The sequence below is a fragment of the Azospirillum soli genome, assembly GCF_017876165.1.
In the GTDB taxonomy this organism is placed as follows: domain Bacteria; phylum Pseudomonadota; class Alphaproteobacteria; order Azospirillales; family Azospirillaceae; genus Azospirillum; species Azospirillum soli.
Window position 1 is genome coordinate 164,102 of sequence record NZ_JAGINQ010000003.1, and the last position, 223,838, is coordinate 387,939.

Sequence of the window (223,838 nt, forward strand, 5' to 3'; positions counted from 1 at the left end):
CGCCGGGCGCACGTCGGTGGCCGAGACGATGGCGCCCAGCCGCTTGGCGGTGGCGATGGCCTGCAAGCCGGCGACGCCGACACCCATGATGAAGGCGCGCGCCGGCGGCACGGTGCCGGCGGCGGTCATCATCATCGGAAAGGCGCGGCCGTACTCAGAAGCGGCGTCCACGACGGCCTTGTAGCCGGCGAGGTTGGCTTGGCTCGACAGCACGTCCATGACCTGGGCGCGGGTGATGCGCGGCATGAACTCCATGGCGAAGGCGTTCACCCCGGCCGCCGCGTAGGCCTGCAGCGACTCGCGGGCGTTGTGCGGCTGGAGGATGCCGAAGAGCAGGGCGCCGCGCTTGATCAGCGCCAGCTCGTCCTCACCGCCCTCGGCGGCGGTCAGCGGGCGCTGCACCTTCAGCACGATGTCGGCGTCGGCCAGCGCCGAGGCCGCGTCGGGCGCGATGGTGGCGCCGGCCGCCGCGAACACCGCGTCCGGCAGGTTCGAGCCGAGGCCCGCACCGGTTTCCACGACCACGTCGAGGTTGAGGGCTTTCAACTTCTTGACCGTCTCCGGCGAGGCCGCGACGCGGTGCTCGCCCGCGCGGCGCTCCCTGGGTATGGCGACTTTCATTGCTTTTCTTCTCCCTGCCGCGAAGTGGCCGATTTCCGGGCAATCGGCATAGTCCATAGGCATGAATGCCGGATTTGTGACGCTTTGTGAAGCGGCACCTCGACGATGGTATTACCAGCGGAGTTGCTGCGTCGCAATAATTTGGATGCGCTTCCCGCCATGCGCGCACGCAGAGAGCAAGGTCGCTGCATTCTCAACAACACGCCATACCACTTTCTGGCAAGGCGGCGGCTGGCTGTGGCAACGGGTGCCGGGGGGCGGCTGCCCCCTTGCCATCGTCCCCGGCCATGGATATCGTCCCGCCCCGTTTCCGAATGTCCCTATTTGAGGTTACCTGATCATGTCCGACGTCGGCGGCATTGCGGCGGATCGCCTGAGGTCCTTCGTCGAGCGCATCGAGCGCCTCGAAGAGGAGAAGCGCGGCCTTCAGGAGGACGTCAAGGAAGTCTACGCCGAGGCCAAGGGCACCGGCTTCGACACCAAGATCATCCGCCAGATCATCCGCCTGCGGAAGATGGACAAGGCCGACCGCCAGGAACAAGAAGCGCTGCTGGACCTCTACAAGGAAGCCCTAGGGATGGTGGAATAAGCAGCCTTTTCAGGCCGCTTTCTCCACAACCGCATTCCGCCCGGCCAGCCGGGCCATGACGTTTCCGATCAATGACAGTCCGGCACCTCCCCCGAGCGACAGGATCGACTCGGGATGGAACTGCACGGCCGCGAGCGGCAGGCGGCGGTGTTCGACGGCCATCACCTGCCCGTCGTCCGTCTCCGCCGTCACCCGCAACTCATCCGGCAGCCGATCGCGCCGCGCCACCAGCGAGTGGTAGCGGCCCACGGTGAGGCGGTCCGGCAAACCGTCGAACATGCAGCCGCCGAGTATCCGCACGTCCGACGCCTTGCCATGGACCGGTTCCGGCAGCACGGACAGTTCGCCACCAAAGCGCTCCACCATGCCCTGAAGGCCGAGGCACACCCCGAACACCGGCACGCCGAGGTCCAGGGCGGCGTCGATGGTCCCGGACAGGTCGAAGTCCGCCGGGCGGCCGGGACCGGGCGACAGAACGACGAGGTCCGGCGGGTTGGACGCTAGCGCCGCGCGGGCGTGAGTGTGGCGCAGGGTCGTCACCGCCGCACCGGTCTGCCGCAGATAGTCGGCCAGCGTGTGCACGAAGCTGTCGTCGTGGTCCACCAGCAGCACGCGCTTGCCCTGCCCCGTCTTCGGAGCCGGCAAGGTCGTGGCGGGAGCCGGAAGCAAGCCCCGGATAGCGTCGCGGAAGGCGGCGGCCTTCAGGTGGCATTCGGCGTTCTCGGCGTCCGGGTCGCTATCGGACAGCAGCGTCGCGCCGGCGCGGACGAAGGCCACGCCGTCCTTCATGCGGATGGTGCGCAGCGTCAGCCCGGTGTCCATCCCGCCGTCGAATCCCAGCCGTCCGAAGGCCCCACCGTACCAGCGGCGCGGCGATTTCTCCGTATCCTCCAGGAACTGCATGGCCCAGCGCTTCGGCGCGCCAGTCACCGTGACCGCCCAGCTGTGGGTCAGGAAGGCGTCGAGCGCGTCGAATTCCGCCCGCAAGGTGCCCTCGACATGGTCAACCGTGTGAATCAGGCGGGAGTACAGCTCGATCAGCCGCCGGCCGATGACGCGGACGGAGCCGGGCTCGCACACCCGCGCCTTGTCGTTGCGGTCCACGTCGGTGCACATGGTCAGCTCCGCCGCGTCCTTGGCCGAGTTCAGCAGCCGCAGGATCTGCGAGGCGTCGCCCAGCGCGTCCGCCCCGCGCGCGACCGTGCCGGAGATCGGGCAGGTCTCGATGCGGCGGCCCTGCACGCGGACATACATCTCTGGGCTGGCGGCGACGAGGAATTCACCGAAACCGAGGTTGACGAGGGCCTCGTACGGCGCGGGGTTGGCTTGCCGCAGGCGGCGGAAGACGGTGGAGGGGCTGTCCGAGCACGGCTCGGCAAAGGTCTGGCCGGGCACCACCTCGAACAGGTCGCCGCGCCGGAAGGCGGCCTTGGCGGCCTCGACCACCCGTTGGTACTCGCCGGGGGCATGGTCCGCCTCGGCCGCCGCGTTGGTGTCCGGGCGGTAGGGATGGGCGCGGCCGGTGCGCGCCAGACCGGCGGTGGAGGCGTCACCGCAGGCGAACTCGTAGGAGAAGCGGCGGGCCACCCCGGCGGACGGGTCCACGGCGACCAAAGTGTCGGGGAGGTAGAGGACAAGGTCGCGCTGGTCGTCCGGACGCTCCAGCGTCAAGCGGATCGGCTCGAACTGAAAGGCAAGGTCGTAGGCGAAGGCGCCGTAGAGCCCCAGCAATGGATCGCCCAACACCAGATCGTCCGGGGCGGCGAAGAGGTCGAGCAGGACGCGCAGCACGGAGAAGACGGAGGGCTGGCGGCTGCGCTCCTCCTCGGCGAAGGAGTGGGTTGGTTTGCGGACCAGCACCGTGACGCGGGCGGGTGCGGTCTCGATTCCGGCCAGCGCCTCCATGCCGCGCAGGGCGGCGGCGATGGCGGGCAGCAGCACGCGACCCCGCGCGTTCAGGGCGTCGATGCGCACCGTGCGGCCGCGCGCGGTGATCGCCAGCGGCGGATCGGTGAAGCCCAGCGCGAAGCGGCGGTAGCGGCCCGGCGCCTCCACCCCGCTGCCCAGCACCAGGCCGCGCCGGGTGTCGAGCACGGCGATGATCGGGTCGAGCGCGGCGTCGGGGTCCAGCGCTTCGGCCGTGCGGGCGATGGTCAGGCCGCCGCGCGTGCGGTAACCGAGCGGGTCGAGGTGCTTGGGATCGGCGAGGAACATCTGGGGTCTCCTGTGACGGCGCACCCGGAGATCCCTGCTCGACACCCTGATTCCCGATATGGAAAAGGCCGCCCCGGAACCTCCGGGCGGCCTTTGATCGATGTGTGCGCTCACGCGCGTTGGCTGGCCGGCCCGGTTAGACGGGCCACCACCAACGACGGCTGAGGGTGAGCGACGGCGTGTTCATGACTGGAAGTTCGCCACAGCGGATGTGGGGTTGTCAAGCGGGCTCGCCGTGATAGGCGCGCAGCTCGCCCATAGCCTGCCGCAGGATCGACCAGGCGGCGGACAGCGACAGGCTGGCGATCACGGCGGCGACCAGGATGTCCGGCCAGCCCTGCCCCATCGCCCAGACGCCGCCCGCCGCCATAATGACCGCGATATTGGCCATCGCATCGTTGCGCGAGCACAGCCAGACCGAGCGCATGTTGGCGTCGCCGCGCCGGCTGGCGAACAGCAGCGCCGCGACCGAGACGTTGGCGGCCAGCGCCAGCAGCCCGACGAGACTCATCACCGGCGCGTCGGGCACGGTACCGGCGTAGGCATTCCAAGCGGTCGAGCCCACCACCCACAGCCCCATGGCGCCCAGCGACAAACCTTTCAGCAGGGCGGCGCGGGCGCGCCATTCCAGCGCCTTGCCCAGCACCCACAGGCTGACGCCGTAGTTGGCGGCGTCGGCCAGGAAATCCAGCGCGTCGGCGCGGAGCGCCATCGAGTCCGCGTCGATGCTGGCCGTCAGCTCGATCACGAACATGATCGCGTTGATCAGCAGGGCCATGCGCAGGATGCGGCGATAGTCGGCCTGCCGGCCGCCGCCACCCTTCCCGCCCACTCCGCAACCACCCCCGCAACAATCGCCGGCCATGCCGTTCATCTCCCTCGCTTTGCGACGCGCGCCCTACCCTACGGGCTTGGCGCGGAGGCGTCCACATCAATAAGGACTGTCTAATGTATGGGTGTCATGCCTTGCCGCCATGGGCCTTCGCACCACGCTCTTTGGACGAGGTTCCAAGCAACAAGGGAGGAAGGACATGACCACCGTTGCCGACGTTTTGAACCACAAGGGCCGCAGCGTCGTCTCCATCCTGCCGTCGGAATCGGTCGAAACGGCCGCACGCCTGCTGACCGACAAGCGCATCGGCGCCGTCGTGGTCCGTGACCGGCGCGGGAAGCTGATCGGGATCCTGTCCGAACGCGACATCGTCCGCGCGGTGGCCCTGCGCGGAGCGGACGCGATGGAACACACGGTCGAGGATCTGATGACCAAGACGGTCAAGACCTGCCGGCCCGCCGACACGATCAAGGAGGTGATGCAGATGATGACCCTGCGCCGCCACCGCCACGTACCGGTGTGCGACGATGCGGGCGACCTCGTCGGCGTCGTGTCCATCGGCGACGCGGTCAAGGCCCGCCTGGACGAGCAGGCCCACGAGGTGGCCGTGCTGAAGGATTTGGCGCTTACGCGGTAGCGCCCGGTGCCCCCTCCCACGCGGGAAACGTGGGAGGGGGCAACCGGTTACTTGTCCCTCTTCTGCCCGGTGTCCTTGCCCACGGTGACGGTCGTCTCGGGACCGCCGCCGGTGGAGGTCTGCGCGTCCGTGTAATCTCCGGTGGACTCGCCCATGCCCATTCCGGCTCGTCCGGGCAGCGGGCCGCCGTCGGCGGGGGATGCCGAACCGGGGGTGGGATGGCTCTCCACGGTCTGATCCTCGGCTTTGCGGTTGTCTCGTTCGGCCATGCGAGCCTCCTTCCTTCGCGCCTTTCCGACCACCAACACCCACTTTCGAACGGAGTTCCGGACAAGAATCCACACCCCGCACGGTGAAGGCGCAGCGCGGTTGCGACCCGGAATCGCGCTAACACGTCTCCACGCCCTGCAATGCGCGGAAGGGAGCCGAATATTTGACTTCAGCCCAGGAGCCCGAACCAGCCGGACCCCGCCCATGCCGCGACGCTACCCGAGCCAGCTCAAGATCCTCCTCGTCGATGACAACCCGCTGCTGCTGCGCGCCTTGAAGGACATGCTGAACCTTTGGGGCGTCGGTCAGGTCATCGCCGCCGCCGATGGGCAGGAAGCCAAGGAGCTGCTGCGGCGCGAGCCCTACGACCTGCTGGTCACCGACTGGGTGATGGAGCCGGTCGGCGGCGCGCAGCTGCTGAACTGGGTGCGGGAGTCGCCGGGAAGCCTGAACCCCGACCTGCCGATTATCGTGCTGACCGCCAACGCTGATCTGGCCACGGTCCGCGCCGCCTGGGACGCCGGGGCGGATTCCGTGCTGGCGAAGCCCGCGCCCGCCGCCACCATCGCCCGCCGGATCGAAACCGTGCTGGCGAACCCGCGCCGCAATCGGACCAAGACCGCCGGCCCGGAGCCGCGGCGACCGGAACACCCCTCCGCCGACCGGCCGGCCGCAGCCGCTAACCCCGCCCTGCCCAACGCGACGCCCCCCAACGCCACGCCCACCGGCGCTCCGTTGCGCCTGCCGCCGCCCGGCGTGCCGGTGCGCTCGGCCGATCCGAAGCGGGTGCGGCTGCTGCTGGCGCTTGATCGGTTGGAGGCGGCGCTGGACAAGCCCGACGCCATCGGGTCCCGCCTGCGGCACGCCGTGTCCGACCTTCAGATCGCCTCGCACGGCAACCACGGGGCGGCGGCCATCGTCGGTTCCCTGTCCACGTGCGTCACCTGGGTCGAGCCGGACGCCGAGGGCTTCGGCGAGGCGGTGCAGGCCCACGTCGCGGCGCTGCGCTGGATCGCGTCCTGCGACGAAGGGGGAGCCGACACGCTGATCGCCGTGCGCGCCCTGATCCGGTCCCTGCGCGCCACGGTGCGTTCGCTGACCCTGCGCGGCGCGGCCGATGCCGACATCTGGCCGGAGCCCGCGCCCACCCCCCAGCAGGGCGCATGGGGGAGCGACGGCACCCCCCTGCCTCCGGCCTGAAATCCTTCCCATATCGTTAGAGCGGGAACAGCGAGAGAGCGGGAATTTCCGCGCAGGCGGGGATTCCCGACGCTCCGTTTCCGGGCACCGCCGCCTTCCCGACCGTTCCTTGCTTTTTGCGAACGGGGCCGCGACGGGCGTTGCCGCATACGACAGCCTTGATTACCTTTTTGCCTAGCAAACAAAAATAACGACCAAAAAACACCGGCGCCCAAAAGCCGCGCCTACATGGGGAAGGAAAAAATGGCTCTCGCAACCGTGACTCTGGAGGACAAGTACGCGCTCGAACAGGGACGCGTGTACCTCACGGGCACCCAGGCACTGGTCCGCCTGCCGATGATGCAGCGCCAGCGCGACCTTGCGGCGGGTCTGAACACCGCGTGCTTCATCTCGGGCTATCGCGGCTCGCCGCTGGGCGGGCTCGACCAGAATCTGTGGAACGCGCGGAAGTTCCTGGAGAAGAACCACATCCAGTTCCAACCCGGCGTGAACGAGGAGTTGGGCGCCACCGCCGTCTGGGGCAGCCAGCAGGTCGGCATGTTCCCGGGCGCCAAGTACGACGGCGTCTTCGCCATGTGGTACGGCAAGGGGCCGGGCGTCGACCGCTCCGGCGACGTGTTCAAGCACGCCAACGGCGCCGGCACGGCGAAGAACGGCGGCGTGCTGGTGCTGACCGGCGACGACCACAACGCCAAGTCCTCCACCTTCCCGCACCAGTCCGAACACGCCTTCATGCACGCCATGATTCCGGTCCTGAACCCGGCCGGCGTGCAGGAGATCCTGGATTACGGCCTGATCGGCTGGGCGATGAGCCGCTATTCCGGCTGCTGGATCGCCATGAAGACCATCGCGGAGACGGTGGACAGCTCCGCGTCGGTGTACATCGACCCGCACCGCGTGCACCCCGTCATCCCGACCGATTTCCAGATGCCCATGGGCGGTCTGAACATCCGCTGGCCCGACCCGCCTCTGGAGCAGGAATACCGGCTGATGAAGCACAAGCTGTACGCCGCCCTGGCGTTCGCGCGTGCCAACAAGCTGGATCAGGTGGTGATGGCCTCGCCCCGGCCGCGCTTCGGCATCGTCACCACCGGCAAGTCCTATTTGGACGTCCGGCAGGCCTTCGACGAGCTGGGCATCACCGAGGAGATGGCGGCGGATTGGGGCATCACCGTCTACAAGGTCGCCATGCCCTGGCCGCTGGAGCGCGAGGGCGCCCGCCACTTCGCCGAGGGGCTGGAGGAGATCGTCGTCGTCGAGGAGAAGCGCGCGGTCATCGAGAACCAGCTGAAGGAACAGCTCTACAACTGGCACCCCGACGTGCGCCCGCGCGTCGTCGGCAAGTTCGACGAGAACAACGAGTGGATCCTCCCCTCCGCCGGTGAGCTGTCGCCGGCCCAGATCGCCGTGGTGATCGGCCGCCGTCTGGGGCGCTTCATCGACAACGAGAACCTGAAGCAGCGCGTCGCCTTCCTGGACGCCCAGGAGAAGCAGAAGGCCCACGTCGCCCGCGTCGTGCGCAAGCCGACCTTCTGCTCCGGCTGCCCGCACAACACCTCCACCCATGTGCCGGACGGCAGCCGCGCGCTCGGCGGCATCGGCTGCCACTACATGGCGACGTGGCTGGACCGCAAGACCGACACCTTCACCCAGATGGGCGGCGAAGGCGTGCCGTGGGTCGGCCAAGCCCCCTTCACCGAGGAAAAGCACATCTTCGCCAACCTCGGCGACGGCACCTACTACCACTCCGGCATCCTGGCGATCCGGCAGGCCATCTCGGCCAAGGCGAACATCACCTACAAGCTGCTGTTCAACGACGCGGTCGCCATGACCGGCGGCCAGCCGCTGGACGGCACCCTGACCGTGCATTCGCTGGCCCAGCAGCTGCGCGCCGAGGGCGTGCAGCGCATCGTCGTCGTCTCCGACGAGCCAGAGAAGTACGGGGTCGGCAGCGGCCTGCCCCAGTTCACCACCGTCGAGCACCGCGACGACCTGGACCGTGTCCAGAAGGAGATGCGCGAGGTCGGCGGCGTCAGCGTCCTGATCTACGACCAGACCTGCGCCACCGAGAAGCGCCGCCGCCGCAAGCGCGGCAAGATGGTGGACCCGGCCAAGCGCGTGGTCATCAACGAGCTGGTCTGCGAGGGCTGCGGTGACTGCTCCGTCAAGTCGTCCTGCGTGTCGGTCATCCCTCTGGAGACGGAGTTCGGCCGCAAGCGCCAGATCGACCAGTCGTCCTGCAACAAGGACTATTCCTGCACCAAGGGCTTCTGCCCCAGCTTCGTGACGGTCGAGGGCGGCCAGCTGCGCAAGCCCAAGCCCGCCGCCGCGAAGGGCGTCGAATCCAAGGATCTGCCCGCCCCCACCCTGCCCAGCCTCGACCGGCCGTGGAGCCTCTACGTCACCGGCGTCGGCGGCACCGGCGTGGTGACCATCGGCGCCCTGCTCGGCATGGCCGCGCACATCGAGGGCAAGGGCGTCGGCGTGCTGGACATGACCGGCCTCGCCCAGAAGGGCGGCGCCGTCACCAGCCACATCCGCATCGCCCCGAAGCCGGAGGACATCCACTCCGTCCGCATCGCCGCCGGCGGGGCCGACGCGGTGCTGGGCTGCGACCTGATCGTGGCGGCGGCCGGCGATGGCCTGTCGAAGATGACCCGTGGCCGCACCCGCGCGGTCATCAACACCCACGACACCATCACCGTGGACTTCCTGAAGAAGCCGGACTTCACGGTGCCGGTCCGCGACCTCGTCGCCGACATCCGCCGGGCCTGCGGCGACAAGGCGGTGGACGCCTTCGACGCCACCCGCCTCGCGACATTGCTGCTCGGCGACAGCATAGCGGCCAACCCCTTCCTGATGGGCTACGCCTGGCAGAAGGGCCTGATCCCGATCTCCGAGGATTCCATCCTCAAGGCGATCGAGCTGAACGGCGTTGCGGTCAAGATGAACACCGACGCCTTCCTGTGGGGCCGCCGCGCCGCCGTGGACCTCGTCGCCGTCGAGGAAGTCGCCACCCCGCCCAAGCCCCCCGGAGGCGACCTCTTCATCCTCGACCAGCGCCGCCCCTCCGCCACGCTGGACGAGGCCATCGAGCGCCGCACCCGCTTCCTGACCGACTATCAGGACCGCGCCTACGCCGCCCGCTACCATTCGCTGGTCGATTGGACCCGCCGCATGGAGGGCCAGCGCGCCCCCGGCTCCACCAAGCTGACCGAGGCGGTGGCCCACGGCTACTTCAAGCTACTCGCCTACAAGGACGAGTACGAGGTGGCCCGCCTCTACACCGACACCGGCTTCGTCGAGCAGGTCGGCCGCATGTTCGAAGGCGACTGGAAGCTGACCTTCCACATGGCCCCGCCCGTCCTGGGCGAGACCGGCGAGGACGGCGGCGAACCCAAGAAGAAGACCTTCGGCCCCTGGATGCTGAAGGCCCTGGCGCTGCTCAGCAAAGGCAAGCGCCTGCGCGGCACCCCGCTCGACCCCTTCGGCTGGCTTGCCGAACGTCGCATGGAACGCCGCCTGATCGTCGAGTACGAAACCACCATGGGCGAAGTCCTGCACGGCCTGACCCGCGAGAACCTCGCCACGGCCGTCGAGATCGCCCGCCTGCCCCTGGAGATGCGCGGCTACGGCCACGTGAAGAACCGCAACGTCGAAGCGGCCAAGGCGAAGGAGGCCAAGCTGCTGGAGACCTTCCGCCAGCCCGCCACCCCGCAGCCGATGGCGGCGGAGTAAGGGGTTTGGATTGAGGATGGGGGTGCGAGAGGCTTTGCCTCTCGCGCTCTCCACCAAGGGCCGATGTGGCCCTTGGATCCCGTTACTTTGAGTTATGCACTGAACGCATAAAGGCCGTTGAGCATCGTTGTGCAGATTGTGCACTGGGCGCACTCTGCACAATGGGCCGAACGGCCTTTTTTCTTTATATAACCAGAGCGTTATGCGGCAAAGTTCGTAAGCTTACATTGTGCATCCGTTGCGCGATAGCAAAGCTGAGGTCATGCGCATAACGCACACGTCCGTTAACCGGTGCAACATCATGCGACATATTTTCGAGTATGTTGCATTGGTTAACAGACGCACGTTGGGAGTTAATGGAAGGAATTTTAGCCTAGAGCAAACGCCAAGACAACGGCGCCAGTCAGGCCACTCATCGTCATTCCCGCGAAAGCGGGAATCCAGGCCGGGCAAGCGCCAAAACGGATTTCCTTTGGTCATGGACGCATCTTTTCCTGCCGTCATGCCCGGCCTTGAGCCGGGCATCCACGGCCACCTTGGAGCGTGCCCGTGCTGGCGTGGATGACCGGGTCAAGCCCGGTCATGACGATGGAAGAGCGTTCACAGCAAACGGAAATCCGCTTTAAGGCGCGAAGCTTTTTGGCTCCCCGCCTTCGCGGGGATGACGGGAATGGCAACGCAGTGGTGAAAGTTAGTCCAGGGTCCCAAGGGCCACATCGGCCCTTGGTGGGGAGCGCGAGGGGTAGCGCCCCTCGCTTTACCCTCAGCTGTCCTTCGGCTTCTGCGTGTCGCTGACCGGCTGGACGCCGTTTTGCTGCTGCTCCTGAGGCTGGTTCTGCTGGTCCTGCTGCGGAGGCGGGTCGCGGCGCGGGGGGCCGGCCTTGACGTCGTTGTAGACGGCTTCGGCGATGCCCAGCAGTTCTTCCTTGGACAGGCGGCCGGCCAGCGCGTAGGCAAGCGAGCCTTCGACCCAGTAGAAGGTCGCCACGTCGCCGTTCTGGGTGAAGCTGAACTTGGACGGATTGCCGGCCTGGGGGGCGCCGACGAACAGCGTGATCCGCTTGTTCTGGTCGTTGATGTACATGTACTGCGCGCCAGCACCGAGGTCGGTCGGGAGCGAGCGGCCGCCGATCAGACGGTAGCCGACCTTGCCGAGATCCGGGCCGAACACCTCGCGGCCCACGCGCTTGGACAGCCAGCTGTTCAGTTCGTCCTGATTGTCGGCGCCTAGCTCCACCTGAAAGCGTTCGTCGGAGGTGTAGAAGCGGTGGGCCTGCGAGGCTTCCTCGGCGAAGGTGGCAAGGCTCTGGCGCTGCTGCACGGCGGGCGAGTTGTTGACCGCACCTCGGCCCAGCCAGCCGCCGCCCGCACCCGCGACCACCAGCATCACGGCGGCGGCCATGCGGACCCACGGCTTGGCGTGCCAGGACGGGGCGTTGTCGTTGCCGGCGATGCGGCCGCGCAGCTTTTCGGTCAGGTCGTGCACCGGGTCGCTGGCGGGCTCGCGCAGGACGGGATCGAAGATCTCGTGCAGAAACGCCGCCTGGGCGCGGTAGTCCTCCGCCCGGCGCGCGGCTTCGGGATCGTCGGCCAGCCACCGTTCGACGACGAGCCGTCGCTCCGGCGCCAGCTGGCCGTCCACATAGGCGTGGAGTTCGTCGTCGGTTACACGATGCGCGTTCATCACTTCACCCGCCTGAGGGTCACGGAGCCCTCGTTCGACAGCTTCGCCCTGACCGCCTCGCGCGCCCGCGAGAGGCGCGACATGACGGTCCCGATCGGAACGCCGAGCATCTCGGCGACTTCCTCGTATTTCAGGCCCTCAAGCGCCACCAGCAGAAGCACCTTGCGCTGCTCCTCGGGCAGTTCGTCCACCGCGCGCATCATCTCGCGCAGTTCGACGCGCTCCTCCTGCCGAGCCGGGGAGACCAGCTTCGACTCGACCGCATCGACATCGACCTCGTCGGGTCGCGCGGCCTTGGAACGGACCTGATTGACGTGGACGTTGTGCAGAATCGTGAACAGCCACGCCCGCAGGTTCGTCCCCGCCTTGAAGGTGTCGGAGCGCGCCACCGCGCGCGTCAACGCCTCCTGCACCAGATCCTCGGCGTCCGCACGGTTGTTGCGCAGCAATGCTCGCGCGTAACGGCGCAGCGACGCGATGTGGACTTCCAGCTCGACCCCGAACTTGCTCAACCGCGCACCCGATCCGTTTCCGTTGGGCCGCGATTGGCCGCGGCTCTCCTTCAGGTAGGAAGACGCGGCGTTCCATCCAGGGCAAAGGGGCCGAGGAGGCCCGGTGCTGACTGGGTGAACGCGCGCCGCTCATCGTTTATTCCAGACTTTGATGGCCGTGCAGCAGAATTTTGGCGGAATCGCGGCACACGCAGCTTCAATGGCGAAAGGCGCTGGTTTATTTCGGGTGCGCAACGGAACAATTCGGAGCGAGGCCGCGCCGGTTGGGGTGGTTTTCCGGCTCTTTCGGGTGAAGGCTTGAACGTGGCAAATCGCCGCTGTGTGACATTATCGTGAGCGACCTCGCGGCAGTCTCGGCAAGAATGCGCACGCCTCGTCATGAAACGTCATTACGACACCATCGAGATCCTGATCACAGCCCGCCATCTGGAGGCGCAGGGCATCCGTCCGTCCGTGCGGATGCTGCGGCTGGCGTTGGGCGGCGGCAGCAACGCCGCGATCTCGCAGGCGCTGGCAGTCGCCGAGCTGACCCCACTGGAGGAACTGATTCGGCGGCGGCGCGAGAATCTGGATTTGGACCTTACCAACGCGCGACGCGCGCTCGCCGAACTGGAGGCGGAGCAGGCGCGGCTGGATGAGTTGGAAGACTCGTTGAAGGTCTTAGGAAAGCCGGAATTGGATTAGGAGTTTATTGTCCACAGATCAACACAGATCAACACAGATGAATTGATACACTGCACACTGACCGCTGCGAAGCTCCATAAAAATCTGTGTCCATCTGTGTTCATCTGTGGACAAAAAAGAAAAAACCCTTCCCCCGGCGGACCGAGGGAAGGGTTTCCTTTCAACCCCCGAACGCCTTACTCGGCGCCCTGGTGGGTCTTGGCGTAGCCGAGCGACTGAAGCGCCTCGGCGATCTCCGGCAGAATGCCCGGATCGTCGATGGTCGCCGGCATCTTGTAATCCTGGTTGTCGGCGATCTTCTGCATGGTGCCGCGCAGGATCTTGCCTGAGCGGGTCTTCGGCAGACGATCCACGACGACCGCGCGCTTGAAGTCGGCGACCGGGCCGATCTGCTCGCGCACCAGCTGGACGACTTCCTTGACGATTTCCTCGTGCGGGCGGGTCACGCCGGCCTTCAGGCACAGGAAGCCCAGCGGCACCTGGCCCTTCAGGTCGTCAGCGACGCCGATGACCGCGCATTCCGCCACGTCCTTGTGGCTGGACAGCACCTCTTCCATCGCGCCCGTAGACAGGCGATGGCCGGCCACGTTGATGATGTCGTCGGTGCGGGCCATGATGTAGACGTAGCCGTCGTCGTCGATGAAGCCCGCGTCACCGGTCTGGTAGTAGCCCGGATAGTCGGCGAGATAGGACTTCTTGTAGCGCTCGTCGGCGTTCCACAGCGTCGGCAGCGTGCCCGGGGGCAGCGGCAGCTTCACGCAGATGGCGCCGATGTCGCCGCGCGGCACTTCCTTGTTCTCGGCGTTCAGGATCTGCACATTCCAGCCCGGCATCGGGCGGGTGGCGGAGCCGTACTTGATCGGGAACAGGTGGACGCCCAGCGGGTTGCCGGAAATCGCCCAGCCGGTTTCGGTCTGCCACCAGTGGTCGATCACCGGAACCTTCAGATTGTCCTCGGCCCAATGCAGGGTGTCGGGGTCCGAGCGCTCGCCGGCCAGGAACAGGGCGCGGAAGTGCGACAGGTCGTACTTGGCCAGCAGCTTGGCGTCCGGATCCTCGCGCTTGATGGCGCGGAAGGCGGTCGGGGCGGTGAACAGCGTGCCGATCTTGTGCTGCTCGATCACGCGCCAGAAGGTGCCGGCGTCCGGCGTGCCGACCGGCTTGCCCTCGAACACCACGGTGGTGCAGCCGTGCAGCAGCGGGCCGTAGACGATGTAGGAGTGGCCGACCACCCAGCCCACGTCCGACGCGGCCCAGTACACCTCGCCCGGCTGGACGTTGTAGATGTTCTTCATCGTCCACTTCAGCGCCACGGCGTGGCCGCCGTTGTCGCGGATGACGCCCTTCGGCTGCCCCGTGGTGCCGGAGGTGTAGAGGATGTAGAGCGGGTCGGTCGCGGCGACCGGCACGCATTCGGTCGGCTCGGCCTTGGCGATGGCCTCGGCCCAATCGACGTCGCGGCCCTCGATCAGGGTCGCGGTCTCCTGCGGGCGCTGGAAGACGACGACGCGCTCCGGCTTGTGCTCGGCTTGCTCGATGGCGGCGTCGAGCATCGGCTTGTACTTGACGACGCGGTTCGGCTCGATGCCGCAGGAGGCGGAGACGATGACCTTCGGCTTGGAGTCGTTGATGCGGGTCGCCAGTTCATGCGGGGCGAAGCCGCCGAACACGACCGAATGGACGGCGCCGAGGCGCGCGCAGGCCAGCATGGCAACCAGCGACTGCGGGATCATCGGCATGTAGAGGATGACGCGGTCGCCCTTCTCCACGCCCTGGGCGCGCAGAACGCCGGCGAAGCGGGCGACCTGATCCAGGAATTCGCGGTAGGTGATGGTCTGGACCGTGCCGGTGACCGGGCTGTCGTAGATGATCGCGGCCTGATCGCCGCGCCCAGCCTCCACATGGCGGTCGACGGCGTTGTAGCAGGTGTTCAGGACACCGCCCTTGAACCAGCGGTAGAACGGCGCGTTGCTGTCGTCCAGGACCTTGTCCCAGCGCTTGATCCAGGTGATCTCCTCCGCGGCCTCACCCCAGAACCCCTCCGGGTCCGACAGCGAGCGTGCGTGGATCTGGTTGTAGAGGTCGGCTGAGCTCTGGCTCATGGGGCGTCCCTTTATATTTTGTTTGGTTCGCGATTCTCCGCAGCCGCGCAATGAACGGTCGCGCAGCGGGGCTCAATCTGCGCCAAACGTACCCCTGTTTGCAAACGGGATGAAGAAAGGTGCGGCGGGCTGTCGCACCCCATTCTTTGGGATTTTGCCTGAATCCTTGTTTTCGCACGATCGTGCGTTCTTGAAAAGAACGACCGTTCGTTTTGTTTTGGTCTTCAGGCGGCTACGGGCGCTCCCGACGCCCGCTCTAAAAGGCGGTCGAACGCGGTACGTGCGAGGCTCCCGGCGCGCGGGTCGCGCAGCAGGCGGCGGGCGGCGCAGTAGCTCAGCACGATCCCGCTCAGTTCGAAGGCGAACAGCGCCGGATCCTCCCGCTGCTCCTCCCGGCGGGCGAGCTGGACGACCCAGAACTCGTCCTCCAGGGCCTGCATCCAACGCTTCTGCCGCTTGGCGAGCGTGTCGCGCAGGGGGCCCGGCTGGTCGTCCAGCTCCACCGCCGCCATGGTGATCGGGCAGCCACCCGCCAAGTGATAGCCGTCCACCCACAGCAGCCAATTGTCGAACAGCGCGCGCAGGCGCGGCTCGCCCGCCGGTTCGGTCGAGGCGGTGTCCCAGACGACCGCGCGGAAACGGGACAGCATTTCGTCCAGAACGGCCGCCTGAAGCGCCTCCTTGGAGCCGAAATGGCCGAACAGGCCGCTTTTCGACATGCCGACGGTGGCGGCGAGATCGCCGATGGACAGCGCCATCAGCCCCTCGACGCTCGCGCGCTCCAGCGCCGTTTCGACGATCCGCTCGCGCGTGCGTTCACCCTTGCCCATGGCACACCTCCGTGAGGGGAAGGCTATGCCGGGCGGGTGCGCCGTTTCAACACGACCGTTCGTGCCTTTTCTTCAACGTCCCCTTGTCGCTGGCCTATCGGCGGCCGGGACGCTATGCATGCGGTCATGACCATCGACCCGCCGATCACCGGGATTCGCCCGATTCTGACCGTCGTCCAGCCGGACGGCGAACGGCTGATCGTGGCGCGGCTGACCAACCTGGGCGGGTCCAGCCAATCCAACCGCTTCGTGCTGCGCCGCGCCGACTTCCGCGCGCCGTGGGAGCAGCCGGAGAAGGGATACTTCGGCTATGCGGAGGTCGCCCGCGCGCTGGACGCCAACGGCTGGCGCGGCTGCAAGATCGAGGCGATGCCGACCACCGATCCGGAGGAAAAGCGCGCCCGCCTGCTGGCCCGCAAGAAGCTGCACCTGCAATGCGTGGATGCGGCGATCAAGCGGGTTCAGGACACGCCCGAGCCGTAAGGCTTTTTCCTGCGGGCCGAGGCGCTTATATCCCCTCCAACGACCGAACGGAGGGAATTGATGAGCCGCCTGCCCGACACCGCGCCCGACACCGCCTTGGCCGCAGCGGAAGGTCCCGACCTCGGCACCCTGCCCGCCTGGGACCTGAACGACCTCTACCCCGGCATGGAGTCGCGCGAGCTGAAGGCGGACCTCGACCGCATGGAAAGCGCGGCCAAGGAATTCCACGCCGCCTACGCCGGCAAGCTCGCCAGCCTCGACGGTGCCGCTTTCGCCAAGGCGATCCGCGAGTACGAGCGCATCGACGAGGTGCTGTCGCGCATCATGTCCTACGCCGGGCTGATCTATTCCGGCAACATGGTGGACCCGGCCATCGGCAAGTTCTACCAGTCCACCCAGGAGCGGGTGAACGGCATCTCCACCCACCTCGTCTTCTTCACGCTGGAGATCAACCGGCTGGACGAGACGGCGCTGGAGAGCACGCTGAAGGCGTCCACGGAACTGGCGCATTACGGCCCTTGGCTGCGCGACGTGCGGTTGTTCCGCGAGCACCAGCTGTCGGACGAGGTGGAGCGGCTGCTCCATGAAAAGCACGTCGTTGGCCGTGCCGCCTGGAACCGCCTGTTCGACGAGACCATCGCCGGCCTGCGCTTCCCCATCGGCGGCAAGGAGCTGACCTGCGCGGAGGCTCTGAACAAGCTGTCCGATCGCAACCAGACCGTCCGGCGCGAGGCCGGCGAGGTGGTCGGGCGCGTCCTGGGCGACAACATCCGGCTGTTCGCGCTGGTCACCAACACGCTGGCCAAGGACAAGGAGATCGAGGACAAGTGGCGCAACTACCCGCGCCCGACCTCGTCCCGCAATCTGTCCAACCGCGTCGAGGACGAGGTGGTGGACGCGCTGGTCAAGGCCGTCAAGGACGCCTACCCCGCCCTGTCCCACCGCTATTACACGATGAAGGCCAAGTGGTTCGGGCAGGACGCGCTGGACTATTGGGACCGCAACGCGCCGCTGCCGGAGGACGTTGACCGCACCATCCGCTGGGACGAGGCGCGCGATCTGGTGCTGGGCGCCTACGGGCGCTTCTCGCCGGAGCTGGCGGGGCTCGGCAAGCGCTTCTTCGACAACGCCTGGATCGACGCGCCGGTGCGCCCCGGCAAGGCGCCGGGCGCGTTCGCCCACCCGACCGTGCCGAGCGTGCACCCGTACCTGCTGGTCAACTACCAGGGCAAGACGCGCGACGTGATGACCCTGGCGCACGAGCTGGGGCACGGCGTGCACCAGATCCTGGCCGGCAAGCAGGGCCACCTGATGTCTGACACGCCGCTGACGCTGGCCGAGACGGCCTCGGTGTTCGGCGAGATGCTGACCTTCCGTTCCCTGCTCGACACGGAGACCGATCCGAAGCGCCGCAAGATCATGCTGGCGACCAAGGTCGAGGACATGCTGAACACGGTGGTCCGCCAGATCGCCTTCTTCGACTTCGAGCAGCGCGTCCACACGGAGCGGCGCGAGGGCGAGCTGACCGCCGAGCGGCTGGGCGAAATCTGGATGGCGGTGCAGACGGAAAGCCTGGGCCCGGCGCTGCGCTTCGACGAGGGATACCGGAACTACTGGTCCTACATCCCGCACTTCATCCACTCGCCCTTCTACGTGTACGCGTACGCGTTCGGCGACTGCCTCGTGAACTCCCTGTACGCGGTGTATCAGGACGCGGAGGACGGCTTCGCCGGCAAGTACATGGCGATGCTGTCGGCCGGCGGCACGCTGCGCCACAAGGAGCTGCTGGCCCCCTTCGGGCTGGACGCCACCGATCCAGCCTTCTGGCAGAAGGGTTTGGGGGTGATCCGGGGCTTTGTGGACGAGTTGGAACAGTCCGCTTGACGGACATCAAGAGTCCCTAGGCTGAAAGTGGGCATGGTGTCTCCAACGATCCAAACCGGAGCCACCATGTCCACGCTCTCAATTCCCGCCTGGAACGAATCCCTGGAAGTCGGCAACGCCATCATCGACGCCGACCACAAGGAAACCGTCGAACTGCTGGCCGAGGCCGCGCAGGCGTCCGACGCCGACCTCCCGGCCCATTTCCGCAAGTTCGCGCAGCATCTTCGCGACCACCTCGCCCGCGAGGAGGAGCTGATGCACAAGTACGGCTTCCCGCCCACCCCCATCCACGTCCACGAGCACAACCGCGTGCGGCTGGAACTGGAGGGCATCGAAAAGCGCATGGAAGCCGGCAATCTGATGCTGGTGCGCGGCTACCTGACCGAAGTCGTGCCGGAGTGGTTCATCAACCACAAGAACACCATGGACAGCGCCACCGCCGCCTGGATCCGCGCCCAAGGCGGCTGAACCTCCCTCTTGCCAGGATGGTGCCGCGCCCCCATTCCTTTCGAATCGCCCAGCCGAGGGGAGTGGGGTCATGCCGTCACCGGTGCGCGTGTTGGGATTCGCTGGCTCCCTGCGCAAAGCGTCCTTCAACCGGGGCCTGCTGCGCGCGGCCGCCGACGTCGTGCCGGACGGCATGAGCCTGGAGGTCTTCGACCTCGCCCCGATCCCGCTGTACAACGGCGATGTGGAGGCCGAGGGGCGGCCGGAGCCGGTCACCGAGTTCCGCGAGGCGATCCGCGCCGCCGACGCGCTGCTGATCGCCTGCCCGGAATACAACTACTCGATCCCCGGCGTGCTGAAGAACGCCATCGACTGGGCCTCGCGCGGGGCCCACCAGCCCTTCGCCGGAAAGCCGGTAGCCTTCATGGGGGCGGGAGGCGGATTGGGCACCGCGCGCTCGCAGTACCATCTGCGGCAGGTCTGCGTGTTTCTGGACCTGCACCCGCTGAACAAGCCCGAAGTCTTTGTTCCCCAGGCGTCGCAGAAATTCGACGCGGACGGCAATCTGACCGACGAGACGGTGCCGCCGAGGATCGCGAAGCTGCTGACCGCGCTGGGCGACTGGACACGCCGGCTGCGCGGGGAGTAGCGGAGGAACCAATGTCCGAATTATGGGGTGCGTACGTCCCCCGGATGCGGCTTTGATCTTCCTGTCCAAAACAGCTCTAATTGGGAAATTAAATTTCTTTCCATTGCGCAAGCCCGGCGCGGCTTTGCGCTTGACGCGACGAGACCGGAACGCAGCGCCGCGCCGGCACCAAGCCAACCTTTCCTTGGCGAAACCCTTCTCGGGAGGTGTCCGATGGGCGACTTCACGGTGCGCACCGCCGACCGGCGCGACGCGACCCTCACCCAACAGGCCGTCGATGACCTTGCGGGCCGGCTGCGGGGCTCCGTCCTAACCCCGGAATCCGCTGGCTATGAGGAGGCCCGCAAGATCTGGAACGCGATGATCGACCGGCGGCCCGGCCTGATCGTCCGTTGCGCCGGGGCTGCCGACGTCATGCAGGCCGTCCGCTTCGCGCGGGAGAACGGGTTGCTTGTCTCGGTGCGCGGCGGCGGGCACAACATCGCGGGCAACGCGCTGTGCGACGGCGGCGTGCTGATCGACCTGAGCGGCATGCGCTTTGTCCACATCGACCCGATGAATCGGACGGCGCGCGTCGCCCCCGGCGCCACGCTCGGCGACTTGGACCGGGAATCGCAAGCCTTCGGCCTCGCCGTGCCGGTCGGTATCAACTCGACCACGGGGATCGCCGGGCTGACGCTGGGCGGCGGCTTCGGCTGGCTGACGCGCAAATACGGGCTGACCGTGGACAATCTGCTGGCCGCCGACGTGGTGACCGCCGATGGCCGTTTCCTGCGCGCCGATCAGGACGAGAACGCCGACCTGTTCTGGGGCATCCGCGGCGGCGGAGGGAATTTCGGAGTCGTCACCTCCTTCACGTTCCAACTGCATCAGGTCGGGCCGACCGTGCTGGCCGGGCTGATCGTCCATCGGTTCGACCAAGCCGGCGACCTCATGCGCCGCTACCGGCAGGTCGCGGCGGCCATGCCGGACGAGGCGGCCTGCTGGGTTATCATGCGCAAGGCGCCGCCCCTGCCCTTCCTGCCGGCCGAGGTCCATGGGCGCGAGGTCATGGTGTTCGCCGTCTTCCACGCCGGCGACGAGGAGGCGGGCTGGAAGGCGCTGGAGCCCGTGCGGGCGCTGGGCCAGCCGTTGGGCGAGCATGTCGGCCCGATCCCCTACGCGGCGTGGCAGTCGGCCTTCGATCCGCTGTTGGCGCCGGGGGCGCGGAACTATTGGAAGTCGCACAACTTCACCCGGCTGGACGATGGGCTGATCGATCTGCTGGTCGAGCAGGCCGGGCGTTTGCCGTCCGAGCAGTGCGAGATCTTCGTCGGGCAGTTGGGCGGCGTGGCCAACCGCGTGCCGGCGGACGCCACCGCTTACCCCCACCGCGATGCGGAGTTCGTCATGAACGTGCATTCACGCTGGGCCAACCCGCCGGAGGACAACGCTTGCACCATGTGGGCACGTGACGTCTTCAACAAAGCGGCCCCCTATGCGACCGGGGGGGTCTATGTGAACTTCATCACCGACGACGAACAGCGCGTCCAGGCCGCCTACGGCGCGAACTACGAACGGCTGGCGGCGCTGAAGCGGAAATACGACCCGACCAACATGTTCTGCGTGAACCAGAACATCGCCCCGGCCGGTTGAGGATCCGCCGGTTTAGGATTGGCCGGTGACCGCCCGGCGGGGACTCGTCTTTTGGCGTCCGTGATCCCACCTATTCGGCATGCCAAACACGGATGAGAACACGCTGGGCGGCCGGATCGCGCGGTATGCGCGGGTCGGGACCGCCGTGGGGGGCCTTGCGGCCCGTTTTGCCGGTCAGCAGGTGCTGGGCATCCCCATGGAGCGGGAACGCCACGCGTCGGAACTGCGGCTGGCGCTGGGTGGCCTGAAGGGGCCGCTGATGAAGGTGGCGCAGCTGCTCTCCACCATCCCCGACGCCCTGCCGCGCGAGTATGTGCAGGAGCTGTCGCAGCTTCAGGCCGACGCGCCGTCGATGGGCTGGCCCTTCGTGAAGCGCCGCATGGCGAGCGAACTGGGACCCGTGTGGCACAAGCGCTTCAAGAGCTTCGAGCACAACGCCACCGCCGCCGCCTCGCTGGGCCAGGTGCACAAGGCGGTCGGGCTGGACGGGCGGGAACTCGCCTGCAAGCTCCAGTACCCGGACATGGCCTCGGCCGTGGAGGCGGACCTGCGCCAGCTCGGCATCATCTTCGCGATCTTCGAGCGGTCGGACAGCGCCATCTCGACCAAGCAGATCCAGGCGGAGATCGGCGCCCGCCTGCGCGAGGAGCTGGACTATGAGCGCGAGGCCAAGCACGCCCGCCTCTACCGCCGCATGCTGGCCGAGACACCCGGCGTTCATGTGCCGGAGGTGATTTCGGACCTCTCCACCAAGCGGCTGCTGACGCTGGAGTGGGTGGAAGGCCGCAAGATCCTGGACTTCGTCAAGGACCATCCCGACGCCCGCAACGAGCTGGCGATGAACATGTTCCGGGCCTGGTACGTGCCGCTGTACGGCTACGGCATCATCCACGGCGACCCGCATCTGGGGAACTACACGGTGCGGCCGGACCGGTCGATCAACCTGCTGGACTTCGGCTGCATCCGCGTCTTCCCCGCGCGTTTCGTGAAGGGCGTGATCGACCTGTACGACGCGCTGAAGACCGGCAACCAGGAGAAGGCGGTCGAAGCCTACCGCGTCTGGGGCTTCGGCAACCCGACAAAGGAGCTGGTGGAGGTTCTGAACATCTGGGCGCGCTTCGTCTACGCCCCGATCATGGACGACCGCTCGCGCCGGATCGAGGAGACCAACGCCACCCACTACGGCCGCGAGACGGCGGCCAAGGTGCACCAGGAGCTGCGCCGTCTGGGCGGCGTGGAGGTCCCGCGCGAGTTCGTCTTCATGGACCGCGCGGCCATCGGCCTGGGGTCGGTCTTCATGCATCTGGACGCCGAGGTGAACTGGTACCAGCTGTTCCAGGAGATGATCCGCGACTTCGACGTGGACGTGCTGCACGCCCGCCAGACGGCGGCGTTGCAGGCGCAAGGACTGCCGCTGCCCGAGTAACGTCCAATCTCGTAATGCTTTCCCTCGCCTTGGTGAATGGTCTATACGAGCGGCTTCCATGAAGACCGCCGATTTCGACTTCGACCTTCCGCCTGACCGGATCGCCGAGCATCCCGTCAAGCCGCGCGACGCCGCCCGTCTGCTGGACGTGGCGGAGCGTCTGCACGACCGCGTCGTGCGCGACCTGCCCGAGCTTTTGGGGCCCGGCGACCTGATGGTGGTGAACGACACGCGCGTCATCCCCGCCCGGCTGGAAGGCCGGCGCGGCGAGGTGCGCGTGGAGATCACGCTCCACAAGCGCGAGGGCGAGCGGGAGTGGGTGACCTTCGCCCGGCCCGGCAAGCGGCTGAAGCCCGGCGACGTGATCGCCATCGCCGAGGACTTCGCGGCGGAGGTCGTCGCCAAGGACGGCATGGAGGTGCGGCTGCGCTTCTCCGTCGGCGGGGCGGAGCTGATGGAGGCGCTGCACCGGCACGGCCGGATGCCCCTGCCCCCCTACATCCGGCGCGAGGCCGACGCGCAGGACGCCGAGGACTACCAGACCGTCTTCGCCAGCCGCGAAGGCGCGGTGGCGGCCCCCACGGCAGGGCTCCACTTCACGCCGGAGCTGCTGGCGGCGCTCGACGCGCGGGGCATCCGGCGCGTGCCGGTGACGCTGCACGTCGGGGCCGGGACCTTCCTGCCGGTGAAGGTGGACGACATCGCCGAGCATCGCATGCACAGCGAGTGGGGCGAGATATCGCCGGAAACGGCGGAGGCCATCAACGCCACCCACGCGGCGGGCGGGCGGATCGTCTCGGTCGGCACCACCGCTCTGCGCATCCTGGAGACGGCGGGGCGGGAGGACGGGACGCTGGCGCCCTTCAGCGGCGACACGGACATCTTCATCACCCCGGGATACCGCTTCAAGATCGTGGACCTTCTGTTGACCAACTTCCACCTGCCCCGCTCGACCCTGTTCATGCTGGTCTGCGCCTTTGCCGGCATGGACAGCATGAAGGCGGCCTACGCGCACGCCATCGCGGGGAATTATCGTTTCTTCAGCTACGGCGACGCGTCGCTGCTCCGGAGGGCTTCATGACCGGCCCCAACAATTTGGGATTGGGCTTCGATCTTCTGAAAACCGACGGCCGGGCCCGACGCGGACAGGTGAAAACCGCGCACGGCGTCATCAACACGCCGGCCTTCATGCCCGTGGGCACCGCCGCCACCGTCAAGGCGATGACGACCGACGCGGTGAAGTCCACGGGTGCGGAAATCCTGCTGGGCAACACCTACCACCTGATGCTGCGCCCGACCGCCGAGCGCGTGGCGCAGTTGGGCGGGCTGCACCGCTTCATGAACTGGGACAAGCCGATCCTGACGGACAGCGGCGGATTCCAGGTAATGTCGCTGTCGGACCTGCGCACCATGACCGAGGAGGGGGTGACCTTCAAAAGCCACCTCGACGGCAGCAAGCACCACCTGACGCCGGAACGCTCGATCCAGATCCAGCACATGCTGGACAGCAACATCACCATGTGCCTGGACGAGTGCACCCCCTTCCCCGCCACCGAGGCACAGGCCGCTTCCTCCATGCGGCTGTCGATGCGCTGGGCCAAGCGCAGCAAGGACGCCTTCGTGGAGCGGCCGGGCTATGGCCTGTTCGGCATCGTGCAGGGCGGCGTCTACGCGGACCTGCGGGCGGAGAGCGTGGCGGCCCTGACCGACATCGGCTTCGACGGCTACGCCATCGGCGGGCTGGCGGTCGGCGAGGGTCAGGAGACCATGTTCACGGTGCTGGACTTCACCGAGCCGCTGATGGTCAAGGACCGCCCGCGCTACCTGATGGGCGTCGGCCGGCCGAGCGACCTGATCGGAGCTGTGCGGCGCGGCGTCGATATGTTCGACTGCGTGATGCCGACGCGGTCGGGACGAACGGGTCAGGCCTTCGTGCGCCGGGGCACCATCAACATCCGCAACGCCCGCCACGCCCACGACGAGCGTCCGCTGGACGAGGAATGCGGCTGCCCCGCGTGCCGCAACCACAGCCGCGCCTATCTGCACCACCTGTTCAAGGCGGGTGAGATGCTGGGCCCGATGCTGTTGACGTGGCACAACCTGCATTACTATCAGGATCTGATGGCCGAGCTTCGACAGGCCATTGAGGGCGGCCGGTTCGAGGAGGTCGCGACGGCGCTGGAAGCCCGCCTGAACGAAGGCGACGTTCCGGCGACCGCCGATCCCCTGGCGAAGGCCGGAAAGGAATCCGCCAATGTCTGAAAACATCTACGCCAACCTCACGCAGCTGGGCGGCGCCACGGTGCAGCCCAAGACACCGGAAGAGGCGGTGCTGGAGCGCGTGCCGAACCCGAACCCCGGCGAGAACTACGTTGTGCGCTTCACGGCGCCGGAGTTCACCTCGCTCTGCCCCATTACCGGGCAGCCGGACTTCGCACATCTGGTCATCGATTACGTCCCCGGCGACTGGCTGGTGGAGAGCAAGTCGCTGAAGCTGTTCCTGACCAGCTTCCGCAACCACGGCGCCTTCCACGAGGCCTGCACGGTCGGCATCGGCAAGCGTCTGGTGGACGAGCTGAAGCCGGTGTGGCTGCGCATCGGCGGCTATTGGTACCCGCGCGGCGGCATCCCCATCGACGTGTTCTACGCGACCGGCGAGCCGCCTAAGGGCGTGTGGATCCCCTCGCAGGATGTCCAAACCTACCGTGGCCGAGGCTGATCCAGGCAAGATCCGGGACGCCATCCGCGACCGTGCCCTCTCCCTGGGCTTCGACGCGGTCGGCTTCGCGCGGGCGGAGCTGGGCGACGAAGCCCGCGAACGGCTGGCCGAGTTCCTGCGTGAGGGGCGGCACGGCGACATGGGCTGGATGGAGGAGAAGGCCGACCGCCGCGTCCACCCCCAGGCCCTGTGGCCGGAGGCGCGCACGGTCATCGCGCTCGGCACCAGCTACGCCCCTGCCGAGGATCCGCGCGCGCTGCTGGCGCATCCGGATCGCGGGATCGTGTCGGTCTACGCGAAGAACCGCGACTACCACGACCTTATCAAGGGCCGGCTGAAGACGCTCGGCCAGTGGATCGCGCACACGTTCAAGGCCGAACTGAAGGTCTTCGTGGACACCGCGCCCGTCATGGAAAAGCCGCTGGCCGCCAAGGCGGGGCTCGGCTGGCAGGGCAAGCACACCAACCTCGTCTCGCGCGAGCACGGCTCCTGGCTGTTCCTGGGCGAGGTCTACACGACGCTGGACCTGCCGCCGGACGAACCGGGTCGAGACCGCTGCGGCTCCTGCCGCCGCTGCCTGGACGCCTGCCCGACTTCGGCCTTTCCGGCGCCGAACCAGTTGGACGCGCGGCGCTGCATCTCCTACCTGACCATTGAGCACAAAGGGCCGATCCCGGAGGATTTGCGCCCGCTGATGGGCAACCGCATTTACGGCTGCGACGACTGTCTGGCCGCCTGCCCCTGGAACAAGTTCGCCCAGCGCAGCCGCGAGGCCGCCTTCTTGCCGAGGGCGGAACTGACCGCGCCCCGGCTGGCCGACTTGGCGCAGTTGGATGATGCCGGCTTCCGGCAGGTCTTCAGCGGCTCCCCCATCAAGCGGATCGGGCGGGATCGGTTCGTGCGGAACGTGCTGGTGGCCCTGGGTAACAGCGGCGACGCGCGCCACGCGCCGGTGGTCGAGGCGTTGCTGAACGACGCGAACGACGTGGTGCGTGACGCGGCGGAATGGGCGCTGGGGCGGTTGTGCCCCTCTCGCGAGACCGGAGAGGGCATCTAAGCCCCCTTCCCCCCTCCGGGCATCTCTGGCAAGACTCTTCCCAACAACGCCCGCAACGAGAGGCAAAGGGAGGCCCGCATGACCGACACCCGTCGCAACCCGTACGAACTCGACCTAGACCAGAACGCGGCCAACACGGTGCCGCTGACGCCGCTGTCGTTCCTGCGGCGCACCGCCGCCGTCTACCCGCAGCGCACCGCCATCATCCACGGCCCCGTGCGCCGGACCTGGGCGGAGACGTACGAGCGCTGCGTGCGGCTGGCCTCGGCGCTGAACAAGCGCGGCATCGGGCTGGGCGACACGGTCGCGGTCATGGCGCCGAACACGCCGGAAGCCTTCGAAGCGCATTTCGGCGTGCCGATGGTCGGCGCGGTCCTCAACGCGCTGAACATCCGCCTGGACGCCGAAGCGCTGGCCTTCATCCTGGAGCATGGCGAGGCCAAGGTCCTGCTGACCGACCGGGAGTTTTCGCCGGTCATCGCCAAGGCGCTGCAAACGCTCCCGGCGGAGCGCCGCCCCATCGTCATCGACATCGATGATCCACAAGCGAAGGGCGGCGAGCTGATCGGTGAGCAGACCTACGAGCAGTTCCTGGAGACGGGTGACCCGTCTTTCGACTGGCCGATGCCGGCGAACGAGTGGCAGGCCATCGCGCTGAACTACACCTCCGGCACCACGGGCAACCCGAAGGGCGTCGTGTACCACCACCGTGGCGCCTACCTGAACGCCATGGGCAACGTGGTCACCTGGGCCATGCCGCACCATCCCATCTATCTGTGGACTCTGCCGATGTTCCACTGCAACGGCTGGTGCTTCCCCTGGACGGTCACGGCGATGGCGGGCACCAACGTGTGCCTGCGCGCCATCACGGCGAAGGGCATCTACGACTCGCTGGCCGACCATGGCGTCACGCACATGTGCGGCGCCCCCATCATCATGGGCCTGATCGTCAACGCGCCCGACGACCAGAAGCGCGACCTTCCGCGCGGCATCAAGATGATGACCGCCGGCGCCGCCCCGCCCGCCGCCGTGATCGAGAAGATCGAGCGCCTGGGCTTCGAGGTCGCCCACGTCTACGGCCTGACCGAGGTCTACGGTCCCGTCACCATCTGCGCCTGGCATGAGCAGTGGGACGCCCTGCCGCTGGAGGAGCGCGCGACGCTGAAGGCCCGCCAGGGCGTCAACTACGCCACGTTGGAAGGCGTCATGGTGGCTGATCCCAACACGCTGCAGCCGGTGCGCAAGGACGGCCAGACGATGGGCGAGATCTTCATGCGCGGCAACACCGTCATGAAGGGCTACCTGAAGAACCCGCGCGCCACGCAGGAGGCCTTCTCCGGCGGCTGGTTCCACACCGGCGATCTCGGCGTCTGGCACCCGGACGGCTACATCGAGCTGAAGGACCGCTCGAAGGACATCATCATCTCCGGCGGCGAGAACATCTCGACCATCGAGGTCGAATCCGTCCTCTACAAGCACCCGCAGATCCTTGAGGCCGCCGTGGTCGCCCGCCCCGACGAGAAATGGGGCGAGACGCCCTGCGCCTTCGTCACGCTGAAGGACGGCGCCAACCTGACGGAGGCGGAGGTGATCGCCTATTGCCGCCAGCACCTCGCCCACTTCAAGTGCCCGAGGACGGTGGTCTTCACGCAGTTGCCGAAGACCTCCACCGGCAAGATCCAGAAGTTCGTGCTGCGCGAACAGGCCCGCGCCCTGAACGAGCAGCAGGCATGACCGCTGTAAATGGGGGCTTCGGCCCCCTGTTCCCCGGCGAAATGGACGCGGTCGCCCTGCTGGCCCGGCAGGGCTTCGGGCTGCCGCGCGAGCATTTCGACCGCGCCATCGCCGTCTTCGGGCCGGAGGTGATGCGCGCCTTCCGGGCGAACGGGCGCACCGTCGGCAGCGCGGCCGTCTGGGGCATGAACCAGTGGTTCGGCGGGCGGCCGGTGCCGGCCCAAGGCGTGGCAGTGGTCTCCGTCGATCCGGCGGAGCGCGGGCGGGGCCACGGCACGGCGCTGATCCGCAACGTGCTGGACGAGGCGCGCGCGGGCGGCGCGGCGCTGTCGGTGCTCTATCCGGCGACGTTGCCGCTCTACGCCAAGGCCGGCTATGGAAAGGCCGGCGTGTGGCTGAACTGGAGCGCGCCTCCGTCAGCGCTGGCGGTCCCCGTGCCCGGCGACGGCTTCATCACGCGCATCGATGCGTCGGACGCGGCTCCGCTGGCCGCCCTGCGGCGCACCGTGCTGGAGACCGCCAACGGCCTGCCGGAGCGGAACGAGGGGCTGTGGACCTTCGCGCTGAATCCCGACGGGGAGCCGACCGACGTCTACCTGCTGAACGGTCCGGCGGGACCGGAGGGCTACATCGCGGTCACCGCGCCCAAGGAACGGCGCATCACCGTGGCCGACCATTGCCTGCTGAGCCGCCGGGCGGCGCGACTCGCCCTGTCCTTCCTGGCCGGCTACCGGGCGCAGGTGGACCGGGTGGACTGGCGCGGCGGGCCGGACGATCCGCTGGCCCTATTGTCCGTGGAAACCGGCGTGCAAATCGATGCGCGGGAGGAATGGCTGCTGCGCGTCGTGAACATCGAAGCGGCGCTGACCCATCGCGGCTATCCGGCGGGGGTGAACGCGGAACTGACGCTGGACGTCACCGACCCGCTGTTCCCGGCCAACGCAGGGGCCTTCACCCTGACCGTTGCGGGCGGGCGCGGCATGGTTTCGCGGACGAAATCCCCAGGGTCCTTGCGGCTTTCGCTGAATGTCTCGACCTTGTCCACCCTCTACGGCGGGCACAAGGGGGCGGCTCTGCTGCGGCAGGTCGGTCTGCTGGAAGGGAATGACGAGGCCGTCGCCACCGCATCCCGCGTCTTCGCGGGGCCGAGCCCCTGGATGCCCGATCGCTTCTGACCCCCCGATCGCCAGGGTCCGCGTTCCGCTCGGGTGCGATAATCTGGTCATACCAAACGGGTTATTAACGGTTTATACTCTAATAAAAAATACGGCTATTCGCCTGACCAGCGGGGGGAGCCCGATTTCCATGACGATCGGTACGCGGATCGCACTCGGTTTTGCAACTGTCCTTCTGTTGACGGTGGCCGTGGCCTTCGTGGGCTGGAACAGCTTGCGCACCTACGCCGAGCGCGTCGATCTGGCGGCGCACACGGCCGAACTGGACGCGCGGCTGAAGACCGTGCGCATCGAGGAGGCGCGCTTCGTCACCGAACGCGACGCGCAGGCCGCCTCCAACGTTCCCGGCATGCTGGACGCGCTGCGCGCCGAGGCGCAGGACTCCAAGTCCGCGCTGGACGACGCCGGCAGCGTACGCCTTGTCGACGACATCCTGGCGGGCATCGACGGCTACCGCGCCGCCTTTGCCAACTTCGTCGCCCAGGACAAGGAAGCGCGCGCCCGCACCCAGAGCATGGAAACCCGCGCCAACGCGCTGAAGGACATCGCCACGAAGATCGGCGCGCAGCAGTCGGAGCGTTACGACCAGAATATGGTCAGCTTCAAGGACGCGGAAACCGCTGTCCGGCAGAGCCGCGACACCGCCGACCGCGCCGACCGCCTGATCGAGATGGTTCTGGAAGCCCGCCGCCTGCAGTCCGAATTCGTCCGCACCCGCGCCCAAGCCACGGTCGAGGCCACCTCCACCACCATCGCGGATTTGCTGACCACGGCCGAGGCCGTCGAAAAGGATCTCGCCGGCACCAACGACGAGGACCTGTCCAAGCAGATCGTCGCCTCCGCCCGCATCTACCGCACCGCGTTCGAGCAGGCCCGCGCCAGCGAGGCCGACGAGATCCCGCCCGCCCGAATCCAGATCCTCGACCGTCAGGCCCAGCAGATCCTGAAGCTCGCCCATGAGTTGCAGGAAAATCAGGTGGCTGTGTCCGCCGCCCTGCAGGAGGCCGCCAACTTCGCCCAGAGCGAGGTGAACGAGGCCATCCTGCTGCGCGGCATCGCCATGCGGCTGGTCCAGAGCGCGCAGGGCGCCATGCTGGGCCAGCGTGACTTCCTGCTGACCGGCGGCGCCGAGTCCCGGACCGCCGTGACCTCGGCGGTGAAGGAGACGCTGGACCTCGCCCGTCAGGCCGGCGCCGTGCTGGTGGACGCGGAGGGCCGCGCGCTCGTCGCGGCGGCCACCGAAGCGGCACAGGCCTTCGACCAGGAATTCGCGTCCCTCGTCACCACCACAGACAACCAGCGCGCAGCCTCCAAGGCCATGGCCACGGCGGCCGGGTCGGTCAGCGACCAGGTGGCGCAGCTGGTCTCCATCCAGCGCGACGACCGCGAGGATGGCCGGGCGCGCGCGGGCATGTTCATCGCCATCGGCGCCGCCGTGGCGCTGGCGCTGGGCGCCGTGGCGGCGTGGATCATCGACCGCGCGATCACCCACCCGCTGCACGCGATGACCGGCGCCATGGGCCGTCTGGCCGAGGGCGACCTGACCGTGGACATCCCCGGCGGCGACCGGAAGGACGAGCTGCGCGCCATCGCCGATGCGCTCAGCGTCTTCAAGGAAAACGCGCTGGAAATGCAGCGCATGGAGATGGAGCGGGAGGAGATGCGCCGGCAGATCGACGCCGACCGGCGCCGCACCATGAATGAGTTCGCCAACGGCTTCGAGCAGGCGGTGTCCGGCGTCGTCCAGTCGCTGACCGAATCCGCCAGCACGCTGGGCCGCGACGCGCAGGAGATGTCCTCCGACGCCGCCCTGACCACCGCGAAGTCGAGCGCCGTCGCCTCGGCATCCGAACAGGCGTCGAGCAACGTACAGACCGTCGCGGCGGCGGCGGAGGAGCTGTCCTCTTCCATCGCCGAGATCTCACGCCAGCTGAACGCCAGCTCGTCCGCCGCCGTGGGCGCCGCCGAGAAGGCCAACGAGACCAATGCCATCGTCGAAGGGCTGGCCGAGGCCGCCCAGCGCATCGGTCAGGTGGTGGACCTGATCGGCGAGATCGCCGAGCAGACCAATCTGCTGGCGCTGAACGCCACCATCGAGGCCGCCCGCGCCGGGGAGGCCGGCAAGGGCTTCGCCGTGGTGGCGACGGAGGTCAAGAACCTCGCCGGCCAGACCGCCAAGGCGACCGAGGAGATCTCGAACCAAGTGGCCGAGATGCAGGCCGCCACCGGTGGCGCGGTGAACGCGATCCGCACCATTTCCGAGGCGGTGACCACCATCAGCGGCACGGTGACCGACATCGCCCAGGCGATGGAACAGCAGGGCCTTGCCACCCGCGAGATCGCCGAAAACGTCCACAAGGCCGCCGAAGGCACGCAGGAGGTCATGCAGAACATCGCCGAGGTGACCTCGGCCGCCTGCAAGACCGGCGGTGCCGCCGACGCTGTGCTGGAAGCCAGCCGCACACTGGCCAAGCAGGCGGAGCATCTGCGCGGCGAGGTGCACGGCTTCCTGAACAAGGTGCGGTCGGCTTAGAGGTCGTACCCCCACCCTTCCCTCCTCCGCTTCGCAAGGGAGGGAGCTTAAATCCCCTCCCCTGCGAAGCGGGGGAGGGTTAGGGTGGGGGCAAGAGTCGCCCGTCCCGGTTGCTTTCCCACCGGCCATCTGTTAAGCCGCGCGCCGTGCCCCTCGGACGCGAGCCCTTATGTCCCTTCCCCTGTCGCGCCTCGACTCCTCCACGGCCCCACCCGACGTGATCCTGGCGGCCTTGGCCGGTTCGGCGGCGCTGCTGCTCGGGCCGCTGGTCGCCATCGCGCCGCGCGGGCTGCCGGTCTGGGCCATCCTCTTCACGGTCATTTCCATCGCCGGGCTGGCGCGGCGCAACGCGCTGGGGCGGATGCAGCGGGCCTTGCCCGGCACCGCCGTGGTGCTGCTCTTCCTGATTCTCGCCACCGTTTCCGTGCTGTGGAGCCCGTCGCCGCGCGCCGGGGTGACGGTGCTGGAGATCGCCTACATCGGGCTGGGCGCGCTGGCGGGCGGAGCCTGGGTGTCGTCGCTGCCCGCCGTCGAGGCGCGGCGGCTGGCCGGGCTGTTCCTGGCGGGCGTTTTCGCGGGCGTGGCCGTCTTCGCGGTCGAAGCCGCGACCGATTTCCCCCTGCACCGCTGGTGGAACACGGTGCCGGCCGACTTCCCCGTATCCGAGAGCAACGTGCCCAAGCGCACCGCCGTGCTGCTGAGCCTGCTGGTCTGGCCGGCGGCGATGGCGCTGGGCCGCGCCGGGCGGCGGGCCTTCGCGCTGTTGGTGCCCATTGGCTATGCGGCCGTGTGCCTGCTGCTGACCAGCCGGTCGGCCATGCTGGGCATCGCCATCGGCGTCGTCACCTTCGCCGTCGCGGCGTGGTCGCCCCGGCTGGTGCGCGGCGCGCTGGGGACGGCGCTGGCGGTGGCCTTCGTCGGCGTGATCCCGTTGGTCCTGACGCTCGACCGCGTGCTGGACCTGGACGCGGCGGAATGGCTGTTCCGCTCCGCCCAGCACCGCGTGGAGATCTGGGGCATGGCCGCCGACCGGGCGCTGACCACTCCGCTGTTCGGGCAGGGCATCGACGCCTCGCGCGCCCTGGCGCCCAATGGGGAGGTGTCGCGCTTCGGCGCCATCACCGACAGCTTGCTGCCGCTCCACCCGCACAACGCCTTCCTTCAGGTCTGGCTGGAGTTGGGCGCGTTCGGCGCGCTGCTGACTCTCGCGGCGTCGCTGCTGCTGCTGGCCGGAACGGCGCGGATGGAGCGGGAGGACCAGCCCTTCGCCTTGGCCCTGTTCGCGGCGGGTCTCGCCATGGTCAGCACCGCCTACGGCATCTGGCAGGCGTGGTGGATGGCGGGAATCCTGGCGTCCGGCCTGATGCTGCGGCTGGCCGCCCGCGCGCCGTCGGAGGGCCGATGACGGAAAAGCGTCGGATACTGGTCATCAAGCTGGGGGCCTTCGGCGACTTCTTCCTGGCGCAGACCGCCTTTACGGCCATCCGCCGGCACCACGCGGACGACCATCTGGCCCTGCTGACCCTTCCGTCGCTGGCCCCGATCGCCCGCATGAGCGGCCTGTTCGACGAGGTTCTGGAGGATCCGCGCGAACGCTCGCTCGGCGCTTATCGGACGGTGCGCCGGATGCTGCGCGCCGGGCGGTTCGACCGCGTCTACGACCTGCAAAGCCAGTCGCGGACAGAACGGTATTTCTGGCTGCTCGCTCCCGGCCCCTGGCCGGAATGGTCGGGCACGGCGCGCGGCGCGTCCCACCCCGACCGCTATCCGGGACGGCGCAAGGTGCCGGTGCTGGAGCGCTACGCCCGGCAGTTGGCGCCCTTCGGCATCACGCTGGACCCGACGCCGGACCTGTCCTGGCTGGACGCCGACACCAGCCGTTTCGGCATCGCGGCGCCCTACGCGCTGCTGATCCCCGGCTCCTCCCCCGGACGGCCGGACAAGCGCTGGCCGGTCGAGCGCTACGCCGAGCTTGCGACCCATCTGGTCGCGCGCGGCGTGACCCCGGTGGTGCTGGGCACCTCCATTGAGGCCGACCTCGCCAAGGCCATCACCGCCGCATGCCCGCAGGCCGTCGATCTGACCAACCGGACCAAGGTGCCGGACATTGCCGGTTTGGCCCGGCGGGCCTGGGCGGCGGTGGGCAACGACACCGGCCCGACGCATCTGGTCGCCGCCGTCGGCTGTCCCACGGTGGCGGTTTTCTCCGACGCGTCCGTCCCGATTCACGTCAGCGGTCCGCGCATCGCCGTGCATCATCGGCCGGACTTCACGGCGATGGACGTGCCCGGCGTGCTTGCCGCCATGGACGCGGTTTCCGCCAGAGGGTAGAGTGCGCCGCCTTTTCGCGACGCTGGTACGGATTTGAGCACGCACGACGTCAGCATCGACCCGACGGTTTCGAACGATCTGCCTGCCCCCAAGGCGGGCGGGCGCCTGCTGCTGCTCGCCAAGCTGGCGGTGACGCTGGCGGTGTTGGGCCTGCTCGCCTCCCGCGCCGACTGGTCGGGGGTGTGGGACCGCATCGTCGGGGCCGACCCGGCGTGGCTGGCCGTCGGCTTCGCCGCCAAGCTCCTCGCCGTGCTCTGCGCGGGCGAGCGCTGGCGCGACGCCGTGTGGGCCGCCGGCACGCGGCTGCCCCGCGCGCTCGCCATGAAGCTGATGTTCGCCGGGCTGTTCTTCGGGCAGGTGCTGCCGGGCGCTCTGGGCGGCGACGTGGTGCGCGGCTGGCTGACCTATCGGGGCGGCTGCCCGTCCTCCTCCGTCGTGCTCGCCCTGGTGCTGGACCGGCTGCTGGCGCTGGTCGGCTGCGTCGGCCTGCTGTTCCTGGGCCTGCCGCATCTGGTCGCCACCGCCCCGCCCGCCATCGCCTGGGCTGGCCCCGTCGCGGCCGTTCTGCTGGCCGCCGGCCTGATCGCCGGCCTTCAGGCCGACCGCATCCCCCTGCCCGCCCCGCTGCGCCGCCCGCCGGTTGCCGCCGTGCAGGCGCAGGTGGCAAAGCTGCGCGGCGCGCTGTGGAGCCGGCCGGCGCTCGCCGGGCTGCTGCACAGCGCGGCGGTGCATCTGTGCACGGTCCTCGCCGTGGTCGCCTACGCCCGCGCGTTGGGCCTGAATGTCGGTGTGCTGGACGCGCTGGCCGTCGTGCCGATGACCATCTTCGCCGCGGCCCTTCCCATTTCCCTGAACGGCTGGGGGGTGCGCGAAGGCGCCTTCGTGGCCGGTTTCGCGTTGTATGGTCTGGGCTCGGCGGAAGCCCTGATCCTGTCGGTGATGATCGGCCTGTCGGTCACGCTGGCCTCGCTTCCGGGAGGGCTGCTGTGGCTGAGCCTTTCCGGCCGCCGCACCGTTATACCCGCATCTTCCGGAACGTCTTCATGACCGTCATGACGCTCGACACCAGCTCCCCGCATCAGCAGCAGGACAAGGCCGAGAGCCGCCCCCTCAGCCTGCGCCAGAAGGCCGTGCGCGCCCTGTTCGAGAAGCTGGCGCCGGAGGCCGACCGCTGGGCCGAGCGCAACGCCTATTTCCACGAGGCCGACCGCGCCTACCTGCGCTTCCTGGTGCCGGACGGTGCCAGCGTGCTGGAGATCGGCTGCGGGCTGGGCGACACGCTGGCCTTCCTGAAGCCGTCGCGCGGCGTGGGCATCGACCTCGCCCCCGGCATGATCCACCGGGCCAAGGAGCGCCATCCCTATCTGGAGTTCCACGCCGGCAACGCCGAGGATCCGACCGATCTGGCGCGGATCGAGGGCACCTTCGACGTCATCCTGCTGTCGGACACCATCGGATTCCTGGACGACTGCGAGGCGACGCTGCGCCTGCTGCACCGGTTCGCCACGCCGCAAACGCGCATCATCATCAGCTATCACAGCCGCGCCTGGGAACCGATCCTGGGCTGGGCCGAGAAGGTCGGGCTGAAGGTGCCCCAGGGCCAGCACAACTGGCTGAGCACCGACGACACCATGAACCTGCTGGATCTGGCGGGCTGGGAGCCGGTGCGGCGCGAGTGGCGGCAGCTGATCCCGCGCCGGGCCTTCGGGCTGGGGCCGCTGGTCAACCAGTGGATCGCGCCGCTGCCCGGCATCCGCCGGCTGTGCGTGCGCAACTACGTCGTGGCGCGGCCTGCCGCCGAGGCGCCGGAGCGCCTGCCCTCCTGCACCGTGCTGGTCCCCTGCCGCAACGAGCGCGGCAACATTGAGCACGCCGTCCGCCGCCTGCCCCGCTTCTGCCCGGACCTGGAGGTGATCTACGTCGAGGGCCACAGCCGCGACGGCACCTACGAGGAATGCCTGCGCGTGCAGGAGACCTACAAGGACTGGGACATCAAGGTCCTGCAACAGGACGGCAAAGGCAAGGGCGACGCGGTGCGCAAGGGCTTCAACGCCGCGCGCGGCGAGATCCTGATGATCCTCGACGCCGACCTGACCGTGCCGCCGGAAACGCTGCCGAAATTTTACCAAGCCATCGCGTCGGGCAAAGGCGAGTTCATCAACGGCACGCGGCTGGTCTATCCGATGGCCGATCAGGCCATGCGCTTCCTGAACTGGGTCGCCAACCGGGCCTTCGCGCGGATCTTCTCCTTTCTGCTGAACACGCGCTTCACCGACACGCTGTGCGGCACGAAGGTTCTGTGGAAGCGCGATTACGACAAGATCGTCGCCAACCGCCATTACTTCGGCGATTTCGACCCGTTCGGCGACTTCGACCTGATTTTCGGCGCGTCCAAGTTGAACCTGAAGATCGTCGAGGTGCCGATCCGCTACGCCGACCGCACCTACGGCGAAACGCAGATCAGCCGCTTCAGCCACGGCTGGCTGCTGCTGCGCATGGTGATGTTCGCGTGGCGGAAGCTGAAGGCGTTCTGAGCGGGCGCGCTGGACTCTTGCGCGCAACAGGGTCTACACGGATTTCACGGATTGAAAGCACGGATTACACAAATTTTTCTTTGATCGTGCCGGCGCCGCAGCCCTTCCAAGAAGATGCGGCGTCGCCAAGCTCAAAAAAAATCCGTGTAATCCGTGCTTTCAATCCGTGAAATCCGTGAAGAATTTGTAGCCCGACGCACGGCCTCGACCAACGCGCCGCAACTCATCCCTTCTTCACCGCCTCAACCCGCCCGCCGGTCATGCTGACCAACTGCGCGGGGGTGAGTTGAAAGACGGCGTTGGGCGTGCCGGCGGCGGCCCAGATGGTCTCGAAGGTCAATAGGTCGGCGTCGATCAGCACCAGCGGCGGCACCACGTGGCCCAGCGGGGGCACGCCGCCGATGGCGAAACCGGTGTTTTCGCGCACGAAGTCGGGATCGGCGCGTTCGATCTTCTCGCCGATCAGGCGGCCAGCGGCCTTTTCGTCCACGCGGTTGACGCCGCTCGCCACCACCAGAACCGGGCGGCCGCTCTCCTTCGCACGGAAGATCAGCGACTTGCCGATTTGCGCCACGGTGCAGCCGATGGCGTTGGCGGCGTCCTCCGACGTGCGGGTGCTGCCATCATGCTCCACCACCCGGTGGCCGAGGCCGATGGAATCGAGGATGTCCTGAACGCGACGGGCGGAGGGGCTGAGGTCGGTCACGGCGGGTCCTTCTTCTTGCCCCTTTCCCGCTCCCCGGCGTGATAGGGGAAATTTTTCGCTACTGGGCCAGTTCCCGCGACCGCTTGGTCGCAGCGGCGATGGCCGTGTCGAGGAGCGGTTGCAGCCCGTCCCCGGCCATCAGAACCTCCAGCGCGGCCTGGGTGGTGCCGCCGGGGCTGGTCACCGCCTTGCGCAGGTCGGCGGCCGGCGCGGTGGACTGACGCAGCAGCTCCCCAGCGCCCGACACGGTGGCGCGGGCCAGACGCATGGCGAGGTCGGCAGGCAGGCCGCTCGCCTCGCCGGCCTTGGCCAGCGCCTCGACCAGCAGGAACACGTAGGCCGGGCCGCTGCCCGACACGGCGGTGACGGGGTCGATCAGCGACTCGTCGTCAACCCAGGCGACCTCGCCCACCGCGCCCAGCAGCGCGTCGCAGAGCGTCTTTTGGGCGGCCGTCACGGCGGTGTTGGGGACGGCGACGGTCATGCCGCGCCCGATGGCGGCCGGGGTGTTGGGCATGGAGCGCACGACGGCGGCCTTGTCACCCAGAAGGCGCTCGAAATAGCCGATGGTCTTGCCGGCGGCGATCGACAGGAAGACGGTGCCGGGCCGGACAAGGCCCTTGTAGGTTGGCACGACCGCATCCATCACCTGCGGCTTCACGGCCAGCACGACCACGTCCGGTGCGAAGCCGGCCGGCAGGTCGTCCGCGCCGGCGGCGGCGGACACCGCCGGGTTGCCCTTCACGCTGTCCGGCAGCACGCCTGAGGGTTCCACCACCACGACGCGGGAGGCGGTGCCGGCGGCCAGCCAGCCGTCCAGCATCGCGCCGCCCATCTTGCCGCAACCGACCAGAAGCAGCGTGCACCCCTGAGCCATTGTCTTTACGCCTCGCCCATGGTGTCGAGAATGGCGGCGGACACGGCGTCCGGCGCCGACTTGCCGCCCCAGATCACGAACTGGAAGGCGGGGTAGAAGCGCTCGCACTCCGACAGAGCGATCTCGACGAGGTCTTCCAGTTGCTCCACCGTCGCGCCGCGCGAACCGCGCAGCAGCATGGTCTGGCGGAACATCGGGGTGTTTTCCTCGGCGCAGACGTCGAAGTGGCCGAGCCACATGCGCGCGTTCACCTCGGCCAGCAACTCGCTGACGGCGGAGCGGCGGGCCGCCTGCACCTTCATGTCGAACTGACAGGAAAACTGCATCGCGCTGACGTCGGACTGCCAGACGAAATAGAGCCGGTAGTCGCACCACCGGCCCCCGATCTCGACGATCAACTCGTCATCGCTGGCCCGCTCGAAGGGCCATTCGTTGGCGGTGACGATCTCCTCGACGATGTCCAGGGGATTGTGGGCGTTCTTGGGGGTGTCGACGGCAACAGCCGACATGACGGCGTCCTCCTGTGAAGGCGCGGTGAACGGCACCGGCCCCAGTCGCCAGGGCGAGGCCCCGAGATGTTGTGTTTTGCAACCGTGGGGCTACCACCAAATGCACCGTGCCAAAAGGGAATGGCCGGCGCAACTGATTTCGGCGGCGCGTCCGTGACGGTTTGGTGATCGGCTTTGGAGAAGCGGCTTTGGCGCGTGGTGGAAAGGCGCGGCTCAGATCGCCGCGCCGCCTTGCTCGCCGGTGTTGCCCTCGCCCGCCTTGCCCTCGCCGGTCTTGCCGGAGTCCTCACCGGCCTTTCCGGTTTGGCCCGGAGCGCGGCGGCGGGGAGCCGCCTCTTCATGCAGCAGGGTACGCTCGGCCAGCAGGGTCGCCACCGTCGCTTCCAGCGCGGTGACGCGGTCCGCCAGAGTTTCCTGTTCCTCGCGGGCCTTGGCGGCCATGGCGCGAACGGCCTCGTACTCCTCGCGGCTGACGACGTCCATCCGCGACAGAACGCGCTCGAACTGCTGGCGCATCTGCGCCTCGGCCTCTTCGCGCAAGGACGACAGCGCGCCGAGCGCGCCACCCGCAACACGGGCCAGATCGTCCAGAATCTTGTTGTCCACCTGCATCGACTCAAAATCCGGGTTTCGATGTCACATTATGGGCTTCGCCCCGCCCAACTTCAACGGCCTTGGGTGCGGCGCGTCACGATGGACGTTTCACTCACACTCTGTTAACGGCGCAGGCCCTCGATCAGTCCCTTCAGCAGCGTGTCGGGCTTCACCGCCCCGTCGCCGCTGGGGATCGGCAGGTCCTTGGGCACGGCCTTGTTCAACAGCGCATCGGCGGCGCGGCGCGCGAAATACTCCTGAATCTCCTGCATCTCGAAGCTGCGCGTCGGCTTGTCCAGCGGGCCGGTCAGGCGCATGGCGAGCGGCGGCAGCGCCGGCTCGGCCTTGATCGCCAGACGAACGCGCATGTCGATGGTCTGGGCCGGCAGGCTGACCTGACCGATGCCCGTCGCCTCACCCAGGTCGGAGGTCATGCGCATGTCGTGGGTGCGCACCACGCCCTGCTCCACCGCGAAGCTGCCGTCGAGACGGGCGAAGCGGGTCTCGCCGCCCTGAAGGCCGCCCATGACCGCGCCCAGCAGGTCCTGCGGCCTGTCGATTCGGGTCAGCCGGTCGCGCAACGCGCCGAGGTCGAAGCCCCGGACGACGCCGTCGCGCGCGGCCAGCCGCCCCTGCCCGTTCAGCCCCTTCAGCATGGCCTCGCGGGTGGCGCCGGTGGCGGTCAGAGCCGCTTCCAGATCCATCGTGCCGCCCGCGATGTCCAGGCTGCCGCCGCCGAAGGCCTGGGCGAGCTTCGCCTTCACCACGGTGATGGTGGCTTCCGCCGTCGGCGGTTGGTTGCCCGGCGCCGCGAGTCGCCCGGTGGCGCCGATCTGCCCCCCGAGCAGGCCGCCATCGAACTGTTCCAGCGTCAGCACGCCGTTCTGCACGGCAGCGCGCAGGGCCGGACGCTCGATGCGCGTTTCGCCGACCAGCAACGCCGCCGAGGTCAGCCCCAGCCGCCCTTCGAAGCGGCGCAGCCAGCCGAAGTCCATCTTGTCGGTGGAGGCCGGGGCAGCCTCAGACGCCGGCCCCACCGGAGCATCCCCCGATGGCCGGGACGCGGCGGCGGGGCCGGCGGCGAGCCGTTCGATGTCGAGGTCACCGGTCTGGATCTCCGCCTCCACGCGCGGCTTGGGGCCGCTCAGGTCGGTTGCGGCGCGGCCCTGCACGGAGGTTCCGGCGACGGTCCCCTGGATGTTGGCGAGCGTGAAGGCCTTCTTGTTGCCGGTCAGCTCTGTGTAGAGGTCGAGCGGGCCGTAGGCGCCGGCCGGACCGCCGTCGCCGAACAGGGCGGCCAGTTGGGCAAGCTCCGGGTGCTTGGTGCGCAGCTTCAGCTCGGCGCCGGGCTCCTTTTCCACATTCAGCAGGGTGCCGCCGGCCTCCAGAGTACCGCCTGCCGCCTCCAGGTTCAGTTCCACCGCCATGCGCTCGGCGTCGCCGGACAAGCGGCCCTGCGCCTTCACAGCCCCCAGCCGCTCCGGCGAGGGCGCGCCGGCCGGCCAGGAGATGGCGCGCGACAGGCCGGCAAGGCTGGCTGCCTCGGCGCTCAGCGTCAGGTGCGCGCCGCGCAGGGGGGAGAGCCCGGCGATCTGGCCGTCCACCCGCCCCTTCAGCCCGGCGAAGTCATCGACCTTCGCCTCCTTGATGGTCAGGGCGCCTCCGTTCGCCGTGGCGTCCACGCGCAGCCCCTGCACCGGCAGGCCGCGCACCGTCAGATGCCCGACGGTCAGGTCCAGGTTCGCGTCCACCCCGGCCAGAAAACGGGCCGGCGTCATCGGAGCGCGGCGCTTGCCGTTCCCCGTGGTGTTCCCAGTGGCGGCATTCCCGGTAGCGGCGTTCCCGGCGGCGGGCGCCGGAGCCTCCCCGGCCGGAGCGGCGTTCTCGGCCGGCTGCGGCAGATAGGCGTCTAGGTTCAGCCGGTCGAGGTCGAGCCGCGCGCCGAAGGCCGGTCGGCCACGATCCACATAGGCGATGGCGCCGGTCACGCGGCTGGTGTCCACCCTGAGATCCAGCCCGCCCAGTTCCAGCCGGTCGGGCCGCCCCTGCACCGTGGCGGCCAGCGAGGCGCGGCGCAGCCGGTCGGCCGGCACCGCGCGCACGTCCAGCTTCAGCCATTCCAGCAGAGCGCGGAGATTGTCGGCGTTCGCCTCCATCCGCAGGTCGAGGTTCGGCTGCCCGTTGGCCGCCGCCAGTTCACCCGCCGCGACGATGTCGGACCCGCCCGGCAGCAGCGCGCTGATTCGGTCGATGGCGAGCTTGCCGTCCGCGAGGCTGGCCTCCACCCGCCCCTGCCGGACCACGCCGCCGTTGTAGGTGATGCCGTCCAGCGCGAGGTCGAGCTTCGCTTCCAGCCCCGACGGCAGAGCGAACGTTGCCGGCTTGGGCGCTGGCTTGGACGCCGTCGCGCCAGTTCCGCCGCGCGGCGTGCCGGGCGTCGTCGCGCCGGATCCAGCCGGGGCGGCCGCACCGGCCCGGTCGAGCCACGCGTCGAGGTCCAGGCGGTTCAGCGCCAGCGTCACCTCCGCCCGCGCGGGCGTGCCGGTGCGCAGGCTGGCGTTGCCGGTGGCGCGCGTGTCGCCGAGCTGGCCTTCCAGATTGGTGAAGCTGGCGCCCGCCGCCGAGGCCTCCACCGCCGTGCGGACGCTGAAGGGCTGGGCCAGCGCCGGGTTGTTCGTTCCGGCGATCCGCAGCGGCTCCAGCGCGCGGGCAAGGTCGCTGCCCTCCGCGCGCAGATCGCCTTGGGCGCGCGTGTCTCCGTTCTGGGTACCGGCCGGGTGGCTCGTGACGATGCCGGCGAAGCGCAGGTTGGCGTCGGTGTCGGCCACCGACAGGGCGGCGCGCACCTGCACGGCCGCTCCCTCGACCAGCCGGCTGACGAAGGCCTCCCCGCGCAGGGGAACGCCGTGCAGACGGAAGGACCCCTGTCCCTGGAACGGGCCGGCGAAGCTGCCGGCGACGATGCGGGCGTCCAATTGCTCCAGCTTTTCCGACCGGCCGTTGCGGGCATCGCGGTAGAGGATGGTGCCGTTCTGCACCGTCACCTGATCGAAGCTGACCGAGGAGGCGATGCCGTCGCCCGAACGCGCCGCGCCGCCGGCCGGCGGGCGGTCGGCGCCCGACAGGTCCCAGTTGAAGCGCCCATCGGGCAGCACCTCGAACACGAAGGTCGGGTCGATCAGACGGATGCTCTGCACCTGGATGCGACCGCTCAGCAGTGGCCCCAGGGCGACGCGGACGTCCAGTTCCTTCAGCCGCGCCATGTCGGCTTCGGACGCGCCGGGCGCGTTGGCGAGCCGCGCGTCGCGCACCGTCAGCGCCGGGGACGGCAGCAGCGACAGGCCGATGTCGCCCTTCAGATCGACGGCGCGGCCGGTGGCGGCCGACACCCGCTCGGCGATTTCCACCTTGTAGGCGTTCCAGTCGATGAAGCTCGGCACGACCAGAATCGCGCCGACAAGGACGCCGAGCACCGCCAGACCCGCGATCAGGAACTTCTTCACCGGTTGCCCTGCCTTCCCCAAACCCTTTTTTGACCCGACTCTTTTCGACCGCGCCGTTTCGGCCCGGCAGCCGTTCCGCTAAGCTACGCCCCTGAGAAGAAACAAGCAATTTGGGCAATCCAAGGGCGGAGGACCGCGCATGGGCGATATCGTCAACCTGAACCGATTCCGGAAGATGCGCGAGCGCGAGGAACGCGAAAAAGTCGCGGAGGAGAACCGGGCGCGCTTCGGCCGCACCAAGACCGAAAAACTTCGCGAACGGCAGGAGCGTGATCGGCAGGTCCGCGATCTGGACAGCAAGAAGCTCGACGAACCGCCCAAATAGCAAGGCTACTCCATTCGGGGTAACTCTTATTTCATTTGTGACAATCGGCGATAAAAACAATCCGCTATCACGACAATCTAGCGGACGCCGCAATCCGCTGCTACATTTCCTCCCAAGAGAGGCCTTTCAGGGCAAAGGGGAGGACCGTCACCATGGCCGATATCTGGTCTCACCGCGGGGCAGCCCACTTTCACGATTCGCAGTTCCACAAGACGTCCAGTTTCCTGCCGGCGATCCGCACGGTGGCGCCGGACCGACCGTGGGTCTGGCTGGCCGCCGGTTGGCGCGACATGAGCGCCAGCCCGATGATCAGCTTCGCCTACGGCGCGCTGGCGGTGGTGTCGAGCTTCCTGCTGGTCGCCGGGCTCGCCATGCAGGATCTGCATTACCTGATCCTGCCGATGGCGGCGGGCTTCATGCTGCTGGGGCCGCTGTTCGCGGTCGGCCTGTATGAGGCGAGCCGCCTTCTGGAGCGCGGCGAGCGCCCGACGCTGGTCAAGGTCATCGGCGCCTATCGCCGCAACGGCATGCAGATCGCCGGAATCGGGCTGGCGCTGATGCTCGCCATGCTGGCCTGGATCCGGGTGGCATTCCTGGTCTTCGCGCTGTTCTTCTCGATGGAGCCGCCAGCCTTCGACCAGTTGATCGACCGCATCTTCTTCTCGGTCCAGACCATCCCGTTCCTGCTGACCGGCACGATCCTGGGCGGGGTGATCGCGACGGCGGTCTTCGCCATCAGCGTGGTGTCGATCCCGATGCTGCTGGACCGCGAGACCGACGTGTTCACCGCCATGGCGACCAGCGTCGCGGTGGTGCGCGAGAACTGGCGGCCGATGCTGGTCTGGGCCTTCCTGATCGCGCTGTTCACGGCGGCCGGCATGGTCACCGGCTTCCTGGGCCTCGCCCTGGCGCTGCCGCTGATCGGCCACGCCTCCTGGCACTGCTACCGCGATCTGGTCCAGCCGGAGCGGTGAGCGGACGCTTTCAAAAAGCCCTCCCCCGGGTTCGCCTCGGGGGAGGGCTTTTCCCTGTCAGGAGGGCTTCTTGAAGAAGGCTTCGGCGGCGTTCTTCTGGGCTTCCTTGGCGGCGATCGCGGCACGGGCGCGCTCGATTTCCGCCTCCAGGCCGGCGATGTAGTCCTTCAGCTCCGCCATCCCGAGGGCGGTCAGATCCTTCAGGGCCGGCTTGGCCTTGCGCGGCTCCAGATCGTCGGTGTCCATGGGCGTTTCCTCCGGCCATGCTTGTCAGCGGTCTTGCGGAATTCTACCTTCCGAAGCCGACGAACATAAGGGGGAGGATCACCATGGGCATCGCCCTGCCGGACAGCATGACCTGCGTCGAAATCGCCGCGCCCGGCGGGCCGGAGGTGCTGCGCCCCGTGCAGCGCACCGCCCCTATCCCCGGCCCCGGCGAGGTGCTGATCGCGGTCGAGGCGGCCGGCGTGAACCGCCCCGACCTGCTGCAACGCCAGGGCCGCTACGATCCGCCCCCCGGCGCTTCCGACCTGCCGGGGCTGGAGGTCGCCGGCCGCGTCGTCGCCCTTGGCGAGGGTGTGACGGAATGGGCCGCCGACGACGCGGTCTGCGCGCTGCTGGCCGGCGGCGGCTACGCCCAATACTGCGTGGCACCGGCGGCGCAGGTGCTCCCCGTGCCGAAGGGTTTCGGCATGGTGGAGGCCGCGGCGCTGCCCGAGACCTTCTTCACCGTCTGGACCAACGTGTTCGAGCGCGGCGCGCTGAAGTCCGGCGAGACGCTGCTGGTGCACGGCGGCTCCAGCGGCATCGGCACGACGGCGATCCAGCTCGCCAAGGCGTTCGGCGCGACCGTCTTCACCACCGCCGGCAACGCCGACAAGTGCCGGGCCTGCGAGGAACTCGGCGCCGACCGGGCCATCGACTACAAGACCGAGGACTTCGTCGGCGTCATCAAGGAGGCGACCGGCGGGCGCGGCGTCGATGTGGTGCTGGATATGGTCGGCGGCGATTACGTCGCCCGCGACATCGAGATCATGGCCCCCGACGGGCGTCACGTCTCCATCGCCTTCCTGCAAGGGCCGAAGGTGTCGCTGAATCTGTTCCCGGTGATGACCAAGCGCCTGACCCTGACCGGCTCGACGCTCCGCGCCCGCTCGGTGGAGGAGAAGGGCCGCATCGCCCGGGCGTTGCGCGAGAAAGTCTGGCCGCTGCTGGAGGCCGGGAAGGTCAAGCCGGTGATCCACCAGACCTTCCCGCTCGGCCAGGCCGCCGAGGCGCACCGCCTGATGGAAACGAGCACGCACATCGGCAAGATCGTGCTGAGGGTGGCCGCTTAGGGAGACTACGGCACCAGCCCGATGTCGCGCAGCACGGTCTCGACGCGCGCCCGGTCCACCTTCAGGAAGGCGGCGAAGTCGTCCGGCCCTTGGTAGAGGTCCATCCACTGCCGGTTCTTCAGCAGGGTTCCCCAGGCCGGGGACTTCGCCATCGCCTCCACCGCCTCGGCCAAGGCCTGCTTGGCCTCGGGTTTCAGGCCCGGCGGGGCGACGACGCCGCGCCAGTTGGTCAGTTCCATGTTCACCGCCTGCTCGCGCAGGGTCGGCACGTCGATGCCCGGAACGCGCTTGGGCGCGGAGATGGCCAGCGCGCGCAGCTTGCCGGCCTGCACCTGGGCCGCGAACTCCCCCCAGCCCGACACGCCGGCCGTCACGTGGTTGCCGAGCAGCGCCGCCATCGCCTCCCCCCCGCCGGAGAACGGAATGTAGTTCACCCGCCGAGGATCGACCCCGATCTCCTTGGCGAGCAGGCCGACCATGATGTGGTCGGTGCCGCCGGCCGACCCGCCGCCCCAGCTGACCGAGCCGGGATTGGCCTTGAATCGCTCCAGCAGCTCCTTCAGCGACCTGATCTCGGACTGGGCGGGAACGACGATGGCCTGATACTCGCCGGTCAGGCGGGCGATGGGCGTCACCTGGTCGAGCGTGACAGGCGACTTGTTGGTTTGGATCGCCCCGACCATGACGAGGCCGCCGACCATCAACGCCTTGGGGTTGGCCTTGAAGCCGGTGACGAACTGCGCCAGCCCTATGGTGCCGCCCGCCCCGGCGATGTTCTGCACCTGGATGTCGCGGGCGATGCCGGCGCCCTGCATCACCTCCTGCATGGCGCGGGCGGTCTGGTCCCAGCCGCCGCCGGGGGCTGCCGGCGCAATGATCTTCAGGTCGGTCATCTGCGCCCGGACCGGTGCCGGCGCCATCATGGCCGCCCCCACGGCGAACACCGCCACGGTCCATAAGAGCGCAAACGGATTCCGGCTGGCCTGCGGCATGAAAATCCCTCCCAATCCGTCTTTTTCGTTCTATTCTCGTTTGCGGCGAGCGGCGCGGGCTTGCTAAAGCTTCCCAACAAGGTTAGCAGAGGATGGGCGGCCGGCAACCCGGCCGCCTGTCCTAGCACGCTTACATCAACCGGTTTCGGCCCTATATGGAGGGCGAAGTCCGGTGTATTTATCCGGTCAAAGTGAACCGATCACGCAACCCGCAAACGGGTGCGGTCGGGTTGGAGTTGTTCAGGAGGGATGATGGCACTGCCCTTGATGCCGAAAGCGACGGCCGTTTGGCTGGTCGAGAACACATCCTTGACCTTCGAGCAGATTGCGGCCTTCTGCGGCATGCATTCCCTGGAGGTCCAGGCCATCGCCGATGGCGAGGTGGCGGTCGGCATGGTCGGGCTGGACCCGGTGGCCAACGGTCAGCTGACCAAGGCCGAGATCGAGCGGTGCGAGAAGAACCCGGACCTGCGCCTGAAGCTGCTGGTCCCCGACCTGCCGCTGCCGGCCGCGCGCTCCAAGGGTCCGCGCTACACCCCGATCACCAAGCGCGGCGACAAGCCCGACGCGGTGGCGTGGCTGGTGAAGCACCATCCGGAGCTGTCGGAGGCCCAGATCTGCCGCCTGATCGGCACCACCAAGCCGACCATCGCGGCGGTGCGCGACCGCACCCATTGGAACGCCGCCAACATCAAGCCGCGCAACCCGGTGCTGCTCGGCCTGTGCACCCAGCGCGAGCTGGAAGAGGCTCTGGTCCAAGCCGTCCGCCGCGGCGGCGTCCCGCTGACCCAGGAGCAGCGCGAGGCCGAGGCCGGCGAGGAAGAAGGCTACGGCGACGAATCGCCTTATTCGGAGCGGCAAGGGGCGCGCTGACCCGCGCCGCCAACGCACCCTCCGAAGCCATCGTTTACCGTCATTCCCGCGCGGTCGGGAATCCAGGGGCCAGGAATCCAGAGGCCGGGAATCCAGGGCACGTCAAGAACGTCCCCGAATGGCCCTGGATCCCCGCTTTCGCGGGGATGACGGACGTGCAAGGGGATCTTTTCCCGCATGACCATTCCTCCCCGTCTTGTCGTGGGCATCAGCGGTGCCTCGGGCGTGATCTACGGCATCCGCCTGCTGACCACGCTGCGCCGGATCGGCGTCGAATCGCACCTCGTCGTCAGCCGCTCGGCCGAGGTGACGCTGGCCCATGAGACCGACCTGAAGGTTGCCGAACTGCGGGCGCTGGCCGACGTGTCCTACGCCGCCACCGACATCGGCGCGGCCATCGCCAGCGGCAGTTTCCACAGCATGGGCATGATCGTCGCCCCCTGCTCCGTCCGCTCCATGAGCGAGATCGCCACCGGCGTGACCTCCACCCTGCTGACGCGCGCCGCCGACGTGACGCTGAAGGAGCGCCGGCCGCTCGTGCTGATGGTGCGCGAGACGCCGCTGCATCTGGGCCATCTGCGCACGATGACCCAATTGGCCGAGATGGGGGCGATCATCGCGCCGCCGGTGCCGGCCTTCTATTCCAAGCCGCGCACCATCGACGATCTGGTGGACCACGCGGTCGGCCGCGCGCTCGACCTGTTCGGACTGGACGCCGGCATCGTGCGCCGCTGGGGCGAACCGACCGAGCCGGAGATTCTGGAAACCTGACGCGGCCTCGGCTATATCGCTGGGCGACAGGCTGGCCCGCATCGCGCCGGCCAGAACGATCAGGGGTGTCCTCCAGATGTCCAGCGCCGACCAGAACCACACCATTCGACAGCTCCTGGCGGGCATCAAGGGATTTCGCGCCCGCTATTACGAGCGCCGCCCCGACAGCATGCGCCAGCTGGTGACCGAGGGGCAGCATCCGGACGTGCTGATGATCGGCTGCTCGGACAGCCGCGTCGATCCCGCGCTGCTGACCCAGGCCGAGCCGGGCGAGCTGTTCGTCGTGCGCAACGTCGCCAACCTCGTCCCGCCCTACCAGCCGGACGGCAGCTACCACGGCACCTCGGCGGCCATCGAATACGCCGTGCGCGTGCTGAAGGTCGGGCACATCATCGTGCTGGGCCACGCCCATTGCGGCGGCATCCAGGGGCTGATCCGCCTGCGCTCGGGCGCGCCGGACCAGAACGACTTCGTGTCGCCCTGGGTGTCCATAGCCAGCGCGGCCTGCGATCCCTACATCACCCCCTCCGACGCCGGCACGGACGAGGAACGCCGCAAGGCCGACCTGGAGCGCCTCCAGCAATTTCCCGACATGGTCGAGCGCGCGGCCATCCGCACCTCCGTCGAAAACCTGCTGACCTTCCCCTTCGTCCGCGAACGGGTCGAGGACGGCACCCTGGAAATCCACGGCTGGTGGTTCGACCTGGACAGCGGCGACCTGTGGGCCATCGACATGCAGAGCAAGATTTTCCTGCCCGTCGAATGACGTCCCTGTAAACAGAACGGGAATTCGAAGCGCCCCTTCGCTGTTGGGGAGACGAATGGACGTGTCCACGTCTCTCAACGGAGGAAGCTTCTCATGAAAGGTGCGTTTCGATTTGCCGTCGTGCTGGCGGTTCCGCTTGCGCTGGCAGCCTGCAACGAGACCAGCAACGGCGGTGGTGGTGGCCTGTTCGGCAGCAGCGGCGGCGGCCTGTTCGGTTCCGGCAGCGCCGATGGCCCGTACGCCCGCAACGGCCGTTGCGACGATGCCCGCTACAACACCTCGAACGGCGGCCGCGCCGAAAAGGGCACCGACGAGTACGACTGCTCGCGCTACGGCAACGGGCTGAAGCGCTGAGGCATCGTTGGGCCGCGCGTCCGTCGCGGCCCAACACCTTTACCCTCCCCGCCGCCTCTGCCCAACCGCTGGCGCGGGGGCAACCGGGCGGCCCTGTGATATCGTCGCCATGCCCAAGCCGGGCGGTGGACGAAAACGTTTTCAGGTCGATAGGATGACGACCGCGCGCCGGCCCTCGGCGCTTGTGGACCGCGAGCTTTGCGGGTGGTGCACCCCTCCCACGCGAACCTCCGGTTTGCATTTCGCATATGCAGCAATTATTCTCCGCCGCGATCATCGAGCAACGGGTGAAGAGCAGCCTTTCGGCCATGACCGACCGCTTTCAATATGGCGCACGGGCTCTGATGTGCGCGCTCCTTCCGGTGTTCCTCGCCGCCGGCCCGGCCGCCGCCAATGAAAAGGGCGCTGGCGGCGGTGGCTGCCCCTGGATTCAGGACGTGACGCTCGATGTCGGCGGCAAGACGCTGACCGTCGGGCAGGGATTCTTCACCAGCACCGGCGAACCGCTGGAGCAGGACGGCTATCACGTCTACCCGCTGGTCAATCAGTTGAAGCTGCGCATCGTCGGTCCGCACGGCGAGGAATGGGAAGCCGGACTGACCCGCCTGACCGGCGGCAAGCGCTGCAACGCCTTCTACGTCGGCAAGCCGGTCCAGGTCTCCGATTCGGAAAATGACGGTCGCGGGCTGATCCTGACGCGCTAAAGCGCCCTCAATCGTACAGCTTCGCCATCAGGATGTGGTCGGCGAGGTGGCCGTCGATCAGGGTGTGGCGGCGAGCGAGCGCTTCCCGCCGGAAGCCGCAGCGGTCGTAGAAGCGCAGGGCGCGGGCGTTGTGCCCGTAGACCCAGAGCGCCAACCGGTGCAGCCGGCGCGCCTGGACCCAGTCCTCGGCAGCCGCCATCAGGCGGAAGCCGATGCCGCTCTGCCAGTACTCCCGACGCACGGCGATGCCGAGTCCCGCCTCGTGCGCGGAGCGGGAATAGACTCCGGTCCACAGCGACAGCGTCCCGGCGATGCCCCCGTCCACCAGGGCCAGCAGGGTCGCCGTCCGGTCGCCGGCCCGCTGTTCGGCCAGGAAGCGGCGGGCGGCCGGCACGTCGGGCAGCGACTCGGCGGCGGTGCGCAGGAGGAATGGCGATTCGGCGCGAACGGCCCAGTCGAAGGCGAGATAGTCGGCGGCGTCGTCCGGCCTGGCCTCGCGGATCACCAACCCGTTGAGCCGGGCGGGCGGCAGCGCGTCGAGCATCAGGCTCGGCCAGTCGGGGATGTCGTGCCCGCCGATGAGCTTTCCCATCAGCCACTCGTTCCGCCACGCGCCGTTCACGCGCAGGGCGTCGCGCATCAGCCCCTCGTCGATGAAGCCGAGCCGATGGTAGAGCGCGTGGGCGCGCGTGTTGGTCTCATCGACGGTCAGTTCCAGCCGGTGGGCGCCGATCCGCCGCGCCCAGTCCTCGGCCGTCTCGAACAGGCGCGTGCCAATGCCGCGCCCGTTCCATTCCCGCCGCACGCCGGCCGCGACGGTCACCACGCCCCGGTTGCGGCGGTAGCGCCCGCCATGGGCGCCGATGTAGCCGATCAGGGTGCCGGCGACCTCCGCCACGAAGATGGTGCTGTTGCCGCGCGCCTGGAGGCCGGCGAGGTCGCGCGACCAGGTCGGCGGCTCGCCGGGCTTGCGCGGCATGAAGTCGGTTTCCGCATCCACGCGCGCGACGAGGGCAAGAAGATCCGGAAGCTCCTCGGGCCGGGCCTCGCGGATGATCGCATCCTGATTTTTTTGTGCATCGCTCATGGTGCACAGCCTATGCGTGCGCCATTCATTAGGGAAGGGCGTTGTGACCGTGTGGACGTGCGTTTATCGTCGCGGCTCCGTTCATTCTGGAGCCGACATGCCCACCGTGACCATTCGCCCGGCCGTCGAGGCCGATTGCGCCACCATTCTGCGCTTCGTCAAGGAACTCGCCGCATTCGAGCGCGAACCGGACGCCGTCAAGGCGACGGAAGAGGACTTCCGCCGCGACGGCTGGGGTGAGCGCCCGGTGTTCGAGGCGCTGATCGCCGAGCTGGACGGCGCTCCGGTCGGCTTCGCGCTGTGCTTCCGCAACTACTCCACCTGGGAGGGGCGGGCCGGCATCTTCGTGGAGGATCTGTACGTGACGCCCGAGGCGCGCCGTTACGGCGTCGGGCGCAAACTGTTGACCGCCGTCGCCAAGCGCGCGGTCGAGCAGGGCTGCCGGCGCGTGGATTTGAGCGTTCTGAACTGGAACCCGGCGCGCGACTTCTACCACCGCATCGGCTTCCATCACATGGAGGAGTGGCTTCCCTACCGCCTCACCGGGGAGGCGCTGGCCGCGCTCGCCGCCCAGGCCGAGGCCGAGGGCTGACAAGCCCCTTACCCCTTGGCGAAGGAGAAGGGGCTTTCCCTTCTCCCTCACGCCGCCTTGCTGAGAGCCGCGGAGCTGAGCAGGTCCAGGTAGCCCGCGCGCTCTTCGCGCAGCGTGGCGAGCAGGTCGAGCAGGCTCTCGCGGGTGAAGGTATCGCGCTGGCCGTCGATCTTGTCCTGCGTCAGGCGGATGAAATCATCAACCAAGTCGATGTGAACGCGAGAGGAAGTGGTAATCTTTTCGGCGGTGGCGGAAGCGATCATTTTAAAATCTCCTTTGGCACTGTGTGTTCGTGATGGGTCTATTTGGCCATGAGGCGGTTAACGACTTCCTAACAAGACTATGAGTCAGGGCGTATCTTGAGGGGTACTACTACGACCCGGAAATGGCCGGGAAGACTATTCCTTGGGATTACTCCCCGCTGTCATAAGCCGAACTGGGTTGGGCTGAGATTCAAGGATTCACAAAGCTTTCGCGCCATCGCCGCTTGCGCGGGCGATAGGCCGCCATTCCCGTCGGCGGCGTCGCGGCAGGTCTCCATGGTGCGTTTCGCGGCGTTAACGTCGCCCTTGACCTGACGGAGTAGCCCCATCGCATCGGCCTCGCCGGCGGTCGGGTCGTCCTGTATGTGGCGGGTGTGGCCGTCGAAGGCGCGGGCCGCCTCGTCCAGCGTGTCCGGCGGCAGGTTGGCGGCGCTGAGAAGGGCGCGCAGGCGTTCCCGCACGGTACCGGGGTCCGCGTCCTCGACGGTGGCGAGAAGGGCGCAGCCGGCCGCGACCGCCTGCGCCTCGTCCTCGTTCGGGCCAATGTTCGAAGCTGTGTTCGGAGTGTCGTCGATGTTTGCCATGCCGCTGACAACGCGCGGCGGGGCGGGTGGTTTCCGCGATTTACGCTGCGTGCAGCATCCGGTCGGCGGCGTCCGCCCGTTCCAGCGCGCGGGCGACCAGATCGTCGAACAGATCGTCCACGAGGCTCTTCATGCGCACCGGGGCGCCGCCGAGTTGCGGCCCCTCCATCAGGAGCGAGCCTTCCTCGCCGGGACCGACGATGCGCCAGCCCTGCGCCTTCATCTCGGTGACGCGCTTTTTGGAAATGAACGCACGCACGTGGTTGGCACCGAATTCCGTTGCGAACTCGCCCATTCGATCCTCCAGCGGCCAGAATGCCAGTGGTGGGAATGGTAGCGGAGCACTAAGAACATAACAAGAACAAAACGGCCGAGTGCCGACCGATGTCACGTCTGCTGCGCGATCCCCCTTGCCGGAGCGGCCATTCCGGGAAAAATTCTCTGAACGGAACGATGTCCAAACCCGCGCGAAGGATGGCCGCCATGACCGGGAAAACCGGGGTGCGTAATGAGACCGACAGCTTCGGCCCGCTCGACGTGCCGGCCGACCGCTATTGGGGGGCGCAGACCCAGCGGTCGCTGCAGAACTTCCGCATCGGGGGGGAGCGCATGCCGGCCCCGCTGGTGCGCGCGCTGGGCATCCAGAAGAAGGCGGCCGCACTCGCCAACATGGCGCTCGGGGTGCTGGACCCGCGCCTGGGCCACGCCATTGTCGAGGCGGCGGAGGAGGTCATCGACGGCACGCTGGCCGACCATTTCCCGCTGGTGGTCTGGCAAACCGGCTCCGGCACCCAGACGAACATGAACGCCAACGAGGTCATCTCCAACCGCGCCATCGAGAAGCTGGGCGGCGAGATGGGCTCCAAGAAGCCGGTCCATCCCAACGACCACGTCAACATGGGGCAGTCGTCCAACGACAGCTTCCCCACCGCCATGCACATCGCGGCGGCCGAGCAGATCCATCATGAGCTGATCCCGGCGCTGGAGCATCTGCACGCCGCGCTGGCCACCAAGGCCGACGCCTTCGCCGACATCGTGAAGATCGGCCGTACCCACCTTCAGGATGCCACGCCTCTGACCTTGGGGCAGGAGTTCTCCGGCTACGCCGCGCAGGTGCAGTACGGGATCGAGCGGGTGAAGGCCTCGCTGCCGCAGATCTACCGGTTGGCGCAGGGCGGCACGGCGGTCGGCACCGGGCTGAACGCCAAAGTGGGCTTCGCCGAGGCCTTCGCCGAGGAGGTGGCCCGCATCACCGGGTTGCCCTTCGTCACGGCTGAGAACAAGTTCGAGGCGCTGGCGACCCACGACGCTCTGGTGGACGCGCACGGCAGCCTGAACACGCTGGCCGTCTCGCTGATGAAGATCGCCAACGACATCCGGCTGCTGGGCTCCGGCCCGCGCTGCGGCATCGGAGAGATTATGCTGCCGGAGAACGAGCCCGGCTCCTCCATCATGCCCGGCAAGGTCAACCCGACCCAGTCGGAGGCGATGACCATGGTCTGCGCCCAGGTGATGGGCAACCACACCACCGTCACCGTGGCGGGCGCCACCGGCCATTTCGAACTGAACGTGTTCAAGCCGGTGATCGCCTACAACGTGCTGCAATCGATCCGGCTGCTGGCCGACGCGGCGGTCAGCTTCACCGACAACGCCGTCGTCGGCATCGAGGCCAACCGCGAACGGATCACGCAGCTGCTGAACGAGAGCCTGATGCTGGTCACCGCGCTGAACCCGCACATCGGTTACGACAACGCCGCCAAGATCGCCAAGACGGCGCATAAGGAAGGCACGACGCTGAAGCAGGCGGGCGTCGCGCTGGGCCTGCTGACCGAGGAGCAGTTCGACCAGTGGGTCAAGCCGGAGACGATGGTGAAGCCGCGGTGAGGGGTAGGATGGACAAGCGGAGCGTGCGCCCGTGAAGAAACGCTCCGTCCTTATCGCCGGGCATCCGACCAGCGTGTCGCTGGAGGAGGAGTTCTGGGAGGCGCTGAAGGGTGTCGCGCAGGCGCGCGGCAGTTCGGTCAACGCGCTGATCGAGGAGATCGACCAGACGCGTGCCGGCAACCTGTCCAGCGCCATCCGGGTCTTCGTGCTGAACGCGGTGCGGGGGCAGGCGTGATCCTCCGCCCACGATCCTATGCCCGTTCAATCTCTGTTCGTGGACAGGCTGGGGCGGGCAAGAGTACAGGTGAGTCCTCCGACACCCGCCCGAGTCTCCGCCCGTGCCGCCCGACATCACGACCATCGACGCCATTGCCTTCGCCTGGTTCCTGGCGAGCTGGATCGGGTTCACGATCACCCAGGACCACCTGTTGAAGGGGCGGGTCTTCGTCAACCATCACCTGAAGATGTTGCGGCGCGAGTGGATGGACCGGATGCTCCAGCGCGACAACCGCATCATGGATTCGCAGCTGGTCGGCCACACCATGAACAGCTGCACCTTCTTCGCCTCGACGACCATGCTCGTGCTGGCCGGTCTGCTGGGCTCCTTCGGCGCCATTGAGCACGCGCACGAGATCGTCGGCAGCCTGGCGGTGACGGTCAAAACGTCGCGGGAGTTCTTCGAGATGAAGATGCTGCTGCTCGTGGCGATCTTCACCTTCGGCTTCTTCAAGTTCACCTGGGCGCTGCGCCAGTACAATTACTGCTGCGCGCTGATCGGTTCGGCCCCGCTGCCGCCGGTGCCGGAGAAGGAACGGCACGTCATGGCGGGCCACATCGCCGAGGCGATGACCCTGGCCGTCACCGCACTGAACGGCGGTTTGCGCGCCTATTACTTCGCGTTGGCGGCGCTGGCCTGGTTGATCAACCCGTGGGCCTTCATGCTGGCGAGCACCGGCGTGATCGTCGTGCTCACCCGCCGCCAGGGCTTTTCCCCGACGGAGAAGGTCATCCGGTTGCAGGCGGAGCTGCTTGAGCACGGTTCGAAACAAGCTCGTGATTGATTTCCCGAAAATTACGCCAAAAACCGCTAGGTCTGCGACCATATTGCTACTTCGCCGCGCGACGAATTAATGCTTTGGTCATGCCCGCACAAATCGCGTGCAGCGCAGCAATGCACGGTTGGGGAGCTTGGCCATGGATATCGACACCGCCGTTTCCGTCCTGAACGAGTTGGACGAAGCCGAACGCCTGTTGGGCGAAATTCGGGTGCACGGTGGCGTCGGCGCCTGCCGGGAGGCCATGAACCGCTATCGGGAACTGTTGAACGAGGCGCGGCTGCACCTGGACAACGCCCACGCAATGGCGTGAGGCAAGCGGGCCGAAGCGGCACGCGTCAGGAGGTCTTCCAGAGGACCTTGCCGCCCTTCCCGGCCATCTTCGACCAGTCCTTGGCGAAATAGGCGAAGTCGCGCGAGGGGCGGCTGTAGAGGAAACCCTGCGCGAACTGCACGCCGAGGTCGGCCAGCAACTGGGCGTGTTCCGGCTCCTCCACCTGCTCGCCGATCAGCTTGAGGCCGAGCTGGTGGCAGACGTCCACCATGGACCGCAGCATCGCCATGTCGCGCGGGTTTTGCGAGGCGCCGCGCACGAACCTGCCGTCGATCTTCGCGTAGTCGGCCTGGATTCCGTACAGCGACTGGAAGGAGGTCGAACCGGCGCCCACGTCGTCCAGGCAGATGCGGTAGCCGGCGCGGCGCAGCTTCTGCAAAACCTCGTTCAGCCGGGCGATGTCGGTGACGACGACCGTTTCCGTCACCTCGATCAGCAGCTTCTTCGCCAGATCGCCGTAGGGCTCGGTCACCGCCTGGAACTGCTGGAGGAAGATCGGGCTCATCAGCGTCTTGGCTGAGAGGTTGATCGCCACGTCCGGCAGCTTCGGTTCCTTGTGATAGGCGCGCAACGTGTCCAGAACCGATTGGGTCAGCAGCAGGTCGAAGTCGTAGATCAGGCCGACGTCCTCGGCGAAGGTGATGAAGTCGGCCGGGGACGGCATGCCCTCCACCCGCGTCAGCGCCTCCAGATGGTGGACGGCCTGGGTCTCCACATCGACGATGGGCTGGTAGACGACGAAGAAGTCGCGCCGCTCGATGGTCGCGCGCAAGCGGCCGATCCGCTCCACCGCGTCGGACATCATGCGCTTGGCGCCGTCCTCCAGGCTGGAGATGGTGAACTCCCCGCCCTGGGCCGAGGCGAAGGCCTGCACCGTGTAGACCAGCGCGCGCGCCGCGTCGGCGGCGTCCAGCCGCTCGTCCGACACGTCCAGCGACCAGGTCCGGATGCCGCCCGGCAATTCGCCGCCCGCGTTCTCGATGATCTGGGCGATGTGGTCCTGCACCTCCTGCCCGTCGATGTCGGAGGTGTGCACGATGCCGTAACGGTCGGCGGCCAGTTGGCCGGCGCTGTCGCCGTCGGCGGAAATGCCGCGCAGATAGGCGTCGATGCCCTGCCGCACCTCGTCCGCGGCGCCGACGGGCAGCGCCTCCACCATCGACTGCAACCCTTCGACCAGCAGCAGCGTCAGCCCGTGGTCCAGGCCCTTTTCGCGGGCGCGCAGAATGCGGTCTTCCAGGATATTGCCGAAGGCATGCCCGTCGAGCAGTTGCCCGGCCGCCGACAGCGCCTCGTGCGTGGCGCGCGGGCCGGAGGCGAGCAGGACGGTCAGGAACAGCGAGCCGGGGCAGGAATCGAGCCGGCAGCCGCCGAGCAGCGCCGGAAACTTGTGCCCGTCATAGCCCTGGAAGATGACGCGGGCCGGCTTGATGCGGGCCTTTTCCTGGATGCGCTTGAACAGGACGTGGACGTATTTGCGGTCGTTGGCCGCCACCACGTCCAGCAGGCTGGTGCCGATCAGGCCGGCCACGTCGCCGTCGGTCAGCCGGCAGCGCGCGCCGGCGGAAAACAGGATGGTCCCCTTGGCGTCCGTCTCGATCAGCAGGTCGGCGGCGGCGAAGGCGAAGCCAACGAACCGGTCACGCTCGCGGGACGACTGCGGCCGGCGGGGGCCGGCGCTGTTCGCCGGTCCCGTTCGCGTGCCCGTGTCTTGCGCGAGGTGTGTGGTCATTCAGTAAAATTCGAGATAAAGTTGATCGGATTTGCGAATTTTCGTATCCGGAGAGTAGCGCCCTTCGGGATGCGAAAAAAGCCACAAGAATCGGCATCGCAACCCGCAGAGCGGGAAGCGTGAGGATTTTCAGCAATCTAATCCGAATCGGGCGGGGCGCGCCGGATTACCGCACCCACAGCTTTAGCCCGCAGCGCAGGTTGCCCTCTCCCGGCCCTTCCGGGAGAGGGGCAATCATCATCCCTTCGGGAACAGGCGCGTCACATGGCCCATCTTGCGGCCGGGGCGGGCTTCCGCCTTGCCGTAGAGGTGCAGGCGGGCGCCGGGCTCGGCCAGCAGTTCGGGCCAGCGGAGCACATCGTCGCCGATCAGGTTCTCCATCTCGGCGTCGGCCACGCGGTCCACCGAACCCAGCGGCAGGCCGCACACGGCGCGGACCAGCTGCTCGAACTGGCAGGCGTGGCAGGCGTCCATGGTCCAGTGGCCGGAGTTGTGCGGGCGGGGCGCCATCTCGTTGACCAGCACCGCGCCGTCCGGCGTCACGAACATCTCCACCGCCAGCACGCCGATCAGACCCAGCGCCTCGGCGATGCGGCGGGCGACGCGTTCGGCCTCGGCGGCGGTCTCGGCCGAGACGCGGGCGGGGGCGATGGTCTTGTCGAGGATGCCGTTCTTGTGCCGGTTCTCCACGGCGGGATAGGCGGCCATGGTGCCGTCCTGGCCGCGCGCGACGATCACCGACACCTCGCAGGCGAAGGTGACGAAGCCCTCGACGATGCCGGCGTTGGAACCGATGGAGGCCCAGGCCTCGGCCGGGTCGGTGCCGGGCTCGATGCGGGCCTGCCCCTTGCCGTCGTAGCCCAGGCGCGTGGACTTCAGGATGCAACGCGGACCGATCTCGGCCACCGCGCGGGCGACGTCCTCGGCGCCGTGGGCCGCGCGCCACGGGGCAGTGGCGATGCCGAGACCGTTGACGAAGGACTTCTCGGCAACGCGATCCTGCGCCACCGACAACACGTTGCCGCCCGGATGCACCGGGGCGAAACGGCCGAGATGCTCGACCACGGAGACGGGGACGTTCTCCCACTCCAGCGTCACCACATCGACGGAGCGCGCGAAGGCTTCCAGCGCGTCCAGGTCATCCCAGCGGGCCGAGGTGACCGCCGCCGCGACCTGGGCGCAGGGGCTGCCCTCGGCGTCGGGGGCGAAGACGTGGGTCTTGTAGCCGAGGCGCGCGGCGGCCAGCGCCGTCATGCGGCCGAGCTGACCGTCACCCAACATGCCGATGGTGGCGCCGGGGGCCAAGGTCCGGGGAGGTGTCGTCTGGGCGGCCATGTCAGGCGGGCTCGTCCACGGGGGCTTCGGCCACGGCGGCGGTCTGGCGGGCGCGCCACGCGTCCAGCGCCTCCGCGACCTTGTCGTCCATCAGGGCGATGACCGATCCGGCGAGCAGGGCGGCGTTGATGGCGCCGGCCTTGCCGATGGCCAGCGTCCCAACCGGCACGCCGCCGGGCATCTGCACGATGGAGAGCAGGCTGTCCATGCCCTTCAGCGCGTGGCTTTCGACCGGCACGCCGAACACCGGCAGCGGCGTCATCGAGGCGGCCATGCCCGGCAGATGGGCGGCGCCGCCGGCCCCGGCGATGACGACCTTCAGCCCCCGGCTCTTGGCCGTGGTGGCGTATTCGACAAGGCGGTGCGGGGTGCGGTGGGCGGAGACGATCCGGACCTCGTGCGGCACGCCGAGCGCGGTCAGCGTCTCGGCGGCGTGCTTCATGGTGGTCCAGTCCGACTGGCTGCCCATGATGATGCCGACCAGCGGCTTGCTGTTGCTGTCTACGGGCACGATGGCGCGCTTTCCTCAAGGTCCGGAAAGCGGCGCATTATAGAAAGCGCGCGCGGGGAGTCCAGAGCGTCGCGAAGAACTCCCCCACTCATTCACCTTTTTTTTGTCGGCGATGGCTGCTCGCACGAATGGTTCAGGCGATGATGTCGGGCAGCAGCCGGCTTTCCAGAAGCGTGATCTGGTCCTTGAGCGCGAGCTTGCGCTTCTTCAGCCGCTGGAGCTGAAGCTGGTCGAACGGCGCGCGTTCCTGAAGACGCGCGATCACGTCGTCAAGGTCGCGATGCTCGCTGCGGAGCGATGCCAGTTTCTCTTTCAAGATCTCTTGTTCGTTCATGCGCCCAGTGGCCCGCTGGCTAAGCGGGCGGGACTATATCAGATTTCATCCGAAACGGCACCGCGAAACCTCCGCCGCCCCACCGGGTTATGATGTGCGGGCTATGACGTTGGAATGTGACCCAACCCAAAGCCTTGAAGGATTGCGGCGGAACCGCGTTCTGGTAAGACTACCGAACAAAGCAGGGTCAGGCGAAACGGGGACAGGGAACATGACGGCTGGAAAGCGCATCGGCATTCTGACCAGCGGCGGCGATTGCGCCGGGCTGAACGCGGTGATCCGGGCGGTCGTGCACCGTGCGACGATCACCTATGGCTGGCAGGTCCTGGGCATCAAGGAAGGTACGCAGGGGCTGCTGCAACGCCCGGTGCAGTATCAGGTGCTCGACCTGCCGCAGGTGGACGGCAACATGATGCGCATGGGCGGCACGATCCTGGGCACCACCAACCGTGGCGACCCCTTCGCCTACCCCATGGCCGACGGCACGGTCAAGGACCGCTCCGACGAGATCATCGGCGGCTACCGCGAGCTGGGGCTGGACGCGCTGATCGGCATCGGCGGCGACGGCAGCTTCGCCATCCTGCACAAGCTGGCCGAGAAGGGCGGGCTGAAGATGGTCGGCGTGCCCAAGACCATCGACAACGACCTGGGCCTGACTGAGGTATCGGTCGGCTACGACACCGCCGTCGGCGTGGCGGTCGAGGCGCTGGACCGGCTCCAGCCGACCGCCGCCAGCCACGCCCGCGTCATGGTTCTGGAGGTCATGGGCCGCGACGCCGGCCACATCGCGCTGGCGGCCGGCATCGCCGGCGGCGCCGACGTGGTGCTGATCCCCGAGATCCCCTATTCGATCGACAAGATCGCCGCGAAGGTCAAGCAGGTGCGCTCCTCGGGCCGCAACTTCGCGCTGGTCGTGGTGTCGGAGGCGGTGAAGACCGCCGACGGCACCGGCGTGAAGAAGCTGTTCCAGGGCGGCGAGAAGCGCTACGGCGGCATCGGCGACTACATCGGCGAGAAGATCGCCGAGGCGACGGGGGCCGAGACCCGCGTCACCGTGCTGGGCCACGTCCAGCGCGGCAGCATGCCCAGCCCCCGCGACCGTCTCGTCGCCTCGGCCTTCGGCGTGCATGCGGTGGACCTGATCGCGGAAGGCAAGTTCGACCGCATGGTCGCCTGGTCCAACCGTGGCGTCATCGACGTGCCGATCACCGACGCCATCGCCCGCTACGCCTGCGTGGAGCTGGACGGCGCGCTGGTGAAGACGGCGCGCGGCCTCGGCATCAGTCTGGGTGACTGAAACCTGGACGACGGGGCGGGGCGTCAACCCGCTCTGGGACTTTTCCCTGGCCGTCTACGCGCGGCCGGGAGTCCCGGCGGCGTGCCTGGATCTTCAGGACCGGCGGGGGCTGGACGTCAATGTCCTGCTCTTCGCCGCCTGGGCCGGCGCAGCCTGCGGCGTCCAGCTGTCGGCCAACGAACTCGCACGGGTCGATTCGGCCATCGCCGACTGGCGGGCCGAGGTGGTCCGCCCGCTCCGCGCCGTGCGCCGCCGCGTGAAGGGCGAGGATGACGCCTTCTACGCGCGGCTGAAGGCCACGGAACTGGAGGCCGAACGCATCCAGCAGGACCGCCTGTTCGCCGCGTCGGGCCTGGTGCCCGGACCGGGAGGCGATGCGGCGCTGGCGGCCGCCAACCTGCGCCTTCTGGTGCCGGAGGATGATCCGGCGCTTGGGGTGCTGGTGGGGGCGCTGTAGGCGTTTTCCGCCGAGCGTGGACGTTCTTCCAAACCGGACCGCTTACGCCGTTGCCGCCGCCTTCGCCCGGCCCGCCACCAGCTCCTCGTAAAGCGCCAGATACCGCGCGGCCATGCCATCGGCCGAATGGCGGACGCGGGCGGCGGCGCGGCAGGCGTCGGGGTCCAGGGTCTCGGCCGCCTCGATGGCCTCGGCCATTTCGGCGGCGTCCTTGACCAGAAAGCCGGTGACGCCCGGCTCCACGATGTCGGCCAGCACGCCGTTCGGAAAGGCCACGACCGGCGTCCCACAGGCCAGTGCCTCCAGCGCTGGCAGCGCGCTCGCTTCCGCCGTCAGGCTGGGCGCCAGCAGGCAACGCGCCGCCCCCAGCATCCAGCGCTTGCGCCCGAAGCCGATGGGACCGAGGTAGCGGCGCTTGGGGTCGAGGCGCGGCCGGATCTCGTCCTGGAAATAGCGCTGGTGCTCCGGATGGCGGGGCACATCGCCGCCCAGCAGGAACTGCATGTCGACGTCCCGCGCCGCGTCCAGCGCGATGTGGAAGCCCTTTTCCGGCTCGATCAGACCCAGCCCGACCGCGAAACGCCGCTTCGGCACCCGGATGTAGAGGCGGTCCACCGCCACGCCCGTCTCGATGGGCGGCAGCAGAGCCAGTCCCGGCGGGGCGGAGCGCGCCTGCGCCGTCGAGACGGTGTTCAGGTGCGTGCCCGGCCGCGCCGGCATCAGCGCGTCGGCCGGATAGCGGTCGAGCGGCTGGTGCAGCGTCACCAGCACCGGCACGCCCGGGGGCGGCAGCAGGGCGGCGAAGTCGGGACCGTGCACATGGACAAGGTCCACCCCGTGCTGGTCCACGGCCCGCGCCACCGTTGCCGCGACCCGGCGCAGCACGGCGGCCCGCCCGGCCTCGTCCGGCATACGCTGGAGGCGCGGCATCGGCACCAGCGTCCCGGCGACGGTCGATCCCTCGGCCGCGACGACGACGGAGCGGTGCCCGGCGCGCAGCAAGGCGGCGTCGAGCGCGATCAGCACCTGTTCGGCCGTGCCGTCCGCCTCGGTTCCGACCGTGGTGAAGGGGCACGCAACGCTAAGGACGGTCAGTTCCATCGTGCCTCACTCCAAGCCTAGGTCGATCAGGGCTTTGCCGGCCAGGGCGCGCCAGCGGGCGCCGGTCAGACCGGAACCCCAGGTCTCGTACAGAAGCGGTCCCTCGTGCGGTGGCCGGGTAAAGTCCGGTGGTGCTGCGCGGCGAAAGCGCTCCACATCGACGCGGAACGGGACGAGCCGCCGGGCCTGCGACCGGTGCGCCGCCATCATCCGCGCCTTGACGCGGCGCTGGAGCGCGGTCAGCTCCACCGCGATCACCGGGCGCCGGCCGTCCGGCAGGAAGTCCTGCACGGTCCGCATCCCCCCGCCGTTGTGGTAGGAGGCCATCTCCACCACCGCCGGCACCGGCCGCCCGGTGCGGGCCAGCAGCGCGCAGGCGGCGTGCACGGCGAAGCTGGCTGCGTCGTGGTCCGGGTGGCCGCCCTCGTAGGGGTGAGTCAGCACCACCTCGGGCGCCAGCGCGGCCAGCCGTTGCGCCATGCGCCGGGCCAGCGGCGCCATGTGCAGCATCGCCTGCTGGTCGGCGTAGCCGAACCCTTCCCACCGGCTCAGCGGCAGGCCGGCGGCGCACAGGGCGGCGGCGGCTTCGGCGCGGCGCCGGGCCGCGTAGCTCTGCCAGGACGGAAAGTTCCGGGCGACCGGATCGTGCCCGTCGCGCGGCGCGCCGTCGGTCAGGTGGATGACGTGCAGGTCCAGGAACGGCGCGCCGGTCGCCAACAACCCGCCCGCCCCGATGGTCTCATCGTCCGGATGAGCCACCGCGACGACGACGCGGGACATGTCGGAAGGAAGGCCGAGCGCCGATAAGTGCGTGACGGGGCTGGCCATCGCCTCACCCCACCACGGCGGGCTGGGTGGCGGAGGCCGGCGCGTAGCGCCGCACCATGTCGGCGCAGAACTGCGCGAACTCCTCCTTCACCTGCGGCGGGCTGGTGTGGTGCGGCTCGATGCCCCGATGCTCCGGCGTGAAGCAGAAGGTGACTGTGACGTTGAAATCGGCCAGCGCCTCCATCTGCCGGTCGAACCAGTCCAGTGCCCCGTCGCGGTAACTGTCGGCCCAGCTCAAACCCGTGCGCAGGTAGGTGACGCCCAGGTCCTTCATCCGCTGCACGCCTTCGTCCAGCCGGTGGTCCTGGAAGTGGAACCACTGGCACAGGCCGAAGTCGGGGGCGACCTTCCGGAACTGCTCGTAGGCCGGCTTCTCCGTGCCGTCCTCGCGCACCAGCCCCATGTAGAAATGCCGGTAATAGGACGAGCCCTCCGCCTCCCGGTGGCGCGTCGTGGCGGGCCAGGCGCGCGGCAGGTCGAACAGGCTGTACCAGTGGATGCGCGGCGCCCGCCCGCGCAGCAGTTCGGCCGTCCGCTCCAGCCCGAAGACCTGCACCTCCTCCGCCCCGAAGGTGGAGATGCCGACCTCCGACACCCAGACCGGCAGGTCGGTGACCGCCTGGATCTCCTTCAGCTTCTCCGGCCATTCGTTGATCTGCCAGTGGTTCCAGTCCAGCGGGAAGCCGTGCACGGCGACCGCGTCCAAATGGTTCAGCACGCCGCGATCCTTCATGTTGGTCATGAAGGCCGGGTCGATGGGGGAGATGCCGCCCAGCACCTTCGGCAGGTTCGGGTTCACCTCGGCGATGGCGTCGGCGGCGCCGATCACCATCTCGGCGAAGCGGCTCCAGTCTGGGTCGATCTGAAAGTCCCAATGGGATTTGTTGTTCGGCTCGTTCCAGAGCATCACCGCTTCGATCATGCTTGCCCCTTTATGTGTATTCGTCGAAAATTTTATTCATCACTCCCTCCCCCACCCCCGGAGAGGAACAAACACCCCCTCATCCCCGCGCCGCGCCTCCCGCTGGATGGACGGTCTCCACGAATTGCGACCGTTCTCCCCGGCGGCACACGAAGACCTCTTCCTCGGGATGTTCCAGAATCGTGAAGCCGGCGGAGCGCAACATCGCCTCGGCGCCGGCCCGGTTCGGAATCCACCAGTTGGTCTCGTCGTTGCTGTATTTGTTTTCTACGAAAACCATCCTCGGGTAACCGGGGCGTTCGAAGTGTTCGGTCTCACTGAAGGGATAGTCGTCCTGAACCGGATAGACATCGTCCGGGCCGCGGAGCATGGATTGGAAGACCAACAGATCCTTCGTGACATGCTCCCAAATAAGGTCTAGGGCCAGCAGGGGATGCCGCAGGTGGTAGAGCACCCCCATGAACAGCACGACGTCGAACTTCTCCTTCAGAAGGGCAACGTCGTAGACGGACAGCTTGCGGAACTCGATGTCTGCGCCCATCACCTCGGCGGCGAAGCGGGCCTGGTTCAGGTAGGTGTCGTCGAAATCGACGGCGACGACCCGGTCGGCCCCGCGCCGCTTCATCTCGATGGCGTAGAAGCCGCCGTTGCAGCCGATGTCCAGCACCGTCCGGCCCGACAGATCCTCCGGAATGGCGTGGGCGAAGCGCCGCCACTTGATCGCCGGATAGTCGCCGAGGAAATGGTCCGGCGCCGTCCGCACGCCTTTCAGGTCGATGTTGTGGAACCAGCGCCCCAACTCGCGGACGCGGCGTTCGATCAGGTCAGGGGTCATGGTGCCTTTCCGTGAGTGTTCGCGCCTCTGTCACTCCGCGGCCTCTTGAAAGGTGCCGCTCAGCAAGCCGATCGCGGCGCGATAGCCGCGCACGGTGCCGACATCGACGTACGAGGTTCCCGCGCGCACGCCGACCGCCTCGCCACCCTGGGCGATCCAGGCGTTGACCAGCGTGCCCATGTATTCGTCCTGGCAATCCCGCGCGTGCCACAGGGCGTGCAGTTCGTGCAGCACCGCGCCCGGCATCTTGAAGGCGCCCCAGATCCAGCGGGTGGAGGCGTCCGGGCTCTTCACCTGGATTTCCAGCACGCGCGAGCGGTCATCGGTCACCACGGCGTCGAACAGCTCCGGCTGGTCCACGGGGAAAAGCAGGAAGGACAACCGGTCGTCCGGCAGCGCCGCCAGCGCGTCGTCCGGGAACCACACCGTGTCCGGCAGGCCAACCATCACCGGCTCCGACGGGTGGATCAGCGGCAGGGCGCGGAAAACCGCGTCGCACAGGCCGCCGGGCCGGGGCTGCACCACATAGGCGACCGCTGCCCCGTCCACCTCCCCGCCGTAATATTGCAGGATGTCGAACTTGCCCGGCGAGATGACGAAGGCGATCTTGTCCGCCCCGCCCTTCACCATGCGTTCGACCAGATATTCGCTGACCGCGCGGGGGCGCTCGGTCCCGCCGTCCAGGCGACTGCCCACGGGGAGCAGTTCCTTGGAGAAGGCAAGCGGCTGGATGCGCGTGCCGCTGCCGGCGGCCGGGATGATGCCCCACATGGTCAGTCGTCCCCTCCGCCCTTGATTTCCAGGATGTTGCGCAGTTCCCGCACGCGGCGTTCGGCGGTGTGTTCTTCCAGCGTGCGTTCCCGCGCCCGCCGGGCCAGCGTGGCGAGGTGGTCGCGCGGCAGCATCATCGCCGTGGTCACGTCGTCGGTTTCCTTGGCGACCAGAATGTCCCGCCCCGGCTCGAAGAAGGCTTCCAGCCCTTCCCAATGGTCGGAGATCAGGGGCACGCCGCAGGCTGCCGCCTCGAACAGCCGGCCGGACGGGCACCAGCCCATGCGCTTCATGGCATCGCGCGTGACGTTCAGCGTCAGGGTGGAGGAGCAGAAGAAGGCCGGATGTTCGGCCGGCGGCAGGTGCCGCACGAAGAAGATGTTGTTCGTCCAGGGGAAACTGTCCGGATACTGCGCCCCGCCGATGACGAAGCGCCGCCGCGTCAGGCGCCGCGCCGGCTCGATGAACAGCTTTTCCAGCGTGGCCTGCCGGTCCTCGGCGTAGGTGCCGAGATAGGACAGGTCGCCCAGATAGGTCTGCACCGGATCGACCGGCCGGTGCACCTCCGGATCCACCCAGCCGTAGAGCGGCGCCACGGCCCTGGCCCCCAGCCGGGTCTTCAGCTCCTCCAGCGCCTGCCCGCCGGTGTAGCTGAGCACCACGTCGAAGCCGCCCAGCCCCTCCGCCGGCAGATAGGCGGGCCGCTCGCCCGCGTCCAGCCGCGACAGGGTGACCGGCGTGTCGAGGTCGTAGAAGACCGTCCGCTGCGCCTTCGACCCCAGCACCAGATGCGAGGCCTCCGCCCCGTCCGGGCAGTAGGAGGTGACCATCGCCACGTCCGCCTCGTCGGCGTGGCGTTGCGCATCGTCCCGGATGCTGTCCCAGTCGGAATAGAGCACCAGTTCCCCGCCGGGAATCTCCCACAGGTCGCGGTGCTCCGCGTAATAGGGCACGTCCCGCTCATAGAAGACGACGCGGTTGCCCCGGCGCACCAGCGCCTTGACCAGCCCGCGCCACAGGGTGGCGTGCCCGTTGCCCCAGGAGGAGCTGATGGTGAGTCCGAAGATGACGATTTTCATGATACCGGCGCGATGCTCCCATCGTCGAAGGTGCCGTTCAGGCGCAGGACCCGTGGAGTCCATCCGTCGATGGCTAGAACAGAAATCGAGGCCGGAGAGACCTCGATCCGCAAAAACAAATCGGTGGGAACACCGAGGTAATAGGCCAGCGCGACACGGATCGGATCGCCATGCCCGACCAGCACATGGCTTCCTTCCGGGTCGTCGGCGACGAGGCGGTTGATGAAGCCGACCATGCGCGCCTGCACCTCCGCCATGCATTCGCCGCCGGGCGCGCGGGCGAGGCTGCGGGCGCCGTTCCAGTGGCGCCAGTCCGGATCGTCCTGAAGCTCCGCGAAGTCGCGGCCGGTCCAGGCGCCGAAGTCCACCTCCACCAGCGGGTCGGCGGTGCGGATGGTCAGCCCGAGTTCGCGCGCGATGGGCTGCGCCGTCTGCTGGGTGCGTGGCAGCGGGCTCGACCAGACCGCCGAGACGCGCTCCCGCGCGAACCAGCGGCCCAGCCGTTCGGCCTGCACGCGCCCGTCCTCGTTCAGCGGCGTGCCCATGCGCCCGGCGAGGCCGCGCCCGACGAAATCATGGTCCGCGTGGCGGACGAGATAGACGAGAGTCATCAGCCGAGGGCCTTCAGCAAGGGTCGCCGGACGCGATGAAGCGTTCCGTCCGCAGCCGCGCCTCATTGTCGGTGAACTGCACCGGCGGCGACTTCATGAAGTAGGAGGACGGCCCCTCCAGCGGCCCGCCGATGCCCCGGTCGAGCGCCAGCTTCGCGCAGCGCACCGCGTCGATCACCACGCCCGCCGAGTTGGGGCTGTCCCACACCTCCAGCTTCAGCTCCACGTTCAGCGGCACGCCGCCGAAGGCCTCGCCCTCCATGCGGATGTGGCAGAACTTGCGGTCGGCCAGCCACGGCACATGGTCGCTCGGCCCGATGTGGCAATCGCCGGCCGCCATTGTGTGGCCGAGCTGGCTGGTCACGGCCCGCGTCTTGGAGATCTTTTTGGACTCCAGACGCTCGCGCTCCAGCATGTTCAGGAAGTCGGTGTTGCCGCCGAAGTTCAGCTGGTAGGTGCGCTCCAGCTGCACGCCGCGCTCGCGGAACAGGTTGGCCAGAACGCGGTGGATGATGGTGGCGCCGACCTGGGACTTGATGTCATCGCCAATGATGGGAACGCCCTTCTCGGTGAAGCGGCGCGCCCAGTCCGGGTCCGACGCGATGAAGACGGGGATGCAGTTGACGAAGGCGCAGCCGGCTTCCAGAGCCCGTTCGGCGTACCAGCGCGTCGCCTCCTCCGACCCGACCGGCAGGTAGGAGACCAGAACGTCGGTGCGCGTGCGCTTGAGGATGGCGGTCACGTCCTCGGGCTCGGCGCCCGTTTCCTCAACCACGCCTTCCAAATAGCGCCCCAGCCCGTCCAGCGTCGGCCCGCGATGGACCGGCACGCCCAAATGCGGCACCTCGGCAAAGCGGATGGTGTTGTTGGGGGCGGCGGCGATGGCCTCCGACAGGTCCAGCCCGACCTTGGCCGCCGACACGTCGAAGGCGGCGGAGAAGGTCACGTCGCCCACATGATAATCGCCCAGCCGGACGTGCATCAGGCCGGGAACGTCGGCGTCCTCGGGCGCGTCGCGGTAATACTGCACGCCCTGCACCAGCGAGGACGCGCAGTTCCCCACCCCGACGATCGCCACCCGCACGGATTTGCCCGCCATCGCATCCTCGGCCATCGCATCCTCGATCCCGGAGCCGCTTGCGCGGCATTTGTCCGGAAAACGAGGTGTGTGCGGCAGGGTTCCAGATCGGAGGGCGGCGCGTACGGAGTGCCCACGGCGAATCCGGATGGGAACAGCATCTTGATCCGCCATCCCGTTTTCTGTTATCCACCCCGCTTCCCCTTGGAGAGAGTGTCATGGATCGCAACCCGGAACACAGCCCGACCACCGCCTGTGTCCTGTTCCGGGAATTCTGCGCATGTCCGTTCGTGACCTTCTCCTTGCCGCCGAGGGCCTGACCTACCGTCTCGCCGAAGGGCGCACCCTCTTCTCCGATCTGACTGTTTCGCTTGGCCGGGAACGGCTGGGGCTGGTCGGCCGCAACGGCACCGGCAAGTCCACGCTCGCCCGTCTGCTGACCGGCGCGCTGGAGCCCACGGCCGGAAGCGTGCGGCGCTTCGGACGCGTCGCCTACCTGCCGCAGTTGCGCGACGCCGAGACGGAGCGTCCGCTGGCCGACGCCCTGGGCATCGCCGACCGCCTCGACGCCCTGGAACGGCTGGAGCGCGGCGACGGTGACGCCGACGATCTGGAGAGGGTCGGGCCCGACTGGGACCTGCGCGAGCGAGCCACCGACGCGCTGGAACGCGCCGGGCTCGGCCATTTGCGCCTCGACCGGCCCGGCGGCATCAGCGGCGGCGAGGCGACGCGCGCCGCGCTGGCCGGGCTGCTGATCGACCGGCCGGACCTGCTGATCCTTGACGAGCCGACCAACCACCTCGACCGCGACGCCCGCGCCGCCCTGTGCGCCTGGATGGGAGACTGGACCGGCGGGCTGCTGGCCATCAGCCATGACCGCGCCCTGCTCGGCCAGGTGGATGGGATTCTGGAGTTGTCCAGCCTCGGCCTGCGGCGCTACGGCGGTGATTACGCCTTCTACCGCGCCGCCCGCGACGCGGAGGCCGATGCCGCCCAGCACGCCCTGAACGACGCCGAACGCGCCACCAAGTCCGCCGAGCGCGAGGCCCAGCGCCGCCGTGAAAAGCGGGAACAGGCGCAGGCGCGCGGCAGGCGCGACGGTGCAACCGCCAACCAGTCGAAGCTTCTGCTCGACGCCCGCAAGGACCGCAGCGACGGCACGACCTCACGCCAGAGCGGCCTGTCGGAAAAGCGCGTGGACGCCGCGAAGGACCGGCTGGCCGAGGCGCGCGCACGGGTGGAGGTGGTGCAGCGCCCAGCCTTCCCGCTTCCATCCACCGGGCTGCCGGCCGGGCGGCGGGTGCTCGACCTCATGGACGTGGCTTTCAACCACCCCGGCGCCACGCGCCCCCTGTTCGAAGGCGTCACCCTGTCGATGACCGGGCCGGAGCGGGTCGCCGTCGTCGGTCCGAACGGTGCTGGGAAAAGCACGCTGCTGCGCGTCGCCGCCGGCCTGATCGCCCCCGGCGCCGGCACGGTGCGGCGCGGTGTGGAGCGGGTGGCGTGGCTCGATCAGAACCTGGGCGGCCTCGACCCGGCCCTGTCGGTGCTGGACAACTTCAAGCGCCACAACCCGGAGCTTGGCGAGCAGGACTGCCGGGCGGCGCTGGCCCGCTTCCTGTTCCGCAACGATGCGGCCCTCGTCCCCGCCGGCCGTCTCAGCGGCGGCGAGCGGCTGCGCGCGGCGCTGGCCTGCACGCTGAACGCCGTCCGCCCGCCGGAACTGCTGGTGCTGGACGAGCCGACCAACCACCTCGACCTCGACGCCGTGGAGGCGGTGGAGCAGGCGCTCGCCGGCTACGACGGCGCCATGCTCCTGGCCTCGCACGACGAGGACTTCCTGGAGGCAGTCGGCGTGGAGCGGAGGCTTACCCTCCGCCCCACTCACCAGTAACGCCCATCACCAATAGCGCATGGCGTCCGCATACAGCCCGCGCAGGTCCTCCTCCGTCACCGGGCGGGGCGCGATGGTCAGCAGGCGCTGCTGCGCCATGGCGCCCTGCACGAGGCCCGAAATATCCGCCTCGCCGTAGCCCAGCGCGGACAGTCCGTTCGGCAGGTGCGTCGCCTTCATCATGGAGATCAGCCGCGCCGCCAGCACCGCGCCGCCGTCGCCCGGCGACACGCCGCGCACCTCGGCCCCCAGTGCCTCGGCCGCGCGCAGATGGCGTTCCGGCGCCGCCGGGCCGGTGAAGCGGAAGGCCGCCGGGGCGTTCAGCACGACGGAGATGCCGTGCGGCACCATCGGGTCGGCCTTCTCGTAGCCGATGGCCGTGAAGCGGTGGTTCATGCCGGCCACGGAATAGGACATGGCGTGCGGGATGTGCACACCGGCGTTCCCGAAGGCCAGCCCCGCCAGCGTCGCCGCGAACATCAGCGCGTCGCGCGCCTCCTCGTCATCCGGGTCGTTGACCGCGCGTTCCAGATAGGTGCCGCCGAGGCGAATGGCCTGGAGGCTGCCGATGTCCGACCAGGGGTTGGCGCCCTGGTACGGCGGGCGCGGGTTCGCCGAGTCCGGGCGAGGCCGCGACCGGTAGGGCCGCGCCGTATGGCTTTCGATGGCATGGGTCAGCACGTCGAAGCCGGTGGAGGCGATGACGCCCGGCGGCAGGCTGTCGATGGTGCGCGGGTCCACCACGGCGAGGTTGGGCCGCAGATAGCGGGACGAGATGCCCGTCTTAACCTGTTTCTCGACGTGATCGAAGATGGCGACACCCGTCGTCTCGCTGCCCGTGCCGCAGGTGGTCGGGCAGGCGATGTGCGGCTTCACCGGGCCGGGCACTGGGCGCCCCTCGCCCAGCGGCTTGTTGACGTAGGCCAGGAAGTCCGCCGGGTGCGTGGCGTAGAGGTTCGCCGCCTTGGCCGTGTCGATGACCGACCCGCCGCCGATGGAGATGTAGCCGTCGAACCCGCCCTCCCGTGCGAAGGCGGCGGCGTCCAGGAACGACGCGCTGGTTGGCTCCACCCGGCAGCGGTCGTAGACGACCACGTCCAGCCCGGCGGCCTTCAGCGAGTCCAGCGCCGCGCCGAACGGCGCGATGGTGGCGACGATGGGATCGGTGAACAGCGCCACCCGGCGCATGCCCAGGACCTTGGCGTCGTTGCCCAGCTCGGCCAGCATGCCGGGGCCGAACTTCATCGACGCGGCCTCGACCGTGAAGCCGGTGTCGCCGTCGGGCAGGATGGGATAGGCGTTCGTGGTCGCCATGGCGGCGCTCCTCCCTTCTCGTAATGGCCTTCTCGTGCTGGTTCTTTTGGCCTGGATTTCTTTTGGGCAATGGGACCGCGTGCGGGCCGCCCTGTCAATCAGCCAACCGGGAGAGGAGCGTCAGGGCGTCATCCACTGCGTGGAAATCCGCCGTGTTGTCGAACACGCACCAGACCGGGCGTTCGCTCGCCTCCCGCCGGATCCGCGCCGCCAGCCGGTCCAGCGCGTCTAGCGCATAGGGGCTGCGGTACATCACCGGCGAGCCGTGCAGGCGCCAGTAGCGCACCCCATCCCAACCGGCGGGTTTGGCCGCCGCCGGCACCGGCGCCGGGTCGGCGGCGACGCGGGCCACCGCGTGATCGACCAGCAGCCGCTCCGCCTCCTGCGTGAACCAGCCGGGATGGCGCGGCTCACACACCAGCAGCCCGCCGAACCGCGCCCGTAACGACGTGAAGAAGGGCTCCGCCACCGCAGGCTCGAACCGCAGGGTCGGCGGCAGTTGCACCAGCAGCGGCCCCAGCCGGTCGCCCAGATGCCCGACCTCGAACAGGAACCGCTCCAGAGGCTCGATGCAGTCCTTCAGCCGTCGGTCGTGGGTGATGCTGCGCGGCAGCTTGGCGGCGAAAAGAAAGCCGGGCGGAGTGCTCTCCGCCCAGCGTGCCCAGGTCTCCGGCTTGTGCGGCCGGTAGAAGCTGCTGTTGACCTCCACCGAGGGGAACACGCGGGCGTAGCGTTCCAGGTGGCTGCCCTCCACAGGGAAGGCCGGGGCCGACAGTTTCGGGATGCTCCACCCGGCGCAGCCGATCCGGATTTCGGGCAACGGGAACTCCTTTGTTAGGCGCTTATGCCATCACAACATCCCGTGCCCCGGCTTCGTTCACCTCAGCGATGTTATGGGCGGCGATCATCCGGGCCATCTCGCGCCGGGCCTTCTCCTGCTCGTAGAGCGGCCGGTACTTGCCGATGAAGCCCTTCCGGCAGGCACGGTGGAAGCGCTGAGCCGCCGTGTCCCAGTCGTCGCCCGGCCGCAGCCAGCTGACGTAGGTGGTTCCCGTGCGCGGGTCGGTGCGGAGATAACGGCCGCGCCCCTTCTCGCCCCGCACCCACTGGCCGGGATTCAGGTGCAGCGCGCCACGCGCCAGCAGCATGGACACCTGCGGGGTCAGTTCGATGGTGGGAAAGTACGGCATGACGCTCCTCCTGGCCGACCTCCAAGGGCCCGGCCGCAAACACTTTTCCGGTTGTTTCGATGTACGCCCCATATGGGGATTTTGCGGCCTCTGTTCAAGGTTTGTTCACGTTTTTCAAGACCTTGCCCCAAAGAATGTCGGTTGAGCGGAGAGCCCGTCCGTCCTACCTTCCGGCAAGGATTTTCCACCCCTCCCAGCACCGAGAACGCATGCGCCCGATCTTGTCCCGCCCGGCCCGCCTCCTGCTCGCCACCGCGATCCTGGCCGGCTGCCAGACCACCGGCGCGCCGCCCGTCTCCGCCACCACGAACGAGACCAGCACCGCGACGTCCGCGTCCGCCGCCACGGCCCTGCCCGCCGCGCAGCAGCAGCCCGTCAGCTTCGACGAATGGCTGAAGGGCCTGCGGGCCGAGGCGCTGGGCCAAGGCATCCGGCCGCAGACCTTCGACCGCGCCTTCGCCCGCGTGAAGCTGTCCGACCGCGTGAACGAGCTGGACTCCGCCCAGCCGGAATTCACCCGCCAGCCCTGGCAGTATCTGGACAGCATGGTGAACGAGAACCGCGTCCAGCAGGGCCGGCAGAAGCTACAGGAGAACGCGGCCCTTCTGCGGCGCGTGTCGCAGCGCACCGGCGTCCCGCCGGAAATCCTCGTCGCCCACTGGGGTGCGGAGTCCGACTACGGGCGCGGCACCGGCGGATTCTCGGTCATCGATGCGCTGACCACGCTGGCCTTCAACGGCCGCCGCGCCGCCTATTTCCGCACCGAACTGCTGGCCGCGCTGCGCATCCTCGACAGCGGCGACATCCCGCCGGAGCGGATGAGCGGTTCCTGGGCCGGGGCCATGGGCCAGACCCAGTTCATGCCGACCATCTTCCTGAAGCACGCCATCGACGAGGACGGCGACAACCGCCGCGACATCTGGGGCAGCCTGCCGGACGTCTTCGCCTCCACCGCCAAGTTCGTGCAGGCCAACGGCTGGCGCGCCGGCGAATCCTGGGGCGAGGAAGTGTCGCTGCCCAGCGGCTTCCCCTACGATCAGGCCGAATACAACATCACCAAACCGATGTCGGAATGGCGCCAGCTGGGCGTCCGCCCGCTGAACGGCGGGCAGCTGTCCGGCGACGGCCCGGCCGCGATCCTCGTGCTGGGCGGGCATCAGGGGCCGGCCTTCCTGGTGCGCGAGAACTTCCGCGCCATCATGAAATACAACCCGTCCACCAGCTACGCACTGGCCGTGGGGCTGCTGGCCGACCGCATAACCGGTCGCCCCGGCATCCAGGGCAACTGGCCGCGCCACGAGCAGGCGCTCAGCAAGGACGAGCGGATGGAACTGCAACAGCGCCTGGCATCGCTGGGCATGGAGCCGGGCACGGCGGACGGCATCGTCGGCGCCAACACGCGCAACGCGGTGCGCCGCTTCCAGAAGTCCATCGGCGCCGTCCCCGACGGCTTCGCCACCAAGTCCCTGCTGGAACGCCTGCGCCAAGCCTCCGGTGCCGTGCAGGCGGCGGGGTAAGGCCTCCTTACTCCCCCAACAGATGCAGCACGATTTGCCGGCTGTGCGGGCGGGTGCGGTGTTCGAACAGGTAGATCCCCTGCCATGTGCCGAGCGCCATCCGCCCCTCCAGCACCGGGATCGACAGCTGCACCGAGGTCAGGGCCGAACGGATGTGCGCCGGCATGTCGTCCGGCCCTTCCAGCGTGTGGTCATAGAGCGACGGCTCCTCGGCGACCAGCCGCTTGAAGAAGCGCTCCAGATCGGTCCGCACGTCCGGGTCCGCGTTTTCCTGGATCACCAGCGACGCCGAGGTGTGGCGGCAGAAGACGGTCAGCAGCCCGGTCTCGATCCCCTGCCCGGCCAGCCAGCGCGCGACCGGCTCCGTCACCTCGACCAGCCCTTGGCCCCGCGTCGAAACGCCCAATGTCGTGACGGCCTGTTTCATGGAACCTCCGCGCCTGTTGTCGGGTCCATATATCGGTCTTGGAACCGGGTTTGCGGTATACCAAATCGGGTGCCGGGCCCAGACGCCCAAACATCCCGACGCCCAAACATATTGGCAGAAGGTGCTTGATGGAATTGAGCGGCCAGTACCGGATTCCGGCGGAACGCGAGCGGGTCTTCACCGCGCTGTGCGATCCCGTCGTGCTGCAACGCTGCATCCCCGTGCTGGAGGACATCGACCGGCTGTCACCGACCGAATACGCCGCCCGCGTGCGGGCCACGGTCGGCCCGCTGAAGGCGCGCTTTTCCGGCAAGCTGCACCTGCTGCCGGAGGACGCGCCGCGCTTCTACATCCTGCACGCCCAGGGCAGCGGCGGCCTTGCCGGCGCCGTGAAGGGCGAGGCCCGCATCACGCTGGAGGAGGTGGAGGGCCACACGCACCTGTCCTACACGCTGGCGGCGGCGCTGGGCGGTGCGGTCGGCCGGCTGGCGGTGAAGCTGGTGCAAGCCAAGGCCGACCGGGTTATCAACGGCTTCTTCGAGCGCTTCACGGCGGAGATCGTCGGAGCGCCCGAGGCATAAGGCCCGCTGCCCGCGATTTGCGCAGCCCCCTGGCGCCCTGACCCTTTCCTGGGCACCCCCTTACATACCCCGCATCACCGGAACGCCGATTCCAAAGCCCCGACACGCAGTCCGGGCTTTGGCGCACGACGTGCATGCTTGAGAGGCGTAGAAGCCCCATCGGGAGCGCCGCCCATGACCGTCGTTCTGCCGGAACCCCCGCTCGATTCCCTGACCGGCGAGCAGCTTGACGGTCTGCTGTTCGGACGCATCCTGGCGCTGGCCGCCACCGACCCGTCGCGGCCACTGACCGCCGCGCTTGGCCTGACGCGCGACGCCCTGGCAGTGCTGATCCCCCGCCACGTTCCGACCTTCGCCCCGCTGCTCGACACCCTTCCCGAGGACACCGGCGAGGACGCCATCGAGGAGGAGGACCTGCGCGCCTTCCTGCTCGACCACCGGGCGCGCGGCATTGCGGAGGAGGAATGGCTGGCCGCCATCGTCGCCCGCCGCTCGCTGGCGCCGAACCACCTCTGGCAGGACATGGGCTTTGCCAACCGGCTGGAACTGAACGCCATGTTCCGCCGCCACTTCCCGGGGCTGGTCGAGCGCAACAGCACCGACATGAAGTGGAAGAAGTTCTTCTATCGCCAGCTCTGCGAACGCGAGGGCCTGCTGCTCTGCAAATCGCCGAACTGCGAGGTGTGCGACGACTTCACCGCCTGCTTCAGCGCCGAGGACGGCGATCCCCTCAGCACACTCGCCCGCGCGGCCCGGAACGAGGGCGCGGCTTCCGGCTAAAAACCTTGCCGTAAAACCAACCCACCACAAAGGCACAAAGAGATTTTCCGGCGCCAACGCCTCCCCAACATCGGGCGCTTCTTCGTGAAAACCTTGGTGCCTTCGTGTCTTCGTGGTTGAAGCCCTTTGCAGAACCGACACGCCTCGAACAGCGCAGAATCCGTGCATGACGACGCGCGTGCCACGACAGACGCGCACAACCCGGCGGCACTTTGCTACATTGCCGCCGGACCAGCGAAGGAACAGTCATGGCGACGATCGAAGAGGCTTTGAACATCGCGATCGATCACCATGCCTCCGGCCGCCTGGAAGAGGCCGGGATCATCTACGGCCGCATCCTGGAGGTCGATCCGCAAAACGCGCCGACCCTGCATCTGGCCGGAGTGCTGGCCTGCCAAACGAACCGCCTGGACGCCGCGCTCGACCTGCTGCCCCGCGCCGTTCGCGAGGCGCCCGGCGCCGCCGCCTACCGCATCGACCATGCCAAGGCGCTGGCCGCAGCCGGCAACTGGGGCGCCGCCGCCGCCGCCCTGCGTCCGGCTCTGACGCTGGCCCCCGACGCCACCGAAGGCTGGGACCTGCTGGCCTTGGCCGAGCATCACACCCGCAACGCCGATAACGCCATCGCCGCGCTGGAACACGCATGCGCCCTGGCGCCCGAACGGGCCGACATGGTCGGGCGCCTCGCCCTGCTCTTCCAGCAGCGCGGGCAGGAACATCTGCGGCGGAACCGCCAGTCTCCGGCGCTGGCGGACTTCCGCCGCGCCACCGCGATGACCCCGGCCGACGCCGAGTTGCGCTTCCTTCTGGCCACGGCGCTGCTGGATTCCAACCGGTTCGCCACGGCCGCCGACGGGTTCCAGCGAGCGCTGGCGCTCGATCCGGCGGGGACCTTCACCCTGTACAATCTGGGCATCGCCCTGACCAAGGGCGGCCGGCCGGACGAGGCGCTGGCCGTCTACCGCCGCGCCGCCCGCCTCGACCCCGGCTACATCGCCGTGCGCGACGCCCTCGTCCTGGCGCTGGAGCCGCGCGACACGGCCGAGGCCGCCCTGTGGTCCGCCGAAGTCCTGGCGCTGAAGCAGGCGAAAGCCCCCACCGACGTTCCCCCTCTTCCCGCCTCTCCCAGCGAGCCCGCCGCGCGGACCCGCAACATCGTCGCCTTCAGCCTGTGGGGCACGTGGGAAGTTTACACCCAGGGCGCCATCGCCAACGCCAAGGCGATGCCCGCCGTCTTCCCCGGCTGGACCTGCCGCTTCTACCACGACGATTCGGTCCCGGCACCGTTGCTGGAGGAACTGGCCCGGCTCGGCGCCGAGACGGTCGCCATGCCGGCCGGCAGTGCGGCGGCTCAGGGGCTGTTCTGGCGCTTCCTCGTCGCCGACGACCCGACCGTCGCCCGCTTCCTGTGCCGCGACTGCGACTCCCGCCCGACCGCGCGGGAAAAGGCCGCCGTGGATGCCTGGATCGCCTCCGGCCTGCCCTTCCACGTCATGCGCGACCACGTCCTGCACACCGACCTGATCCTGGCCGGCATGTGGGGCGGCATGGCCGGACTGCTGCCACCGCTGGCGCCGGTGATCGACAACGTCGCCAGCCGCGAGGCCGACCGCTGGCAGGACCAGCGCTTCCTTGCCGACTGGGTGTGGCCGCGCATCCAGGGGCGCGTGCTGGTCCACGACAGCGTCCACCCGGCGGCGGGCCAGCCCTTCCCGCCGGCCCCGGACGATCCCCTGTCGCCGCACATCGGGGCCAAGGTGCTGCAGCTGCGCATCTCCGGCGACGGCGTGGCCCTCGATCTGCCGGACTTCCCGCCGGAGGTCGTCTTCCTGGCCGCCGAACCCGGCCGCCCGGTGCTGGCCGAGCGGTCCGGCCGCCACGGCCTGATGCGCTTTTTCCCCAAGGACGCCTATGTCGGCCGCTCCCTGGCTCTCTACGGCGAGTTCTCGGAGGATGAGTTCCGCCTCGCCACCACCCTGGTGAAGCCCGGTGACGTGGTGGTGGAGGCCGGCTCCAACATCGGCGCCCACACCGTGCCGCTGGCCCACACGGTCGGCCCCGCCGGGCTGGTCCACGGTTTCGAGCCGCAGCGCGCGGTGCATGAGTTGCTGGCCCACAACATCGCCGCCAACGGAATCGGCAACGTCGTCCTGCACATGGCGGCGGTCGGCAACGCGCCCGGCCGGGTCACCGTGCCCGTGTCCGACTACGGGCAACCCGGCAACTTCGGCGCCATCAGCATGGGGGCCATCAGCGGCGAGTCCGTGCCGGTGGAGACGATCGACGGCCTCGGCCTCGACCGGCTGGCCCTGCTGAAGGCCGACGTGGAGGGCATGGAGATCCTGGTCCTGGAGGGAGCCGCCCGCACCATCGCCCGCTGCCGCCCGGCGCTCTACGTGGAGAACGACCGGGAGGAGCATTCCGCCGATCTGATCGCCATGATCCAGGGCTTCGGCTACCGGCTGTGGTGGCACATCGTGCCGCTCTACGACCCGACCAACATCGCCGGCAACGCCTTCAATGCTTTTCCCGGCGTGGTGTCGGTGAACCTGCTGGCCCTGCCGGCGGATTGTTCCTGCCCCCGGCCCGGCCTTCCGGAGGTCACCGGCCCCGAACAGTCCTGGCGAGACGCCGCTTGGAGCGCATAACTCCCAGGTCGGGATAAGCCCTTATCACCACCGTTTCCGCCCTTCGCTTCGTTGCTCACCCCCTCCCCCATCCGCAAGATCGGGGTAGGCCGGCGCCGAAGGGGGCTGCCCCGTTCTGACGGCGCCACATCCAGGCAACGGCTCGTGGTGATGACCATGCGGAAAAGTGCGGCAGCATTGCTTCTCGGCGGAGTGAGCGCGCTTCTGGTGTTCGGCGGGGCGGCCGGCAACGCGACGTCCCTGCTCGGCCGGACCGGCGGGTCCGATTTCGAGGACCGCTTCCAGAGCTTCGACACCATGCGGTGGCAGAAGGCCGACGGTTGGACCAACGGCAACTACATGGGTTGCGGCTTCAGGGCACAGAACCTGTCGGTGAGTGACGGACGGCTCGCCCTGTCGATCACCGAACACCCGACCACCGGCACGCCCTACGCCTGCGCCGAATACCGGACGCGCAAGCATTACGGCTACGGCACCTATGCCGTGAACCTGAAGGCCGTAAAGGCCGATGGGGTGATGACGGCCTTCTCCACCTACACCGGGCAGCCCTTCGGCCATCCGTGGGACGAGATCACCTTCGGCATCAACGGCAAGGACACGACGAAGGCGGAGCTGAACTACGTCGCCAACGGCGTCACCAACCACGACGTGGTCGTGGATCTGGGCTTCGACGCCGCCAAGGGCTTCCACACCTACAGCTTCGAATGGAAGCCCGACCGCATCACCTGGTTTGCGGACGGCCGCCCGATCCACACGGTGCAGAGCGCGCGGGACGACCTGCCCCAGACGCCGGGCCGCATCTACGTCCAGCTGTGGAACGGTAAGGGCGAGACCAGCTGGCTGAAGCGCTTCCAGTACCCCGGAAAGCCCGTGACCGCCGAGGTCGCCTGGGTCCGCTACAAGGAAGCGCCGGGCGATCTGGTGAACTGACGCTTACCGGGCTCGAACTAAAGCGGATTTTGATCCGCTTTGGACCGCGACGGCGGTCCCGGCCGCACGTGCGGCCGAAGCCCGGCCGGCATGTGAGGCCATATGATCTAAAGCGAATGCAAATTCGCTTTAGCGGGGCTGGGCGCCGAGATCCTCGAAGGCCAGCCCCTTGTCGGTGCGGGTGAAGCGCCCCTTGCCGTTGACGGTGAGGGGTTGCCGCCCCGCCTGCGCCGCGAAGGTGGCCGCGTAGTAGCAGTCGTACTGCCCGGGCTGCCTGGCTCCCGGCTTCTTCGATTGGTTGTCCACGCAGCCCTGCTTGCGGAAGGCCTCGAACTGCTTGAAGCCGCCGCGCCCCTGACTTTCCAGCGTCCTGCGGGTGTGCGTCTCCACCAGCGACCGCATGTCGGATTCCGACGGCTCGCCCGAGCAGGCGGCCAGCAGCAGGCCGGCAAGGACGGCCGAGCGCTTCACAATCCCAGCTCTCACAGCGGCCGCCCTCACGATCGCCACCGCGCCCGCAGGCCCATGCAACGCCTCCGGTCCCTCGCCTCGGGTCGTGGTGAATGCCTCAACGGGCGGCCAGCAGGCGGTCCACCCGCTCCTTCAGCGCGCCGAAGGATGGCGGCTTCACGACGAAGCCGTTGACGCCCAGCGCCATGGCTTTCTTCACGATCTCGGACTCGGTGTGGTTGGTCAGGAAGACGACCGGGGTACGGTTGTTCTTCACCTCGGTGCTGGCCCGCAGCTGGGCCAGGAACTGCAAACCGGATACCGGCTTCATGTCGATGTCGCAGACGATGATGTCGGGGTTGGAGCGGACGCATTCCTGCATGCCGGTCTCGCCGTTGTCGGCCTCGGCGATCTTGGTGAACCCGATCTGCATCAGGATCTGCATGATGGTCCGGCGGACGAAGGGCTGATCCTCGATGACGAGGATGTTGTGCTGATCGTAATCGACCGACTTTTTGTCCATCGTCATACCCCTTCTGCGGCGGCGACCGGCCTCCTCGGCGGGGGCTCCCCCCGATCATGCATCCGTGCGTTCACTGATAAAGTGAGTCGCGTCCGCGAGCAACCATCACTCGGTTACAACTCTCTCAGAATGACCGTCTCGACACGGCCGAACGCCGCGCGCATCGGCGCGACCCGCTCGCGCGCCGCGTTCAAGTCCCCCTTGGCGGCGAGGATCTCGATCTCCGAACAGAGCTTCGCCAGTTCCTGGGCGCCGGCCGTGCGCGCCGCCCCGGCTGCGGCGTGGGCGGCCCGCCGCCCCTCCTCGGCGTCACCGGTGCCGAGCCCCTGCTCCACCTCGTCCAGGATCGGGGCGGTCGTCTCCAGGAAGAAGCCCAGCAGGTCGCGCGCACCGTCCAGGCTGCCGAAGGTGGCGACCACATGATTGAGGTCGAGGATGGCCGATCCGTTCATGCCTTTTCCATCATCCTTTCCGTTCCCGGCGTTCCGGGCCTCATGGAGGCGGGCCGGCGCGCACAGCATTGTCGAAGTCGCCGAGGGCCGCCGCAACGGCAAGGCTTGAGGCAGCCAGCGCGCCAGAGTCCGCGACAGTGTGTGCATGTTCACCGGCTTCGACAGATAGTCGTCCATGCCGGCGGCGAAGCAGCGCTCCGCCTCGCCGATCAGGGCGTTGGCGGTCAGCGCCACGACGGGCAGGCGGCGGCCGGTGTCGCGTTCCGACGCGCGCAGCCGCTGCGCCAGTTCGTAGCCGTCCACCTGCGGCATGTGGCAATCGGTCAGCAGCAGGCCGAAATGGCGCTCCCGCAGCATCCGCCACGCCTCCGCCCCGTCGCAAGCCAGTTCGGCGGCGAAACCCAGCTGCTCCAGTTGCTTGCGGATGACCACTTGGTTGGTCGGGTTGTCCTCGGCCACCAGAATCAGCGCGCCGGCCGCTTCCGCCTCCTCCACGGTCGGGGGCTGGACGGTGCCGATTTCCTCCGGCAGGGCGTCGGCGGACTCCAGCGTGCGGCGCCCGGCGACACGGGCCACCGTGGCGCGCAGAACCGCCCGGCGCACCGGCTTCAGCAGGACCGGGGCACCCCCGCGCCCATCACCGTTGCCTTCGTCCTCGTTGGTGACGATCACGATCCGCGTGTCGCCGAGGCCCGGCATGAGCGCCAAGCCATCCGCCAGCCCCAGCCCGTCCACGCCCGCCGTGTCGTGCTCCACCACCGCCACATCGAAGGGAGAACCGGCGTGCAAAGCCGTGCTCAGCGCCTCGAACCCCGCGGCCGCGTCCTCCGCCGTGGCAACCTGGGCGCCCGCCCCGGCCAGCGCCTCGGCGAAGGCCTCGCGCACCGGGGCGCAATTGTCCACGACGAGCACGCGCAGGCCGGCGAGGTCGGCCCCGGCCATGGCGGGGGAATCGCCGGCCATCGGAAGCGGCACCTCGAACCAGAAGGTCGCGCCCTCGCCCGGCGTCGATTCGACGCCGATGACGCCGCCCATCATCTCCACCAGACGCCGGCAGATCGACAGCCCGAGGCCCGAGCCGCCGAAGCGCCGCGTGGTGGAGGCGTCGGCCTGGGTGAAAGGCTGGAACAGGCGGGCCTTCTGCTCCTCGTCCAGGCCGATGCCGCTGTCCTGCACCTCGAACCGGACAAGGCCGTCCGCCCCACCCTTCACGACCAGGGCGATGTGCCCACGCTCGGTGAACTTGATGGCGTTGCCGACGAGATTCAGCAGGATTTGCCGCAGCCGCACCGGATCGCCGCAGCGAAGGTCGGTTCCGTCCAACGCCACCCGCGTGACGAGGTCCAGGCGCTTTTCCCGCGCGCGGGTCGCCAACAGGTCGGCCACCCCCTCCGCGATGTCGCGCAAGCTGGTCGGCAGGGATTCCAGCTGCAACCGCCCGGCCTCGATCTTCGAGAAGTCCAGGATGTCGTCGATGATGGTCAGCAGCGACGAGGCGCTGTCGCGGATGACGTTCAGCACCGTGCGCTGCTCCGCGTCCAGCGCGGTGCGGTCCAGCACCTCCAGCATGCCGAGCACGCCGTTCATGGGCGTGCGGATTTCGTGGCTCATGGTGGCGAGGAATGTGGACTTGGCGCGCGCCGCCTCCTCCGCGTGCTCCTTGGCCTGACGCAGGGCATCCTGGGCGCGGTGGCGTTCGGTCGCGTCGGTGTAGGTGTAGACGTAGCCGCCATCGGGCATGGCGCTGCCACGGATCGCCAGCACGATGCCGTCGCGGATCACCACCTCCAGGTCCACCGACTCGCCCTGGCGGATGTAGCGGGCGACGTTGGCGGCCTCCGTCGCGATGTCGGCGTTCAGATCGGCGTCGGCGTAGTCGCCGCGCTCCGCGTTGAAGCGCATCAGGTCGATCAGCTTGGGCCGCCCGGCCAGCAGTTCCTCCGGATAGTCCCACAGTTCGCGGTACAGGCGGTTGTGCAGGACGGCGCGCAGGCTGGAATCGAACATGCAGACGCCGGTCGGCATCGTCTCGAACAGCGCCTGGAGCTGCGCCGACTTGGCCGCCAGCGCCGCTTCCGCCTCGACCTGGGGGGTGATGTCCACGCAGATCAGCTGGATCGCCGGCTCGCCCATCCAGTCGATGGCGCGCGTGCACAGATCGACCCAGATGCGCGTGCCGTCGCGGCGCAGCATGCGGGTGCGCCGCCGCATCTCCTCGGTCAGCGCGCCGGTGCTGAACAGGCGGTTCCATTCCAGCAGGTTGCCGTATTCCTCCGCCGGGACGAGCCGTTGCAGGAGCGAGCCGCTCATCAGCTCCGACGGGTCGTCGTAGCCGGCCATGGCGGCGTAGGCGCGGTTGATGAACAGCGGCTTGAAGTCGCGCATCACCACGATGCCCTGGACCGAGCCTTCGACCAGATCGCGGAACCGCGCCTCACTGTCGCGCAGCGCCTCCAGCGCGCGGGTGCGGTCGGTGATGTCGGTGAGGGTGATGACCCAGCCGCCCTCGCGCCGGTGCTGCCCGCGAATCTCCAGGTCGCGGCCGAAGACGGTGCGCCGCTCGTAGGTGTAGGGAAGGCCATTGCGCAGCTTGTCCAGCCGGTCGGCGACGAAGCGGTCCGGATCGGCGTTGGGGAAGTCGCCGCGCTGTAGGCCGTAGCGCAGGAAGCTTTCCATGGTCGCGTGGGATTCGATTTCCTGCGGCGTCAGGTTCCACAGCTCGCAATAGCGGCGGTTGAACAGGACGATGCGCTCGTCGGCGTCGATCATCAGAATGCCGCTGGGCATTGCCTCGATGGCCGCGCGCAGCAGGGCCGCCGTCTCCAGAACCTGCCCCTCGGCCTTCACGCGGTCGGTCACGTCGATGACCGTGGTCTGGACGGCCGGCTCGCCCATCCAATCGACCACGCGGTCGATCATCTCCACCCAAACCGCCTCGCCATCACGCCGCAGGTTGCGCAGCCGCTGCACGCCGGGCGCCTCCTTGCTTTCCAGCAGCATCTGGTATGAGCGCAAGGCGCGCGTTCGTTCCTCCGGCGCGATCAGGACGGTGAGGTCGGGCAGTTCCAGCACCTCCTCCGCGGTCGTGAATCCGAAGATGCGGGCGTAGGCGTCGTTTACGAACAGCGGCTTGAAGCGCCGGTGGATCAGGATGCCCTGGATGGAGCCCTCGATCAGCCCGCGAAAGCGCGCCTCGCTGGTGCTCAGCGCCCGTTCGCGGTACCGGACCTCGTGCGCGACGGCGTCCATCATCCGCGTCATGGCGGTGACCGGATCACGAGCCGTCCGATGGTCCTGAACCATGACCGAGGCATCATCGATCAGGCTTCCGAGGCTTTCGCGCAGCCGGCGGACACGAACCGCCATGCCAGCCGTCACGGCAACGGCGATGACAGCGGCTCCCGCCCCGGACAACATCGCCAGCAGCCACAGCGTGCCGGCCGACAGGCCCCCGGCGCTCTCCCCGCTGGCAGCCGACAACGCCAGGATCCCCGCAGCGAGCGCCAGCCCGGCCACGCCGACGAATCCGGTCGCCAGCCGGAACGCCACGCCGAACCTGTCGCCGCCCATCCCCGGTTCCCTCACGCACGAGCCGAACACACTTTAGCAACCAACGCTCGCGGAAGCGACCGTCGCATGCTGTCCGGCGCGTGCCCTCACGCCGCACCCCACGGGAAAATCACAGGGTGGCGGCGGGAAGCGCGTTCGGCGATTAGCGGCTGGAGCGGGGAATCCCCAGGAGCGAGGTGATGATGTTCACGACGAAGCGCCGCTCAGGGTGCAACTCGTGCGCGGCGACTGCGCGTCCGGCGTGGGACAGGGCGGCGCGCGCCACCGCCGCTGGATCGGGGCAGGGTTCGCCGTCGATCTGAAAGCAGGAAACGGTCTTGGTCAACTCGCGCACCGCCATCAGCGGCGGGATGCACATCAGGAACCGAGCGCTGGCCACCGGGTCATAGTCGCAACGCGCCAGCATGGTTTGCATCGTGACGACGGCCCCCGCCCCCTCGGTGCCGATCTGGTAGCGGAGCAGCCGCTTGGCCCGCTCCTCCACCGCTTCGGACCAGCCGGCGGTGGCCGTAATCAAGGGATTGATCAAACCTGCCTCCAATGCACCGGGTGAATGGGCACGCCGTGACCATCGGGTCGGACCAAAGAAGTCACATTGTTTGTGTGTCAAACCACTTCAAGAGCGTTGCGCGAAAGAGGTAGAAGCGCCCGAGCGGTCTCTTGCCGCCCTCACAATGTCGCGTCCGTACCCAGGGAGCGGTTCCACCTTGCTTCGAAAGCGAAGCAACGGTCATGCCAATGGGGACGCTCCGCTCGGTCGCGCGCCGACCCTCCGCAATCGCGAAACGGCCACGCCCTCAGCATCAACACACATGGCGGAGTCTTGTGCCATCCCCGACGTGGGCCGTCGGCTATGCGACAAACGCAGATGACAACGAAAAACCCCGCCGAGTTGCTTCGGCGGGGTTTCCGGATTGGTAGCAGCGGAGGGATTTGAACCCCCGACCAAGGGATTATGATTCCCCTGCTCTACCACTGAGCTACGCTGCCATCGGGTCCGTCCGGTTCGTTCGTTTCCGTTCGTTCCGGCCGGGGCCGCTTAATTAGGCCAAGGCGGCTTGGGTGTCAACGCCGAAATTGCACTTTTTTATCCGGCCGTTCCGGCGATCCATCCGCCCCCCAAAACACGGTCGCCCTGGTAGACGACGCAGGCCTGTCCGGGCGCCACGCCGTGCTGCGGTTCGTGCAATTCCACGCGCGCCGTGCCGTCGCCGCCAAGGCGCCAAGTCGCCGGGGCGGGCGGCTGGGCGGAGCGCAGCTTCACTTCGACCTCCAGCCCCTCGTCGGGCCCCAGGGCGGGGCCGAGCCAGTTCACCTCGCGCACGCTCACCACGGCGCGGGCGAGGTCTCGGCGTGGGCCGACGACGACGCGGCGCTGCGCCGGCTCCAGCCGGACGACGAACAGCGGCTCCTCCTCGCCCTTGATGCCGCCGATGCCCAGGCCCTTGCGCTGGCCGACCGTGTAGTGGACCACGCCCCGGTGTCGGCCCAGCACGCGACCGTCCACATGCACGATCTCGCCGGGCTCCACAGCACCAGGGCGCAGCTTCGCCACCACCTCGGCGTAGGAACCGTTGGGGACGAAGCAGATGTCCTGGCTGTCCGGCTTAGCCGCCACCTCCAGCCCGTGCCGTTCGGCGAGCGCGCGCGTCTCCGGCTTGGTCAGGCCGCCGAGCGGGAAGCGCAGGAAGTCCAGTTGCTCCTGCGTCGTGGCGAACAGGAAATAGCTCTGGTCGCGGCCCGGATCGATGGCGCGGTGCAGTTCCCCCCCGCCGTCACTCCGCTGCACGCGGCGCACGTAGTGGCCGGTCGCCAGCGCGTCGGCGCCGAGGTCGCGGGCGGTGTTCAGCAGGTCGCGGAACTTGACGCGCTGGTTGCAGCGCACGCAGGGGATCGGCGTCTCGCCGCGCAGGTAGCTGTCGGCGAAGTCGTCGATCACGTCCTGGGAAAAGCGCCCCTCGTAATCCAGCACATAGTGCGGGATGCCGATGCGGTCGGCGACCTGCCGGGCGTCGTAGATGTCCTGGCCGGCGCAGCAGGCGCCGGGCTTCTGCACGGCCATGCCGTGATCGTAGAGCTGGAGCGTGATGCCGACGACGTCATACCCCTCCTCCCGCAGCACGGCCGCAGTGACGGAGGAATCGACGCCGCCCGACATGGCCACGACCACGCGGGTGTCCTGGGGACGCTTGGAAATACCGAGGGAATTCATGGCGCCCTATATGGGCTGCGGAGCATCGGGAAAAACCCCTTCCCCACACCAAAGGCGGGGAAGGGTTCGCATCCTCACTTCATGGCGTTGTTGGTGCCGCCCGGCAGGCGGACGGTCAGGCCGTCCAGCTCTTCGCTCATGATGATCTGGCAGCCCAGGCGCGAGGTCTTGGTCAGGCCGAAGGCGAGGTCGAGCATGTCCTCCTCGTCCTCCGAGGCGTCGGCCAGCACGTCGAACCACTCCGGCTCCACGACAATGTGGCAGGTCGAGCAGGCGAGCGAGCCCTCGCAGGCACCTTCCAGATCCAGGCCGTGCTTGTGCGCGACCTCCAGCACGGACAGGCCGAGCGGGGCGTCCACCTCGTGGCGGGTGCCGTTGGGCTCGATGAAGGTCATCTTGGGCATCGGGTACTCTCCTGGTGGTCGTCCCTGGCGGGATCGTCGCCCTTGCGGGCTCTTGGTTGTGATCGCGGTGATGTAAATAAAGCGTCTTGTCTTAAGGAGTCTTTGGGGCCAGCTCGACGCGGCGCGCACGGGACGCGGCGCACAGGGCCTCCAGCTGCTCCAGCCGCGCGAGGATGCGCGCGGCGTTGTCGGTCTGCCCGTTGCGGAAGGCGATGGCAAGATACTTGATGCAGGACTCGATGCGCTGCCCGACGTCGGCGGCCAGCCGGTCGATGGCCGCGACATCCTGCGCGGCGGCCAGCTGGCCGGACAGGGCTGTCACCTCCTCGTCCTCCTCCGCCTCCTGCGCCGGCACGCCGAGCAGCCCCAGCAGGTAGCGCGCCCGGCTCACCGGATCGCGCAGCGCCTCGTGGGCCTCGGCCAGCGCGTCCAGCTGGGCGCGGGCGTTGCTCTGCTGGCGGGCGCCTCGGGCGGCGAAGCGTTCCGGGTCGAGCGCGCGGGAGAAGCCGGCGTGTTGGCGGTTCAGCACCTCCAGCTCGATGTCGAAGCGGCGCTCCAGCCCCAGCCGGGTGAAATGGTCCAGCGGGCGCGGCGCCTGGACCGCGCCGCAGGAATGGCAGAACAGCGCGCGCGCCGTCACCGACCGGCCGCACAGCCAGCACGGCTCCATATCGCCGTCGATGGAACCGGCGATCCCCTTGGGGGCAACCGGCGGGCCGGAATCGGAAGTGGTCATGGTCACCGTCCGTCGAAGCACCGAATCGAAAAACCGGGCGCAAGGCCGTTTGCCGGGCATCCGGGCGCGTCATACCCAGAAGCGCCCCGCGACGCAACGTTCGAATCGAAGATTCCCGATCCGCGCACTCGGGTCACGCCGCCGGTTGCCGCACCAGCCGCCGGGCCATCGCCGTCCAGGCGGCGACGAAGCGTTCCACCGCGTCGGCGTCACTGTCCCAACCCAGGCTGACGCGGATCGCCGAGGAGGCCGTGTCGGTGTCCTCGGCCATGGCGGCCAGCACATGCGAGGGCTTCACCTTGCCGCTGGAGCAGGCCGACCCGGCGCTGACCGCCACCCCGGCGAGGTCCAGCGCCATCACCTGCGTTTCCCCCGGCACGCTGGGCAGCACGAGGCAGCTTGTGTTGCCGACACGCGGGCTTGCCGCCCCCATGGCGCGGGCGCCCGGAACGGCGGCCAGCGCGCGCGTTTCCAAATCGTCCCGCAATTCCGCAAGACGCGCGGCGCCGGGCAGTTCCTCCAGCGCCAGACGAGCGGCGGCGCCGAAGCCGACCAGCCCGACAACATTTTCCGTGCCGGCGCGGCGGCGCTTCTCCTGCCCACCGCCCCGGATCAGCGCCTCCGGCTCCAGCCCCTCGGCGATCACCAGCGCGCCGACGCCCGCCGGCCCACCGATCTTGTGCGCGGACAGGGTTATCAGGTCGGCCCCCAACTCAGCGAGGCTCAGCGGCAGCCGCCCGGCCGCCTGCACGGCGTCGCAATGGAACAGCGCGCCGTGCGCGTGCGCCAGCGCCGCCGCTTCGGCCACCGGCTGAATCACCCCGGTCTCGTTGTTCGCCAGCATCAGGGAGACGAGCGCCGGCCCCTCCCCCTCGGCCAGCAACCGGCCGAGCGCGTCCAGATCGGTGACACCGTTGCGGTCCGCGGGAACGCGGAGTGCGTCCGGCGCCGCCGCCAGCACCGAGTCATGCTCAATGGCGGAGGTGATGATGCGCCGCCCCGGAAAGCCGCGCAGCGCCAGATTGTTGGCTTCCGTGCCGCTGCCGGTGAACAGCACCTGGGCCGGCTTCACCCCGGCCAGCGCGGCGACGTGGGCGCGCGCCTCCTCGACCGCGCGGCGCACCGTGCGGCCAAAACCGTGCACCGACGACGGGTTGCCGACGAGGTCCATAGCCTGGACCATCGCCGCTTTGACCTCCGGCTTCAGAGGCGCCGACGCGTTGTGGTCGAGATAGACGCGGCTCACACCCAAACGATCACTCTTCTAAGCCCACTCCACCCGCTCACTCGGCGGCGACGGCGGCGCCCTCGCCGGCCGGCTGCGGAAGACGGATGGTCAGGCCGCTGGTGCCGATGATGCGGCGCTCGACCACGTCGGCCACCGTCACGGAGCTGAGATACATGTGGATCTGGTTGCCCAGCTCCTCCCACAGGTCGTGGGTCAGGCAGCGCGAGCGGTTGGTGCGGCAGCCCTGCGGCGTGCCGTTGGCGCAGCGGGTCGTGCGGATCGGCTCGTCCACCGCCAGGATGATGTCGGACACGCGCGTGGCGTCGGCCGGGTGGGCCAGCAGATAGCCGCCGCCGGGGCCGCGCACGCTCTTCACCAGACCGCCCTTGCGCAGCTTGGCGAACAGCTGTTCCAGGTAGGACAGCGAGATTTCCTGGCGTTCCGCGATGTCGGCAAGAGCGACGGGGCTTCCCTGGCTGGTGGCGGCAAGATCGACCATGGCCATGACGGCATAGCGTCCCTTGGTGCTGAGTCTCATCTTGATCCCTCCTTACCCTTCTCTCTCCCCGGCCCGACCCGATGGGTGCGGAACCCGGCCTCGCAATGGTGTTTCGAATGGTATGCCGTCAACATGGCTTGATCGAGCCGCCATCGGCCGACACCGGCTCCGGCGTGCTCAAAGGCATTGTGTTGTGAGGCTTCGTGTTCAAGGTTTGCGGTGCGTCGGCGCGCTCCGATTCCAATTCCTCAACCCGCTGGCGCAGGGCGGACACCTGATCCAGCAGCCCGTTCAGCGCGCGGGCCACGGGGTCGGGAATGTCGCCGCAGGGCGTGCCATAGGGCATGAATTTCTGAGTCTCGGCCCGGTCGCGCGGCGTGACGGCCTTGGCCGGGATGCCGACCACGGCGACGCCCGGCGCCACGTCGGCGACGACGACCGCGTTGGCACCGACGCGCGCGCCGGCCCCAATCGTAATGGCACCCAGCACCTTCGCCCCGGCGCCGACGATCACGCCGTCCCCCAGCGTCGGGTGGCGCTTGCCCTGATGCAGCGAGGTGCCGCCCAGCGTAACCCCATGATACAGCATGACATCGTCACCGATCTCGGCGGTCTCGCCGATGACGACGCCCATGCCGTGATCGATGAAGAAGCGGCGGCCGATGGTGGCGCCGGGGTGAACTTCGATGCCGGTCAGCGCGCGGGAGATCTGCGACACGACGCGCGCGGCGAGCTTCCAGCCGCGATCCCAGCAATAATGGGCGATCCGGTGCAGGACGATGGCGTGCAGGCCGGGATAGCACAGTGCCACCTCCACCCGCGAGCGCGCGGCCGGGTCGCGCGCCATAATCCCGTCGATCTCTTCGCGAAGATGCTTGAACACAAGAACACCCGCCGTGGTATAGTCCGCCCTCCTGCCGAGGGAGAATATCTTTCGCAAGGAACTCCGACCCGTGCCTCGCCGGTCGCGCGGGTTGCCCTTAAGGACTGTCGACGCATATAAGATGACCAAGCAAAACGGTCAAGAATTGTGTTCGAAAAATCCATGCTTTGCAATGGGCAACCACGCGCGCTTGCCGGGCCGGCCGCCCCCCGGCGTTCCGGTGGTTCGGATCAACCTTTGTTCGCGTCAGGATCGTCGCCCCCATGCCTGAAGTGACCATCAACGGTCCGGCCGGCCGGCTCGAAGGCCGCTACACCCACGGCACCTCGCCCAACGCGCCCGTTGCCCTGCTGCTGCATCCGCACCCTCACCACAACGGGACGATGAACAACAAGGTGGTCTTCACCCTGTTCCAGTCCTTTACGAAGCGCGGCTATTCGGCCCTGCGCTTCAATTTCCGGGGTGTCGGCCGCAGCCAGGGCACCTACGACAAGGGCGAGGGCGAACTGGCCGACGCGGCAGCGGCGCTGGACTGGCTTCAGACCTACAACCCCAACGCCCCGGTGTGCTGGATTGCCGGCGTGTCGTTCGGGGCCTGGATCGGCATGCAGCTTCTGATGCGCCGGCCGGAGATCGACGGCTTCGTGTCCGTCTCCCCGCCCGCGAACCTCTTCGACTTCTCCTTCCTGGCGCCCTGCCCCTCCTCGGGCCTGATCATCCATGGCGACAAGGACGAGCTGGTGCCCCAGGCGGCGGTGACCAAGCTGGTGACCAAGCTCTCGCACCAGAAGGACATCCGCATCGACCACCGCGTGGTCCCCGGCGCCAACCACTTCTTCGCCAACCGCTCCGACGATCTGGCGGTGCAGGTGGACGACTATCTGGATCGCGCGCTCGGCAACCCGGTCGCGGCGGCGGTGGTGGAGTGAGGGTGGCGGAATGAGCCTGCGCGCGCTGGTCATCGCGGCGGTCGCGGCGCTGTCGTTGTCCGCCTGCACATCCACGTCCCCAAGCGAGTTCCTCGCCGGCGCTTTCGGCAGCTGGTGCCGGACATCCTCCAACTGCGACGACCACACCCGGCGCCAGCCGTAAGGCTTCTCACCCCACCGGGTGGAACCGCCCACCGGTCATCGGTTCCGGCACGCCCGTGGTGGTCGGGACGCTGAGCGGCAGGCCCTTGCGGCTGCGCACCGCCAGATAGGCGAAGGCCTGCGCCTCCAGCGCATCGCCGTTCCAGCCGACCTCTTCCACGGGGGCGACGGGCACGCCCAGCCGGTCGGCCAGCATCCCCATCAGCGTCCGGTTGCAGCGTCCGCCGCCGCAGACGAGCCAGCGCACCGGCGCTTCCGGCAGGTGCGGCACCACACGCGCCACCGACGACGCCGTGAAGGCGGTCAGCGTCGCCGCGCCATCCTCCACCGACAGGCTTTGCACGGGCGCCGGATCGAAGGCGTCGCGGTCGAGCGACTTGGGCGCCGGCCGGTCGAAATAGGCATGGTCGAGCAGCGCCGCCAGCGCCTCCGCATCCACCCGCCCGCGCGCCGCCAGCGCACCATCGGCATCATACCGCGCGCCATTCCGTTGCAGCACCCAATCATCCACCAGCGCGTTGCCCGGCCCGGTGTCGCAGGCGATGACGTTTCCATCACGCCCGACCCAGGTAACGTTCGCCACCCCGCCGACGTTCAGCACGGCGAGCGGGCGCGGCAGTTCCTCGGCCAGCGCGCGGTGGAACAGCGGCACCAGCGGCGCCCCTTGCCCGCCCGCCTGCACGTCGGCCGTGCGGAAGTCGTTCACGACCGCGATGCCGGTCAGTCGCGCCAGATGCGCCCCGTCGCCGATCTGCCAGGTGCGGCGCTCCTCCGGCGCGTGGTGGATGGTGTGGCCGTGGAAGCCGATCAGGTCCACGTCCCGCGCCGCCACGCCCGCCTCCACCAGCAGGCGGCGCACGGCGTCGGCGTGGACCTCGGTCAACTCCCGCTCCACCGCCTCCACTGGCCCCTTGCCGCCGAGGCAGGAGCGCAGCCGCGCGCGGAACCCGTCCTCATAGGGAATGGTGACGAAGGCTTGCGGCTCGACCCTAACCTCGCCATCGGTGAGGACCAGCGCGGCGTCGATGCCGTCCATGGAGGTGCCGCTCATCAGCCCGACGACGGTGTGCATGCGATGCTGCCTTCTCGTAATGAAAACGGCCCCGAGAATTGTGGGGCCGGCCGTTCCATGCTAACAGACGCGACCCCGAACCTTACCACGACAGCCGGATCGCGGCCATGACGACGCTGAAATCGGATTTCCTTCGCACGCTGCAAGAGCGCGGCTTCATCCACCAGTGCACCGACCTCGCCGCCCTCGACGAGCGCGCGACGAAGGGTCCGGTCGTCGCCTACATCGGCTTCGACTGCACGGCGGACAGCCTGCACGTGGGCAGCCTGCTGCCGATCATGATGCTGCGCTGGCTGCAGAAGACCGGCCACAAGCCCATCGTGCTGATGGGCGGCGGCACCACCAAGATCGGCGATCCGTCGGGCAAGGACGAGGCGCGCCAGCTGCTGACGGACGAGGTCATCAACGCCAACATGGCGGGCATCAAGCGCATCTTCGGCCGTTACCTGTCGTTCGGGGACGGTCCGACCGACGCGGTGATGGTGAACAACGCCGACTGGCTGGACGAGCTGAAGTACATTCCGCTGCTGCGCGACATCGGCCGGCACTTCACGATCAACCGCATGCTGACCTTCGAATCGGTCAAGCTGCGGCTGGAGCGCGAGCAGCCGCTGACGTTCCTGGAATTCAACTACATGATCCTCCAGGCCTACGACTTCGTGGAGCTGTTCCGCCGCCACAAGTGCGCGTTGCAGATGGGCGGCTCCGACCAATGGGGCAACATCATCAACGGCGTCGAACTCGGCCGCCGCACCGATGGCGCCGAGCTGTTCGGCCTGACGACGCCGCTGCTGACCACCTCGTCGGGCGCCAAGATGGGCAAGACGGCGGCGGGAGCCGTGTGGCTGACCGCCGACAAGCTCAGCGCCTACGATTTCTGGCAGTACTGGCGCAACACGGAGGACGCCGACGTCGGCCGCTTCCTGCGCCTCTACACCGAGCTGCCTCTGGACGAGGTCGCGCGCCTGGAAGCGCTCCCGGGTGCGGAGATCAACGAGGCCAAGAAAATCCTGGCCCACGAGGTGACCAAGCTCGCCCACGGCGAGGAGGCCGCCCTGGAGGCCGCCGAGACCGCCCGCCGCACCTTCGAGCAGGGTGCCGCCGCCGAGGGCCTGCCGAGCATCGACGTGCCGCGCGGCGACCTTGAGGCCGGTCTGCCCGTGGTTGACCTGCTGGTCTCGACCGGCCTCGCCGCGTCGAAGGGCGAGGCCCGCCGCCTCATCAAGGGTGCCGGCGCCAAGATGAACGACGCGGCCATCGCCGACGAGGCCGCGAAGGCCACCGTCGCCGACCTGAACGGCGACGGCGTCATCAAGCTCAGCGCCGGCAAGAAGCGCCATGCGCTGGTGAAGGCCGTCTAAAGCGCCGGCCCGCGAGCCCCCACCCTAACCCTCCCCCACCTGTCGGCGGGGGAGGGAATTTTAGCCCCTTCCCCCGTGCGCGGCATGGGGGAAGGCTAGGATGGGGACCCGGTACGGGGGCCTACCGCATGTTCGGATCGGGCGGCGGCGCTGCGTTCGGCGCCGTCTTTCCATCCCCCAGGAAGAACAGGTTCCGCAGGAAACCCGGCGCCAGAACGGCCAGCGGGTTCACCGACACATCCGGATCGCCCAGCGGACCCTGCACGCGCCACGTCGCGCTGAAAATCCCCTGCCCCTCGCCGCCGCTCAGCAGATCGCCGAGCAGCGGGATCTGACCGACGATGCGGTTCAGCCCGTACAGCGGCACGATGGTGCCGCGCAGGTTCGCCGTGTCGGTGCCGAGGTCCACGTCGCCCTCCAGCGTCAGGCCGAGGGCCGAGCCGGAGGTGCGCAGGTCCTTCAGCGTCACCAGCCGCCCGTCCTTGCGGTACTTGGCCGACATGCGGCCGAAATGGATGTCCTTGCCGCCGCCCATCAGCTCGGCGAAGCCGGCCGGCGAGATGGCGTTCAGGATGCGCGCCAGCACCGGCGGATCGACCAGCGCGTAGTCGGTCAGCTCCGCCGTCCCCTCGATGGCGGCGTCGGCGCGCGGCTCCACCGTGCGGCCGGTGATGCGCAGGCTGCCGCCCTTGACCCGGTCGTTGATGTCCAGCGCGCGGAACGCCTCGCCCGCGTTGTTGGTGACGATGCTCACGTCGTGGAAGCCCTGGGCGCCCGGCTGGTAGCGGACGGTCAGCGTGCTGTCCTGTCCAGCCCGCGCGTTGATGTCCAGGTTCGTCCAGGACTTGGCGTCGCGCTTCAGTTGGCCGGACACCTCCGACAGATACCGCCCGTCCCCGAACACCACGCGGCCCAGCTTGACAGTGAAGTCGAGCGGCGTTGCCTTGCCGTCCTCGGGCTCCGGCGGTTTCGGGCCGTCGCCCCGGCCGGCCAGCGCGCGGGCGTCCAGGCTCTGCCCGGTGATGGTCCCGGCGTACCCGATCTTCCCTCCTTGAGCGGTTGCCGGTCGCACGGTCACGTCGGCGCGGATGTCCGTCTGGCCGACCGACAGCTGGTTCACCACCACGCGCGACACCGCCATGGTCGGCTGCGCCAGCTCCACCACCGCCTGACCGTTCAGGCCGCCGGCACTGACCGTCAGCCCGGTGACGCGCGTCACGCGGTCCTTCTGGAACTCCAGCGCCAACTTGCCGGAACCGGGCACGCCCGGCTTCTTCTCCCAGCCCAGTTCGGGGATGGACAGGTGGGTCTTCTCCAGGTTCATCCCGGCGGTCAGGGCGAAGCGCTTGCGCTGGTCGATGGTGAACAGCACGTCCGCCCCCAGCGGCCCCGTCACGTATTCCTGAAGGTCGATGCCGTGGCTGCGCAGGTCCTTGGCGTCGATGTCGCCCTTCACCGTGATGCGCGTGCGCGGCCCCTTGGCGGTGGAGTTGAACTGCTCCTTCCAGTCGATGGCGACGGGAACGCCGTCCAGCTTGGTGTTACCCTTGATCGACATGGCGTTCATGTCGAGCGCCAGCGACAAGTCGCCGTCCGTGGCATTCAGGCCGGCGGCGACCTTCTCCACCCCGACCCCGCGCATCTTCGCGGTGACGTCGAGGTTCAGGTCCTCCACCTTCAGGTCGGCCAGCAGCGGAAACTGGAAATGCAGCTGCGCGTCGGCCGTGCCCTGCGTCTTCTTCGGGTCGAGGTCGAGGCGGCTCGGGTAGCCCAGCGGCGGGCTGTCCAGCACGGTCAGGATGGTGCGCACCGGCCCGCGCACCGGGATCCGGATGTCCATATGCTCCTGGCCGATGTCCAGACCGCTGATGACCACCGTCCCGTCGCCCAGCGTCACGTCGCCGATGCGCCCGCCTTTCGTCTGGATGGTGAAGGTCTTGCCGTCGGTGACCGCCTCCAGCCCGGCCCCGGTGACGACCGGCAGCGGGTGGAAGTAATCCACCGTTATGTCCTCGCCCCGGATCGTCGCTTGGAAATGCGCAGGCTCGATGGCCTCCAGATTGTCCAGCGGCCCGGCAAGGCCGACCGTCGCCGTCGCCTCCTGCACCACGCCGTGCGACAGGTTGGCCGTCACCCACTCCCGCGCGTTGGGGCTCACCCCCAGCGGCCAGAGGCGGCGCAGCGCCTCCACCGGCACATGGCGCGCGGTCACGGCGGCCTCCACGGCCAGCCGCCCGTCCGGCGTGGTCGCGTGCGCCGTGCCCTCCAGCGTCGGCCCGCCGAGGTCGAGCGCCAGCCGTTCCACGTCCAGCCGCCCGGCCGTCCGGTCTCCCGTCACGCTCAGCGCGGCCGACGCGACGGTCACCGGCTCGGGGAACAGCTCCGGATGCGCGATCCTCCCGGCCCCGGCTTGAAGATCGACGCGCCCCGCGTGCGGCTGGTAATCCGGGTCCAGCTCCACGCTGGCCGTGCCCGACAGCGGCACCGCCGCCGCCGCGAGCGGCGCCAGCGCCGGCGCCAACCCGGCCAGACTCGCCGGCACGAAGTCCGCCAGCCGGGCGTTGACCGTCGCCCCCTTGCCCACCGTCTCCGCGCCGTCAAGGTCGAGCACCGCCGTGTGCCCGTCCCGCGTCACCTCGATGCGCGCGGTCGCGCTGCGGCGGTCTCCCTGCTCGGTCAAGGTGCCGTGCCCGGACAGGCTCAGCGCGTCGGACACCACCGCCAGCCGCTCCACTGCCGCCCGTTTGCCGACGACGTCCAGCGACCCGCGCGCCTGGATGCTCTCGATCCGGTAGGGCTCCGGCCGCAACTCGGGCAGGGTCACGGCGCCCGCCCCGCCATGCAGGTCGAAACCGACGCGCACCGGTTCGAACCGGGCGTCCAGCGTCGCGTCCAGCCTGCCGCCGACCGGCACCGTCACCGCCGCGAGCGGCGCCAGCGCCGGCCCGATCTGGGCGAGCGAGGCCGGCTCCAGCCCTTCGAAGCGGGCGGACAGGCTGGTCGTCGCGTCGCCCATGGCGTGGAAGCCGGACGCCTCCACGAGCGTGCTCCGCCCCGCGAGATCGAGCGCGAGGCGGGCGCCACCCGTGATGCCCCGCTCGTCGCGGGTCAGGACGATGTCGCTCTCGTTGGCGTGCCAGGACAGGCCCAGCATGCGGTTTTCCACCGTCAGGTCGGCCCCGGTGACGGTCAGCCGCCGCAACAGGCCGAGCGGGCGCTGCGCGTCCGGCGGCTGGAGCAAGGTCTCAACGATCTCGCCCGCGAAGTCCGGCCCGCCGTCCGGTTCCTGCGGTTCGGGCTCGTCGGGGATCGCGCCCGCGCGCACGTCGAAATCGAGGCTGCCGTCGGCGCGGCGCAGAATCTGGAGGCGCGGGCGGATCAGCTCCAGCCGCGTCGGCGACAGCCGCCCCCGGAACAGCTCCCGCACCGAGAAGCCGACGCCCAGCTCCGGCACCGCCGCCAGCTCCGTCCCCTCGGCGTTGACCGCGCGGACCCGCAGCGCCCGCAGGTCGAGCCGGGTCAACCCGTCGCTTTCCTCCTCATCGACCCAGGAGATGACCAGATCGCCGACATCGACCGTGTAGCGCCCCTGCGGATCGCTCAGCGCCTTCTCGACATAGGGGGTCAGCGGGTCGAGCGCGATCGGCCCCTGCGCCAGCCGCCACGCGAGCAGCCCGCCCGAGGCCCCCACCACGACGACCGCGCCGGCCGCCGTCCAGGCCAGGATCTTTGCCGTGCGCCGAATCAACGGGCCCGCCCCCTGTTCCCTTTCCCGTCTGGGGTGATCGAAGAGCAACGGCAACTGTTCACCGTCATCCCCGCGAAGGCGGGGATCCAGGGCATCCCGACAGGTCCACGAATGGCCCTGGATCCCCGCCTTCGCGGGGATGACGAGGGAAGCAAGGGCGACACTCCGCAGGGACGGAATGAGACGACACCATCACCGTTGACCAACGCCTGCCCATCGCGCAAGTTTTTGCCCACTCCTCGTGCAGGGACAATCACCATCATGCCGACCGCCGCGTTGCCGAAGCCGTTCGATCCCGCCCTGGCCGAAAGGGGCCTGGAACGCTGGCGCCAGGAGGCGGCCAATGCCCCTGAAGACCTCCGCGACTGGGCCGAGGCATACGCCGCCTCCCCCGAAGGCCGCGCGCTGCTCGACGCGGTCTGCGGCAACAGCCCGTACCTCGGCCAGATCCTGACGCGCGAGCTTCCCTTCGTGCGGCGCGTGGTGACGGACGGATACGACGACGCCTTCGCCGACCTGATCCGGACGCTGGACGCCGAATACGGGGACGAGCGCAACATGGACCGGCTGATGACGGCCTTGCGCATCGCCAAGCGCCGCGCCGCCCTGCTGATCGGCATGGCCGACATCGCAAACGCGTGGGTGCTGGAACAGGTCACCGGCGCGCTGTCCGACATCGCGGAAACGTCGGTGCGGCTGGCGTCGAACCACCTGCTGCGCCGCGCGGCGGAGGCGGGCACGCTGACGCTGCCGGATCCGCAGCGACCGTGGGTCGGGTCGGGTCTGATCGTGCTTGCCATGGGTAAACTGGGTGCGCGCGAACTCAACTATTCCAGCGATATCGACCTGATCGTCCTGTACGACGACATCGTCGTGCAGACACCCCAGCCGGACAACCTCGCCCGCACGTTCATCCGTATCGCGCGCGATCTCGTGCGCATTATGGATGAACGCACCAAGGACGGCTACGTCTTCCGCACCGACCTGCGCCTGCGCCCCGATCCGGGAGCCACGCCGCTGGCCGTTTCCGTCTCCGCCGCCGAAATTTATTACGGCAGCGTCGGCCAGAACTGGGAGCGCGCGGCCATGATCAAGGCCCGGCCCATCGCCGGTGATCCCGACGCGGGTGCCCATTTCCTGCGCTTCCTGGAACCGTTCGTGTGGCGCCGTCACCTGGACTTCGCGGCCATTCAGGACATCCACTCGATCAAGCGCCAGATCAACGCCCACAAGGGCCACCGTGAAGTGACGGTGAACGGCCACGATATCAAGGTCGGGCGCGGCGGCATCCGCGAGATCGAGTTCTTCGCCCAGACCCAGCAGCTGATCTTCGGCGGGCGCGACACCCGCCTGCGCATCGCCCCCACCCTGCTCGCGAACAAGGCGCTGTGCGCGGTCGGCCGCGTTCCCGAAGCGGCGGTCGTCGAGCTGGAGGAAGCCTACCGCTTCCTGCGCCGGGTCGAACACCGCATCCAGATGACCGACGACCGCCAGACCCACCAGATCCCGGCTGACGACCAGGGCGTGGCCCATCTGGCAACCTTCCTCGGCTACGACGACGCGGAGGCGTTCCGCACCGATCTGCTGGCCCAGCTCGGCCGCGTCGAGGACCGCTACGCCGAACTGTTCGAGGAGGCGCCCAGTCTGTCCGGCCCCGGCAACCTCGTCTTCACCGGCACCGATGACGACCCCGGCACGGTCGAGACGTTGCGGGGCATGGGCTATCAGGACCCCAGCCGGGTCATCTCCGTCGTGTCCACCTGGCACCGGGGCCGCTACCGCTCCACCCGCTCCGGCCGCGCGCGGGAGCTGCTGACCGAACTGGTCCCGGCGATGCTCGCCGAACTCGCCAAGACGCCCGCCCCGGACGAGGCGCTGGTGAAGTTCGACAATTTCCTCGGCCGCCTGCCGGCCGGCGTCGGGCTGTTCTCGCTGTTCATCGCCAACCCCTGGCTGCTGGCCCTGGTGGCGGAGATCATGGGCACGGCGCCGCAGCTGGCCGAGACGCTGTCGCGCAACCCGTCGCTGCTCGACGCCGTCATCTCCCCCGACTTCTTCGACCCGCTGCCGGACCGCGAGGGCCTGCGCGCCGAATACCAGCGCGTCATCGCCGACGCCCGCGATTTCGAGGATGTGCTGACCCTGTCGCGCCGCTGGACCAACGACCAGCGCTTCCGCGCCGGTGCCCACATCCTGCGCGGCATCACCGACGGCGACCGCTGCGGCCCCTTCCTGGCCGACCTCGCCGACGTGGTCGTCCCCGAGCTGGCCACCCGCGTGGAGCAGGAGTTCGCCGCCCGCCACGGTCGTGTGCCCGGCGGCGCCTGGGTGGTGGTCGCCATGGGCAAGCTGGGCAGCCGCCAGCTGACCATCACCTCCGACATCGACCTGATCGTGGTCTACGAAGCCCCGCCCGAGGCGAGGATGTCCGACGGCGCCAAGGCGCTGGCCCCCAACGAGTATTACATCAAGCTGACGCAGCGCCTGACCAACGCCATCACCGCGCCGATGGCCGATGGGCGCCTCTACGAGGTGGACATGCGGCTGCGCCCGTCCGGCAACGCCGGGCCGCTCGCCACCTCGCTCGAATCCTTCACCAAGTATCAGGCCAAGGACGCCTGGACGTGGGAGCACATGGCCCTGACCCGCGCCCGCGTCATCGGCGGTGACCCGGCGCTGACCGCCAAGGTCGAGTCGGCCATGCGCGCCGTGCTGACCGGTCCGCGCGACCCGGACAAGACGCTGTGGGACGTGGCCGACATGCGCCGCCGCATCGACAAGGAGTTCGGCACCGGCAACATCTGGGACATCAAGTACGCGCGCGGCGGCCTGATCGACATCGAGTTCACCGCCCAATACCTCCAGCTCCGCCACGGCCACGACCACCCGAAGATCCTGTCCATCGGAACGGCGATCGCCATCGGCAATGCCGGGGCCGCCGGGCTGCTCGACCGCGACGTGGCGGACGAGCTGGTCGCGACCCTGCGGCTGTGGCGCCGGGTCCAGGGGTTCCTGCGGTTGACCACGGCCGGCGTGCTCGACCCCGGTCAGGTGTCGCCGACGCTGCTGGCAGGTCTCTCGCGCGCCGCCTTCCCGGATGAGGAACCGGCGGTTGACTTCGCGGCGCTCGACGCCAGAATCCGGGCCATCGCCGCCCGCGCCCATCGCCATTTCGTCGCCTTGGTCGAGGAGCCGGCGTCCAAGCTGCCTCCCCCCGAGACCAACGAAGAAGCAAGACTCCCATGAGCGTCGAGATCGGAACCCCCGCCCCGGACTTCACCATGCCGACCGACGGCGGCGGCAGCGTCACGCTGTCGGCCCTGAAGGGCAAGCCGGTGGTGCTGTACTTCTACCCGAAGGACGACACCTCGGGCTGCACGTCGGAGGCCTGCGGCTTCCGCGACCAGTTCCCCAATTTCACCGGCGTTGACGCGGTGGTGATCGGCGTCTCCAAGGACAGCGTCGCCAGCCACGACAAGTTCAAGGCCAAGTACGAGCTGCCCTTCACCCTCGCCTCCGACAAGGAGACCGGCGTGGCCGAGGCCTACGGCGTGTGGGTGGAAAAGAGCATGTACGGCCGCAAGTACATGGGTCTGGAGCGCGCCACCTTCCTGATCGACAAGGACGGCATCGTCCGCAACGTCTGGCGCAAGGTGAAGGTCACCGGCCATGTGGACGCCGTGCTGAAGGCGGTCCAGGCGCTGTAAGGCGAAGTCCATGGGGAGGGAGAGCGGCTCAGTCCTCGTCCCCCTCCCCGCCTTCGGCGACCTCGCGCAACGCGGCGGGATCGAGCAGGGCGATCCGGTGCGATTCGACGCGGCGGATCAGGCCCTTCTTCTGAAAGGCCGAGGTGCGGCGGCTGACCGTTTCCACGCGCAGACCCAGATAATCGGCGATGTCCGTCGCGGACATGGGCACCCACACGGGGTTGGACCGGCCGCTGCAGCGGCCCTGCCGCTCCGACAGTTCCAGCAGGAAGGACGCCAGCTTCTCCTCCGCCGATAATCGGCCCAGCAGGGTCATGCGGTCGAAGGCGTGGGTCAGCCGCTCCGAGCCGATGCGGGCGAGACGGGTCGCCAGTTCCGGATAATCCTCCGTCAACCGCTCCAGATCCGGGCGGCTGACCGTGCACAGCGCCGTGTCGGCGAGCGTCAGCGCGTCGTAGCCGAAACGCTCCCCGTCGCCGACTCCGATCACGTCGCCCCGCCAGAGGAAGTCGAGCACCTGACGCCGCCCGTCCGGCAGCGAGCGCTGCAAGGCGACCGCCCCGCTGTTCAGCACGAAGAAGCGGTCGGCCCGGTCACCTTCGCGCACGACGGCTTGGCCGCGCGCGCGGACCAGGGCGCGCTGCGTGCGGACCAGATCGCGCAGTTCCTCCCGGCGCAGCGGCGCGCAGAGGACCGGCGATGCGGCGTCCGGCAAGGAGGATAATCGGGTATCGGTGCGCGCGGAGGCGCTCGGCGGGACGATTGATCCGTACATGGCGCAACGGGCCGTTGTTTCCACAACGGCTTAAACACCTTCCGTTCGGAAATGTGCCAACCGAAAGACTCATCCCCCCAGGATATTCCCGACTTCCGATATCGTAAGCCCGAAGAACAGTTTCATAGTAAAGCATGTTTCTCATAAATTTGCCTTCGTCGAACCGAGCCCGTCGCGCTCTGTCGTTCTGGCGAAGGACACTCGAACATGGATGTCGCAAACATCGCCCGGCGGCTGGCCGCCGGTGAGCTTCACTACGCCCTCGGCCGTTTCGAAACGGTCCGTCGCGGCTACAGCGCCATTCGGCGTCTGGCGCCCAGCCTGCGACGTCCGTCCTGGCCTCCCCCGCCGACCATGATCCTGCCGGCCACCCTGTTCCCCAGCGTGCGGACCAACGACGCCGTCGCCGCGCTGAAGCGGGATTCGGTGGCCTTCGGCTTCGACCTCCCGCCCTCCCTGGTGCAGGAGATCGTGGACTTCGCGGAAACCACGCCCATCCGCACCCGTGGCAGCGAGCGGCTGTTCCGCAAGGAGGACGTGCGCAGCGGCCGGTTGTCGGACGGCACGCCGGTGGTGCTGGCCATGGCGCCGGACCCGATGGAGTGCACCGCCATCCGCCGCGTCTGCCGCGACCCGGCCATTCTGGACGCGGTCACCGCTTTTCTCGGCTACAAGCCCAGGAAGACCATCCCGCGCCTGTTCTGGAGCTTCGTCACCGACGTGTCGGACGCCGAGCGGCGGCGCCTCGGCCAGACCATCGACTGGCACTTCGACGTGCACGACTTCCACTTCTGCTCGGCCGCCTTCTACCTGACCGATGTGAACGAGGGGGCCGGCGCGCACGCGTTGATCCGTGGCTCGCACAGCGGCAAGTCGATCCGGATGCTGCTGGGCTCCGCCAACACGACGGAACGGGAAGTCCTCGCCCGCTACGGCCGCGATCGCATGATGGTGATCGAGGGTCCGGCCGGCACCGGCTTCCTGGAGGACACGTCCTGCTACCACAAGGCCATCGCGCCGAAGGACCGCGACCGCCTGATGTTCCAGATCTGGTTCAGTTAACTCGGCTCAGCCGGCGCGGCCGAGAATCTCCTCGGCCAGCGCCTGCATTTCGATGGCCGCCTGCGACTTGCGGGCGGCTTCCGTCACGGACAGGCCGGTCAGCAGCGTGCCGGCATAGGCCGTGCGGTTGCCGATCTGCGCCTCCGCAATGTCCACGGCGGGCGGGTCGACCAGCTCCCGCACCCTGCCCACCAGCTCGTCGGCGATCTTGGCGCGCGGCGGCACCCGGTTCAACACCAGCAGCAGCCGGCGCTTCTCCTGGGCGGCGAGGTCCAGCGTCGGCTGCACCGCCCACAGGTCCATCGGGCTCGGCTGCACCGGCGCGATGACGAGGCTGGCGGCGCGCACGGCGATGCGCGCCTCGGTCTGCGCGTGCGGCGGGCTATCGATCACCACCACCTCATGATCGCGGGCCAGCCGCTCCACCTCGGCCTGGGTGCGCCAGCCGGTGATCTGGACGTGGGTGAAGCCCGGCTCCCCGCCGGTGGCCTCGCTGCGCACCTCGTGCCAGCGGGTCAGGCTGCCCTGCGGGTCGATGTCCACCGTGGCAACCGAGCGGCCAAGCTGCGCCCAAGCGATGGCGAGATGGGCGACCAAAGTGGTCTTGCCGGCCCCGCCCTTCTGCTGCGCCACGGTGAAGACCTTGCCCGCCATGCCCACACCCATCATCTGGTTGTTATCCGCGCATGCCCGTCATAAACCTGGAGCGTGGCCGGCGCAACCGCGTGGATTGACTTCATCACCGGACCCGCTACAAAACAGACCGTGACCGAAAAACACCCCGACATCGTTCCGACCACCCCGCAGGGCCTTGCCCGCGCGGGTGAAGCCCTGCGCGACGGCGATCTGGTCGCCTTCCCGACCGAGACCGTCTACGGCCTGGGCGGCGACGCCACCAACGACCGCGCCGTGGCCGCGATCTTCGCCGCCAAGGGCCGTCCGCAGTTCAACCCGCTGATCATCCACGTCCCCGACCTGGAGGCCGGACAGGCCGTCGCCGTCTTCGACGACCGCGCGGTGGAGCTGGCCCAGCAGTTCTGGCCCGGCCCGCTGACCCTGGTTCTGCCGCGCCGCCCGGAGGCCGGCCTGTCGCTGCTGGTCTCCGCCGGTCTCGACAGCGTCGCCGTGCGCGTGCCCAACCACCCGGTCGGGCAAGCCCTGCTGAAGGCCGCCGGCCGTCCCGTCGCCGCGCCCAGCGCCAACCGCTCCGGCGCCGTCAGCCCGACCACGCCGCACCACGTCATCGAGAGCCTGGGCGACCGCATCCGCATGGTGGTGGCCGGCGGCAAATGCCCGGTCGGCCTGGAATCCACCGTTCTCGACCTGACCGGCGCTGTTCCCGTCCTGCTCCGCCCCGGCGCCGTTCTGCGCGAGGAGATCGAGCAGCTGATCGGCCCGATCCAAATCTCCGCCGGGGATCCGACCGCGCCGAAGTCCCCCGGCCAGTTGGAAAGCCACTACGCCCCCAACGCCGCCGTGCGCCTGAACGCCACCAACGCCGAGGACGACGAAGCCTTCCTGACGTTCGGCCCCGACCGCTTCATGCGCGGCGGCAAGGCTCGCCTGAACCTCAGCCCGCAGGGCGACCTGAACGAAGCAGCGGCCAACCTGTTCGCCCACCTCCGCCAGCTCGACCAGGAGGGTGCCCGCGCCATTGCCGTGATGCCGATCCCGGACGAGGGGCTTGGCGTCGCCATCAACGACCGTCTGCGCCGGGCGGCGGCTCCCAGAGGATAACGCCGCGGGTTGGGTTTCTCTGGCGCTCGCCCCAACCTGCGGGTATCACCTTTTCCATTTTCGCCCATCAGCCCCGGACGCCCGCCCATGACCGCCGCCGTCTCCATCGTCCTCGACCAGATCCGCGCCGTCGTCGGCCCGAACGGCATCCTCACCACGCCCGAGGACATGGCCCCCTACCTGTCGGAATGGCGCGGGCGCTTCAAGGGCAACAGCCCGGCGGTGGTCCGCCCGGCCAACACCGAGGAGGTCGCAGCGGTCGTCAGGATCTGCGCCGAGGCCGGCATCCCCATCGTCCCGCAGGGCGGCAACACCAGCCTCGTCGGCGGCTCCATCCCGTACGAGGAAGGGCGCGAGATCGTGCTCAGCCTGTCGCGGATGAACAAAATCCGCTCCATCGACCCGCTCAACTACACCATGACGGCCGAGGCCGGCGTCGTGCTGAAGACCGCGCAGGAGGCCGCCAAGGACAAGGACCGCCTGCTGCCCATGAGCCTGGGCGCGGAGGGCACTTGCCAGATCGGCGGGCTGATCTCCACCAACGCCGGCGGCATGAACGTGCTGCGCTACGGCAACATGCGCGACCTCGTGCTGGGGCTGGAGGTGGTGCTGGCCGACGGTCGCGTCTGGAACGGCCTGCGCTCGCTGCGCAAGAACAACACCGGCTACGACCTGAAGCACCTGTTCATCGGGGCCGAAGGCACGTTGGGCATCGTCACCGCCGCCGTGCTGAAGCTCTACCCGCGCCCGCGCCAGTCGGAAACCGCCTTCATCGCGGTGCCGAGCCCGGCCGCTGCCATCGAACTGCTCGCCAAGCTGCGCGAGGCGTCGGGCGACGCGGTCGCCGCGTTTGAGCTGATGTCGCGCCGCTGCCTGGAGTTCGCTCTGAAGCACGTCGCCGGCACCATCGACCCGCTGTCCGAACCGTCGCCCTGGTACGTCCTGACCGAGCTGACCACCGGCACCCAGTCCGACGCCTTCCGCGAGAACGTCGAGGCGGCGCTGGGCGAGGCGTTCGAGGCCGAACTCGCCACCGACGCCACGCTGGCCCAGTCGGAAACGCAGGCCAACCAGCTGTGGTTCATCCGCGAGGCCATCGTGGAGGCGCAGAAGTTCGAGGGCGGCTCCATCAAGAACGACGTGTCCGTCCCCGTCTCCCGCGTCGCCGAGTTCATCGAGCGCGCCGAGGCCGCCGTGACCGCCGCCTGCCCCGGCATCCGCCCGACCCCGTTCGGCCATGTCGGCGACGGCAACATCCACTTCAACCTGTCCCAGCCGGAGGGCGCCGACACCGCCGCCTATCTCGCCCGCTGGGACGAGATCTGCCATGTGGTGAACGAGGTCATCGCCGACCTGGACGGCTCCATCTCCGCCGAACACGGCGTCGGCCGCTTCAAGAAGGACGAGATGCCGTCCATCAAGAGCCCGGTGGAGTTCGACCTGCTGCGCGCCATGAAGGCCACGCTGGACCCCAAGGGCCTGCTGAACCCCGGCAAGATGCTGCCGTAAGGCCGCCGGGGACAATAACGGGATCTGCGACGGGGGCCGCGTGCCCCCGCGCACTTGTCACCCCATTCAAAAAAAATTTTGCGCAAATTGACGCGCCCGCGTGCGTGGGCGATAAGTCACACCCTAAACCCTTATCATTTGAAGGGTTGTTTCAGGACCGGGGACCGGCATGGGCATCGCCTCTCTGCGCATCGCGCATCGTCTCTTTCTGTTGATCGCGGTCGTCGCGGTCGGGTTGGCCGCCACGGTGGCGATCCAGCTGGGCAACACACGCAGCAACCTCGACGACCTCAGCCGGGCCAAGCTGAAGAACCTGACCGAAACGGCGGTCGGAATCGCCGGCCACTTCCAAAAGCAGGCCGCGTCCGGCGCCCTGCCGGAGGCCGACGCCAAGCGCGCGGCGATGCAGGCCATCGCGTCCATGCGCTACGCCGGGAACGAGTATTTCTGGATCAACGACCTGTCCGGCCTGATGGTGATGCACCCGATCAAGCCGTCCATGGACAACACCAACGTCCTCGGCCTGACGGACCCCACCGGAAAGCCGTTCTTTCAGGAATTCCTGAACGTGGTGAAGGCCCAGGGCGCCGGCTGGGTGGACTACATGTGGCCGAAGCCCGGCTCCGAAGCGCCGGTGCGCAAGGTCAGCTACGTGCAGGGCTTCGCCCCCTGGGGTTGGGTCGTCGGGACCGGCGTCTATGTGGACGACGTGGACGCGCTGTTCACGCACGAGGCCAAGGTCACCATCGGCTCAGCCGGTGCCGTCGTGCTGCTGATGGGCCTGCTGATCTTCCTGATCGCCCGCTCCATCGCCCGCCCGGTCGCCGAGGCCGCCGACATCATCGGCCGCATCGCCGAGGGCGACACCGACGTGACCGTCCCGCCCGCCCACGGCAAGGACGAGCTGTCGCGCATCAACGCAGCACTCGCCAACCTGCGCGACGCCGTGGCCCAGGCCTTCACCCTGCGCCAGATGGTCGAGGACATGCCGATGAGCGTCATGATCGCCGACCGTGACGGCAAGATCACCTATCTGAACAAGGCGGTGCGCGAGACGTTCGAACGCGTCTCCGGCGCCCTGCCCGTCCGCCCCGATCAGATTCTCGGCCAGTCCATCGACACCTTCCACCGCAACCCGGCCGGCCCGCGCGCCCGCATCACCGACCCGGCCAACCTGCCGCACGTGCTGCGTTTCCGCCTCGGCGAGGAGTGGATCGACCAGCGCGTCAGCGCCATCCGCGACCGCAACGGCAACTACGCCGGCCCGATGGTCACCTGGACCGTCATCACCCGCCAGCAGCGGCTCGCCGACGCCTTCGAGCGGGAGATCATGGCGCTGGCCGATCAGGTTGCCGGCGCCTCGCACACCGTGCAGGAGGCCGTGTCCCACACCACCCAGGCGACCGAGGCGATCAGCCGCGAGGCGACCAGCGCCCAGGCCATCGTCGGCCAGACCGCCGCCAACGCCCAGTCGGTGGCCAGCGCCTCGGGGCAGCTGTCCTCCTCCATCGCCGACATCGGCCGTCTGGTGGACAACGCCACCCAGGTCAGCCGTCAGGCCCGCGACCGCGCGGAGGAAACCACCCGCACCGTCCGCGATCTGGTCAGCGCCGCCGACCGCATCGGCGAGATCGTCGGCCTGATCCACGCCATCGCCGGCCAGACCAACCTGCTGGCGCTGAACGCCACCATCGAGGCCGCCCGCGCGGGCGAGGCCGGCAAGGGCTTCGCCGTGGTGGCGACCGAGGTGAAGAATCTCGCCGCCCAGACCGCCAAGGCGACCGAGGACATCACCACCCAGATCGGCGCCATGCGCGACGTGACCGACGCCGCCGCCAAGGCCATTGAGGACATTCGCGGCATCATCGAGCAGATCGACGGCATCTCCACCAACGTCGCCGCCGCCGTGGAGGAGCAGGAGGCCGCCACCGGCGAGATCGCCCGCTCCATCGGCGAGACGGCGGAAGGCGCCCAGGCCATCAGCCAGGACGTGGCCTCGGTCCGCAACGCCGCCGGGACCACACGCGACCGCATGCAGGGCGTGTCCGAAGCCTCCGCCGGCATGACCCAGGTGTCGGACACCCTGCGCGCCCAGGTGACCCGCTTCCTGCAGGAGATGCGGGCGGCGTAAGCCCGCCACATAGCCAGGACACCCCGCACGCAACCATATGCACGGCCCTCTGTTTGAGCCACAGTAGAGGTTGCGATGTGGGGCACGGAATGCTGTTGGCGATGTCGTCGTGGATGCGCCTGATGCTGGGCGAGGTTGAGACGGCACCGCCGTCCGGCGCCCTCACGCCGGAGCAGGAGCGCATCCGCCGCGCGCTGACCGACGCCGTCACCGCCCACCCGCTGCACCGGGAACTGGTCCACGTCCACCAGATGGGCGGCTGCCAGTATTTCGCCTTCGCCGGGGCCCTGGTCCTGGAAGCGCTCGGCTGCGGTCGGGCCGAGGTGGCGCTGGGGCGCGTCGCCTTCCGCACCGGGCGGCGGCGCTGGATCGGCTACCCGGCGGCGCGCGCCGACCTGCGCATTCCCGATCCGGCCCAGGAGCGGCAGGAGGCCGAAGCCTTCCAGTTCCACGCCTGGATCCGCCTGACCGGCCCCGACGGCCGGCGCCGATGCGTCGATTTCGATCTGTCCAACGTGTTGCGCGAGGCCCGCCTGAACGCCCCGCTGGAGATCCCGGAGTTCCGCCGGGGCACCGCCGCCTTCTGGGGCACCGCCGCCGAGGCCCGCCGCGCCGGCCTGCGGTTCGAGGCTCAGCGCACCATGACCGCCGACGCGCTGATGCCCGGCGACCGCAAGGTCTTCCAGGCCATCGCTGATGATGCGTGTGCCCGGCTGGGCTGTTGAGGGAAGACCTGGCCAATTCCGACCGGCAACCACCTCCCCTCTTCGTCATCCCCGCGCAGGCGGGGATCCAGAAGGTTCACGCCCAAGCGCTTGTTCGACCTGGATTCCCGCCTGCGCGGGAATGACGATGGAAAGATTGCGGAAAGCGCGGATCAGCCATTCACACGGCAAAGTCGGAAAAACCGTCCTTAAGGAATTACGGCGCCGGGATCGCGCCGGTGCCCGTGCTGGTGCCCAGCGCCTTGCCCAGACCCAGTCCAAGCCCGAGGGCCGTCTGGTCGTTCTGTTCCGTGCGCACCGGTTCGTCGCGGACGCGGCGGCGTTCCTCGTCACGCGGGCGGGCCGGCTTGCCGGTCACGCTGTCCACCTCGTCCGGCGTTTCCAGCGCGTTCAGCGCCAGCACCTGATAGATCGACAGCGGCGTGCCGTTCAGCGCCTTCTGCGGGATGGACGGCACCTGGGTGGTGAAGCCGTCCGGCATGTCCTGCTTGCTGACCCGGTCGACCACCGTCTGCGCCGGGGCGAACTCGGCGTAGGGATTCTCCGCGAACTTGGAGGCGAAGCGGTCGTAGATGTCCTTCAGCGACTTCGGCCGGCCGGTTTCCTTGTCGTAGAAGACCGCCTTGTTGGAGGAAGCCGCGTCCGGGAACAGTTCCTTTGCCTGACGGTTCGGGTCGTCGTGCATGGCGTTCAGGAACTTCGACGCACCGCCGGCCCCCAGGAAGTGGGCGAGATACAGCTCGGTCGAGCCGATGCGGCCCCCGACGTTCTCTTCCAGATACTCCTTGTTGTCGCGGGCGAACTCCGCCGCCATCAGGGCGGAGACGTTGGGATCCTTGCGCAGATTGAGGATCTCCTGCTTCATTTCCGGGTCGGCGACGTAGGGCCGCCCATCGCCCCGCGTCTTGATCGCCGCCGCGTACTTGCCCAGCCCGTGGTCCGCACCATGCTCCTTCACCGTGTTCAGCCACGTGCTGTCGATGAACTGGTAAAGGCCCGTCGCCGAGGAGGAGGAGGACTTTACGTCCGTCCGGAACCCGCTCTCCACGGCAGCTTTTTCCATGAGGTAGGAAAAATCGACCCCCGTCTTGGCGCTGGCGTTGCGGACCGCGGCCTCGACGTGGGCCGGTCCGCGCAGGTTTTTGGCCTGCTGGGCGGCGGTTTCGGCCTGACGGGCAAAGGCGGTGGTGATGGTCATGGGACGGTCCCTCTGGGCGGCACGCCATATCCATTGCAACTGCGATGCCAACATCCGCCATGCTGCGGCATCGCCGACACTCGCCTTGCGCCATTCGGTGCGGTATGTTGACGTGCACGTAAACCAAACCCAAACGCCACAACCAACAACAGGTCCCGGGAGGCCGCTCCATCCATGATCCCCTACACCGCTCCGGTCGATGATCTGCGCTTCGTCCTGAACGAGGTGGTCGGCCTCGACAAGGTGGCATCCCTGCCGAACTGCGAAACGGCCGCCCCCGATCTGGTGGACGCCGTGCTGGAGGAAGCCGGCAAGTTCGCCTCGGGCGTGCTGGCGCCGCTGAACCGGGTCGGCGACAAGGAAGGCTCGAAGCTGGAGAACGGCGTCGTCCGCACGCCGACCGGCTGGAAGGAGGCCTATGGCCAGTTCACCGAGAGCGGCTGGAACAGCCTGCCGTTCGAGCCGGACTACGGCGGCCAGGGACTGCCCTGGACGGTGGCATTCGCGGTGAACGAGATGTGGCAGGCGTCCAACCTGTCCTTCGGCCTGTGCCCGCTGCTGACCCAGGGCGCCGTCGACCTGCTGACCGAGCACGCCAGCGCGGAGCAGAAGGCCCTCTACCTGCCGAAGATGATTTCCGGCGAGTGGACCGGCACCATGAACCTGACGGAGCCGCAGGCGGGATCCGACCTCGCCGCCGTGCGCACGCGGGCAGTCCGGGCGGACGATGGCACCTACCGCATCACCGGCCAGAAGATCTTCATCACCTACGGCGAGCATGACCTGACGGACAACATCGTCCATCTGGTCCTGGCGCGCCTGCCCGACGCCCCGGCGGGCATCAAGGGCATCAGCCTGTTCATCGTGCCGAAGTTCCTGCCCAAGGCAGACGGCACGCCGGGCGAGCGCAACGACCTGCGCTGCGCCAGCCTGGAGCACAAGCTGGGCATCATGGCGAGCCCGACCGCCGTCATGGCCTTCGGCGACAACGGCGGCGCCGTCGGCTTCCTCGTCGGCGAGGAGAATCGCGGCATCGAATACATGTTCACCATGATGAACAACGCCCGCCTGGGCGTCGGCATCCAGGGCGTGGCGATCGCCGAGCGCGCCTACCAGCAGGCCCGCGACTACGCCAAGGGGCGCGTGCAGTCCCGCGACCTCGCCGAGGCGAAGGGCGCCCCGGTCGCCATCATCCGCCACCCGGACGTGCGCCGCATGCTGCTCGACATGCGGTCCAAGACGGAAGCCGCCCGCGCGCTGGCGCTCTACGCCGGCACGCAGCTGGACATCTCCCGCCACCATGAGGACGCGGCCGTTCGCGCCGCCGCCACGGCGCGCGTGGACATCCTGACGCCCATCGTGAAAGCCTGGTCGACCGACATCGGCTGCGACGTCGCCTCGACCGGCGTGCAGATCCACGGCGGCATGGGCTTCATCGAGGAGACGGGGGCCGCCCAGCATTACCGCGACGCCCGCATCACCCCGATCTACGAAGGCACCAACGGCATCCACGCCAACGACCTCGCCTTCCGCAAGACCGGCCGCGACGGCGGCGAGTCCGCCCGCGCCTTCATCGCCGAGATGCGCGCCACCGTCGCCGACCTGGAGAAAATCCCCGGCGACGATGTCGAGGCGATCCGCACCAACCTCGCTGCCGGCCTCGACGCGCTGGAGCAGGCCGTCGCCTGGGTGGTGAAGACGCAAGGAGACGGCGACCTGCGCGCCGTGGCGGCGGGTGCGGTCAGCTACCTGAAGCTCTGGGGCACGGTGGCCGGCGGCTGGATGCTGGCGCTCTCCGCCGCCAAGGCTCTGGAGGGCCTGCGCCAGCCCGGCTCCAACGCTCCCTTCCTGGAGGCCAAGCTGGTGACCGCCCGCTTCTACGCGGAGCAGATCCTGGCCCAGGCCCCGGCCCTGCTGCTGCCGACCCTGACCGCCCACCGCACGGTCATGGCCCTCAGCGAGGACCAGTTCTAAGGGTCCTCGGCATCGTGGCCGGCGCCCACCAGCGCCGGCCGCAAACTCCCATGCATGGCACAATCGATCGCGGCGCGCGTTTCCCTTCCGATCCATGATTGGAAGAGGGACACGATGCTTCGACAGACCTGGACACGCGCCGCCGCCGTAGCGGCTCTTCTCGCCCTTCCCATCCTGTCCGCCTGCGACGATCAGCAGACCGCCGAGAAGGCGGGGCAGGAGATCGGGCGCGCCATCGACCAGACGGCCGAGCGCGTCGGCGAAGCGACCAAGGACATCGGCGCCAAGGCCGGCCAGATGATGCAGGACGCCGGCAGCGCCATCGAGCGCAAGGCCCAAGACGCCAAGCAGTGACGACCGACAGCGGACTGTCGGCCATGCTCGGCCCAGTCGCCGAAGCGGCCAAGGTCAGCGCTGAGGCGGCGGGAATCACGGTCATCATCCTTGGCGCGCTGATCGCCACGGCGCGCTTCCTGCGCGACGGATATTCCTCCGGGATCGGATGGTCGGCCGCGTACGAGCGCTACCGCGCGGCTCTCGGCCGGGGCATTCTCCTCGGCCTGGAGCTGCTGGTGGCGGCGGACATCATCGGGACGGTGGCCGCACCGCTGGATATTCAAAGCATCGCGGCGCTCGGCCTGATCGTCCTGATCCGCACCTTCCTCAGCTTCTCGCTGGAGGTGGAGATCAAGGGCCACTGGCCCTGGCAGGGCAGCGACCGCCGCCGCTCCTCGCCAGATACCCCCGATTAGCCGCGCGCGTCCCCCCGCAGCGTCCGCCACGCGCAGACCGCCACGTAATAGACACCGCTCGCCAGCCACACGGCCCAGGCCACGTCGGGCCGATCCGGGTGCAGGACGACCAGCGCGGCGCTGGACGCCAGCCACGCCGCGCTGACCGCGATGTTCAGGTGCATCATCTTGCGTACGCGGAACGGATGCAGGAACTTCACGGTGGAGAAGGTCAGCACCCCCAGCACCAGCACGACGGCGGTGTTGATCCACGGGTCGAGATCCAAAATCCACAGATACAGCGCGACGACGTTCCAGATCGCCGGGAAGCCGACGAAATAGTTGTCGCCGCTCTTCATGCCCGTGTTGGAAAAGCAGTAGAGCGAGGTCATCAGCACCCACGCCGCCAGCGGGATGCCGAATCCGGTCGGGAACAGGCCGAAGCGGTACAGGAACACCGCCGGCACGACCACATAGGTCAGATAGTCGATGACGAGGTCCAGCACCGACCCGTCGATGCCCGGCAGCACCTCCTTCACCGAGGCGCGGCGGGCCAGCGTGCCGTCCACCCCGTCCACCACCAGCGCCAGCCCCAGCCAGCCGAGGCACGCCTTCGCGTCCCCGCCGACCGCCGCGAGCAGCGCCAGCAGCCCCAGCACCACCCCGCTGGCGGTGAAGGCGTGCACCCCCCAGGCCGACAGCCGCCGCCCGATCCCGTAACTGCCGTCCACGCTGCGCCCCGCCGTTGCTTTCAGCGCCAACGTAGCGGTTCCTTGCGGAAATTCAAACGGTGCGAAGGTGCGAATTCTGTCCACAGATGAACACAGATAAACACAGAGACTTATGATTGGGGCCGACCATCCCGGCAGACATGGACCTGGGCGAGCCCATCAAAAATCATCTGTGTTTATCTGTGTTCATCTGTGGACCAAAACCCCACTACTCCGCCGCCTGCGCCACCCCGCCCCGCGACCGCGCGTCGGTGAAGGCCGGGTTGCCCTTCAGCGCGTCCGGCATCGGCCCGCCGGTCGCCCAGTCCAGCAGTTCGACCGTGTGCACGATGGGCAAGCCCGTCCCGGACCCGATCTGCGTGATGCAGCCAAGGTTCCCCGCCGCGATGGCCTCCGCCTTCGTGCTCTCAATGTTGCGGACCTTGCGGTCGCGCAGCTGCACGGCGATTTCCGGCTGGAGCATGTTGTAGGTGCCCGCCGACCCGCAGCAGATGTGCCCTTCCGGGATCTCCCGCACCTGGAACCCGGCCGCGCGCAGCAGGTTGCGCGGCGGATCCTTGATGCGCTGGCCGTGCTGCATCGAACAGGCGGAGTGATAGGCGATGGCCTGCCCCGTCTCGACCACCGGTTCGGTCAGGCCGATCTCCGTCAGGAACTCGGTCACATCCCTCGTGATGGCGGCCACGCGCTTGGCCTTCTCCGCATACTCCGCGTCCTCGCGGAAGACGTGCCCATAGTCCTTTACGGCGGTGCCGCAGCCCGACGCGTTGATGATGATGGCGTCCAGCCCCCCATTGTCGCCATTGGCCCCGTCCATCTCACCAATCCAGGCGTCGATGGTTTTCTTCGCCGAGGCGTGCCCCAACTCCTGCTTGCCCATGTGATGGGTCAGCGCGCCGCAGCAGTCCGCCCCCTTCGCCACCACCACCTCGACCCCGTGGCGGTTCAGCAGGCGGATGGTCGCCTCGTTGATCTGCGGGGCCAGCACCTGCTGCGCGCAGCCGATCAGCAGCGCGACGCGCTTCGTCCGCACGCCCTCCGCCGGATGCACCCCCGGCCGGTCGCTCCAACTTGGCCCCGGCACCGCCTTCGGCGCGAGGTCCAGCAGAGCCCGCAGCCGCCCCGGCATCAGCCCGCCGAACGGCTTGCCAATCCAGGCACCGAGCAGCGCCAGCCGGAACAGCTTCGGGTTCGGCAGCAGGCGGGCCAGCAGCTCGCGGATCGCCCGGTCGGCCGGGTGGCGGGCGTGAGTCGTCTCGATGTGGGCGCGGGCGTGATCGACCAAGTGCATGTAGTGCACGCCCGACGGACAGGTCGTCATGCAGGACAGGCAGGACAGGCAACGGTCGATGTGCTTGACCTGCTGGTCGGTCGGCGGCCCGCCCTTCTCCAGCATGCCCTTGATCTGGTAGATGCGGCCGCGCGGGCTGTCCAGCTCGTCGCCGAGCAGGACGTAGGTCGGACAGGTCGCCGTGCAGAAGCCGCAATGCACGCACTTGCGCAGGATGGACTCGGAATCCCGGTAGTCGGCGTCGGCGAGTTGGGCGAGCGAAAAATTCGTCTGCATGGATCCCTCACACCCCCGCGTACATGCGGCCGGGGCTGAGAATGCCGCGAGGATCGAAGCTTTCCTTCACGCGGCGGCTCAGCGCCATCAACGGTTCGGAAAGCGGCTGAAACACGTCGGCCGAGGCGCGCACGTCCTCCGGCGCCCGCACCAGCGTGGCGTGCCCGGAGCCGTTCAGAACGCGCCGCACGGCATCGGAGGAGCCCGAATTGGGCACCACCGCCACCCAGATCAAGCCGCCGCCCCAATCGAAAAAGAGATCGGCGTCGGTCACGTCGCGGATGGCCGAGGCGACCTTCGGCCCGTCGGCAGGCGGAACGGAGAGCTTCCAGATGTGCCGCTCGCGCTCACCCGCAAAAGCCGTCACATCGCGAATCTCTTTCCACACCGCCAGCGAGTCGTCCCGCTCCAGCACGGCGTCCGCGCCCAACTCCTCCTTCAGTGCCGCGACGCGCGCCGCCACGGAAGGGCCGAAGCCCTCCAACCGCACCAGAGTCACCGCCGCCCCTGCCCCGGCAACCGCGCGCACGCCCGACCGGGCCGCCACGCCCGCCGGCAGATGCGCCGCGCCCGACACCTCATAGGGGCTCTGCATCGCCCGCGTCAGCGCCTCGACCGCTGCCGCGTCGTCGCGCCCGGCCAGCACCAGCGTGCGCGTGTCCTCCGGCGCCGGCAGCACCTTCACCGTCACCTCGGTCAGTGCAGTCAGCGTCCCGAATGACCCGGCCATCAGCTTGGGCACGTCATAGCCCGTGACGTTCTTCACCACTTTGCCGCCGCCCTTGTAGACCTCGCCGCGCCCGTTGACGCCCTCGATCCCCAGCGCGTGGTCGCGCGCCGAGCCGGCGCTGATCCGGCGCGGCCCGGCCAGCCCGCAGGCGAGCACGCCGCCCAGCGTCCCCTGCCCCGCCGGCTGCCCGAACAGAGCCCCCAAATCCTGCGGTTCGAAGGCCAGCTGCTGCCGCCGTTCCTCCAGCATCGGCAGGATCACGGCCATCGGCGTGCCGGCCTTGGCGGTCAGCACCAACTCTTCCGGCTCGTACGCGACGACGCCGTTCAGGCCCGACAGGTCCAGCGTGTAGGCCGTCTGCATCGGTCGCCCCAAGGTCCGCTTGGACCCGGTGCCGACAACGTCCAGCGGCTCGCCTTCCGACAAGGCCCAGCGCACCGCCTCGGCGGCCTGCGCGGCCGTTTCGGGCTTGAAAGTGGTCTCGGTCATGCCCGGCCCCTCAGAAACGCGGAATGTCGGGGAAGCGCAGTTCCCCCTTGTGGACGTGCAACCGCCCCAACTCCGCACAGCGGTGCAGCGTCGGGAACACCTTGCCGGGGTTCAGCAGACCTTCGGGGTCGAAGGCGCACTTGATGCGCTGCTGCTGCTCCAGATCGACCTGATCGAACTGGTCGTTCATCAGGTCGCGCTTCTCCACGCCCACGCCATGCTCGCCGGTCAGCACGCCGCCGACCTCGACGCACAGGCGCAGGATGTCGTTGCCGAACTCCTCCGCCCGCTCCAGCTCGCCCGGCTTGTTGGCATCATAAAGAATGAGAGGGTGCAGGTTCCCGTCACCCGCGTGGAAGACGTTGGCGACTCGCAGCCCGTGCTTGTCCGACATCTCCTGCATGCGCTGGAGCACCAGCGGCAGCGCCTTGCGCGGGATCGTGCCGTCCATGCAATAGTAATCAGGGCTGATTCGCCCCACCGCCGGGAAGGCCGCCTTGCGCCCGGCCCAGAAGGACAGCCGCTCCTCCTCCGAGGTCGAGACGCGCGAGTAGCAGGCCCCTTCCGCGTTGGCGATCTCGGCGACGCGCTCAATCAGGTGATCCACCTCGGCCGCCGGACCGTCCAGCTCCACGATCAGCAGGGCCTCGACATCCAGCGGATAGCCGGCGTGGACGAAATCCTCCGCCGCGTGGATGGCCGGCTTGTCCATCATCTCCATGCCGCCGGGGATGATGCCCGCCGCGATGATGGCGGCCACGCAATTGCCGGCCTGCTCGCTGGTCGGGAAGCCGATCAGCACGGCGCGGGCGGTTGCCGGCTTGCGCAGGATGCGCACCGTGACCTCGGTCACCACGCCCAGCAGCCCTTCCGACCCGGTGATGACGCCCATCAGGTCGTAGCCGCCCTGGTCCAGCTGCTTGCCGCCGAGTCGCAGGATGGTGCCGTCCATCAGCACCATCTCCAGCCCCAGCACGTTGTTCGTGGTCAGCCCGTATTTCAGGCAGTGCACGCCGCCGGAATTCTCGGCGATGTTGCCGCCGATGGTGCAGGCGATCTGGCTGCTGGGGTCGGGGGCGTAATAGAAGCCCTCATGCGCCACCGCGTTGGAGATGCCGAGGTTCGTCACCCCCGGCTGGGTCACCACGCAGCGATTCGCGAAGTCGATGTCGAGGATGCGGTTGAACTTGCCCATGCCCAGCAGCACACCGTCGGCCAGCGGCAGCGCCCCGCCGGACAGCGAGGTTCCGGCCCCGCGCGGCACGACCTTGACGCCCATCTCCTTGCAGGTCTTGAGCACTTGGCTCACCTGCTCCACCGTGCTGGGCAGCACGACGACCATGGGCAGCTGGCGATAGGCGGTCAGCCCGTCGCATTCGTAGGCGCGCAGTTCGCTTTCATCGACGATCACGCCCTCGCCGGGCACGATGGCGCGCAGCGCGCTGACGATCTCGCGGCGGCGGGCGATGACGCCGCTGTCGGGCACGGGCATCTTCATGACCGGCCGTCCTCCCTCGTTCTTTGCCCCGATTGGTTCCGGAGGCGTTCCGGTTCCAGTGGTACCACCGGGGACGGGAGAGAGACAAGTCGGCGCGGAGTCGTCAAAACGCAAGAGCCGCGCCCGAAAGGCGCGGCTCTTGCGAGAAACCCGATGATTCGGCGGCCGGATTGACGCCCGGCCGCTTCTCCGGTCTCAGCCCTGGCGGGCCTTGAAGCGCGGGTTCTGCTTGTTGATGACGTAGACGCGGCCCTTGCGGCGGATCACGCGGCAGGCCTTGTGGCGCGTCTTCATCGACTTCAGAGAGTTAACGATCTTCATAATTCTTCATCCTGGTCGGTCGGCGGCTCGATCGAAGGCGCGCACCATAGTGCGGCGCACCCCCGGTGTCAACGGATAGAGGTTGCATTCGCAAGGTGGTTTGAATCGGCTTACTCCGCCGGCTTCAGCGCGTAGAAACGGTAGACCTTCAGCCCGGCTTCGATGGCGGCGACGCGGCGCACCCACATCTCCACCTCCTCCATCACGGCCAGCTTGGTGTCATGGTCCATGTGGTGCTTTTCCAAATGCTCGACCAAGCCCTGGATCGCCACCAGGATCAGGCCGCGGTGCGTGTCCGTGATGTCCTCGGCGATGCGCAGGTCCAGATTCCGCTGGGCGAATCCGTTGGCCATCTGGTCCTTGGTCCACAGATGCGGCTTCATCGGCTCCTTGTCGCACCAGACCTGGATCGCCTTGGCCCCGGCGGTCGCCGGCTCGACGATGTAGTCGGTCATCAGCACATGGCCGCGCGGCTTCAGGGCCAGTTCCATCCCGTCGAACATCTGGTCCTTGTCGCGGACCGAGAACATGCCTTCCTTGTAGACGATGGCATCCACGCGCTTGGGATAGCTGAACTGCTCCGGGTCGTAAGTCTCGATCGGTGCCTTCTTCTCCAGCCCTTCCTTGAAGGAGCGGATCATCCCCTCCTTGGCCAGCAGTTCCGACGCCTCCAACCCGGTGACCCAGCAGCCGTACTTGCTGGCCATGGTGCGGCTGGTGCCGCCGAGGCCGGCGGACAGGTCCAGCACGCTCATCGCCGGGTTCAGGCCCAGCGGCTTCACCAGATAGGGAATGTGGTCGGACCCGCCGGGCGTGTTGAAGCCCTCGCCCCACAGCTTCTCGGCCACCTCGATGCGGGTGGCGGTCCACAGCGGCTTGCCCCAGCGGTTCATGCCGGGTCCTTGCGCGGGTTGCTGCGGCTGCTGAACACACGGGTGCGCCCCGTCTTCACCCGCCTTGCCCTTCAGGCCGGAAAGGTCGTAGCCCTCCCACCAGGCCTTCATCCGCGTCTTGAGGCTGATGTGCGGAGCGCCCGCACCGTCGCGCTTTTCGGTCATCGCCATCGTGCCTGCCCCGCCGGACGAAATGTTCTTTCGGTTGCCGAGACGCAATCCGCCTCGCCAAACGAGAGAAAAATTCGGTCCATTAGGTTAATCAGGCCTTAATTGCATGCAAGAGCAAAGTGCGCGACATGTCAGCGCATCGCTTTCCCGGAAACGTTGCCGTCGGCCGCCGCGACACGCGTTCCGGCGGCGCGCAAAACCGGCTGGCAGGCGGCCGGCATGCTGACGTAGCGCGGCTGCGGCTTCCCGTTGTGCCTCTCGACCACCGGGTAGACCGAGTCGAGCCACGACTCCAGCTCGCTGCCGCAGCCGTCGCCGTCCGGCAGATCGCGCTGGTCCTCGCATTGCGGGCTGTTGGCGGGGCAGCTCAGGCGGACGTGCATGTGCCCGTCATGGCCGTGCCAGGGACGCAGCTTGCGCAGGAAATCGCGGTTCGGCCAGTCGTGCCGGCACATGGCGAGCTTGATGGCCGGGTTGATGAAGATGCGGGCCACGCGCGGGTCGCTGGCGGCGATGCGGATCATCTGCGCCTGTTTCTCGGACCAGTCGGCGGTCACGCGCACCCGGCCGTAGTCCACATACTTGACCTCTTCCAGGCTCTCGCGCCCGTGACGTCCCGTCGGAGGCAGGTCCAGGCGCAGCCACACGTCGGCGTCCAGCCCGGACTGGTGGCTGGCGTGGCCGAAACTCATCGGCCCGCCGCGCGCCTGCCCCATGTCGCCGATCAGCGCGGTGCCGAGCCCGGCGGCGGCGACCTTGCGCCCGAAATCCTTCAGGTAATCGACCAGTTCCGGATGGCCGTAGTAGCGCTGGCGCGACATCCGGATGACCTGATAACCGACGCCTTCGCCGGCCAGCGGCCGCGCGCCGGTGACGCAGCCGGCGGCGTAACCGCCGATGGACTCCGCCGGACCGATGGACGGGCCGCTCACCTGGCTCCAGGGAATGGAATTGGGGGCGGGGGGTGCCGGCTTCTTCTTCCGGGGCTGGGCGTCGGCGTCTCCCGCCAGACCAGCGACGACCGCACCCGCCACCAGCATCCCGACCACCAAGCGCCGCATCGATCCCCCCATCGCGACTGATGGAATCGAGTAAAGCGAATGATGATTAACGAAAAGTGAGGCTTACGCTGATGTCACACGGTCTTCCGCGTTAACCCTCCGCCCGCACCGGCCCGGCTTCGGAGAGCTTTTCCTTCAGGAAGTCGCCGATCACCTCGGTCAGAAGCGCCTCCCGCTCCCGATGCGGCACATGCCCGGTTTCCGGGAGGATGTGCGCGGTCCCGCGTCCCGCGGCGATGCGCCGGGGATGCTCGTGGGAGCCGTACTCGTCCCATTCGCCATGGATGGCGAGCACCGGGCAACGCACCGCCGCCGCAGGCTTGTCCAGAGTCCAATCCGCGAATTCCGGCGCCAGCCACTTGTTGATCCAGGAGTCCACGACCCATCGGGCCTTGTCGCCGTGGTATCGCGCCAGCTTCGCCAGATTGGCGGGATCCTGGAAATCGCGCTGCGCGTCGCGAATCCCCGCCAGCGTCTTGTCCTCGACGAAGGCCTGGGCGGCGATCGTCACCAGCGCGCGGCACTCCGTCTGGAACCGCGCGGCGGTTTCGACGGCCATGCCGCCGCCGACGCTGTGCCCGCAGGCCACGAAGTCGGCGGTGCCGAGCCGCTCGCACAACAGCGGGACGATGCGCTCCGCCTCCAGGCGGATGAAGTCGAACTCCAGCCGCCCCGGATGCGGATCGGAGCGCCCGAAGCCGAGCCGGTCGTAGGCCAGGACGCGCCGCACCGTCGCCGCGGCCAGCCGCCGGGGGAAACCGCGCCACAGATCGACGCAGCCGAGGGAATCGTGAAACAGCATAATCGGCGCGGCGTGACGGGCCTCGGGAGCGTCCGGCGTCCAGATCTTCGCGAAGAGGCGCCCCTCCGCGGTCTCGATCCATCCTTCGGTCTCTTCAAGCGCCGCAAGCGGCGTTTCGGGCATCGACATGTCGGGAGCGTTCCTGTCCGCAGTTCACGTCACGCCATAATGCGTCCCGGAAAGCCGTCAATCCAGCGTCTGGCGGTAGCGTTTCAGCGCCACCACCGTGACCACCGCCAGGAACACCAGCAGGGCCGCCACCTCGCCCGCGATCTCCGCCGGGCCGTTGCCCTTCAGCAGGATGCCGCGCACGATCCGCAGGAAATGGGTCAGCGGCAGCAATTCCCCCACCGCCTGCGCCCAGCTGGGCATGCCCCGGAACGGGAACATGAAGCCCGACAGCAGCATCGACGGCAAAAAGAAGAAGAAGGACATCTGCATGGCCTGCAACTGGTTCTTGGCCACGGTGGAGAAGGTGAAGCCCACCGCCAGATTGGCCGCGATGAACAGGATCAGCACGGCGGACAGCAGCGCCAGACTGCCGACGATGGGCACGCCGAACAGCAGCCGCGCCGCCAGAACGATGATGACCACCTGCACGTAGCCGATCAGGATGAAGGGCACGATCTTGCCCAGCATCACCTCGAACGGGCGGACCGGCATGGCCAGCAGGTTTTCCATGGTCCCGCGTTCGCGCTCACGGGTGACGGCCAGCGCGGTCATCATCACCATGGTCATGGTCAGCACCACCCCCATCAGGCCGGGCACGACGTTGTACTGGGTGATGCCCTCCGGATTGTACCGGCGATGGACGCGCAGCTCGATCGGATCGGGGGTGGAGCGCAGGTGCCGCAGCGGCCCGGTCAGTTCCGGGTCGAGCGCCTGGCGCGCGATGGTGGTCAGCGCCGACAGCGCGTTGCTGGTGGCGGCCGGGTCGGTGGCGTCGGCCTCCACCAGCAGCACCGGCCGCGCCCCACGTTGCAGGTCGCGGGCGAAGCCGGCCGGGATGGTGACGGCGAACTGCACCTCCCCCTCCGCCAGCAGGCGGTTCAGCTCCGCCTCGCCCAGCGCCGCGCGGGTCACGTCGAAATAGCCGGAATTCACCATGGCCGCGACCAGCGTGCGGGAAAAGGCGCTTTCGTCGGCGGTCAGCACGGCAGTCGGCAGCCGCTTGGGGTCGGCGTTGATGGCGAAACCGAACAGGACCAGTTGCAGGATCGGCACCCCGACCATCATCGCGAAGGTCAGCCGGTCACGCCGCATTTGGATGAATTCCTTCACCATCACCGCGACGAAGCGCGCGAAGGAAAAGCGGGTCATGGCACCTCCCCTCCAATCTCCAGATATATTATTTCATGCCGGCAATCTTTTATTGCTTACCAAAGTAATGGAATTGGAAACCGGTCCCTTGACAAAAACAAATTGCAATCCGTAGCATCCGTACGAAATTCGTTTTGTTTTTGGAGATATCCCGTGAAGGCCATCATCGCCAAGGGTGCCGCCGTCGTTGCCGCCGTTTTCCTGTTCCATGGCGCGGCCCAGGCCGGCCAGCAGGACTTCACCATCGTCAACAAGACCGGCTACGCCCTGAAGCACATCTACGTCAGCGAGTCGAAGAACAACAGCTGGGATGAAGACATCCTTGGCCGCGACACCCTGGAGGACGGCGAATACTTCGAGGTCAGCTTCGACAAGGCCGAGAAGACCTGCAAGTGGGACATGAAGGTCGCCTACGACGACGGCGAGACCGCCGTGTGGGAGAACCTGGACCTCTGCAAGATCTCCAAGCTGACGCTGAAGTGGAACAAGAACACCGGCGTGACCTCGGCCGGCATCGAGTAACGCCGCCTCGGGCGACATTGAACGGCCCCCGTTCCGGCGACGGAGCGGGGGTTTTTCATTTGGAAAGGTAATAGCCCCGCCGCTCATTGGAAATTGTCCGTGCTGCGGTTCATCAGGTGGATGAAGACGTCCTCCAGCGTCGGCTCGGTCGCCTCCACGCGCACGCCGGCCTCTGCGGCCCAGGGGCGTAACGCCGCATCCAACGCCGCCCCATCCGGGCCGCTGACGTGCAGCCGCGCACCGAAGGCGGCGACCATCTCCACCCCCGGCGCGGCCTGAAGCGCGTCGGCAATCCGCCCCAAATCCGGCCCGCTCACCTCCCGCGTGACAAGGCCCGAGCGCGCGATCACCGCGTCCACCGGTCCTTGCGTCATCAGCTTGCCGTAGGCGAGGTAGGCGATCGCGTGGCAGCGCTCGGCCTCGTCCATGTAATGGGTGCTGACCAACACGGTCAGCCCGTCGTGGGCCAGATGGTGGATCTCGTCCCAGAATTCGCGCCGGGCCTTGGGGTCCACGCCGGCCGTCGGCTCGTCGAGCAGCAGCAGCTTCGGCTCGTGCAGGATGCAGGCGGCCAGGGCGAGGCGCTGCTTCCACCCGCCCGACAGCTCCCCGGCCAGCTGCGCCCGCCGGTTGGCCAGCCCCAGCCGGTCCAGCGCCCCGGCCACCCGCCGCTTGCGGTCGGGCAGCCCGTACATGCGGGCGACGAAGTCCAGATTCTCGGCGATGCTCAAATCCTCCCAGAAGCTGAACTTCTGGGTCATGTAGCCGACCTGCCGCTTGATGGCGGCGCTCTCCGTGCGGATGTCGAGGCCGAGGCACCTCCCCTCCCCCGCGTCCGGGGTCAGCAGCCCGCACAGCATGCGGATGGTCGTCGTCTTCCCGGACCCGTTCGGCCCCAGGAAGCCGTAAATCTGCCCCGCTTCGACCCGGATGGAAAAGTCGTCCACCACCGTCTTCGCGCCGAACCGCTTGACGAGGCCATGCACATCGATGGCGGGGGTCATGGTTCACTCCCTGATTTGAGCGCCGGCCACGAGCCCCCTTCCTCCCACGCTTCGCGTGGGCCCCTCCTTCCCCCACCTTGCGGCGGGGGCAGGTTCTTCTCCCTCCCCCGCCGCAAGGTGGGGGAGGGCCGGGGTGGGGGCCCGTTGCAACCACGCCGGCTCATGGCGCCAGCTCCACATCCACCGGCAGCCCCGGATTGAGCACAACATCCCCCTCCGGCCGCGCCTCCACCCGGAACACCAGCTTTTCCCGGCTGCCGACGCTGTAGATGACCGGCGGCGTGTATTCGGCGCGCGGCGACACATAGGTGACCCGCGCGGTCAGCCCCGCCGGACAGCCGTCGCACCGCACGGTCAGCACCCCGTCCGGCTTGACCCGGTTCATCAACGGTTCCGGCACGAACAGCACCAGCTTCGCGTTCCCCGGCGGCAGCAGCGACACCACCGGCGACCCGGCCGGAACCCATTCGCCGGGGTTGAACAGCGTGTCCTCGACCAGCGCATCGGCGGGTGCGACCGGTGCCAGCTCGGCAAGACGCTTCTCCGCCTGTGCCAGCGCCGCTTCCGCCTGGGTCACGGCGTCCTCGGCCGCGCGCAGCTGGTCGGCGCGCGCCGGCAGGTTCGACACCACCAGCTGCGCGGTCAGCTCCGCCAGCCGCGCCCGGTCCCGTTCGAACGCGGCGCGCGCCGCGTCCAGCCGGTCGTCCGAACTGACCCGCCGGGCCACCAGCGTCTGCTGCCGCTCCATCTCCGCCGAGGAGTAGCGCAGCGCTGCCTCGGCCTGCGCCTTCTGCGCGGCGATCACCGCCACCTCCTCCGGCCGCTTGCCCTTCTTCAGGTCGGCCAGCTGCGCCCGCGCCTGCCCCGCCGCTGCCGCCAGCCGCTCCCGCTCCGCCCGCGCCGAGGTCAGGTCCAGCGCGAACAGAGGCGCCCCCGCCGCCACCCGGTTTCCCCGCGAAACCGACAGCGCGTCCAGCGTCCCCGCCACGGGTGCCGCGATGCGCAGATACTCCCCCTCCACATAGCCGTGCGCGATGGGCGCCGGCCCCGCGCCCAGCCCCAGCGCAACCGCCAGCGCCGCCAGAGTCTCCGACACCCAGCTCATGGCCCGTCCTCCTCCGGAGCGAGCGCGCGGCGCAGATGGTCCAGATGGGTGCGCACCAGCCCCGCCACGTCCAGCGGGCGTCCCTCCACCGCCTCGAAGGCGGAGCGCCATAGGGCGCTCATCAGCATGGGCGCGATGATCAGGCGCACGGTGGCGTCGATGTCCACCGGCCGGAACTCCCCGCGCCCGATGCCGCGCGCCAGCACGGCGGCCATTACCGCGAAGCCGCGCCGGATCACCTCGTTGTAGTAGAAGCGCGCGAGGTCCGGGAAGTTGCCGGCCTCCGCAATGATCAGCTTCGGGATCACCGCGGCCCGCGAGCGCAGGATGCGCCCGGCGATGGCGGTCAGCAGCGCCTCCAGGATCGCGAAGCTCGGCCCCTGCGACTCCGCCAGCATGCGTTCGGCCAGTTCCAGATTCGGCACGATGGCGGCGCGGACCACCGCCTTGAACAGCTCCTCCTTGTTCGGGAAGTAGAGATAGAGCGTGCCCTTGCTGACCCCGGCGCGCGATGCCACGTCGTCCAGCCGCGCCGCCGCGAAACCACGCTCGGCGAAGACTTCCAGCGCGGCTTCCACAATTTCCTGCGGCCGGGCCTCCTTGCGGCGGCGCCAACGCGGAGTGGCAGGGTCCTTGGCGGACTCATCGACGGCCATGGCCGCCTCCCAAAAAAATCGCCGCTCCAAAAATAACTGACTGGTCAGTTATTAACGCGCCCAGCGCGAAAACACCAACGCGCACAAGGGGGACGCGGCGTCCTGCCTCAGCCGAAAGTCATTGTGCAGCGCGATAAATTCTATGCAAAAGGGCTTGCCTTTCCGTGCAATGTTGCCGACACTTTCGATCATCCGTCGAACGAACCAGCTGTGACGGCGGCCGGACGCGGGCGGATCGGTGGTCAAGAGCGCCGATGACGAACGAGCGCGCACCCCACCCGGGAGGAAAGGTTCAGGCGCCGCGCCGGGGACCTGCAGACGGGACGCAATCCAGCGTCACGGATCGGTTTCCCGGATGAGCTAGGGGTGTTGAGCATGCCGGGTGCATCGCGTCAGTCCACGTCGAACCTGGAACTGCTGACGATTTACGAGGTCAGCAAGATCCTGGGTTCCTCCCTCGATCTCCAGCAGACCCTGCGGGAAGTGCTGCGTGCGCTGGCCTACCAGCTGCAAATGCACCGTGGCCGCGTCTATCTGCTGGGCGAGGATAACGTGCTGCGCCTCGTCGCCGCCAACGGCATGTCGAACGAGGCGGTTGCCCAGACCGAATTCCGCGAGGGCGAGGGCATCACCGGCCGCATCCTGAAGACCGGCATGCCCACCGTCATTCCCAATCTGGCCGAGGAGCCGCTGTTCCTCAACCGCACCGGCCGCGACGACCTGGACGAACAGGTGGCCTCGCTGGTCGGCGTGCCGATCAAGGCGGCCGGCACCGTGGTCGGCGTCCTGACCATCGACCGCATTTCCGACGAAGGGCCGCAGGGCCATTTCGGCAGCGACGTGCGCTTCCTGACCATGGTCGCCAACCTGATCGGCCAAACGGTGCGCCTGCACCGCACGGTGGCCGAGGAGCGGCGCTTCATGATGCGGGAAACCTTCCGCATGCAGAAGGAATTGAAAGCCCCCGTCGGCCCGATCAACGACGTGGTCTGCACCAGCCCCAACATGCTGGAGGTGATGGCCCAGGTGCACCGGGTCGCATCCTTCAAGTCCACCGTCCTGATCCGGGGCGAGAGCGGCACGGGCAAGGAGCTGATCGCGCGCGCCATCCACAACATGTCGCCGCGCAAGGACGCGCCCTTCATCCGCGTGAACTGCGCCGCGCTGCCCGAATCGCTGCTGGAATCCGAACTGTTCGGCCACGAAAAGGGCTCCTTCACCGGCGCCCAGAAGGACCACAAGGGCCGGTTCGAGCTGGCGTCCGGCGGTACCCTGTTCCTGGACGAGATCGGCGACATCTCCCCCAACTTCCAGGCCAAGCTGCTGCGCGTGTTGCAGGAGCAGGAGTTCGAGCGGGTCGGCGGGTCGAAGACCATCAAGACCGACGTGCGCCTGATCTGCGCGACCAACCTGAACCTGGAAGAGGCGGTCGGCCACGGCAAGTTCCGCGCCGACCTCTATTTCCGCATCAACGTGGTGACCATCCACCTGCCGCCGCTGCGCGAACGCCGCCAGGACATCGGCCCGCTGGCCCGCCACTTCGTGGCGAAGTTCGCCAAGGACAACGGCATGGCCCTCACCATCACCGACGATGCGCTGGAGGTGCTGAACCGCTGCACCTGGCCCGGCAACGTGCGCGAGCTGGAAAACTGCATCGAGCGCGCGGCGACCCAGTGCCGCGACGGCGCGATCCGCCCGCCCGACCTGTCGTGCAGCGTGAACCTGTGCAACTCGTCGATCCTGTTCCAGTATCAGTCGCTGGGCGCCTCGGTCGGCGGCCTCGCCCCGTCCATGACCCGCGCGGCCAACAATCCGGCGAACGGGCCGGCGAACGGGCCGCACCCCGCCCCGGCCGCCGCCAAGACGCCCGCCCAGCCCGCCATGCCGGCCCCACAGCCGGCCCCGGCCGCCGCGTCGGGCAACTGGCCGGCCTGCGCCAGCGGCTGCGCCGCCGGCCCGACTCCGGGTTGCGGTTCGTCCCAGCCCGCCGCCCCGATCCCGCTCGTGCCCCTGCCCCTTCCGGAACCGGCCGGCGCAGGCGCGAACGCCCCGGCCGGCGCCGGTGCCGCTTCCGGTGCTGGTGTCGAAGTTTCACTGGATGAACCCGAGTCCGGAGCCTTGCGCGACCGCCTGCTCTGGGCGATGGAGCGCACCGGCTGGGTCCAGGCCAAGGCCGCGCGCCTGCTCGGCATGACCACGCGTCAGGTCAGCTACGCCCTGCGCAAGTACAACATCGAGATCAAGCGCTTCTGATCCTGCAACGTCCGGGACAGTCTCCCGGCGTTTGTGCTATCACGAACATCCCGGCCCGCACCGTGCGGCGCCGGGATCGCATCGCCCCAATCCCTCGCGCCGGCCTTCGCACGATATGGAAAAGCCCCTCGCGCTCCTGTTCGTGGACATCGCCGACAGCACCCAGCTGTACGAGCGCGCCGGCAACGTGAAGGCGGCGGCCCTGACGCAGCGCGTGCTGAAGCACCTCCGCCTGATCATCGAGACCAACGAGGGCACGGTCATCAAGAGCCTCGGCGACGGCCTGCTCGCCGCCTTTCCGACCGCCGATGATTCCGCCCGCTCGGCCCTGTTCATGATGGAGCAGCAGGAGGATTACGGCCTGCGGCTGCGCGTCGGCATGCATTTCGGCCCGGTGATCCGGGGCAAGGAAGACCTTTACGGCGACGCCTGCAACGTCGCCGCCCGCGTGGAGGGCATCGCCCGCGCGGGCGAAATCCTGGCGACCGAGGAGTTCGTGCAGCGACTCTCCCCCGACCTGCACCGAAAGGCCAAGCTGCTCAGCAACGTCACCGTGAAGGGCAAGACGGCGCCCGTCCGCGTCCACCAGATCCGCACGGCGGAGGAGGAGGACGCCGTCGAGGGCACGACCATCGCCCTGGTCGTGTCGGACAAGGCGGATCATCGCGGCCTGCTGACCCTGCGCCTGACCTACCGGGGCACGGTGGTGACGATGAACCGCCTGCTGCCCCGCGTCACCATCGGCCGGGAGGAAAGCAGCGGCCTGCGCATTCTGTCCCGCCAGACCTCGCGCCAGCACGCGGTGATCGACTTCAGCCGCGAGAGCTTCATCCTGACCGACCATTCGACCAACGGCAGCTTCATCCGCACCGGCGACTCCCTGCCCGTGGTGCTGCGCCGCGATTCGACCAAGCTGGTCGGCAGCGGCCTGATCGGCTTCGGCGCCGAACCCCAGGACGCGTCCGAAGACCACGTCGTCACCTTCCACGGCGAGTTGGCCTGAAGGCCCCTTGTCATATCCCCGACACGGCCCCGCCATTGTCCGTCCTGTGTCCGCCTTTGTCGCAATGCCGACATGGCCCACACACCCGACAAAGCGCGCTAACCCATTGATTCGGAACAACAAGCGCAACTGGCCCCGAACTTGCTTTTCCACTCCCGACCGACAGCGCCGGCGGCGCGGCAGGGAAGGAGTGGACGATGGGCAATGTGATTTCGCTCGACAGCATCCTGGGCCTGGGTGAGCTGAAGGCCCCCGCCGAGACGCCGGTCGCCGCCGCGTCCGGCTGCGTCTCCTCGTCCTGCGGATCGTCGGACGGCCCCGCCGACATGGACCCGGCGGTGTGGGAGAAGGTGAAGAACCATCCCTGCTACTCCGAGGAGGCCCACCACTACTTCGCCCGCATGCACGTCGCGGTGGCGCCGGCCTGCAACATCCAGTGCAACTACTGCAACCGGAAATACGACTGCTCGAACGAAAGCCGTCCGGGGGTGGTCTCCGAGAAGCTGACGCCGGATCAGGCCCTCAAGAAGATCCTGGCCGTCGCGCAGGAGATCCCGCAGCTCTCCGTCATCGGCATCGCCGGCCCTGGCGACAGCCTCGCCGCCAACGGCAAGAACACCTTCAAGACGTTCGAGATGCTTCAGAAGAAGGCTCCGGACCTGAAGCTCTGCCTGTCCACCAACGGCCTCGCCCTGCCGGACCATGTGGAGACCATTGCGCGCTACAACATCGACCACGTCACCATCACCATCAACGCGGTCGATCCGGAGGTCGGGCAGCACATCTACCCCTGGATCTTCCACGACCACAGGCGCTGGACCGGCCTCGACGCCGCGAAGATCCTGCATGAGCGCCAGATGCTCGGCCTGGAGATGCTGACCTCGCGCGGCATCCTGGTGAAGGTGAACTCGGTCATGATCCCGGGGATCAACGACGAGCACCTGCTGGAGGTGAACAAGGCCGTGAAGGCGCGCGGCGCCTTCCTGCACAACATCATGCCGCTGATCTCCGACCCGGCGCACGGCACCCACTTCGGCCTGACCGGCCAGCGCGGCCCCACCGCGCAGGAGCTGAAGGCGTTGCAGGACCAGTGCGAGGGCGGGGTCAAGCTGATGCGCCACTGCCGCCAGTGCCGCGCCGACGCGGTCGGCCTGCTGGGCGAGGACCGCGGCGACGAGTTCACCCTCGACCGCATCGAGGCGATGGGCGAGGTGGACTACGACGCCGAGGCCGCCCGCACCTACCGCGAGCATGTCGAGAACGAGCGCGCCGGCCGCCACGCCGCCAAGGCCGCCGCCCAGGCCGAGGTCGTGGAGACGGTCGGCGACACGGTACAGCCCATCCTGATCGCCGTCGCCACCAAGGGCGGCGAGCGCATCAACGAGCATTTCGGCCACGCCAAGGAATTCCAGATCTACGAGGTCGGTCCCAAGGGTGCCAAGTTCGTCGGCCACCGCCGCGTCGACCAGTATTGCGAAGGCGGCTCGGGCGACGAGGATGCGCTCGACACGGTGCTGTCGGCGATCAACGACTGCGCGGCGGTGTTCGTCGCCAAGGTCGGCGGCTGTCCATCCAAGAAACTGGAGGCCGCCGGTATCGAGCCGGTTGACCGCTTCGCCTTCGAATACATCGAAGAGTCGGCATTGACCTACTTCAAGGATTACGCGGAGCGGCTGAGCCAAGGTGCGATCAACTCGCGCGCCGGGCAGGACGCCGTGATCCGCACGGGCGCCTTCACCGCCCGCCGCGCCTGATCGAACCACCCGCCAACAATCACACAAACAATCACTTGACGGCCCACCGCAACGGCCGTCACCGACCACCGAAGGAGAGTGCCATGGCTTACAAGATCAAGGCTTCCGACTGCACCGCCTGCGGCGCCTGCGAGGCCGAGTGCCCGAACGGCGCCATCAGCTTCAAGAAGGGCGCCTACGCCATCAACCCGTCCATCTGCACCGAGTGCAAGGGCCAGTTCGACAGCGCGCAGTGCGCCTCGGTCTGCCCGGCCGACTGCTGCGTCCCGGCCTAACTCTCGAAGCCGCCGCCCTATTCCCCCCTCTCCCCCTGGGGAGAGGGTCGGGGTGAGGGAATTTTAGCCGCCGGAGCGCACCGCCATGCTGGACGAGGTGGATGAACGCTGGCTCACCCGCCGCTATTACGGCGGAGACCTGCCGCCCGAAGCGGAGCGGCTCCTGCACCTCGCCGCCGCCAACTATTCGGATGGCGACGCCGCCGCGACCTACCTCGCGCAGGCCGCCACCATCGCCCCGCACCACCGGGCGGTCGATCTCGGCCACTACAAGTTCCATTTCTACAAGGCCAACCTGGATCAGGCCCTGGTCTACGGCGAGCGCATGCTCGGCCACGCCATGGCTGCCATCGGCCTGAACCACACCGACTGGCGCGTCGTATCCCCCGATCACGCACACTTCACCAGCTTAGCCCCGGCCCCGCGTATGTTCCTCTTCGCGCTGGTCGCCGTCGGCTACCTGCTGCTGCGCCTCGGCCGCATCGAGGACGGGCGCGAAGCCCTCGCCAAGGTCACCGCCCTGGATCCCAAGGACAGGCTCGGAGCCGCGCGCCTTCTGGCCGTCGCGGACCGTCACGGGCGGGAGGACGAGTCATGAGCGACGACATCGACAGCGCTCTGGACTGGCTGGGCCGCCCGGTCGATTGCGACGCCTGCGCCCACCGGGACCGTCTGGCCGGGGGCGGATGCGAACCGCTGCGCGCCTGCGTCCACGACCGCTACGCCAAGCGCATCCAGCGCTTCTTCGAATGGAACCGGGATCTGGCGGGCGAGCATCTCGACCATCCCTATTTCGAGGTCCGCGCCAACGCCGCCCGCTTCGCGCCGATCTTCATCGTGCCGCGCCTGATGGAGGATCGGGACGAGACCGTGCGCGCCGCCGTGGCCCGCCGCCTGCCCCGCCGCCTGCTGCTGAAGATGCGCGACGACCCCGACCGCGAGGTGCGCATCGCCGTCGCGTCCCGGCTGGAGGACGCCGACCTCGCGCCCCTGATGCGCGACCCGGACTATTCCGTGCGCCTGCGCGTCGCCCGCCGCGCGCCGGAAGGCATGCTGCCCGCCATGATGCACGACGAGGATCCGGAGGTCCGCCTCGCCGTGGCCGAGCGCATCGGCCAGGAATGGCTGATGAGCATGGCCTGGGACGACAGCGGCCGCGTCCGCCTTCTGGTCGCCCAGCGCCTGCCGCCGGAAAAGCTGGCCGCTCTGGCGCAGGATCCCGACTGGTGCGTCCGCTTCGTGGTCGCCAGCCGCATCGACCCCGAATACCTGGAACCGCTGACCCACGACCCGGTGGACGAGGTGCGCACCGTCGCGCGGCAGCGCCGCGCCGGCGCCGACGTCCCCGGCACCCTGATCCCCGACTGAGGAGCGACCGAATGCGCGAGCGCGCCCGCGACCCCAACGACACGATCGAGCTGGAAAGCCGCCCCGTCTTCGAGGAAGGCCAGAAGGTCTGCGCTCTCAAGGACGTGCGCAATGACGGCACCTACCCCGGCCGCCCGATGGGCGACTTCCTGATCCGGGCCGGTGACGTGGGCTACGTCAAGTCCGTCGGGACCTACCTTCAGATGTATTACATCTACGGCATCGACTTTTACGAGAAGCGCATCATCGTCGGCATGCGCGCCAAGGAACTCGAACTCGTCGACGCCACCTGCAACGACCCGAAATAGAGGAGCGCTCCCATGACGGAAGCCGCCAATACCGACGCCAAGGGCACCGAAGCCAAGAAGCCCGGCTTCATTCCGCCGCGCGAGCCACTCTACGACTGGGGCATGGTCGTGACGACGGTGGAGGATCTGTTCAACGACGGCAGCCACCCGCACGCCGCCGAGGGAGCCCTGCTGGTGCCGAAGGGCACGCCCGGCACCATCGTCCGCATCGGCCACGCCGAGGGCACGCAGATCCCCGTCTATCTGGTCGAATTCCCCGGCGGTGTCGTGGTCGGCTGCCTGGAAGAGGAAATCGTCCCCGCCGACGGCAAGCGCCGCGGCGTCCCCGGCGTGATGGAATGATCGTGATGGAATGATGATCTATCTCGACAACAACGCGACGACTCCCCTGGCTCCCGAGGTGCGGGAGGCCATGCTGCCGCACCTGTTCGACCAGTACGGCAACCCGTCCAGCCCGCACGCCCTGGGCATGGCCGCCAAACAGGCGGTCGGCGAGGCGCGCGGGCGGGTGGCGGGCCTGATCGGCGCGAAGTCTGCCGAGATCCTCTTCACCGCCAGCGCGACCGAGGCCAACCACACCGCCGTCCTTGGCACGCTCCGCGCCCTTTCCGAGGCGGCCTCCCCCCGCCGCCACCTCGTGACGACGGCGGTCGAGCATCCCTCGACTCTGATGCTCGTCAAGGATCTGGAACGCCAGGGCTGGCGCGTCACGATCCTGCCGGTGGACGGGACGGGTTCCATCGCCCTGCCCGACCTCCGCGCCGCCGTCACCCACGAGACCGCGCTGGTCTCCGTCATGTGGGCCAACAACGAGACCGGGACCGTGCTGCCGGTCGCCGAAGCCGCCGGGATCGCGCGCTCGGCCGGCGCCCTCTTCCACACCGACGCGGTCCAGGCCGCCAGCCGGCTGCCCATCAACGTCGGCACCGTCAACGCCGACCTGCTGACCCTGTCCGCCCACAAGATGCACGGGCCGAAGGGCATCGGCGCTCTCTACGTCAGCAAGGGCACGCCCTTCGCCCCGCTGATCCACGGCCATCAGGAACGCCGCCGGCGCGGCGGCACGGAGAACGTCCCGGCCATCGTCGGCTTCGGCGCCGCCGCCGTGCTGGCCCAAGCGTCCGTGGCCGACACCGCCGGCATCGCGGCCCTGCGCGACCGGCTGGAGAGCGGCATCCTCACCCGCTGGCCGGGCGCCCAAGTGAACGGCGCTGGGGCGCAACGCCTGCCCAACACGACCAACATCCGTTTCGCCGACCCGCAGGGGCGCCCGGTGGACGCCGAGGAACTGCTGATGCGGCTCGACCGCGCCGGCATCGCCGTGTCCATGGGCGCCGCCTGCGCGTCCGGCGGCAACGAGCCGAGCCACGTCCTGACAGCCATGGGCCTGTCGGGGGCGGAGGCGGCGGCATCCCTCCGTTTCTCGCTCAGCCGCTATTCCTCGGCCCCCGAGGTGGACGCGGTGCTCACCGAACTGCCGGCCCTTCACGCGCGGCTGGCGGCTTAACAACGACCAACGAACACACGACTGGAGACCGACATGAAGGTGATGGTGCGCAAGGCGGGCGAGCAATACACGATCTACGTCGCCAAGAAGGACCTGGAGGAGCCCATCGTCGAAATGGAAAAGCCGGGCCTGTGGGGCGGCTGGATCAAGGTCGCCAACGGCTGGACGCTCGACCTGCCGGACATGCCGGCGGACACCCGCCTGCCCATCACCGTCGAGGCCAAGAAGCGCGGCGCGGAGTAACGGCCATGGCCCTTTCCCTTGAGCGGATCGACAGCATCGCCAATCTCGCCGGCAGCCTCTTCGCCGCCGGTGAAAAGCTCGACAGCGTGGTGCGCCGCGTCCGCGAGGCGCATCCCGACCTGTCCAACGTCACCGGCAGCCACGCGGCGGTGATGGCCGAGGATCCCTTCCGGGAAGAGGCCGGGTTCAACCTCTATCTGGTGGACGGCAGCAACCATTGCTGGCTCATCACCGACAAGCCGGAAGCCGCGACCGGCGTCGTGATCGGCCAACGGGACGAGGACGACTGAATGACCGACATCCAGGCCGACACCGACAACAGCCTCGGCGACTACATCCCCCTCGTCGATCCCGACATTTCCGATGTCGAGGTGGAGGTGCTGGGCCGCATCCTGAAATCCGGCAGCCTCAGCGACGGGCGCATGGTGCAGGCGTTCGAGGACGCGTTCGCCGCTTATCTCGGCCGCGCCCACGCGGTGGCCGTGTCCAGCGGCACCCTCGCCACGCTGCTGGTGCTGAAGGCCAAGGGCATCGGGCCGGGAGACGAGGTTCTGTGCACGCCCTTCGGCTGGCATCAGGTGCAGCACGCCATCACGCTGGCGGGCGCCACGCCGGTGTTCGTGGACATCGACTATTGGCAGCACACCATGAACCCGGCCAAGGCGGCGGACAGGATCACGCCGGCGACCAAGGCCATCCTCGCCGGCAACGTCAACGGCCACCCCGCCCACTGGGACGAGCTGAAGGTTCTGGCCGCCGCCAACAGCCTGTTCCTGATCGAGGATTCGACCGAGGCCATCGGCTCCACCTACAAGGGCAAGCTGGTCGGCAGTTTCGGCGACTGCGCGGTCTTCGACTTCTCCGAACCCGGCGTCCTGCTGACCGGCGAAGGCGGCATGATCGTCACCGACGACAAGGATCTGGCGCACCAGCTGCGCTATCTGCGCCGCCGAGAGGTCGAGCACCGCAACACGGTGGTCATCACCCGCACCATTCCCTTCCAGGCCGGCATGAGCAACCTGACCGCCGCGCTGGGCCTCGTCCAGCTGAAGCGCCTGCCGGAAATCCTGGAAAAGCGCCGGCGCGTCGTCGGCTGGTACGAGGCGGCGATGGCCTCCTTCGAAGGCATCAAGCCGCCCTACAAGGGGCCGGGCGCCACCGACGTGCACCCCATGGTCTACACGGTCCACCTCGGCACGCGCTTCACGGCCAGCGGCCGCAAGGCGATCATCGAGGATCTGGACACGCACGACATCGACGCCTCGGATTACGGCCAAGCCCTCTATTCGCAGCAGCACTATCAGGAACGCGGGCATTCCCGCGCCGACTGCCCGGTCTGCCAGAAGACGGTGGACCGCGCGCTGGCCCTGCCGCTGCACCACAAGGTCACCGAAGCGCAGATCCAGTTCATCGTCGACACGCTCAAGGACGCCACCGTCAACACCGGAGCCGGAGCGGCGATCTATCTGTAAGGGGATTAGCATGACCGACACCGCCGCCATCAACGCCGGGTCCCTCGACGCCGGGTCCCTCGACGCCGGATCCATCGACACCGCGACCATCGTCACGGACATCGCCGCCGCGCTGAAGGCGCGCAGCGTGGTGCCCTACGTCGGGCCGGGCGCCTTCGCGCTGCTGCCCGAGGCCGACTGCCCGATCCCGCGCAATTCTGCCGAACTGGCCCAGCGCCTGAACGCCAAGGTCGCCGCGCCCGGCCGCATCCGCAGCCAGCTGACCGCCGTTGCGCAGTTCATCGAATCGCGGCGTCACCGCAAGACCCTGGACACGATCCTGAACGAGATCTTCCGGCGCGAGGCCCCCGCCACGCCGGTGCACGCCTGGCTGGCCACCCTGCCCGCCCCGGCGCTGATCGTGGACGTGTGGTACGACAACGTCCTGGAATCCCTGCTGTCGTCCGAGACCGCCCGCCTTTGGGGCCAAATCCAGGGCCTCTCCCACCCGCAGGGCGCCGGGGAATGGGTGAAGCACTACGCCCCCGACGGCTCCGAAGTGACCGCCGAGGCCGCCGCCGGCTGGGATACCGTTCTCTACAAGCCCTCGGGCAGCGCGTCGCCGGCCGGCAACTACCTGATCTCCGACAGCGACTTCGTCGAGATCCTGACGGAAATCGACATCCAGACGCCGATCCCGCCGGTCGTTCAGGAGCGCCGCACGGGCAAGAACTTCCTCTATCTCGGCTGCCGCTTCGACCAGGAGATCCAGCGCACCTTCGGCCGCCAGATCGCCAAGCGTTCGTCGGACAAGCATTGGGCCGTGATTGAGGGCGAGTTGTCCAAGAACGAAGCCCGTTTCCTCGAACAGCACAACATCACCCGCCTCGACCTCCCCCTCGCCGAGGCCATCCGCCAGATCGGCGAAGCGATGGCGTAGGGAATCGAATTCTCTCCCCCACCCATCACAACCCTCTCCCCTCTGGGGAGAGGGGGGCCCGGAGGGCCGGTGAGGGGGCCGGCAATTCCGAACTCTCTGGTCCCCCGTGATCCCCCTTACCCTGACCCTCTCCCCAGAGGGGAGAGGGAATAAACGCGCAACCTTGCCCCAGGGCACCGCCTGGGCTACGCTATCTCCGCTCAACGCCCGAATTGTGTCCGCACCCCATGCAACATTTCGAAAAAGTGTCGCATGATGTTGCACGCCATGCGCCGAGCGCAAAGCACGCAAAACGGCCATTGTGCAGTTGATGCACAATGGCCGCACACGAACAAACACGATCAACGCCCTGACACCAAACGCGAAAACGGCGTTTTTACCCATTGTGCAGAATCCGACACCTGCACAATCTGCACAATGATGCACAACGGCCTGCTCCGGCGGCCATGCATCACGCGCATGGCCTATGAAACAGGGTTTATCAGGCGGCCTCGGCCACAAACAGCTCTTCGATCTCCCGCCCGGCGGCGTCCATGGCCTTGGCGCGCGCCTCCGGCCCCATGCCGACGCCCTCGGCGCGGATCACCGTCACGTCGGTGATGCCCATGAAGCCCAGGACGGTGCGCAGGAAGGACTCCTGGTGGTCGAGCGCCCGCATGGCGTCGCTGGTCGAATAGACGCCGCCGCGCGAGGAGGCGATGATGACCTTCTTGCCGCCGGCAAGGCCGACCGGGCCGTTCTCGGTGTAGCGGAAGGTGCGGCCGGCCTGGGCGATGCGGTCGATCCAGGCCTTCAGCTGGGTCGGGACCGAGAAGTTGTACATCGGCGCACCGATGACCACGACGTCGGCGGCCAGGAACTCGTCAACCAGAGCGTCGGTCTGCTCCAGCTCCTCGCGCTGGCGGGCGTTCAGGCCTTCCAGGTTGCGGAATTTCACGACCTGCAGCAGCTCGCCATTCAGATGGTCGAGCGGCTGCTCGACGAGATCGCGGCGGATGATCTCGGCGCCGGGCTCGGCTTTGCGGAAGGCCTTGACGATGGAGGCGGTCAGCTGGCGCGACGCGGACGCGTCGCCGAGCGCGCTGGAATCGATGTGCAGAAGCTTCATGGTTGTCCGCTCTCAGTGGGGGCCGGTCCGAGTGTCTTACCCCCGACGCGCCCGTTGTGTTTCGGACATGAAGATATGGAGGAAACAGTAAGAGCTTAAGAGCCTGAATTCGGCATGGACCGTTGCCAATGCCGCAACAATAAAACGAGGCCGGCGCGTCAGCGCACCGGCAGCCCGCCCCGGAACACCACCATCTCGCCGCTCCGCATGACGGTCCACTGCTCGTCACGGGTCAGCGGGCGGGTGGCGACGACGGTGACCACGTCGTTGGGTGTCGTCTCCTTGGCGAAATCGACGCTCATGTCCTCGTCCAGCAGCGTCGCCGGCCCGAAGGGTGCCTTGCGCGTCAGCCACGCGAGGTTGGTGGCGCAATGGCACCACAGGTGCTTGCCGTCGCTGAGCAGCATGTTGAAGACGCCGAGCCCGCCGAGATCGGTGGCGAGGTCCCGCACCAGCCGGGACAGCGCCGCCTCGCGCTTCGGCGGTTCGGGGAAGTGCATGCGGATCTGGTCGAGCAGCCAGCAGAAGGCATGCTCGCTGTCGGTCGAGCCGACCGGCTCGTAGAAGGTCAGCGTGCGGTCCTTGATGCCCTTCAGCTGGCCGTTGTGGGCGAAGGTCCACACGCGACCCCACAGCTCGCGCGTGAAGGGATGGGTGTTCTCCAGCGCCACCCGGCCCCGGTTGGCCCGGCGGATGTGGGAGATGACCACGCAGGACTTGATCGAATAGCTGCTGACCAGCCGCGCGATCTCCGACTCACAGCTCGGCGCCGGGTCGTGGAAGGTGCGGCAACCCTTGCCTTCGTAAAAGGCGATCCCCCAGCCGTCGCGGTGCGGACCGGTCTGCCCGCCGCGGCGCATCAGGCCGCGGAAGCTGAAGCAGATGTCCGTGGGCACGTTGGCGCTCATGCCCAGCAGTTCGCACATGGATCGGCCTCTGTCCGGTTTCGCACGAAGAGGCGTCAAACTACGACAGGCGGTGGGTGTCCGTCACCTCTTTGAAGGGGGTGGGCACGGCGGCATGTCGGGGCGCGCGCAGCCTTCCAGCCTGCCCTCCGGCTTGGTGGCAAGGCCGATCCAGGCGTCCACCCGCTCCGCCTCGAACCCGCACTCGCGGCGGTCGCCGACCTGCATCAGGGGGCGGCGGATCAGCAGTGGCGTCTTGAGCATCAGGGCCAGGGCCGAGGCTTCGTCCTGCGCGTCCGGATCGACCTCGCCCGCCTTGATCGCCGGGGCGGCGCGGTTGAACCAGTCGGCCACCGGCCAGTCGCCGAAGAAGGGGCGCAGGCTCTCCGCCGTCCAGGGCTCGGACAACAGGTCGCGGACGTGGACGGTGTGCCCGGCCTCCTCCAGCAGTTTGCGCTGGCGGGTATTGCCGCCGCATCCGGGCTTTTCGAAGAAAATCACGTCAGCCATGGATCATTCCTTCCTGAGCGCCGGGGCGCGGGCGAGCAGCCCGTCTACCTGGGCGCAGATCTCGTCGTAGACCTTGCGGTCGAGCTTGCGCAGCCAGCGCGGCGGAATGGCTTCCACACCGTAGGTGGCCCCGGCCAGCATGCCGGCGATGGCGCCGGTGGTGTCGGCATCGCCCCCCTGGTTGACCGTCTCGACGATGCAGGACTCCACCGAGTCGGTCTGGAAGTAATAGTGCATCACCGTCTGCATCGTATCGACGATGAAGGCGGTGGACAGCCCGCGATAGGGCTGGAACTTGAATTGCCGGTGCTGCACGATCAGGGCGTTGATCTCGTCCCGCACGTCGAGAACGGTGCCGCCCATAACCAGACGCCGCACCATGAAGCCCAGCGACAGCGTCGCCGCGTCGGACAGGGCGTTGCAGTGGGTGATGTGCGCCTGCTCCAGCGTCCAGGTCCGGAACGCCTCGTCGTCGCCCAACGTGGCGAGCGCCACCGGCAGGTTGCGCATCGCCGCCCCGTTGCCGCCGTGATACTCGCACTCCGGCTCCGATAGGGTGCCGTGCATGATGAAGCGGCGGATGCCGCGCCGTGTCGTGTCCCCGACATCGACCGGCACGCCCTTCAGCCAGACCGCGAATTCCTCGGCGGCGCGCTTGGCATCCCACTCCGGCCCCGACAGGATGGCGCGGCCGAGATGGATGGACATCTCCGTGTCGTCGGTGACCTGTCCGGCCGGCAGCTTCAGCCAGCCGCCGCCCTTGATGTGCTTGTGCACGCCGTACTGGTGGGCGATCTCGCCCTTGGTCAGGAACTCCACGGTGGCGCCCAGCGCGTCGCCGCAGGCAAGCCCGAGGTAGGCGCCCAGCGCGCGGGAGCGGATCGAGTGTTGGGTCATGGGTCCGGATGTGTCCCGCGATCGATGGTCAGAGAAGCGAGACCCCCACCCGGTAGTCGCCGCCGACGACGAGATACTCCCCCTCTCCCTTGAAGGGATAACGGGGCAGGATGTCGCGGAAGAAGACCACCTTGGTGAGCGGCACCCAGGTTTCCAGGATGTAGTCGCCGAACTGGCCGGCGATGTCGCGCTCGATGGAAAAGGAACAGAGGTTGTTGAGGCGCAGAACCGCCGTGCGCTTGTCCGGGCGCTCGACGATGTGGTGTTCCTCGAAGTTGTTGACGCCGCGATAGAGCCGGATGTGGCTGGCCCGTGAGGGCATTGGAGCTTCCGGCCAGCCGCGCCGCATCCACCATTGGCAGTATTCGTACATCAGGTCGAGTTGCAGGTGGATGTTGTTGTTGTGGAAGCGTGTCGAGGTCTTTTCCTCGCCGTAGCTCCGCCACGCTTCCGAGGCGAAGCGCAGGATCGGCTCCTTGTGGTAGGTGGGCAGCAGGCCGAAGCGGCTTTCCACCCAGCCCTTGAGCACCGCGCCCTCGGCGTTGTTGCTGTCGAACATCCAGCCCTTCAGCAGGCGCAGGTAGCTGGCGCGGAACCGCCGCTTGCCGTCCGCGCCTTCCGCCCCGGAAAAGTCCGGGTTCAGGCCGAAGGTGAAGGCCATGTAGTGCTGGAACACGTCGGCGGCGACGAGGGCGCTCGGGCTTTCGTCCAGCGCCTCGAACAAGACCGCGTGCTCGCGCCGGGTGGCGCCGATGCGCAGGCGGCGCGGCTCGTCATTGAAGGCTTCCGCGCACAGCGCCTCCGCCGGGACGTTCAACAGGTTCGTACGGTGCGCCCGGAGCGCCAGGGGCGAATCCGGATCGACCGTCCGCCCGTTCGCATCCCTGATCTCGCCGCCGATCGCCGACCCGTCCGCCATGACATCTCCAAGGCCCTACTTCTTATATGGATACTCCGGATTGGTGCGCGCCGCCAAGGGTTCGGATCAATGGCTTTCTCGGGGAACGGGACAGGCACCCGCCCCCTTCAAACGATGCTTTGAAAATCGAAACACTGTCTTAGCAAATCACTAGAACGTTCATAGTAAGCGCAAATATCTAAAAAATATCCATTTGAACAGAGACACCACCAACCCCATAGTCGAATGAGATCTGCGAAGACAGCGGTAGAGGAGGCGCGGCGATGTGGCCGATGAAGCGGCAGGAGAAGGCGACGCGCAACCGCGCGGCGCCGCCGCCGCGTGGACTTCTGCCCGCCGCGACACCGGATCGTCCCCTTCACCGCAAGGGCGGCCCCCGCTGCGCCCCAGCCTCGCTGCGCGGCGTGCGCGAGGCGCGCGACGCCATCGCGCTGGCCCGGCTGCTGCGCGGGACCATCACCCCGTTGCGCGCCGACGATGTGCTGGCGCTGCTGGAGCCGCACCGTCCCCGGCTGGTGCCCAAGGCCTACAATCCCCTGGCCGCCATGGTCGGCCAGCCGCAGGGGCGGATGCTGGACGCCCTGCTCCGCCCCGTTGCGCCCATCGTCATGGATGTTCTGCTGCCGCATGTGCGCGACCACCTGATCGACCGGCTGGTCGGCGGCAAGGCCCACGACGAGGAAGGCCTGCCCAGCGCCGTGGACGTCGCCGATGCCATGCGCTCGCTGGTCACGCTGCTGCGCGGCGGCGGGCGCGGGACGGTGCTGGCCGTGGTGGCGGCGGTCGAGGCCGATGGCCGCGAGGATGCCGACCGCATCACCCGCGCCACCGCACCGGCCAGCCCCGGCGGCATCGACGATCTGGCCCGCGCGCTGCTGCGCTTCGAGGTGCGGCGGCTGGTGCTGGAGACACTGGGGGCCACCACCGCCCTGCAGGACGTGATCTACCAGTCGCGCCGGCTCTCCCGCTTCGCGCTGCGCCGGGCGACCGAAGCCATTGAGGGCTTCGTCGCCGACCGGGGCATCAAGGCCCTGCACGCCAGCCTCGCCACGCTGGCTTCCGTGGACGGGCTGATCGTCATCGTCATGCGGAACCTGGACGACCAGGAAGAGAGCCGGGAGGAAGCCAGCCCCTTCGTCGAACCGGCCGACCGCAAGGCGCTGAACGATTACCTGTCGGCCGCTTGGCGGCTTTCCGACATGTTGTTCGACCTTGTCGGAAAGGCGGCGGCGGGGGGCGAATTGGATGACCTGCTGTTCGAGGCCCTGCTGCGCCAGCTTCGCGGCCTGCACCATTTCTGCGCCGACCTCGACCACACCGGACGGCCGGCGACGCTCGACACGCTCGAACAGCAATTGGTGGCGCGGACCGAATCCCTGGCGCGGCTGGCCGGGGAGCGGCTGATCGAGACGATGCTGACGCGCCCGGCGGCCCCGGCGTCGGCGCGGCGCCTGCTGGGGCGCGGGCGGTCGTTGGCGCAGCTGCTTCACGACATGGGCCGCGACGACGAGCTTGAAGAGCTGGCCATGCGGCTGGTGATGGCCCGCGACGCGCTGGAGCAGGCCGGCTGACGCCCGTCGCGGCGAGCGGCATCGGATCATTGCGAGAGACCCGACAAAATGTCGGGCTTTGTCGGGTATGTCACAGCCCCGACAAAGCGGCGCTGCGCCGCGTAGAACGGAATATACCCTTTAAAATCAACTATTTGACAAATTACCACAATTTGGCACGGGGCATGCAGATACAGGGTCGAAGCGGCCGAAGAAGGCCGGCCGCCACGAGATTACGGACACCCTGTAGACTCAAGCGAAGGAGTGACCCCCCATGGCTCTGCGCCAGATTGCGTTCTACGGTAAGGGCGGCATCGGTAAGTCCACCACCTCCCAGAACACCCTCGCCGCTCTCGTCGAACTGGATCAGAAGATCCTGATCGTCGGCTGCGACCCGAAGGCCGACTCGACCCGCCTGATCCTGCACGCCAAGGCCCAGGACACCGTGCTGCACCTGGCCGCGGAAGCCGGTTCGGTCGAGGACCTGGAGCTCGAAGACGTTCTGAAGATCGGCTACAAGGGCATCAAGTGCGTTGAGTCCGGCGGTCCGGAGCCGGGCGTGGGCTGCGCCGGCCGCGGCGTCATCACCTCGATCAACTTCCTGGAAGAGAACGGCGCCTACGACGACGTGGACTACGTGTCCTACGACGTGTTGGGCGACGTGGTCTGCGGCGGCTTCGCCATGCCGATCCGCGAGAACAAGGCCCAGGAAATCTACATCGTCATGTCCGGCGAGATGATGGCGCTGTACGCCGCCAACAACATCGCCAAGGGCATTCTAAAGTACGCCAACAGCGGCGGCGTGCGCCTGGGCGGCCTGATCTGCAACGAGCGCAAGACCGACAAGGAGTTGGAGCTGGCCGAGGCCCTGGCCAAGCGCCTGGGTTCGCAGCTGATCCACTTCGTGCCGCGCGACAACATCGTGCAGCACGCCGAACTGCGCCGCATGACCGTCATCGAGTACGCGCCGGAGTCCAAGCAGGCCGACGAGTACCGCCAGCTTGCCCGCAAGGTCCATGCGAACAAGGGCAAAGGCACCATCCCGACCCCGATCACCATGGAAGAGCTGGAAGAGATGCTGATGGACTTCGGCATCATGAAGTCGGAGGAGCAGCAGCTCGCCGAACTCCAGGCCAAGGAAGCCGCGAAGGCTTAATCGGGGGCCTGACAACTGGGCCCTCCCGGGGCGCAGTTCTGAACTGGCCCCCTCCCCAGCCCATCCTCACTCGCATGTGGGGGTGGGAGAGAGGGGGCCCGGTCCCGCGCTGAAGTGGCGCGGATAATCGGTACATGCAGGAGACCGGCACCATGAGCCTGTCCGTGAACGAAGGCGTCGACGTCAAGGGTCTCGTCGACCAGGTCCTCGAAGCTTATCCCGAGAAGTCGCGCAAGCGCCGCGCCAAGCACATCAACGTGCTGGAGGCCGAGGCGAAGGATTGCGGCGTCAAGTCGAACATCAAGTCGATCCCCGGCGTGATGACCATCCGTGGCTGCGCCTACGCCGGCTCGAAGGGGGTGGTGTGGGGTCCGATCAAGGACATGATCCACATCTCCCACGGCCCCGTGGGCTGCGGCTACTACTCCTGGTCGGGCCGCCGCAACTACTACGTCGGCGACACCGGCGTGGACAGCTGGGGCACGATGCACTTCACCACCGACTTCCAGGAGAAGGACATCGTCTTCGGCGGCGACAAGAAGCTGCACCAGGCGATCGCCGAGATCAACGACCTGTTCCCGCTCGTCAACGGCATCTCGATCCAGTCGGAATGCCCGATCGGCCTGATCGGTGACGACATCGAGGCGGTCGCCCGCGCCAAGGCGGAAGAGCTGGGCAAGCCGGTCGTCCCCGTCCGCTGCGAAGGCTTCCGCGGCGTGTCCCAGTCGCTGGGCCACCACATCGCCAATGACGTGATCCGCGACTGGATCTTCGAGAAGACCGAGCCGAAGGAAGGCTTCGTCTCCACCCCGTACGACGTCACCATCATCGGCGACTACAACATCGGTGGCGACGCCTGGGCGTCCCGCATCCTGCTGGAAGAGATCGGCCTGCGCGTGATCGCCCAGTGGTCGGGCGACGGTACGCTGGCCGAGCTGGAGAACACGCCGAAGGCCAAGGTGAACCTCATCCACTGCTACCGCTCGATGAACTACATCGCGCGCCACATGGAAGAGAAGTTCGGCATTCCTTGGATGGAGTACAACTTCTTCGGCCCCAGCCAGATCGCCGAGTCCCTGCGCAAGATCGCCGCTCTCTTCGACGACACGATCAAGGAGAACGCGGAGAAGGTCATTGCCAAGTACCAGCCGATGGTCGACGCCGTCATCGCCAAGTACAAGCCGCGGCTTGAGGGCAAGAAGGTCATGATCTACGTCGGCGGCCTGCGTCCGCGCCACGTCGTCGACGCCTACCACGACCTGGGCATGGAGATCGTCGGCACGGGTTACGAATTCGCCCACAACGACGACTATCAGCGCACCCAGCACTACGTGAAGGAAGGCACGCTGATCTACGACGACGTCACCGCGTTCGAGCTGGAGAAGTTCGTCGAGGCGATGCGTCCGGACCTCGTCGCGTCGGGCATCAAGGAAAAGTACGTCTTCCAGAAGATGGGCCTGCCCTTCCGCCAGATGCACAGCTGGGACTACTCCGGCCCGTACCATGGCTACGACGGCTTCGCCATCTTCGCCCGCGACATGGATCTGGCCATCAACAACCCCGTCTGGGGCATCATGAAGGCTCCGTTCTGATCACGGCCTCTGAGAGATAGGAGTATTGAAGATGTCCCACCCCGTTTCCCAGAGCGCCGACAAGGTCATCGACCACTTCACGCTGTTCCGCCAGCCCGAATACCAGGATCTGTTCGAGCGGAAGAAGAAGGAGTTCGAGTACGGCCACTCCGACGAGGAAGTCGCTCGCGTTTCCGAATGGACCAAGTCGGAAGAGTACAAGGCCAAGAACTTCGCCCGTGAAGCCATCGTCATCAACCCGACCAAGGCCTGCCAGCCGATCGGCGCGATGTTCGCGGCCCAGGGCTTCGAGGGCACCCTGCCCTTCGTCCACGGCTCGCAGGGCTGCGTCGCCTACTACCGCACGCACCTGACCCGCCACTTCAAGGAGCCGAACTCGGCGGTCTCCTCGTCGATGACGGAAGACGCGGCGGTGTTCGGCGGCCTGAACAACATGATCGACGGCCTGGCGAACGCCTATTCGCTCTACAAGCCGAAGATGATCGCCGTTCTGACCACCTGCATGGCCGAAGTCATCGGCGACGACCTGCAGGGCTTCATCCAGAACGCGAAGAACAAGGAAAGCGTGCCGGCGGACTTCCCGGTCCCGTTCGCGCACACCCCGGCCTTCGTCGGCAGCCACATCGTCGGCTACGACAACATGATCAAGGGCATCCTCACGCACTTCTGGGGCACGTCGGAGAACTTCGACACCCCGAAGAACGAGACGATCAACCTGATCCCGGGCTTCGACGGGTATGCGGTCGGCAACAACCGCGAGCTGAAGCGCATCGCCGGCCTGTTCGGCATCGACATGACCATCCTGTCGGACGTGTCGGACAACTTCGACACCCCAGCGGACGGCGAATACCGCATGTACGACGGCGGCACGACGCTGGAGGCCACCAAGGCGGCCGTCCACGCCAAGGCCACCATCTCCATGCAGGAGTACAACACCCCGCAGACCCTCCAGTTCATCAAGGAGAAGGGCCAGGACGTCGCCAAGTTCAACTACCCGCTGGGTGTTGCGGCGACCGACGAACTGCTCCTGAAGCTGTCGGAACTGTCGGGCAAGGCCGTCCCGGCCGAGCTGAAGCTGGAGCGCGGCCGTCTGGTCGACGCCATCGCCGACAGCCACACCCACCTGCACGGCAAGCGCTTCGCCGTGTACGGCGACCCGGACTTCTGTCTGGGCATGTCCAAGTTCCTGATGGAGCTGGGTGCCGAGCCGGTGCACATCCTCTCCACCTCGGGTTCGAAGAAGTGGGAGAAGCAGGTCCAGAAGACGCTCGACGCCTCGCCGTTCGGCAAGTCCGGCAAGGCCTACGGCGGCAAGGATCTGTGGCACCTGCGGTCGCTGATCTTCACCGACAAGGTGGACTACATCATCGGCAACAGCTACGGCAAGTATCTGGAGCGCGACACCAAGGTTCCGCTCATCCGCCTGACCTACCCGATCTTCGACCGCCACCACCATCACCGTTACCCGACCTGGGGCTACCAGGGCGCTCTGAACGTGCTGGTGCGCATTCTGGATCGGATCTTCGAGGACATGGACGCGACCACCAACGAGGTCGGCAAGACCGACTACTCGTTCGACCTCGTCCGCTGACGGAAAACGGTTGGGGCGGGGGCATCCATCCCCCGTCCCGCCGCTTCCCAGGAAAAGCCGGAAGCCGCCGGAAGGTGGTTTCCGGCTTTTTTTGTGTCTCCCTCTCCCGCCCCGGGAGACGCTTTTGCTGTCGAACACCCGACAAAGCCCCGTGATTGTCAGCTATCGCACAGCCATGCCCGAACCGACAATTATTGCGAATCAACGTCTTATGCGGTGGCACACGCCCTGCATATAACCCGCCAGCGTTGCCCATGTGGCGATAGGCGGGAGATGGACATGCTCCAGGAAAAGCTCCAAGAGGTCTTCAACGAGCCGGGTTGCTCGACCAATCAGGCCAAGTCGGAGAAGGAGCGCAAGAAGGGCTGCTCCAAGGCCCTGAAGCCGGGGGCCGCCGCCGGCGGCTGCGCCTACGACGGCGCTATGATCGCGTTGCAGCCCATCGCGGACGCCGCACACCTCGTGCACGGGCCGATCGCCTGCCTCGGCAACAGCTGGGACAACCGGGGCACCAAGTCGTCGGGCGCGCAGCTCTACCGGACGGGCTTCACCACCGACATGTCGGAACTCGACATCATCCACGGCGGTGAAAAGAAGCTCTACAAGGCGATCAAGGAAGTCATCCAGCAGTACGACCCGCCGGCCGTCTTCGTCTACCAGACCTGCGTCCCCGCCATGATCGGCGACGACGTGGAGGCCGTGTGCAAGTTCGCCGCGAAAAAGCTCGGCAAGCCGGTGATCCCGGTGATGGCGCCGGGCTTCGTTGGTTCGAAGAACCTCGGCAACAAGCTGGCCGGCGAGACGCTGCTCGACCACGTCATCGGCACGGTGGAGCCGGAACACACGACCCCGACCGACATCTGCATCGTCGGCGAATACAACCTTGCCGGCGAACTGTGGCTGGTAAAACCGCTGCTGGAAGAGATCGGCATCCGCCTGCTGTCCTGCATCTCCGGCGACGGGCGCTACAACGAGGTGGCGATGGCCCACCGGGCGCGGCTGACCATGGTGGTCTGCTCCCAGGCCCTGGTGAACGTCGGCCGCAAGATGCAGGAGCGCTGGGGCATCCCCTACTTCGAAGGCTCCTTCTACGGCGTGTCGGACATGTCGGACACGCTGCGCACCATGACGCGCATGCTGGTGGAGCGCGGTGCCGACACGGCGATCATCGACCGCGCCGAAAGCGTCATCGCCCGCGAGGAAAGCCGCGTCTGGCGGCGGCTGGAACCCTACAAGCCGCGCTTCGAGGGCAAGCGCGTCCTGCTGTTCACCGGCGGCGTGAAGAGCTGGTCGATGGTCAGCGCGCTGGAAGGCGCCGGGCTGACCATCGTCGGCACCTCGACCAAGAAGTCCACGACGGAGGACAAGGACCGCATCAAGAAGATGAAGGGCGAGGAGTTCCACCAGTGGGACGACCTGAAGCCCAAGGACATCTACAAGATGCTGCGCGAGAGCGAGGCCGACATCCTGATGTCCGGCGGCCGGTCGCAGTTCATCGCGCTGAAGGCCAAGGTGCCGTGGCTCGACCTCAACCAGGAGCGCCACACGGCTTTCGCGGGCTACGACGGCATCGTCAACCTGTGTGAGGAAATCGACAAGACGCTGTCCAACCCGATCTGGCGGCAGGTTCGACTTCCCGCGCCCTGGGACACCAAGTCGGGGGAGGTCTGATCGCCATGGGCACCATCCAGCGCTTTCCCCACTCCGCCAAGGCGGCCGCCACCAACCCGCTGAAGATGAGCCAGCCGCTGGGCGCGGCGCTCGCCTTTCTCGGCGTGGACCGCAGCATGCCGCTGTTCCACGGGTCCCAGGGCTGCACGGCCTTCGGTCTGGTCCTGCTGGTGCGGCACTTCCGCGAGGCGATCCCGCTGCAAACCACCGCCATGGATCAGGTCTCCACCATCCTCGGCGGCTACGACAATCTGGAGCAGGCGCTCCGCACCATCCACGAGCGCAACGCCCCCGCCCTGATCGGCGTCGCTACGACCGGCGTCACCGAGACCAAGGGCGAGGACATGGGCGGGCAGTACAATCTGTTCCGCCAGCGCAACCCTGGCCTTGCCGACCTGAAGCTGGTTTTCGCTAACACCCCCGACTTCTCCGGCGGCTTCGAGGACGGCTTCGGCAAGGCGGTGACCGGCATCATTGAGGAGGTCGTCCAGCCCTCCACCACCACGGTGAAGGGGCAGGTCAACGTGCTGGCCGGCTGCCAGCTGACGCCGGGCGACATCGAGGAACTGCGCGACCTGATCGAGGGGTTCGGCCTGTCGCCGATCTTCCTGCCCGACCTGTCGCTGTCCATGTCCGGTCGTCAGCCGACCGACTTCACCGCCACCTCGCTCGGCGGCGTGACGGTGGAGCGGATCGCCGCCATGGGCGCGTCGGAGGCCACGCTGGTCGTTGGCGAGCACATGCGCATCGCCGGGGCCGCGCTGGAGCTGAAGACCGACGTGCGCTCGATCTTCTTCGACCGGCTGACCGGGCTGGAGGCGTCCGACCGGCTGATCCGCACCCTGTCGGACCTGTCCGGCCGCCCGGTGCCGGCCAGGGTCCGCCGCCAGCGCGAGAGTTTGGTGGACGCTATGCTCGACGGGCATTTCTTCTTCAGCCGCAAGCGCATCGCCGTGGCGCTGGAACCGGACCTGCTCTTTGCCGTCACCAGCTTTCTCGGCGAGATGGGCGCGGAGGTGATCGCCGCCGTGTCGCCCACGCAGACGGCGGTGCTGGAGAAGCTGAAGGCCGCGACCGTGATGGTCGGCGACCACTCGGACGTCGAAACGCTGGCGCGCGACGCTGACCTGATCGTGTCCAACTCGCACGGCCGCCAGGGTGCGGCGCGCATCGGCGTGCCGCTGCACCGCATGGGCCTGCCGATGTTCGACCGGCTGGGCGCGGGCCTGAAAATCAACGTCGGCTATCGCGGCACCCGCGAGCTGCTGTGCGAAATCGGCAACCTGTTCCTGTCCCGCGAGATGGACCACGACGAACACCACGCCGATCAGAGAGATGGGCAGAGCCACGGGTGTGGGGGCGGGTCATGCGGATGCAGCGCCGGCTGAGTTTGGTGGGCGGCAATTCGCCCAAAGGAGGATCCATGAAGGTCGCTTTCTGCACCCAGGACATGCAGCACGTCGATGCGCATTTCGGCTGGGCCAAGAACATCGTGATCTACGAGGTGGACAAGACCGGCTACTCGCTGGTCGAGACCTGCCAGTTCGGCGGCTCGATGTTCGAGGACGGCAACGAGGACAAGCTGATCCCGAAGCTGGAGGCCCTGGCCGACTGCGCCATCGTCTACCTGTCGGCCATCGGCGCCTCGGCCGCCGCGCGCGTCGTGGCGAAGAAGATCCATCCCGTGAAGGTGGAGGCCACCGAGAGCATCTCCACCCTGCTCGACCGGCTGGTCGAGACCATCAACGGCAACCCGCCGCCCTGGCTGCGCAAGGCCCTGTCCGCCGGCCAACCCCAGGAATTCGCGTTCGACGAGGAGGATTGAGACCATGGCCGACACCACCGTGGCCCCCCCGAAAGAAATTGATGGCGATCTCGCCCAGGAATACCTGAAGACTCTGGTCATGCTGTTCCGTGCCGAGGACAGCTATGGCGCGTGGGAGGGCAAGAGCGACGAGACCATCCTCGCCCCCTTCGTCCTGGACAAGGAAGCCCGCGCCGCCATCCCGATCATGGGCGACCCGGATCCCGACACGCTGTGGCGCCTCGAACTCTTCTACAAGGCCGTCGGTCTGATGGTGGAGAAGAAGACCGGCATCATGGCCTCGGTGATGATGAAGATGAGCCACGAGGGCTTTGGCCGCATCGTGCTGACCTCCGGCCGTCTGGTCGTCGTGTCGAAGCACCTGCGCGACGTGCACCGCTTCGGCTTCCCGAGCCTGGAGAAGCTGTCGGCGGACGGCGCCAAGATCGTCGGGGAGGCCGTCGCGCTGATCCGGAAATATCCCGAAGTGGCCGATCTGTGAGGATTCCGACATGAGCGGCATCGACGCGCTGAAAGACGAGATCAAGAAGCTCAACGCCCGCGCCACGAAGAAGAAGATGGATCTGCACGACCTGTCGGAGGAGCTGCCGCAGAACTGGCAGAACATCCTGCACGTCGCCCAGGAAACCTACGACGCTTACAAGACGCTGACCGAAAAGCGCGCCGAGTTGAAGGCGCTGGAAAAGGCGTCGGCTTGATCCCTACCGCCCCCCGACAAAAACACCGCATTGTACGAGGAGTGAAGCATGGCTGAGTTCGTGACCGGCACCACACGCGGCGGCACCGCCTGGACGCCGAAATTCGTGGAAAACATCGACCGGAAGCAGTGCATCGGCTGCGGCCGCTGCTTCAAGGTCTGTGGCCGCGACGTGCTGGAACTGATCGGCATCACCGAAGACGGCGACATCGTGGACGCTTTCGACGACGAGGCCGAGAAGAAGGTCATGAGCATCAAGACCGGCGGCAACTGCGTCGGCTGCGAGAGCTGCGCCAAGGTCTGCTCCAAGAGCTGCATCACCAATCTGCCGCAGGCCGCCTGACCCCGGGCCACCGCGCTGAATCCGGCGGGGACGCGGTGGAGTGGCGCCATAAATCCCCTCCCCCGCCAAAGCTGGGGAAGGGTCAGGGTGGGGGCCCGCCGCTACAACTCCACGAAATTCCTCACCCCTCGCCCACCCCCCGTGCAAGCGCGGCGATCACGCCATAGCCGACGTGATCCAGCGGGTCGATTTCCGACAATTTGTCGAGGATGGCGAGCGCCTCGTCCACACGGTCGCGGCGCAGGCTGATAAAGGCCAGCGCCTTCAACGTGAACAGAAAAAAGCGCGGTGCCCCCTCCTTTGTCCAGTCGGTGCTGTCCGCCGTCAGGCTGCGCCAGTCGCCGGAGAAGCCACCCTCGCGCGCCGCGGCGTCCAGGCCGATCAGCGCCACGCGCTCCGCGTCGGCCAGCCGCTTGCGGTTGAAGTAGAATTTGTACAGCGCATAAAAGACCGGCAGCACGCGCGGCCCCAGACGGTGCGCCTCCCACAGCAGCGCTTCGCATGCCGCCGGGTCGTGGCGGGCCTTCACCGCCGCCTGCAGGCGCTCATCGATGTGCTCCGGCACGTCGCCGAAGGCCATGCGCCCGTCGGGAATCCGCAATTCGATCGGCCGGTTCATGCCCCTTCCCTTCTGCTGATTGTCGCCACAATGCGTCCGACTGACGACCCTGTATGGTGCGGTGGCCGTATTTTCAAAAGCCCCTACTTTTCTTGTGCGTCTTCTTGTCGCATCTGTCACAAACCCGACATCACCCCAAACCGACAATGTCAGGAACACGCCAGCCAATTCGGCCCAACAAACGTTGAAAATCAATATCTTATGAGTTGGCCCGCCGCTTGCTTAGTCTCTTGCAGAATTCAGTCGGCACATCCGACGGATGCTTTAGGAGGCGGCAGACATGGTGACCCTGACGGAATCGGCGGTGAGCACCCTGGAGCAGGTTCTGACGAAATCCGGTGGTGCCGCGGGTCTGCGCATCGCGGTGACGGACGGCGGCTGCGCCGGCATGAAGTACCAGATGGGCCTGGAGGCCGAGGCCGGTGACGACGACGCGGTGCTGGAATTCGGCGCGGTCAAAATCTTCGTGGACTCCAACAGCCAGCCCTTCCTCGACGGCGTCGTGGTCGATTTCGTCGAAGGGATCGAGGGTTCGGGCTTCAAGTTCGACAACCCCAACGCGGCCAGCAGCTGCGGCTGCGGCAAGTCCTTCTCGGCCGGTCCCGGCGGCGGCTGCTCGTCGGCGTCTCCGTCTTCGGGCTGCGGCACCCCCGGCACGCACCACTGATCATTCCCGAACACGGTCCCCACTCCCCGGTCAGGCGGAACAAGGCAAGGCGTCATGTGGAACTACACCGACAAGGTCAAGGAACACTTCTTCAACCCGAAGAACGCCGGCGCGCTGGATGAGGCGAACGCCGTGGGCGAGGTCGGGTCGATCACCTGCGGCGACGCGCTGAAGCTGATGATGAAGGTGAACCCCGACAGCCAGGTCATCGAAGAGGCGAAGTTCCAGACCTTCGGCTGCGGCTCGGCCATCGCGTCCTCCTCGGCGCTGACCGAGATGATCATCGGCAAGACGGTGGACGAGGCGCTTGCCGTCACCAACCGCGACATCGCCGAGTATCTGGGCGGCCTGCCGCCGGAAAAGATGCACTGCTCCGTCATGGGCGCCGAGGCGCTGCGCGCCGCCATCGCCAACTTCAAGGGCGAGGAATGGGTGGACGACCACGAGGAAGGCGAACTGGTCTGCAAGTGCTTCGGCATCGACGCGGCGATGATCGAGCGCGCGGTGACCGTCAACGGCCTGACCACGCTGGAAGAGGTCACCCACTACACCAAGGCCGGCGGTTCCTGCCAGACCTGCCACGAGAAGATCGAGGAGGTGCTGGAGGCCGTGCTCGCCAAGACCGGCGCGCTGGCCCCGGCCAAGGCGCACGCCCCCGGCACGGTCGGCCTCGACGCCATCAAGCCGCTGCAGCCCAAGGCCGAGCCGGCCGCTGCTCCGAAGCTGACCAACGTCCAGCGCATGCAGAAGATCATGTTCGCCATCGAGGAACTGCGCCCGCAGATCCAGCGCGACGGCGGCGACGTGGAGCTGGTGGACATCGACGGCAAGGACATCTACGTGCGCCTGACCGGCGCCTGCTCCGGCTGTTCGCAGTCGGCCGGCACCATGATGGGCGTGCAGGCCAAGCTGGTCGAGGCGCTGGGCGAGTTCGTCCGCGTCAAGCCCGCCTCCCTCCTGCCAGTTTCAGCGAATTGAGGGGGGAGCCTAAGCCCATGACCCAAGGCATCTACCTCGACAACAACGCCACGACCCGCGTCGATCCGGACGTGCTGGCGGAGATGCTGCCGCTGTTCACCGAACAGTTCGGCAACCCGTCCTCCATGCACGCCTTCGGCGCCGCCGTCGGCGGCAAGATCGAGTGGGCGCGCAAGCAGGTGCAGGCTCTGCTGGGCGCCGCCCACGACAGCGAGATCGTTTTCACCTCCGGCGGCACGGAAAGCGACAACACCGCGATCCTCTCGGCGCTGGAGGCCTACCCGAAGAAGAAGAGCATCGTCACCAGCGTGGTCGAGCACCCCGCCGTCCTGGCGCTGTGCGACTATCTGGAGAAGAAGCGCGGCTACACCGTCCACCGCATCGGCGTGGACGGCAAGGGCAACCTGGATATCGACGCCTATAAGGCGGCCCTGACCGAGGACGTCGCCATCGTCTCCATCATGTGGGCCAACAACGAGACCGGGACGATCTTCCCGATCGAGGATCTCGCCAAGCTCGCCAAGGCCGTGGGCGCGGTGTTCCACACCGACGCGGTGCAGGCGGTCGGCAAGATCCCGATGAAGCTCGCCGACAGCGCCGTGGACATGCTGTCTCTGTCCGGCCACAAGCTGCACGCCCCCAAGGGCATCGGCGCGCTGTACGTAAAGCGCGGCCTGCGTTTCCGCCCGATGCTGCGCGGCGGCCACCAGGAGCGCTCGCGCCGCGCCGGCACGGAAAACGCGCCGGGCATCGTGGGTCTGGGCGCTGCGGCCCAGCTCGCCCTGCACCACATGGCCGACGAGAACACGCGGGTGAAGGCCCTGCGCGACAAGCTGGAGCAGGCGATCCTCGCGGCGGTGCCCAACTGTTTCGTCACCGGCAACCCGGACAACCGGCTGCCCAACACCTGCAACGTGGCCTTCGAGTACATCGAGGGCGAGGCGATCCTGCTGCTGCTGAACGAGCACGGCATCGCCGCGTCGTCGGGGTCGGCCTGCACCTCCGGTTCGCTGGAGCCCAGCCATGTGATGCGCGCCATGGGCGTGCCCTACACGGCGGCGCACGGCGCCACGCGCTTCTCCCTGTCGCGCGACACGACCGAGGCGGAGATCGACCGGGTGATCGAGGTGGTCCCCGGCATCATCGCCAAGCTGCGCTCGCTCTCGCCCTACTGGGCGCAGGAGGCGGGCAAGCCCAAGGAGTTCGCGCCCGTTTATTCGTAACACCGAGATCGCAGGCCGGGCCGGGCCTTCGCCCCGGCAACCCGCCCGACGACACCCGCCGGACGAGGTTCCCCGGCCCGGTCTGCGACACCCCCCTTCCCTCTCCCACCGCTTCGAGGACGTGACAGAATGCTGAGGGCTGGTTCGGCCATCATCAACGACACGACGCTGCGCGACGGGGAGCAGACGGCGGGCGTGGCCTTCACGCTCAACGAAAAGATCGCCATCGCCCGCGCGCTCGACGAGGCCGGCGTCCCGGAGCTGGAAATCGGCATCCCCGCCATGGGCGAGGAGGAGCGCGAGGGCATCCGCGCCGTTGCCTCGCTGGGGTTAAAGGCCCGGCTGATGGTGTGGTGCCGCATGCACGACACCGACCTGAAGGCGGCGCTGAGCTGCAACGTCGGCTTCGTCAACCTGTCGATGCCGGTGTCCGACATCCACATCACCAAGAAGCTGAAGCGCTCCCGCGCCTGGGCCTTGTCGGAAATCGAACGCAAGGTGAAACAGGCCCGCGACCTCGGCCTTGAGGTCAGTCTGGGCGGCGAGGATTCGAGCCGCGCCGACATGGACTTCCTGCTGGCCGCCGCCACCGTGGCGCAGGAGGCCGGCGCGCGGCGCTTCCGCTTCGCCGACACGCTGGGCGTGCTCGACCCCTTCCAGACGCGCGCCTGCATCGAACGGCTGCGCAGCAACACCGATCTGGAAATCGAGATCCACGCACACGACGATCTGGGCCTCGCCAACGCCAACTCGCTGGCCGCCGTGCTGGGCGGGGCGACGCACGTCAACACCACGGTCAACGGCCTCGGCGAGCGCGCCGGCAACGCGCCGCTGGAAGAGGTGGTGGTGTCGCTGAAGGTGCTCTACGGCCTCGACACGGGCGTGAACACCAGGGCGCTCGGGCCGATCTCCGACCTCGTGGAGCGGGCGTCCAACCGGCCGGTGGCCGTCAACAAGTCCATCGTCGGCGCTGCGGTCTTCACGCACGAGGCCGGCATCCATGTGGACGGCCTGCTGCGCGACCGCGCCACCTACCAGAATTTCGACCCGGCCGATGTGGGGCGCGAACACCGCATCGTGCTGGGCAAGCATTCCGGCAGCGCGGCGGTGAAGATGGCCTACGGCCAACTCGGCATGGACTGCGACGACGCGACGGCGCAGGCGGTGCTGCCGCAGGTCCGCGCGCTCGCCACCCGCGCCAAGCGCGCGCCGACGGCGGATGAGTTGGTCGCCTTCCACGCCGCAGCCCACCGCTAGAGTCCGGAGGATGCCCATGGCCGCCATCGACGCTCGCTCGGAACTCGACATGAAGGCCCCCGGCCTCTGGCGGCTGGTCCGCGAGGATGTGGCCTGCATCTTCGACCGCGACCCGGCCGCGCGCAACACGCTGGACGTGCTGACCTGTTACCCCGGCATCCATGCGCTGATCGTCTATCGCCTTGCCAACGCCGCGTGGCAGCGGGGCCTGCGCTGGCCGGCACGCTTCCTGTCTTACTTGGCGCGCGGCGTCACCAACATCGACATCCATCCCGGCGCCACCATCGGCCGCCGCTTCTTCATCGACCACGGCGCCTGCGTGGTGATCGGCGAAACGGCGGAAGTCGGCGACGACGTGACGATCTATCACGGGGTGACGCTCGGCGGCACCTCCTGGACCAAGGGCAAGCGCCACCCGACGCTGAAGGACGGCGTTCTGGTCGGGGCCGGGGCCAAGATCCTGGGCCCGATCACGGTCGGCGCCGGCTGCCGCGTCGGCGCCAACTCGGTCGTTACCAAGGACGTGCCGGACGGCATGACGGTGGTCGGCATCCCCGGCCGCGTCGTCCGGCCCGACACGCAGCGCCGTCTGGCCGCGCACGGCATCGACCTGGACCACCATCTGATGCCGGACCCGGTCGGCAAGGCGATTTCCTGCCTGATCGACCACATCAACCGCATCGAGGCGCGGCTGGAGGCGCACGCCGCCGAAGAGGCCGCGCGCCCCCTCACCCCGCTCGGCAGGATCGCGCTGGACGGCGTTTCCTGCGACGCCTGCGGCAACATCTGCGACCAGGAACACACCTCTTGCACAGGAGCCCTGACATGAGCTTCAAGGACGATCTGGACGATCTGGAGACTGCCGAGGACTTCCTGCGCTTTCTCGGCGTCCGCTACGAGCAGCGCGTGGTCAACGTGAACCGCCTGCACATCCTGCAGCGCTTCCACGACTATCTGGCCGCCGACACCGGCCTGGAGTCCCTGGACGACGAAGGCATGGCGGCCCGCTACCAAACCCATCTGGAGCGCGCCTATCAGGACTTCGTCGTGTCCAACGCCATCGCGGAGAAGACCTTCAAGGTCCACAAGGACGAGGCGCGCCGGATGGCCGACCGCTTCGTGCCGCTGGACGCGCTGCTCACCCCGACCGCGTGACGAGTCCGCGCAGCTCGGCCGCCACGCGGTCGAGCACCGGCTGCCAGTCGTCCAGCCGGTCCTGGCGGAACACGCGGGCGGTCGGGTACCAGGGGCTGTCCTCGCGCCCGATGATCCAGCGCCAGCACCCGTCGAAGCGGGACAGCACCCACACCGGCACGCCCAGCGCGCCGGCCAGATGCGCCACCGCCGTATCGACGCTGATGACGAGGTCGAGCCGGCGCACCAGCGCCGCCGTGTCGGCGAAATCCGCCGCCTGATCCATCACGTCCAGAATGCGCCCCGCGAAGGGAGCCTGACGCGCCTGTTCGGCGGCGGTACCTTTTTGCAGACTGACGAGGCGCAGACCGGGGATCTCCAGCAGCGGCGCGAAGCCGGCCAGCGGGATGCTGCGGCGCTTGTCCGCGCGGCTCCAGCGCGCGTCGGCCACGTGCGGATCCCCCGCCCAGACCAGCCCCACCGTCAGCGCCCCCTCGCCCGCCGGCCACAAATCAGCGAAGCGGTCTTCACCGGCGGCGGTGCCGTCCAGGTAAGGCACCTCGGCCGGAACGGTGGCGAGCGACGTGCCGAACAGCGCCGGCAGGCTCATCAACGGACAGAACAGGTCGAAGTCGGTTGCCCCGCCCAGCGGGTGCACCTCGGCGATGCCCTCCACGCGGGCGAACAGGCGGGTCAGCGCCGGCAGGCATTCCACCACCACCCGGCCGCCGGCCTGCGCGACCATCGACGCGTAACGGATGAACTGGATGGCGTCGCCATGCCCTTGCTCCCCATAGAGCAGGACGGTGCGTCCCTCCAGCGGCTCCCCGCGCCACCAGGGTCGACCCCGCTCGGGAATGGTCACGCCGCATTGGAAGCGCGCCTCGAAGGCCGGCCAGCCGTCCTCATATTGCCCGGTGATCAGCAGCGCGTGGGACAGGTTGTAGCGGACATCCGCATTCCCAGGATCGAGCCGCGCCGCCCGCCGGTAGGCCGCAACGGAATCGCCGTGCCGATCCAGGTCGCCCAGCGTGACGCCCAGGTTGAACCAGGGCGTCGCCTCGCCCGGCGCCACGGCCAGCGCCGCCCGGTACAGCCCCACCGCCTCGTCAAACCGGCCGGACGACTTCACCGCGTTGGCAAGAGCGAGGCGCGCCGTCGCGTGCTCCGGCTGCGCCAATAGGAGGGCTCGGAACACCGTCTCCGCCGACGCGGGATCACGGGCGGCCAGATGCAGCCCGCCGAGCAGCAGCGCGATCTGCCCGTCGCGCGGGTCCAGCGCGGCGGCGCGCCGCATCGGCGCGAGGGCTTCGGCAACCCGGCCGGTATCGCGCATGGCCAGCGCCAGATTGCCCCAGGCCGTCTCGTCGTCCGGACGCACGGTCAGGGCGGCGCGGTAACAGGTCACGGCCAAGGCGGGGTGTCCAAGATCGTACAAGGCGTCGCCGGCCGCGCGCAGACCGGCCGCCACGGCGGGCCAGTCGCCGCGCGTCGCCTTCGCCAGATTGCCGCGATAGGCGGCCGAGGCCGGGTTGAGCGCGGCGGCCTGTGCGATCAACGTGATCGCCTCGCGCACCTGCCCGCCCTGCGCCCGAACCACGCCCAGCAGATGCAGCGCGTCGGCGTGCAGCGGTTCGGCCGCCAGGATGCGGGAATAGGCGTCGGCCGCCCCGGCCAACTGGCCGGACTGGTGCAGACGGACGGCGTCGGAGAGGAGATCGGCGGTGGCGGACATCGTGGCGGGGAGCTTACACGCCGCGCGGCGGCGCGGCCACAACCGCTGTTGCGAAGCCGACATCGGAGCGGATTGTCGTCTTTGCGACAATGTCGGGGCAGCGCCTTACCCAAGCGTTTTCAACGGTCTAACGCAGTTGCGAACGGATGGCACGGCGCTTGCTGTTCTGGCCATCGCCGCTCCGGGACGGGCGGCCGACAGCAAGGAGACCGGGATGCACATCGTTGTCTGTATCAAGCAGGTGCCCGACAGCGCCCAGATTCGCATCCACCCCGTGACGAACACGATCATGCGGCAAGGCGTCCCGGCCATCATCAACCCCTTCGACCTCTTCTCGCTGGAAGAGGCTCTGCGGATCAAGGACAAGGTCGGCGCGCGCGTCACGGTCCTGACCATGGGACCGCCGATGGCCGAAACGTCGCTGCGCAAGGCGCTGTCGCTGGGTGCCGACGATGCGGTTCTGCTGACCGACCGCAAGTTCGCGGGGTCGGACACGCTGGCGACCTCCTACGCGCTGACCTCCGCCATCCTGAAGCTGTCGGAGGAGGATCCGGTCGATCTGGTCTTCTGCGGCAAACAGACCGTGGACGGCGACACCGCGCAGGTCGGCCCGGGCATCGCCACGCGGCTGGGCTTCCAGCAGCTGACCTACATCACGAAGATCGAGGACCTGAACCTCGATGCCAAGGAAATCGTGGTGCAGCGCCGCGCCGAAGGCGGCGTGCAGGTGCTGAAGACCAAGCTGCCCTGCATGATCACGATGCTGGAAGGCACGAACACCATCCGCTTCGGCAAGATGGACGACATGTTCCGCGCCGCCCGCTACCCGCTGAAGACCTGGAGCAAGGACACCACCGGCGCCGAGGAGACCAAGGTCGGCCTCAAGGGCTCGCCGACCGTCGTGTCGAAGGTCTTCGTGCCCAAGCCGCTGGCCCAGAAGGCTACGATGATCGAGGCCGAGGGCGGCAGCCCGGAGGCGCTGGCCTCGGCCGCCGTCGAGGCCATCTTCGGCGCCCAGCCCAAGCTCGCCGACGATCTGCTCGCCCGCGCCGCGGCCGGGCTGTGACGCGCGCTCATTCCCCGATCTTTCGCCCCAAGATTTCTCGCCGGAGTATCCGCCGATGAGCGAACCAAGCAAGCCGCAGGGACGCAAGTTCCAGCTTCCCGAACACCTGAAGGTCTACAAGGACGTGTGGGTGATCGTGGAGCAGGAGCGCGGCATCGTCCATTCCGTGTCGCTGGAGCTTCTGGGCGAGGCCCGCAAGCTGGCCGACAAGCTGGGCGTCGAGGTCGGCGCCGTGGTGCTGGGCGCGGAAGGGCCGGACCTGAACCGCATCTGCGCCGACAGCTTCTCCTATGGCGCGGACATCGTCTACAAGGTCACCGACCCGGTCCTGTCCGATTACCGCACCGACCCGTACTGCCGGGTGATGACCGACGTGGTCAACGCCTACAAGCCGGAAATCGTGCTGCTGGGCGCCACCACGCTGGGCCGCGACTTGGCGGGCGCCATCGCCACCACGCTGGCGACCGGCCTGACGGCGGATTGCACGGAACTCGACATCTACATGGACAACCGCTCGCTGGCGGCCACGCGCCCGACCTTCGGCGGAACGCTTCTCTGCACCATCCAGACGCTGGCCTACCGCCCGCAGATGGCCACCGTCCGCCCCCGCGTGATGTCCATGCCGGAACGCGACGACAGCCGCGTCGGTCGCATCGTCGAGGTGTTCCCGCAGCTGCGCGAAGACGACGTCGTCACGAAGGTGCTGAACTTCATCGCCGACCGCGAGCAGAACGAGGCGCAGCTGGCCTTCGCCGACATCATCGTCGCGGCCGGCAAGGGGTTGGGTAAGCCGGAGAACCTGAAGCTGGCCTTCGACCTTGCCAAGGTGCTGGGCGCCGAGGTGGGCGTGACGCGCCCGCTGGTGCAGGCCGGCTGGACCACCTTCGACCGTCAGGTCGGGCAGACCGGCAAGACCGTGCGCCCGAAGCTGTACATCGCCGCCGGCATCTCCGGCGCCATCCAGCATCGCGTCGGCATGGAAAAGTCCGACCTGATCCTGGCGATCAACACCGACCCGAACGCGCCGATCTTTGACTTCGCCCACCAGGGCCTGGTCGGCGACGCGCTGACGATCCTGCCAGCCCTGACCGACGCCTTCTCCCGGCGCCTGTCGGTCAACCGGCTGGCCGGCTGATATCCGGACGATAAGGAGCCCTAAGGACATGGTCGAAAAGTTCGACGCCATCGTCATCGGTGCCGGCCCGTCCGGCAACGCGGCGACCTACACGCTGGCCAAGCAGGGCCTCAACGTTCTCCAGTTGGAGCGCGGCGAGTATCCCGGCGCCAAGAACGTCCAGGGCGGCATCATGTACGCCGCCGAGCTGGAGAAGATCATCCCGGACTTCCGGGACGACTGCCCGACCGAGCGCCACATCATCGAACAGCGCATCTGGCTGCTGGGCGACGACAACTACATCGGCACCAACTACCGGTCCGAAGCCTTCAACACCGACGCGCCGAACCGCTACACCATCATCCGCGCCAACATCGACAAGTGGTTCTCCGAAAAGATCCGCGAGGCCGGCGGCCTCCAGATCTGCGAGACCACGGTCACGGAGCTGATCCGCGACGCGTCGGGCAAGGTGATCGGCGTGCGCACCGACCGCGAGGGCGGGGAGATCCACGCCGACGTGGTCATCATGGCCGACGGCGTGAACGCCCTGCTCGCCCGCCGCGCCGGCTATCAGGAGGAACTGGAGCCGCAGAACGTGGCGCTGGCGGTCAAGGAAATCCTGTTCATCGATCCCCAGCTGATCCAGCAGCGCTTCGGCCTGAAGGGCGACGAGGGCGTGGTCATCGAGATCATGGGCAAGGTGACCAAGGGCATGGTCGGCACGGCGTTCCTGTACACCAACAAGGAATCGCTGACGATCGGCATCGGCTGTCTGATCTCCGACTTCAAGCACGGCAGCTGCCCGCCGTACAAGATGCTGGAGGATCTGAAGAACCACCCCGTCATCAAGCCGCTGATCGAAGGCGCGGAGATGAAGGAATACGCCGCCCACATGATCCCGGAAGGCGGCTACAAGGCGGTTCCGCAGCTCTACGGCGACGGCTGGATGGTGGTCGGCGACGCCGCGCACTTCAACAACGCCGCGCACCGCGAGGGTTCCAACCTTGCCATGGCCTCGGGCCGCATGGCGGCGGAGACCGTCATCGAGCTGAAGCAGGCCGGCAAGGCGTACACCGCCTCCAACCTTTCGGCTTACAAGAAGAAGCTCGACGACAGCTTCATCATGAAGGACCTCAGGAAGTACCGGAACCTGCCGGGGATCATGCACGAGAACAAGCAGTTCTTCGGCGCCTACCCCGACACCATCACGGCCGCCGCGCACAACTGGTTCACGGTGGACAGCGTGGACAAGAAGACGAAGGAGAAGGAGATCATGAAGTCCTTCGTCAAGAAGCGCTCGGTCTTCGGGCTGGTCGGTGACGCAATCAAGCTGGTGAGGGCCGTGCGATGAGCATCATGGTCAAGGTCGAAGAGAAGCTCTACCAGAACCGCTACATCGTCGATGAAAACCACCCACACATCCGCATCAAGAGCGAGGCGGAGTGCAAGACCTGCGAGACGCAGGCCTGCACCTTCTGCTGCCCGGCGGCCTGCTATTCGAAGAACGAGGCGGGCACCGTGACGCTGGCCACCGACGGCTGCCTGGAATGCGGCACCTGCCGCGTGATCTGCCAGGACAAGGAAAATATTCAGTGGGACTACCCGCGCGGCGGCTACGGCATCAGTTATAAGTTCGGCTGAGGACCGGCCCCTGGGCCTAGGCGCGCCTCAAGGCGTTCGCCCGGGCTCCGGTCGGGTCCCTCTCCTATCCGCCAAGACTAGGGCCCCTCTCCCGCCGCGTTCGGGGGAGGGGCTTTTTCATGACACCGGATTGGCTGCCGTGATGGCCACCGCGATGGCCGCGGGGCTGACGGTTGGCGAACTCGCCTGTTGTACTCATATCTCGTGCAGCGATGCCCCGAAGTGAGGAGACAGGCGATGCACCTTCGTGTCTGTTTCGAAAACATGAAATCGGTCAACGTCAACGACGCGGCCATGATGCGGCATTACGCGGAAAGCTATCTGTCCGACTTTCGCCCGGAATGGGCCGGCTTCATCATGCTGCCCCAGGACGAAACCCGCCGCGCGACCATGGAGCCGGCTTGGCAGATGCTGATCCGCAACGCAACGCCCGACACGGAACGGCAGTTGCTCGACTACGTCCGGCGCAACCCGATGGCGGCCTATCACGTGCATGTCTACCGCAAGGATGTCGGCAACGAGGTGAAGGTTCACTGAGGGCCGCATCCCGCCAGTCCGTTGCACACCCGCCGGGCGAGGCGCTCGCCCGGCGGGTGCCGTCATAGGCTTTAGCCATAGATTTTTTACGGCTTTTTCAGGACATTCGATCTATCCTCGCACCCCAAGGTTCGCGGCGAAGCGGCCAATGCCGCCGTTTCAGACTGGTCCGCGCTTTCGACGGGGGATGCGATGCGGATTACGATCAAGGTTGTCCTGCTGACGGTTCTGGCCCTGCTCGGCGGGCTTTTGGCCTTGAGCGATCTGGTGGGCTTGCGCGCGCTCGGCATCGCGAACAAGGATGTGAAGATCATCTATGAGGACCGCGTCGTCCCGCTGCGCGACCTGAAGATCATCTCCGACGCCTACGCCATCTTCGTCGTGGACGCCTCGCACAAGGCGCGCGACGGCGCCTTCTCCTGGGAAGAAAGCCTCGCCTCGGCGCAGAAGGCCAAGGCCGACATCGGGTCGCGCTGGCAGGCCTACCTCGCAACCTCTCTCGCCCCCGAGGAGGTCGAACTCGTCAACCAGATCAAGCCGCTGATGCTCAAGGCCGACGAGACCGTGGATCGGCTGACCCGCATCCTGACGGCCAAGGACGCTGCGGGGCTCGACACCTTCGTCCGAAAGGATCTGTATCAGACCATCGACCCGGTCACCGACCGCATCGGCAGCCTGATCGACCTGCAGGTCCGCCTTGCCGACGAAAGCTATCGCGAGGCGGTGCAGGCCTACGACGAAGCCCGCCTTGTGTCTTTGCTGCTGCTCGCCGTGGCGGTTCTCGCGGTCCTGGCCGGCGTGCTGGTGGTGACCGGCCGCGTCGTGCGGCCCATCGAAAGCCTGACCGCCGTGATGCAGCGCATGGCCGGCGGCGACTACACGGCGGCGGTGCCGCGCGCCGACTCGCGCGACGAGATCGGCGCGATGGCCCGCGCCGTGGAGGTGTTCAAGGCGAACGGCCTGGATAACCAGCGCTTGCACAGCGAGCAGGAACGCCAGCGCGCCGAAGCCGAAGCCGCCAAGGTCGCCGCCCTGGAGGGCATGGCCGCGACGGTGGAGCGCGAGACTCGCAGCGCCGTGGACCGCGTCGCCGAGCGCACCCAGCGCATGGAAGCCAACGCCGGCGCCATGGCCCACTCGGCCGGCGCGGTCGGCGTGAACAGCCAGTCGGTCGCCGCGGCGGCCGAACAGGCCCTGCGCAACGCCCAGACCGTCGCCTCCGCGACCGAGGAGCTGGCCGCCTCGATCCGCGAGATCGGCACCCAGGTCGGGCAGGCCAGCGACATCACCCGCCGCGCCGTGGCGAGCGGCGAACACGCCCGCGAGACCATCCAGTCGCTGTCCAACGCGGTGACCCGCATCGGCGACGTGGCCCAACTCATCCAGGACATCGCCAGCCAGACCAACCTGCTGGCGCTGAACGCCACCATCGAGGCGGCCCGCGCCGGCGAGGCCGGCAAGGGCTTTGCCGTCGTCGCGTCGGAGGTCAAAAGCCTCGCCAACCAGACCGCCAAGGCGACCGAGGACATCGCGACGCAGATCGCCGAAATCCAGTCGGTCACCGGCAACGCGGTGGCCGCCGTCGGCAGCATCACCAACAGCATCACCGACGTGGACCATGTGGCGGCGACCATCGCCGCCGCCATGGAGGAGCAGGCCGCCGCGACCCAGGAGATCAGCCGCAACGTCAGCGAAACCGCCGACGCCGCGCAGGAGGTCTCGACCCGCATCGCCGAAGTCTCCCGCGAGGCCAGCGCCACCGGCGACCGGGCGGCCGAGGTCCGGACCGTGGCGGACGAGGTGTCGCACAGCATCGACGACCTGCGCAGCGTCCTGATCCGCGTCGTGCGCACCTCCATGACCGAGGTGGACCGCCGCCGCGAGACCCGCTACGGCACCGACCTTCCGGTGCGGGTGGAGGGCACGGCCGGCGGCCGGAGCTGCCGCGCGGTCAACCTGTCCGCCGGCGGCGCCGCGCTGGAGGGCTGGAACGACGCGGTCGCCGGCACGCGCGGCACGCTGCACATCGACGGGTTCAACACCCCGCTGCCCTTCCGTGTGCTGGAGGTGGAGCGCGCCCACTGCCACGTGCGCTTCGATCTGGCGGACGAGGCGCGCACGGCCTTTGAGCAGCGGCTGTCCGCCCTGGTGCGCGAGCGGGGCTTGCGGCCTCTGGCGGCGTAAGGCGGGTTACATCCGCTCGACGAAGGCCGCGACGCGGCTGAGTTCCCGGGCGGTGCGGGCGACGAGGTCGCCCATGCCGTCCAGCCTTCCTTCCACGCAGGCCAGCTCGATCGCATCGCCGACCGCCGCGAGGTCGCGGGCGCCGACCGTGCGGGAGGAGCCGGCGAGCTTGTGCGCGGCCTGCCGCACCTCGTCCCAGGCTCCGGCCTCGAACGCCGTCGCCAGACGCTCCCGCGTCGCGGTGTTGGAGGTGACGAACTCGTCCAGAAGCTGGCGGACGAACTCCGCGTCGCCATCGAACAGGGCGGCCAGCGCCGTCGTGTCAATGGGCGGCAGATCGGACGGCGCCGGGATCCGCGCGGGGGACGGCGCAATGGCCTCAGGCGCTTCCGCCCCCTCGGGGGACGGCAGATGCCGCTCCAGGATGCGGCGCAGCTGGCCGATTTCCAGCGGCTTGGAAATGCTGCCATCCATGCCGGCGGCAAGACACTTCTGCGCCTCGCCCTCCATGGCGTTGGCGGTGATGGCGATGATCGGCAGGCGGGCCGTACCCGTGCCGGCTTCCTCGGCGCGGATGATCCGGGTCAGCTCGAAGCCGTCCATCTCCGGCATCTGGCAGTCGGTCAGCAGCAGCGCGTAGGGGCGGCTGCGCCACATGGCCAAAGCCTGGACGCCGTCCTCCGCCACCTCCGCCGCGTGACCGAGCAGGGCCAACTGGCGCTGGATGACCTGACGGTTGGTCGGGTGATCCTCCGCCACCAGGATCAGGCGACCGGCGGCCAGCGCCTCCTCCACCGAGGGCGCCGCGAGCGGTGCTGCAACGGGCTTTGGCGCCTCTGCCGCGAAGTCGTCGGCGGCGGCGCGGCCGGCGGCAGCCAGCACCGCGCGGACGAGATGCGCACGGCGCACCGGGCGCGCCACGGGGATCGGCCCGCCGGGCTCCGCCGGCTCGACCTGCCGGGTCAGCAGCACGCGCCCGCGCACGGCGCCGCGCGGGTCGGCGTCGAGCGGCGACAGGTCCACGTCGGACGAGGCGACCACAACATCGCAGGCCGTGCCGGGCAGCAGCGTCTTCAACCCGGTGCGCGCGTCGGGCGCGTCCACCAGCAGCGCCCCGTCGGTGTTCAGATAACGGGCGAGGAACTGCCGCTCCTCCGCGTCGGGAACGAGCAGAAGCACCGACACTCCGCCCAGCGGGAAGGACGGGCCGGCGGCCTCGGCCAGATCGGTGTCGGAGGCAAGGTCGGCGGCGAAGGTGAACCAGAAGGTGGCGCCCTGCCCCGGCTCGCTCGACACGCCGATCTCACCGCCCATCAGCTCGGCCAGACGGCGGCAGATGGACAGGCCGAGGCCGGTGCCGCCGAAGCGCCGCGTCGTGGACGCCTCCGCCTGGGTAAAGGGGCGGAACAGCTTGGCCTGATCGTCCTTGGAAATGCCGATGCCGGTGTCGATGACGGTGATGCGGATGGTCGCCCTGCCATCCTCGAACCGCGCCAGTTCGGCCCGGATCTTGACCGAGCCGGAGGGCGTGAACTTCACCGCGTTGCCGGCGATGTTGAACAGCACCTGCCGGATGCGCACCGGATCGCCCATGACGACGGCCGGCAGGTCCGGGTCCACGAAGGTGATGAGCGACAGGTCCTTCTTGCGGGCGCCGGGCGCCAGCGTGTCGGCCACGCCCTCGACCACGGTGGCGAGCGACACCGGCACCCGTTCCAGATCCAGCCGCCCGGCCTCGATCTTCGAGAAGTCCAGGATGTCGTTGATGATGGTCAGCAGCGCGCCCGCCGAATCCCGCACGACCGTGACCAGCTCACGCTGCTCGGCGGAAAGCTGCGTGAACTCCAGCAGTTCCAGCATGCCCTGGACGCCGTTCATGGGCGTGCGGATCTCATGGCTCATGGTCGCCAGGAACAGCGACTTGGCCTGATTAGCAGCTTCGGCGTCGGCGCGCGCGGCCTCCGCCGCCTCGGTCGCCTTGACCAGCGCGCGCGTGCGCTCGGCCACCTGGTTTTCCAGGTTCCGGTTGAGGGTAGTCAGTTCCTCGTAGAGGTGCACATTGTCGAAGCCGACCGCGACCTTGGAGCAGAAGACCTCCAGCAGGCGCCGCTCGTCCTCGGTCAGGGGGCGGGTGTGGCGCAGGTAGAAGATCGTGTCGTGGTGGCGCGAGGTGGAACGGAAGACGAGGACGCTGTGCGTGCGCTCGTACCGGCTGCGCATGTCGGCCAGCGCCTCGGCGACGGCGTCGGCGGCCTCGGCCGGGAGTGCCGCGCGCACCGGCTTGCCGTCGCTGCCCGCGTAGAGCCCGCCGCCGCCGAGCACCAGCGGTTCGCGGTAGGCCGCCCCCTCCCCCTCGGCCCAGCGGCTGCACAGCGCGATGCCGGTGCAGGGGGGGCAGACGCCGTCGATCTGCGACACGGCCCCGCTGACGAACTCCGCCATCGTCCGCTTGTCGAGCAGCGCGGAGGAGGCGTCCAGGATGCGCTCCAGCCCCTGCCGGTGCTCCTCGATGGCGGTGATGTCCTGATAGCCGCGCAACGCCGCGACCACGGAGGTGAACAGCTTCTGCGCCGTCAACTCGGTCTTCGACTTGTAGTCATTGATGTCGTAGTTGAGGATGACGTCGCGCTCCGGCGCTTGGCCGGGCTGTCCGGTGCGCAGGATGATGCGCACACGGCGGTTGTTCATCTCGCTGCGGATGAAGCGGACCAGCCGCAGGCCGGCGTCGTCCGATTCCATGACCACGTCGAGCAGCACCACGGCGATGGCCGGGTTCTGCTCCAGCACCGTGCGCGCCTCCGCCGCCGTGCCGGCGGACAGGAACTGCGCCGGACGGCCTTCAAAGGTGAAACCACGCAGCACCATCTTGGTGGTGGCGTGGATGGCCGGGTCGTCATCGACGATCAGGATGAGCCAGGGTTCCGCTGGTTCGGGCGCCGGGTCCCTCGCCGCAGCCGGTTCGGCGTCCGCGCCCGGCTCGTCATCGGCGAAAAGAAACTCGTCGCTCATCCAATCCTCCGGGCCGGCATTCCTCCGAGCCGGAATGGCCCCGCTGTGCCGCGCTGGTTCGACGGCGGGAAGATATCATAGGCCTTGCGCCCGTGAACAGCGCGCCACCGCCGCACCACAACCCGGCGCAACGTCCCAAACCCCTCAAGGCAAGCCGGACGCCCGCCTACGGCACCTCGTCACGGAAGCGGGCGCGGATGGCATCGATGGCGTCGAGGTTGGCGAAGAACAGATCCACCAGGGCGGGGTCGAAAGCCGTTCCGCGCGAGCCCCGCAGATGCTCCAGCACGCGGTCGAGCGGCCAAGCCAGCTTGTAGGGGCGGACACTCAGCAGGGCGTCGAAGGCGTCGGCCAACGCGACGATGCGGCCTTCCAGCGGAATGGTCTCGCCGGAAAGGCCCTGTGGATAGCCCTGGCCGTCCCACCGCTCATGATGGGTCAATGCGACCACCGCCGCCCGCTTCAGCGCCGAACGGCGCGATGAGACGAGGATGTCGTGCCCAATGCGGGAATGGGTCCGCATGATCGCCCGCTCCTCCTCGTCGAGGGGGCCGGGCTTGTTGAGGATGGCGTCGGGGATGGCGACCTTGCCGATGTCGTGCAGCGACGCGGCCAGCGCCAGATCGCCCGCCTCCTCCACGCCAAGGCCGGCGGCGCGGCCCAGCAGGCGCGCGTACTCGCCGACCCGCCGGGCATGATGCCCAACATGGTGGGAGCGCCGCTCCATCGCCTCCGACAGCATCAGGACGATGTCGCGCTGGGTCTCCTCGATGTCCTGGTGCAGAGTCAGGTTCTCGAAGGCGACGGCGAGGTTGCGTCCGAACAGGCCCAGCAGGTCCGGGTTCACCGGCGCCATGGGGTCCTGGGCCTCAATCCCCAGCAGGGCGCGGTCACCCTTGCGGCTTTCCAGGCACGCGCTGTAGACACCGTTCACGCAGATGCCGTCCGGCTTGGCCGCCGCGTCGCGCAGGGCGCTCGTCAGCGCAGGCGACAGCGCATCGGCCACGGGGCGGCCTTCCTTCCCCGCATAGTCGCCGACACCGGCCAGCAGCATCAGGACGCCGGACCCGCCCGCCGTCGAGGTGGCAACCACGCCCGAGCAGCGGGCGGCGTCCTTGCCGAGATAGAGCAGCCCCTGCAACTGCGCCAGCGCACCGGACGCGAAGCCGGACAGCGTGTGCTCCCGAACGATGGCGGTGGTCGCCTCGACGATCCGCTGGAGCCCACGGCGGTTCTCGTCCAGCGCCCGGATGTCGCGGTAGGAGCGGACGGCCGTGTGCATGGTCGAGTACAGCTTCTCGATGGTCAACTCGGTCTTCTGGGTGTAGCCGTTGATGTCGTGGTCGGTGATGACCTGCCGTTCCGGCGCCAGCCCCGGCTGCCCGGTGCGCAGGACGATGCGGACCATCCGGTCGCCGACCTCCTCCCGGATGCGGCGCACGGCGTCGAGCCCGGCGTGCTCCGTCTCCATCACCACGTCCAGCAGGACGACGGCGATGTCGTCATGGCGGCGGATCGTCTCCACCGCCTCCGCCCCGCTGTAGGCGTCGAGGAATTCCAACTCACGGCCGGCGACGATGAAGTTCCGCAGCGTGAATTTGGTGACGGCGTGGACCTCCTCCTCGTCGTCGGCGATCAGCACCTTCCAAGTGGGCCGGGCCTGGGCGATGACCGGCTGGCCCCCGTCGGCAAAGAACGGTTCGGCAAAGAACGGTTCCTCGTCGGCGAACAGCAGGTCGTCGTCGGGATCGGTCGGGCTGGACATGGAAGATTCTGGACTTGAGGCGAACAGCCGACACAGTAACACAACCGCGCGTGCGAAACGGACACGCCGCTTGCGGCTGCGGCAGGTTGCCGCGCGCGCTTGACGGCGGTCAAGGACGCCCGCCCCGGCCCTTCCCAGACTTGCCGGGAACGAGGAATGGGGGGAGCGTAACCATGCAGACCAGTGCCGGCACCACCGCCACCATCGGCCACAACTCCCAGGGGCTGTCCATCGGCGTGGAGGTTCGCCTGTTCAACTCCATGGTCAAGGCCTGCCCCACGGTGCCGCCGCGCTCCGCCGTCACGCTGCCGGCGGGCGGCACGATCGGCGACGTGATCCGCCAGCTGGGCATCCCCGAGCGGGAGATCTTCCTGGTCATGGTCAACGGCCGCGACGTGACGCCGAAGCTGGGCGTGCCGGTGGAAACCGGCCGCGTGCTGGAGGACGGGGACGTGGTCGCCTTCTCCGGCCCGGTGCCCTACAGCTGGGGCTACGGCGCCTGCGTGGTGTAGCCGGCCCGCTAAAAAACGCCTGAAAGGCTGGATTTTCGGGGCCGGCTGCGACAGCCTGTCGGCATGACCGACCTGTTCTCCTGCATCCACGACGCGGCGCCGATCATCTCGGCGCTCGACACCGACGTGGACGGCCTGTTTCCGCCGGGCTTCCACGAGTTGTACGAAGTCCACAGCTACCGCAACGCCGCGCGCATCCTGGCCCACGCCTGCCGGGACGAGTTCGACGAGATCATCGGCAAGCTGATGGAGTTCCGCATCCGCACGGAGGAGATCGTCACCTCCGGCGGCAACAAATCGCGGATCGCCAAGAACATGGAGGATCTGCTCAACCCGCTGGGGTGGAACGAGACGCGCATCCAAGGTGATCTCTTCATCCGCAAGATCATCACCACCCAGGAGCCGCGCCCGGCGGACGGGTCGCGGCGCAAAGGCCCGGCGGCCCGCCAGCACGAGGAGATCTACAAGGTCGAGCGCTTCATCGACGGCCACAAGATCGACTTCGTGAAAGGCCGCGTGTCCTTCGACATGGAATGGAACAGCAAGGACCAGACCTTCGACCGCGATCTCTACGCCGCGCGGACCTTCTACGAGTGCGGGGTGGTCAGCGCGGGCGTGCTGCTGACGCGCAGCGCCGAGCTGGCGCCGCTGTTCCAGGACATCGCCCGGCGCGTGGACATGAAGGACTTCCACAACAAGTACGGCGCCAGCACCACCTGGATGCCGAAGCTGCTCTACCGCCTGAACGCCGGGCGCGGCGGCGGCTGCCCGATCCTGGTGCTGGGCATCCGGCCGGGGCTGGTCGCCGACTTCGAGGAATGGAAACAGGCCCACCCCGTCATCCGGCAGGCCCGTTTCGAGATGAGCGAGGCAGCCTTGGCGGAGGACGAGGACGGCTGAGCCTCAGTCGGCCGTCACGCCGCGATCCGCTGCGGAGTTGTAGGCGTAGGTCTTCCAGGTCGGTTCGTAGGAATCGTCAGCCTGGTTGCCCCAGACGGCCCAGCTCGGCCGGGCGCCGCGGGCGAACATCTCCAGATAGGGGCCGGGGCTGCACGCCTCGATCAGTTCATACTGCTCGTCGGGCTTGCGGGAATGCTCGCGCTTGCGGGTGCCGATGTAGTTCACCTGCGTGCGGCCGGGGGGCAGCGTGCGGGCGTTCTTGCCGCGCACGCCGAACAGGATCAGCTCCGTCACGTTGCGGAAGTAGAACCCCACCCCGCGCCCGTCCGAGCCGCCGTCCTTGCGCACCTTGTGCCAGACGATGTTGGTCTTGTACTCGAACCCCCAGGCCTGCATGACCTGAAGCCCTTCCGGCAGCAGGGCGTTGGGCACCCACAGATAGAGGTGCGCGGTCGGCGCGACGATGCCGGCGACGGGCAGCGCGCAGATCTCCTCCACCGTCATGGTGCCATAGCGGGACAGGCGGCGGTGCTCCGGCGCCATCTTGCCGGTGCGGTTGACGAAGCGCCAGGGCGGGTCGGCCATCACGGTGGCGAAGCGCCGGTCCTTGGCGAAATCGGCCAGATCCTGCACGGGGTTCAGCGTCCGGGTTTCGCCCATCGCTTCGTTGCTCTCTTTGGACTGCATGGTGGGCGTCACAGGGTCGGCGTTATGGGAGTGGGCGTTATGGGATGGACGCGTCATTCCGGGCGCGTGCGCTGATAGTGTTCCCAAACCTCCACGAACAGCTCGTGCGGTTCAAGCCCGCGCATCGCGGCGGCGGCCTTGAACTGCCGCTTCACCCCCGTGGGGATGCGGACCTGCAACGGTTCCTTGTCGGAAACGGAGCCGGAGCGGCGGCGCGAGCCGGCCTCTTGACCGGTGTTGGGCCAGTCGGTGTTGGGTTGGCCGGCGTTGGGCTGATCGGTGTTCATGGGATGCGCATGCTTGCATGCACGCCTGCGAACCGTCAAGCCGACGCTGGCCCCGAATGGGTCAGTCGCGTTCGGCGTCCGCCCCCTCCTCGTCCACATGGCAGAAGCGGCGCAGATCGTCCAGGTCGGCGACGGACACGGTGCCGCCCTGCGTCTCCACCCCGACGCCGCGCAGCTTGGCCAGCGCGCGGGAGAAGGTCTCCGGCTGCATGCCGAGGCGCCGCGCGATCAGCGCCTTGTCGAAGGGCAGCGCGAACACGGCCGAACCCGGCCCCTCCGGACAGAAGCGCAGCAGGAAGGTGCCGACGCGCTGCGGCGTGGGTTGGACCTGCAACTGCTCGATCTGCTGAACGAGGTGGCGCAGGCGCACCGACAGCGAGCCCAGCATGGCGAAGGCGATCTGGTCGTCCTCGCGCAGGCAGCGGGCGAAGCCCTCCGCCGTCAGGGTCATGACGCGGGAATCGGCCACCGCCTCGGCGCAGACGGGGAACTTGCCGCTGGCAAACATGGCGGCCTCGGCGAAGGTCTCGCCGGGGGCGACGATGTTCACCACCGCCTCCGACCCGTCGCGGGTCAGCCGGTAGAGCTTCACCCAGCCGTCGAGCAGCACGAAGAAGCGGTCGGCTTCCTCGTCCTGGACGAACAGGGTGGTGCCGCGCGGCACGGTGCGCACCTGGGCGGTGCCGACCAGCAGGGCCAGCGCGCGGTCCGGCAGCCGCCCGAACAGGGCGTTGGAACGGAGCGTGGCGGTGTCCTGAGGGCGCAGACCCGGAATGTCGCCTTTTCCCGAAATGTCGTTCTTCATGATTCCTCCCACCCGTCACGCGGGCGGGCGGCAGTGTAGGACATTGCGGCGGCGGGACGGAAGACGCCGAGGCGCGCCAGCATCACCGCGTTGATGGTCATGCCGACCACGTCGGAGATCATGCCCGGCACCGACCCGATCAGGGCATTGTGGACGAACCAGCACGGCAGGGCCACCGCCATGAACAGGCGCAGCGGCACAACGCGCGTCTGGTAGCGCCCCAGACTGACGAAGGCGAGGCCGAGCGCGGCGAACAGCGACGGCACGCCGTTCCAGGTCAGCGCCGCCCCAACCGCGATCACCGGCAGCAACCCCAGATAGACGAGGCGGAAGCCCGGCCGGGTGCCGAGCGGAATGGCCGCGAGCACCTGCGCCGAGGCCAGCGCGTTCATCACGGCCCCTGTCGTCGCACCCAGCAGCGCGAAATGAGCGGCGAAGGCCATACAGGTCACCAGCTGGCCCAGCAGGATGCCGCGCCGTCCCCGGAACAGTGGCCAGCTCATCCCCGCGGCGGTGCCGGCGAGGCCGACGGCTTGCGTGAGGGGAGCAGCAAGGAAGGCGTCGAGCATGGCACGAGGATAGGTTGCGGCGACGCTTTGGCAAAGCGACCGTTTCGGGCCGCTGGACGAAGCGGCCGGGACGCTTCTAAGCTCGCCGCCATGAGCACGCCCCAAAACGCACACACGCCCCTGAGGGAACGCCGCGACGGCGCCGTCGTCACCCTCACGCTCGACCGGCCGGACAAGCACAACGCGTTGGACCGGGCGGGCTGGATCGCGCTGGAACGGACCTTCCGCCGCCTGTCGGAGGACGAGACGGTGCGGGTCGTCGTCGTGACCGGGGCCGGCGAGGCGGCCTTCTGCACCGGGGCCGACATCGCGGAGTTCGATCAGGTCCGGTCGAACGCCGCGCAGGCCGCCGAATACGGCACGATGCTGCACGGCGCCCTGCGGGCGGTGCAGGAGTGCCGGCATCCGGTGGTGGCGGCGATCAACGGGCTGTGCGTCGGCGGCGGGCTGGAACTGGCCTGCGTCTGCGACCTGCGCATCGCCGCCGACCACGCGCGCTTCGGGGTACCGGTCAAGAAGCTGGGGCTGGTCGTGGCCTATGAGGAACTGGCCCCGCTGGTCGATTTGGTGGGCGGCGCGCAGGCTCTGCGGCTGCTGCTGGAGGGGCGCATCATGGACGCGGCGGAGGCGCTGCGCATCGGGCTGGTTGGGCAGGTCGTCGCGAAAGCCGACTTCACGGCGGCGGTTGCCGAATCGGTCGGGCTGATCGCGGAAGGCGCGCCGCTGGTCGCCCGCTGGCACAAGCGCTTCGTGCGGAACCTCGTGGCGAAGACGCCGCTGACCGAAGCGGACCGGGCGGACAACTACGCCTGCTTCGACACCGAAGATTTCCAGGAGGGCCGCGCCGCCTTCCTCGCCAAACGCAAACCCGTGTTCAAAGGACGCTGAGCCATGCCCGGACCGCTGGAAGGACTGCGCGTCATCGACCTGACGCACATCATGGCCGGGCCGGCCTGCTGCCTGATGCTGGCCGACATGGGCGCCGACGTGGTGAAGGTGGAGAAGTTCCCCGGGGGCGACGACACCCGCCGCATGGTGCCGCCGACCATCGGCGACCAGTCCGCCGCCTTCATGATGATGAACCGCAACAAGCGGGGAATCGCGCTGGACATCAAGGCGCCGGAGGGGCGCGAGATCCTCACCCGCCTTTTGGAAAAGGCCGACGTGCTGGTCGAGAACTTCCGCCCCGGCACGCTGGAGCGGCTGGGCTTCGGCCGGGCGGACCTGGACCGCATCAACCCGGCGCTGATCTCCTGCTCCCTGACCGGATTCGGGCTGACCGGCCCCTACGCGCAGCGCGGCGGCTTCGACCTCGTGGCGCAGGCGATGAGCGGCATCATGAGCGTGACCGGCGAGGGGCCGGGCAGCCCACCCGTGAAGACCGGTCCGCCGGTGACCGACATCACCGCCGGCATCCTCGCCGCCATGGGCATCCTGGCCGCCTACACGCACCGGCTGAAGACCGGCAAGGGTCAGGCGGTTGACACCTCCCTGTTCGAAGCGGGGATCGCGCTGACCTACTGGCAATCGGCCATGGCGCTGGCGACCGGCAGCGCCCCGACCGCACTGGGTTCCGCCCACCCGCTGACGGCGCCCTATCAGGCCTTTGAAGCGGCGGATGGTTGGCTGGTGGTGGGCGGCGCCAACCAGACGAACTGGCTGCGGCTGGTGGAGGTGCTTGAGGCGCCCGAATTGGCCCAGGACGAGCGCTTCGCCGACAGCGCGGCGCGGCTTACCCATCGGGTGGAGTTGGAAGCGGCGCTGACTCCGCTGTTCCGCCGCCGGACGGTCGCGGACTGGCTGGAACGGCTGGAGCGGATCGGGGTGCCGGCCGGGCCGGTGAACGACATCAACCAGATGCTGGCCGACCCGCAGACGCGCGCCCGCGACATGGTCGTCACGGTGGAGCACGCCACGCAAGGTCCGGTCCAGGCGCTGGGCTTGCCGGTCAAATTCTCAGACACGCCGGGCGGTCAAAGCCGGCGCGGAGCGCCCGTGCTGGGCCAGCACACCCGCGAGGTTCTGCGGGAGCTGGGATACACGGACGAACACATCGATGCGCTTGCGGAAAAGCGCATCGTCCATCTGGGCAAAGCCTGATGGTGGGCGAGGCCTAGTCTGGGCGAGATCTAGGAAGCCCGGAAACGAACCGGGGCGCTCCATTGCGGAAGCGCCCCGGCTGTTCTCAAGCTTTAGAGGTACTCGACCTTACCGGCCTCAGGACCCTTCTGGCCCTGGCGGACGGTGACCCGCACCTGATCGCCTTCCTGGAGCGTCTGCATGCCGGAGCGGCGCAGCACGTTCACGTGGACGAAGACGTCCTTGCCACCGGTGGCCGGCGTGATGAAGCCAAAGCCCTTGTCGGCGTTGAACCACTTCACGGTGCCGTCGACTTCCTCGCCGCCGGCGTCGCCGCCGCCGCCCCAGGAGTCATAGCCGCCACGCGGGCCGCCACGGTCGAAACCGCCGCCGCCGGCGCGCGGCGGACGGGGCGAACGGGAGGCCGTGGAGTTGTCCACGGACTGGATGGAAGCGACCTGCGGGCCCTTCGGGCCGCGGGCGAGGTCGCAAACGATGGTGGCGCCTTCGTCGAGCGCGTCATAGCCCGCGGCCTGGACCGCGGAGACATGCAGGAAGGCGTCGGGCGAACCGTCCTCGGGGGACACGAAGCCGAACCCCTTGGTGGGGTTAAACCACTTCACGGTGGCGGTGACGTTGGACTTGGTGATCTCGGGAGCGCGGAAGCCCTGACGGGGCGGGCGGTCGAACATGTGTCTTCAAGCTCATAGAGGATGCCGAATTACCTTTGTCACAGGCGCGGAGCGATCCGTCAAGCACGCCAAAGGCCAGACCTCCCCAACTGCGACATTCGGCCAAGGGGGGACCGGGCTCTCCGGACGGGCGTAGGGCGGATGCGCCACCCCCGCGACGGGCCTTCCTGGGAAGGACCGGGCGCAAGGATAGTTTGGTATTTTGAAAGAAGTTTCAAGCGATTACGGCGTGTCCGCCGTGTTTTTGCCGCCTGTTCTTTGTGCATTGCCCGGCGGAATGCACGCGCCCCGGTCTCTGAACAGTAGGAAAGTGAATTTTCTTTTGCGCCGCGCGCCGGCACCCGCCCGGCGGCGTCCTCGCGCGCGCATTGCGGGGCCTCTGCACAATCAGGTGCACCGCCGAGTCGCGTCGTCGGCCCGGCGGTGCGCCACGGGCAGGCCTCACACGAAGCGGAAATCACCCGCGACCAACGCGTCCTTCGACACGCCCAACAGGGTGATGGAGCTTTCCACGCCGCTCGTCGGGTCGGTGAAGCTGATCACCGCGTTGCCGGCGGACATGACCGTGTGGTCGAGCACGGAGTCCACCCCGCCGTCGAAGGACGAGAAGATCCGGCTGTCGAATTCGATCCGATCCTCATTGACCTCGAATCCGCGGATGATGTCGCGGCCGAAGGCGGTGGTGTTGGAGCCGACCTCGCGGTAATAGAGGAAGCCGTCGGCGCCCCCGCCGCCCGTCAGATCGTCGTCGCCCAGTCCGGCCCACAGCGTGTCATCGCCGAGGCCGCCGTCCATGGTGTCGTTTCCGGCGGCGCCGGTCAGGAAATTGGCGCCGGCATCGCCGGTGATCCGGTCGGCTCCCGCCCCGCCGAGCACGTTCTCGACCCCGACCAGGGTGTCGCGCCCGATGTCCGCGCCCGTCGCCGTTCCGGCCGCGAGGTTCACCGTGACCGCCGTCGCGATGCCGGTCAGGTCGTAGGTATCGGAGCCGCCGCCGCCGTCGTAGCTGTCGTTGCCGTCCCCGGCGGTGGCGATGATCCGGTCGTCGCCCAGCCCGGCGGTCACCCGGTCGTCGCCCTTGACGCCGGTGATCGCGTCGATGTCGGCCGTGCCGTCCAGCTTCTCCGCCTTGTCGGTCCCCTGGACCGTGTTGATCGTGTAGAGCGGCCGCATCATCTCGTTGTCCTCGTGGGACAGGATGTGGCAGTGCCAGACATACTCGCCGGGGAGGTCGAACTTTTCGACGATGCGCAGCATCTCGCCGGGAGCCACCCAGACGGTGTCCTGGTTGCCGGTGTCCTCGGGGCGGAGCGGGACCGTGGCGGACGGGTCATAGTCGTTGCCGGTACGGGTCATAGTCGTTGCCGGTGTAGCCGTCGCCGTTCAGGTCGGTCTCGGCCATCCTGTATTTGCCGAGCACCTGAAACTGCACCTGATGCAGGTGGATCGGGTGGGCGTCGGCCGTCGTGTTGTAGATCTCCCAGACCTCGGTCGCGCCGCGCAGCGGGTCCTCGGTGATGGCGTCGTCCCACATGCGCGCGCCGAACTTCGACGGGCGGCCGTTGATGTCGGTGGTGTCCTCGGCCGTGCCGAGCATGGGCATGATGTGCCCGTCCTCGGTCTCGCTCTCGAACAGGCCGAGCTTGCGCACCGTGACCTTGGTCAGGTCCACGGACGCGGTCAGATCCCGATAGCCGGTGTTCAGCGCGCTGCCCCCGACGACCTGCCCGCCCGCGAAGGTCCCGCCCTGCACGGTGGCGAGCGGTGCCGGCGTGTTGGCCGTCACCTGGAACTGCATGATCTCGCCGACCGATGTGCCCTGGGCCGAGCGGGCGTCGCCCTCCAGAACGGGCGACCCGTCCGAGTTCAGCCCCTGGAACGGCGTCCAGGCCGTGCCGAAGTTCTGCAACGTGACCTTGTCGCCGGCCGCGAGCTTGGAGAAGTCCATGACGACGTCGACGCGGTCGCCGGGCGCCAGGACGATCTGCTCATTGTCGGTGCTCTGCCCGTCGCCGTCGTCGATGGTGATCGCCTTGGGCAGCAGGCCGCCGTCGGTCCCGACCAGGGTCATCTTCACGTTCGGATTGTCGAGCCGCAGCGTGTAGAAGCGCGAGTCCGAGCCGTTCAGCAGGTGATAAGTGTAGGTGGTGCGGTCCACGTCCGTCTTCGGCCAGGCCTTGCCGTTGACCAGCAGGAAGTCTCCAGCGAATTCCGGCGTCGCGAAGGGATAGCCGTGGGTGCCGGGAAACTCCTCCCCGACCGTCCCGCCCATGCCCGGAAGCGGGTCGTCCGCCGCGTTGCCGGGCCGGTACAGTTGCCCGTCGGCCGTGAAGGCTCGGTCCTGGATCGCCGCCCCGAACTCATGCTGGGCGTCGGGAAGGACGCTGGCCGGGCGGTTGGCCCGCTGCTGGTCGCCAAGCCCCCGGACCTCACCCATCAATTGGTCGAGGTTGGCGTCGCGCAGCAGGTAAAAGCCCGCCAGTCCCTGATAAACGTTGAGCCGCGTCACGCCGAGCGCGTGGTCGTGGTACCAGAGCGTCGCCGCAGGCTGGCTGTTGTCGTAGGTGTAGACCCCCGAATTCTGCCCCTGCGTGTAGACCGCCTCGGGCGCGCCGTCGAACGGCGCCCGCGTGTGCCCCCCGTGCAGATGGGTGACGAGCGGCACCTTGCCGGCGGCGAAATCGACATCGGCCATGTGCAGGGTGCCGTCAACCGGGATGGAGTCCGGATAGCCGGTGGCCGGCAATTCGTTATTCCAGGTCACCTTGATCGGGACGCCCGACCGGGCGACGATGGTCGGTCCTGGATAGGTCGGGCTGAAGGTGACGCGCTTGCCGTTGATGCTCTCCACACCGTAACCCCAGATGGCGGTCACGGCGCCGAGCGCGTTTCCGTTGTTGTCGTACAGCCCGAGATCCTGCGTGGTCTGCCCCGCGCCGATGACGAGACTGCTGGGGGTGGTGGCGTCGATGGCGGTTGGAACCACCAAGTTGTTGGTGAACTTTTTCTGAGCATCCGGATCAAGAAGCTGCACGGCCATATTCCCCTCCCAATGGCGGACAGAATACGCACCCTCTCCGGCTCACCTCGTGGCCGAATCGTGCCAGTTCTGTTTGGTTGAGTGCGCGCCACGCCGCCAGGCGAATATTACGCCGGTGGAGCAATCGACGCGCATAATCTCTTGTGATGTGTTTTGAAGAGTCTGGAAAAGGCAGACACCAGCACTCGACGGAGAAACGCTAAAATTTTAGGGGTCTTCTCGCAATCCAGAAAGACGGAGTACTGCGCACAGCACGGCCGCGCGATCCATGTTCCGAAAGATGAGCATTGTTCGTGTGCGGCCAAATGTCTGGTTTTAAACGTCCGCCAGCCATTCCCCCAGCTTGGACCAGCGCCGCCGCCCCTGGGTGCCGCGCACGGCCATGGCGAGCGCCTTGCGCTGGCCGATCATCACCACCAGACGCTTGCCGCGCGTCACGCCGGTGTAGATCAGGTTCCGGTGCAGCATGGTGTAGTGCTGGGTCATCACCGGAATGATCACCACCGGGTATTCGGACCCCTGGCTCTTGTGGATCGTCGTGGCGTAGGCCAGCACGATCTCGTCCAACTCGCCGTAGTCGTAGGTCACCGGACGGCCGTCGAACTCGGCGGTCAGGGTGCCTTCCTCCGGGTCGAGGGCCGACACGATGCCGAGGTCGCCGTTGTAGACCTCCTTGTCGTAGTCGTTTTCGATCTGCATGACCTTGTCGCCAACGCCGAAGGTCCAGCCGAACCGCTCGACGCGCGGCTCGACGGGTGGGTTCAGGACGCGTTGCAGTTCGATGTTCAGCGACCGCGCGCCCATGCCGCCACGGTTCATCGGGCAGAGGATCTGCACGTCGCGCACCGGGTCGAAGCCGAATCGGCGGGGAATGCGCCCGCGCACGATCTCGATCAGCTTGGCGATGCCGATTTCCGGCGTGGCGGCCTCGACGAAGTAGAAGTCGCTCTCATCGCCCGCCTTCGGCCAGTCGGGCATATGGCCGGCGTTGATGCGGTGGGCGTTGACGATGATCCGGCTGGTCGCGGCCTGCCGGAAAATCTCGGTCAGGCGGACGACCGGCACGGCGCCGCAGCCGATCACGTCGCCCAGCACCTGCCCCGGCCCGACCGAGGGCAACTGGTCCACGTCGCCGACCAGCAGCAGCGCGGCACGCGGCGGCACGGCGCGCAGCAGCGCGTTCATCAACGGCACGTCCACCATGCTGGTCTCGTCCACCACCAGCAGGTCGCAGTCCAGCGGGTTGGTCTCGTCGCGCTTGAAGCCGCCGGCCTGCGGGTCGGTCTCCAGCAGGCGATGGATGGTCTTGGCCTCCATCCCCGTGCTTTCGCTGAGCCGCTTGGCGGCGCGCCCGGTGGGGGCGGCCAGCGCGATGGAGACGTCCTTGGCCTTCAGGATCGTCAGGATGCTGTTGACCAGCGTCGTCTTGCCGACGCCAGGGCCGCCGGTGATGACCAGCAGCTTTGAGGACAGGGCTTGCCGCAACGCCTCGCGCTGGCTGTCGGCGAGCGTGATGCCGGCCTTTTCCTCCGCCCAGGGGATCGCCTTGGCGGCGTCGATGGGCGGCCAGGGAACCCGGCCGGAGGCGAGACGGCGCAGCCGGTCGGAAATCGCCTGTTCGGCGCGGTAGAGGCCGGTCAGGAAGACGCAGGGCTCCTCCGCCAGCGTGTCGGCGACGACGGTGCCCTCCTTCAACTCCAGGGCCAGCGCGTCCTCGATGATGGCGGGGTCGATCTCCAGCAGCTTGGCGGCCAGCGGGATCAGCTGCGCGGTGGGCAGGCCGCAATGCCCCTGGTCGGTCGCCTCGGCCAGCGCGTAGGTGATGCCGGCGCGGGCACGGATCATGGCGGTCTTCTCGATGCCCAGGCGGGCGGCGACGGCGTCCGCCGTCTTGAAGCCGATGCCCCGGATGTCGCGGGCGAGGCGGTACGGGTTCTCGGTGATCAACTGGATGGCGTCCGGCCCGTAGGTCTTGAAGATGCGCACCGCGCGCGAGGTGCCGACCCCGTGGCTGTGCAGGAAGACCATGATTTCCCGGATCACCTTCTGGTCGGCCCAGCCGGCGATGATGCGCTGGGCGCGCTTCGGCCCGATGCCGGTGACCTGCAGCAGCTTGTCCGGTTCCTGCTCGATCACGTCGAACACGGCGTCGCCGAACGCCTTCACCAGCTTCTTGGCATAAACCGGCCCGATGCCCTTGATGAGGCCCGATCCCAGATACTTCTCTATTCCCTCGGCGGTGGTCGGCGGCGTGGCGCGCAGGAAGTCCGCCTTGAACTGGAGGCCATGGTTGCGGTCGTTGACCCAGGCCCCGGCCGCCTGGACGAACTCCCCCGCGCTGATCGAGGCGGCATGGCCGACCACGGTCACGAGGTCGCGCTGCCCGCGCACCTTCACGCGCAGCACGCAGAAGCCCGTCTCGGGGCTGTGGAAGGTGACGCGCTCGACGAGGCCCGAAAGCGGTTCGCGGGTGGCATCGGTCTGGGCGGGCAGGCTCATGGTCTGAAACATAGGCACTTCCGGCCCGATGGGGGAGTTCCTCCCTTGGCCTTTCTCCCTTGGCCTAGCGCGCCCGGGGATCGGACAAATAGAAGGAAGACCTTGGGCCGTCGAATGTGTAATTTGTCGCCCAAGGCCCGCCCCCTCCCGGCACGAGGCGCGGGCATGCGGTGAAAACACGTCAGCCAAAACGACAAACCGAAAAACCGCGGTATTTTCGACTTCGGAAGGAACGAACAGATATGGTGACGGAACGCATTCAGGTCGGCGGCTTGCAGGTCGCCGCGGAGCTTCACCGCTTCATCGAGAACGAGGCCCTGCCGGGCACGGGCGTCACGGCCCAGCAGTTCTGGTCGGGGCTGGACGCCATCCTGCACGATCTGGCCCCGCGCAACCGCGCGCTGCTGGCCAAGCGCGACGAGCTTCAGGCCAAGATCGACGACTGGTATCGCGGCCGCCGCGGCCAGCCCTTCGACGTCGCCGCGCACAAGGCTTTCCTGCAAGAGATCGGCTACCTGCTGCCGGAAGGCCCGGATTTCTCCGTGGTCACCGGCAACGTGGACCCTGAGATCTCCACCACCGCCGGCCCGCAGCTGGTCGTGCCGGTGATGAACGCCCGCTACGCGCTGAACGCCGCCAACGCCCGCTGGGGCAGCCTGTACGACGCGCTGTACGGCACCGACGCCATCCCGGACACCGACGGGGCGGAGCGCGGCCAGGGCTACAACCCCAAGCGCGGCGAGAAGGTCATCGCGTTCGCCCGCGACGTTCTGGACCGCGCCGCCCCGCTGTCGGACGGCTCGCACCGCGACGCCGCCGGCTACACCATCGAGAACGGCCATCTGGTCGTCGCGCTGAAGGACGGTCGCAACACGGGCCTGTCGGAGCCGGAAAAGCTGGTCGGCTACAACGGTGAGGCCTCGGCCCCCACCGCCATCGCGCTGACCAACCACGGCCTGCACCTGGAAATCCGCATCGACCGCAACCACCCCATCGGCAAGACCGACCCGGCCGGCGTGGCCGATCTGGTTGTCGAATCGGCGCTGACCACCATCATGGACTGCGAGGATTCGGTCGCCGCCGTGGACGCGGAGGACAAGGTCGTCGTCTACCGCAACTGGCTGGGCCTGATGAAGGGCGACCTCGTCGCCACCTTCCCCAAGGGCACCGGCACGGTCGAGCGCAAGCTGAACCCCGACCGCACCTACACCAGCCCGGCCGGCGGCACCGTCACCCTGCCCGGCCGCAGCATGATGCTGATCCGCAACGTCGGCCATCTGATGACCATCAACGCCATCCTGCTGAAGGACGGCAGCGAGGCGCCGGAAGGCATCCTGGACGGCGCGATCACCTCGCTGATCGCTCTGCACGACCTCAAGGGCGCGCGGAAGAACAGCCGCGAGGGCTCCGTCTACATCGTGAAGCCGAAGATGCACGGCCCCGAGGAGGTCGCCTTCGCCAACGAGCTGTTCGGCCGCGTCGAAGACGCGCTGGGCATGGCCCGCTTCACCCTGAAGATGGGCATCATGGACGAGGAGCGCCGCACCACCGTGAACCTGAAGGAGGCCATTCGCGCCGCCAAGGAACGCGTGGTCTTCATCAACACCGGCTTCCTCGACCGCACCGGCGACGAGATCCACACGGCCATGGAGGCCGGTCCCGTCATCCGCAAGGGCGACATCAAGAACGCCGCGTGGATCAAGGCGTACGAGGACTGGAATGTGGACACCGGCCTGCTGTGCGGCCTGAAGGGCCGGGCGCAGATCGGCAAGGGCATGTGGGCCATGCCGGACCGCATGGCGGAGATGCTGACGGCCAAGATCGCCCACCCGCAGGCCGGCGCCAACACCGCCTGGGTGCCCTCCCCCACCGCCGCGACGCTGCACGCCCTGCACTATCATCAGGTGAAGGTGTCCGACCGTCAGGAGGAGCTGGCCAAGCGCACCCGCGCCAACCTCGACCACATCCTGACCATCCCGCTGGCCGACCGCCCCAACTGGTCGGAGCAGGAGGTGCAGCAGGAGCTGGACAACAACGCGCAGGGCATCCTGGGCTACGTCGTCCGCTGGATCGACCAGGGCGTCGGCTGCTCCAAGGTGCCGGACATCAACAACGTCGGCCTGATGGAAGACCGCGCAACGCTGCGCATCTCCAGCCAGCACATCGCCAACTGGCTGCACCACGGCATCGCGACCGAGGCGCAAGTCATGGAGACGATGAAGCGCATGGCCGCCGTGGTGGACCAGCAGAACGCCGGTGATCCGCTGTACCGCCCGATGGCGCCAAACTTCGACAAGAGCGTGGCGTTCCAGGCGGCCTGCGATCTGGTCTTCAAGGGCCGCGAGCAGCCGAACGGCTACACCGAGCCCGTCCTGCACCGCCGCCGCATCGAGGCGAAGGCCGCGCCGTCGGCGTAACGTCCCAGGCGAAAGCCCCTCTCCCGTCACAGGAGAGGGGCTTTTTCTTTATGAGGACGGCCGGACTGGCCGAAGGAAAGGACGGAGAAGGCCGGGCACAACCGGCGGGGAGGACAGGTTTTGGCGAATGCGGGCGGCAAGCGCGATCTCCGGCTCGATTTCTTCCGTGGACTAGCCCTGTGGTTCATCTTCGTGGATCACATCCCCGGCAACCAGATCGCCTGGGTGACGCTGCGCAACTACGGCCTCAGCGACGCGACGGAGGTGTTCGTCTTCATCTCCGGCTACACCTCGGCGCTGGTCTATTCCAAGATCCTGGCCCAGCACGGCTGGCCCTTTGCGGCGGCCAAGGTGGTGCACCGCTGCTGGACGCTGTACATCGCCTATCTCTTCCTGTTCGTCGCCTTCACCGCCCAGGTCGCCTACACGGCCCGCGTCTTCGACAACCCCCTGTTCAGCGAGGAGTTGGGCATCGCCGCCTTCTTCGCCGATCCGGCCCTGTCGCTGACCCAGGCGCTGGCGCTGAAGTTCCGCCCGGCCAACCTGGACATCCTGCCGCTCTACATCGTCCTGCTGCTGAGCTTTCCCTTGGCGCTGCCCCTGCTGCGGCGCTGGCCCCTGGCCCTGCTGGCCGGTTCGGTGACGCTCTACGCGGCGGCCCGCGCGTTCGGCTGGAACCTGCCGACCTACCCGGAAGGCGGCGAGTGGTTCTTCAACCCCTTCGCCTGGCAGCTCCTGTTCGTGCTCGGCTCGACCTTCCAGCGGTTTCCCGCCGCATCGGCGGCACTGACGCGGCCGAGGCGGCTCCTGCGCTGGGGTGCTGCGGCCTACCTCCTCGCCTCGCTCGCGCTGGTGCTGTCCTGGCACATCGCCTCGCTGGGCGCGCTGATGCCGCACTGGCTGGCCGAGATCCTGTACCCGATCAGCAAGACCGACCTCGACCCGCTGCGGCTCGCGCACTTCTTCGCGCTGGCTTACCTTGTCCTGCAAGTGGCGCGGCGGGACAGCGCGTGGCTGCGCTGGCGGGTCTTGCGACCGGTGATCCTGTGCGGGCAGCAATCGCTCCAGGTCTTCTGCCTGGGCATCTTCCTGTCCTTCGCCGGGCAGACCGTTCTGACCCAATGGTCCAGCTCGCTTTTTGCACAGTTTTGCGTCACAGTCGCGGGCATCGCCGCGATGGTCGCGGCCGCTCGGGTGCTGACTTGGTACAACTCGGTCGGCCGCCCGCCGCGCCAGCCGGCACCCGCCAGGGGACCAAGCGCATGAAGCGCGCGATCGCCGCCCTTCTCCTCGCCTGCGCCTGTGCCATTGCCGCGCCGCTTCCGGCGCGCGCCGAGGAAGCGCCATCCGATCCGTGCGAGGTGCCGGAAAGCGTTCTGACCATCGACGCATCCCTGCCCCGCGCCCAAGACCGGCTGAAACGCGGCCAAGGCCTGCCCATTCTCGTGCTCAACACCGCCACCCCGCGCCCCGAACGGGCGGCGGCCAGCTATCCGGCGGTGATGGAGCAGGCGTTGGCGGCGCGGATGCCCGACCGGAAGGTCAGCGTGTCGGTGCGCGGCGCGCCGGGCGCCACCGCGCAGGAGATGCTGCCGGTTATGGCCAACGCGCTGGCGGCGCAGCCGGCGTCCCTGCTGGTGTGGCAGGTCGGGACGGTGGACGCCATGCGGAACATCAGCCCGGACAGCTTCGGCGCCGCCCTCGCGTCCGGCATCGCGCTGGCGCACCAGCGTGGCGTCGACGTGATCGTCATGGACATGCAGTACAGCCCGCAGACCACGCAGCTCATCACCTTCCAGCCGTATCTGGATTACGTGGAGTGGGTGACCCAGAACAACGAAGTCTTCCATTTTCCACGCTATGAGATGATGCGCCACTGGTACGAGGAAGGGCGCGTGGACTACGACCCGAATCCCAAGGAGGCGAAGCTGCAGGACTTCACGTTCGTGCACCGCTGCATCGGCCGCCATCTCGCGGACAGTGTGTCCGTCATGCTCGACCGCGCGGCGGAAGCGGCGCCATGAGCAGACACACGATGACCGGATACACAATGACCGGACGCTCCGTCACGCTCTGGCGCGTCGCGGCGGCCTCCGTCGCCTTTCTGGCCGTGACCCCGTTCATCGCCGGGCGGGTGGCCCTGTCCGCTCCCACCGGCAACCCGGCCAGCGCCTGCGCCTTTCAACCGCAGGCCGCGGCCATCACCGCGCCGTTGCCGCACCTTGCCGGGCGGATCGACGCCGGCGGACCGTTGCGCATCGTCGCCATCGGCTCATCCTCCACCGCCGGCGCGGGCGCCAGCCGGCCGGACCGCAGCTATCCGGCGCGCCTCGCCGAACTCCTCCAGCAGCGGCTTCCCGGCGTGGCCGTGGACGTGCTCAACAAGGGCGTCAACGGCGAGGTCGGGACGCAGATGCTCCGGCGCTTCCAGCGCGACGTGCTGGACCAGAAGCCGGACCTCGTCATCTGGCAGGTCGGGGCCAACACCGTGCTGCGCGGCGAGGATCCGGGCGCCGCCGAAACGGTGATCCGCACCGGGATTCAGCAGTTGAAGGCGGCCGGCATGGACGTCGTGCTGATGGATCTGCAATACGCCCCGGCCATGCTGTCGAAACCCACGCATGAGGACATGCAGGCCCGCATTGCCCGGATCGCCGAGGACGAGGGCGTCGGCCTGTTCCGCCGCTTCGCCGCGATGCGCCAGTGGGTGGAGACCCGACAGGCGTCGATGTCCGACCTCGTCGGGCCGGACGGCATTCATCTGAACGACGTGGGTTACGACTGCCTCGCGCGGTCGCTGAGCGCCTCGCTCAAGGACGCCGCCGGCCTGCGCAAGGCGCCGGTCGCCGACAAGGGGCAGCCGCCCTCCGGCGGCTGAACACCGCCCGCCCGAGGGCGGCTGGTTCCCGCGAACTGGGCATCATGCGGGCCGAGAACCTGCGGGCCGAAAATGGAGAAGGCCGGCAACCCGTCTGGGTTCCGGCCTTCATGGATGGTGGGCGCGACAGGGATTGAACCTGTGACCCCTACGATGTCAACGTAGTGCTCTCCCGCTGAGCTACGCGCCCATCCGTGCCGCCTTCGGGGTCGTTTCCGTCCCGTCCGGCGTGGGCTGGGGATGTACCATCATCCCGAAGGCCTGACAAGCCCGGATTTCATTTTTTTGTCAGGACGGTCGGAAACACCCCCTCGGCTGTTGGAACGCAGGCGGGCCGTCCCCACGCGGAAACGCAGATGCGGGACAGGGCGTGACAGGACTGGCCGGCTGGACTACATCACGGGTCACCATGGATGCGCACGTCGATGCCGTAACCGCGCCGGACCAGGCTTTCGAGCTTCTGGCGCCGGCCGAACAGACCAAACCGCTGGTGCTGGCCTCGCCGCACAGCGGCAACCACTACCCGGCCGAGTTCCTCGCGTCGGCGCGCCTCGACCCGCGCGCGCTGCGCAAGTCGGAAGACTGTTTCGTGGACGAGATCTTCGCGGGCGCGCCGGGGATGGGCGTCCCGCTGATCCGCGCGCTGTTCCCCCGCGCCTTCCTGGACCTGAACCGCGAAGCGTACGAGCTGGACCCGGATATGTTCGCGGACAAGCTTCCGGCCTTCGTCAACACGCGCTCGCCGCGCGTGGCGGCAGGGCTCGGCACCATCGCGCGGGTCGTCGCCAACGGTGAGGACATCTACCGGGGCAAGCTGCGCTTCGCCGAGGCTGTGCGGCGGGTCAACCTCTACTACACCCCCTACCACACGGCGCTGCGGCGGCTGGTGGAGGACACGCGCGACCGCTTCGGCCACGCCGTCCTGATCGACTGCCACTCCATGCCGTCGCCCACCCCCGCCCCTGGCCCCGGCTCCGGCGGCAATTCCAAGACGGGCGCCAGGACGGGCGGCCGCGACAACCGGCAGGCCGACATCGTGCTGGGCGACTGCTTCGGCAATTCCTGCGCGCCGTCGGTGGTGGAGGCCGCCGAACGCTTCCTGCGCGGCCTAGGCTACACGGTCAGCCGCAACAGCCCCTACGCCGGCGGCTACACCACCCGCCATTACGGGCGCCCCCGCCAGGGCATCCACGCCTTGCAGATCGAGATCAGCCGCGACCTTTACATGGACGAGGCGTCGCTGGAGCGCCTGCCCTTCCTGGACGTGCTGGCCCGCCACATGGGCGAGATGGTGGACACCATCGCCCACCTGCCGCCGGAACCGCTGGCGCCGCTCTGACGCCCCATCCGGCCTAAAGGCCTTGGCGGATTTCTATCCGCTTTGGACCGCGACGACGGTCCCGGCCGGCGCATAAGGCCATATGAATCGAAAGCGAATGCAAATTCGCTTTAGCGGAACAGGGACAGAATGGATTGTTGGTTCTGGTTGGCAAGGCTAAGGGCTGTTTGGGAAAGCTGTTGCCGGGTCTGTAGCGTCAGCAGTGTCGCCCCCTCCTCGTTCTGGTCGGCCAGGGTGAGCTTGTTCGCTCCTTCGTCGAGCACATCGGAAAAGCCCTTCATGAAGTTTTCGCGCGTCGTGATGATGCCCATTCCGTTGGTCAACACCTGAGACGCCGAGCGAAGCCGCTGTTCCGCGGTATCGAGACCCTTGGCCGCATTCTCGATGTCCTGCCGGTCCATCCAGCCGTTCTGACTGTAATCGACATGCAGGCCCTTGCCTTCGACCTGGAGGTTTTGGGATTCGACCGTAACGCCGTTCCGGTGAGCGGTGTCGAACGCCACGAACAGGTCGTTCGAGCGGTTTGCAGGCGTCACCAGATCGGTTTTCAGGGTTGCGGTCGGACGCCGCCCTTCCGGCCATATGATCTTGAGATCGTACGACCCTCCCGAGGGGCCGCTCGGCATGTTGTGAAGCAGCAGGAGCCTCATGGATGACTCAGGATACTGATCCTTTGGCGGAAAGCTGACGTCGAGCGTCGTCCCCACCATGGTGTTCGGCAGGACCGTGTCAAACGTTCGTCCGGCATCGTCCGTCAATGAAAAGGTCGTGGAACCCGGACCGGCGCTGTCAAGCCCTCCCCACTTGGCAGTAAGCTTCGTGTTCACGCCAGGCACAAACCCGGTGATGCTGTTCGAGGCAAGACTTAAATAATTAAGGAAAGGCGGCCATGGGCTGTCGTACTCAAGCTGAGGACTGTTGGTGGCAATAGTGGCATACGACTGATTCAAGGTCTCTATCGGATGAAGCGGCCCCGGAGTCAGCGCAGAATAATTGTGCAATGGATTGTAGCTGTTGACATTCACATAAATTGTACTTCCAGAATTTACATTTGATCCGGCCAATGTGATTGGATAATCCTTCACGGCAGCGTTAGGAATGGAAACAGCGGTAACGGTTTCATCCCAACCGTCTTTAACATAGAAGTTCCTGAACCCAGGAGCGCTGCTGTCGGGCAGGCCAACGGAAAACAAAAATCCCGTACTCTGAGGAACCTTCAGGTTTTTTGCCGCGTCACCGGGCGGGACACCGGCCTCGTTGAACAAGGGCATGCCATTGCTGTCGAAGGCAGCGGCTTCATCGGCCGGTATGTAGCCTTCATCGTAGTTGTCTCCCGTTCCTACGATTGCCTTCTCGTCCACCTCGACCCGAACCGTGCCCGTAGGAAACACGAAATCGTTCGCTCCGTTGGCAAGTTTCCCCTGCCCCAATGGGCTCATGAGGTCGCGGGTCACGGTAAGGCCCTGGCCGTTGGTCACCTTCACGGCCAAGGCGGCATGCTTCTCGATTTCGACGGAGCGGGTGCCGACATTCCGCGGGGTGGCATCGATCTGATCGAAATCGACGTTGAAGCTGACACGGCTGCCGCTTTCGAAGGCGTGATTGAACGACAGGGTCTTCCCAGCGGCGTCGGCAGCCTTCCAGTCATCGACGGTGAACTTCAAGGAGGCCGTCTCGGGCGGATTCGTGACAGTGATGACCTTATCCTGTCCGGGGCTACCGGTAACGGCAATCTCGATGTTGTTGATGTTGCCCTTGGTCGAACTCATCACGCCGCCGATGGTCAGGCCGGTCAGGCCGAGCTGCTGCTCGGCGTCGGCGATGCCTTCGGCGGACCCCAAAATCGCGCCGCTCCCTTCCACCCGGATGTCGTAGCTGTCGGGCGCGGAAATATCGGTGACGCGAGCTTGCCGGACGCCCGCGATCCGTTGGACGTCAAGCTTGCTTTCGGTGGTCGCCTCCATTTTGGAACCGTCGCCCACCAGAAGGTTCTTGCCCCCGTAGCCACCGTCCCGGGCCACCCCATTGATCTGGTCAAGAACCGCGTCGAACTGGCCGGCAAGGCTCTTTCTCGCCCGAATGGACGCTGCGTCCGTTCCCAAACTGCTCAAGGCCGCGGTGGTGAGTCCGCGAGCCTGGGCCAAGAGGTCGCCGATGTGTTTGGCACCCGTGTCGCCGGCCTTAACAGTGCTGATCGCTTGTCCTATGGCCTCCTTCATCGCCGACAAATCGCTGGCCCGCTGCGTCAGCGCCTTCGCCGCGAAGTACACCGGCGGGCTGTCCAGGGCGGTGTTGATTTTCTGTCCGGTCGCCAAGCGCTGGTTGACCGAAGCCTGCTGCTGCTGCGTGACCTGGAGGGTCAGCAGGTTCGACCGCATCGCGGCGGGAAGCTGGACATCGGAGGTAACCATTGAATCGGCGGTCGGGCTTGGCTGTTGCGGTCACTGCCCCGCTCAAAAGCAAACCCGGTGCCAGAAACGAAACTCTATAGCTTGCGGTACTTTCAGCGCGGGGGAGCCCCCGATGCGGTCCGCCGGAGGGGAAAGATGTTCCCGTCCTCGGAAAACTCTGCCGGGCCACCGCCCCGCATTGCCCACGCAGAAAAAAGGGCCGCCGGAATCCGGCGGCCCGAGTCTAGGGAGGAAACGCCCAAGAAGTGCGTTACGACACCGTCCGCATCGCAGACGCGACCGATGCCGCACTGCAAAATATGGTCGCGGATCCCTGTTCGATCAAGGGGAAAAATTTTCTCATTTTATTTCATGACGCTAACATGATGGAACGCACTCGAAACCGCGTGCAAAGCAGGCTATTCGTGCTGCACCGCACAATGGCTCCAGGCACGAACTGAGGCTTGTTTGTGGCAATTTTCGGCGCGGAATCGGGGCATTTTCCCCACATTGCCGCCGAATTTGGTGCGCACCGTTCCGATGACAAGCCCCCGGATCGTTCGGCATTGGCCATTCGGCCGAAACGGAACCAACCTTCCACAGCCGTCGTTTCGTCCCTGCAAACCGCCGGGCCGCCATGGAAATTCAGGCGCAGGAGTTCAGGCGTAGGAATTCAGGCTCAAGGAATCCGGCGGAACCGGAGAGTGCCAAACGTGAGCAGACTTGTCGTCGTATCGAACCGTGTCGCCCCCATCGACGAGGGCAAGCAGGCCGCCGGAGGGTTGGCCGTCGCCGTTCTGGCCGCGCTGAAAAAAACCGGCGGCATCTGGTTCGGCTGGAGCGGCAACGTCGTCGAGGGCGAGTCGCAGGACGAACCCCGGCGCACCGATGTCGGCCGCCTGACCTACGCGACGCTCGACCTCGGGCGCCGCGATTTCGAAGAGTATTACAACGGCTTCGCCAACCAGACGCTGTGGCCACTGTTCCACTACCGGCTCGGCCTGATCGAGGTCAGCCGGCGTACGCGCGAGGGGTACAAGCGGGTCAACGGCTATTTCGCCGATCGGCTGGCGCCGCTGCTGCGGCCCGACGACATGGTATGGGTGCACGACTACCACCTGATCCCCTTCGGCGAGGAGCTGCGCCAGAAGGGCTGCCAGCAGCGCATGGGCTTCTTCCTGCACACGCCCTTCCCGGCGCCGGAGGTGCTGTCCGTGCTGCCCAACCACCGGGAGCTGATCCGGGAGCTGTGCGCCTACGATCTGGTCGGTTTCCACACCCAGGTGGACCTGCGCTGCTTCGCCAACTACATCCGCTTCGAGACGAACGGCGAGGTGGAGGAGCGCGCCGACGGCAGCATGCTGATCCGCGCCTTCGACCGCACGCTGCTGGCCAGGGCCTTCCCCATCAGCATCGACACCGCCAATCTGGAAAGCCTCGCCCAGACCGCCGCCCGGTCCCGCCACACGGAGCGGCTGAAGGAAAGCCTCGTCGGGCGGCGGCTGATCATCGGGGTGGACCGGCTCGACTACTCCAAGGGCCTGCCGCAGCGCTTCCAGGCCTTCGAGCAGCTGCTGGCCAGCTATCAGGAGCACTGCAACCGCGTTTCCTTCCTCCAGGTCGCCCCGCCGAGCCGCGAGGACGTGCCGGAATACATCGCCATCCGTCGCGAATTGTCGGAACTGTCGGGGCGCATCAACGGCCGCTTCGCCGAATTCGACTGGGTGCCGATCCGCTACTTGAACAAAAGCTTCGGGCGGCGCGTGCTGGCCGGCTTCTACCGCACGGCCAACGTCGGCCTCGTGACCCCGCTGCGCGACGGCATGAACCTCGTCGCCAAGGAGTATGTGGCCTGCCAGGACCCGGACGATCCCGGCGTTCTGGTGCTGTCCTGCTTCGCCGGCGCGGCGCGCGAGCTGGGCGAGGCGCTGATCGTCAACCCCTTCGACGTGGAGGGGGTGGCCGACGCGCTGCAACGCGCGCTCATCATGCCGCAGGGCGAGCGGAAGGAGCGGCACGCCGCCATGATGCGGACGCTGCGCGCGCACGACATCGGCTGGTGGCGGGAAAGCTACGTTGATGCCTTGACGCGGGCGCCGTACGGATGACACTTGCTGCATGACGACCGCCCTCCCCCCCACGCCCGCCCCGACCCTCGTCGCCGACATCGGCGGCACCAACGCCCGTTTCGGCCTGATCGACGAGGCGGGCATCCGCGACTCGCGCGTCTTCCGCGCCGCCGACTTCCCGTCCCTGGCGGCGGCGGCGGAGGCCTACCTGACGGCCACGCAGCCGAACCCGCGCCCGACGCGCGGCGCCTTCGCCGTCGCGGGACCGGTGACCGGGGACCAGGTGGTCATGACCAACCGGGGCTGGTCCTTCTCCGTCAATCAGGTGCGCGACGCGCTGGGGCTGGAGCGGTTGGTGGCGGTCAACGACTTCACCGCCGTGGCGCTGTCGGTGCCGCGCCTGACCCAGGCCGACCGCCGTCAGGTCGGCGAGGGGGAGCCGGCGCCGGACGCGGTGATCGGCGTCATCGGTCCCGGCAGCGGGCTGGGCGTGTCCGGGCTGGTGCCGGGGGCGAACGGCTGGACCGCTCTGGCCGCCGAGGGCGGACACGCCACCATGGCCCCGATCAGCGACCGCGAGAGCGCCGTGCTGGGCCAACTGCGCAAGGCGCACGACCACGTGTCGGCGGAGCGCGTGCTGTCCGGTCCGGGGCTGGTAAACCTCTACACGGCGCTGTGCATCATCGACAACCGCGAGCCGGAGACCCTGACGCCCGCGCAGGTGCACGACTCCGCCCTGGCCGGTACCAACCCGCATTGCGTGGAGGCGGTGGAGATGTTCTGCGCCATGCTGGGCACCGTGGCGGGCAATCTGGCCCTCACGCTCGGCGCGCGGGGCGGCGTCTACATCGCGGGCGGCATCGTGCCGAAGCTGGGCACGCTGTTCACCCACTCCCGCTTCCGCAAGCGCTTCATGGAAAAGGGCCGGATGCGGGATTATCTGGAGCCGATCCCCACCTACGTCATCACCCACGAGCTGCCGGCCTTTCTCGGCCTCGCCGAAGCGGCGGCGCAGGGGTGAAAAGGCCTATGCTTCCGCCGCCACGCGCGGAGTGACGACGGCCAGCGGAAAGTTCACGCTGAACCGCGTGCCGCCAGCCCCGGTCCCGATCTCCAGATGCCCGCCGAGTTCCTCGGCCAGCTGGCGGCTGAGACGCAGCCCAAGGCCGTCGCTGCTCTTATCGCTCTTGCCGAAGCCGACGCCGTCGTCCTCGACCTCAAGCACGGCGTGGGCGCCATGGCGGATCAGCCGGACCCACAGGGTGCCGGGCCGCCCGTTCGGGAATCCATGCTTGACCGCGTTGGTGACCAGCTCGTTCACCAGCAGCATCAGGGTAATGCCCTGATCGACGGTGACCAGAACCGGCTGCACCTCCAGCCGGAAGTGGATGCGGTTGCCGGTGTTGGCGACCGCCAGCAGGTTCTCGCACAGTTCCGTCAGGGTCGAGGCGGCGTCGAAATGCCCGTCGTAGTCCGCCTGATAAAGCCGGCGGTGGATCAGCGAGATCGCGTCCAGCCGCCCGCGAATTTCCGTCAGGACGGACCGCACGCCCGCGTCCTGCGACCGCGCCTCTTCCAGGATCAGCAGGTTCGCCACGATCTGCAGGCTGTTCTTCACGCGGTGGTTCAGCTCGCGCAGCAGCATCTCCTTGGTGCTGACCGCCGCCTGGCTGTCGGCCAGCTGGCCCATCATCACCTCCGCGCTGTAGAGGCGGGAGAAGGCGCGCGTCGTCTGATAGGCGCGCACGACGCCGTAGCTCAGCAGGAAGAAGCCGCTGGCGAAGATGGCGTGGGCCAGCCACCACTGATGGTTCCACGGCCGCGCCAGGAAGAAGGCGCCCGATGACAGCGCGAACCAGACCAGCGCCACCGCGTAGCACCAGACCAGCGGGCCACGGATCCGCTTCACCGCCAGGACCAGAAGCGAGGCGGCGCACAGCGCGATGGCCGCCCCCTCGGTCACCACGCGGACGATGGACGGATCGACCGCCTTGGTCGTCGCCACCCACCAGACCGCCGCGACCACGGCGAATTGCGGGAGGATCCACGGCAGCCAGACCGATGCCCGCCGCCGGACCTCCGGCGCGTCGTGCTCCGCCCGGTAGTTCAGCAGCCCGAGGAACAGGAAGAAGGCCATGACCATGCGCGAGGCTGGGCCATAAAGCAGGAACAGCGCCATGTTGTGGCTGGACTGTTCCGTCAGCAGCCCGTGCGGCGTGTAGACGACGACGAATCCCAGGAACCCCAACGTCAGGAACCGCGTCAGAACCTCGCCGCTGCTGTCGTAGCAGGTCCAGGTCACCAGGGTGACGAAGGCTGCCAGCAGAATCGAAACCCCGATGGCGATTTCATGGAACAGATGGGCCTCGGCGACCAGCGCCGGATCCTGGAACGCTTCAAGATAGGCGATGCCGAAAGCCGGACCGATCGCCAGAAGACCCAGGACAAGCAAACGAAACCCTTCGACCAGCGCCGCGATCCGTGCGTGCGGCAAAGGAGTTGCCCTGTTTCCAGGGACGAGTGCGGCCGTACTCATTCAGCGATCCACATCCCAATCTTTCGGGCATCTCTTCCACCCTTGGCGTAAGGATAAACGAAGACCTCCCGCGACGCGCTGATCAAAATCAAGCGCGGGCGTCTTGGTCACGACATCGCCACAATGTCAAGTTGAGCAACCTCGCGAGCGCCCGTTACCGGTCGAGCCTCGACACGGCCAGCTTCAGGTCGGCCAGAAAGGTCGGCTGATCGGCCAGCTGGCCGCGCAGGATGTAGCTGGGGTGGAAGGTCGGCACCACCTCCGCCCCCGGCAGCAGCCGGCAGGACAGGACGGTGCCGCGCAACTGCATGATCCCGTTCTGCCCGGTCAGCGCCCAGGTCGGCGTGCGCCCCAGCGCGACGATGACGCGCGGCGCGTAGGCTTCCAGCGTGCGTTGCAGATGTTCGATCTCGCCCGAGAATTCGGCCAGCACCCAGTCGGAGGTGCCGAACGGTCCCCATTGCTCGTCGACGGCACGCCCTTCCTTTTTGGCGCGGGTGCGCGAGGCGAAGAAGTGCGCGACCTTGTTGCCCGGCGGCTGATAGCGGAAGACGTTGGCGACCAGGCACTGCGCCCGCTCCACGCCCGCCGCCTCCAGATTTTCGTCCAGCAGCTTGCCGCTGCGCCCGACGAAGGGCTTGCCTTGCTTCGCTTCCTCCGCCCCTGGGGCCTCGCCCACGATGGCGAGCCGAGGCCCCACGGCCGGCTTGGTGGGCTGCTGGTAGTCGGCGAAGGGCAGTTCGGTCATCGCGCGCGTTCCGGTGCGGGTGGCTTTGCGAAAGAGAACAGGCGGGCTGGGCCTTCGGCTCCAGGGCCGAGCCCGCGCCGGCTTCACGCGCTCGTCCCATGCTCTTGATGAGGAGACATGCCCGCACCACGATTGTTGCTCAAAGAACGGTGAAATGAAGGAGCAGAGACGATGACCGCGCAACAGGACTTTGGTGCCATGACCTGCGAACCCTGCCGGGGCGGCATTCCCCCGATGGATCGCGAGATGGCGCGAAGCTATCTGGTCCAGGTGCCGGGCTGGAGCCTCCGGGAAAGCCCCGACCGGCTGGAACGCGACTTCACCTTCGCCAACTTCCGGGAGGCGCAGGACTTCGCCATGCGCGTCGGCGACCTGTGCGAGGCCGAAGGCCACCACGCCGAGATCCGCTACGGCTGGGGCCATTGCACGGTCAGCTTCTGGACGCACAAGATCAACGGCCTGCACGCGAACGACTTCATCATGGCCGCGAAGGTGAACGGCTTGGCCGACGCGCCCTACGTGCCGGCGTCCCAATCCATGGGCGACGTGTCGCCGACCGCAAGGTCGTGAGGAGCGCAGCTTTGTCCCCAAAGGCTGTTGCGACGAGCCCCCACCCTTAACCCTCCCCCACCTGGCGGCGAGGGAGGGAATTAAGTGCGTCTAATGTGGTTCAGGGTCAGTCTAACTGTGGCCTGACACTGACAACTCACCGCCGGCCGAACAGCTTTTCGATGTCGGCGAGCTTCAACTCCACGTAGGTGGGGCGGCCGTGGTTGCACTGGCCGCTGTGGGGCGTGGCCTCCATCTGGCGGAGCAGGGCGTTCATCTCCTCGATGCCGAGCGTCCGGCCGGCGCGGACCGAGCCGTGGCAGGCCATGGTGCCGCACACGTCCTCCAGCCGCTCCTTCAGGGACAGGGCGTCGCCCAGCTCCGCCAGCTCCTCGGCGAGGTCGCGGACGAGGCTCTTCACGTCGGACTGGCCGAGCAGGGCCGGCACCTCGCGCACCATCACGCAGCCGGGGCCGAAGCCCTCCACGACGAGGCCCAATTCCGCCAGTTCGGCGGCGCGGGTCAGCAGGCGGTTGGCGGAGGGCTCGTCCAGTTCCACCACCTCGGGGATGAGAAGCGCCTGCCGCTTGACCCCGCCGTCGAGCAGGGCGGCCTTCATCCGCTCATAGACCAGCCGCTCGTGGGCGGCGTGCTGGTCCACGATGACGATGCCCTCGGTCGTCTGGGCCACGATGTAGGTGTTGTGGACCTGGGCGCGGGCGGCACCCAGCGGGTGCGCGTCGAGCGGCGGGGCGGAGGCCGTGGGGGGCGCGTATTCCGGCGGGCGCGCGGCGGGCGCCGCCTGCCAGCCGGCGAGCCGACCCTGGAGGGGCGGAAGCGGCGCCTGGAAGGCGGCGGCCCGGTCGGCGAGGCCGCGCGGCACGGAGGAGCCGTAGCTGCCGCCCCAGCTCTGCACCGGGTTGCGGTAGGGCAGCGGGGAGGCGGGTTGGGTGCCGGGCTCCTCCGGTTCCGGGCGCAGCGCGCCGAGCGTCGCCAGACCCACGGTGGTGGAGGCGCGGTGCCCGGCCTCGGCCAGCGCGTGCTTCAGGGCGCCGACGATCAGGCCGCGCACCAGCCCCTGGTCGCGGAAGCGCACCTCGGCCTTGGCCGGATGGACGTTCACGTCCACCTCCTGCGGGTCGAGGTCGAGGAACAGGGCCAGCATCGGGTGCCGGTCGCGCGGCAGGAAGTCGGCGTAGGCGGCGCGCACCGCGCCGACCATCAGCTTGTCCCGCACCGGACGGCCGTTGACGAACAGGTGCTGGTGCCGCGCGGTCGGCCGGTGCAGCGTCGGCAGGCCGATCCAGCCGGCCAGAGTCACCGCCTCGCGCGCCGCCTGGACGGGCACGGCGTTGTCCTGAAAGTCCCGCCCCATCAGGGCGCCGAGCCGGGAGAGCCGGGCGTCCAGCAGGTCGCCCTGGGCGGCGGACAGCCGCAGCGCCGAGCGGGCGTCGTCGGCCAGCGTGAAGGCCACGCCGGGATGCGCCATGGCGAGCCGTTCGATGCAGTCGGAGATGTGCTCGAACTCCGTCCGCGCGGCCTTCAGGAACTTCAGGCGGGCGGGGACGGCGGCGAACAGGTCGCGCACCTCCACGCGGGTGCCCTGGGCCAGCGCCGCCGGCTGCGGGGTGCCCTTGGATCCTGCGTCCACCAACAGGCTCCAGGCGCTGTCGGCGCCGCGCGGGCGGCTGGTGATGGTCAGCCGACTGACCGCGCCGATGGAGGGCAACGCCTCCCCCCGGAAGCCCAGGGAGCGGATGTCCAGCAGGTCGTCCGACGGCAGCTTTGAGGTGGCGTGCCGCTCGACGGCCAGCGCCAGCTCGTCCGGAGTCATGCCGCAGCCGTCATCGGCGATGGTGATCAGCGATTTGCCGCCGTCGCGCACCACCACGTCGATGCGGGTCGCCCCGGCATCGATGGCGTTTTCCACCAGTTCCTTGACGGCGGCGGCGGGGCGTTCGACCACCTCGCCGGCGGCGATGCGGTTGACGAGCGTTTCGGGCAGCATGCGGATCGGCATAGCGTAGATATAGTGGGTCGGGAGGCGGAAAGCCACCACGCGCGGAGGGTGGTGGAGACCCGGCGCAACGCCGGCTTTGAGCCCGACGCGGTGCTCGTCCATCGCCCACACTTCCAGCGGCGTGGCGGGATCGGCCTGCTGGAGCGCCTGCACGCGATGGCGGAAGCGGGCTTTGAACACCTCTTGGGTCAGGGGATCGGCTGCGGCATGATGAGGGCGTGGCACCTGACGGGTGAAGCCGAGGCGGTGCAGGTACTCGTTGCCACGCCGGGACGAGATTAGATGACAGGTTCTGTCGCAAAATCTGAGCATGGGCGATTAGACCAGCCTCAGCGAAAGCACTGTTTATCAATGACTTCACGGATTCAGTCTAACTGTGGCCCGCCATGAGTCGAGGACGCGGAGGGCGGCGGCGTGCGATGGCGCGCCGCCGCCCTCCGCCCACAACCGCTCAGGGTCAGCCGGTGACGAACAGGCCGGAGGTGACCTGATCGGGCCGGACGCCGGTCAGCGTGACGCCGTCCGTGCTGGTGAACCAGATCAGCGCGTCGCCGCTCGTCGTCATGCCGACGGTCCAGTCCTGCTCGGCGGCGAGCTGGATGCGGTCGCCCAGCGGGTTGAAGTCGGTGATGACGTCCATGCCGCTGTGCTGGCCGAAGCTGAACACGTCCGCCCCGACGCCGCCGGTCAGCGTGTCGGCGCCCGTCCCGCCGGCCAGCAGGTCGGCGCCCGCGTTGCCGTCCAGCATGTCGTCGCCGTCGCCGCCCGCCAGATAGTCCTCCCCGTCGCCGCCGGCCAGCGTGTCGCCGAGCGCGTTGCCCAGCAGAACGTCGTGGCCGGTGCCGCCGGTGAGGGTGGAACCCGCGGCGCGGGTGTCGAAGAGGAAGACGTCGCTGGTGCCGTTCGTGTCGCCAGGGACCAGCGACGTGCTCTCGCTGGCGAAGCCGACGTAGCGGCCGTCGCCGGAGATCGACAGGTTGTGGGTGCGGAAACCGAACGGTGACGGCGTCGGCGCCGGACCGTCGGGCATGCGGACCAGGGTGACGGCGCCGGTCTGCATGTCCTTGTGGAAGATGTGCGCGCTGCCGTCCAGCGTGTCGGAGACGAGATTGGTCGCGGTGCTGGAGAAGGCCACGTACCGTCCGTCGTCCGAGATGACGATCTCCGACGCGGCGCCATCGCCGGGGGTCCCGTCGGCGCCCGCGCTGGCGACGGCGACCGTGCCGGTCTGGAGGTCGTGGACATAGGCAACCATTGGCTGCCCCGCACCGCCCCCAGCACCGCCCCCTGCCCCGGCGGGCGCGAGATAGGCGGCGTAGCGGCCATTGGCCGACAGCGCGTAGCGGGAGTCCGGGACCCCGCTGGCCACGAGGCTGCGCGTGCCGGTCTGCAGATCCTTCACGTACAGCCCGTCGCCGACGTGGTCCGGCCCGATGTACTGGAAGAGGACGGTGCGCCCGTCGGCGGAGATGCGCGGCTGGAGGCTGGCGCCCGGCGTCAGTTGCCCGTCCGCCGTGGTGCTGGCGCAGACCAGCCCGCCGGTTTGCAGGTCCTTGACGAAGATGTCCTTCTGGCCGTTGCCGTCGTTGGCGACGAAATTGCTGGCGACGCTGGAGAACGCGACGTAGCGCCCGTTGCCGGAGATGGCGCCGGCATCACTCAGGCCGTTGCCCAGCGTGCCGTCGCTGGCCGTGCTGACGTGGACCTCGGCGCCCGTTTGCACATTCAGCGCGTACACCTCCAGCACGTTGGAGCGGTGCGAGGTGCCCGGCAGCACGCGCTCGTACCAACGGTTGTAGACCACCGTGTTCATGTCGCTGGATACGCTGCGCTCGGCGGTCCCGGAGCTTCCCGGCGCCCTGACGACGGCCCCCGTCTGGAAATTCTTCACCATCGTCATGGTGCCGTTGGTGAAGGCGATGGCATGCCCGTCGCCGCCGAGCAGCGGGCTGTGGGAGTAGGAGTAGAACGGGAATTCCAAGCCGTCGGCCCCGACGCTGGCGCGGCGCAGGGCGCCCGGGTTCGGCGCCGACTGCACGGCGAAGGCCACCGTCGCGGTGCCGCCCTGCTGGTCGCTCAGCGTGACGCTTCCGGCGTATTGGCCGCCCGCGGCGTACTGGTGCTCGGCCGACAGCGCCGTGACGCCCGCCGACGCGGTCTGCACGCTGGTCCGGCCGTCGCCCCAATCAATGGTTGCGGTGCCGGCCGCGGCGGTGCCGGTGGCGAAGCGGAAGGTCAGGTTCACGTTGCCGGCGGCGCCGTACCGGCCGTTCGCCGCCAGCGTCTCGGTGTCCACGGCGACGATGTCCCGGCGCACCTCGGCGGCGTCGGGGTCCAGGTTGGTGGGGCTGGTGGTGTAGACCACCCGCCCGCCGTCGGCGGAGGCCGAGAGGGCGGTGGAGGCGCCGTTGAACTGCTCGCCGTCGGCGGCGGTGCTGATCCGGCGCACGGCCCCGGTTTGCAGATCCTTGGCGAAGATGTCCGCCTGCCCGTTGGTGTCGCTGTCCACGAGGTTCGAGGCGCTGCTGACGAAGACCAGCGTCCGGCCGTCGGCGGTGAGCGTGCCGGAGGCGCTGGCCCCGTTGGCCTCGCCGCCCGTGGACGTCGTGCTGACGCGCGTGGTGGTGCCGCTGTCCAGGTTGTGGAGGAAGAGGTCGGCGGCGCCGTTGCCGTCGCCGCTCACCAGCCCGTCGGCGCCGCTGGTGAAGAGAAGGCCGTGGCCATCGGCGGAAAACGCCAGCGGCATCGCCCCGGCGGCCGGGTCAATCGCAAGCCGCGTCTTCGTGCCGCTCGGCACGTCCCACAGGTACACGCCCCTCGTGCCGTCCACGGTCGCGGTGTACACGATCCGCTGCCCGTCGCTGGACAGGATGGAGTTCCAGCTGCCGGGGACGCCGCTGTTGGTCCTCGTGCCGTGCAGGTCGACGTGGTGGACGTAGCTGGGCGAGGAACTGCTGCGCCCAATCGCCAGGCTACTGAACGACGCGTAGCGGCCGTCGGCGGAAAGCCGGAGTTCCGAAATCGAGTTGTCGGCGCTGAGGGTGCTCACCACGCTGCCGGTTTGCAGATCCATGATCTGCACGGTGTCGGTGGGATAGGAGCCGTACGTGTTGTAGCCCCTGGTTCGGATGAAGCCCGCGTAGCGCCCGTCGGCGGAGATGGTCGCGTCCGAATAGATGTAGCCACCGCTTTGGTCGGGGAATTTCTCGGCCTGCGCGAGCGTCCGAAGGGCGCCGGTCTCCAGATCCTTCAGGAACACGCTGGAGCCATCGGTGGTCCTGGCGCTGAACACGGCGTAGCGTCCGTCGCCGCTCACCGCCCCCAACCCGGCATCGGACCCCACGTTCAGCGCGGTGCCGTCGGCGTGGGCGTTCACCTGCATCAGGGCGGTGGGATCGGCGCTTCGCGGTGTCCAGCCGATCTCCTCGATCCGCAGTCCCGCACCGCCCGTCTGCCCGGCGAAGCGGAAATTGGCGGCGGTCAGCGTGTCGGCCGCGACGCCGTTGAGGCGCAGGCCGTCCGACGTGCCGTAGACCACGCTGGTGCCGGTGGCGTCGGAAGTGAAGGTCAGGTCGCCCATGCCGTGGATGCCGGCGGCGCCCGTCAGGTCGATCACGTCGCCAGAGGCGCCGGCCTGGAAGTCCTGCACATAGTCCCAGCCGTCGCCGGTGCGCGCGACGAACGTGTCGGAGCCGCCGCGCCCCTCCAGGTAATCGGCTCCGGCCCCCGCCGTGATGGTGTCGTTGCCCGCGCCGCCGACCAGATTGTCGCGCCCGGCCGTTCCGGTCAGCGTCTGCCCGCCGCCCGCCGGCGGAGGCGTCGTCGGGCCGCCCGTGTCCTGCCCGGCGAATCGGAAATTGGCCGCCGTCAACGCGCCGGCCGGCACGCCGTTCAGGCGCATGCCGTCGTTCGGGCCGAACACCAGGCTGGTGCCCGACGCGTCGGAGGTGATGGTCAGGTCGGTCAGGGAACGGATGCTGCTCCAGGCGCGGAGGTCGAGCACGTCGCCGCCGGGGCCGGCCTGGAAATCCTGGATGTAGTCCCAGCTGTCGCCCGGCGCGCAGACGAAGGTGTCCGACCCGCCGCCGCCCTCCAGGTAATCGTACCCGCCGCCGCCGATGATCGTGTCGGCGTCGGCCGAGCCGTACAGTTCGTCGCGCGCGCCCGTGCCGGTCAGCACCCGGCCCGCCGTGCCGCCGCCGGTCTGCGCATCGTCGTCGTCGCCCCCCTCCGTGTCGCCGCCGCCGGTGTCACCGCCACCGCCAGTGTCACCGCCAGTGTCACCGCCGCCGCCGGTGCCGCCGTCCGACGCGCCGGTGAAGAGGAAATGGGCGGTGGTGAGCGAGGAGGCGTTGACGCCCATCAGGCGCACGCCGTTGGAGGAGCCGAAGAGGATGACGGTGTCGCCGCCGTCGGCCTGGATGGTGAGATCGGCCATGGACCGGATGCCGGACCAACCGCGCAGGTCGAGGCGATCGCCCTCGGCCATATTGAAGTCGCCGATGCAGTCCCAGCCGCAGCCGGGATTGAAGACGAAGGTGTCGGCGCCGGTTCCGCCTTCGATCCAATCGTCACCGGCGCCGCTGTCTATGGTGTCGCTGCCGCCGCCAGCGGCAAGGTAGTCGCGCTCCGCGGTGCCGGTCAGCGTGTCCGCTTCAGCTCCGCCCGTAAAGCTCGCCATTCCCATCCTCCGCAACATGCCATTGGGCTAAAATGCGACGCAATCCTCCGTTGAAGGAGGCCGCCGGGCAATGTCGCGTTGGGAGGGGTTCCCATGGTGGAAATGCAACTCGTTCTCGGTCGCCGGATAGATACTTAGTATCCTACACGATGTCTCCTCGGGCGAACGGGGTAGCAGGTATACGTATTCGCGGCGCTCAACCGGTTATGCTTCGGCTGAATGCAAGCGGCATACGATCTCGCAAATCCGAGCAAGGCCGCGCCTTACCCGATTCCAAGCAGCGCCTTCACGTTCTTGATGATGGCGCCGTCGCTGAAGGGCTTTTGAACGACGACGAGCTGTCCAGGCTCTTCCTGGGGAAGCCGCTCGCTATAGCCGGTCGTCACCAGAATCGGCAGCTCGGGGCGCAGTTCCCGCATGCGGCTGATCAGAGTCGTGCCATCGACGTGCGGCATCCGGATATCCGTGATGAGGACATCCGCGGGATCGGCTTGATCGATCTTGATGGCGTCGAACCCGTTGCGTCCTATCGTGACGCGATAGCCGTGAGACTCCAACGCTTCGGCAACGGTCACCGCCACGAGCGCATCATCTTCGGCGACAATCACATGAAACGGTTGCGACATGATGGGAGAGCCTCATTCCAATGGGTGCGTCGATAACATACAGCCGATCGATCGGCGGTGCACCACGACGGAACGGCTGATGAACCTCTGACGCGTCGGTCCGACGGCCTATGCGGAAATATCCGGGGATACACTCCGCGCCGGGTATGGAACGGGAATCACAGCCCGCGTCCCGGCGGATCCAGGCGCGGCACGCCATAGTCGGCCAGGATGGCGTCGATGGCCGCGTGGTTGCGTTCGAGCGCTTCGCTGATCCGGTCGAAGAAGTCCGATTCTCCGCGCCGGATGCCCATGGAGATGTCGAAGGCCATGGGCAGCCTCGGCCCGTCAACGGGCGGCGTGGGGGTCAGGATCAGCGGCACCGGCTGGTGCTTGGCGAAATAGCCGGCGACCGGCCCCCAGACGACGGCGACGTCCACGGCACCCGTCGCCACAGCCGCGACGATGCCGCCGGCTCCGTCGTCCCGGCCATAATCGCCGTAGACCATGTATCCGGTGACGTTGCCGATGATGCCCCGCCGCGACAGCGCGTGGGCCGGTGGGGTGTTGGCGAAGTCGTCGCCGATCATCTGGACGCCGATGCGCAGGGTTCGAAGCCGGGGATCGTCGAAGGATTCGATGCCCGGCCCGTCCGCCGCCCGCGTCACGAACACATAGCCGGAGCGGTAATAGGGCGCCGTGGCCGCCAGCATCTCCAGCGCGCTCGGCACGCCGGGGATCAGGTCACACAGCCCGGCCTTCAGCGTGTTGCGGATGTACCCGCGCCGCTGCGGCCACCATGTGTAGGCGACCGGCACGCCGAGGTCGGCGGCGATCAACTCCACGATCTTGTTCTCGAACCCCTCTCCCCGCTCGTTGGAGAAGGGAAGGTTGTTCGGATCGGCGCAGACGCGCAGTTCATGCAGTGGCTCGGCCGCCGCCGTCCCGGCCAACAGCACAAGCAGGCAGAAGGCCACGCGCAGCATCGTCCCGCCCTTCATTTCAGCGTGTAGAGAAAGGCCGCGATGTGCCGGGCGTCATCCTCGCTCACGTCCAGCCTGGGCATGGCGGTCATCGGGTCCACGCCGGGCGGATCGCGGATCCATAGGACGAGGTTGTCCGGCGTGTTCTGAAGCACCCCCGCCACATAGACCCGGCTGGCGATGCCGCCCAGCGGCGGGCCGACCTGCCCGTTCGCCCGCTGCACGCCGGGGATGGTGTGGCAGGACCCGCAGCCGTAGCGCAGCACCATCTCCCGCCCCCTGGCGGGCGTTCCCCCGGTCAGGTCGGCGGCACGCGTCTCCAACTCCCGGCTCTGGTCCTCGTAGGCGTAGGCGGCCAAGCCCGCCGCCCCCACCGCCAGAAGGACGCCGACCGCCACCATGGTGCGTGTGGACAGGCTGTCGATCATCGCTCGCACCCCGTCAGAAAGACGCCGGCCAGCGCCTGCGCCAGGATCACCAGCACGAAGAAGGCCGCCAGCCCGAGGCTGAGCCCCGCGACGAAGCGGCGGTTGCCGGGTCCAGGGGCGAGCTCGTGGCCGCTTTCCGACCGCCGGGCCCGCCAGGACGTGAAGCCGGCGGCGGCCGTCACCACGGCCAACGCGATGCCGAGCGCCACCACCGGCCAGCCGTTGCCCTGCGCGCAGGTCCAGGGCACCAGAGCGCCGCCGACCTGCTGTTGCAGGAAAGCCGCCGCCGGCCCGATGGCAAGCCCGGCCCATGTGCTGAACCTCCGGGTGCGCTGTTCGGAGAACGGCATGGCTCCCCTCCCCTCACACGGCACGCGGCAGCAGGTAGAGCAGCGCGTAGATCGGCACCCACGCCGCCACCACGAAATTCCAGTACATGGCGTTGTCGGTGACGTCCCCCAGCCGGCGCGGGTCCTTGCCATGCTTGGTGAGGATCAGCACCGCCAGCACCGCCGTGTCGCCGACGTCGGTCACCAGATGCAAGGTGTGCAGCCCCAGGATCGTCCATATGATGGAGCCATAGGCGTTGCTGTCCCACAGCACGTTCAGCACGGTGAACTCGAACCACCGGATCACCAGCGTCAGGACGCCGATCGCCAGCATCACCAGAACGGCGATGCGGCTGCGGGGCACATCCTCCCGCTCCGCCATGCGCTTGGCCCAGACGTTGGGGGCGAGGCTGAGGACCAGCAGCACGGTCATCAGCGTGCCCCACAACAGCTCCGGCGGCGGCATGCCGGGCGGCCAGTGCTGGAACTGCATCATCAGATACAGGTAGGTGAAGCCGGCCAGAACGAAGGCGAAGCCCTCGATCAGGATGAAGCCGATGGTGCCCCACCAGGTCAGGTTGCTCGGCCCGTGACCGTGGGTCGGCAGGTGGGAGACGTCCCGGACGAAGTTCCGCTCCATCATGACTCCACCACCGGTTCCGTGGGCGTGCGGCTCCGCTTCGGCCAGAACCAGCCGATCAGCCCGACCGCCAGCGGGATCGAGCCCCAGACCACCGCCGAGGGCGTGAAGATCGACCCGATGAACAGCACCGTGATCGCCAGCGCCGACAGCAGCGGCCAGATGGTCGGCCGGGGCGACGGCTCGCGCAGGTCGGGATGGGCGTCCACCACGGTGGTCAGCAGCACCTCCCGCTCCTCGACGCGCAGGCCGTGCACCACCGGCAGGCGCCCGCGCGAATCCCACAGCGGCTCCAGCCCCTCCACCACGGGGATGTGCGCGAAGTTGTAGCTGGGCGGCGGGGAGGAGGTCGCCCACTCCAGCGTTCCCGCCCCCCACGGGTTCGGCCCGGCGATCCGCCCTCCGCGCAGGCTGACCAGCACGTTGACGATGAACAGCGCGACGCCGGCCGCGATCATCAGCGCGCCGATGGTGGCCGTCAGGTTCATGCCCGCCCAGCCCAGCTCCGCCGGGTAGGTGTAGACGCGCCTCGGCATGCCGACCATGCCCAGCAGATGCATGGGGAAGAAGGCGACGTTGAAGCCGACGAAGAACAGCCCAAAGTTCCAGCGCCCCAGCCGCTCGCTCAGCATCCGCCCGGTGATCTTCGGGAACCAGAAATAGAAGGCCCCGAACAGCGGGAACACCGCGCCGCCGATCAGCACGTAATGGAAGTGCGCCACGACGAAATAGGTGTCGTGCACCTGCTGGTCGAAGGGCACCGAGGCCAGCATCACCCCGGTCAGGCCCCCCAGCACGAAGATGACGACGAAGCCGACGACGAACAGCAGCGGCGTCCTCCACTGCGGCTGGCCGTCCCACAGCGTGGCGATCCAGCAGAAGATCTGAATGCCGCTGGGGATGGCGATCATCATGCTGGCCGCCGTGAAATAGCTGACGCCCAGGCGCGGCAGGCCGGTGGCGAACATGTGATGCACCCACAGCCCGAAGCCGAGGAAGGCCGTGGCGATCAGCGCCAGCACCATCGGCAGATGCCCGAACACCGGCCGGCGCGCCATGGCCGCGACGATGCTCGACACCATGCCCAGCGCCGGCAGGAAGATGATGTAGACCTCCGGATGGCCGAAGAACCAGAACAGGTGCTGCCACAGCAGCGGATCGCCGCCCTCCGCCGGGTTGAAGAAGTGGGTGCCAATCAGCCGGTCCATGATCAGGAAGCTGCTGGCCAGCATGATCGACGGCATGGCGAAGACCACCATGAAGGAGGTCACCAGCATCGACCAGACAAACAGCGGCACCCGGTTCAGGCTCATCCCCGGCGCGCGCATCTTCAGCACCGTGACGATCACTTCCACCGCGACGGCCAGCGCCGCCACCTCCGTGAAGGTGATCATCTGCGCCCAGAAGTCGGTGCGCTTGCCCGGCGAATATTCCGGCCCCGACAGCGGGACATAGCTGAACCAACCCGCCTCCGGCCCGGTGTTCAGCAGGAAGGCGACGTACAGCATGATGCCGCCGGCCAGATAGACCCAATAGCTGAAGGCGTTCAGGCGCGGAAAGGCGATGTTCCGCGTGCCCACCATCAGCGGCACGAGATAGACGGCCATCGCCTCCATGATCGGCACGGCGAACAGGAACATCATCGTCGTGCCGTGCATGGAGAAGATCTGGTTGTAGCGATCCGGCCCGACCAGCGTTCCCTCCGGCTGCGCCAGTTGCAACCGCATCAGCAGCGCCAGGATGCCGCCCAGCAGGAAGAAGACGAAGCCGGTGACGATGTAGCGCCGGCCGATCAGCTTGTGGTCCACCGTGGTCAGCCAACCCCACAGGCCCGGCGCGGTGCCCCAGGTCCGCTCCAGCCGACGGCAGGTCTCGTCCTCGTTGAGGCCTGGGCCGTCGCGAAGCTCATCGGAGGGATGGCTGTCCTTGGGACTCATCCGCGCCTCACTTCAAGCTGTCGAGATAGGCGACCAGCGCCTGGAGGTCGGGCGGCGGCACGCCGACCAGCGGCATGTGGTTGCCGGGCTTTATCCGCTGCGGGTCGGCGATCCAGGCGGCGAGGTTGCCCCGGTTGTACGGCAGGGTGCCGGCGGCGATGGTCGGCCGGCTCGCCAGATGCGTCAGGTCCGGCGCCACGGAGGCCGAGGCCGTCGTCCCCCGGATGCCGTGGCACATGGAACAGGCCGAGGACAGGAAGACCGCCTTCCCCCGCTTCTGCTCATCGCTTGCGGGCTCGGGCGCCGGGGCCAGCTGCGCCTCCTTCCAGGCGTTGAAGTCCTCGGGCGATTCCACCACGACGGTCAGCGCCATGTGGGCGTGCTGAAGCCCGCAGAACTCGGCGCACTGGCCACGATAGGTGCCTTCGCGCTCGGCCACCAGGAACAGCTCGTTCTCGCGGCCGGGGATCAGGTCCATCTTGCCGTGCAGGTTGGGAATCCACAGGCTGTGGATCACGTCCTGCGCCTTCAGCTTCAGACGCACCGGCGCGCCCGCCGGCAAATGAATTTCGTTGGCGGTGGCGATGCTGCGGCTGGGGTCGTCGTCGGGGTAGCGGATCCTCCACCACCACTGCATCCCCTCCACCTCGACCGCCAGCTCTTCCCGGTTGGCGAGGTGGGTGAGGCTCTTGTCCACCGCGTAGCTGGCCGTCACCAGCCCGCAGAGGATCACCACCGTGCCCCCAACCCAAACAGAGAGCCAGAACGTCAGGCCACGGTCCCGCCCCTCCTCCACCGGCAGCACGCCGCGCGGCTCCACCCAGCGGTGCCGCCGCGCCAGCGCCCACAGCAGCCACAGCATAACGATCCCGTAGACCGCCGCGCAGGTGGCGAAGAGGATCCACCACATCGTCCCGATGTGCCCCGCCTGCGTCCCCGCCGGGTCCAACATTGACTGCGGCCCGGAACAGGCGGTGAGGAGAGGCAGCGGCAGCGCCGCAACCCATGTCCCTCTCCCCCCTGGGGAGAGGGTCAGGGTGAGGGGGCCCTCCCTCTCCCCCCCGGGGAGAGGGCCGGGGTGAGGGGGCCACGCGCCTTGCGGTCTTCGGCTGTCGCCGAACCCCCTCATCCTAACCTTCTCCCCAGGGGGGAGAAGGGACATGCCCCTCTCTTTCATTGCCCCGTCCCCTGCGACGACGGCGGGGTGCCGCCGCCCGGCTTCGCCTCCTGCACGGGCTGGGACTGCTCGCCGGGGGAGGCGCTCATGTGGTCGTCGCGGCCGGGCGCCACGTCCTTGCGCACCGCGCGCTGCATGGAGCGGACGTAGGCGGCCAGCTGCCAGACCTGCTGGTCCGGAATCTTGCTGCGGAAGGACGGCATGCCGTTGGGCCGGCCCTCGACGATGGTGGCGGCGATGTTCTCCAGCTCGCCACCATAGATCCAAGTGTCGTCCATCAGCGGCGGGCCGATGTCGCCGCCGCCGTGCGCATGGCAGCCGGAGCAGTTGAACCACTCGAACAGCCGCTTCCCTTCGGAGATGTGGTAGGCGTTGCCCTCATACTCGCGCCGCTGCGGCGGTGGGGGCGACGGCTCTCCGGCATAGAGCGTGCCCTGCACGATGGCGCCCGGCTTCACCTCGCCCACCGGCTCGCCCCGGTAGGCGCGCTCTTCCCGCTCGCAGGCGGCGAGCAGCAGGACGCAGAGCGCCAGAACGCTAGCTGCGGGACGGCAGCGCGAAAACATAGAGCATGCCCCCCTTTGTGGTCCGCCGCGGCAGGTCGGAGACGGCGTTGACGAAACCCTTGGCGGCGCTGGCGTCATGCGGGTCGAGGTCGCCGGCCACGATGGCCCCGGCCCAGCCGCCGACGCCGGACAGAACCGCGATGTACTGCCGCCCGTCCGGCCCCCGGTAGCTGATCGGCTGGCCGATGATCCCGGAGCCGGTCTTGAACCGCCACAGCAGCTCGCCGGTTTGCGCGTGCACCGCCTTGAACCAGCCGTCCAGCGTCCCGTAGAAGACGAGGTCTCCGGCCGTGGCGAGCGCGCCCGACCACAGCGGCAGATCCTCCTTGATCTCCCACGCCTTCTTGCGCTGCACCGGGTCCCAGGCGGTGAAGGCGCCGCGATGGCCGCCGGGGCCGGCGTACATCTTCACATTGGCACCGACGTAGGGCGTGCCGGCGATGTAGTTCGCCTCGACGCTCTCCCAGTCCATGCACAGGTTGTTGTGCGGGATGTAGACGATCCCCGTCCTGGGCGAGAAGGCCGAGGGGTTCCAGTCCTTGGCTCCCGGCGCGGTCGGGCAGATGTCGCGCACGACCTTGCCCATGCGCGGATGCTTGTCCTCGTTGTACTGGATTTGCCCGGTCTTCAGGTCCACGCCGCTGGTGGAATTGACCGGGAAGTAGGGATCGGCGGCCAGAACCTCTCCCGTCCTGCGATCGATGACGTAAAGGTAGCCGTTGCGCTCCGGCCGGATCAGCGCCTTGCGCGTCTCGCCGTTCCACGGCAGATCGACCAGAATCAGTTCGTTGATGCCGTCGTAGTCGTAGAGGTCGTGCGGAACCACCTGATAGAACCAGCGCGCCTGCCCCGTGTCGGGGTTGCGGGCGAAGATGCCGCCGGTCCACTTGTTGTCGCCCGGCCGCTGCTCCGGGTTCCAGGGGCCGGGGTTGCCGGTGCCGTGATAGATCAGGTCCAGTTCCGGGTCGTAGCTGATCCAGCCCCACATGGTGCCGCCGCCGATCTCCCACGCGTTCGGCGGCCAAGTGCTGACGCCCAGATCCTTGCCCTTTTCCTTGTCGTAGAAGGGCTGGTAGTCCGGGCCGATCAGCACGTCCTTGTCCGGGCCGGTGCTGTAGGCGCGCCAGACGATTTTGCCGGTCGCGGCGTCCAGCGCGGTGACCCAGCCGCGCACCCCGAACTCCCCGCCGGAGTTGCCGACCAGCACCTTCCCCTTCACCACCAGGGGCGCCATGGTCATGGACTCGCCCTTGTTGATGTCGCCCAGCTTGGTGCGCCAGACCTCCTGCCCCGTCTCCGCGTCGATGGCGATCGTGTGCGCGTCGAGCGTGGTGATGAAAATCTTGCCGTCGGCGAAGGCCGGCCCGCGATTCACATAGTCGCAGCAGGCCACCCCCTGCGCGGAGGCCGCCGGCTTCGGCTCGAACGTCCACTTGGTCGGCGCGCCCGGCTTGGTCAGGTCGAGCGCATGGAGATGATTCGGATAGGGGGTGACGACATACATCGTGCCGTTCACCACCAGGGGCGCCGCCTCGTGCCCGCGCACCACGCCGGTGGAGAAGGTGAAGGAAACCTGCAGGTCGCGGACGTTGCCCGCGTTGATCTCGTCCAGTTCGCTGAAGCGGGTGCTGGCATAGTTCTTGGCCGGCATCGACCAGTTGCCGTCGTCGGGCGGCGAGGCTGCCGGGGCGGGAATGGCCTTGGCCGGAGGAGCCGGGTCCTGGGCAAGCGCGGGAAAGGCGCAGGCCAGGATATTATATGCCACCGCCAGAAGAGCGAGCAAACAACATTGCAATTTGCTCAAGTCGCGACCCTCTTACCGGGAGCCTCGACTTGACAACAGCAGTTCAGATTGGATGTTCCTTACGGGACCATCATGCGGCAAGTCTCCCCTGTACAACCACGCAATAGGGGAGACCAGACGCCGAAACACTTCCAATGATGAGCAGCGAACGCGACCCGACGTTATTCCGGTCCGACGTTATTCCGGGATAAGAGCGCCCGCTTGGCGTTCCCGTGCGTCAGCGCTCCCGGCAAGCCCCTCCTTCACGTTCGCCCTGTCTTCCGCGTTGCGGTTCTGGCTCATCTTCCGTTTGGCGTCGATCCGGGTGATGGGCAGCCGCACACCGACGATGCCCCGCAACTGCGCCTGGATGAACTCGGGCGGAGCATCACCGACCGCCCACGGCTGGGGGCGCGACGCCTCGTGGAGGTTGGTCAGGCGCGTGACGACGGCAAGAAGCCGGTCGGCATCCTCGAAGAATTCCACGGGACCATAGGCGTGCACCGCCACATAGTTCCACGTCGGAACGACCTTTCCGTCCCGGCTCTTGCCCTCGTACCAGGAGGGGGTGACGTAGGCATCCGGCCCCATGAACGTGGCCAGAGCCTCGCCAACCGGCGGCTCCTTCCATTGGGGATTCGCCTTCGCCACGTGTCCGTAAAGCGTGCCCATCTCCCCCTCGTCGGCATCGAGGAACAAGGGCAGCGGCGTACACGCCAACCCGTTGGCCGTGGCCGTGACCAGATTGGCAAGTCCGGCGGCGCGCATCGTCTCATGGATGAACGGCAGGTCGGTCTCGCGAAACGCTGGGGGTATGTACATTCTGGCCTCCTTGACGAGGTGGAGTTTTGCCGAAAACTGGTTCACGCTGAACAGCCATTTTCCACAGTCTCCATTGAGCCAGTCGATGCTCGCGATCCCGCCGCCGAAGTCCGCCTCGCGTTTGCTTGGCCCCTGGGACTATTGGCGCCCGACCGGCAGCGGCATCGTCGAACTGGGGACGGTGCGTGGACTCGATGTGGCCCTGCCGATCCATTTCCATGAAGAAGACCAGTTGACGTTCGTCCTGTCGGGACGGCGGCGGTTCGTCGTCGGCGGCGACCTGTTCGACGTCGCCCCCGGCCAGGGCATGCACATTCCGGCGGGAACGCCCCACCGCTCGCTCTCCGAGCCGTCGGAGGTCGTTTGCATCAATGTGTACATGCCATCGGACACTTACGCGGCGCGCGACGTGATCTCCAGCCTGGCCCGTCACTGGCGAAGAACGGGGCACATCGGCTGGCCCGAGCTTACGATAATCGTCGAGGACCATCGGCTATCAACCGACGCCATTGCGGTCCCGACGGGCGAAGGTTTGGGCGGCGAACCTTGGGAAACGGTGAGTCAGGTGGCGCAGCGTGCCGGCATGAGCCGCGAGGGCTTTTCCCGTCAGTTCCGGAAACGCCACGGGATGCCCCCGCACACGTTCTGGCAGTTGGAGAAACTGAACGAGGCGCGCCGGCTGCTCCGGCTGGGCGAGCCCATCGCGGCGGTCGCCGCGGACACCGGCTTTTCCGACCAAAGCCACCTGGGCCGCTGCTTCCGGCGCGCGTTCGGCGTGACTCCGGGCCGATACCGGGCGGGGTAGATCACATCCGTTCCAGACCGCCGCCGCCCAGCCCTGCTATCCACCCACCCAGGGGCGCCGCGTGGAAAAAGTCCGACGCGAGCCCGCGCTTCACGGGGGAGCAAGGCATGACAGCGGCTTGGTCGGCATTTTCATACCTTCTGGTGGTCGGCGCCGGGGTGAGCGTCGCTCTGCAACAGGTCCTGAACGCAAACCTGCGGGCCGAGCTCGGGTCGCCCTGGTGGGCGGGCTTCGTCAGCTATTTCGTCGGCATGCTGGCGATGCTGGTGGTCGCGCTGACCTCCCCAGGCCCCCGGTTGCCCGACTCGTTCGCCGGGGCGGCGCCTTGGCTGTCCTGGAACTCTTGGCTCTCCTGGACCGGAGGTCTGTTCGGCGCGCTGTTCATCGCGACCGCCATCTTCATGGTCCCGCGCCTCGGCGCCGCCACGGTGCTCGCCCTGATCGTCGTCGGCCAGATGCTCGGCTCGCTCGCCTTCGACCATTTCGGCCTGTTCGGGCTTGCGCATCAGCCGGTGAGCCCCACCCGGCTGGCCGGCGCGGCCGCCCTGATCCTGGGCGTCGTCCTGATCCGCCTGTAACGCCGTCGATCTCGTAACGCCGCCGATCTCACCCCTCGCTCCGCCGCAGCAGGTAGTCCAGGCCGCCCAGCCGGTACCAGCGGTAACCGAACGCCTCCAGCACGAGGTGGTGCTTGCCGTCCTCCTCCGGGTCGCTGTGATCCTCGGTCAACAGGTTGACCAGCCGGGGCGACTCGCCGCCGCCGCCCACGGCCAGCGTGATCTTGTGGGGCTTGTCGTCCAGATTGTGGATCACGACGACCGCGTTGTTGCGCCAGTCGTAGCGGAGCGCCAGCACCGCCTGCGTGCCGGTCTGCAACACCTGGAAGTCGCCCCAGCCGATCTCCGGACATTCCTTGCGCATGCGGATGATGCGCTCGGTCCAGTTCATCAGGGAGTCGGGGTCGCGGCGCTGGTGGGCGGCGTTGATCCGCTCGTAGCCGAAGATGTCGTTGCTGATCACCGGCAGGGTCGGGTTGTCGGACTTGGTGAAGCCGCCGTTCGGCTCGTCCGACCACTGCATGGGCGTGCGGGCGCAGTTGCGTTCGGGCAGCGACAGGTCGTCGCCCATCCCGATCTCGTCGCCATAGCGCAGAACCGGCGTCCCCGGCAGGGTGAACAGCAGGCTGTAGGCCAACTCCAGCCGCCGCCGGTCGCCGTGCAGCATGGGCGCCAGCCGGCGGCGGATGCCCCGGTGGTAAAGCTGCATGTCCGGGTCGGGGCCGAAGGCGTCGAACACCCGCTCCCGCTGCTCCTCGTCCAGGCGGCCGAGGTCCAGTTCGTCGTGGTTGCGCAGGAACAGGCCCCACTGCGCCGTTTCCGGCCGGGGCTTGGTCGCCTTCAGCGCCTTCACCAGCGGGCGCGTGTCGGCGGCGGCCATGGCGTAGAACAGGTTCTGGTTGACCTGGAAGTTGAACATCATGTGCATGCGGTCGCCGTCGTCGCCGAAATAGTCCATGTCGGTTTCCGGCAGGACGTTTGCCTCGGCCAGCAGCACGGCGTCGCCGCAGCGCCACTGCACGAACTCGCGGAAGGCGCGCAGCATGTCGAACTGCTCCTTCGGCTTGCGCACGTCGGCGCCTTTGGTCGAGATGATGAAGGGCACGGCGTCCATGCGGAAGCCGGAGACGCCCAGCTCGATCCAGAAGCCCATGATCTTCAGCAACTCCGCCTGCACCTCGGGGTGGGAGGTGTTGAGGTCGGGCTGGAATTCGTAGAAGCGGTGGAAGTAATAGGCGCGCGCTTCCTTGTCGTAGGTCCAGGTGGTCTTCTGCACGCCGGGGAAGACCATGCCCTCGTCGGCGTTCGGCGGCTTCTTGTCGGACCAGACGTACCAGTTCCGGTACTTGGAATTGGGGTCCTTGCGCGCGGCCTGGAACCAGGGGTGCTGGTCGGAGGTGTGGTTGACGACGAGGTCGATGATGACCCGGATGCCGCGCTGCTTGCAGCCGTGGCTGAACTCCACGAAATCGCCCAGCGTGCCGTAGCGCGGATCGACGCTGTAATAGTCGGCAACGTCGTACCCGTCGTCCTTCATGGGCGAGGTTTGGAACGGCCCCAGCCAGATGCAGGTCACCCCCAGACCGTGCAGATAGTCCAGCCGGCGCTGCAACCCCTGGAAGTCGCCGACACCATCGCCGTCGGAATCCATGAAGGTGCCGAGCGCCAGATTGTAGATGATCGCGTTCTTGTACCAGAGGTCCTTGATCATGCGCAGCACCTCCCCTTTACGGCGCCAGCCGCCGCCAGAACCGCCAACAGGGGAAGCCCGCCAAGGTCCCGCCGCCCAAACGTCACGCCGCCCAAACATCATGCGGCCAAAAACACTATGGCCTTGGTCGTGGGATTAGGACTGGTATGCAAATGGTTAAGACCCGTGCAAGGTCACAGAACTGATCGCCCCGGCCGGCGCATGATGCCGGTGAAGAAAAACAAAGGGGCGGATGCGACATGGACACCCAGTGGAACAATCAGGCCTGGTCCGTGACCTGCCGGGTCGGCGATCCCGGCACCTACGGCGCGGCTCTGCCCACCGCACCTTTTGCGGATAGCTCGATCAGCTATTTCGAGAACCGGGCCGATGGCGGTTTTGCTTGGGACGTGAAGTACGATCTGGGCTTCGACGGCACGGCCTTCACCGTGCGGACGCGCATCCATCTGACCGGCGACGACGCGGGAACCCTGCCGCAGGTCTGGGAACAGGGCATCGAGCGGGTCTGGAACGACAAATACGCCCTGTCGGACGGCGCCAACGCCTACGCGATCCGCTTCGACGTGCAGTTCGTCGAGGCCGGATACCAGCATTACGACCTCGCCTTCCACAGTGGCTATGGGCGCGGCGACATGCTGAACTGGTGGGGCCAGACCGCCTGGGGACCGGACTATCAGGACGAGATCGCCGCCCACGAATACGGCCACATGATCGGCTGCTTCGACGAATACGCGGGCGGCGCCAGCTACGGGAACTTCACGGCGACCGGCACGATGATGTCGGACCTGACCGAAACGCTGCGGCCCAGCTACATGAACAGCATCGACTATTTCGCCGAAGCCTTCAGCGGCCAGCGCTTCGACATCGTGGAGGTGCCCAAGGCCCAGACCCTGACGGGCACGGCCGGCACCGACACCCTGTTCGGCGGAGGCGCCGACGATCTGCTCTACGGTCTTTCCGGCGACGACCAGCTGATGGGCCTCGGCGGCAACGACGCGCTGTGGGGCGCCGACGGGCGGGATCTGCTGCGCGGCGGCGACGGCAACGACGCCCTGCACGGCGGGGCGAGCGCCGACCAGCTGATGGGCGACGCCGGGCGCGACACGCTTTGGGGCGATGCCGGAAACGACACCCTGTGGGGCGGGGCCGACGCCGACCGCTTCGTCTTCGCCCGTGGCGGCGGCCGGGACCGCATCGGCGACTTCCGCTACGCCGAGGGCGACCGGATCGAACTGGCGGCCGGCATGACGTGGCGCGTCGGCTCCGATGGCGGCAGCGCGCTGATCGACTTCGGCAACGGCGAGCAGGTCACACTCAGTGGGATCGCGCCGGGGCAGGTCGGCCGGGACTGGTTCGTCTTCGGTTAAGGCCCGTCATAGCGCAGAAAGACCACGCGGGTGTCGCCGTAGCGGCGCTCGTCCAGGGAGGTGAAGCCAGGGGGCGGGGGCAGCGGGTCGCCCTCCCCCACCTCCACCACCAGGAGGGCGCCGGGCGCCAGCCAGCCGCCCTTCGCCAACCCCTCCATGGCGCGGGGCGCCAAGCCCTGGCCGTAGGGGGGATCGAGGAAGGCCAGCGTGCAGGGCCGCTTGGGCGGCGGCGGCTTGGTGGCGTCGGCGCGCAGGATGGTCGCCCGCTCCGCCTCGCCGAGCTGCGCGACGTTGGCCCGCACGGCGTCCAGCGCCGCCCGGCCAAGGTCCAGGAAGGTGCAATGCTCCGCCCCGCGCGACAGCGCCTCCAGCCCCAAGGCACCGGTGCCGCAGAAGGCGTCCACAGCCACCGCCCCGTCGATGAGAGAGCCGCCGTCCGGCCCCCAGTCGGTGTGGGCGAGGATGTTGAACAGGGCCTCGCGGGTACGGTCGGTGGTGGGCCGCGTGTCCTTGCCGGCCGGGGCGGTCAGCCGCCGGCCGCGATGGCTACCGCCGACGATCCGCACGCGTCCGCTCCGGTCGCTCTCCGCCGCCGCTCGCCTTGCCCGGACCAGACCGGCCAGGGCCGGCGCCGCGCGGCTTCGGTCCCTGCGGGTTGCCGCCGGGCTTGCCCTTCAGCGTCAGCGTGCCCGGCTTGCTCCCGGCCGGCTTCGCACCGGTCGGTTTGGCGCCGGTCGGCTTTGTGCTGGCGGGCTTGGCGCCAGCGCTCGCCCCGGCGGGCTTGGTCGGGCCACGGGGGCGCGGCGGGCTCTTGGGCTCGGCCGCCTTGGCCCATCCGGCTTTGGCGTCGCGCGGCTTGGAAGCCGCCTTCGCCGGGGTCTTGGCGCCCGCGTCCGCATTCGCGGATGCCTTCGGCGCGGCCTTCGACGCCGCCTTGCCCTTCGGCTTCGCCTCCTCGGCGGGGTCGGCGCCGGTGAAGAAACGGGAGATCTGCTCCCGCACCACGCGCTTGGGCACCTCCTCGACCGCACCTTCCTCCAGCTTGCCCAGCTGGAAGGGGCCGTAGGCGACGCGGATCAGCCGGTTCACCTGAAGGCCAAGACCCTCCATGACCTTGCGGATTTCGCGGTTCTTGCCTTCCTTCAGGCTGACGGTCAGCCAAGCGTTGCGGCCCTGGATGCGGTCCAGCACGGCCTCGATGGGGCCGTACTTGATGCCGTCGATGGTCGGGCCCTTTTCCAGGTCGGCCAGCTTCTTCTCGTCCACCTCGCCGAACACGCGCACGCGGTAGCGGCGCGTCCAGCCGGTGGCGGGCAGCTCCAGGAAGCGCGCCAGCTCGCCGTCGTTGGTCAGCAGCAGCAGCCCCTCGGTCGTCAGGTCGAGGCGGCCGATGGAGATCACGCGCGGCATGTCCGGCGGCAGCCGTTCGAACACGGTGGTGCGACCCTTCTCGTCGCGGGCGGTGGTCACGAGGCCCGAGGGCTTGTAGTAGCGCCACAGGCGCGCCGGTTCCGGTTCGGCGATGACCTTGCCGTCCACCTGCACGATGTCCCCCGACCGCACCACGCAGGCGGGGCTGGTCAAAGTCTTGTTGTTGACCGCGACGCGGCCTTCGGCGATCCAGCGTTCGGCGTCGCGGCGCGAGCACAGACCCGCGCGCGCCAGCCGCTTGGCGATGCGCTCGCCACCTTCGGGATCGGCGGGCGCGTTCGTGTCGAAATCAGGGGTGTCCATGGGACCGACCATAGGGCTTGCACGCCCCGCCCGCAACCCATGGCACGCATGATCGGTTCCGTTATCATACGGCCGGCGCATGGATGCTTCCATGATCGGCCGGCCGTATGACCCTCTCGCTCAATGCTATGCATTGAGCTGCCGGGTTTGAACCGAAGGCGTTTGATGGAAGCCATCAAACGCCTTCGTTATCACTCCAGCCGGAAGCCGACCTTCATGACGACCTGGAACTGGGCCACCTGCCCGCCCTGCACGTTGCCCCGGATCTCGCCGACCTCGAACCAGTCCACATGCTTCAGGGTCTTGGACGCACGCTCGATGCCGTTGCGGATGGCATCGTCGATGGAGGTGTCCGCGGTGCCGACGATCTCGACCTTTTTGTAGACGTGGTTGTCCATGGCTTTCCCTCCGGAGCGAGTGCGGGTGCAGCCTACAACAGCGCCGAAAGGCAACCGCTCCTTGACGCAAGCGCGGCCCGCCGGGCAGGCTGCCCCGCATGAGCAATTCCACCCCCATGGAGATCGCCTTTCAGGAGGCCGAGGCCGCCGCATCCCGTGGCGAGGTGCCGGTCGGCGCCGTGGTAGTCGACCCGACGAGCGGCGCCGTGCTGGGCCGCGCCGGCAACCGGACGGAGGAGCTGGCCGACCCCACCGCCCATGCCGAGGTGCTGGCAATCCGCCAAGCCTGTGCCGCGCTGGGCGAACCGCGCCTGCCCGGCCTCGATCTCTACGTGACGCTGGAGCCCTGCGCGCTGTGCGCGGCGGCCATCAGCTTCGCCCGGCTGCGGCGGGTCTATTTCGGCGCCTACGACCCGAAGGGCGGCGCCGTGGACCACGGTCCGCGTTTCTACAGCCAGCCCACCTGCCACCACGCGCCGGAGGTCTACGGCGGCTTCGACGAGACGCGGGCCGGGGCTTTGCTGCGCGATTTCTTCCGGGACCGGCGATAAGGAGCGACCGACCATGGTCAAGCACACCCTCGCGGCATGCCTATTGGCGGCCGGCATGGCGGTGAGCGGTCCAGCCGCAGCGTCCAATCTCGCGGCCAAGACCTGCGGCACCCTGGCTGCCCGTGTCGCCGAGATACCGGGTTCCGGCCCCGTCTTCCTGCGCAGCTACGACAACAGCTTCGGCCAGGGCCCGACCTCCGAACCGGCGCTGGGCAACGCGGCCTTCACCTACGACAACGCGCTGGCCGCCATCGCCCTGGTCGCCTGCGGGGAAAAGCCCGCCGCCCTGCGCATCGGGGAGGCGCTGCTGGACGCCGCCACCCTCGACCGTGCCGGCACCAAGGGGCGGCTGCGCAACACCTACCGCGCCGGGGCACAGAAGCAGCGACCGATTCCGCCCATGGGCTGGTGGGACGTGGTCGAGAACCGCTGGCTGGAGGACCCCTATCAGGTCGGCACCGCCACGGGGAACGTGGCCTGGGCCGCGCTGGCCCTGCTGACCCTCGGCGAGGCCACGGGAGAAACCCGCTTTCGCGACGGGGCCGCCGAACAGGCCCGCTGGGTGGTCGAGCACACCCGCGATCCGCGCGGTCCCGGCGGCTTCAACGGCGGGCTCCAGGGCTTCGACAACGCCCCGCAGCCGCTGACCTGGAAATCGACCGAGCACAACACCGACCTCGTCGCCCTCTTCTCCTGGCTGGAGCGGAGCGGCGCCCCCGGCGACTGGGCCGGGCCGGGCAAGGCCGCCCGCTCCTTCCTCGACACCCTGTGGGCGGCCGGCGGCGGGCATTTCCCAACGGGCACCGCCCCGGACGGCGTGACGGTCAACCACGCCACCTCCGGCCTCGACGCCCAGCTGTGGCCGCTGCTGCTGCGCGACGCGCCGGAGACGTGGCGGCAAGCGCTGGCCTACGCCGAACGCGCCCACGGCGTGGACGGCGGCTTCGACTTCAACGACGACCGCGACGGCCTGTGGGTGGAGGGCACCGCGCAGGCCGCCCTGACCTACCGCGCGGTCGGACGCCCGGCGGACGCCGACCGACTGCTGGCCGAGGTCGCCAAGGAGATCAGCCCCGGCGGCTACGTCTGGGCGACCCGCCAGCCGCGCATCACCACCGGCCTCGCCATCGGCCCGGACAGCAAGACCGACGACTTTTACTACTACCGCCGCCCCCACCTGGGTGCCACCGCCTGGGCGGCGCTGGCCGCGCTCGGGTGGAATCCGTTCACCGGCGGGCGTTTGTAACGCTGGCCATCCAAGTGCCAAGCACCCTTTGCCTCAGGCGTATTGCGCAAGGCCATTGCCGAGCGACCAGTTCTCTTTCGCCACTTCGACGATGTTCACGAACACGTCCTGTGGCCGAATGCCGGGGTTGTCGCCAAGCAACTCCGCGATCCGCCGGAACAGCGCCTTCTTCTGCTCCACGGTGCGGGTGTTGTTCGCCGTGATCTGGATGTACACGAGGTCGTCGCCCCGCTCGACTCCAAGATAAGAGGCGCTGTAGCGAAAATTAACGGCGTCATGCTCGGTGATGGTCATGAATTGATCGTCTTCGGGCACGTTGAACGTTTCGTGCATCGCGCGGTACAGGCCATCGAAGATCGCTTGGCGGTACGCTTCCGGCTTTCCAGCGCGCAGCGATATATGAACGAGCGGCATCGTAGCTCCTTTCCATTTACTTCCTGCTTGACAATAAGCGGGGGTCGGCCATTTTCATATGGCATGGAATTGGATATCTAAGATAACGATCGTAAATGATGGACCACCCTCTCGACCTCGATGCGGTTCGGGCCTTCGTGCGAATCGCCGAACTTGAGAGCTTCACGCGCGCGGCCGAGGCCATGCGGACGACGCAAGCCGCCGTCAGCCTGAAGCTGAAGCGCCTCGAAGAGAGGCTCGGGTGCCGCCTCTTCGAGCGAACGCCACGCTATGTGCAATTATCGGCACGCGGTGCCGCTTTCCTCGATCACGCCCGCGAACTGCTGGAGGTGCATGATCGCGCGCTCGCCTCGCTGGCGCGGGGGCGCCAGCGCATCGCCATTGGCATCAGCGACCATGTGGCGGGACCGGAGCTTCCCGCCCTGATCGCCCGGATGAACGCACAAGACCCGCAACTGGCGATCGAAATCCGGATCGGGTCGTCGGGTGACCTGCTTCAGAGCTTCGACCGGCGGGAACTCGACACCGTGATCGTCCGCCTGCATGCCGGGCGTGACGACGGCGAACTCATCACCGAAGAACAGTTCGGCTGGTTCGCGGCGCCAAGCTGGCAGCATCGGCCGGACGAACCTCTGCCAGTCGCCACCATGGCCGAACCTTGTGGGGTGCGGGTATTGGCCGGGCAGCTTCTCGACACGGCCGGCGTGCCGTGGACGGAGATTTTCGTCGGAGGCGGCGTGATGGCGGTGGCGGCGGCCGTCACGGCCGGGCTCGGCGTCGCGGCCTTGTCACCGCGCATGGTGCCGTTCGGCGCTGTCGATGTCGGCCCAAGGCTCGGGCTCCCGGCCTTGCCGCGCCTGCCCGTGCTC

At 68.1% G+C, this 223,838-nt stretch carries 210 protein-coding genes, 2 tRNA genes and 1 pseudogene (2 of these 213 running past the window's edge); 111 read left to right on the forward strand and 102 right to left on the reverse strand.

Features of this window, described 5'->3' with window-relative positions:
- Positions 1–621, reverse strand: the 5' portion of a protein-coding gene (locus tag J2852_RS06280) for a Re/Si-specific NAD(P)(+) transhydrogenase subunit alpha (RefSeq protein WP_209872592.1). It extends 537 nt beyond the left edge of the window; the window shows 621 of its 1,158 coding nt (coding positions 1–621); the start codon lies at positions 619–621; its stop codon lies off the left edge, out of view.
- Positions 622–961: 340 nt separating this feature from the next.
- Between J2852_RS06280 and J2852_RS06285 the strand changes: the two genes are divergently transcribed.
- On the forward strand, positions 962–1,210 hold the full coding sequence (locus J2852_RS06285; RefSeq protein ID WP_209872595.1) for a DUF2312 domain-containing protein: 249 nt from the start codon (positions 962–964) through the stop codon (positions 1,208–1,210).
- A gap of 9 nt (positions 1,211–1,219) precedes the next feature.
- Here the strand turns inward: J2852_RS06285 and J2852_RS06290 are convergent, their stop codons facing one another.
- Both J2852_RS06290 and J2852_RS06295 read right to left on the reverse strand, forming a co-directional pair.
- The gene (locus tag J2852_RS06290) at positions 1,220–3,424 is read right to left on the reverse strand and encodes an anthranilate synthase (protein WP_209872598.1); all 2,205 of its coding nucleotides are present in this window, start codon (positions 3,422–3,424) and stop codon (positions 1,220–1,222) included.
- Between the two features lie 220 nt (positions 3,425–3,644).
- Positions 3,645–4,256 (reverse strand): cation efflux transmembrane domain-containing protein, encoded by a 612-nt coding sequence (locus J2852_RS06295; protein ID WP_343206686.1) that lies wholly within the window; start codon positions 4,254–4,256, stop codon positions 3,645–3,647.
- Between the two features lie 199 nt (positions 4,257–4,455).
- Between J2852_RS06295 and J2852_RS06300 the strand changes: the two genes are divergently transcribed.
- On the forward strand, positions 4,456–4,893 hold the full coding sequence (locus J2852_RS06300; RefSeq protein ID WP_209872604.1) for a CBS domain-containing protein: 438 nt from the start codon (positions 4,456–4,458) through the stop codon (positions 4,891–4,893).
- Between the two features lie 47 nt (positions 4,894–4,940).
- Here J2852_RS06300 and J2852_RS06305 read toward each other — a convergent pair whose 3' ends face one another.
- Positions 4,941–5,162, reverse strand: a complete 222-nt coding sequence (locus tag J2852_RS06305; protein WP_209872607.1) for a hypothetical protein — start codon at positions 5,160–5,162, stop codon at positions 4,941–4,943.
- Positions 5,163–5,367: 205 nt separating this feature from the next.
- Between J2852_RS06305 and J2852_RS06310 the strand changes: the two genes are divergently transcribed.
- Positions 5,368–6,363 (forward strand): response regulator, encoded by a 996-nt coding sequence (locus J2852_RS06310; RefSeq protein WP_209872610.1) that lies wholly within the window; start codon positions 5,368–5,370, stop codon positions 6,361–6,363.
- A gap of 243 nt (positions 6,364–6,606) precedes the next feature.
- Entirely contained in the window at positions 6,607–10,101 is a 3,495-nt protein-coding gene (locus J2852_RS06315; RefSeq protein WP_209872613.1) for an indolepyruvate ferredoxin oxidoreductase family protein, read from the forward strand.
- Between the two features lie 763 nt (positions 10,102–10,864).
- Here the strand turns inward: J2852_RS06315 and J2852_RS06320 are convergent.
- Together J2852_RS06320 and J2852_RS06325 are read right to left on the reverse strand one after the other, a co-directional pair.
- The gene (locus tag J2852_RS06320; RefSeq protein ID WP_209872616.1) at positions 10,865–11,785 is read right to left on the reverse strand and encodes an anti-sigma factor family protein; all 921 of its coding nucleotides are present in this window, start codon (positions 11,783–11,785) and stop codon (positions 10,865–10,867) included.
- Positions 11,785–12,297: a sigma-70 family RNA polymerase sigma factor gene (locus tag J2852_RS06325; RefSeq protein WP_209872619.1), complete on the reverse strand. Its 513-nt coding sequence runs from the start codon at positions 12,295–12,297 to the stop codon at positions 11,785–11,787. Before J2852_RS06325 ends, J2852_RS06320 begins: the two co-directional genes overlap by 1 nt.
- Positions 12,298–12,675: 378 nt before the next feature.
- On the opposite strand from J2852_RS06325, the gene J2852_RS06330 reads away from it, so the two are divergent.
- Positions 12,676–12,981 carry a hypothetical protein gene (locus J2852_RS06330; protein ID WP_209872622.1) on the forward strand — a complete coding sequence of 102 codons (306 nt, stop codon included), beginning with the start codon at positions 12,676–12,678 and terminating at the stop codon, positions 12,979–12,981.
- A 176-nt stretch (positions 12,982–13,157) separates the two neighbouring features.
- Here J2852_RS06330 and J2852_RS06335 read toward each other — a convergent pair whose 3' ends face one another.
- Positions 13,158–15,083: a propionyl-CoA synthetase gene (locus J2852_RS06335; RefSeq protein ID WP_209872625.1), complete on the reverse strand. Its 1,926-nt coding sequence runs from the start codon at positions 15,081–15,083 to the stop codon at positions 13,158–13,160.
- 224 nt (positions 15,084–15,307) lie between these two features.
- Positions 15,308–15,913, reverse strand: coding sequence for a TetR/AcrR family transcriptional regulator (locus J2852_RS06340; RefSeq protein ID WP_209872628.1), 606 nt, complete (start codon positions 15,911–15,913; stop codon positions 15,308–15,310).
- A gap of 126 nt (positions 15,914–16,039) precedes the next feature.
- Here J2852_RS06340 and J2852_RS06345 point away from each other — a divergent pair, with 126 nt between their 5' ends.
- The 17 genes from J2852_RS06345 (at position 16,040) to J2852_RS06425 (ending at position 36,520) form a co-directional block, all read left to right on the forward strand.
- Positions 16,040–16,396 (forward strand): hypothetical protein, encoded by a 357-nt coding sequence (locus tag J2852_RS06345; protein ID WP_209872632.1) that lies wholly within the window; start codon positions 16,040–16,042, stop codon positions 16,394–16,396.
- Between the two features lie 60 nt (positions 16,397–16,456).
- The gene (locus tag J2852_RS06350) at positions 16,457–18,280 is read left to right on the forward strand and encodes a M3 family oligoendopeptidase (protein ID WP_209872635.1); all 1,824 of its coding nucleotides are present in this window, start codon (positions 16,457–16,459) and stop codon (positions 18,278–18,280) included.
- 66 nt (positions 18,281–18,346) lie between these two features.
- A complete protein-coding gene (locus J2852_RS06355; RefSeq protein WP_209872638.1) occupies positions 18,347–18,748 on the forward strand; it encodes a bacteriohemerythrin in 402 nt (133 codons plus the stop codon).
- A gap of 70 nt (positions 18,749–18,818) precedes the next feature.
- Positions 18,819–19,376 carry an NADPH-dependent FMN reductase gene (locus J2852_RS06360; protein WP_209872640.1) on the forward strand — a complete coding sequence of 186 codons (558 nt, stop codon included), beginning with the start codon at positions 18,819–18,821 and terminating at the stop codon, positions 19,374–19,376.
- A 213-nt stretch (positions 19,377–19,589) separates the two neighbouring features.
- Positions 19,590–21,011, forward strand: coding sequence for an FAD-binding oxidoreductase (locus J2852_RS06365; RefSeq protein ID WP_209872643.1), 1,422 nt, complete (start codon positions 19,590–19,592; stop codon positions 21,009–21,011).
- 79 nt (positions 21,012–21,090) lie between these two features.
- Positions 21,091–22,437, forward strand: coding sequence for an ABC1 kinase family protein (locus J2852_RS06370; RefSeq protein WP_209872645.1), 1,347 nt, complete (start codon positions 21,091–21,093; stop codon positions 22,435–22,437).
- Positions 22,438–22,495: 58 nt separating this feature from the next.
- Positions 22,496–23,518, forward strand: a complete 1,023-nt coding sequence (gene queA, locus J2852_RS06375) for a tRNA preQ1(34) S-adenosylmethionine ribosyltransferase-isomerase QueA (RefSeq protein ID WP_209872648.1) — start codon at positions 22,496–22,498, stop codon at positions 23,516–23,518.
- A complete protein-coding gene (gene tgt, locus J2852_RS06380) occupies positions 23,515–24,699 on the forward strand; it encodes a tRNA guanosine(34) transglycosylase Tgt (protein ID WP_209872651.1) in 1,185 nt (394 codons plus the stop codon). The genes queA and tgt overlap by 4 nt, the downstream gene beginning before the upstream one ends.
- Positions 24,692–25,156: a preQ(1) synthase gene (gene queF / locus J2852_RS06385; RefSeq protein WP_209872654.1), complete on the forward strand. Its 465-nt coding sequence runs from the start codon at positions 24,692–24,694 to the stop codon at positions 25,154–25,156. The genes tgt and queF overlap by 8 nt, the downstream gene beginning before the upstream one ends.
- A complete protein-coding gene (gene queG / locus J2852_RS06390; protein ID WP_209872657.1) occupies positions 25,128–26,213 on the forward strand; it encodes a tRNA epoxyqueuosine(34) reductase QueG in 1,086 nt (361 codons plus the stop codon). Before queF ends, queG begins: the two co-directional genes overlap by 29 nt.
- A gap of 78 nt (positions 26,214–26,291) precedes the next feature.
- The gene (locus tag J2852_RS06395) at positions 26,292–27,947 is read left to right on the forward strand and encodes an acyl-CoA synthetase (protein WP_209872660.1); all 1,656 of its coding nucleotides are present in this window, start codon (positions 26,292–26,294) and stop codon (positions 27,945–27,947) included.
- Positions 27,944–29,122 carry a GNAT family N-acetyltransferase gene (locus tag J2852_RS06400; RefSeq protein WP_246499333.1) on the forward strand — a complete coding sequence of 393 codons (1,179 nt, stop codon included), beginning with the start codon at positions 27,944–27,946 and terminating at the stop codon, positions 29,120–29,122. The genes J2852_RS06395 and J2852_RS06400 overlap by 4 nt, the downstream gene beginning before the upstream one ends.
- A gap of 130 nt (positions 29,123–29,252) precedes the next feature.
- The gene (locus tag J2852_RS06405; RefSeq protein WP_209872663.1) at positions 29,253–31,655 is read left to right on the forward strand and encodes a methyl-accepting chemotaxis protein; all 2,403 of its coding nucleotides are present in this window, start codon (positions 29,253–29,255) and stop codon (positions 31,653–31,655) included.
- Between the two features lie 169 nt (positions 31,656–31,824).
- Positions 31,825–33,060, forward strand: coding sequence for an O-antigen ligase family protein (locus J2852_RS06410; protein WP_209872665.1), 1,236 nt, complete (start codon positions 31,825–31,827; stop codon positions 33,058–33,060).
- Positions 33,057–33,986 carry a glycosyltransferase family 9 protein gene (locus J2852_RS06415; RefSeq protein WP_209872669.1) on the forward strand — a complete coding sequence of 310 codons (930 nt, stop codon included), beginning with the start codon at positions 33,057–33,059 and terminating at the stop codon, positions 33,984–33,986. Before J2852_RS06410 ends, J2852_RS06415 begins: the two co-directional genes overlap by 4 nt.
- 33 nt (positions 33,987–34,019) lie before the next feature.
- Positions 34,020–35,033 (forward strand): lysylphosphatidylglycerol synthase transmembrane domain-containing protein, encoded by a 1,014-nt coding sequence (locus J2852_RS06420; protein ID WP_246499334.1) that lies wholly within the window; start codon positions 34,020–34,022, stop codon positions 35,031–35,033.
- Complete coding sequence (locus tag J2852_RS06425) at positions 34,973–36,520, forward strand: glycosyltransferase (protein ID WP_343206687.1); 1,548 nt, start codon at positions 34,973–34,975, stop codon at positions 36,518–36,520. The genes J2852_RS06420 and J2852_RS06425 overlap by 61 nt, the downstream gene beginning before the upstream one ends.
- A 223-nt stretch (positions 36,521–36,743) precedes the next feature.
- On the opposite strand, the gene J2852_RS06430 is transcribed toward J2852_RS06425, so the two are convergent.
- From J2852_RS06430 to J2852_RS06450, 5 genes are all read right to left on the reverse strand, one after another.
- Positions 36,744–37,226, reverse strand: a complete 483-nt coding sequence (locus J2852_RS06430) for a YbaK/EbsC family protein (RefSeq protein ID WP_209872671.1) — start codon at positions 37,224–37,226, stop codon at positions 36,744–36,746.
- 58 nt (positions 37,227–37,284) lie between these two features.
- Positions 37,285–38,103 (reverse strand): pyrroline-5-carboxylate reductase, encoded by an 819-nt coding sequence (gene proC, locus J2852_RS06435; protein ID WP_209872674.1) that lies wholly within the window; start codon positions 38,101–38,103, stop codon positions 37,285–37,287.
- A 5-nt stretch (positions 38,104–38,108) separates the two neighbouring features.
- Positions 38,109–38,612 (reverse strand): type III secretion system chaperone family protein, encoded by a 504-nt coding sequence (locus tag J2852_RS06440; protein ID WP_209872677.1) that lies wholly within the window; start codon positions 38,610–38,612, stop codon positions 38,109–38,111.
- A 213-nt stretch (positions 38,613–38,825) separates the two neighbouring features.
- On the reverse strand, positions 38,826–39,224 hold the full coding sequence (locus J2852_RS31430) for an accessory factor UbiK family protein (RefSeq protein WP_246499335.1): 399 nt from the start codon (positions 39,222–39,224) through the stop codon (positions 38,826–38,828).
- Between the two features lie 104 nt (positions 39,225–39,328).
- A complete protein-coding gene (locus J2852_RS06450) occupies positions 39,329–42,709 on the reverse strand; it encodes an AsmA family protein (RefSeq protein ID WP_209872680.1) in 3,381 nt (1,126 codons plus the stop codon).
- A gap of 139 nt (positions 42,710–42,848) precedes the next feature.
- On the opposite strand from J2852_RS06450, the gene J2852_RS06455 reads away from it, so the two are divergent.
- Together J2852_RS06455 and J2852_RS06460 are read left to right on the forward strand one after the other, a co-directional pair.
- Entirely contained in the window at positions 42,849–43,034 is a 186-nt protein-coding gene (locus J2852_RS06455; protein ID WP_209872683.1) for a DUF4169 family protein, read from the forward strand.
- Between the two features lie 152 nt (positions 43,035–43,186).
- Positions 43,187–44,008 carry a DUF2189 domain-containing protein gene (locus J2852_RS06460; protein ID WP_209872685.1) on the forward strand — a complete coding sequence of 274 codons (822 nt, stop codon included), beginning with the start codon at positions 43,187–43,189 and terminating at the stop codon, positions 44,006–44,008.
- A 57-nt stretch (positions 44,009–44,065) separates the two neighbouring features.
- Here the strand turns inward: J2852_RS06460 and J2852_RS06465 are convergent, their stop codons facing one another.
- A complete protein-coding gene (locus tag J2852_RS06465) occupies positions 44,066–44,254 on the reverse strand; it encodes a DUF1192 family protein (RefSeq protein WP_209872688.1) in 189 nt (62 codons plus the stop codon).
- An 83-nt stretch (positions 44,255–44,337) separates the two neighbouring features.
- On the opposite strand from J2852_RS06465, the gene J2852_RS06470 reads away from it, so the two are divergent.
- Positions 44,338–45,345: an NAD(P)H-quinone oxidoreductase gene (locus tag J2852_RS06470; RefSeq protein WP_209872691.1), complete on the forward strand. Its 1,008-nt coding sequence runs from the start codon at positions 44,338–44,340 to the stop codon at positions 45,343–45,345.
- Between the two features lie 5 nt (positions 45,346–45,350).
- Here J2852_RS06470 and J2852_RS06475 read toward each other — a convergent pair whose 3' ends face one another.
- On the reverse strand, positions 45,351–46,337 hold the full coding sequence (locus J2852_RS06475; RefSeq protein WP_209872694.1) for a Bug family tripartite tricarboxylate transporter substrate binding protein: 987 nt from the start codon (positions 46,335–46,337) through the stop codon (positions 45,351–45,353).
- Between the two features lie 252 nt (positions 46,338–46,589).
- On the opposite strand from J2852_RS06475, the gene J2852_RS06480 reads away from it, so the two are divergent.
- The 5 genes from J2852_RS06480 (at position 46,590) to J2852_RS06500 (ending at position 49,805) form a co-directional block, all read left to right on the forward strand.
- Positions 46,590–47,210: a DUF1013 domain-containing protein gene (locus tag J2852_RS06480; RefSeq protein ID WP_209872697.1), complete on the forward strand. Its 621-nt coding sequence runs from the start codon at positions 46,590–46,592 to the stop codon at positions 47,208–47,210.
- Positions 47,211–47,387: 177 nt separating this feature from the next.
- The gene (locus tag J2852_RS06485) at positions 47,388–47,981 is read left to right on the forward strand and encodes a UbiX family flavin prenyltransferase (RefSeq protein WP_209872700.1); all 594 of its coding nucleotides are present in this window, start codon (positions 47,388–47,390) and stop codon (positions 47,979–47,981) included.
- Positions 47,982–48,057: 76 nt separating this feature from the next.
- A complete protein-coding gene (locus tag J2852_RS06490; RefSeq protein WP_209872703.1) occupies positions 48,058–48,747 on the forward strand; it encodes a carbonic anhydrase in 690 nt (229 codons plus the stop codon).
- Between the two features lie 93 nt (positions 48,748–48,840).
- Positions 48,841–49,101 (forward strand): hypothetical protein, encoded by a 261-nt coding sequence (locus J2852_RS06495; protein WP_209872706.1) that lies wholly within the window; start codon positions 48,841–48,843, stop codon positions 49,099–49,101.
- Positions 49,102–49,349: 248 nt separating this feature from the next.
- Positions 49,350–49,805 carry a hypothetical protein gene (locus J2852_RS06500; protein ID WP_246499336.1) on the forward strand — a complete coding sequence of 152 codons (456 nt, stop codon included), beginning with the start codon at positions 49,350–49,352 and terminating at the stop codon, positions 49,803–49,805.
- A gap of 7 nt (positions 49,806–49,812) precedes the next feature.
- Here J2852_RS06500 and J2852_RS06505 read toward each other — a convergent pair whose 3' ends face one another.
- Positions 49,813–50,892: a GNAT family N-acetyltransferase gene (locus J2852_RS06505; RefSeq protein ID WP_209872709.1), complete on the reverse strand. Its 1,080-nt coding sequence runs from the start codon at positions 50,890–50,892 to the stop codon at positions 49,813–49,815.
- Positions 50,893–50,989: 97 nt separating this feature from the next.
- Here J2852_RS06505 and J2852_RS06510 point away from each other — a divergent pair, with 97 nt between their 5' ends.
- The gene (locus tag J2852_RS06510) at positions 50,990–51,484 is read left to right on the forward strand and encodes a GNAT family N-acetyltransferase (RefSeq protein ID WP_209872712.1); all 495 of its coding nucleotides are present in this window, start codon (positions 50,990–50,992) and stop codon (positions 51,482–51,484) included.
- A 47-nt stretch (positions 51,485–51,531) separates the two neighbouring features.
- On the opposite strand, the gene J2852_RS06515 is transcribed toward J2852_RS06510, so the two are convergent.
- From J2852_RS06515 to J2852_RS06525, 3 genes are all read right to left on the reverse strand, one after another.
- Positions 51,532–51,747: a hypothetical protein gene (locus tag J2852_RS06515; RefSeq protein ID WP_209872715.1), complete on the reverse strand. Its 216-nt coding sequence runs from the start codon at positions 51,745–51,747 to the stop codon at positions 51,532–51,534.
- A 161-nt stretch (positions 51,748–51,908) separates the two neighbouring features.
- The gene (locus J2852_RS06520; RefSeq protein ID WP_209872717.1) at positions 51,909–52,331 is read right to left on the reverse strand and encodes a TerB family tellurite resistance protein; all 423 of its coding nucleotides are present in this window, start codon (positions 52,329–52,331) and stop codon (positions 51,909–51,911) included.
- Between the two features lie 40 nt (positions 52,332–52,371).
- Positions 52,372–52,626 (reverse strand): hypothetical protein, encoded by a 255-nt coding sequence (locus J2852_RS06525; protein WP_209872720.1) that lies wholly within the window; start codon positions 52,624–52,626, stop codon positions 52,372–52,374.
- 188 nt (positions 52,627–52,814) lie between these two features.
- Between J2852_RS06525 and fumC the strand changes: the two genes are divergently transcribed.
- The 4 genes from fumC to J2852_RS06545 all read left to right on the forward strand — a co-directional run bounded on the left by fumC (position 52,815) and on the right by J2852_RS06545 (position 55,583).
- Positions 52,815–54,215 carry a class II fumarate hydratase gene (gene fumC / locus J2852_RS06530; RefSeq protein ID WP_209872723.1) on the forward strand — a complete coding sequence of 467 codons (1,401 nt, stop codon included), beginning with the start codon at positions 52,815–52,817 and terminating at the stop codon, positions 54,213–54,215.
- A gap of 31 nt (positions 54,216–54,246) precedes the next feature.
- Positions 54,247–54,450, forward strand: coding sequence for a ribbon-helix-helix domain-containing protein (locus J2852_RS06535; protein WP_209872726.1), 204 nt, complete (start codon positions 54,247–54,249; stop codon positions 54,448–54,450).
- Positions 54,451–54,553: 103 nt separating this feature from the next.
- Positions 54,554–55,276, forward strand: coding sequence for a DUF599 domain-containing protein (locus J2852_RS06540; protein WP_209872729.1), 723 nt, complete (start codon positions 54,554–54,556; stop codon positions 55,274–55,276).
- 133 nt (positions 55,277–55,409) lie between these two features.
- Positions 55,410–55,583: a hypothetical protein gene (locus J2852_RS06545; RefSeq protein WP_209872732.1), complete on the forward strand. Its 174-nt coding sequence runs from the start codon at positions 55,410–55,412 to the stop codon at positions 55,581–55,583.
- Positions 55,584–55,608: 25 nt separating this feature from the next.
- Here the strand turns inward: J2852_RS06545 and J2852_RS06550 are convergent, their stop codons facing one another.
- From J2852_RS06550 to J2852_RS06565, 4 genes are all read right to left on the reverse strand, one after another.
- Positions 55,609–57,336 (reverse strand): EAL domain-containing protein, encoded by a 1,728-nt coding sequence (locus tag J2852_RS06550; protein ID WP_209872735.1) that lies wholly within the window; start codon positions 57,334–57,336, stop codon positions 55,609–55,611.
- Between the two features lie 237 nt (positions 57,337–57,573).
- Positions 57,574–58,671, reverse strand: coding sequence for a 5-(carboxyamino)imidazole ribonucleotide synthase (locus J2852_RS06555; RefSeq protein WP_209872738.1), 1,098 nt, complete (start codon positions 58,669–58,671; stop codon positions 57,574–57,576).
- A gap of 1 nt (position 58,672) precedes the next feature.
- Entirely contained in the window at positions 58,673–59,140 is a 468-nt protein-coding gene (purE, locus tag J2852_RS06560; RefSeq protein WP_209873325.1) for a 5-(carboxyamino)imidazole ribonucleotide mutase, read from the reverse strand.
- A 175-nt stretch (positions 59,141–59,315) separates the two neighbouring features.
- Positions 59,316–59,516 (reverse strand): YdcH family protein, encoded by a 201-nt coding sequence (locus J2852_RS06565; RefSeq protein ID WP_209872741.1) that lies wholly within the window; start codon positions 59,514–59,516, stop codon positions 59,316–59,318.
- A 211-nt stretch (positions 59,517–59,727) separates the two neighbouring features.
- On the opposite strand from J2852_RS06565, the gene J2852_RS06570 reads away from it, so the two are divergent.
- Together J2852_RS06570 and J2852_RS06575 are read left to right on the forward strand one after the other, a co-directional pair.
- Positions 59,728–60,813 carry an ATP-dependent 6-phosphofructokinase gene (locus tag J2852_RS06570; RefSeq protein WP_209872744.1) on the forward strand — a complete coding sequence of 362 codons (1,086 nt, stop codon included), beginning with the start codon at positions 59,728–59,730 and terminating at the stop codon, positions 60,811–60,813.
- Positions 60,806–61,270 (forward strand): TIGR02444 family protein, encoded by a 465-nt coding sequence (locus J2852_RS06575; protein WP_209872751.1) that lies wholly within the window; start codon positions 60,806–60,808, stop codon positions 61,268–61,270. Before J2852_RS06570 ends, J2852_RS06575 begins: the two co-directional genes overlap by 8 nt.
- A gap of 42 nt (positions 61,271–61,312) precedes the next feature.
- On the opposite strand, the gene J2852_RS06580 is transcribed toward J2852_RS06575, so the two are convergent.
- The 8 genes from J2852_RS06580 to J2852_RS06615 form a co-directional block, all read right to left on the reverse strand.
- Positions 61,313–62,371: a glycosyltransferase gene (locus tag J2852_RS06580; RefSeq protein WP_209872753.1), complete on the reverse strand. Its 1,059-nt coding sequence runs from the start codon at positions 62,369–62,371 to the stop codon at positions 61,313–61,315.
- A gap of 6 nt (positions 62,372–62,377) precedes the next feature.
- Positions 62,378–63,199, reverse strand: coding sequence for a PIG-L deacetylase family protein (locus J2852_RS06585; RefSeq protein WP_209872755.1), 822 nt, complete (start codon positions 63,197–63,199; stop codon positions 62,378–62,380).
- Between the two features lie 4 nt (positions 63,200–63,203).
- On the reverse strand, positions 63,204–64,121 hold the full coding sequence (locus J2852_RS06590; RefSeq protein WP_209872757.1) for a glycoside hydrolase 5 family protein: 918 nt from the start codon (positions 64,119–64,121) through the stop codon (positions 63,204–63,206).
- Positions 64,122–64,200: 79 nt separating this feature from the next.
- Positions 64,201–64,956 carry a TIGR04290 family methyltransferase gene (locus tag J2852_RS06595; RefSeq protein ID WP_209872759.1) on the reverse strand — a complete coding sequence of 252 codons (756 nt, stop codon included), beginning with the start codon at positions 64,954–64,956 and terminating at the stop codon, positions 64,201–64,203.
- A gap of 30 nt (positions 64,957–64,986) precedes the next feature.
- On the reverse strand, positions 64,987–65,727 hold the full coding sequence (locus J2852_RS06600; protein WP_209872761.1) for a sugar phosphate nucleotidyltransferase: 741 nt from the start codon (positions 65,725–65,727) through the stop codon (positions 64,987–64,989).
- Positions 65,728–65,729: 2 nt separating this feature from the next.
- Positions 65,730–66,806: a CgeB family protein gene (locus tag J2852_RS06605; RefSeq protein ID WP_209872763.1), complete on the reverse strand. Its 1,077-nt coding sequence runs from the start codon at positions 66,804–66,806 to the stop codon at positions 65,730–65,732.
- On the reverse strand, positions 66,803–67,417 hold the full coding sequence (locus J2852_RS06610; protein ID WP_209872765.1) for a histidine phosphatase family protein: 615 nt from the start codon (positions 67,415–67,417) through the stop codon (positions 66,803–66,805). The genes J2852_RS06605 and J2852_RS06610 overlap by 4 nt, the downstream gene beginning before the upstream one ends.
- Before the next feature lie 13 nt (positions 67,418–67,430).
- Positions 67,431–68,531 carry an inositol-3-phosphate synthase gene (locus J2852_RS06615; RefSeq protein ID WP_246499337.1) on the reverse strand — a complete coding sequence of 367 codons (1,101 nt, stop codon included), beginning with the start codon at positions 68,529–68,531 and terminating at the stop codon, positions 67,431–67,433.
- A gap of 244 nt (positions 68,532–68,775) precedes the next feature.
- Here J2852_RS06615 and J2852_RS06620 point away from each other — a divergent pair, with 244 nt between their 5' ends.
- Complete coding sequence (locus J2852_RS06620) at positions 68,776–70,389, forward strand: ABC-F family ATP-binding cassette domain-containing protein (protein WP_209872768.1); 1,614 nt, start codon at positions 68,776–68,778, stop codon at positions 70,387–70,389.
- Positions 70,390–70,395: 6 nt separating this feature from the next.
- On the opposite strand, the gene J2852_RS06625 is transcribed toward J2852_RS06620, so the two are convergent.
- The 3 genes from J2852_RS06625 to J2852_RS06635 form a co-directional block, all read right to left on the reverse strand.
- Positions 70,396–71,703, reverse strand: coding sequence for a hydroxyacid-oxoacid transhydrogenase (locus tag J2852_RS06625; protein ID WP_209872771.1), 1,308 nt, complete (start codon positions 71,701–71,703; stop codon positions 70,396–70,398).
- A gap of 94 nt (positions 71,704–71,797) precedes the next feature.
- Entirely contained in the window at positions 71,798–72,523 is a 726-nt protein-coding gene (locus J2852_RS06630) for a DUF72 domain-containing protein (RefSeq protein WP_209872773.1), read from the reverse strand.
- Between the two features lie 22 nt (positions 72,524–72,545).
- On the reverse strand, positions 72,546–72,893 hold the full coding sequence (locus J2852_RS06635; RefSeq protein WP_209872776.1) for a hypothetical protein: 348 nt from the start codon (positions 72,891–72,893) through the stop codon (positions 72,546–72,548).
- A gap of 209 nt (positions 72,894–73,102) precedes the next feature.
- On the opposite strand from J2852_RS06635, the gene J2852_RS06640 reads away from it, so the two are divergent.
- A complete protein-coding gene (locus tag J2852_RS06640; RefSeq protein ID WP_209872779.1) occupies positions 73,103–74,410 on the forward strand; it encodes a lytic murein transglycosylase in 1,308 nt (435 codons plus the stop codon).
- 7 nt (positions 74,411–74,417) lie between these two features.
- Here the strand turns inward: J2852_RS06640 and J2852_RS06645 are convergent, their stop codons facing one another.
- Positions 74,418–74,837 carry a secondary thiamine-phosphate synthase enzyme YjbQ gene (locus J2852_RS06645; protein WP_209872781.1) on the reverse strand — a complete coding sequence of 140 codons (420 nt, stop codon included), beginning with the start codon at positions 74,835–74,837 and terminating at the stop codon, positions 74,418–74,420.
- Between the two features lie 128 nt (positions 74,838–74,965).
- On the opposite strand from J2852_RS06645, the gene J2852_RS06650 reads away from it, so the two are divergent.
- From J2852_RS06650 to J2852_RS06665, 4 genes are all read left to right on the forward strand, one after another.
- Positions 74,966–75,418 carry an SRPBCC family protein gene (locus J2852_RS06650; protein ID WP_209872784.1) on the forward strand — a complete coding sequence of 151 codons (453 nt, stop codon included), beginning with the start codon at positions 74,966–74,968 and terminating at the stop codon, positions 75,416–75,418.
- Between the two features lie 174 nt (positions 75,419–75,592).
- A complete protein-coding gene (locus tag J2852_RS06655; RefSeq protein ID WP_209872787.1) occupies positions 75,593–76,198 on the forward strand; it encodes a nitrogen fixation protein NifQ in 606 nt (201 codons plus the stop codon).
- Positions 76,199–76,446: 248 nt separating this feature from the next.
- Complete coding sequence (locus J2852_RS06660) at positions 76,447–78,846, forward strand: protein arginine N-methyltransferase (protein WP_209872790.1); 2,400 nt, start codon at positions 76,447–76,449, stop codon at positions 78,844–78,846.
- A gap of 156 nt (positions 78,847–79,002) precedes the next feature.
- Positions 79,003–79,776, forward strand: a complete 774-nt coding sequence (locus J2852_RS06665; protein ID WP_209872794.1) for a family 16 glycosylhydrolase — start codon at positions 79,003–79,005, stop codon at positions 79,774–79,776.
- A 129-nt stretch (positions 79,777–79,905) separates the two neighbouring features.
- Here J2852_RS06665 and J2852_RS06670 read toward each other — a convergent pair whose 3' ends face one another.
- The 11 genes from J2852_RS06670 to cysE (J2852_RS06720) form a co-directional block, all read right to left on the reverse strand.
- Positions 79,906–80,247 (reverse strand): hypothetical protein, encoded by a 342-nt coding sequence (locus J2852_RS06670; protein ID WP_343206688.1) that lies wholly within the window; start codon positions 80,245–80,247, stop codon positions 79,906–79,908.
- Between the two features lie 97 nt (positions 80,248–80,344).
- On the reverse strand, positions 80,345–80,755 hold the full coding sequence (locus J2852_RS06675; RefSeq protein WP_246499338.1) for a response regulator: 411 nt from the start codon (positions 80,753–80,755) through the stop codon (positions 80,345–80,347).
- Positions 80,756–80,862: 107 nt separating this feature from the next.
- The gene (locus J2852_RS06680) at positions 80,863–84,771 is read right to left on the reverse strand and encodes a PAS-domain containing protein (RefSeq protein WP_209872797.1); all 3,909 of its coding nucleotides are present in this window, start codon (positions 84,769–84,771) and stop codon (positions 80,863–80,865) included.
- A 142-nt stretch (positions 84,772–84,913) separates the two neighbouring features.
- A complete protein-coding gene (locus tag J2852_RS06685) occupies positions 84,914–85,300 on the reverse strand; it encodes a hypothetical protein (protein ID WP_209872799.1) in 387 nt (128 codons plus the stop codon).
- A 386-nt stretch (positions 85,301–85,686) separates the two neighbouring features.
- Positions 85,687–85,761 (reverse strand) — tRNA-Met (locus J2852_RS06690).
- 97 nt (positions 85,762–85,858) lie between these two features.
- On the reverse strand, positions 85,859–86,983 hold the full coding sequence (gene mnmA / locus J2852_RS06695) for a tRNA 2-thiouridine(34) synthase MnmA (RefSeq protein WP_209872802.1): 1,125 nt from the start codon (positions 86,981–86,983) through the stop codon (positions 85,859–85,861).
- Between the two features lie 74 nt (positions 86,984–87,057).
- Positions 87,058–87,387 (reverse strand): ferredoxin family 2Fe-2S iron-sulfur cluster binding protein, encoded by a 330-nt coding sequence (locus tag J2852_RS06700; protein ID WP_209872805.1) that lies wholly within the window; start codon positions 87,385–87,387, stop codon positions 87,058–87,060.
- A 91-nt stretch (positions 87,388–87,478) separates the two neighbouring features.
- The gene (locus J2852_RS06705) at positions 87,479–88,123 is read right to left on the reverse strand and encodes an iron-sulfur cluster co-chaperone HscB C-terminal domain-containing protein (protein WP_209872808.1); all 645 of its coding nucleotides are present in this window, start codon (positions 88,121–88,123) and stop codon (positions 87,479–87,481) included.
- 133 nt (positions 88,124–88,256) lie between these two features.
- Positions 88,257–89,369, reverse strand: a complete 1,113-nt coding sequence (locus J2852_RS06710; protein ID WP_209872810.1) for a cysteine desulfurase family protein — start codon at positions 89,367–89,369, stop codon at positions 88,257–88,259.
- A 37-nt stretch (positions 89,370–89,406) separates the two neighbouring features.
- Positions 89,407–89,889, reverse strand: coding sequence for an Rrf2 family transcriptional regulator (locus J2852_RS06715; protein WP_209872813.1), 483 nt, complete (start codon positions 89,887–89,889; stop codon positions 89,407–89,409).
- A gap of 88 nt (positions 89,890–89,977) precedes the next feature.
- Entirely contained in the window at positions 89,978–90,733 is a 756-nt protein-coding gene (gene cysE, locus J2852_RS06720; RefSeq protein ID WP_209872816.1) for a serine O-acetyltransferase, read from the reverse strand.
- Between the two features lie 263 nt (positions 90,734–90,996).
- Here cysE (J2852_RS06720) and J2852_RS06725 point away from each other — a divergent pair, with 263 nt between their 5' ends.
- Positions 90,997–91,662 (forward strand): alpha/beta hydrolase, encoded by a 666-nt coding sequence (locus J2852_RS06725; RefSeq protein ID WP_209872819.1) that lies wholly within the window; start codon positions 90,997–90,999, stop codon positions 91,660–91,662.
- A gap of 10 nt (positions 91,663–91,672) precedes the next feature.
- A complete protein-coding gene (locus J2852_RS06730) occupies positions 91,673–91,825 on the forward strand; it encodes a hypothetical protein (protein WP_209872822.1) in 153 nt (50 codons plus the stop codon).
- Between the two features lie 6 nt (positions 91,826–91,831).
- On the opposite strand, the gene J2852_RS06735 is transcribed toward J2852_RS06730, so the two are convergent.
- Positions 91,832–92,896: an anhydro-N-acetylmuramic acid kinase gene (locus J2852_RS06735; protein ID WP_209872825.1), complete on the reverse strand. Its 1,065-nt coding sequence runs from the start codon at positions 92,894–92,896 to the stop codon at positions 91,832–91,834.
- Positions 92,897–93,003: 107 nt separating this feature from the next.
- Here J2852_RS06735 and tyrS point away from each other — a divergent pair, with 107 nt between their 5' ends.
- Positions 93,004–94,257, forward strand: a complete 1,254-nt coding sequence (gene tyrS / locus J2852_RS06740) for a tyrosine--tRNA ligase (RefSeq protein WP_209872828.1) — start codon at positions 93,004–93,006, stop codon at positions 94,255–94,257.
- 121 nt (positions 94,258–94,378) lie between these two features.
- On the opposite strand, the gene J2852_RS06745 is transcribed toward tyrS, so the two are convergent.
- The gene (locus tag J2852_RS06745) at positions 94,379–98,005 is read right to left on the reverse strand and encodes a YhdP family protein (RefSeq protein WP_209872830.1); all 3,627 of its coding nucleotides are present in this window, start codon (positions 98,003–98,005) and stop codon (positions 94,379–94,381) included.
- A 261-nt stretch (positions 98,006–98,266) separates the two neighbouring features.
- Between J2852_RS06745 and J2852_RS06750 the strand changes: the two genes are divergently transcribed.
- Positions 98,267–101,251, forward strand: a complete 2,985-nt coding sequence (locus tag J2852_RS06750) for a bifunctional [glutamine synthetase] adenylyltransferase/[glutamine synthetase]-adenylyl-L-tyrosine phosphorylase (RefSeq protein ID WP_209872833.1) — start codon at positions 98,267–98,269, stop codon at positions 101,249–101,251.
- Positions 101,248–101,712 (forward strand): thioredoxin-dependent thiol peroxidase, encoded by a 465-nt coding sequence (gene bcp / locus J2852_RS06755; RefSeq protein WP_209872836.1) that lies wholly within the window; start codon positions 101,248–101,250, stop codon positions 101,710–101,712. The genes J2852_RS06750 and bcp overlap by 4 nt, the downstream gene beginning before the upstream one ends.
- Before the next feature lie 28 nt (positions 101,713–101,740).
- On the opposite strand, the gene J2852_RS06760 is transcribed toward bcp, so the two are convergent.
- The gene (locus J2852_RS06760) at positions 101,741–102,427 is read right to left on the reverse strand and encodes a Crp/Fnr family transcriptional regulator (protein WP_209872839.1); all 687 of its coding nucleotides are present in this window, start codon (positions 102,425–102,427) and stop codon (positions 101,741–101,743) included.
- Between the two features lie 267 nt (positions 102,428–102,694).
- On the opposite strand from J2852_RS06760, the gene J2852_RS06765 reads away from it, so the two are divergent.
- On the forward strand, positions 102,695–103,549 hold the full coding sequence (locus J2852_RS06765) for a hypothetical protein (protein WP_209872844.1): 855 nt from the start codon (positions 102,695–102,697) through the stop codon (positions 103,547–103,549).
- 6 nt (positions 103,550–103,555) lie between these two features.
- Here the strand turns inward: J2852_RS06765 and parA are convergent, their stop codons facing one another.
- Positions 103,556–104,203 (reverse strand): ParA family partition ATPase, encoded by a 648-nt coding sequence (gene parA / locus J2852_RS06770; protein WP_209873337.1) that lies wholly within the window; start codon positions 104,201–104,203, stop codon positions 103,556–103,558.
- 111 nt (positions 104,204–104,314) lie between these two features.
- Between parA and J2852_RS06775 the strand changes: the two genes are divergently transcribed.
- From J2852_RS06775 to J2852_RS06790, 4 genes are all read left to right on the forward strand, one after another.
- Positions 104,315–105,286, forward strand: coding sequence for an L-threonylcarbamoyladenylate synthase (locus J2852_RS06775; RefSeq protein ID WP_209872847.1), 972 nt, complete (start codon positions 104,315–104,317; stop codon positions 105,284–105,286).
- An 87-nt stretch (positions 105,287–105,373) separates the two neighbouring features.
- The gene (locus tag J2852_RS06780) at positions 105,374–106,795 is read left to right on the forward strand and encodes an FAD-binding oxidoreductase (protein ID WP_209872850.1); all 1,422 of its coding nucleotides are present in this window, start codon (positions 105,374–105,376) and stop codon (positions 106,793–106,795) included.
- Positions 106,796–106,964: 169 nt separating this feature from the next.
- Complete coding sequence (locus J2852_RS06785; protein ID WP_209872853.1) at positions 106,965–108,926, forward strand: cache domain-containing protein; 1,962 nt, start codon at positions 106,965–106,967, stop codon at positions 108,924–108,926.
- A gap of 89 nt (positions 108,927–109,015) precedes the next feature.
- Positions 109,016–109,651, forward strand: coding sequence for a hypothetical protein (locus tag J2852_RS06790; RefSeq protein ID WP_209872856.1), 636 nt, complete (start codon positions 109,016–109,018; stop codon positions 109,649–109,651).
- Positions 109,652–109,847: 196 nt separating this feature from the next.
- Here J2852_RS06790 and J2852_RS06795 read toward each other — a convergent pair whose 3' ends face one another.
- Complete coding sequence (locus tag J2852_RS06795; protein ID WP_209872858.1) at positions 109,848–110,849, reverse strand: transglycosylase SLT domain-containing protein; 1,002 nt, start codon at positions 110,847–110,849, stop codon at positions 109,848–109,850.
- Between the two features lie 174 nt (positions 110,850–111,023).
- On the opposite strand from J2852_RS06795, the gene J2852_RS06800 reads away from it, so the two are divergent.
- The 3 genes from J2852_RS06800 to J2852_RS06810 all read left to right on the forward strand — a co-directional run bounded on the left by J2852_RS06800 (position 111,024) and on the right by J2852_RS06810 (position 113,575).
- Entirely contained in the window at positions 111,024–112,823 is a 1,800-nt protein-coding gene (locus J2852_RS06800; protein WP_209872861.1) for an acyl-CoA dehydrogenase, read from the forward strand.
- 114 nt (positions 112,824–112,937) lie between these two features.
- A complete protein-coding gene (locus J2852_RS06805; RefSeq protein ID WP_209872863.1) occupies positions 112,938–113,177 on the forward strand; it encodes a hypothetical protein in 240 nt (79 codons plus the stop codon).
- Positions 113,174–113,575 carry a DUF1622 domain-containing protein gene (locus J2852_RS06810; RefSeq protein WP_209872867.1) on the forward strand — a complete coding sequence of 134 codons (402 nt, stop codon included), beginning with the start codon at positions 113,174–113,176 and terminating at the stop codon, positions 113,573–113,575. Before J2852_RS06805 ends, J2852_RS06810 begins: the two co-directional genes overlap by 4 nt.
- Here J2852_RS06810 and pcsA read toward each other — a convergent pair.
- From pcsA to J2852_RS06855, 9 genes are all read right to left on the reverse strand, one after another.
- Positions 113,572–114,315, reverse strand: a complete 744-nt coding sequence (gene pcsA, locus J2852_RS06815; protein ID WP_246499339.1) for a phosphatidylcholine synthase — start codon at positions 114,313–114,315, stop codon at positions 113,572–113,574. The two genes, J2852_RS06810 and pcsA, sit on opposite strands and share 4 nt — an antisense overlap.
- Before the next feature lie 178 nt (positions 114,316–114,493).
- A complete protein-coding gene (glcF, locus tag J2852_RS06820) occupies positions 114,494–115,852 on the reverse strand; it encodes a glycolate oxidase subunit GlcF (RefSeq protein ID WP_209872869.1) in 1,359 nt (452 codons plus the stop codon).
- 7 nt (positions 115,853–115,859) lie between these two features.
- Positions 115,860–117,071 (reverse strand): glycolate oxidase subunit GlcE, encoded by a 1,212-nt coding sequence (gene glcE, locus J2852_RS06825; protein ID WP_209872871.1) that lies wholly within the window; start codon positions 117,069–117,071, stop codon positions 115,860–115,862.
- A 10-nt stretch (positions 117,072–117,081) separates the two neighbouring features.
- Complete coding sequence (locus tag J2852_RS06830; RefSeq protein ID WP_209872874.1) at positions 117,082–118,569, reverse strand: FAD-linked oxidase C-terminal domain-containing protein; 1,488 nt, start codon at positions 118,567–118,569, stop codon at positions 117,082–117,084.
- Between the two features lie 195 nt (positions 118,570–118,764).
- On the reverse strand, positions 118,765–118,890 hold the full coding sequence (ykgO, locus tag J2852_RS06835; RefSeq protein ID WP_012973122.1) for a type B 50S ribosomal protein L36: 126 nt from the start codon (positions 118,888–118,890) through the stop codon (positions 118,765–118,767).
- Between the two features lie 110 nt (positions 118,891–119,000).
- The gene (locus J2852_RS06840; RefSeq protein ID WP_209872876.1) at positions 119,001–119,954 is read right to left on the reverse strand and encodes an SAM-dependent methyltransferase; all 954 of its coding nucleotides are present in this window, start codon (positions 119,952–119,954) and stop codon (positions 119,001–119,003) included.
- Positions 119,955–120,085: 131 nt separating this feature from the next.
- The gene (mepA, locus tag J2852_RS06845) at positions 120,086–121,015 is read right to left on the reverse strand and encodes a penicillin-insensitive murein endopeptidase (RefSeq protein ID WP_209872879.1); all 930 of its coding nucleotides are present in this window, start codon (positions 121,013–121,015) and stop codon (positions 120,086–120,088) included.
- 91 nt (positions 121,016–121,106) lie between these two features.
- Positions 121,107–121,946 carry an alpha/beta fold hydrolase gene (locus J2852_RS06850; protein WP_246499340.1) on the reverse strand — a complete coding sequence of 280 codons (840 nt, stop codon included), beginning with the start codon at positions 121,944–121,946 and terminating at the stop codon, positions 121,107–121,109.
- 57 nt (positions 121,947–122,003) lie between these two features.
- On the reverse strand, positions 122,004–123,137 hold the full coding sequence (locus J2852_RS06855; protein ID WP_209872882.1) for an ABC transporter permease: 1,134 nt from the start codon (positions 123,135–123,137) through the stop codon (positions 122,004–122,006).
- Between the two features lie 153 nt (positions 123,138–123,290).
- On the opposite strand from J2852_RS06855, the gene J2852_RS06860 reads away from it, so the two are divergent.
- Positions 123,291–123,659, forward strand: coding sequence for a hypothetical protein (locus J2852_RS06860; protein WP_209872884.1), 369 nt, complete (start codon positions 123,291–123,293; stop codon positions 123,657–123,659).
- An 83-nt stretch (positions 123,660–123,742) separates the two neighbouring features.
- Here J2852_RS06860 and J2852_RS06865 read toward each other — a convergent pair whose 3' ends face one another.
- From J2852_RS06865 to J2852_RS06875, 3 genes are all read right to left on the reverse strand, one after another.
- Positions 123,743–124,663: an ABC transporter ATP-binding protein gene (locus tag J2852_RS06865; protein WP_209872887.1), complete on the reverse strand. Its 921-nt coding sequence runs from the start codon at positions 124,661–124,663 to the stop codon at positions 123,743–123,745.
- Positions 124,664–124,823: 160 nt separating this feature from the next.
- Positions 124,824–125,768: an HlyD family secretion protein gene (locus tag J2852_RS06870; protein ID WP_209872890.1), complete on the reverse strand. Its 945-nt coding sequence runs from the start codon at positions 125,766–125,768 to the stop codon at positions 124,824–124,826.
- Positions 125,765–126,424, reverse strand: coding sequence for a TetR/AcrR family transcriptional regulator (locus tag J2852_RS06875; protein WP_209872893.1), 660 nt, complete (start codon positions 126,422–126,424; stop codon positions 125,765–125,767). Before J2852_RS06875 ends, J2852_RS06870 begins: the two co-directional genes overlap by 4 nt.
- A gap of 375 nt (positions 126,425–126,799) precedes the next feature.
- Between J2852_RS06875 and nifA the strand changes: the two genes are divergently transcribed.
- The 13 genes from nifA (at position 126,800) to J2852_RS06940 (ending at position 137,526) form a co-directional block, all read left to right on the forward strand.
- Positions 126,800–128,677, forward strand: coding sequence for a nif-specific transcriptional activator NifA (nifA, locus tag J2852_RS06880; protein ID WP_209872896.1), 1,878 nt, complete (start codon positions 126,800–126,802; stop codon positions 128,675–128,677).
- A 115-nt stretch (positions 128,678–128,792) separates the two neighbouring features.
- Positions 128,793–129,680 (forward strand): adenylate/guanylate cyclase domain-containing protein, encoded by an 888-nt coding sequence (locus J2852_RS06885; protein WP_209872899.1) that lies wholly within the window; start codon positions 128,793–128,795, stop codon positions 129,678–129,680.
- Positions 129,681–129,877: 197 nt separating this feature from the next.
- Complete coding sequence (gene nifB / locus J2852_RS06890) at positions 129,878–131,434, forward strand: nitrogenase cofactor biosynthesis protein NifB (protein WP_209872903.1); 1,557 nt, start codon at positions 129,878–129,880, stop codon at positions 131,432–131,434.
- An 83-nt stretch (positions 131,435–131,517) separates the two neighbouring features.
- A complete protein-coding gene (locus J2852_RS06895; RefSeq protein WP_209872906.1) occupies positions 131,518–131,709 on the forward strand; it encodes a 4Fe-4S dicluster domain-containing protein in 192 nt (63 codons plus the stop codon).
- Between the two features lie 85 nt (positions 131,710–131,794).
- Positions 131,795–132,307, forward strand: coding sequence for a hypothetical protein (locus J2852_RS06900; protein WP_209872909.1), 513 nt, complete (start codon positions 131,795–131,797; stop codon positions 132,305–132,307).
- The gene (locus tag J2852_RS06905; protein ID WP_209872911.1) at positions 132,304–133,077 is read left to right on the forward strand and encodes a 4Fe4S-binding leucine-rich repeat protein; all 774 of its coding nucleotides are present in this window, start codon (positions 132,304–132,306) and stop codon (positions 133,075–133,077) included. The genes J2852_RS06900 and J2852_RS06905 overlap by 4 nt, the downstream gene beginning before the upstream one ends.
- Positions 133,078–133,088: 11 nt before the next feature.
- Positions 133,089–133,385, forward strand: a complete 297-nt coding sequence (locus J2852_RS06910) for a nitrogen fixation protein NifZ (RefSeq protein WP_209872918.1) — start codon at positions 133,089–133,091, stop codon at positions 133,383–133,385.
- 12 nt (positions 133,386–133,397) lie between these two features.
- Positions 133,398–133,727: a nitrogen fixation protein NifZ gene (locus J2852_RS06915; RefSeq protein ID WP_209872920.1), complete on the forward strand. Its 330-nt coding sequence runs from the start codon at positions 133,398–133,400 to the stop codon at positions 133,725–133,727.
- 10 nt (positions 133,728–133,737) lie between these two features.
- Entirely contained in the window at positions 133,738–134,892 is a 1,155-nt protein-coding gene (locus J2852_RS06920) for a cysteine desulfurase family protein (RefSeq protein WP_209872922.1), read from the forward strand.
- Between the two features lie 33 nt (positions 134,893–134,925).
- Positions 134,926–135,135, forward strand: a complete 210-nt coding sequence (nifT, locus tag J2852_RS06925; protein WP_209872924.1) for a putative nitrogen fixation protein NifT — start codon at positions 134,926–134,928, stop codon at positions 135,133–135,135.
- Between the two features lie 5 nt (positions 135,136–135,140).
- Complete coding sequence (locus J2852_RS06930) at positions 135,141–135,425, forward strand: hypothetical protein (RefSeq protein ID WP_209872926.1); 285 nt, start codon at positions 135,141–135,143, stop codon at positions 135,423–135,425.
- Positions 135,426–136,607 (forward strand): DegT/DnrJ/EryC1/StrS family aminotransferase, encoded by a 1,182-nt coding sequence (locus tag J2852_RS06935; protein ID WP_209872928.1) that lies wholly within the window; start codon positions 135,426–135,428, stop codon positions 136,605–136,607. It begins immediately after the preceding gene.
- A gap of 10 nt (positions 136,608–136,617) precedes the next feature.
- Complete coding sequence (locus J2852_RS06940) at positions 136,618–137,526, forward strand: SIR2 family protein (protein ID WP_209872930.1); 909 nt, start codon at positions 136,618–136,620, stop codon at positions 137,524–137,526.
- A gap of 481 nt (positions 137,527–138,007) precedes the next feature.
- Here J2852_RS06940 and J2852_RS06945 read toward each other — a convergent pair whose 3' ends face one another.
- From J2852_RS06945 to J2852_RS06965, 5 genes are all read right to left on the reverse strand, one after another.
- Positions 138,008–138,634 (reverse strand): FMN-dependent NADH-azoreductase, encoded by a 627-nt coding sequence (locus J2852_RS06945; protein ID WP_209872931.1) that lies wholly within the window; start codon positions 138,632–138,634, stop codon positions 138,008–138,010.
- A 158-nt stretch (positions 138,635–138,792) separates the two neighbouring features.
- A complete protein-coding gene (locus J2852_RS06950) occupies positions 138,793–139,560 on the reverse strand; it encodes a class II glutamine amidotransferase (protein WP_209872932.1) in 768 nt (255 codons plus the stop codon).
- 63 nt (positions 139,561–139,623) lie between these two features.
- The gene (locus J2852_RS06955) at positions 139,624–140,049 is read right to left on the reverse strand and encodes an ArsC/Spx/MgsR family protein (protein WP_209872935.1); all 426 of its coding nucleotides are present in this window, start codon (positions 140,047–140,049) and stop codon (positions 139,624–139,626) included.
- A gap of 3 nt (positions 140,050–140,052) precedes the next feature.
- Complete coding sequence (gene draG, locus J2852_RS06960) at positions 140,053–140,946, reverse strand: ADP-ribosyl-[dinitrogen reductase] hydrolase (protein WP_209872938.1); 894 nt, start codon at positions 140,944–140,946, stop codon at positions 140,053–140,055.
- A gap of 28 nt (positions 140,947–140,974) precedes the next feature.
- Positions 140,975–141,865 carry an NAD(+)--dinitrogen-reductase ADP-D-ribosyltransferase gene (locus J2852_RS06965; RefSeq protein ID WP_209872940.1) on the reverse strand — a complete coding sequence of 297 codons (891 nt, stop codon included), beginning with the start codon at positions 141,863–141,865 and terminating at the stop codon, positions 140,975–140,977.
- A 263-nt stretch (positions 141,866–142,128) separates the two neighbouring features.
- On the opposite strand from J2852_RS06965, the gene J2852_RS06970 reads away from it, so the two are divergent.
- From J2852_RS06970 to fdxB, 10 genes are all read left to right on the forward strand, one after another.
- Positions 142,129–143,436: a hypothetical protein gene (locus tag J2852_RS06970; protein WP_209872943.1), complete on the forward strand. Its 1,308-nt coding sequence runs from the start codon at positions 142,129–142,131 to the stop codon at positions 143,434–143,436.
- A gap of 253 nt (positions 143,437–143,689) precedes the next feature.
- Positions 143,690–144,571 (forward strand): nitrogenase iron protein, encoded by an 882-nt coding sequence (gene nifH / locus J2852_RS06975; RefSeq protein ID WP_209872947.1) that lies wholly within the window; start codon positions 143,690–143,692, stop codon positions 144,569–144,571.
- A 152-nt stretch (positions 144,572–144,723) separates the two neighbouring features.
- Positions 144,724–146,163 (forward strand): nitrogenase molybdenum-iron protein alpha chain, encoded by a 1,440-nt coding sequence (gene nifD, locus J2852_RS06980; RefSeq protein WP_209872950.1) that lies wholly within the window; start codon positions 144,724–144,726, stop codon positions 146,161–146,163.
- Positions 146,164–146,194: 31 nt separating this feature from the next.
- A complete protein-coding gene (nifK, locus tag J2852_RS06985) occupies positions 146,195–147,754 on the forward strand; it encodes a nitrogenase molybdenum-iron protein subunit beta (RefSeq protein ID WP_209872953.1) in 1,560 nt (519 codons plus the stop codon).
- 279 nt (positions 147,755–148,033) lie between these two features.
- Complete coding sequence (gene nifE, locus J2852_RS06990) at positions 148,034–149,425, forward strand: nitrogenase iron-molybdenum cofactor biosynthesis protein NifE (protein ID WP_209872956.1); 1,392 nt, start codon at positions 148,034–148,036, stop codon at positions 149,423–149,425.
- A gap of 5 nt (positions 149,426–149,430) precedes the next feature.
- On the forward strand, positions 149,431–150,813 hold the full coding sequence (nifN, locus tag J2852_RS06995) for a nitrogenase iron-molybdenum cofactor biosynthesis protein NifN (protein ID WP_209872958.1): 1,383 nt from the start codon (positions 149,431–149,433) through the stop codon (positions 150,811–150,813).
- Between the two features lie 35 nt (positions 150,814–150,848).
- Entirely contained in the window at positions 150,849–151,250 is a 402-nt protein-coding gene (gene nifX / locus J2852_RS07000) for a nitrogen fixation protein NifX (RefSeq protein ID WP_209872961.1), read from the forward strand.
- 4 nt (positions 151,251–151,254) lie between these two features.
- On the forward strand, positions 151,255–151,731 hold the full coding sequence (locus J2852_RS07005; protein WP_209872964.1) for a NifX-associated nitrogen fixation protein: 477 nt from the start codon (positions 151,255–151,257) through the stop codon (positions 151,729–151,731).
- A gap of 10 nt (positions 151,732–151,741) precedes the next feature.
- Positions 151,742–151,948, forward strand: coding sequence for a CCE_0567 family metalloprotein (locus J2852_RS07010; protein ID WP_209872966.1), 207 nt, complete (start codon positions 151,742–151,744; stop codon positions 151,946–151,948).
- A 48-nt stretch (positions 151,949–151,996) separates the two neighbouring features.
- Positions 151,997–152,290 carry a ferredoxin III, nif-specific gene (gene fdxB, locus J2852_RS07015; protein WP_209872969.1) on the forward strand — a complete coding sequence of 98 codons (294 nt, stop codon included), beginning with the start codon at positions 151,997–151,999 and terminating at the stop codon, positions 152,288–152,290.
- Positions 152,291–152,411: 121 nt separating this feature from the next.
- On the opposite strand, the gene J2852_RS07020 is transcribed toward fdxB, so the two are convergent.
- Positions 152,412–152,909: a hypothetical protein gene (locus tag J2852_RS07020; protein WP_209872972.1), complete on the reverse strand. Its 498-nt coding sequence runs from the start codon at positions 152,907–152,909 to the stop codon at positions 152,412–152,414.
- A gap of 280 nt (positions 152,910–153,189) precedes the next feature.
- Between J2852_RS07020 and J2852_RS07025 the strand changes: the two genes are divergently transcribed.
- The 6 genes from J2852_RS07025 to nifW all read left to right on the forward strand — a co-directional run bounded on the left by J2852_RS07025 (position 153,190) and on the right by nifW (position 158,189).
- Positions 153,190–153,576, forward strand: coding sequence for a HesB/IscA family protein (locus J2852_RS07025; protein ID WP_209872975.1), 387 nt, complete (start codon positions 153,190–153,192; stop codon positions 153,574–153,576).
- A gap of 54 nt (positions 153,577–153,630) precedes the next feature.
- Complete coding sequence (nifU, locus tag J2852_RS07030) at positions 153,631–154,554, forward strand: Fe-S cluster assembly protein NifU (protein ID WP_209872978.1); 924 nt, start codon at positions 153,631–153,633, stop codon at positions 154,552–154,554.
- 17 nt (positions 154,555–154,571) lie between these two features.
- On the forward strand, positions 154,572–155,777 hold the full coding sequence (nifS, locus tag J2852_RS07035; protein ID WP_209872981.1) for a cysteine desulfurase NifS: 1,206 nt from the start codon (positions 154,572–154,574) through the stop codon (positions 155,775–155,777).
- A 129-nt stretch (positions 155,778–155,906) separates the two neighbouring features.
- Positions 155,907–157,034, forward strand: a complete 1,128-nt coding sequence (nifV, locus tag J2852_RS07040) for a homocitrate synthase (RefSeq protein ID WP_209872984.1) — start codon at positions 155,907–155,909, stop codon at positions 157,032–157,034.
- A gap of 16 nt (positions 157,035–157,050) precedes the next feature.
- On the forward strand, positions 157,051–157,863 hold the full coding sequence (gene cysE, locus J2852_RS07045; RefSeq protein WP_209872987.1) for a serine O-acetyltransferase: 813 nt from the start codon (positions 157,051–157,053) through the stop codon (positions 157,861–157,863).
- Positions 157,860–158,189, forward strand: a complete 330-nt coding sequence (gene nifW, locus J2852_RS07050; protein ID WP_209872990.1) for a nitrogenase-stabilizing/protective protein NifW — start codon at positions 157,860–157,862, stop codon at positions 158,187–158,189. Before cysE (J2852_RS07045) ends, nifW begins: the two co-directional genes overlap by 4 nt.
- On the opposite strand, the gene J2852_RS07055 is transcribed toward nifW, so the two are convergent.
- Positions 158,173–159,903 (reverse strand): tetratricopeptide repeat protein, encoded by a 1,731-nt coding sequence (locus tag J2852_RS07055; RefSeq protein ID WP_209872993.1) that lies wholly within the window; start codon positions 159,901–159,903, stop codon positions 158,173–158,175. The two genes, nifW and J2852_RS07055, sit on opposite strands and share 17 nt — an antisense overlap.
- Positions 159,904–160,117: 214 nt before the next feature.
- Here J2852_RS07055 and J2852_RS07060 point away from each other — a divergent pair, with 214 nt between their 5' ends.
- From J2852_RS07060 to J2852_RS07085, 6 genes are all read left to right on the forward strand, one after another.
- Positions 160,118–160,969: an electron transfer flavoprotein subunit beta/FixA family protein gene (locus tag J2852_RS07060; protein ID WP_209872996.1), complete on the forward strand. Its 852-nt coding sequence runs from the start codon at positions 160,118–160,120 to the stop codon at positions 160,967–160,969.
- A gap of 55 nt (positions 160,970–161,024) precedes the next feature.
- Positions 161,025–162,104: an electron transfer flavoprotein subunit alpha/FixB family protein gene (locus J2852_RS07065; RefSeq protein WP_209872999.1), complete on the forward strand. Its 1,080-nt coding sequence runs from the start codon at positions 161,025–161,027 to the stop codon at positions 162,102–162,104.
- A 28-nt stretch (positions 162,105–162,132) separates the two neighbouring features.
- Complete coding sequence (locus J2852_RS07070) at positions 162,133–163,434, forward strand: FAD-dependent monooxygenase (RefSeq protein ID WP_209873002.1); 1,302 nt, start codon at positions 162,133–162,135, stop codon at positions 163,432–163,434.
- Positions 163,431–163,724, forward strand: a complete 294-nt coding sequence (locus J2852_RS07075) for a ferredoxin family protein (protein WP_209873005.1) — start codon at positions 163,431–163,433, stop codon at positions 163,722–163,724. Before J2852_RS07070 ends, J2852_RS07075 begins: the two co-directional genes overlap by 4 nt.
- Before the next feature lie 237 nt (positions 163,725–163,961).
- Positions 163,962–164,261, forward strand: coding sequence for a hypothetical protein (locus J2852_RS07080; RefSeq protein ID WP_209873008.1), 300 nt, complete (start codon positions 163,962–163,964; stop codon positions 164,259–164,261).
- Positions 164,262–164,453: 192 nt separating this feature from the next.
- Positions 164,454–166,445 carry a methyl-accepting chemotaxis protein gene (locus J2852_RS07085; protein WP_209873010.1) on the forward strand — a complete coding sequence of 664 codons (1,992 nt, stop codon included), beginning with the start codon at positions 164,454–164,456 and terminating at the stop codon, positions 166,443–166,445.
- A 6-nt stretch (positions 166,446–166,451) separates the two neighbouring features.
- Here the strand turns inward: J2852_RS07085 and J2852_RS07090 are convergent, their stop codons facing one another.
- A complete protein-coding gene (locus tag J2852_RS07090) occupies positions 166,452–169,454 on the reverse strand; it encodes a hybrid sensor histidine kinase/response regulator (RefSeq protein ID WP_209873012.1) in 3,003 nt (1,000 codons plus the stop codon).
- 166 nt (positions 169,455–169,620) lie between these two features.
- A complete protein-coding gene (locus tag J2852_RS07095; RefSeq protein ID WP_209873014.1) occupies positions 169,621–171,219 on the reverse strand; it encodes a response regulator in 1,599 nt (532 codons plus the stop codon).
- Between the two features lie 173 nt (positions 171,220–171,392).
- Here J2852_RS07095 and J2852_RS07100 point away from each other — a divergent pair, with 173 nt between their 5' ends.
- Positions 171,393–171,731 (forward strand): MoaD/ThiS family protein, encoded by a 339-nt coding sequence (locus J2852_RS07100; RefSeq protein WP_209873016.1) that lies wholly within the window; start codon positions 171,393–171,395, stop codon positions 171,729–171,731.
- A gap of 63 nt (positions 171,732–171,794) precedes the next feature.
- Positions 171,795–172,631, forward strand: a complete 837-nt coding sequence (locus tag J2852_RS07105) for a BglII/BstYI family type II restriction endonuclease (RefSeq protein ID WP_209873018.1) — start codon at positions 171,795–171,797, stop codon at positions 172,629–172,631.
- 3 nt (positions 172,632–172,634) lie between these two features.
- Here the strand turns inward: J2852_RS07105 and J2852_RS07110 are convergent, their stop codons facing one another.
- From J2852_RS07110 to J2852_RS07125, 4 genes are all read right to left on the reverse strand, one after another.
- Positions 172,635–173,318: an MT-A70 family methyltransferase gene (locus J2852_RS07110; protein WP_246499342.1), complete on the reverse strand. Its 684-nt coding sequence runs from the start codon at positions 173,316–173,318 to the stop codon at positions 172,635–172,637.
- A 53-nt stretch (positions 173,319–173,371) separates the two neighbouring features.
- Positions 173,372–173,605 (reverse strand): hypothetical protein, encoded by a 234-nt coding sequence (locus J2852_RS07115; protein ID WP_209873020.1) that lies wholly within the window; start codon positions 173,603–173,605, stop codon positions 173,372–173,374.
- Positions 173,606–173,666: 61 nt separating this feature from the next.
- Complete coding sequence (locus tag J2852_RS07120) at positions 173,667–174,410, reverse strand: Crp/Fnr family transcriptional regulator (protein ID WP_209873022.1); 744 nt, start codon at positions 174,408–174,410, stop codon at positions 173,667–173,669.
- Positions 174,407–174,979 (reverse strand): YgjV family protein, encoded by a 573-nt coding sequence (locus J2852_RS07125; protein WP_209873025.1) that lies wholly within the window; start codon positions 174,977–174,979, stop codon positions 174,407–174,409. The genes J2852_RS07120 and J2852_RS07125 overlap by 4 nt, the downstream gene beginning before the upstream one ends.
- Positions 174,980–175,069: 90 nt before the next feature.
- Between J2852_RS07125 and J2852_RS07130 the strand changes: the two genes are divergently transcribed.
- Complete coding sequence (locus J2852_RS07130) at positions 175,070–175,867, forward strand: enoyl-CoA hydratase-related protein (RefSeq protein ID WP_209873028.1); 798 nt, start codon at positions 175,070–175,072, stop codon at positions 175,865–175,867.
- A 3-nt stretch (positions 175,868–175,870) separates the two neighbouring features.
- Entirely contained in the window at positions 175,871–177,079 is a 1,209-nt protein-coding gene (locus tag J2852_RS07135; RefSeq protein WP_209873031.1) for a CaiB/BaiF CoA transferase family protein, read from the forward strand.
- A gap of 92 nt (positions 177,080–177,171) precedes the next feature.
- Here J2852_RS07135 and J2852_RS07140 read toward each other — a convergent pair whose 3' ends face one another.
- The 4 genes from J2852_RS07140 to recD2 all read right to left on the reverse strand — a co-directional run bounded on the left by J2852_RS07140 (position 177,172) and on the right by recD2 (position 183,301).
- On the reverse strand, positions 177,172–177,750 hold the full coding sequence (locus J2852_RS07140) for a cold-shock protein (protein ID WP_209873033.1): 579 nt from the start codon (positions 177,748–177,750) through the stop codon (positions 177,172–177,174).
- Positions 177,751–178,191: 441 nt separating this feature from the next.
- Positions 178,192–179,106: a multicopper oxidase domain-containing protein gene (locus J2852_RS07145; RefSeq protein ID WP_209873037.1), complete on the reverse strand. Its 915-nt coding sequence runs from the start codon at positions 179,104–179,106 to the stop codon at positions 178,192–178,194.
- A complete protein-coding gene (locus J2852_RS07150; RefSeq protein WP_209873040.1) occupies positions 179,081–180,790 on the reverse strand; it encodes a multicopper oxidase family protein in 1,710 nt (569 codons plus the stop codon). The genes J2852_RS07145 and J2852_RS07150 overlap by 26 nt, the downstream gene beginning before the upstream one ends.
- A gap of 315 nt (positions 180,791–181,105) precedes the next feature.
- On the reverse strand, positions 181,106–183,301 hold the full coding sequence (gene recD2, locus J2852_RS07155; RefSeq protein ID WP_246499343.1) for an SF1B family DNA helicase RecD2: 2,196 nt from the start codon (positions 183,299–183,301) through the stop codon (positions 181,106–181,108).
- 233 nt (positions 183,302–183,534) lie between these two features.
- On the opposite strand from recD2, the gene J2852_RS07160 reads away from it, so the two are divergent.
- From J2852_RS07160 to J2852_RS07175, 4 genes are all read left to right on the forward strand, one after another.
- Positions 183,535–185,706 carry a malate synthase G gene (locus tag J2852_RS07160; protein ID WP_209873348.1) on the forward strand — a complete coding sequence of 724 codons (2,172 nt, stop codon included), beginning with the start codon at positions 183,535–183,537 and terminating at the stop codon, positions 185,704–185,706.
- A 120-nt stretch (positions 185,707–185,826) separates the two neighbouring features.
- On the forward strand, positions 185,827–186,972 hold the full coding sequence (locus J2852_RS07165; RefSeq protein WP_209873043.1) for an OpgC family protein: 1,146 nt from the start codon (positions 185,827–185,829) through the stop codon (positions 186,970–186,972).
- The gene (locus J2852_RS07170; protein ID WP_209873046.1) at positions 186,969–187,730 is read left to right on the forward strand and encodes a GDSL-type esterase/lipase family protein; all 762 of its coding nucleotides are present in this window, start codon (positions 186,969–186,971) and stop codon (positions 187,728–187,730) included. Before J2852_RS07165 ends, J2852_RS07170 begins: the two co-directional genes overlap by 4 nt.
- Positions 187,727–188,584 carry an SGNH/GDSL hydrolase family protein gene (locus tag J2852_RS07175; RefSeq protein WP_246499344.1) on the forward strand — a complete coding sequence of 286 codons (858 nt, stop codon included), beginning with the start codon at positions 187,727–187,729 and terminating at the stop codon, positions 188,582–188,584. The genes J2852_RS07170 and J2852_RS07175 overlap by 4 nt, the downstream gene beginning before the upstream one ends.
- A gap of 115 nt (positions 188,585–188,699) precedes the next feature.
- Here J2852_RS07175 and J2852_RS07180 read toward each other — a convergent pair.
- Positions 188,700–188,774, reverse strand: a tRNA-Val gene (locus J2852_RS07180).
- A gap of 219 nt (positions 188,775–188,993) precedes the next feature.
- Here J2852_RS07180 and J2852_RS07185 point away from each other — a divergent pair.
- Complete coding sequence (locus J2852_RS07185) at positions 188,994–189,923, forward strand: N-formylglutamate amidohydrolase (protein ID WP_209873352.1); 930 nt, start codon at positions 188,994–188,996, stop codon at positions 189,921–189,923.
- 110 nt (positions 189,924–190,033) lie between these two features.
- On the opposite strand, the gene J2852_RS07190 is transcribed toward J2852_RS07185, so the two are convergent.
- Positions 190,034–192,334: a flagellin N-terminal helical domain-containing protein gene (locus J2852_RS07190; protein WP_209873048.1), complete on the reverse strand. Its 2,301-nt coding sequence runs from the start codon at positions 192,332–192,334 to the stop codon at positions 190,034–190,036.
- Between the two features lie 245 nt (positions 192,335–192,579).
- On the opposite strand from J2852_RS07190, the gene J2852_RS07195 reads away from it, so the two are divergent.
- The 3 genes from J2852_RS07195 to J2852_RS07205 all read left to right on the forward strand — a co-directional run bounded on the left by J2852_RS07195 (position 192,580) and on the right by J2852_RS07205 (position 195,403).
- Positions 192,580–192,774: a hypothetical protein gene (locus tag J2852_RS07195; RefSeq protein WP_209873050.1), complete on the forward strand. Its 195-nt coding sequence runs from the start codon at positions 192,580–192,582 to the stop codon at positions 192,772–192,774.
- A gap of 252 nt (positions 192,775–193,026) precedes the next feature.
- Positions 193,027–194,421 carry an alpha,alpha-trehalose-phosphate synthase (UDP-forming) gene (gene otsA / locus J2852_RS07200; protein ID WP_209873053.1) on the forward strand — a complete coding sequence of 465 codons (1,395 nt, stop codon included), beginning with the start codon at positions 193,027–193,029 and terminating at the stop codon, positions 194,419–194,421.
- A gap of 10 nt (positions 194,422–194,431) precedes the next feature.
- Complete coding sequence (locus J2852_RS07205; protein ID WP_209873056.1) at positions 194,432–195,403, forward strand: glucokinase; 972 nt, start codon at positions 194,432–194,434, stop codon at positions 195,401–195,403.
- A 6-nt stretch (positions 195,404–195,409) separates the two neighbouring features.
- Here J2852_RS07205 and J2852_RS07210 read toward each other — a convergent pair whose 3' ends face one another.
- Together J2852_RS07210 and J2852_RS07215 are read right to left on the reverse strand one after the other, a co-directional pair.
- The gene (locus J2852_RS07210) at positions 195,410–196,876 is read right to left on the reverse strand and encodes a sensor histidine kinase (RefSeq protein WP_209873059.1); all 1,467 of its coding nucleotides are present in this window, start codon (positions 196,874–196,876) and stop codon (positions 195,410–195,412) included.
- Positions 196,877–197,072: 196 nt separating this feature from the next.
- Positions 197,073–197,666, reverse strand: coding sequence for a uracil-DNA glycosylase (locus tag J2852_RS07215; protein ID WP_209873062.1), 594 nt, complete (start codon positions 197,664–197,666; stop codon positions 197,073–197,075).
- A gap of 171 nt (positions 197,667–197,837) precedes the next feature.
- On the opposite strand from J2852_RS07215, the gene J2852_RS07220 reads away from it, so the two are divergent.
- Positions 197,838–198,236, forward strand: a complete 399-nt coding sequence (locus tag J2852_RS07220) for a 4a-hydroxytetrahydrobiopterin dehydratase (RefSeq protein ID WP_209873065.1) — start codon at positions 197,838–197,840, stop codon at positions 198,234–198,236.
- 136 nt (positions 198,237–198,372) lie between these two features.
- Here the strand turns inward: J2852_RS07220 and mutL are convergent, their stop codons facing one another.
- The 13 genes and pseudogenes from mutL to J2852_RS07280 all read right to left on the reverse strand — a co-directional run bounded on the left by mutL (position 198,373) and on the right by J2852_RS07280 (position 214,186).
- The gene (gene mutL / locus J2852_RS07225) at positions 198,373–200,235 is read right to left on the reverse strand and encodes a DNA mismatch repair endonuclease MutL (protein WP_246499362.1); all 1,863 of its coding nucleotides are present in this window, start codon (positions 200,233–200,235) and stop codon (positions 198,373–198,375) included.
- 180 nt (positions 200,236–200,415) lie between these two features.
- Positions 200,416–200,547, reverse strand: a pseudogene (locus J2852_RS32315) (helix-turn-helix domain-containing protein); the annotation flags it as partial.
- A 145-nt stretch (positions 200,548–200,692) separates the two neighbouring features.
- Positions 200,693–204,916, reverse strand: coding sequence for a PD40 domain-containing protein (locus tag J2852_RS07230; RefSeq protein ID WP_209873071.1), 4,224 nt, complete (start codon positions 204,914–204,916; stop codon positions 200,693–200,695).
- Between the two features lie 263 nt (positions 204,917–205,179).
- A complete protein-coding gene (locus J2852_RS07235; RefSeq protein WP_209873074.1) occupies positions 205,180–205,542 on the reverse strand; it encodes a response regulator in 363 nt (120 codons plus the stop codon).
- Between the two features lie 158 nt (positions 205,543–205,700).
- Complete coding sequence (locus tag J2852_RS07240; RefSeq protein WP_209873076.1) at positions 205,701–206,507, reverse strand: substrate-binding domain-containing protein; 807 nt, start codon at positions 206,505–206,507, stop codon at positions 205,701–205,703.
- Between the two features lie 11 nt (positions 206,508–206,518).
- Positions 206,519–206,932, reverse strand: a complete 414-nt coding sequence (locus J2852_RS07245) for a c-type cytochrome (RefSeq protein WP_209873079.1) — start codon at positions 206,930–206,932, stop codon at positions 206,519–206,521.
- Positions 206,929–207,282, reverse strand: coding sequence for a hypothetical protein (locus J2852_RS07250; protein WP_209873081.1), 354 nt, complete (start codon positions 207,280–207,282; stop codon positions 206,929–206,931). The genes J2852_RS07245 and J2852_RS07250 overlap by 4 nt, the downstream gene beginning before the upstream one ends.
- A 13-nt stretch (positions 207,283–207,295) precedes the next feature.
- Entirely contained in the window at positions 207,296–207,904 is a 609-nt protein-coding gene (locus J2852_RS07255) for a cytochrome c oxidase subunit 3 (RefSeq protein WP_209873084.1), read from the reverse strand.
- Positions 207,901–209,838: a cytochrome c oxidase subunit I gene (gene ctaD / locus J2852_RS07260; protein ID WP_209873086.1), complete on the reverse strand. Its 1,938-nt coding sequence runs from the start codon at positions 209,836–209,838 to the stop codon at positions 207,901–207,903. The genes J2852_RS07255 and ctaD overlap by 4 nt, the downstream gene beginning before the upstream one ends.
- A 7-nt stretch (positions 209,839–209,845) precedes the next feature.
- Complete coding sequence (gene coxB, locus J2852_RS07265; protein WP_246499345.1) at positions 209,846–210,790, reverse strand: cytochrome c oxidase subunit II; 945 nt, start codon at positions 210,788–210,790, stop codon at positions 209,846–209,848.
- A 221-nt stretch (positions 210,791–211,011) separates the two neighbouring features.
- Complete coding sequence (locus J2852_RS07270) at positions 211,012–211,581, reverse strand: c-type cytochrome (RefSeq protein WP_209873092.1); 570 nt, start codon at positions 211,579–211,581, stop codon at positions 211,012–211,014.
- Positions 211,553–213,364, reverse strand: coding sequence for a methanol/ethanol family PQQ-dependent dehydrogenase (locus J2852_RS07275; RefSeq protein ID WP_246499346.1), 1,812 nt, complete (start codon positions 213,362–213,364; stop codon positions 211,553–211,555). Before J2852_RS07275 ends, J2852_RS07270 begins: the two co-directional genes overlap by 29 nt.
- 198 nt (positions 213,365–213,562) lie before the next feature.
- The gene (locus tag J2852_RS07280) at positions 213,563–214,186 is read right to left on the reverse strand and encodes an FMN-binding negative transcriptional regulator (RefSeq protein WP_209873095.1); all 624 of its coding nucleotides are present in this window, start codon (positions 214,184–214,186) and stop codon (positions 213,563–213,565) included.
- Here J2852_RS07280 and J2852_RS07285 point away from each other — a divergent pair.
- Together J2852_RS07285 and J2852_RS07290 are read left to right on the forward strand one after the other, a co-directional pair.
- Entirely contained in the window at positions 214,179–214,991 is an 813-nt protein-coding gene (locus J2852_RS07285) for a helix-turn-helix domain-containing protein (RefSeq protein WP_209873098.1), read from the forward strand. The two genes, J2852_RS07280 and J2852_RS07285, sit on opposite strands and share 8 nt — an antisense overlap.
- A 107-nt stretch (positions 214,992–215,098) precedes the next feature.
- On the forward strand, positions 215,099–215,569 hold the full coding sequence (locus J2852_RS07290; protein ID WP_209873100.1) for a DMT family transporter: 471 nt from the start codon (positions 215,099–215,101) through the stop codon (positions 215,567–215,569).
- Positions 215,570–215,597: 28 nt separating this feature from the next.
- Here J2852_RS07290 and J2852_RS07295 read toward each other — a convergent pair whose 3' ends face one another.
- On the reverse strand, positions 215,598–217,259 hold the full coding sequence (locus J2852_RS07295) for an alpha-amylase family protein (protein WP_209873103.1): 1,662 nt from the start codon (positions 217,257–217,259) through the stop codon (positions 215,598–215,600).
- Positions 217,260–217,498: 239 nt separating this feature from the next.
- Between J2852_RS07295 and J2852_RS07300 the strand changes: the two genes are divergently transcribed.
- Complete coding sequence (locus tag J2852_RS07300) at positions 217,499–218,626, forward strand: calcium-binding protein (RefSeq protein WP_209873106.1); 1,128 nt, start codon at positions 217,499–217,501, stop codon at positions 218,624–218,626.
- On the opposite strand, the gene rsmD is transcribed toward J2852_RS07300, so the two are convergent.
- The 3 genes from rsmD to J2852_RS07315 form a co-directional block, all read right to left on the reverse strand.
- A complete protein-coding gene (gene rsmD / locus J2852_RS07305) occupies positions 218,623–219,192 on the reverse strand; it encodes a 16S rRNA (guanine(966)-N(2))-methyltransferase RsmD (RefSeq protein WP_209873108.1) in 570 nt (189 codons plus the stop codon). The two genes, J2852_RS07300 and rsmD, sit on opposite strands and share 4 nt — an antisense overlap.
- Entirely contained in the window at positions 219,173–220,360 is a 1,188-nt protein-coding gene (locus tag J2852_RS07310) for a pseudouridine synthase (RefSeq protein ID WP_209873111.1), read from the reverse strand. The genes rsmD and J2852_RS07310 overlap by 20 nt, the downstream gene beginning before the upstream one ends.
- Before the next feature lie 191 nt (positions 220,361–220,551).
- Positions 220,552–220,758, reverse strand: a complete 207-nt coding sequence (locus J2852_RS07315) for a dodecin (protein WP_209873114.1) — start codon at positions 220,756–220,758, stop codon at positions 220,552–220,554.
- Positions 220,759–220,856: 98 nt separating this feature from the next.
- Between J2852_RS07315 and J2852_RS07320 the strand changes: the two genes are divergently transcribed.
- Together J2852_RS07320 and J2852_RS07325 are read left to right on the forward strand one after the other, a co-directional pair.
- Positions 220,857–221,309: a nucleoside deaminase gene (locus J2852_RS07320; RefSeq protein WP_246499347.1), complete on the forward strand. Its 453-nt coding sequence runs from the start codon at positions 220,857–220,859 to the stop codon at positions 221,307–221,309.
- 13 nt (positions 221,310–221,322) lie between these two features.
- Positions 221,323–222,555, forward strand: a complete 1,233-nt coding sequence (locus J2852_RS07325) for a hypothetical protein (protein ID WP_209873117.1) — start codon at positions 221,323–221,325, stop codon at positions 222,553–222,555.
- A gap of 33 nt (positions 222,556–222,588) precedes the next feature.
- Here J2852_RS07325 and J2852_RS07330 read toward each other — a convergent pair whose 3' ends face one another.
- Entirely contained in the window at positions 222,589–222,969 is a 381-nt protein-coding gene (locus tag J2852_RS07330; protein WP_209873119.1) for a tautomerase family protein, read from the reverse strand.
- Positions 222,970–223,067: 98 nt separating this feature from the next.
- Here J2852_RS07330 and J2852_RS07335 point away from each other — a divergent pair, with 98 nt between their 5' ends.
- Positions 223,068–223,838, forward strand: partial view of a LysR family transcriptional regulator gene (locus J2852_RS07335; RefSeq protein ID WP_246499348.1) — the 5' portion only. It continues 84 nt past the right edge of the window; the window shows 771 of its 855 coding nt (coding positions 1–771); it begins with the start codon at positions 223,068–223,070; its stop codon lies off the right edge, out of view.

What these genes read in the sequence shown, in the direction of transcription:
- J2852_RS06285 (WP_209872595.1), top strand. Translation starts at nt 962, where the DNA reads ATGTCCGACGTCGGCGGCATTGCGGCGGATCGCCTGAGGTCCTTCGTC.
- J2852_RS06290 (WP_209872598.1), bottom strand. Translation starts at nt 3,424, where the DNA reads ATGTTCCTCGCCGATCCCAAGCACCTCGACCCGCTCGGTTACCGCACG.
- J2852_RS06300 (WP_209872604.1), top strand. Translation starts at nt 4,456, where the DNA reads ATGACCACCGTTGCCGACGTTTTGAACCACAAGGGCCGCAGCGTCGTC.
- J2852_RS06305 (WP_209872607.1), bottom strand. Translation starts at nt 5,162, where the DNA reads ATGGCCGAACGAGACAACCGCAAAGCCGAGGATCAGACCGTGGAGAGC.
- J2852_RS06310 (WP_209872610.1), top strand. Translation starts at nt 5,368, where the DNA reads ATGCCGCGACGCTACCCGAGCCAGCTCAAGATCCTCCTCGTCGATGAC.
- J2852_RS06315 (WP_209872613.1), top strand. Translation starts at nt 6,607, where the DNA reads ATGGCTCTCGCAACCGTGACTCTGGAGGACAAGTACGCGCTCGAACAG.
- J2852_RS06320 (WP_209872616.1), bottom strand. Translation starts at nt 11,785, where the DNA reads ATGAACGCGCATCGTGTAACCGACGACGAACTCCACGCCTATGTGGAC.
- J2852_RS06330 (WP_209872622.1), top strand. Translation starts at nt 12,676, where the DNA reads ATGAAACGTCATTACGACACCATCGAGATCCTGATCACAGCCCGCCAT.
- J2852_RS06335 (WP_209872625.1), bottom strand. Translation starts at nt 15,083, where the DNA reads ATGAGCCAGAGCTCAGCCGACCTCTACAACCAGATCCACGCACGCTCG.
- J2852_RS06340 (WP_209872628.1), bottom strand. Translation starts at nt 15,913, where the DNA reads ATGGGCAAGGGTGAACGCACGCGCGAGCGGATCGTCGAAACGGCGCTG.
- J2852_RS06345 (WP_209872632.1), top strand. Translation starts at nt 16,040, where the DNA reads ATGACCATCGACCCGCCGATCACCGGGATTCGCCCGATTCTGACCGTC.
- J2852_RS06350 (WP_209872635.1), top strand. Translation starts at nt 16,457, where the DNA reads ATGAGCCGCCTGCCCGACACCGCGCCCGACACCGCCTTGGCCGCAGCG.
- J2852_RS06355 (WP_209872638.1), top strand. Translation starts at nt 18,347, where the DNA reads ATGTCCACGCTCTCAATTCCCGCCTGGAACGAATCCCTGGAAGTCGGC.
- J2852_RS06360 (WP_209872640.1), top strand. Translation starts at nt 18,819, where the DNA reads ATGCCGTCACCGGTGCGCGTGTTGGGATTCGCTGGCTCCCTGCGCAAA.
- J2852_RS06365 (WP_209872643.1), top strand. Translation starts at nt 19,590, where the DNA reads ATGGGCGACTTCACGGTGCGCACCGCCGACCGGCGCGACGCGACCCTC.
- J2852_RS06370 (WP_209872645.1), top strand. Translation starts at nt 21,091, where the DNA reads ATGCCAAACACGGATGAGAACACGCTGGGCGGCCGGATCGCGCGGTAT.
- queA (WP_209872648.1), top strand. Translation starts at nt 22,496, where the DNA reads ATGAAGACCGCCGATTTCGACTTCGACCTTCCGCCTGACCGGATCGCC.
- tgt (WP_209872651.1), top strand. Translation starts at nt 23,515, where the DNA reads ATGACCGGCCCCAACAATTTGGGATTGGGCTTCGATCTTCTGAAAACC.
- queF (WP_209872654.1), top strand. Translation starts at nt 24,692, where the DNA reads ATGTCTGAAAACATCTACGCCAACCTCACGCAGCTGGGCGGCGCCACG.
- queG (WP_209872657.1), top strand. Translation starts at nt 25,128, where the DNA reads ATGTCCAAACCTACCGTGGCCGAGGCTGATCCAGGCAAGATCCGGGAC.
- J2852_RS06395 (WP_209872660.1), top strand. Translation starts at nt 26,292, where the DNA reads ATGACCGACACCCGTCGCAACCCGTACGAACTCGACCTAGACCAGAAC.
- J2852_RS06400 (WP_246499333.1), top strand. Translation starts at nt 27,944, where the DNA reads ATGACCGCTGTAAATGGGGGCTTCGGCCCCCTGTTCCCCGGCGAAATG.
- J2852_RS06405 (WP_209872663.1), top strand. Translation starts at nt 29,253, where the DNA reads ATGACGATCGGTACGCGGATCGCACTCGGTTTTGCAACTGTCCTTCTG.
- J2852_RS06410 (WP_209872665.1), top strand. Translation starts at nt 31,825, where the DNA reads ATGTCCCTTCCCCTGTCGCGCCTCGACTCCTCCACGGCCCCACCCGAC.
- J2852_RS06415 (WP_209872669.1), top strand. Translation starts at nt 33,057, where the DNA reads ATGACGGAAAAGCGTCGGATACTGGTCATCAAGCTGGGGGCCTTCGGC.
- proC (WP_209872674.1), bottom strand. Translation starts at nt 38,103, where the DNA reads ATGGCTCAGGGGTGCACGCTGCTTCTGGTCGGTTGCGGCAAGATGGGC.
- J2852_RS06440 (WP_209872677.1), bottom strand. Translation starts at nt 38,612, where the DNA reads ATGTCGGCTGTTGCCGTCGACACCCCCAAGAACGCCCACAATCCCCTG.
- J2852_RS31430 (WP_246499335.1), bottom strand. Translation starts at nt 39,224, where the DNA reads ATGCAGGTGGACAACAAGATTCTGGACGATCTGGCCCGTGTTGCGGGT.
- J2852_RS06455 (WP_209872683.1), top strand. Translation starts at nt 42,849, where the DNA reads ATGGGCGATATCGTCAACCTGAACCGATTCCGGAAGATGCGCGAGCGC.
- J2852_RS06460 (WP_209872685.1), top strand. Translation starts at nt 43,187, where the DNA reads ATGGCCGATATCTGGTCTCACCGCGGGGCAGCCCACTTTCACGATTCG.
- J2852_RS06465 (WP_209872688.1), bottom strand. Translation starts at nt 44,254, where the DNA reads ATGGACACCGACGATCTGGAGCCGCGCAAGGCCAAGCCGGCCCTGAAG.
- J2852_RS06470 (WP_209872691.1), top strand. Translation starts at nt 44,338, where the DNA reads ATGGGCATCGCCCTGCCGGACAGCATGACCTGCGTCGAAATCGCCGCG.
- J2852_RS06475 (WP_209872694.1), bottom strand. Translation starts at nt 46,337, where the DNA reads ATGCCGCAGGCCAGCCGGAATCCGTTTGCGCTCTTATGGACCGTGGCG.
- J2852_RS06480 (WP_209872697.1), top strand. Translation starts at nt 46,590, where the DNA reads ATGGCACTGCCCTTGATGCCGAAAGCGACGGCCGTTTGGCTGGTCGAG.
- J2852_RS06485 (WP_209872700.1), top strand. Translation starts at nt 47,388, where the DNA reads ATGACCATTCCTCCCCGTCTTGTCGTGGGCATCAGCGGTGCCTCGGGC.
- J2852_RS06490 (WP_209872703.1), top strand. Translation starts at nt 48,058, where the DNA reads ATGTCCAGCGCCGACCAGAACCACACCATTCGACAGCTCCTGGCGGGC.
- J2852_RS06495 (WP_209872706.1), top strand. Translation starts at nt 48,841, where the DNA reads ATGAAAGGTGCGTTTCGATTTGCCGTCGTGCTGGCGGTTCCGCTTGCG.
- J2852_RS06500 (WP_246499336.1), top strand. Translation starts at nt 49,350, where the DNA reads ATGCAGCAATTATTCTCCGCCGCGATCATCGAGCAACGGGTGAAGAGC.
- J2852_RS06505 (WP_209872709.1), bottom strand. Translation starts at nt 50,892, where the DNA reads ATGAGCGATGCACAAAAAAATCAGGATGCGATCATCCGCGAGGCCCGG.
- J2852_RS06510 (WP_209872712.1), top strand. Translation starts at nt 50,990, where the DNA reads ATGCCCACCGTGACCATTCGCCCGGCCGTCGAGGCCGATTGCGCCACC.
- J2852_RS06515 (WP_209872715.1), bottom strand. Translation starts at nt 51,747, where the DNA reads ATGATCGCTTCCGCCACCGCCGAAAAGATTACCACTTCCTCTCGCGTT.
- J2852_RS06520 (WP_209872717.1), bottom strand. Translation starts at nt 52,331, where the DNA reads ATGGCAAACATCGACGACACTCCGAACACAGCTTCGAACATTGGCCCG.
- J2852_RS06525 (WP_209872720.1), bottom strand. Translation starts at nt 52,626, where the DNA reads ATGGGCGAGTTCGCAACGGAATTCGGTGCCAACCACGTGCGTGCGTTC.
- fumC (WP_209872723.1), top strand. Translation starts at nt 52,815, where the DNA reads ATGACCGGGAAAACCGGGGTGCGTAATGAGACCGACAGCTTCGGCCCG.
- J2852_RS06545 (WP_209872732.1), top strand. Translation starts at nt 55,410, where the DNA reads ATGGATATCGACACCGCCGTTTCCGTCCTGAACGAGTTGGACGAAGCC.
- J2852_RS06550 (WP_209872735.1), bottom strand. Translation starts at nt 57,336, where the DNA reads ATGACCACACACCTCGCGCAAGACACGGGCACGCGAACGGGACCGGCG.
- J2852_RS06555 (WP_209872738.1), bottom strand. Translation starts at nt 58,671, where the DNA reads ATGGCCGCCCAGACGACACCTCCCCGGACCTTGGCCCCCGGCGCCACC.
- purE (WP_209873325.1), bottom strand. Translation starts at nt 59,140, where the DNA reads ATGGGCAGCCAGTCGGACTGGACCACCATGAAGCACGCCGCCGAGACG.
- J2852_RS06565 (WP_209872741.1), bottom strand. Translation starts at nt 59,516, where the DNA reads ATGAACGAACAAGAGATCTTGAAAGAGAAACTGGCATCGCTCCGCAGC.
- J2852_RS06570 (WP_209872744.1), top strand. Translation starts at nt 59,728, where the DNA reads ATGACGGCTGGAAAGCGCATCGGCATTCTGACCAGCGGCGGCGATTGC.
- J2852_RS06580 (WP_209872753.1), bottom strand. Translation starts at nt 62,371, where the DNA reads ATGGAACTGACCGTCCTTAGCGTTGCGTGCCCCTTCACCACGGTCGGA.
- J2852_RS06585 (WP_209872755.1), bottom strand. Translation starts at nt 63,199, where the DNA reads ATGGCCAGCCCCGTCACGCACTTATCGGCGCTCGGCCTTCCTTCCGAC.
- J2852_RS06590 (WP_209872757.1), bottom strand. Translation starts at nt 64,121, where the DNA reads ATGATCGAAGCGGTGATGCTCTGGAACGAGCCGAACAACAAATCCCAT.
- J2852_RS06595 (WP_209872759.1), bottom strand. Translation starts at nt 64,956, where the DNA reads ATGACCCCTGACCTGATCGAACGCCGCGTCCGCGAGTTGGGGCGCTGG.
- J2852_RS06600 (WP_209872761.1), bottom strand. Translation starts at nt 65,727, where the DNA reads ATGTGGGGCATCATCCCGGCCGCCGGCAGCGGCACGCGCATCCAGCCG.
- J2852_RS06605 (WP_209872763.1), bottom strand. Translation starts at nt 66,806, where the DNA reads ATGAAAATCGTCATCTTCGGACTCACCATCAGCTCCTCCTGGGGCAAC.
- J2852_RS06610 (WP_209872765.1), bottom strand. Translation starts at nt 67,417, where the DNA reads ATGACTCTCGTCTATCTCGTCCGCCACGCGGACCATGATTTCGTCGGG.
- J2852_RS06615 (WP_246499337.1), bottom strand. Translation starts at nt 68,531, where the DNA reads ATGGCCGAGGATGCGATGGCGGGCAAATCCGTGCGGGTGGCGATCGTC.
- J2852_RS06620 (WP_209872768.1), top strand. Translation starts at nt 68,776, where the DNA reads ATGTCCGTTCGTGACCTTCTCCTTGCCGCCGAGGGCCTGACCTACCGT.
- J2852_RS06625 (WP_209872771.1), bottom strand. Translation starts at nt 71,703, where the DNA reads ATGGCGACCACGAACGCCTATCCCATCCTGCCCGACGGCGACACCGGC.
- J2852_RS06635 (WP_209872776.1), bottom strand. Translation starts at nt 72,893, where the DNA reads ATGCCGTACTTTCCCACCATCGAACTGACCCCGCAGGTGTCCATGCTG.
- J2852_RS06640 (WP_209872779.1), top strand. Translation starts at nt 73,103, where the DNA reads ATGCGCCCGATCTTGTCCCGCCCGGCCCGCCTCCTGCTCGCCACCGCG.
- J2852_RS06645 (WP_209872781.1), bottom strand. Translation starts at nt 74,837, where the DNA reads ATGAAACAGGCCGTCACGACATTGGGCGTTTCGACGCGGGGCCAAGGG.
- J2852_RS06650 (WP_209872784.1), top strand. Translation starts at nt 74,966, where the DNA reads ATGGAATTGAGCGGCCAGTACCGGATTCCGGCGGAACGCGAGCGGGTC.
- J2852_RS06655 (WP_209872787.1), top strand. Translation starts at nt 75,593, where the DNA reads ATGACCGTCGTTCTGCCGGAACCCCCGCTCGATTCCCTGACCGGCGAG.
- J2852_RS06660 (WP_209872790.1), top strand. Translation starts at nt 76,447, where the DNA reads ATGGCGACGATCGAAGAGGCTTTGAACATCGCGATCGATCACCATGCC.
- J2852_RS06665 (WP_209872794.1), top strand. Translation starts at nt 79,003, where the DNA reads ATGCGGAAAAGTGCGGCAGCATTGCTTCTCGGCGGAGTGAGCGCGCTT.
- J2852_RS06675 (WP_246499338.1), bottom strand. Translation starts at nt 80,755, where the DNA reads ATGACGATGGACAAAAAGTCGGTCGATTACGATCAGCACAACATCCTC.
- J2852_RS06680 (WP_209872797.1), bottom strand. Translation starts at nt 84,771, where the DNA reads ATGGGCGGCGACAGGTTCGGCGTGGCGTTCCGGCTGGCGACCGGATTC.
- mnmA (WP_209872802.1), bottom strand. Translation starts at nt 86,983, where the DNA reads ATGAATTCCCTCGGTATTTCCAAGCGTCCCCAGGACACCCGCGTGGTC.
- J2852_RS06700 (WP_209872805.1), bottom strand. Translation starts at nt 87,387, where the DNA reads ATGCCCAAGATGACCTTCATCGAGCCCAACGGCACCCGCCACGAGGTG.
- J2852_RS06705 (WP_209872808.1), bottom strand. Translation starts at nt 88,123, where the DNA reads ATGACCACTTCCGATTCCGGCCCGCCGGTTGCCCCCAAGGGGATCGCC.
- J2852_RS06715 (WP_209872813.1), bottom strand. Translation starts at nt 89,889, where the DNA reads ATGAGACTCAGCACCAAGGGACGCTATGCCGTCATGGCCATGGTCGAT.
- J2852_RS06725 (WP_209872819.1), top strand. Translation starts at nt 90,997, where the DNA reads ATGCCTGAAGTGACCATCAACGGTCCGGCCGGCCGGCTCGAAGGCCGC.
- J2852_RS06730 (WP_209872822.1), top strand. Translation starts at nt 91,673, where the DNA reads ATGAGCCTGCGCGCGCTGGTCATCGCGGCGGTCGCGGCGCTGTCGTTG.
- J2852_RS06735 (WP_209872825.1), bottom strand. Translation starts at nt 92,896, where the DNA reads ATGCACACCGTCGTCGGGCTGATGAGCGGCACCTCCATGGACGGCATC.
- tyrS (WP_209872828.1), top strand. Translation starts at nt 93,004, where the DNA reads ATGACGACGCTGAAATCGGATTTCCTTCGCACGCTGCAAGAGCGCGGC.
- J2852_RS06750 (WP_209872833.1), top strand. Translation starts at nt 98,267, where the DNA reads ATGCCGACCGCCGCGTTGCCGAAGCCGTTCGATCCCGCCCTGGCCGAA.
- bcp (WP_209872836.1), top strand. Translation starts at nt 101,248, where the DNA reads ATGAGCGTCGAGATCGGAACCCCCGCCCCGGACTTCACCATGCCGACC.
- J2852_RS06765 (WP_209872844.1), top strand. Translation starts at nt 102,695, where the DNA reads ATGGATGTCGCAAACATCGCCCGGCGGCTGGCCGCCGGTGAGCTTCAC.
- parA (WP_209873337.1), bottom strand. Translation starts at nt 104,203, where the DNA reads ATGGCGGGCAAGGTCTTCACCGTGGCGCAGCAGAAGGGCGGGGCCGGC.
- J2852_RS06780 (WP_209872850.1), top strand. Translation starts at nt 105,374, where the DNA reads ATGACCGCCGCCGTCTCCATCGTCCTCGACCAGATCCGCGCCGTCGTC.
- J2852_RS06785 (WP_209872853.1), top strand. Translation starts at nt 106,965, where the DNA reads ATGGGCATCGCCTCTCTGCGCATCGCGCATCGTCTCTTTCTGTTGATC.
- J2852_RS06790 (WP_209872856.1), top strand. Translation starts at nt 109,016, where the DNA reads ATGCTGTTGGCGATGTCGTCGTGGATGCGCCTGATGCTGGGCGAGGTT.
- J2852_RS06795 (WP_209872858.1), bottom strand. Translation starts at nt 110,849, where the DNA reads ATGACCATCACCACCGCCTTTGCCCGTCAGGCCGAAACCGCCGCCCAG.
- J2852_RS06800 (WP_209872861.1), top strand. Translation starts at nt 111,024, where the DNA reads ATGATCCCCTACACCGCTCCGGTCGATGATCTGCGCTTCGTCCTGAAC.
- J2852_RS06805 (WP_209872863.1), top strand. Translation starts at nt 112,938, where the DNA reads ATGCTTCGACAGACCTGGACACGCGCCGCCGCCGTAGCGGCTCTTCTC.
- glcF (WP_209872869.1), bottom strand. Translation starts at nt 115,852, where the DNA reads ATGCAGACGAATTTTTCGCTCGCCCAACTCGCCGACGCCGACTACCGG.
- glcE (WP_209872871.1), bottom strand. Translation starts at nt 117,071, where the DNA reads ATGACCGAGACCACTTTCAAGCCCGAAACGGCCGCGCAGGCCGCCGAG.
- J2852_RS06830 (WP_209872874.1), bottom strand. Translation starts at nt 118,569, where the DNA reads ATGAAGATGCCCGTGCCCGACAGCGGCGTCATCGCCCGCCGCCGCGAG.
- ykgO (WP_012973122.1), bottom strand. Translation starts at nt 118,890, where the DNA reads ATGAAGATCGTTAACTCTCTGAAGTCGATGAAGACGCGCCACAAGGCC.
- J2852_RS06840 (WP_209872876.1), bottom strand. Translation starts at nt 119,954, where the DNA reads ATGGCGATGACCGAAAAGCGCGACGGTGCGGGCGCTCCGCACATCAGC.
- mepA (WP_209872879.1), bottom strand. Translation starts at nt 121,015, where the DNA reads ATGCGGCGCTTGGTGGTCGGGATGCTGGTGGCGGGTGCGGTCGTCGCT.
- J2852_RS06850 (WP_246499340.1), bottom strand. Translation starts at nt 121,946, where the DNA reads ATGTCGATGCCCGAAACGCCGCTTGCGGCGCTTGAAGAGACCGAAGGA.
- J2852_RS06855 (WP_209872882.1), bottom strand. Translation starts at nt 123,137, where the DNA reads ATGACCCGCTTTTCCTTCGCGCGCTTCGTCGCGGTGATGGTGAAGGAA.
- J2852_RS06865 (WP_209872887.1), bottom strand. Translation starts at nt 124,663, where the DNA reads ATGACCCCCGCCATCGATGTGCATGGCCTCGTCAAGCGGTTCGGCGCG.
- J2852_RS06870 (WP_209872890.1), bottom strand. Translation starts at nt 125,768, where the DNA reads ATGAGCTGGGTGTCGGAGACTCTGGCGGCGCTGGCGGTTGCGCTGGGG.
- J2852_RS06875 (WP_209872893.1), bottom strand. Translation starts at nt 126,424, where the DNA reads ATGGCCGTCGATGAGTCCGCCAAGGACCCTGCCACTCCGCGTTGGCGC.
- nifA (WP_209872896.1), top strand. Translation starts at nt 126,800, where the DNA reads ATGCCGGGTGCATCGCGTCAGTCCACGTCGAACCTGGAACTGCTGACG.
- J2852_RS06885 (WP_209872899.1), top strand. Translation starts at nt 128,793, where the DNA reads ATGGAAAAGCCCCTCGCGCTCCTGTTCGTGGACATCGCCGACAGCACC.
- nifB (WP_209872903.1), top strand. Translation starts at nt 129,878, where the DNA reads ATGGGCAATGTGATTTCGCTCGACAGCATCCTGGGCCTGGGTGAGCTG.
- J2852_RS06895 (WP_209872906.1), top strand. Translation starts at nt 131,518, where the DNA reads ATGGCTTACAAGATCAAGGCTTCCGACTGCACCGCCTGCGGCGCCTGC.
- J2852_RS06900 (WP_209872909.1), top strand. Translation starts at nt 131,795, where the DNA reads ATGCTGGACGAGGTGGATGAACGCTGGCTCACCCGCCGCTATTACGGC.
- J2852_RS06905 (WP_209872911.1), top strand. Translation starts at nt 132,304, where the DNA reads ATGAGCGACGACATCGACAGCGCTCTGGACTGGCTGGGCCGCCCGGTC.
- J2852_RS06910 (WP_209872918.1), top strand. Translation starts at nt 133,089, where the DNA reads ATGCGCGAGCGCGCCCGCGACCCCAACGACACGATCGAGCTGGAAAGC.
- J2852_RS06915 (WP_209872920.1), top strand. Translation starts at nt 133,398, where the DNA reads ATGACGGAAGCCGCCAATACCGACGCCAAGGGCACCGAAGCCAAGAAG.
- J2852_RS06920 (WP_209872922.1), top strand. Translation starts at nt 133,738, where the DNA reads ATGATGATCTATCTCGACAACAACGCGACGACTCCCCTGGCTCCCGAG.
- nifT (WP_209872924.1), top strand. Translation starts at nt 134,926, where the DNA reads ATGAAGGTGATGGTGCGCAAGGCGGGCGAGCAATACACGATCTACGTC.
- J2852_RS06930 (WP_209872926.1), top strand. Translation starts at nt 135,141, where the DNA reads ATGGCCCTTTCCCTTGAGCGGATCGACAGCATCGCCAATCTCGCCGGC.
- J2852_RS06935 (WP_209872928.1), top strand. Translation starts at nt 135,426, where the DNA reads ATGACCGACATCCAGGCCGACACCGACAACAGCCTCGGCGACTACATC.
- J2852_RS06940 (WP_209872930.1), top strand. Translation starts at nt 136,618, where the DNA reads ATGACCGACACCGCCGCCATCAACGCCGGGTCCCTCGACGCCGGGTCC.
- J2852_RS06945 (WP_209872931.1), bottom strand. Translation starts at nt 138,634, where the DNA reads ATGAAGCTTCTGCACATCGATTCCAGCGCGCTCGGCGACGCGTCCGCG.
- J2852_RS06950 (WP_209872932.1), bottom strand. Translation starts at nt 139,560, where the DNA reads ATGTGCGAACTGCTGGGCATGAGCGCCAACGTGCCCACGGACATCTGC.
- J2852_RS06955 (WP_209872935.1), bottom strand. Translation starts at nt 140,049, where the DNA reads ATGGCTGACGTGATTTTCTTCGAAAAGCCCGGATGCGGCGGCAATACC.
- draG (WP_209872938.1), bottom strand. Translation starts at nt 140,946, where the DNA reads ATGACCCAACACTCGATCCGCTCCCGCGCGCTGGGCGCCTACCTCGGG.
- J2852_RS06965 (WP_209872940.1), bottom strand. Translation starts at nt 141,865, where the DNA reads ATGGCGGACGGGTCGGCGATCGGCGGCGAGATCAGGGATGCGAACGGG.
- J2852_RS06970 (WP_209872943.1), top strand. Translation starts at nt 142,129, where the DNA reads ATGTGGCCGATGAAGCGGCAGGAGAAGGCGACGCGCAACCGCGCGGCG.
- nifH (WP_209872947.1), top strand. Translation starts at nt 143,690, where the DNA reads ATGGCTCTGCGCCAGATTGCGTTCTACGGTAAGGGCGGCATCGGTAAG.
- nifD (WP_209872950.1), top strand. Translation starts at nt 144,724, where the DNA reads ATGAGCCTGTCCGTGAACGAAGGCGTCGACGTCAAGGGTCTCGTCGAC.
- nifK (WP_209872953.1), top strand. Translation starts at nt 146,195, where the DNA reads ATGTCCCACCCCGTTTCCCAGAGCGCCGACAAGGTCATCGACCACTTC.
- nifE (WP_209872956.1), top strand. Translation starts at nt 148,034, where the DNA reads ATGCTCCAGGAAAAGCTCCAAGAGGTCTTCAACGAGCCGGGTTGCTCG.
- nifN (WP_209872958.1), top strand. Translation starts at nt 149,431, where the DNA reads ATGGGCACCATCCAGCGCTTTCCCCACTCCGCCAAGGCGGCCGCCACC.
- nifX (WP_209872961.1), top strand. Translation starts at nt 150,849, where the DNA reads ATGAAGGTCGCTTTCTGCACCCAGGACATGCAGCACGTCGATGCGCAT.
- J2852_RS07005 (WP_209872964.1), top strand. Translation starts at nt 151,255, where the DNA reads ATGGCCGACACCACCGTGGCCCCCCCGAAAGAAATTGATGGCGATCTC.
- J2852_RS07010 (WP_209872966.1), top strand. Translation starts at nt 151,742, where the DNA reads ATGAGCGGCATCGACGCGCTGAAAGACGAGATCAAGAAGCTCAACGCC.
- fdxB (WP_209872969.1), top strand. Translation starts at nt 151,997, where the DNA reads ATGGCTGAGTTCGTGACCGGCACCACACGCGGCGGCACCGCCTGGACG.
- J2852_RS07020 (WP_209872972.1), bottom strand. Translation starts at nt 152,909, where the DNA reads ATGAACCGGCCGATCGAATTGCGGATTCCCGACGGGCGCATGGCCTTC.
- J2852_RS07025 (WP_209872975.1), top strand. Translation starts at nt 153,190, where the DNA reads ATGGTGACCCTGACGGAATCGGCGGTGAGCACCCTGGAGCAGGTTCTG.
- nifU (WP_209872978.1), top strand. Translation starts at nt 153,631, where the DNA reads ATGTGGAACTACACCGACAAGGTCAAGGAACACTTCTTCAACCCGAAG.
- nifS (WP_209872981.1), top strand. Translation starts at nt 154,572, where the DNA reads ATGACCCAAGGCATCTACCTCGACAACAACGCCACGACCCGCGTCGAT.
- nifV (WP_209872984.1), top strand. Translation starts at nt 155,907, where the DNA reads ATGCTGAGGGCTGGTTCGGCCATCATCAACGACACGACGCTGCGCGAC.
- cysE (WP_209872987.1), top strand. Translation starts at nt 157,051, where the DNA reads ATGGCCGCCATCGACGCTCGCTCGGAACTCGACATGAAGGCCCCCGGC.
- nifW (WP_209872990.1), top strand. Translation starts at nt 157,860, where the DNA reads ATGAGCTTCAAGGACGATCTGGACGATCTGGAGACTGCCGAGGACTTC.
- J2852_RS07055 (WP_209872993.1), bottom strand. Translation starts at nt 159,903, where the DNA reads ATGTCCGCCACCGCCGATCTCCTCTCCGACGCCGTCCGTCTGCACCAG.
- J2852_RS07060 (WP_209872996.1), top strand. Translation starts at nt 160,118, where the DNA reads ATGCACATCGTTGTCTGTATCAAGCAGGTGCCCGACAGCGCCCAGATT.
- J2852_RS07065 (WP_209872999.1), top strand. Translation starts at nt 161,025, where the DNA reads ATGAGCGAACCAAGCAAGCCGCAGGGACGCAAGTTCCAGCTTCCCGAA.
- J2852_RS07070 (WP_209873002.1), top strand. Translation starts at nt 162,133, where the DNA reads ATGGTCGAAAAGTTCGACGCCATCGTCATCGGTGCCGGCCCGTCCGGC.
- J2852_RS07075 (WP_209873005.1), top strand. Translation starts at nt 163,431, where the DNA reads ATGAGCATCATGGTCAAGGTCGAAGAGAAGCTCTACCAGAACCGCTAC.
- J2852_RS07080 (WP_209873008.1), top strand. Translation starts at nt 163,962, where the DNA reads ATGCACCTTCGTGTCTGTTTCGAAAACATGAAATCGGTCAACGTCAAC.
- J2852_RS07085 (WP_209873010.1), top strand. Translation starts at nt 164,454, where the DNA reads ATGCGGATTACGATCAAGGTTGTCCTGCTGACGGTTCTGGCCCTGCTC.
- J2852_RS07090 (WP_209873012.1), bottom strand. Translation starts at nt 169,454, where the DNA reads ATGAGCGACGAGTTTCTTTTCGCCGATGACGAGCCGGGCGCGGACGCC.
- J2852_RS07095 (WP_209873014.1), bottom strand. Translation starts at nt 171,219, where the DNA reads ATGTCCAGCCCGACCGATCCCGACGACGACCTGCTGTTCGCCGACGAG.
- J2852_RS07100 (WP_209873016.1), top strand. Translation starts at nt 171,393, where the DNA reads ATGCAGACCAGTGCCGGCACCACCGCCACCATCGGCCACAACTCCCAG.
- J2852_RS07105 (WP_209873018.1), top strand. Translation starts at nt 171,795, where the DNA reads ATGACCGACCTGTTCTCCTGCATCCACGACGCGGCGCCGATCATCTCG.
- J2852_RS07110 (WP_246499342.1), bottom strand. Translation starts at nt 173,318, where the DNA reads ATGCAGTCCAAAGAGAGCAACGAAGCGATGGGCGAAACCCGGACGCTG.
- J2852_RS07115 (WP_209873020.1), bottom strand. Translation starts at nt 173,605, where the DNA reads ATGAACACCGATCAGCCCAACGCCGGCCAACCCAACACCGACTGGCCC.
- J2852_RS07120 (WP_209873022.1), bottom strand. Translation starts at nt 174,410, where the DNA reads ATGAAGAACGACATTTCGGGAAAAGGCGACATTCCGGGTCTGCGCCCT.
- J2852_RS07125 (WP_209873025.1), bottom strand. Translation starts at nt 174,979, where the DNA reads ATGCTCGACGCCTTCCTTGCTGCTCCCCTCACGCAAGCCGTCGGCCTC.
- J2852_RS07130 (WP_209873028.1), top strand. Translation starts at nt 175,070, where the DNA reads ATGAGCACGCCCCAAAACGCACACACGCCCCTGAGGGAACGCCGCGAC.
- J2852_RS07135 (WP_209873031.1), top strand. Translation starts at nt 175,871, where the DNA reads ATGCCCGGACCGCTGGAAGGACTGCGCGTCATCGACCTGACGCACATC.
- J2852_RS07140 (WP_209873033.1), bottom strand. Translation starts at nt 177,750, where the DNA reads ATGTTCGACCGCCCGCCCCGTCAGGGCTTCCGCGCTCCCGAGATCACC.
- J2852_RS07145 (WP_209873037.1), bottom strand. Translation starts at nt 179,106, where the DNA reads ATGACCCGTACCGGCAACGACTATGACCCGTCCGCCACGGTCCCGCTC.
- J2852_RS07150 (WP_209873040.1), bottom strand. Translation starts at nt 180,790, where the DNA reads ATGGCCGTGCAGCTTCTTGATCCGGATGCTCAGAAAAAGTTCACCAAC.
- recD2 (WP_246499343.1), bottom strand. Translation starts at nt 183,301, where the DNA reads ATGTTTCAGACCATGAGCCTGCCCGCCCAGACCGATGCCACCCGCGAA.
- J2852_RS07170 (WP_209873046.1), top strand. Translation starts at nt 186,969, where the DNA reads ATGAAGCGCGCGATCGCCGCCCTTCTCCTCGCCTGCGCCTGTGCCATT.
- J2852_RS07175 (WP_246499344.1), top strand. Translation starts at nt 187,727, where the DNA reads ATGAGCAGACACACGATGACCGGATACACAATGACCGGACGCTCCGTC.
- J2852_RS07185 (WP_209873352.1), top strand. Translation starts at nt 188,994, where the DNA reads ATGGATGCGCACGTCGATGCCGTAACCGCGCCGGACCAGGCTTTCGAG.
- J2852_RS07190 (WP_209873048.1), bottom strand. Translation starts at nt 192,334, where the DNA reads ATGGTTACCTCCGATGTCCAGCTTCCCGCCGCGATGCGGTCGAACCTG.
- J2852_RS07205 (WP_209873056.1), top strand. Translation starts at nt 194,432, where the DNA reads ATGACGACCGCCCTCCCCCCCACGCCCGCCCCGACCCTCGTCGCCGAC.
- J2852_RS07215 (WP_209873062.1), bottom strand. Translation starts at nt 197,666, where the DNA reads ATGACCGAACTGCCCTTCGCCGACTACCAGCAGCCCACCAAGCCGGCC.
- J2852_RS07220 (WP_209873065.1), top strand. Translation starts at nt 197,838, where the DNA reads ATGACCGCGCAACAGGACTTTGGTGCCATGACCTGCGAACCCTGCCGG.
- mutL (WP_246499362.1), bottom strand. Translation starts at nt 200,235, where the DNA reads ATGCCGATCCGCATGCTGCCCGAAACGCTCGTCAACCGCATCGCCGCC.
- J2852_RS07230 (WP_209873071.1), bottom strand. Translation starts at nt 204,916, where the DNA reads ATGGCGAGCTTTACGGGCGGAGCTGAAGCGGACACGCTGACCGGCACC.
- J2852_RS07235 (WP_209873074.1), bottom strand. Translation starts at nt 205,542, where the DNA reads ATGTCGCAACCGTTTCATGTGATTGTCGCCGAAGATGATGCGCTCGTG.
- J2852_RS07240 (WP_209873076.1), bottom strand. Translation starts at nt 206,507, where the DNA reads ATGCTGCGCGTGGCCTTCTGCCTGCTTGTGCTGTTGGCCGGGACGGCG.
- J2852_RS07245 (WP_209873079.1), bottom strand. Translation starts at nt 206,932, where the DNA reads ATGATCGACAGCCTGTCCACACGCACCATGGTGGCGGTCGGCGTCCTT.
- J2852_RS07250 (WP_209873081.1), bottom strand. Translation starts at nt 207,282, where the DNA reads ATGCCGTTCTCCGAACAGCGCACCCGGAGGTTCAGCACATGGGCCGGG.
- J2852_RS07255 (WP_209873084.1), bottom strand. Translation starts at nt 207,904, where the DNA reads ATGATGGAGCGGAACTTCGTCCGGGACGTCTCCCACCTGCCGACCCAC.
- ctaD (WP_209873086.1), bottom strand. Translation starts at nt 209,838, where the DNA reads ATGAGTCCCAAGGACAGCCATCCCTCCGATGAGCTTCGCGACGGCCCA.
- coxB (WP_246499345.1), bottom strand. Translation starts at nt 210,790, where the DNA reads ATGTTGGACCCGGCGGGGACGCAGGCGGGGCACATCGGGACGATGTGG.
- J2852_RS07270 (WP_209873092.1), bottom strand. Translation starts at nt 211,581, where the DNA reads ATGTTTTCGCGCTGCCGTCCCGCAGCTAGCGTTCTGGCGCTCTGCGTC.
- J2852_RS07285 (WP_209873098.1), top strand. Translation starts at nt 214,179, where the DNA reads ATGTACATTCTGGCCTCCTTGACGAGGTGGAGTTTTGCCGAAAACTGG.
- J2852_RS07280 (WP_209873095.1), bottom strand. Translation starts at nt 214,186, where the DNA reads ATGTACATACCCCCAGCGTTTCGCGAGACCGACCTGCCGTTCATCCAT.
- J2852_RS07290 (WP_209873100.1), top strand. Translation starts at nt 215,099, where the DNA reads ATGACAGCGGCTTGGTCGGCATTTTCATACCTTCTGGTGGTCGGCGCC.
- J2852_RS07295 (WP_209873103.1), bottom strand. Translation starts at nt 217,259, where the DNA reads ATGATCAAGGACCTCTGGTACAAGAACGCGATCATCTACAATCTGGCG.
- J2852_RS07300 (WP_209873106.1), top strand. Translation starts at nt 217,499, where the DNA reads ATGGACACCCAGTGGAACAATCAGGCCTGGTCCGTGACCTGCCGGGTC.
- J2852_RS07310 (WP_209873111.1), bottom strand. Translation starts at nt 220,360, where the DNA reads ATGGACACCCCTGATTTCGACACGAACGCGCCCGCCGATCCCGAAGGT.
- J2852_RS07315 (WP_209873114.1), bottom strand. Translation starts at nt 220,758, where the DNA reads ATGGACAACCACGTCTACAAAAAGGTCGAGATCGTCGGCACCGCGGAC.
- J2852_RS07320 (WP_246499347.1), top strand. Translation starts at nt 220,857, where the DNA reads ATGAGCAATTCCACCCCCATGGAGATCGCCTTTCAGGAGGCCGAGGCC.
- J2852_RS07325 (WP_209873117.1), top strand. Translation starts at nt 221,323, where the DNA reads ATGGTCAAGCACACCCTCGCGGCATGCCTATTGGCGGCCGGCATGGCG.
- J2852_RS07330 (WP_209873119.1), bottom strand. Translation starts at nt 222,969, where the DNA reads ATGCCGCTCGTTCATATATCGCTGCGCGCTGGAAAGCCGGAAGCGTAC.